Consider the following 227,074-nt stretch of genomic DNA (forward strand, 5'->3'; position numbering starts at 1 on the left):
GATCGCTGGCGCGATATCTACAACTTCGAACGCCCGCATGCAGGCATCGGCATGGCCACCCCGGCCACGCGCTACAGCGCGAGCCCGCGCGCCATGCCCGCGACGCTGCCGCCGCTGGAGTACGGCGCGTGCGACGAAGTGCTGCGCGTGGGCTGGAACGGCAAAGTAACGTTTCGAGGTCACCATTTGCGCGTATCCAGCGCACTGCACAGACTGGACATCGCCGCGCGACCCAGCAGCAAAGTTGCCGATGCCTACGACTTCTACTTCGCTCATCATCGACTCATGACGTTTGACCCAAACCAGCCCGATGCGCCAAGATGAATGTGTCAGCTATGTCCCCGACGAAAGTGTCAACCATGTCCCCGGTCTATACACAGCAGTAAAGAAAGTGACTGCTGCCCCGCATAGGGGCGAAGCTAATAAACCAAAAGCAAAACGGGATCCGGCAACAAACAAACAAAGACCCAAAACCCTATCGCGCATTAAGAATCGGATGCGCATCAAACACCGGCCCTTGCACGAAATGCACATCGAACTGCTGAAGCGCGTTGAACATCGCCTCATCGGTAACATTCGAAAAAATGAGCGGAATCTTCAGCCTATGCGCATAAGCCACGAGATGCTTCACAACAGAATCACGTAAAGCCGCGCCCGCATCCATCTTGATGAAATCGAGCCGCGCCATATCCGACACAGCCATGATCTGCCCGGCATTCGGCAGATTCCCCGCAACCTTGAATCCGTAGCGCTGATAGCTCTTGGTGAGATAGCCGACAAACGTCTTGTGCGCGACCGCCACCGCGGGCAATTCGATCACCACGCGCGACGGGCTCAAGCCGAACTCCATCAGCACGGAAGAGAAATGCAGCCCGTGATCGTACTTCACGCTCTTCAGAAGCCGCTCGTGCACGCGCAAGAACAACAGCCCCGGCCGATGCGGCCCGAAGAAATTGAACGCATGCAGCGCCCGCGATAACCGGTCCAACGCCACGAGTTCCCGATCATCTTCGAGTTGCCCGAAAGGATCGTGCGGCGCGTCGCCCTGAATGAGCGTCAATGCCTGCATGCCGAGTTCATCGCCGAAACGCTCCGCACTCTCCGGCGACGCGCTCAAGGTCTGCGGAAAGCTGTGCGTGCCGACATCGAAGATCGGCTCGTAGGCGCTCGATATGCACAGATCGTGGTAATGCGCGATGGCCTGCCCCGCATGCTCGTTTTCTCCAAGCACGACATGCGCGCCGAGAAACGGATGCTTCGAGGCGCGGGCGACGAGTTCAGGCAAGGAAGGCGCAATCATGAATGGGGCGTTCGGGTTCGCAAGGCGTGCCGTACCGGGCGATTGTCATTGGAATTGGTCGATGGTATCAGCGCGCAAGACCGCGTCCAGCACCAAATTCACATATTGATATGCCCGAGAGAATGCGTCGATCAAGGGTTTACGAGGAATTTCACTAATCGTAATTCGTTTTACCATGCGTAAAACGCAGCGGCGAGCAGCGCAATGCGGCCGTCGTCGCCAGACCAGTCGTTCTTTTCGTCGAGGATTTCGACCATGCCAACGTTCGAGACGCACACGGACGCGAACCAGCACTATCAATCCGGCTTCGCCAACGACTTCGCCACCGAGGCGTTGCCGGGCGCGCTGCCGATCGGCCGCAACTCGCCGCAGCGCGCGGCCTACGGTCTCTATGCCGAGCAGTTGTCGGGCTCGGCGTTCACTGCGCCGCGCGCGCATAACCGGCGCTCGTGGCTCTATCGCATCCGGCCGGCTGCCGTTCACAAGCCGTTCACGCAGATCGGGCGCGGCAAACTCGTCGCGAACTTCGCCGAGGTTCCGCCGACGCCGCCGAATCAGCTGCGCTGGGACCCGCTGCCGATGCCCGACGCGCCGACCGATTTCATCGACGGCTGGGTGACGATGGCCGGCAACGGCGCCGCCGAATCGATGACCGGCTGCGCGATTCATCTGTACGCCGCCAACCGGTCGATGCAGGACCGCTTCTTCTACAACGCCGACGGCGAATTGCTGATCGTCCCGCAGCAGGGCCGGCTCGCGATCTTCACGGAACTGGGCAAGCTCGATATCGAACCGTACGAAATCGCCGTGATTCCGCGCGGCGTGCGTTTCGCCGTCGCCTTGCCCGATGGCGAAGCGCGCGGTTATGTCTGCGAAAACTTTGGCGCACTGTTGCAACTGCCGGATCTCGGGCCGATCGGTTCGAACGGGCTCGCGAATCCGCGCGATTTCCTCACGCCGAATGCCGCGTACGAAGACCGCGAAGGCAAATTCGAGCTCGTCACGAAGATGAACGGCGTGCTCTGGTGCGCGGATATCGGCCATTCGCCGCTCGATGTCGTCGCGTGGCACGGCAACTACGCGCCGTACAAGTACGATCTGCGCCACTTCAACACCATCGGCTCGATCAGCTACGACCATCCCGATCCGTCGATCTTTCTCGTGCTGCAATCGCCGAGCGACACGCCGGGCGTCGATACCATCGACTTCGTGATCTTCCCGCCGCGCTGGCTCGCCGCCGAGGATACGTTCCGTCCGCCGTGGTTCCATCGCAATGTCGCGAGCGAGTTCATGGGCCTCGTGCACGGCGTGTACGACGCCAAGGCCGAAGGCTTCGTGCCAGGCGGCGCGAGTCTGCACAACTGCATGTCGGGTCACGGGCCGGACGCGGAGACGTTCGAAAAGGCATCGAAGAGCGATACATCGAAGCCCGCGAAAGTCGACGCCACGATGGCCTTCATGTTCGAAACGCGCACGCTCATTAAGCCGACGCAGTTCGCGCTCGAAACCGCGCAATTGCAGGCCAATTACTACGAGTGCTGGCAAGGCCTCACGAAACACTTCAACCCGGAGCAACGATGAACGACGCGCTCAAAGCCACGCTTGTCGCCGCACTGAAAAGCTGGATCGAATCCGCGAACGATCCCGCGAGCGACTTCCCGATTCAGAACCTGCCGTTCGGCATTTTCAGCGACGCGATCAACGCGCAACCGCGCGCGGGCGTCGCGATCGGTGACTGGATCGTCGATCTTTCCGTGCTCGAAGACGCCCGTCTCATCGACGGACACGGCACGTTCAACGCGACGCGCCTGAACGATTTCATCGCGCTCGGCCAGCAAACATGGCGCGATGTGCGCATCGCGCTTTCTGCGTTGCTCGCGCAAGGCAACGCGACGCTGCGCGACGACGCCGACCTGCGCCGCCGCGCGCTCGTGCCGCGCAAGGATGCGACGATGCATCTGCCCGTCGAGATTCCCGGCTACACGGATTTCTATTCGTCGAGAGAGCACGCGACGAACGTGGGCTCGATGTTCCGCGATCCGAAGAACGCGCTGCTGCCGAACTGGTCGGAGTTGCCCGTCGGCTATAACGGACGGGCGTCGTCGGTCGTGGTGAGCGGCACGAAGGTGCGGCGCCCGAACGGCCAGATCAAGCTGCCGAACGACGAGCGGCCGGTGTTCAGCGCGTGCCGCAAGCTGGACATCGAACTGGAGACGGGCTTCATCGTCGGGAAGGGCAATGCGCTCGGCGAGCCGATTCCGTGTGAAGACGCCGAGGCGCATATATTCGGCATGGTGCTGCTCAACGACTGGAGCGCGCGTGATATCCAGCAATGGGAATATGTGCCGCTCGGACCGTTCAATTCGAAGGGTTTCGCGACGACCATTTCGCCGTGGATCATCACGCTCGATGCGCTCGAGCCGTTCCGCACCGCGACGCCCGCGCAGGAGCCGCAGCCGCTCGCGTATCTGCGTCATGAAGGCGATCACGCGTTCGATATCGAACTGGAAGTCACGCTGCGTCCGGAAGGCGCGCAACGGGCGACGACGATCTCGCGCACCAACTTCCGGCTGATGTACTGGTCGATGGCGCAACAACTCGCGCATCACACGGTCGGCGGCTGCAACACGCGCGTCGGCGATCTGATGGGCTCGGGCACGATCAGCGGACCGACGCCGGATTCGTGCGGCAGCTTGCTCGAAAGCACGTGGAACGGACAGCGGCCGATCGAGCTGGAAGAAGGCGGCGAACGCGCGTTCCTGCTGGACGGCGATGAAATCACCTTGCGCGGATGGTGTCAGGGAGAGGGGTATCGCGTCGGGTTTGGGGAATGCGCGGGGGAGATTTTGCCGGCGCGCGGGTGAGTTTCACGTTGCGCGGCGCCGTTCCCACCACGCCGCCACGAGAAACGCCACCGCCGCCGCCGTCAGCACGCTGATAAGCGCATCGGGACCGATGCGCTGCATCAGCGTGCCCGCGACGATCGGCCCGCCGAAGCTCGCGACGCTCCACGACGCGCCGACGATCGCCGTCGCGGAAACGAGCGTCGGACCGCGAAAGCGTTCGCCGCACGCGACGAGCGACAGCGTGTAGACGCTGCCCGCCGCCGCGCCGAGCACGAAGAGCAGCGGCCAGCACATCCATGGATGCGCGACTGCCCACGGCAGAAGCGGCAACAGCAGCACCACGACGACGCCCGCGCCCGCATGCACCTTCGCGCGCCCGATGCGGTCGGCGAGCCACCCGATCGGGAACTGCATCGTCGTGTCGCCGAGCAGGATCGCCGATGCGAACAGCACGCCGACTTCCTCGCCGATGCCGTGCGACATCGCGAAGAGCGGCATCAGCGAAAGGGCGAGCGTGTCGAAAAGCGCGAAAAAGCCCGTGCCGATCACGAGCGCCGGCATGCGCGGCAGCACGCTGCGCCAGTCGCCGTGTTCGCCTTCTTCGGCCGCCAGCGCGTGCGGCGTGCCGCGTATCGAGGCGAGCGCGGGCAGCGCCAGCAGAAAGATCGCGCCGCAGATCGCGAAGCGCATCGCCGGCAATCCGCCGATCACGGTGATGAGCACCGGACCCGTCATCTGGAACAGCGTGAAGTTGGTCGCGTAGAGGGCGACGACGCGGCCGCGCGTCGAATCGTCGGCGAGCTGCGTGACCCACGCCTCGCCGATGGTGAAGAGCAGCATCAGCGCCCCGCCGCACAGAAAGCGCAGCACGGCCCACAGCCACAGATTCGCGGTGAACTGCATCGCGATGGTGGACAGCGCCGCGACGATCACCGTGCCGACGATCGTCTCGCGCGCGCCCAATCGATGAGCCACGCGGCTCGCGAACGGCGCGATCGCGAGGCCGCCGCCCGCCTGCATCGCCGTCATCAGGCCGACGATGTCGGTGCCGTGGCCCGCCTGCGTCAGCGCGAGCGCGGTGAGCGGCAGTGTCGCGCCGAGACCCAGCCCGACCACCGCCACGCTCAGGATCAGCGCGAGAAAGTCACGCGAAAGAATGCCCTTCATCCAGCCTGCCGCATCGACGAAATCAGGCAGTTTGCCCGATCGCGAGACGCCGCGCGCGCTTGTCGAGCGTCGCCGAGAGCAGCGTGAGGCCGAACGCGCTCGCCGCCATCAGAATGCCGACCCACGGCAGCGACGTGAGCGGCGCGCCCGCGCTGATCACGCAGCCGCCGAGCCACGCGCCCGTCGCGTTGCCGAGGTTGAACGCGCCCTGATTCAACGTCGACGCGAGATTCGGCGCATCGCTCGCGCGGTTCACGATCAGCATTTGCAGCGGCGGCACGATCGCGAACGCGAGCACGCCCCAGAAGAAAATCGTGATCATCGCGGCGATCGGCTCGTGCATCGTGCCCGCGAAAATCGTCAGGATCGCGACGATCGCCAGCAGAAACGACAGCAGCGAGCGCAGCAGCTTCCAGTCCGCGAGCTTGCCGCCGAGCGTGCTGCCGACCGTCAAGCCGAGACCGAAGAGCAGCAGCACGTAGGTGACCGCGCGCGGCGTAAAGCCGGTGACGTCTTCGAGAATGGGCGTGATGTACGTGAACACCGAGAACAGACTGGCCGATGCGAGCACGCTGATGCCGAGCACCATCAGCACTTGCGGATTCTTGAGCACGTCGAATTCGCGCAGGATGCTGGTTTCGCGCATCTCGATGTGCTTCGGCAGGCACACGGCGAGCGCGCCCGCCGCGGCGACGCCGATCAGCGTGACGACCCAGAACGTCGAGCGCCAGCCGGCAGCCTGGCCGAGCGCGGTGCCGAGCGGCACGCCGAGCACGTTGGCGAGCGTGAGGCCGGTGAACATCAGCGCGATGGCCTGCGCGCGGCGGTTCGGCGCGACGAGATCCGCCGCGACCACCGAGCCGATGCCGAAGAACGCGCCGTGACAGAACGCAGTGACGATGCGCGCGCCCATCAGCACCCAGTAGTTCGGCGCGAGCGCGCACAGCAGATTGCCGACGATGAACACGCCGATCAGACTCATCAGCGCTTTCTTGCGCGGCATCTTCGCGGTGACGACGGCGAGAATCGGCGCGCCGACCGTGACGCCGAGCGCATAGCCGGAGACGAGCATGCCCGCCGCCGGAATCGACACCGCGAGGTCGCGCGCGACGTTGGGCAACAGGCCCATGATGACGAATTCGGTCGTGCCGATGCCGAACGCGGCAACGGCGAGAGCGAAGAGAGGCAGAGGCATGGCGGGGACGAAGGAAAGTGGCGCGCGAGCGCAAGGAAGGCTCGAATTCTACCGAAACGTCAATTTTGATGCTGGTATAAACCCTGATTCGCGACAGCCGCGCGCCGGCTCGCACAGAACGGATATTCTTGCGGATGACGCGGCCGCGCAGGACTGTTGCCCGCGCGCGTCCGGGATGCGTCTGATGTTTCCGGTAACACACGCGCCGACGCTCAAACCTTCCGCAACTGAAATGCCGGTGAGTGTTGGAAAAACGCAGCAAACCTATGAGAACGATGTCTCTGAAACAACTTTGCCTGACGGCCGTTTTTGCCTGCGCGATGTCGCTGGCCCCGCAGATCCGCGCTCAAAGCAGTGAGGCCGGCCCCATCGCTACGAAGGCGGGCACGCTGCATTTCCTGCGCGACGAATCCGGCATGGCGGCGCTCATCGACACCCAAGTGTTCGATCGCTTCGACGCCAAGCGCATTGCGCATTTCGACGAAACGTCGGCCACGGCCGATACCGTTACGCGCATGCTGGTGCAATCCGATACCGGCCCGCTGCTCTACGACTTCCGCCGCAACCCGCCGCTCGTGCAGCGCATGGGTCAGCGCATGACGGTCAAGCGCGTCTTCTGGCAGGGAGAGGAAGTGGTGATGCAGTCGAATCTCGGCTGGTACGGCTATCAGCGCGGCAAGCTCACGAAGCTGCAATCGTCGACGACGATCTATCACTGAGCGGAAACACGCGTTCGCCGGCGATCACGTAGACCGCTTCGCCGCGCGCATCGGTATTGACTTCGAAGCCGCCCGTGAACGCGCCGAACGCGGGCAGCACGCCCGCGCGCCTTCCGAAGCGAAAGCACGGCAGACGCGCGCTGTCGACGCGCGTCGCGAGCCGATACACCGGATGCTCGTGACCGGCGAGCGCATACGCGCCATCGACCGTCTGCGGATGATGGCAAAGCGCCCACGGCCCGAGCCCATGCGGCTCCTTCACGACATCGACGCCGAAGAGGGCGGGCAGTGCGCCCGCGTGCTTGTCGTGATTGCCTTCGACGAGCGCGAGCCGCAATTCGCGATGCTTCGCGCGCCAGACGGCGAGGGCGTCGAGGGTTTCGTCGGCGTGGGATTCGCGTGCGTGGAGCAGGTCGCCGAGGAAGACGATTTGCTCCGGACGATGCGCGGCGACGAGCGCATCGAGCCGCGCGAGGCTTTCCGGTGTCGTGCCGACGGGCACCGGGATGCCGCGTGCACGGAATACGGCGTCCTTGCCGAAATGTGCATCGGCGATGAAGAGGCTTTTCGATTGCGGATCGAAGGCGGCGCGATTTGCCGAGAGCACGAGTGCGTGGCCGGCTATGTCGATCGTCAGGGACTCTGTTGGTGGTGGGTTCATTTTTGCTGCTGCTGTTGTCTCGCCTTTTCGTTCAGTAGCCGCCTCCCCGGCGGAGGGGTAACTTTCTTTGCTCGGGACCAGAGTAAGCGCTAAAGCGCCAACTCTGGTCGACGCAAAGAAAGTCACCAAAGAAAGCAGCTCTCCCCAGCCTAAGCACTTCACGCCGGCCGCGGCACAGGCGATTGGCTGAATGGCCCCCGGAGTCGCGAGTGCCCCCACAAAACTTGCCGGGCTTGGATCGCGCACGGTCCGCCAAGCCGCACGTTTGATCGCGCTGGCACAGCGCCCGCAAGCTCCGGCCCCGCTTCGCGGCCGACGGGTTCTGTTTTTCGGTCCGCTTAGTTTTTCGCCGCCTTCTCCAAATCCGCCAGCATTCTCTCGACCCGGTCCGACAACTTTTCCGTACTCACTTTCTCCCGCAAGCGCGCGACGATCAGCGGAAACGCGAAAGGCGTCGGCTTCTTCGGGCGCGTCAGCGCCAGGCGGCTGTCGTTCATGCGTTCCAGCGCCGCGCGGATGCGGCCTAATTCCAACTCTTGCAGCATCACTTCCTGATCGGCCTGCGCGAGCAGAAGATTGCCGCTGTCGTGCTTCCGGAAAACTTCGAAGAACAATCCACTCGACGCCTGCAACTGCCGTGCGCTTTTCTGCTGCCCCGGATGGCCCTGATAAATCAGCCCCGACACGCGCGCGATCTCCCGAAACCGCCGCGCCGAAAGTTCCGACGCATTGAGGCTCGCGAGAATGTCGTGCTCCAGATCGTCCGGCGAGAAAAGCCCTTCGGCGATCAGCGTCTCCCAATCGAACGGCCGCGCCGACAGCAATTCGAAGCCGTAATCGTTCATCGATATCGAGAACGTCCCCGGCTGATCGCGTGCGGCACGCCAGCCGATCAGCGAACCCAGCCCGATATGCGCCATGCGTCCTGCAAACGGATAGCAGAAGAAATGATGCCCTTCGCGCGAGCGCACCAGTTCCACGACGAGCACGCCCGGCCCCGGCAGCGCCGACCATTTCGCCTGCAAGTCGAGCAGCGGCCTGATCGCGCGCATTTCGGGCTCGTCGTAGATGCCGTCGTTCGCGCGCGCGAGCATCACGAGCGCGGCGTCCGCGAGTTCGGACGACAGCGGCATCTTGCTGCCGGCCCATTGCGGCATCGCCCCGCGCGATGAGGTCGCGCGCTTCACGTAGGCGGTCATGTCGCGCACGCGGATGAGTTCCAGCGCGCGTCCGCCGAACGTGAAGACATCGCCGGGCTTCAGACGCGAGATGAACGACTCCTCCATCGCGCCGATTCTCCCGCCCGTCATGTAAGCGACACTGATGGTCGCGTTCGCGACGATCGTCCCGACATTGTTGCGATGCCTGCGCACGAGATCTTCGCGCGGCACGCGATACACGCCGTCATCGCCTTTCACGACGCGATGAAAATCCGGATACGCCGCGAGCGACGCGCCGCCGCGCTCGACGAACGCGAGCGCCCAGTCGAACGCCTGTTGCGTCAGATCGCGATACGCATAGGCGGTGCGCACTTCATCGAGCATATCGGCGGGCGTGAATCCGCCGCCGATCGCCACCGTCACGAGATGCTGCACGAGCACGTCGAGCGGCTTCAGCGGCATGTCGCGCCCTTCGATGCGCCGCTCTTCGATCGCCCAGCGCGCCGCCGCCGCTTCGACGAGTTCGAGCGCGTGCGTCGGCACGATCGTCACGCGCGATACGCGGCCCGGCGCGTGCCCCGAGCGGCCCGCGCGCTGCATGAGGCGCGCGACGCCCTTCGGCGAGCCGATCTGAAATACGCGATCCACCGGCAGGAAATCGACGCCGAGATCGAGACTCGATGTGCACACGACCGCCTTCAGTTGCCCGTTCTTCAGGCCGAGTTCGACCCAGTCGCGTACTTCCTTGTCGAGCGAGCCGTGATGCAGCGCGAGCAGCCCGGCCCATTCCGGGCGCAGTTCCAGCAACGCGCGATACCAGATTTCCGATTGCGAGCGCGTATTGGTGAAGACGAGCGAGCTTTGCGCATGCTCGATTTCATCGGCGACGGGACCGACCTGCCGCACGCCCAGATGCCCGCCCCACGGAAAGCGCTCGACGGTCGCGGGTATCAGCGTATCGACGACGAGTGTCTTCGGCTGCGCGCCGCGCACGACGACGCGCGGCGTTTTCACGGGATGCAGCAGCGCGTCGTGCGCGAGCGCGAGATTGCCGAGCGTCGCCGAAAGTCCCCAGATTTGCAGATCGGGCCGCCAGCGCGCAAGCCGGGCGATGGCGAGTTGCGTCTGCGTGCCGCGCTTGTTGCCGAGCAGCTCGTGCCATTCATCGACGACGATCATGCGCAGATGCTTCAGTTCTTCCTGCGCGTTGGCGCGCGTCAGCATCAGCGTGAGGCTTTCGGGCGTCGTCACGAGCGCGGACGGCATGCGGCGGCTCTGACGCGCGCGCTCGGTCGAGGTCGTGTCGCCGGTGCGCAAGCCGACCGACCACGGCACGTCGAGCGCCGTGACCGCGGCCTGCAACGCGCGGGCGGTATCGGCGGCGAGCGCGCGCATCGGCGTGATCCAGAGGACCGTCAGCGGCGCGGGCAGCGCGTTCGGTTTCGGCGCCTTGCCTGCGAAGGCGGCGAGCGCGCCGAGCCACACGGCCCATGTTTTGCCCGCGCCGGTCGTCGCGTGCAAGAGGCCGCTTGCGCCGCGCCCGATCTCGCGCCACGCCTCGCGCTGGAATTCGAACGGCTGCCAGCCGCGCTCATCGAACCAGCGCGCGATGCGTTCATCGATCGGCCTCGCGGCTTCGGTCGCGTCGTAGGCGAACGGTGCGGGCGTGAAAAGCTCGGCGGCGGCATCGAGTTTCGCCTGCGCGGCGCTCGTGCGCGGCACGCGGCGAGGGCGCGGCGCCCGGCGTCGCTCCTTGTCCGCGGACTCGGGCGCGTCGTTCATGCCGTGACCTCGTTCAGGAAGCCTTTGAGCATGTCGAGCGTATCCGCGTCTTCGATCTTTTTGTCCGTGCGCCAGCGCAGCATGCGCGGAAAGCGCACCGCGATGCCCGATTTGTGACGCGGGCTCGCCTGGATGCCTTCGAAGCCGATCTCGAAGACGAGCGTCGGCGTGACGCTCCTCACGGGCCCGAACTTTTCGATGGTCGTCTTGCGCACGATGGCATCGACCTGGCGCATTTCCTCGTCGGTTAGGCCGGAGTACGCCTTCGCGAAGGGTACGAGCGTGCGCGTACCGTCGGCTTCGTCCCACACGGCGAAGGTGAAATCCGTGTAGAGGCTCGCGCGGCGTCCATGGCCGCGTTGCGCGTAGAGCAGCACGGCGTCGATCGCATACGGATCGATCTTCCACTTCCACCACGTGCCCGATGCCTTCGTGCGCCCGACGCCGTACATCGACGCGCGCTCCTTCAGCATCAGACCTTCGACGCCGCGCGCGCGGCTTTTTTCGCGCAACGCGGCGAGCGCGCCCCAGTCCGGTGCGACGACCATCGGCGATACGCGCAGCACGTCCACCGCGAGCGACGATGCGAGCGCGTCCAGCCGAGTGCGCCGCAGATGCAAGGGCTCCATGCGCAGGTCGCGGCCATCGGCTTCGAGCAGATCGTAGGCGAGCAGCGCGGCGGGCGAATCGGCCAGCACTTTCTTCGTCAGCGACTTGCGCGTGATGCGCGGCTGCAAACGCGCGAACGGCAACGGCGCAGCGGCGCCCGGCTCGCACGCGAGAATCTCACCGTCGATCACGGTGCCGTCGGGCAGCGCTGCGCCGAGCGCCGCGAGTTCCGGAAAGCGCTCGGTGACGAGATCCTCGCCGCGCGACCAGATCCATACGCGGCCCGCGCGCTTCACGAGCTGCGCGCGGATGCCGTCCCACTTCCATTCGGCGATCCAGTCCGATGGCGCGCCGAGCGTCGCCGGATCGGCCTGCAGCGGATGCGCGAGAAAGAACGGATAGGGCAGGCCGATGTCGCTTTCGTGCGGCGTATCGACATCGTCGCCTTCAGCCGCGGGCGCGATGAGCCGCAGATAACGCGCGGCGCTCGGCGCGTGCCGCGAATCGGTCCAGCCGACCATACGTTGTGCGATGCGCTTGTGATCGACACCCGCGACTTGCGCGAGCGCGCGCACGACGAGCTGCCGCGCGACACCCACGCGAAAGCCGCCGCCGATCAGCTTCGTCAGCAGGAAGCGCTCGCTCCAGTTCAACTCGTCCCAATACGACAGGAGCCGCTCGCGCAGTTCGACGGGCGCCGCGCCGCGCAGCGTCAGCACGCGCTCCTCGATCCACTGCGCGAGCCCGAGCGACGATTCGCCCGACGCCGGCGGCAATACGTGCGCGATGGTTTCGGCGAGATCGCCGACCGCCTGATACGACTCTTCGAAGAGCCACTCCGGCAAGCCCGCGCGGTCGCGTGCGAACTCGACGAGCATGCGCGTCGGCACCGACTGGCGCGGCTTGCCGCCCGCGAGAAAGTACGACGCCCACGCGGCGTCTTCCGGTTCCGCGCCCGAGAAATACGCGATGAGCGCTTCCAGCTTTTCGTTGGTCGAGGTCGTCGCGTCGAGCGCGGTGTAGAGCGTCGCGAAGCGCTTCATGTCGCGCTCCCGGCGTTCTCGACGATGCTGTCCGCTTCGATCGCATCGTCGCCGTATTCGGTCTTGAAGGCGCCCGCGTCGAGCCCTTGCTCGCAGAGCCAGCGCACCATCGGCTCGATCTGCCCATGCGTGACGATCACGCGCTCGGCGCCCGTCGAGCCGATGGCGAGCTGCAGGCCCGGCCAGTCCGCATGATCGGAGAGCACGAAGCCGCGATCGACGCCCTTGCGCCGTCGCGTGCCGCGCAGGCGCATCCAGCCGGACGCGAAGGCGTCGCTGTATTCGCCGAAGCGGCGCATCCACGTGCTGCCTTGCGCGGACGGCGGCGCCACGATCAGCGCACCTTTGAACGCCGCCTTGTCCTTCGCGGCGATCTCGCTGACGAGGCGCGTCGGCGGCAACGCGACGCCGGCTTCGCGGTACGCGCGATTGAGCGGCTCGACCGCGCCGTGGCAGAAGATCGGGCCGATGGCGGCATCGACGCCCGCGAGAATGCGCTGCGCCTTGCCGAACGAATACGAGAACAGCACCGACGCGCGTCCTTGCGCCGCGTTGTGACGCCACCATGCGTCGATGCCGTCGAAGACTTCGCGCGAGCTGTCCCATCGGTAGATCGGCAGGCCGAAGGTCGATTCCGTGATGAACGTGTCGCAGCGCACGGGCTCGAAGGGCGCGCAGGTCGGATCGGGCTCGACCTTGTAGTCGCCGGACGCAACCCACACGCGCCCCTGGTATTCGACGCGCACCTGCGCCGAGCCGAGCACGTGTCCGGCGGGATGCAGCGACACGCGCACGCCGTTCACGACGATGGCTTCGCCATAGGCGAGCCCTTGCACGTCGATGCCCGGCAGCCGTGACAGCAACACGCCGACGCCCGGCTCGGCCGCGAGATAACGCGCATGGCCGAAGCGCGCGTGATCCGCGTGCGCGTGCGTGATGACGGCGCGTTCGACAGGCCGCCACGGGTCGATATGGAAGTTGCCCGGCACACAGAAAAGTCCTTCTGGCCGCGCGACGATGAGATCGGAAGAGGTATCCACTGATCCTTGAACGAAGCGTGCGTGACAGCGGCGTGACTGACATATCGTCAGGCCCTGTCGTGTGTTCGATTCTGGCAACAAAAGCACGCCACGTGCCCGTCATGGCGCTTTCACGAATCGCAGCTAGGGTGTAAAAGTTTAACTGGCGTCGGCGTCCTGGTTGGCGTCCTGTCGCGGCAGCCGTTCAAGACCGCCAGGCTTTTGCCGATAGTCGTTGGTATGCGAAACACGCGCGCACGGGGCGCGCGCGCCGCAGTCTTCTTCTTGTGACGAACATGGACACGATGGTTGCGCCGACCGCCGCAGAAGCGGTCTGGATCGTCAGGCTCCAGAGCCATCCGCTGTATGACTTCGTGCGCCTGAAACGCGTCTTCGCCGGCGTGGGCTCGCGCCATCAGGTCGTGCTCGTCGACGTGAGAAAACTGCTCGCGTGCGCCGATCGCGACGACACCGACTACGTGCTCAAAGCCGTCGATGACTGGCACGCGGGCAAGGTGCGCGGCATCCGCGAATTCCTCGACCCGGACAATCCCCGCGTGCCGGAAATGCCCTACGTGACGATCAGCGTGCGCCGTTCGCCGGGTTTGCTCGGACTTTTGGGCGTGCATCGTGAAGGTGTCGTCGCGTTTCGCAACGGGCAGCATCGCGCGCGCTATCTGGCTTACGCGGGCGCGCTGTGCATGCCGGTCGAAGTGCACGAGCGCGAGGCGGCGCTCCTGCGCGAGATGTGCGCGGCGCCGGATGCATCGAACTCGGAGTATGGGGAAATTTGAAGCTGGAAAGGCGTGAGCGTCTGCGGATTCGCGCCTGAATGGATGGGCCAGACGGTCGACTCGCCGTGCTGGCCCCAGAGCCGGCTGCGCTCAGCCGGCGTATGACTTCACTGCTTTCAGTTCGCGGTTGCCGACGCGTGGATCGTCGTCTGCAACGGCATCATCGGCGGCATGGGTTGCCGCATCACTTCGTCGGGACGGCTGCCGCTCGTCGCGAACTCCTTGCTTAAATAATCGAGCGCGTAGTCGATGAAGTAGCGCGTCTTGGCTGGCAGATACTGCCGTCCCGGATAGACGATCGACACCTTCATGTCCGGGTCGTCGATCGAGTAGTCCTCCAGCAGGCGCACGAGTGTGCCGTCCTTCAGATCCGTATGCACGATGCCCTCGGGCAGAATCGAGAAGCCCATGCCTTTCAGGGTCGCGAGACGCACCATCAGACCGTTATTGACGGTGTAGACGGGCGCCAGCGTGATCTGATCGGCGGAACCGCGACAATGCCGGAAGTGCCAAGTCTGACTTCGCATTTCGTTCGGGAGTCCGACGGACGGCAAGGTCTGCAGATCGGTGGGCGCGGCGGGCATGCCGTGCTCGGCGACGAACGCAGGCGTGGCAATGGGAATGAGCGTGCTCGTGCCGACTGGCCGCTCGATCAGCGCCGTGCTCGACACCATGAACGCCGTGACGATGCCGACGTCGTAGCCGTCCTCGACGAGATCGACATGACGCTCGGCAAGCGTGAGGCGCACGTTGACTCTGGGAAAGAGCTTGCGGAAGCCGTCGATGAGCGGTGTCAGCGTGAGCAGCGACAGCGCGCTGGACGCGACCACGCGCAACGTGCCGCTGGGCTCGCCCTCGGTATGCGTGACGGTCGACTCTAAATGGTCGAGTTCTTCCAGAAGCGCGCGGCAGCCTTCGAGATAACGCGTGCCGGCTTCAGTAAGAGAAAGATTGCGAGTAGTGCGATTGATGAGACGCGTTCTCAAATGCGCTTCGAGCATTGCAATCGCCCGGGTGACGAGCGCATTGGAAACGTCGAGTTGTTGAGCGGCGCGGCGAAAGCTTTCCGTATCCGCCACCCGCACGAAGACGCGCATTGCGTGGATCTGATTCATCTTTAGTGCCCTCTCAGTGGTGCCACAGGATCCGGACACGATGTTCTTCGACACGCGTGTGTCCGGTTTTTGAACATGCTGTGAAGTCGATAATATTGAGACCTGACGAATATTGCAATATGTACTTGCACTTTCGAAAGGTTCTTTATGGGCTCCGCATTATCGGAAAGGAATTTCAATCGATGAATTCGGAAGCAGGCTTATCGGCGTTATTCGAAATAGGGCGTCCGAAACGCATGCGTTTGGATAATGTTTTCTCATTCCTTGCAGTTCTGGGTCGGATGTTCGCACTGTTTAATTCATGACGATTCATGCGGCGTTTTGCTCCGAATGATGCTCGTTCTATCAACTTGGAGAATAAAGTGATTTCATATATCAGCTAACTTTCGCGTCGAAAGGGTTTTTTAATGAAAGAGCGGCTCTTTTTCGATTTTATAAATTAAGGGGCGTGATTCTGTCGACCGGTGATCCGATAACAAGCATCCTATGCGTCTGATGACGGCTTTGCTTTGGTTGCAGAGACCCACGACTGGCCAATTAAACGGATGGTGAGGGACGACGCCATTTGAGTCTGTAACGCCAGCGGCACCTTCAGGGTCGTGCTAATTACCAGCGCTGCGACGTGTATGTCCCTTCCGCTGTCAAGGACATCGCGGTCGCGCTCTTCTTCCCGAGGCTTGCGCCATAATCGATCGACACACAAGGAGGCTTCTTCATGGCGCAATCCAGCACGACGACCGTTACGCTCCCATCGGGTGAAGTGATACCGAAGCTCGGCCAGGGCACCTGGGAAATGGGCGAGCGCCCGAACGCGCGCAAGAGCGAGATCGCCGCGCTTCGCGAAGGCGTCGATGTCGGCATGACGCTCATCGATACCGCCGAGATGTACGGCGACGGCGAGAGCGAAAAGCTCATCGCCGAAGCGCTCGGCGACCGGCGCAACGAACTGTTCATCGTCAGCAAGGTGTATCCGCACAACGGCAGCGAGCGCGGCGTGCAGGCTGCGTGCGAGCGCAGCCTTAAGCGTCTGAAGACCGATCGCATCGATCTCTATCTGCTGCACTGGCGCGGCGGCGAAAATCTCGAAGGCGTGGTCGCGGGTTTCGAACGATTGCAGCGCGACGGGAAGATTCGCCACTGGGGCGTGTCGAACTTCGATACCGACGACATGGAAGAACTCTTCTCACTCGACGGCGGCGACGCCTGCGCGACCGATCAGATTCTCTACAACGTCGCGCGGCGTGGATCGGAGTTCGATTTGCTGCCGTGGCTGCGCGAGCGCCGCATGCCCGCGATGGCGTATAGCCCCGTCGATCATGCACGCCTGCCGCGCGGCGGCGCGCTCGAAAAAATCGCGGCGGCGCGTGGCGTGTCTGCGTTTCAGGTCGCGCTCGCGTGGGTGCTGCAACAGCCGCAGGTCTTCGCCATTCCGAAAGCGGCGGACGTCGCGCACGTGCGCGAGAATCGCGCGGCGCTCGATCTGCACTTGTCCGCCGACGAACTCGCGGATATCGATCAGCAGTTCAAGCCGCCGAAGTCGAAGCGCTCGCTCGAAATGCTGTGATGCCGCGTTGGATTATGTACACGCGTGATGCGCGTGGACCGAGCCGAGCACGGCGACTTCCGCAGGCGTGCGCCGGAGATCCGCTTCGTTGACCTGCTTCGCGTCGGCGAGGAAGTCATCGACGATCGACGACACCTTCGTGTCCGTCAGGCAGAGCGACACGCGCTTGGTCTCGCCAACGGGCAGCGATGCGCGCTGCGACAGGAACAGCACGCCATACTGATAGCCGCGCACGATGCCGCGCACCGCGCCCACGCATTGCCCTTGAGCGGCGTCGTCGGACTTGGCGGCGCATTGCTGCGCGAGCGAGTAAGCGGAGAAGGTCGGATCGGACGCGCCGGGCGTCGGGGATTGCGGCGCGGTCTGGGCATGGGCGGCAATCGCGACGCCGAACGTAAGTGCGCAAAGCGTGGCGGAAAGGGCGGGTTTCATCGATTGAATCCTCGTTGTTTTGAACGGTGAACCGATGAGAGACGCGCAAGGCCCGATTGGTTCCGGTGAATGGCCCGCGCTCAGCTTTCCTGACGCTGCAATGCGCGCAATTCGTCGACGGGAATGTGGCAGTGAATGACATGTCCATCGCCGGCATTGCGGCAGGGCGGCGCTTCGGTCTCGCAAACGGCGCCGATCTTGCGCGGGCAGCGCGTATGAAAGACGCAGCCAGAAGGCGGATTCGCCGCGCTCGGCAATTCGCCGGACAGCCGGATGCGCTTCGCGAGCGTTCCGTCGATCGAGTCGATCGACGGCACCGACGACAGCAACGCTTCGGTGTACGGATGTTGCGGGCCATCGAAGACGGCGGCGGCGCGCCCGATCTCCATGATGCGCCCGAGATACAGCACCGCGATGCGATCCGACAGATAGCGCACCACATGCAGATCGTGCGAGATGAACACGTAGCTCACGCGCCGTTCGCGCTGCAGATCGGCGAGCAGATTGAGGATGGCGGCCTGCACGGAGACATCGAGCGCGGACGTGGGCTCGTCGCAGACGACGACGCGCGGATCGCCCGCAAAAGCACGCGCGATCGCGACGCGCTGCTTGAGCCCGCCCGACAGTTGCCGCGTGCGCGCGCTCAGATAGCGCTCCGGCAGGCGCACGGCCTGAGTCAGCGTATGCAGACGCGCTTCCTTCGCCTCGCCGCGCAGCGCGCCCAGCTTCGACAGCGAACGCGCAATCAGTTGCCGCACCGAATGCGCGCGATTCAGCGCGGAATCCGGATTCTGAAAGACAATCTGCAGCGACTTGACCTGCTCGCCGCTGCGCTGCGTCACGCGCTCGGGCAGCGCCGTGCCGTCGAGTTCGAGCGACGCGCCCTTGTCCGGCGATACGAGGCCGAGCAGCAGCTTCGCGAGCGTGGTCTTGCCGCTGCCCGATTCGCCGACGAGCCCGAGCGTTTCGCCTTGCGCGAGATCGAGCGAGACATCGTGGACGGCGCGCACGTCTTCATCGCCGACACGGAAGGTCTTCGACAGATTGCGCGCCGACAACGCGAGCGGCTGGCCCTCGCCGCCCGCGATCGGCACGGGCGCTTCATCGGCCGAGCGCGGCAGCGTTTCCGCGCGCTCGTGATAGTGGCAGCGCGCCATCTGATCGCCATGCGCCGACGCGACGCGATAGGGCGGCGGCGCGTCCTTGAGACAGCGCTCGTCGGCGAGCTTGCAGCGCGGCGCGAAGATGCAGCCCTGCGTGATCGATCCCGGCAGCGGCAGCGAACCCGGAATCGTGTCGAGACGACCGGTTTCCTTCGAGCGTCCTTCGCGCGGCAGGCAGCGCAGAAGGCCGACCGTGTACGGATGACGCGGCTTCGCGAAGACATCGGCGGCGGCGCCTTCTTCCACGAGCTTGCCCGCATACAGCACGCCGACGCGGTCGCACATGCGCCCGATCACCGCGAGGTTGTGGCTGATGAAGAGCACCGCCGTGCCGATCTCGTCACGCAACTGCGCGATCAGATCGAGCACCTCGGCTTCGACGGTGGCGTCGAGGCCGGTCGTCGGTTCGTCGAGAATCAGCAGCTCGGGATTGCACGCGAGCGCCATCGCGATGACGACGCGTTGCTGCATCCCGCCCGAGAGCTGATGGGGATAGCTTTCCATCACGCGTTCCGGCGACGCGATGCGCACGCGCCTCAGCATCTCGGCGGTGCGGGCGAGCGCTTCGTCGGCTGAGGCGCCCGTGACCTCGAACGCTTCGGAGACCTGCCGCGCGATCGTCAGCGACGGATTCAGCGCGCGCCCCGGATCCTGATAGACCATCGATACGGCGTTGGCACGCATGCCGCGCAGCGCGTCGGCATCGAGCGTGGCGACGTCGCGCCCGGCGATCGAAATGCGGCCAGCCTTCACGCGGCCATTGCGCGGCAAATAGCGCAGCACCGCGAGCGCGGCGGTCGATTTGCCGCAGCCCGATTCGCCGACGAGCCCATACGTTTCGCCGCGCTTCACGCGCAAGGTGACGTCCTGCAGCACCTCGCGTTCGCGTCCGCGCGACCAGTACGCGACCGTGAGCCCGACGACGGTGAGCGCATCGGCCTGATCGCCTTTCGCGGCGCCGAAGGTGGGAAATGCCGATGGCGGCGGTCCGTTCATCGGTCGAGCACTCCTTGCACGGCATCGGCGACGAGATTCACGCCGACGACCAGCGACGCAATCGCGGCGGCGTCGAACACGACGGTCCACCACGCGCCGCCCGCCATCAACGTATAGCTTTCGGAGAGCGCGAGGCCCCAGTCGGCCGACGGCGGCTGGATGCCGAAGCCCAAGAACGACAGTGTCGCCACGGCGAAGATCGCGTAGCCGAGCCGCACCGTCGCCTCGACGATGATCGGCGGCAGCACGTTCGGCAGGATCTCCGCGAACATGATGTAGAGCGCGTTCTCGCCGCGTAACTGCGCGGCGAGAACGTAGTCGAGATGACGTTCGCTCAGCACGGCGGCGCGCACGGTGCGCGCGGTGATCGGCGCGAACGTCAGGCCGATGACGATGATCACCGTCGTGTTGCTCGCGCCGACGGCGGCCAGCGCGAGCAGCGCGACGATGACGAGCGGCAGCGCCAGCAGCGCATCGATCACGCGGCCGATGACGGCATCGACCCAACCGTCGAAATAGCCGACGACGAGCCCGATCGCCGTGCCCGCCGCCGTGCCGAGCAAGGTGGCCAACGGCGCGATGGTGAGAATGTCGCGCGAGCCGACGATCACGCGCGCGAACACGTCGCGGCCGAGTTGATCGGTGCCGAACCAGTGATCGGCGGACGGCGGCGTGAGCGAATTGAGCGGATCGGACGCGTAGGGATCGTGCGGCACGAGCCAGTGTCCGAAAAGCGCGCAGACGACCCAGAACAGCAGGATCAGCACGCCCATGTCGAAGGTGGCCGAGCGCACCAGCGCGCCGAGCGCTTCGAAGCGGCGCGGTTTCGTCGCGAGAGCGGTTGCGGTGCTCATTGCGCGTCACCCGTGCGCAGGCGTGGATTGAGCACGACGTAGAGCGCATCTGCGATCAGATTCGCGGCCGTATAGATGACGCCGATGGTCAGCACGCCCGCTTCGAGCATCGGAAAGTCCTTGGCCTTCGCGGCGTTGTAGATCAGCGAGCCGATGCCCTGATAGTGGAACAGCGTCTCCACGACGACGAGTCCGCCGATCATGTAGCCGAGCTGGGTCGCGGCGACGGTCACGGTCGGCAGCAGCGCGTTGCGCAACACGTGCCGCAGAATCACGACGTGTTGAGGCAGGCCCTTGAGAATCGCGGTGCGGGTGTAATCGGCGTCGAGCGCTTCGACGGTGCCCGCGCGCGCCATCCGCGCGATATAGCCGAAGAACACGAACACGAGCGGCAGAACCGGCAGGATCAGATGCTCGAGTTGCGTCAGGATGCCCGAGCCGGCGGGCGCGGTCGCTTCGATCGGCAGCCATTGCAGCCACACGCCGAAGATCAAAATCAGCACGATCGACGACACGAACTCGGGAACCACCGTCGCCGTCAAACCGCCGATGCTGATCACGCGGTCGATCCAGCGTCCCGAATGCAGCGCCGCATACACGCCGCCCGCGATGCCGAGCGGCACCACGACGACGAACGCGAGCGCGCCGAGCTTCGCCGAATTCCACAGCGCAGCGCCGATGAACGGCGCTACGGCTGAGCGAAACGCGTACGACTCGCCCATGTCGCCCCGCAGGAAGTGGCTGATCCAGCCCGTGTATTGCGTGAGCAGCGGCCGGTCGACGCCGAGTTGATGATTCAGCGCCGCGACCGCGCGCGCATCGGCGAGCGGCCCGAGAATCGCGCGGCCGACATCGCCGGGCAAGAGCTGGCCGCCTGCGAAGACGATCATCGACAGAAGCCATAGCGTGACGAGCGCGAGCAGCAGCCGCACGCCGATGAAGCGCACGACGCGTTTCATTTTGGCGAAGTCGGCGACATGCGCCGTCGGCGTGGCCGTGCTCATTTATGCCGATACCGTCGCACGGTCGAACCACATCTGCGAGATCGCGTTGAAGCGCACGCCGGAGACGTTCGCGCGCGTGACGATCAACTGGTCGTAGAAGTAGGGGATGACGACCGGGGTTTCATCGAGCAGCAGATGCTGGATCTGGCCGGAGAGCTTCTTCTGCGACGCGACATCCAGCGCCGCGACGAACTGTGCGACGAGCTTGTCGTACTCCGGATTCTTGAAGTGCGCCGCGTTCCAGGTGCCGCCGCTCGTCAACGGTGCGTTGAGGAACACGTTCGGCACGCCGCGATGCCCGTAATCCGTGATGCCGAGCGGCGAATCGAGCCAGTCCGACTTGCCGAACGTGCCCGAGCCGTAATACAGGTCCTGGCTCTCGACCTTCAACTGGATGCGAATGCCGATCGCCTTCGCCGCGTTCTGGACGACGACCGCGAGATCGGGAATCTCCATGTACTTTTCGGTTGTCAGCGTGACGTCGAAGCCGTTCGCGACGCCGGCTTCGCTCATCAGCTTTTTCGCCTGCGCGACGTCGATCTTGCGTTGGGGCACGGACAGATCGCTCGACGGAAACACCGGCGCGAACGGGCTGTCGTTGCCCACTTGCGCGCGCCCGCGGAATAGGCCCTTCACGATGACTTCGCGATCGATCGCGAGCGCCAGCGCCTGGCGCACGCGCTTGTCCTTGAACGGCGCCATGTCGCAGCGCATGTGCATCTGCCGATGCGAGCTCGACTTCGTGCCGAGCACCTTGAACTGCGGATTCGAGAGCATCGCGAGGCCGCCCTGCACGGTGAAATCGCCCATCACGTCGGCCTGGCGGCCCTGCATCGCGAGGAGTTGCGCCTGATGGTCCGCATAGAAGGAAAACTGCACGCGATCGGGCAGCGCCTTCTCGCCCCAGTAGTCGGGATTACGCACGAACGACGCGCCGACCTTCGGCGTGTATTTCTCCAGCTTCAGCGCGCCCGTGCCCATGAACGACTTCTCGTAGGGTCCGGTGAAGTTCGCGGGAAGGATCACCGCGTTATATGTATTCGAGGACACGTAATATGGGAAATTGCCGTTGGGCGCGTCGAGATGGAATTCGACCGTGTGGTCGTCGGTGGCCTTCGCCGAATCTTTCGACAGCACGCCCTTGAGCACGGAAAGCGCCGCCGAACCCGCGCCCGGATCGGACAGGCGGTTGAAGGTCGCGACGACGTCTTTCGCCGTCATTTGCTGGCCGTCGTGGAACTTCACGTTCGGGCGCAGCTTGAAGGTCCACACGTCGCCCTTGTCGTTCGACTTCCACGACAGTGCGAGCGCCGGCCGCAAGGCGAGATGCTCGCTGTCGTCGTCGATAAGAAATTCGCCCGTCTGATTGATGAGCGCGAGACCGGCAGCGTCCGTCACCGTGAGCGGATCGACGGCGCCCGCGGGCGTCAGATGCGCGACGCGGATCGTGCCGCCGGGCTTCCCCGCGCCCTGCGCGCGCGCAGCCGGCATGCCGAAGAGACCGCCCGCGGTCAGCGCGAAGCCGAGCACGCTCGCATGGCGCAGCAGCTCGCGGCGCGTCAGGCGCCCGGCCATGAATTCGTCGATCGCGTGATTGCCCAGTTCGCCCGCTCGCGGGCGGGCAATCTCGAGAAGATGCGCGTCGGTCGAAGGTTTCTTCATCGGTGTTTTTCCGTTGTAGTTGTTTGCCGGCCGTCGCCCACGCGCGTACGGCTCGACTGCGCCGTCACGGCGCAGTCAGGCGTGAACAGCAAGGAACGCGCCTCTTCATGGCGTGCGCCCGTGCCGCTTCAGTGATCGTGTGGATGCTTGTGAATCGGATCGACCCAATAGACTTCCTCGGGCTTCTCCACCGCATCGATGTTCAGGTTCACGACGACCGCTTCGTTGTCGCTGCGCACGAGCACGCATTCGAGCGGATCGTCGGTGCTCGCGTTGATCTCCTGATGCGGCACGTAGGGCGGCACGAAGATGAAATCGCCGGGACCGGCCTCGGCGACGAATTCGAGATGCTCGCCCCAGCGCATGCGCGCCTGCCCGCGCACGACATAGATCACGCTCTCGAGCGCGCCGTGATGGTGCGCGCCCGTCTTCGCGTTCGGATGGATCGTGACCGTCCCCGCCCAGATCTTCTGCGCGCCGACGCGCGCCGCGTTGATCGCCGCCGCGCGATTCATGCCGGGCGTCTGCGGAGTGTTGGTGTCGAGCTGATCGCCCTTGATGACCTTGACGCCGTGTTCGCGCCAATCGATGTGCTGATGTGCGTCGCTCATGTCGCTCATTCCGTTTTCATCTGCGGATATGAAAAGTCCGTTGCCGGCACCAACGAGCCAGCAACGGACTTCCGATACTACACGCATCGAGCGCCGATTATTTCGCTTTCGAATTGATGATGGCCTCGGACACGTTCGACGGCGTCTCGGCGTAATGCTTGAACTCCATCGTGTAGGTGGCGCGGCCCTGCGTCAGCGAACGCAGCGACGTGGAATAGCCGAACATCTCGGCGAGCGGCACCTCCGCGCGCACGAGCTTGCCGCCGCCGCCCGCGATGTCCTCCATGCCCTGCACGATGCCGCGCCGTCCCGACAGATCGCCCATCACGTTGCCCATGAATTCCTCGGGCGTCTCGACTTCGACCGCCATCATCGGTTCGAGCAGGACCGGCCTGGCCTTGCGCATCGCTTCCTTGAAGGCGATCGAGCCGGCCATGCGGAACGCGTTTTCGTTCGAGTCGACATCGTGGTACGAGCCGAAGGTCAGCCGCACTTTAACGTCGACGACCGGATAGCCCGCCAGCACGCCGGCCTTCAGCGTCTCCTGAATGCCCTTGTCGACGGCCGGAATGAATTCGCGCGGAATCACGCCGCCCTTGATCTGATCGACGAACTCGTAGCCCTTGCCCGGGTCCGGCTCCAGCGCGATCACCGCGTGACCGTACTGGCCGCGTCCGCCCGACTGCTTGACGAACTTGCCTTCGATGTCCTCGACCTTGTTGCGCACCGTCTCGCGATACGCGACCTGCGGCTTGCCGACCGTCGCCTCCACGTTGAACTCGCGCTTCATCCGGTCGACGAGAATTTCGAGGTGCAGCTCGCCCATGCCGGAGATGATCGTCTGGCCGGATTCCTCGTCGGTCGCGACGCGAAACGACGGGTCTTCCTGCGCGAGACGATTGAGCGCGATGCCCATCTTTTCCTGATCGGCCTTGGTCTTCGGCTCGACGGCCTGCGAAATCACCGGCTCCGGGAAGATCATCCGTTCGAGGATGATGACGTTTTGCGGATCGCACAGCGTGTCGCCGGTCGTCGCTTCCTTGAGACCGACGGCCGCCGCGATGTCGCCCGCGCGCACTTCCTTGATTTCCTTGCGCTCGTTCGCGTGCATTTGCAGAATCCGCCCGAGCCGCTCTTTCTTGTCCTTCACGGGATTGAACACCGTGTCGCCCGAATTGACGACGCCCGAATACACGCGGAAGAAGATGAGCTGGCCGACGAACGGGTCCGTCATAATCTTGAACGCGAGCGCGGAGAACGGCTCGTCGTCGCTCGGATGGCGTTCCGCTTCCTTGTCGTCTTCCGTGTGACCGAGAATCGCGGGCACGTCGACGGGCGAGGGCAGGTAGTCGATCACCGCGTCGAGCATCGCCTGCACGCCCTTGTTCTTGAACGCGCTGCCGCAGAGCATCGGCACGATCTCGTTCGCGATCGTGCGCTTGCGCAGACCGGTCTTGATCTCGTCTTCCGTCAGGCTCTCGTGATCGGTCAGGTATTTCTCGAGCATCTCTTCGCTCGATTCCGCCGCGGCCTCGACCATCTTTTCACGCCACTCGTGCGCGAGGTCCTTCAGGTTGTCGGGGATCTCTTCGTAACTGAACTTGATGCCCTGACTCTCGTCGTCCCAGACGATCGCCTTCATCTTCACGAGATCGACCACGCCCTGAAAATGGTCTTCAGCGCCGATGGGAATCTGAATCGGTACCGCAACGCCTTTCAGGCGCTCGCCGATCTGCCGCTGCACGCGAAAGAAGTCCGCGCCGACGCGATCCATCTTGTTGACGAACGCGATGCGCGGCACCTTGTACTTGTTCGCCTGACGCCACACGGTTTCCGACTGCGGCTGCACGCCGCCGACGGAGTCGTACACCATGCACGCGCCGTCGAGCACGCGCATCGAGCGCTCGACTTCGATCGTGAAGTCGACGTGCCCCGGCGTATCGATGATGTTGATGCGATGCTCCGGATAATTCCCGGCCATGCCCTTCCAGAAGGCGGTCGTTGCTGCCGACGTGATCGTGATGCCGCGCTCCTGCTCCTGCTCCATCCAGTCCATCGTGGCCGCACCGTCGTGAACCTCGCCGATCTTGTGCGTCACGCCGGTGTAGAAAAGGATGCGCTCGGTCGTAGTCGTCTTGCCGGCGTCGATGTGAGCGCTAATTCCGATGTTCCGATAGCGCTCGATGGGAGTCTTGCGGGGCACGTGAACCTCCTGTTGAAGATGTCAGCACGGCGTCGAGTGAGAGCCACAAAGCGTCGCGCTGAATCTTTTTAGGATAGCGCGTCGGCAGGCTCTTTGCAGGAATCTTGCCAGCTCGCGGGAAGGCGCGCGGCGACTTGCGGCAGGCGAAAAAAAACCGGCGAGATTCGATTGAACCGCGCCGGCTTCGGTCATCGTGAAGTCACGACGCCGTACTCGTTGCACTCACTGCGCGCGCGGCAAGCCCTTGATCTGCGTGCCAGGCTTGATGCCCTTCGCCGCGAACCAGCCCTTCGGCATTTCGAGCGCGTACACGCCGTTGTTGCGCGGGCAGTGGTTGTTCTCCGTCTCGGCCTGCATCTCGTCGATGTCGGTGACCGTGCCGTCCGCGCGGATGAACGCGATCGACAGCGGGATCAGCGTGTTCTTCATCCAGAAGCAGTGCACGGCGTTTTCGCCGAACACGAAGAGCATGCCTTCGTTCGGTGCGAGCTTCGTGCGATACATGAGGCCTTGCTCGCGATCCGCATCGTTCGCGGCGACGGCGGCATCGATCACATACATGCCCGCGGTCAGCTTCGCGCGCGGAAAGTCGGACGGCTGCTTCGCGCCTGGCGGAAGAGTTTGCGTTTGCGCCTGCGCGAGCGGGAGTGCGGCGAACGGCAACGCGAGCGCGATGACGGCTGCGCGTGCGGCGCGCAAGAAGTGCTGCAGATTCACGACGAAGCTCCTTTGAGGATCGATGTGCCGGAAACAGGTGGCCCCGCGCATGTTACTCGATGGACCAGACCAAAACAAAAGCGCAAAACAAAAGGGCAGATGCCTTGCGGCCATCTGCCCTTCAACGCCGTAAAGACGGCGGTAATGCTCGTTCTTGACTTCGCTATACCGCGTCTTACAACGAACTTACTGAGCTGCCGAAGCGGCTTCCGGAGCCGAAGCGGCTGCCTTCTTGTGCGACTTCTTCGACGACTTGTGCGACGACTTCTTGTGAGCCGACGACTTGTGAGCCGACGAAGCAGCTGCCGGAGCAGCAGCGGCCGGTGCCGAAGCTTCTTGTGCGAAAGCAGCGGTTGCGAACAGGCCAGCGACGAGAGCAGCGATCAGTTTGTTCATTTGTGAACCCTTTAGCTTGAGTTGATTAACCATACGACCCGGTCAATGAGTCATGTCGGTAAACGAGCCACCTACCTTTCGGTTGACAGTCGCATCGATAAATCAGTGTCGATACTTCTGTGAACGCTTGAACCTTTCAAACACCCTGGAGCACACAGGTTGCTGTAATCAGTTATTCGCTCATGCCGGATAGCTTTGCGCGGCATCTGTGGCCCTTAACGCATCGCGCAAAGAGTCGGTTGACGCGATTTACAGAGAATTGCGCAGCAGACCAAAAATTTTTTCGAAACGCGAAATGAACTAGCCGATATTCATGACATGTGCTTTAAACATGATCAACGAATGGCGCAAGGCGGCTTAATTTCGAGATAGTTGAATGCGATTCAACCAACGCGCTGCCACGGCGCCTGCGGCGGAACCTCGACGGTCTCGCCGGGCGCGAGCCCCAGCGCGAAGAGATCGAGCGCCCCGATCGCGACGCGCACGAGCCGCAACGTCGGATGACCGACGGCTGCCGTCATGCGCCGCACTTGCCGGTTCTTGCCTTCGGTGATGGCGAGCTCGATCCATGTCGTAGGGATCGCGGCGCGGTAGCGGACGGGCGGATTGCGCGGCCAGAGCGCATCGCTGTCCCCGGCCGCGACGAACGCGGTGCGGCATGCGCGCGTCACGTAGTCGCCGAGATCGACGCCTTTAGCGAGCCGCGCGAGCACGGCATCGTCGGGTGCGCCTTCGACTTGCGCCCAGTAGCGCTTCACGAGCTTGTGACGCGGCTCCGCGATGCGCGCCTGCAACGCGCCGTCGTCGGTGAGGAGGAGCAGGCCTTCGCTGTCGGCATCGAGCCTGCCGGCCGGATACACGTTCGGCGTCTTCACCCAGTCGCCGAGCGACGCGCGGGTCTCGTGCGCGGAAAACTGGCAGATGGTCCCGAAGGGCTTGTTCAGGGCGATGAGTGACATGCAGGCGGCGCGCGGCGTGAATCGGATGCGGCATCTTAAAGCATGCGGTCGGGACGTTCCGGGCGCGCCGGAGCAGGCCAGCATGGTTAGAATGATGTATTGGCTGTTCCCGCACGCGCCATCGCCGCGCGCGCTGCATCGCGATGCATTGCGTTTCCCATCCATCCAGTTTGCTTCCATTCAAGCCCGGCCTTATTGGAGTCGACCATGCCGTATCAGCACATCAAGGTTCCGGCGGACGGTGACAAGATCACCGTCAACGCGGATTTCTCGCTCAATGTCTCGGATCAGCCGATCATCCCGTACATCGAGGGCGACGGCACGGGCGTCGACATCACGCCGGTGATGATCAAGGTCGTCGATGCGGCGGTGGAAAAAGCCTACGGCGGCAAGCGCAAGATTCAGTGGATGGAAATGTTCGCGGGCGAAAAGGCGACGCGCGTTTACGGCCCGGACGTGTGGCTGCCGGACGAAACGCTCGACGCGGTGAAGGATTACATCGTGTCGATCAAGGGGCCGCTCACGACGCCGGTCGGCGGCGGCATCCGCTCGCTGAACGTGGCGCTTCGTCAGCAACTCGACCTCTATGTGTGTCTGCGTCCGGTGCGCTACTTCAAGGGCGTGCCGTCGCCGGTGCGCGAGCCCGAGAAGATCGACATGGTGATCTTCCGCGAGAACTCGGAAGATATTTATGCGGGCGTCGAATGGCCGGCGGAATCGCCCGAGGCGAAGAAGGTCATCAAGTTCCTGCGAGAAGAAATGGGCGTGAAGAAGATTCGCTTCCCGGATTCGTCGGGACTCGGCATCAAGCCGGTGTCGCGCGAAGGCACGGAGCGTCTCGTGCGCAAGGCGATCCAGTACGCGATCGACAACGACCGCCGTTCGGTCACGCTGGTGCACAAGGGCAACATCATGAAGTTCACCGAAGGCGCGTTCCGCGACTACGGCTACGCGCTCGCGCAGAAGGAGTTCAACGCAGAACTGATCGACGGTGGCCCGTGGATGAAGGTCAAAAATCCGCGGTCGGGCAATGACATCGTCGTAAAGGACGTGATCGCCGATGCGTTCCTCCAGCAGATCCTGCTGCGTCCCGCCGAATACGACGTCATCGCAACGCTCAACCTGAACGGCGACTACATTTCGGACGCGCTCGCGGCGCAGGTTGGCGGCATCGGCATTGCGCCGGGCGCGAACATGTCGGATTCCGTCGCGATGTTCGAAGCCACGCACGGCACGGCGCCGAAGTACGCGGGCAAGGATTACGTGAATCCGGGCTCGGAGATTCTCTCGGCCGAAATGATGCTGCGCCATCTCGGCTGGTTCGAGGCGGCGGACCGCATCATCGCGTCGATGGAGCAGTCCATTCTGTCGAAGCGCGTCACCTACGACTTCGCACGCCTGATGGAAGGCGCAACACAGGTGTCATGCTCGGGATTCGGACAGGTGATGATCGACAATATGTGAGGACTCACCTCGATTCGCGATGTTAAATAATGACCCCGGAAGGCCTACGCTTTCCGGGGTTTTTATTTCAGGCGGATGCCTCATATATCTGTCTGTCGCAGGCGAAAAAAAACCCGGCGCCAGGGCCGGGTTTCACGAGGCAAAGTTTTGATCGAACGGTCAGATTGCATCCTGGATGTTCGAAGCCTGCTTGCCCTTCGGTCCCTGGACGATCTCGAAGCTGACCTTCTGGCCTTCTTTGAGCGTCTTGAAACCGTTCATTTGAATCGCCGAGAAATGTGCAAACAGATCCTCGCCGCCTTCATCGGGCGTGATGAATCCGTAGCCTTTCGCGTCGTTGAACCACTTGACCGTACCAGTAGACATTCGTACTTCCCCTCTAACTCTCGTCGCAACCAGAGCACGCTCGAAAAGCTCGACGGCCCACCCCACACGTGAACCGCCCCCTCCTCACAAGCTCACCTCGGCCTCTTTTTTTGCGTCCGTGGTTGGCCCCCGGAAAAAAGTGCCAGTTTGATTGTTAAATCTCTTAAATCGAGTGTCAAGGAATTTTTGGGATAGCCGTTAAGCTCGTTGCATGGAGCGCATTTGTAGGGTAATTCCTGCTTTGCGTGTGCGCTGCCGTCCAAGCACGTCATCTTGAAAAGTCGCATAATCGACTCACTTGTGTGATACCCGGCGGCCCGCGGCGTCTGGTGTTCGGTTTGTTTTTTTTGAAGCTGTGCGATACTGATTTCGACGAGGTGCAAGCGGGCCGCGCCGAAGCGTTGGGCAGCGGCAGGAATCGATGGACATTCACCGCGCAGGGGCAGTTTCAGCGTGTCATGCCGACCGGGCGGTCGGTGCTGGAGCAGCAATTGCGGAGATGTCCGTGTTGTTTAGAATGGGTGTATGGCGATCAATCCCAACAAGCAGGATGGCACGGTACTGGAACGGCAGGAGCAGAAGCTCAAGAAGCCGGCCATGTACAAGGTGGTGCTGCTGAATGACGACTTCACGCCGATGGAATTCGTCGTGATGATCGTGCAGGAATACTTCAATAAAGATCGTGAGACTGCGACGCAGATCATGCTGAAGGTTCATCGCGAAGGCAGGGGAGTTTGTGGGGTCTACACGCGAGATATTGCGTCGACCAAAGTTGAGCAAGTCGTTAGCCATGCACGGCAAGCGGGGCATCCGCTGCAGTGTGTGATGGAGGAAGCATGATTGCCCAGGAACTGGAAGTCAGTCTGCACATGGCGTTTATGGAAGCACGTCAGGCGCGGCATGAGTTCATAACGGTCGAGCATCTGTTGCTCGCCCTGTTGGACAATCCGACCGCGGCTGAGGTGTTGCGCGCCTGCGCAGCCAACATTGAAGATTTGCGTCAGAACCTGCGCAATTTCATTCACGACAACACGCCGACCGTGCCGGGCACGGACGACGTCGATACTCAGCCGACGCTTGGTTTCCAGCGCGTGATCCAGCGCGCGATCATGCACGTGCAATCGACCTCGAACGGCAAGAAGGAAGTGACCGGCGCGAATGTGCTGGTGGCGATCTTCGGCGAGAAGGACTCGCACGCGGTGTACTACCTGCAGCAGCAGGGCGTCACGCGTCTCGACGTCGTGAATTTCATTTCGCATGGCATCGCGAAGACGAACAACGGCGAAGCGGCCAAGGCGAACAGCGAAGCGAACCCGGAATCGGAAGACGCCGCCGCGCAGAAGGAAACGCCGCTTGCCCAGTTCACGCAGAATCTCAATCAGCTCGCGAAGGACGGCAAGATCGATCCGCTGATCGGCCGCGAGCTGGAAGTCGAGCGCGTGGTGCAGGTGTTGTGCCGCCGTCGCAAGAACAATCCGCTGCTCGTCGGTGAAGCCGGCGTGGGCAAGACCGCGATCGCCGAAGGGCTCGCATGGCGCATCACGCGCGGCGAAGTGCCGGACATCCTCGCCGACGCGCAGGTCTACTCGCTCGACATGGGCGCACTGCTCGCGGGCACGAAGTATCGCGGTGATTTCGAACAGCGTCTGAAGACGGTGCTCAAGGAACTGAAAGAGCGTCCGCACGCCATTCTGTTCATCGACGAGATTCACACGCTGATCGGCGCGGGCGCGGCTTCGGGCGGCACGCTCGACGCATCGAACCTGCTGAAGCCGGCGTTGTCGTCGGGGCAGTTGAAGTGCATCGGCGCCACGACGTTCACGGAATATCGCGGCATCTTCGAAAAGGACGCGGCGCTCTCGCGGCGCTTCCAGAAGGTCGATGTCACCGAGCCGTCGGTCGAGCAAACCATTGCGATCCTGCGCGGTCTCAAGACGCGCTTCGAAGAGCATCACGGCGTGAAGTATTCGTCGGGCGCGCTGTCGGCGGCGGCTGAGCTGTCGGCACGCTTCATCACGGATCGTCACTTGCCGGACAAGGCCATCGACGTGATCGACGAAGCCGGCGCCGCGCAACGCATCCTGCCGAAGTCGAAGCAGAAGAAGACCATCGGCAAGAGCGAGATCGAAGAGATCATCTCGAAGATCGCGCGCGTACCGCCGCAAAGCGTGTCGCAGGACGACCGCAGCAAGCTCCAGACGCTGGATCGCGATCTGAAGGCCGTGGTGTTCGGCCAGGATCCGGCCATCGACGCGCTGTCGGCGTCGATCAAGATGGCGCGCGCGGGTCTCGGCAAGCTCGACAAGCCGATCGGCGCGTTCCTGTTCTCCGGTCCCACGGGCGTCGGCAAGACCGAGGTCGCGAAGCAACTGGCGTTCACGCTCGGTATCGAACTGTTGCGCTTCGACATGTCGGAGTACATGGAGCGTCACGCGGTGAGCCGTCTGATTGGCGCGCCGCCGGGTTATGTCGGATTCGATCAGGGCGGTCTGCTCACCGAAGCCGTCACGAAGAAGCCGCATTGCGTGCTCCTGCTCGATGAAATCGAGAAGGCGCATCCGGACATCTACAACGTGCTGCTGCAGGTGATGGATCACGGCACGCTGACGGACAACAACGGACGCAAGGCGGACTTCCGCAACGTCATCATCATCATGACGACGAACGCGGGCGCCGAGGCGATGGGCAAGGCGGTGATCGGCTTCACGTCGCGCCGCGAGTCGGGCGATGAAATGGCCGACATCAAGCGCATGTTCACGCCGGAGTTCCGCAATCGTCTGGATCAGATCATCAGCTTCCGTTCGCTGGACGAGGAAATCATCCTGCGCGTGGTCGACAAGTTCCTCATGCAACTGGAAGATCAGCTGCACGAGAAGAAGGTCGATGCGGTCTTCACGGATGCGTTGCGCAAGCATCTCGCGAAGCACGGTTTCGATCCGCTGATGGGCGCGCGTCCGATGCAGCGTCTGATTCAGGACACCATCCGTCGCGCTCTGGCAGACGAGCTGCTGTTCGGCAAGCTGGTCAACGGCGGCCGCGTGACGGTGGACGTCGATGCGGACGACAAGGTTCAGTTGACGTTCGACGAGAACTCGACGCCGCCGCGCAATCCGAATCCGGAAGCGATCGAAGTGGATTGAACGTTGGGGTCTTAGATGTAGAAACGGCGCGGTTTCGACCGCGCCGTTTTTTTTCGCCTGTGCCGCGAGAGTCAGTGCTTGCCCGTGCTGCCAAACCCGCCCGTGCCGCGCTCGCTCGCCGCGAAGTCATCGACGATATTGAACTCCGCCTGCACGACCGGCACGATCACCATCTGCGCGAGGCGCTCCATCGGATTGAGCGTGAACGCAGTGTCGCCGCGATTCCATGTCGAAACCATCAGTTGACCTTGATAATCCGAATCGATCAGTCCGACCAGATTGCCGAGCACGATGCCGTGCTTATGGCCAAGTCCCGAGCGCGGCAGGATCATCGCCGCATAGCCGGGATCTTCGAGATGGATCGCGAGGCCGGTCGGCACGAGCACGGTCTGATGCGGCTCGATGACGAGCGGCGCATCGAGACAGGCGCGCAGGTCGAGGCCCGCGCTGCCGGGCGTGGCGTAGGCGGGCAGGTAGTCGCGCATGCGCGCGTCGAGAATCTTGACGTCGAGTTTCATGTGTTCGGGATTCAGCGGCCGAGTTCGAAGGCTTCGGCCAGAAGTTCATAGGACCGCGTGCGCGCGGCGTAGCTGCCGGCGACCGTGATCACGATCAGTTCGTCGGCGTTGAAGCGTTGTTGCAGGATGTGCATCTGCTCGGTCACGCGCTCCGGCGTGCCGATGATGCTGCGCGCCTTCTCTTGCGCGATCACCGCGAGCTCGCGCTCGCCGTACACCTGCGAGATGCCTTGCGCGATCGACGGAATCGGTTGATTGACGCCATACGCCATTTGCACGCGACGCAGATCGACGGCGCGTTCGAGCGCTTCGGCTTCGCGCTCCGTATCGGCGCAGATGACGAAGACGGCCGCAGCGAGATAAGGCTTCGTTTCATGACCGGCGACGAAGCGCTCGCGATACGCCTCCGCCACGCGATGCCCATACTGCGCGTTGATGAAATGCGCGAACGCGAAGCGGATGCCGAGTTGCGCCGCCAGCAGCCCGCCGAAATCGCTGGAGCCGAGCATCCATAGTTCGGGACGCGTCGCGATCTGCGGTTGCAGCAGCACGCCTTTGGCGAGGGAGTCGTCGGGAATATTGCCGCTGAAGAGCGCGATGAGTTCCGCGACCTGCTGCGGAAACACGTCGCCGCGATTGTACGAACCCGCCGCGACCGCCTGCGCCGTGCGCATGTCGCCGCCGGGCGCGCGTCCCACACCCAGATCGACGCGATTCGGAAACAGCGCTTCGAGCATCAGGAATTGCTCGGCGACCTTGAACGGCGAGTAATACGGCAGCATCACGCCGCCCGAGCCGATGCGAATGCGCTTAGTCAGACTGCCGATGCGCGCCAGCATGACTTCAGGGCACGGATTCGACACGCCGTACAGGCCGTGATGTTCCGCGCACCAATAGCGCGTGTAGCCGAGATCGTCGGCGAGTTGCGCGAGATCGAGCGTCGCGGCGATGGCATCGGCGACGGTGTGTCCGTGGATGACGGGCGTTTGGTCGAGTACTGAAAGTCTGGTCATGAGAGCAATGAAGCGCCACTGCGAGGCGCACGTTTCGCGATTTCCGCGATCAGCGTGCGCGCGAGTTCCTGCTTGTCGGCGCGCGGCAACGGCGTCGAACCGGAGGCTTCGAAGAGCACGACTTCGTTGTCGTCGCGCCCGAACGTCAGTTGCCCGATATTGCCGATGAGAAGCGGCACGTTCTTGCGCTTGCGCTTCTCTTCGCCATGCACTTCGAGATCGCCGCTTTCGGCAGCAAAGCCGACGCAATAGGGCGGGTTCGGCAGCTTCGCCACCGTCGCGAGAATGTCGGGATTCTCGATGAAATTGAAGCTCGGCTGCGTCGCGCCCGGAAGCTTCTTGATCTTCTGCTCGCTCACATGATCGACGCGCCAGTCCGCGACCGCCGCCACCGCGATGAAAATATCGGCGTCGGACGTGGCGGCCATCACGGCGTCGTGCATCTGCTGCGCGGTTTGCACATCTTCGCGATAGACGCCCCACGGCGTCGGCAACGACACCGGACCCGCGACGAGATGCACGTCCGCGCCCGCCTGCGCCGCCGCGCGCGCGAGCGCGAAGCCCATCTTGCCCGACGATCGATTCGTGATGCCGCGCACCGGATCGAGCGGCTCGAAGGTCGGACCCGCGGTAATGAGCACGCGCTGTCCGCGCAGGAACTTCGGCTGGAAGAACGCGCAGATCGCTTCGAAAGCAGCTTCGGGTTCGATCATGCGGCCGTCGCCGACTTCACCGCACGCCTGCGATCCTGAATCCGGACCGAGCACTTCGACGCCGTCCGCGCGAAGCTGTGCGACGTTTCGTTGCGTCGCCGGGTTCTGCCACATTTGACGGTTCATCGCGGGCACGACGAGCAGCGGACAATCGCGCGCGATGCACAGCGTCGAGAGCAGGTCGTCGCACGTGCCGTGTGCGAGCTTCGCGAGAAAGTCGGTGGAGGCGGGCGCGATGACGATCGCATCCGCTTCGCGCGAGAGGTCGATATGCGCCATGTTGTTCGGCATGCGCGCATCCCACTGCGACGTGTAGACAGGGCGGCCCGAGAGCGCCTGCATCGTAACGGGCGTGATGAACTGTGTGGCCGCCTCGGTCATCGCGATCTGCACCGTCGCGCCGGCCTTGATGAGCAGACGAGTGAGTTCGGCGATCTTGTAGCAGGCGATGCCGCCGGTCAGCCCCAAAACGAGATGTTTGCCCGCGAGTTCCAACTTGCCTCCATCGCAAAAAAAGCGCGGCTCCGAGGAGGGAGCCGCGCCAGGGAACATCACTTCGAACCGCGTACGCGCCGCAGTTCGTCGAAGATCAACAGCACCGCGCCTATGGTGATCGCGCTGTCGGCGAGATTGAACGCGGGCCAGTGCCACGTGTTCACGTGAAAGTCCAGAAAGTCGATCACGTGCCCGTATGCGATCCGGTCGACCACATTGCCGATCGCGCCGCCCATGATGAGCGAGAGCGCGAGGCAGAAGAGCCGCTGCGCTGCGTGCTTCTTCAGCAGATAGCAAATGACGATGGCCGCGACGACGCCCAGCGCCGTGAACGCCCAGCGTTGCCAGCCGCCCGCCATCGCGAGGAAGCTGAACGCCGCGCCGCGGTTATAGACGAGCAGCAGGTTGAAGAAGGGCGTGAGCGCATGCGGATCGCCGTAGGCGAACACGCGCTGCACCGCGATCTTCGTCAGCTGATCGAACAGAATCACGATCAGCGCGACGCCGAGCCACGGCACGAGCGAACCGCTGCTTGCACTGCTGGAAGTTTGTTTCGCCATCGTTCGAGCCATTATGCTGCGCCTCGCGTTTCGCCGGCGCCGAAGAGGTTGGAGAAGCAGCGGCCGCACAAGCCGGGATGATCGGCGTGCGAGCCGACGTCCGCGCAATAGTGCCAGCAGCGCTCGCACTTCATGTAGCTCGACGCGGCGACATCGACGCCTTCTTCCGCTTCGCTCGCGACTTTCTCGACTTGCGCCGAAGACGTGATGAGCACGAAGCGTAGCGCATCGCCGAGGCTGGACAGCGCGTCATAACGCGCACCGCTTGCGCGCACGACGACTTCCGCTTGTAGCGACGAACCGATCTGATTCGCCGTGCGCGCTTCTTCGAGCGCCTTGGTCACGTCGCTGCGGGCGCTGCGGATGAGCGTCCACTTGTCGAGCAAGTCGCCGCCGTTCGCGATGTCCGGATAGGTCGCGAAGACTTCCGTGAAGATCGTCTCCTGACCGGGCTTGAGCACCTTGTACGCTTCTTCCGCCGTGAACGACAGATACGGCGCGACGAGCCGCAGCAAGCCGTGCGCGATATGGAACAGCGCGGTCTGCGCGCTGCGGCGCTCGCGTGAATCGGGCTTCGTCGTGTAGAGGCGGTCCTTCAGCACGTCGAGATAGAAGCCGCCGAGATCTTCCGAGCAGAACGTCGCGATCTTCGCGACGACCGGATGGAACTCGTACTTCTCGTAGTGCGCGAGCGCGTCGTCCTGCAGATTGTGCGTGAGCGCGACGGCGTAGCGGTCGATCTCGAGCCAATCGGCGACCGGCACCGCGTTCCTGCCGATATCGAAGTCCGACAGATTCGCGAGCAGGAAGCGCAGCGTGTTGCGGATGCGTCGATACGTTTCCGTCACGCGCTTCAGGATTTCTTCCGAGATCGCGAGCTCGCCCGAGTAATCCGTCGACGCGATCCACAAACGGATGATTTCCGCGCCGAGCCGGTTCGCCACCTCATGCGGATCGATACCGTTGCCGAGCGACTTCGACATCTTGCGGCCTTCGCCATCGACGGTGAAGCCGTGCGTCAAAAGCGCGTCGTAGGGCGGACGGCCATCGAGCATCGATGCCGTCAGCAGCGACGAATGGAACCAGCCGCGATGCTGGTCCGAGCCTTCGAGATACAGATCGGCGGGGAACTGCAGCGAATCCTTGTGCGAGCCGCGCAGCACGTGCCAGTGCGTCGTGCCGGAATCGAACCACACGTCGAGCGTGTCGCGGTTCTTTTCGTACATGTTGGCGTCGTCGCCGATCAGCTCGCGCGGATCGAGCGACTGCCACGTCTCGATGCCGCCTTCCTCGACGCGCTTCGCCACTTCCTCCAGCAACTCAAGCGTGCGCGGATGCAGCTCGCCGGTTTCCTTGTGGACGAAGAACGCCATCGGCACGCCCCATTGACGCTGACGCGAGAGCGTCCAGTCCGGGCGATTCGCGATCATGCTGTAAAGCCGCTGCTTGCCCCACGACGGATAGAACGCCGTGTTCTCGACGCCTTCCAGCGCGGTTTCGCGCAGCGTCTTGCCGCCGTCCTTGGGCTTCACGTCCATGCCGGCGAACCATTGCGAGGTCGCGCGGTAGATGATCGGCGTCTTGTGGCGCCAGCAGTGCATGTAGCTGTGCGTGTACTTTTCGCTTTTGAGAAGCGAGCCGGCGCCGTCGAGCGCTTCGACGATCTGCGGATTCGCCTTCCAGATCGACAGCCCGCCGAAAAGCGGCAGCGATTCGATGTAGCGGCCATCGCCCATCACCGGATTGATGATGTCCGAATCCGCCATGCCGTGCGCCTTGCACGACACGAAGTCTTCCACGCCATAGGCCGGCGACGAATGCACGATGCCCGTGCCGCTTTCGGTCGTCACATAATCGCCGAGGTAGACGGGCGCAGTGCGCTTGTAGCCCGGATGCGCCGCCGCCAGCGGATGATGGAAGCGCAGGTTCGCGAGCTTTTCGCCCGTCGCCGTCGCAATCACATCACCGCTCAGGCCGTAATTCTGCAGGCACGCCTCGACGCGCTCCTGCGCGAGGATCAGCATACCGCGCGGCGTATCGACGAGCGCGTAGACGATCTCCGGATGCACGTTCAACGCCTGGTTCGCAGGAATGGTCCAGGGCGTCGTCGTCCAGATGACGATGCCGCCTTCCTGCTTCGGCAACGCATTCAGCCCGAACGCCTGCGCGGTCTTTTCCGGCTCGGCGAAGGCGAACATCACGTCGATGGTCGGATCGGTCTTGTCCTTGTACTCGACTTCCGCTTCAGCCAGCGCCGAGCCGCAGTCGAAACACCAGTTCACCGGCTTGAGGCCGCGGAACACGAAGCCCTTTTCCATGATCTTGCCGAGCGCGCGGATTTCGCCCGCTTCGTTGGCGAAGTTCATCGTCCTGTACGGATTGTCCCAGTCGCCGAGCACGCCCAGACGCCGGAAGCCGAGCTTCTGCTTTTCGATCTGCTCGCCGGCATAAGCACGCGCCTTCTGCATCACTTCGATGGCGGGCAGCGTCTTGCCGAACTGCTTTTCGATCTGGATTTCGATCGGCATGCCGTGGCAGTCCCAGCCCGGCACATAGACCGCGTCGAAGCCCGCGAGATTGCGCGCCTTGACGATCATGTCCTTCAGGATCTTGTTGACCGCGTGGCCAAGGTGGATGTCGCCGTTCGCATACGGCGGGCCGTCGTGCAGGATGAACTTCTTGCGGCCGTTGCTGGCCGCGCGGATCTTCTCGTAGATCTGCTTGTCCTGCCATTCCTTGACCCACGCGGGTTCGCGCTTCGGCAAATCGCCGCGCATCGGGAAGGGCGTGTCGAGCAGATTGACGGGGTATTTCGAGGAGGCTTTCTCTTTCTTGTCGCTCATGGGTGACTCAGTGAATTCGGGAGACGGCGCTTATCGACGCGCGATGATTCGGGAAGGCGAGGGCAGCGGGCGGCGCGCTTTTCTCAAAGCGGCACCGCGCGCTCACCTAATTCGATCGGTGGCCGAAATGGCGAAGCCGGTGGCCCGGCTGCCCGCGTTGCTCGCCGGCGGCAGGCCGAAGTACGCGCGCGCGTTGTCGACATCTTTCGCGATGGCCGCGCCGAGCGTTTCGAGGTCGACGTACTTTTCCTCGTCGCGCAGCTTCTTCAGGAATTCGACGCGCACGAGCTTGCCGTAGGCGTCGCCATGCCAGTCGAGCACGAAGACTTCGAGCAGCACGCGGCCGGAATCGTCGACGGTCGGACGCAGGCCGAGACTGGCGACCGCGGGCAAAGGCTCATCAGCGAGACCGTGCACGCGCACGACGAAAATGCCCGCGAGCGCCGGCCGCTTGTGCGCGATCGGCAGATTCAGCGTGGGAAAGCCGAGATCGCGGCCGAGCTTCGCGCCGTGCACGACGTGTCCGCTGATGATGTACGGCCGCCCGAGCGCGACTTGCGCCGCGTCGAGATCGCCCGCGACGAGCGATGCCCGCACCGACGACGACGAAATGCGCGCGCCGTTCGGATGCGCGACCGTGGCCATCTGCTCGACCTCGAAGCCGTATTGCTCGCCCGCGCGTTTGAGCGATGCGAAATCGCCCGCGCGCTTCGCGCCGTAGCAGAAGTCGTCGCCGACCATGACCCAGCGCGCGTGCAGCCCGTCGACGATCACGTTCTTCACGAACGTATCCGGCGACTGGCTCGCAAACGTCTTGTTGAAGTGCTCGACCACCACGCGATCGACGCCGTTGGTGCGCAGTGCTTCCAGCTTGTCGCGCAGCATCGCGATTCGCGGCGGCGCGCCGGCCGGATTGAAGAACTCGCGCGGATGCGGCTCGAAAGTCATCACGCAGACCGGCAGGCCGCGCGCGTCGGCGGCGGCCCGCACGTGCGCGAGCAGCGCCTGGTGACCGCGATGGACACCGTCGAAGTTGCCGATGGTCAGTGCGCAGGGCGCCCGGCTTTCGGCATTGGGGAGGCCGCGAAAGACTCTCACGATAGGCGTTGGTCGGTGGGAGGGGCTGATGCTGCAAAGCGTTAGATTATAGACGCTCGCACGCATGGACGGGCGCGCGCGGCCCGCCGTGTTCCTCGTGCGTTGCCTGAGCATTGCCGTTTGGCACGATTTTCGCACCCGCCGAATGATAAAATCCGCGGATGAAAAAAATCGTCATTCTGATCTCCGGACGCGGGAGCAACATGGAGGCCGTCGTGCGCGCGTGTGCGCGCGAAGGCTGGCCGGCTCGCGTCTGCGCGGTCATTTCCAACCGGCCCGATGCCGCCGGGTTAGGCTTCGCGGCCGCGAACGGCATCGAAACCAAAGTGGTGGATCATCGTCAGTTCGATGGGCGCGAATCGTTCGATGCCGCGCTCGCGCATGAAATCGAGCGCTTCGAGCCCGATCTCGTCGTGCTGGCGGGTTTCATGCGCGTCCTGACCGATGCCTTCGTCGGGAAATACGCGGGGCGCATGCTCAACATTCATCCGTCGCTGTTGCCGTGTTTTCCGGGCCTGCGCACGCATCAGCAGGCGCTCGACGCCGGCGTGCGCGTGCACGGCGCGAGCGTGCATTTCGTGACGCCGACGCTGGATCACGGGCCGATCGTTGTGCAAGGCGCGATTCCGGTCATCGCCGGCGACGACGCCGCCGCGCTCGCCGCGCGCGTGCTGAAGGTCGAGCACGTCATCTATCCGCGCGCGGTGCGATGGTTCATCGAAGGGCGACTTTGTATCGAGGGCGAACGTGTCGCCCTCACGCCGTCTGAGCCGCAATGGCTCTTTGCCGACATTGCCGGGGAGGGCGCATGAGGCTGCATGGATTTCTGATCGGACAAACCGAAACTTTGCTCGCGGACGTGCTCCGCTTTTCCGGCCCCGCCGATGCCGCGACGAGCCGCTTCTTCCGCGCGCATCCGAAGCTCGGTCACGGCGAGCGCGGCGTGATTGCGGAGGCCGTGTTCGCCGTGCTGCGCCGGAAGATGGAGTTTTCGCATCTCGCGGAAAGCGGCAGCGGCAACCAGGCGCGCCGTCTCGCGCTGCTCGGCCTGATGCAGACGGCGGGCCTCTCCGCCTTGAAGCCGTTCGTTTCCGCCGACGAGTATCAATGGCTCGCGCAAGTCTCGAAGATCGATCCGGCGAGCCTGCCGGTGCGCGTGCGCACGAACCTGCCGCAGTGGATCTACGACGCGATGGGCAAGCGTTTCGCGCCCGAAGAACTCGCGCAGCTCGCCGCCGCGCTGAACTATCCCGCGCCGCTCGACCTGCGCTCGAACCCGATCAAGGCGGATCGCAAGGTCGTGCTGAAGGCGCTGACGGAGGCCGGCATCGACGCGGGCGAAATGCCGTTCGCGCCGTTCGGCATCCGCGTGGACGGCAAGCCGGCGCTGACGCGCCTCGCGCCGTTCCAGGAAGGCTGGATCGAGGTGCAGGACGAAGGCAGCCAGTTGCTCTGTTCGCTGATGGCGCCGCGCCGCGGCGAGATGATCGTCGATTTTTGCGCGGGCGCGGGCGGCAAGACGCTGGCGCTCGGCGCGATGATGCGCTCAACGGGCCGTCTCTACGCGTTCGACGTGTCCGACCGCCGGCTCGCGAAACTGAAGCCGCGCCTCGCGCGCAGCGGTCTGTCGAACGTGAATCCGGTACTGATCGACAGCGAGCACGATGCGAAGATCAAGCGCCTCGCGGGCAAGATCGACCGCGTGCTCGTCGATGCGCCGTGCTCCGGCCTCGGCACCTTGCGCCGCAATCCGGACCTGAAGTGGCGCCAGTCGCCCGCGACCGTCGCGGAGCTGACGCCGAAGCAGCTCTCGATTCTCACGAGCGCCGCGCGTCTCGTGAAAACCGGCGGCCGGCTCGTCTACGCGACGTGCTCGATGCTCGAAGCGGAGAACGAAGGCGTCGTCGCACAGTTCCTCGAGGCGCATCCGAACTTCCGCGTCGTGCCCGCGCGCGACGTGCTCGCGGAACAGCGCATCGATCTGGATACGGGCGAATATCTGTCGCTGTGGCCACACAAGCACGGCACCGACGGTTTCTTCGCCGCAGTGCTGGAGCGTGTGCCGGACGCCGCCAAAGCGCCGAAAGCAGCGGAAGAAACCGCGTAAGCGATGCAGATCCTGACCGACCTCTCCGCGCGGATTTTCCGCGATTTCGGCGAGCCGGAAGTGATCTGGCAGGTGGCGGTTCTGATCGGCCTGCTCGCGGTGGCCTGGTGGTGCGCGCGTCTGCTTCGCAAGAAGCTCGATGCGCGCCGTCAATCGCGCTTCGAAGCCGTGCGCTTCGGCGCGGAAAGTCTCAACAAGGCGCTTTTTCCGCTGCTCGGCGCGGTTTTCGTGTCGATCGCGCAAATCGCGCTGGCACCGTTCATTCATACGTCGTTTCTGCGCCTCGCGCTCGTGCCGCTGTGCGGCATCACCGTCATCTATACGATGCTCTACGTCGCGCGGCGCGTGTTCAGCCGCGGCCAGGCTGAGCACGAGGCCAACGCGCTGCTCTATCTCTTCGAGAAGCTCGTGACGGTGATCGTCTGGGCCGTGATGGTGTTCACCGTCATGGGTATCCAGGACGATGTCGTCCACTGGATGGCGAGCGTGCGCTTCAACTTCGCGAACGCGCACATGACGTTGCTCTCGCTCGCCTCGGGCGTGCTGTGGGTGTGTGTGACGCTGATCGTCGCGATGTGGGCCGGCGCGCTGCTCGATGATCGCCTGATGCGCGCCCGCTCGCTCGACGCGAATCTAAAGGTGGTGCTCGCGCGCATCGGACGGGCGCTGATGATTCTCGCCGCCATTCTGGTGAGTCTGTCGATCGTCGGCATCGACATAACGGTGCTCGGCGTGTTCGGCGGCGCGTTGGGCGTCGGGCTCGGCTTCGGCTTGCAGAAGATCGCGAGCAATTATGTGTCGGGCTTCATCATCCTGCTGGATCGCTCGCTGCGGCTCGGCGACATGATCAACGTCGCGGGCAGTCAGGGCACGGTTACGCAAATCCGCACGCGCTACACCGTCGTGCGCGGGCTCGACGGCATCGAGACGCTGATTCCGAACGAGAAGCTCATCACCGATGTGGTGCAGAACCACTCGTCGTATCTCACGCGCGGCAACGCGAAAATCGCCGTGCAGGTGAGCTATCGGTGCGATGTCGAGCGGGCGATGCAGCTGCTCGCTGACGCGACGCAGGGCATCGAGCGCGTGTTGCAGGACCCGGCGCCCGCAGCGCTGCTCGCGAGCTTTGGTACGGACGGCATCAATCTGGAGCTGAGTTTCTGGATCGAGGACGCCGCGAAAGGCACGGGCGGCGTAAGGTCGCAGGTCAACCGGGCGGTTTGGCGGTTATTCTCGGAGAACGGCATCGAAATTCCGTACGCTCAGCGAGAGATCAGAATTATCGATGGCGTCGCCCGGGCGCGCGGCGAATCGGTACTAAGTGCCGAAAATCGCGACCTTGGCGCGGCGCCCGCGACCCAAGCATGACCGACTGCTTCAATCTTTCGATCTGACCTATGAATCAGCACCAATTCGGGGCGTGAGTTTTTCCTCGTTTTGCTACGATTCAAAAAATTTCACCTTTAGGACAACGACTTGGAACGCATGCAGTAGAATGCGATCGAACTTGCGCACATAGCTTTCATGCGCACAACACGTCTTTCGAGGTCGGTCAGACCGGCCATTTTTCCCGAATTTCACAGCTATACAGGTAAAACGCCTTGCTGAATTCTTCGCTCGAATTTCTCGCCAACGGATTGCTTGACCTTTCCTGGTGGCAGATTCTGCTGTTCACGCTCGCGATGACGCACGTCACCATCGCCGGCGTCACGATTTATCTTCACCGCTGCCAGGCGCATCGCGCGCTGGACCTGCATCCCGTCGCGGCTCATTTCTTCCGCTTCTGGCTGTGGATGACCACCGGCATGCTGACCGGCCAGTGGGCGGCCATCCATCGGAAGCATCACGCGAAGTGCGAAACCGAGGAAGATCCGCACAGCCCGCAGACGCGCGGCATCTGGAAGGTGCTGCTCGAAGGCGCGGAGCTTTATCGCACGGAAGCGAAAAACGAAGAAACGATGCGCAAGTTCAGTCATGGCACGCCGAACGACTGGATGGAACGCAACGTCTACACGCGTTATCCGATCCTCGGCATCAGCGTCATGATGGTCCTCGACGTCGCGCTGTTCGGCATCGTCGGTCTGTCGGTGTGGGCCGTGCAGATGATCTGGATTCCGTTCTGGGCGGCAGGCGTCGTCAACGGTCTCGCGCACTGGTGGGGTTATCGCAACTTCAACTCGTCGGATGCATCGACGAACATCTTCCCGCTCGGCATTCTGATCGGCGGCGAAGAACTGCATAACAACCACCACACGTTCGCGACGTCCGCGAAGCTCTCGAGCAAGTGGTACGAGTTCGACATCGGCTGGATGTATATCCGCCTGATGTCGATGGTCGGCCTCGCGAAGGTGAAGAAGGTCGCGCCGACGCCGAAGCTCGCGGCGAGCAAGGCGGTTGTGGATCAGGACACGCTGCAGGCCGTGCTGGCGAACCGCTATGAAGTCATGGCGCGCTACGGCAAGGCGCTCAAGCACGCCTACGCGCAGGAACTGTCGAAGCTGAAGGAGGCCGGCGCGCGCGAGAAGTATCAGCTGATGCGCGGCGCACGCAAGTGGTTCCACAAGGACGAAGACGGCCTGAACGAGCCGCAGCTCAAGCAACTGCCCGAACTGACTTCGGATAACCAGAAGCTGCGCACGTTCATCGAGCTGCGCAAGGACCTGTCGTCGATGTGGGATCGCTCCAACGCATCGCGCGAGCAACTGGTCACGCAATTGCAGGACTGGTGCCATCGTGCGGAAGCGAGCGGCATCAAAGCGTTGCAGGATTTCGCGCTGCGTCTGCGCCGCTACGCCTGACGCGCGTAATCCGTTAAAATTTAAGGACGTCACAAGACCCCGCTCTGGCGGGGTCTTTGTTTTTGGGCGACGGTTTTTCGCATTTCGCATTTCGCATTTCGTTTTGCTTGAGCAGCAAGCAGGGGACAGGGACATGGAAGCGATCAGAAGCGTCGAGTACGACCGGCCGCAAGGCCTGACGTGTGGAGTGGGCGAGGCGTGGGCGCGGGTGCCGCAAGCGCCATCGCCGGAAGAGCGGCGAGCGCTCAAGGAGCGCATTCGCGCATTGTTGCAGCGGGAGAAGGCGGTTCTCGTCGCTCACTATTATGTCGATGCCGAACTCCAGGAACTCGCCGACGAAACCGGCGGCTGCGTCGCCGATTCACTCGAAATGGCACGCTTCGGGCGCGATCACGCAGCGAAGACGCTGGTCGTCGCAGGCGTGCGCTTCATGGGCGAGACGGCCAAGATTCTGAGCCCGGACAAGCGCGTGCTGATGCCCGATCTCGATGCGACGTGCTCGCTCGATCTCGGCTGCCCCGCCGACGAGTTCTCCGCGTTCTGCGATGCGCATCCGGATCGCACCGTCGTCGTATACGCGAACACGAGTGCGGCCGTGAAGGCGCGCGCTGACTGGATGGTCACGTCGTCGATCGGTCTCGAGATCGTCGCCGATCTTCACGCGCGCGGAGAGAAGATTCTGTGGGCGCCGGACCGGCATCTCGGCGGCTACATCCAGAAGAAAACCGGCGCGGACATGCTGCTGTGGCAAGGCTCGTGTCTCGTCCACGACGAATTCAAGGGCATCGAGCTCGATCTGCTGCGCAACGAGTACCCCGACGCGAAGATTCTCGTGCATCCGGAATCGCCGGAAGGCGTCGTCGCGCTCGCGGATGTGGTCGGGTCGACGACGCAACTCATCGATGCCGCCGTGAAGCTCGACGCGACGCGCTTCATCGTCGCGACGGATCTCGGCATTCTGCACAAGATGCGGCTCGCCGCGCCCGGCAAGACGTTCATCGAAGCGCCGACCGCCGGCAACAGCGCGACGTGCAAAAGCTGCGCGCACTGCCCTTGGATGGCGATGAACGGTCTCGCCAATCTCGCCGACGTGCTCGAACGCGGCCACAACGAGATTCACGTCGATCCGGCCATCGGGCTGCGCGCGCGCGTGCCGATCGACCGCATGCTCGACTTCGCCGCGCGTCACAAGAAGCGCGTGCAGACAAGCGGCGATCTGGCGAAAGACGCATCGTTGTTCACGAACGTGGGGGCAGCGTGATGTCACTCTTCGAAGAAGTCCGCGCCCAGTACGGCGAAGCGTTCGATGCGGCCCTCGCGCGCAATGTCGAGGACGCGCTGAAGGAAGATGTCGGCAGCGGCGATGTCACCGGCCGTCTCGTGCCCGCCGATGCGCGGCGCACGGCGCGGATCATCGTGCGTGAGGAAGCCGTGCTGTGCGGCGTGCCGTGGTTCGACGAGGTGATGCGCCGCGTCGATCCGTCGATCGAGGTCGAATGGCAATACCGCGAAGGCGAGCGCATGGCGGCGAACGCGCCGGTCGTGCTGCTGCACGGCCCGGCGCGCTCGCTGCTGACGGCCGAGCGCAACGGACTTAATTTTCTGCAATTGCTATCGGGTGTCGCGACCGCGACGCGCCGTTATGTCGACGCGATCGAAGGCACGCGGGCGCGCATCCTCGACACGCGCAAGACGTTGCCGGGCCTGCGGCTCGCGCAGAAGTACGCGGTGCGTGTGGGCGGCGGCGCGAACCAGCGGCTCGCGCTCTACGACGGCATTCTGATCAAGGAAAATCACATCGCGGCGGCGGGCGGCGTGGCCGCGGCGATGGCCGCGGCGCTCGCGCTGAATACGGGCGTGCCGATCCAGACCGAAGTGGAAACGCTGGAGCAGCTCGAAACGGCGCTCGGGTCGGGCGCGGAATCGATCCTGCTCGACAATTTCACGCTCGACATGATGCGCGACGCCGTGCGCATCACGGCCGGCCGCGCATTGCTGGAAGTATCCGGCGGCGTGAATTTCGACACCGTGCGCGCCATTGCCGAAACCGGCGTGGACCGCATTTCCATCGGCGCGCTCACGAAGGACGTGCGCGCGACCGATTTCTCGATGCGCCTGCTTTAAACGGCGCGACGGCGTGCGGCCGGCGGCATGAGCACCGTCGGCAGCGCCTTCGGCAAGGTTCCGGGCCAGTCGCGGCTGTAGTGCAGGCCGCGGCTCTCTCGCCGCGAGCACGCGGACTCGACGATCAGCGAGGCTACATCGACGAGATTGCGCAGTTCCAGCAGATCGCGGCTCACCTTGAAGTTCGCGTAGTACTCGTGGATCTCGTCGCGCAAGAGGGCGATGCGGTGCTGCGCGCGCGCGAGCCGCTTGTCCGTGCGCACGATGCCCACGTAATTCCACATCAGACGCCGCAGCTCGTCCCAGTTGTGCGCGACGACGACTTCTTCATCCGGATCGGACACGCGGCTTTCGTCCCAATCGGGCAATTCGGCGTGACAGCCCTTCGAGAAACCGTCCGCTTCGATGGCCTGTGCCGCCGCGCGGCCGATCACCAGACATTCGAGCAGAGAGTTGCTCGCGAGCCGGTTGGCGCCGTGCAGTCCCGTGTATGACGTCTCGCCGACCGCGTACAGTCCCGGCCGATCCGTGCGCCCCGCGAGATCCGTGACGACGCCGCCGCACGTGTAATGCGCGGCGGGCACGACCGGAATCGGCTCCTTCGCGATATCGATGCCGAATTCGAGGCAACGCGCGAGAATCGTCGGGAAGTGCTCTTCGAGGAAGGCGCGTGGCTGGTGGCTGATGTCGAGATACACGCAATCGATGCCGCGCTTCTTGATCTCGAAGTCGATCGCGCGCGCGACGATATCGCGCGGCGCGAGCTCGGCGCGCTCGTCGTGCGCGGGCATGAAGCGCGTGCCGTCCGGCAGGCGCAGGATGCCGCCTTCGCCGCGCACGGCCTCGGAGATGAGGAACGACTTCGCGTACGGGTGAAACAGGCACGTCGGATGAAACTGTATGAACTCCATGTTCGCGACGCGGCAGCCCGCGCGCCACGCCATCGCGATACCGTCGCCGGTCGCGGTGTCGGGGTTCGTCGTGTAGAGATAGACCTTGCCCGCGCCGCCCGTCGCCAGCACGGTATGCGGCGCCTGGATCGTCACGGTGCGGCCCGTGCTCAGGTCGAGCGCGTACAGTCCGTGACAGCGATGGCCGGGGAGCCCGAGACGATCGGACGTGATCAGATCGATCGCGACGTGATCCTCAAGCACGGTGATGTTCGGATGGTTGCGCACGCGCTCGGCGAGCGTCGTGACGACCGCGTGGCCGGTGGCGTCCGCGGCGTGAATGATGCGGCGATGGCTGTGGCCGCCTTCGCGCGTCAGATGGAAGCCGAGTTCGGCGGAGACATCGCGCGTGAAGGGCACGCCTTCGTCGATGAGCCATTCGATCGCCGCGCGCCCGTTCTCGACGATGAAGCGCGTCGCCGCCTCGTCGCACAGGCCGCCGCCCGCGACGAGCGTATCGTCGACGTGATTGTCGACGCTATCGGCCGAATCCAGCACGGCCGCGATGCCGCCTTGTGCCCAATCGCTCGCGCCGACGCTCGCCGCGCGCTTCGCGAGAATCGCGACACGCCGCGTCTGAGCCAGATTCAGCGCGACGCTCAGACCTGCGAGCCCGCTTCCCACGATCGCTACATCGAAATTCATGCTGCCGGTTCTCCGTCCGTATGCTTGTCGATAGCCGGCAAGCATACCCCGCATGAACATTCGGTGACAGCGAAAACCCCCGCACGGTCGTGTGCAAAGCGTGTGAAATAGCGCTGCGGAAAAACAAAAAGCCTCGCAATTGCGAGACTTTTTGCTGTCTTCGCCTTTCGGCAGGTCTCAAAATCAAGTGGCTTACTTGATCTTGGTTTCCTTGTAGTCAACATGCTTGCGGGCGACCGGATCAAATTTCTTGATCAGCATCTTTTCCGGCATGTTGCGCTTGTTCTTGGTCGTCGTGTAGAAGTGACCCGTGCCTGCGGTCGACTCCAGCTTGATCTTGTCGCGTGCGCCTTTGGCCATGTGCGTGCTCCTTAGATTTCACCGCGTGCGCGCAGGTCTGCGAGCACGGCGTCAATACCGTTCTTGTCGATCAGGCGCAGACCGGCGTTCGAGACGCGCAGACGGACCCAGCGATTTTCGCTTTCAACGAAGAAACGGCGGTTCTGCAGGTTCGGCAGGAAACGACGCTTGGTCTTGTTGTTTGCGTGGGAAACGTTGTTGCCCGACATCGGGCCTTTCCCAGTTACTTGGCATACGCGTGCCATGAGGACACTCCTAATACACGATTAAGTCTGAGCCGAACGCTCGATTGAAGGAAAATCCTTCGTTCGATGCCTCGTTTCGCCCGATTTGCCCATCGGGGACTTGGCAGCACGGTTATGCCAATGAGGACTGCGCTCTGTTTCACCGTAACTCAGAACAGGCGGGTTGAGAAAAGCAAACGAGAACTATAGCAGAAAAAACGCTGCATTATCAAACCATTTATGGCGTCAGCGTTGGCGTCACAGCCAGCCGTGCCGCGCGAACGAGAACACCTCGTTGGCCGCCACGACGATGTGATCGAGCAGTCGCACGTCGATGAGCGTCAGCGCATCCTGCAGCGTTTTCGTCAGCCGCCGGTCGCTCGCGCTCGGCGCGACCCCGCCCGACGGGTGATTATGCGCGACGATGAGCCCCGCCGCGTTGAGCGTGAGCGCGCGCCGCACGATCTCGCGCGGGTAGACCGCCACGCGTGTGAGCGAGCCGCGCGCGGATTCCTCGGCGTGCAGAAGCTGGTGACGCGCGTCCAGATACAGGCAGACGAACACCTCGTAAGGCCGCGTGCCGATCAGAAGCCGCAGATAATCCTCGACGGCGCCCGGCGCGTTCAGCAGTTCGCGATCGCGCGCTTTTTCGGCGAGCGCGCGACGGCACAGCTCGGACACGGCCAGGAGCGTGGCGGCACGCGCCGGACCGATGCCGCGCTGCTCGCGCAATTCCATCGCCGACGCGTCGAGGACGCCGCGCAGCGACCCGAACCGGCGCATGAGCTGGCGCGCGACATCGACGGCCGATGCGCCCGGAACACCGGTGCGCAGGAACAAAGCGAAGAGTTCCGCGTCGGAGAGGGACGCCGGGCCCGTGTCCAGCAGCCGCTCGCGCGGCCGGTCGGCGCGCGCCCACTTGCGGATCGGTGTACGGGGCGTGCTCGTGGAAATATCTGCATCGGGCACGGCGGGCGCCTTGACGAGCCGGAGATCGGCACTCATCGCGGGCCTCCGGGACGTCTTGTCGCGCGGGCGAGCGCACGCAGGACATGGCCGCGTGACACGTGCCGACACAACTCTGTCTTACAATGTCGGTTTTGGCGTCCGGTTCGCACCGGCGCCGCGCGGTTCGCTGCCTCGCGCCGAAGAGCCGCCCCATGCGGGGTCCGCACCCTGCCTTCAAATGAACGGCCACATCCAATACTCATGAGCATCATCGATATCTCCGAGGTGAAACCCGGTTCGCACGTCACGCTTCATTACCGGCTCGCACTGGCCGATGGTGCTGACATCGTCAACACGTTCAGCGACAAGCCCGCGACCCTGCTGCTCGGCGCGGGCCAGCTCGCGGAACCGTTGGAAGAGATTTTGCTGGGCCTGAAGGTCGGCCACCACTCGACCTTTCAGCTAGCGCCCGATCAGGCTTTCGGGCCGCGCAATCCGGAGCTCGTCCAGTGGGTGTCGCTCGCGACGCTGCGCGAAAACAGCATGATCGGCGAGGATTTTTCTCCCGGCGATCTCGTCGAATTCAACGCGCCGGGCGGCGGCCGCTACGCGGGCGTGCTGAAGGAAGTCGGCGAGACCGCGGCGCTGTTCGATTTCAACCACCCGCTCGCGGGCCAGGCGCTCGTCTTCGAAGTGAAAATCATCGGAATTCTGTAACCATGATTGAAAGCCTCAACGAAGTTCAGACCGACGTCGAAATCCTGCTCGCGCAGCCGCGCGGGTTCTGTGCAGGCGTCGATCGCGCGATCGAAATCGTCGAGCGCGCGATCAAGCTGTTCGGCGCGCCCATCTACGTGCGCCACGAGATCGTCCATAACGCGTATGTCGTCGCGGATCTGCGCGAGAAGGGCGCGATCTTCATCGAAGAGTTGTCCGACGTGCCCGAAGGCGCCACGCTCATCTTCAGCGCGCACGGTGTTTCGAAGGCGGTGCGCGGCGAAGCCGAGGCACGCGGCCTGCGCGTGTTCGATGCGACGTGCCCGCTCGTGACGAAGGTGCACATCGAAGTGGCGAAGATGCGTCAGGAAGGCTTCGACATCGTGATGATCGGCCACAAGGGTCACCCCGAGGTCGAAGGCACGATGGGCCAGTCGGGCGAGGGCATGCATCTCGTGGAAGATATCGAGGACGTGCTGAAGCTCGATCTGCCCGACCCGCAGCGCATCGCGTACGTCACGCAGACCACGCTTTCGGTCGACGATGCCTCCGCGATCATCGACGCACTCAAGACCAAGTATCCGGAGATCAAGGAGCCGAAGAAGCAGGACATCTGCTACGCGACGCAGAACCGCCAGGACGCGGTTAAGTTCCTCGCGCCGCAATGCGATGTCGTGATCGTCGTCGGCAGCCCGAACAGCTCGAATTCGAGCCGTCTGCGCGAAGTGGCCGAAAAGCGCGGCATCCCTTCCTATATGGTGGATTCGCCGACGCAGATCGATCCGAAGTGGGTCGAAGGCAAGAAGCGCATTGGCGTGACGGCGGGCGCATCGGCGCCGGAAGTGCTGGCGCAGGCGGTGATCGCACGGCTGCGCGAGCTGGGCGTGCGCAATGTGCGCTCGCTGGAAGGCATCGAAGAGACGATCTCGTTTCCGCTGCCGCGCGGGTTGTCGCTGCCGCAGTAATTTAGACAGATGCTTCGAAAAAGCGCCTCCGGGCGCTTTTTTTTCGTCCGCGGTTGGCTAGCACACCAGCCCGACGGAACCCTCGCGCGCAAGATGAAACCAAACGTGAGCCCCGTTTTGGGGCGCGCGCCGCAGCCGGCATTTTCGTTTAATTGATTCAGGGTTTGCCCTTAATTCAGATACGCAAACGTAACCCTAAAATTCAGCCGATTAAACCTGCGCCCGTTATGGTGCAACTACTGCACAAAATCAGATCGCAACCTGGTTGCGCCTTTGCCGGAAAATCGCCGGAAAATAGAGGTTGCAATGCAGGAAAACCCCGCCACGCAAGAATATTGCCCGTCTCATATTTAGCGTTACAATTCGCGCGTCTTGAGGCCAGAAGGCTTCGCGACAACAGTTTTTAGAGGCGCAGGAGACCTATTTGATGCGATTCAAGTTTGCTCACGCGGTATCCATCGCGGCTGCGGTTGCAATGACGACCGCATGCGGCAAGAAGGACGAAAGCGGGGCGAATACGGCGGCATCGGCAGCCAGTTCGGCTGCCGTGCCGGTCGCGTCTGCGCCCGCGCCGGCGAGCGAAGCAACGGTCGTGAAGATTGGTCATGTAGCGCCGCTGACGGGCCTGCAAGCCCACTTGGGCAAGGACAATGAAAACGGCGCGCGTCTGGCACTGGAAGAGATCAGCGCGCAGGGTTTGACGATCGACGGGCGTTCCATCCGCCTTGAGCTCGACAGCCAGGACGATGCTGCCGATCCGCGCGTCGGCACGGAAGCCGCGCAGAAGCTCGTCGACGATCACGTGATCGCGGTGATCGGCCACCTGAACTCGGGCGTGTCGATCCCGGCGTCGAAGATTTACAGCGATGCGGGCATCGCACAGATTTCGCCGTCGACGACGAACCCGGAGTACACGAAGCAGGGCTACAAGACGACGTTCCGCGTCGTCGCGACCGACGCGCTGCAGGGCCCCGTGCTGGCCGGCTATGCGATGAAGACGCTGCACGCGAAGAAAGTCGTCGTGGTGGACGATGCATCGGCTTATGGCCGGGGACTGGCGGATGAATTCTCGAAGTCCGTTCAGACCGGCGGCGTGAAGATCGCCGCTCGCGAGCAGACCACCGAGAAAGCGCGCAATTTCAAGGCGATCCTGACCAAGATCAAGCGCATCCAGCCGGACGTCGTGATGTACGGCGGCATGGACGTGACGGGCGGCCCGTTCGCGAAGGAAGCGGCGGCGCTCGGCATCAAGGCGAAGATTCTCGCGGGCGACGGCGTCTGCACCGCGAAGCTGGCCGAGCTCGCGGGCGATGCGGTGCAGAACATCGTCTGCTCGGAGGCGGGCCTCGCGCTTTCGAAGATGGACAAGGGAGCGGACTTCGAGAAGAAGTACGAAGCACGCTTTCACGCGCCGGTGCAGATTTACGCGCCGTTCACGTATGACGCGATGTACGTGATCGTCGACGCAATGAAGCGCGCCAATTCGATCGAAGCGCCCAAAGTGCTCGCTGCGATCGCCACGACGGACTTCAACGGTCTGACCGGGCACATCGCATTCGACGACAAGGGCGATTTGAAGGCGGGCACCATCACGCTTTACGACTTCAAGGACAAGAAGAAGGACGTGCTCGACGTCGTAAGGCAGTAAGTAGCAGCAGGCTGGCGGCGCTCAATCTACAGCGCCGTTTTCGTATCCGTCCGGGAAACGCCCGCAGCCTCATCCGGCAGCGAGCGGACGATCGGACGATTGACCCTTACCGGTTTTTCAAAAGTACGCGCAGTGCCGTTTCAGATTTCGCTTCACACCGGTTTATCGGCCGGTGATAAAGGCATTATCTGAACGCACGGGGCTAAGGAGCTTTAGATGGATATTTTCATCCAGCAGATCATCAACGGTCTGGTGCTTGGCAGCGTCTACGCCATCATCGCGTTGGGTTATACGATGGTGTACGGCATTCTCGGCATCATCAACTTTGCGCACGGCGACGTGCTGATGGTCGGCGCGATGGTCGCGTTGTCGGCCATCGGCGTCATGCAGAACCATGCGCCCGGCATACCCGGACCGATCATGCTGACGATCGCGCTGATCGTCGCCGCGATCGTCTGCGCGCTCGTCGGTTACACCATCGAAAAAGTCGCGTACCGGCCGCTTCGCAAGGCGCCGCGCCTGGCTCCGCTGATTACCGCGATCGGCGTGTCGATTCTGCTGCAGACCATCGCGATGATGATCTGGGGCCGCAACCCGCTCGCGTTCCCGCAGCTTCTGCCGACCGATCCGATCAACGTGATCGCCGCCGACGAAACCCGTCCGGGCGCCGTCATTTCGATGACCGAAATCGTGATCATCGTCGTTGCGTTCATCGTGATGGCAGGTCTCCTGCTCCTCGTGCACAAGACGAAGCTCGGCCGCGCGATGCGCGCCATCGCCGAGAATCCGGCGAACGCCTCGCTGATGGGCGTGAACCCGAACTTCGTGATTTCCGCGACCTTCATGATCGGCTCGGCGCTGGCGGCGCTCGCCGGCGTGATGATCGCGTCGGAATACGGCAACGCCCACTTCTATATGGGCTTCATTCCCGGCCTCAAGGCGTTCACGGCGGCGGTGCTCGGTGGCATCGGCAACCTGGGCGGCGCGATGGTCGGCGGCGTGTTGCTGGGTCTCATCGAACAGTTGGGCGCCGGCTATATCGGCAACCTGACGGGCGGCGTCTTCGGCAGTAACTATCAAGACGTGTTCGCCTTCATCGTGCTGATCATCGTGCTCGTGTTCCGTCCGTCGGGTCTGCTCGGCGAACGTGTCGCGGACCGCGCTTAAAGACTGTGTGAGGAGCTCATAAAAATGACTTCGATTCAACCGATTGAGCCGTCCACGACGCTCATCCCCGAGAAGAACATGACGAAAACGCTCGTCGTGGGCATTCTCACCGCCGTGTTCGTCATTGCCGCGCCGATGGTCATCGGCGCCGCGGGCGGCAACTACTGGGTCCGCGTGCTCGACTTCGCGATGCTCTACGTGATGCTCGCGCTCGGCCTGAACGTGGTGGTCGGCTTCGCCGGCCTGCTCGACTTGGGCTACATCGCGTTTTACGCGGTCGGCGCCTATACGGCGGCGCTGCTGTCGTCGCCGCAGCTTTCGACGCAGTTCGAATGGATCGCGGCGCTCGCGCCGACCGGACTCCACTTCCCGTTCTTCATCATCGTGCCGATCGCGATGGCGCTCGCGGCGACTTTCGGCGTGCTGCTCGGCGCACCGACGCTGCGCCTGCGCGGCGACTACCTCGCGATCGTGACCTTGGGCTTCGGGGAAATCGTCCGGATCTTCATGAATAACCTCGATCGCCCGATCAACATCACGAACGGTCCGAAGGGCATTACGGGCATCTCTCCGGTGCACGTCGGCGACTTCAGCCTCGCGCAGACGCACGAGTTTCTCGGCTTCAAATTCCCGTCGGTGTACCTGTATTACTACCTGTTCGTGCTGTGCGCGTTGTTCGTGATCTGGGTGTGTACCCGTCTGCAGCATTCGCGTATCGGCCGCGCGTGGGCGGCGATCCGCGAAGACGAAATCGCCGCGAAGGCGATGGGCATCAACACCCGCAACGTGAAGCTGCTCGCGTTCGCGATGGGCGCATCGTTCGGCGGTTTGTCCGGCGCGATGTTCGGCGCGTTCCAGGGCTTCGTGTCGCCGGAATCGTTCACGTTCTGGGAATCGATCGTCGTGCTGGCGTGCGTGGTGCTGGGCGGCATGGGCCATATTCCGGGCGTGATTCTGGGCGCGGTGCTGCTCGCCGTGTTCCCCGAATTCCTGCGCACGACGATGGGTCCGCTGCAACACGCCATCTTCGGTCATCAGATCGTGGATACCGAAGTCATCCGCCAGTTGCTGTACGGCCTGGCGATGGTGCTGATCATGCTGTATCGCTCGGAAGGCCTGTGGCCCGCCGCGAAACACGAAGACAAGATCGCGAAGATCGCGAAGCGCGGCAATAAAAAGCCGGTGCGCGCATAAGCGGGGGATACAGAAAATGAGCCAAAAGCAAACGCGACTTTCCGTCAAAGGCGTCAACAAGCGCTTCGGCGGCTTGCAGGCATTGTCCGATGTCGGCCTCGAAATCGAGGAAGGCACGATTTACGGCCTGATCGGGCCGAACGGCGCGGGCAAGACGACGTTCTTCAACGTGATCACGGGCCTCTACACGCCGGATTCCGGCGAGTTCCGTCTCGACGGCACGGCCTATACGCCGACCGCCGTGTATCAGGTAGCGAAGGCGGGCATCGCGCGCACGTTCCAGAACATTCGTTTGTTCGGCGGCATGACGGCGCTCGAGAACGTGATGGTCGGCCGGCACGTCCGCACGAAACACGGTCTCCTCGGCGCGGTGTTCCAGACGCCTGCCGAACGCCGTGAGGAGCGCGAGATCAAGGAACGCGCACTCGAATTGCTCGAGTACGTCGGCGTGCTGCAATACGCGGATTACACGTCGCGGAATCTGTCGTACGGGCATCAGCGCCGACTGGAAATCGCGCGCGCGCTCGCAACCGATCCGAAGCTGCTCGCGCTCGACGAACCCGCAGCCGGCATGAACGCGACGGAGAAGGTCGAGCTCACGCGTCTGCTCGACAAGATCCGTTCGGACGGCAAGACGATTCTTTTGATCGAACACGACGTGAAACTCGTGATGGGATTGTGCAACCGCATGACGGTGCTCGATTACGGCAAGGTGATCGCCGAAGGTCTGCCGCAGGACGTGCAGAAGGACCCGAAGGTGATCGAGGCATATCTGGGTGCGGGGGTGCACTAAATGGCGACCATGAATGCGATGTTGAAAGTCAAAGGTCTGCAGGTGAATTACGGCGGCATCCAGGCGGTGAAGGGCGTCGACCTGGAAGTCGGACAAGGCGAGCTCGTGACGCTGATCGGCGCGAACGGCGCGGGCAAGACCACGACGATGAAGGCCATCACCGGTCTGAAGCCTTACTCGGGCGGCGATATCGAGTACATGGGCCAGTCGATCAAGGGCGTACCGACGCACGAACTCCTGAAGCGCGGCCTCGCGATGGTGCCGGAAGGCCGTGGCATCTTCGCGCGCATGTCGATTCTCGAGAACATGCAGATGGGTGCGTACCTGCGCAACGACACGGACGGCATCCAGAAGGACACCGAGCGCATGTTCGGTTTCTTCCCGCGTCTGAAGGAACGCGCGTCGCAGTATGCGGGCACGTTGTCGGGCGGTGAGCAGCAGATGTTGGCGATGGCGCGTGCGCTGCTGTCGCGTCCGAAGCTGCTCTTGCTCGACGAACCGTCGATGGGTCTCTCGCCGATCATGGTCGAGAAGATCTTCGAAGTGGTGCGCGAGATCTCGAAGGAAGGGTTGACTGTGCTGCTCGTGGAGCAGAACGCGCGGCTCGCGTTGCAGGCGGCGAATCGTGGCTATGTGATGGATTCGGGCACGGTCACGATGTCCGGCGACGCGAAGATCATGCTGGATGATCCGAAGGTCAGGGCGGCGTATCTGGGCGAGTAAACTTTGCTTCTCGTCGATGAAAGGCCGGCTCTCGTAGCCGGCCTTTTCATTTCATCAAAGCCGCTTCCCCAGACTCACGACCTCATCCATCCGATACCCGAGCTTTTCATAAAACCCGCGCAAGTCCGTCTTGACGCTCAGAATCTGCAAGTTGACCTTCGGGCATCCGAGATTCACCAATGCGACTTCCGCATGCCGCATCAACGCGCTGCCGAACCCGCGTCCGCGCAACATCGAAGCAACGGCAAGCGAATACACCCATCCGCGATGCCCGTCATACCCGGCCATCACCGTGCCGATGACTTCGCCGCCGAGCACGCCGACGAAGAACAGTTCCGGCTGCGTCTTCATCTTGTTGTCGATCGACAGCGCCGGATCGCGCTGCGGCCGCGATGTATCCGCGTACTCCGGAAACACATCGCGCCACAGGGCGATCACGGCGTCGCGATCGCCTGCATCGAAGGTGCGGATGATCACAGCGAATCGAGCACGGAGCGCAGCATCGCGAGCATCTGATCGATCTCGTCTTTCGTGACATTCAAGGCGGGCATGAAGCGCAGCAGGTTCGGACGCGCCGCGTTCAACAGCACGCCATCCGGCTGCATCAGACGCGCCTTCTCGACGATCTGCGGACCCTTGTCGCTATCGAGCAGCAATGCGCGCAGCAGGCCTTCACCGCGCTCGCCCTTGAAGCCGCGCTCGTCCGACAGCTTCAGCAGTTCCTGCTTCAGATAATCGCCTTTCTCGCGCACGCTTTCGAGGAAACCCGGGGCGACGAGTTGCGAGATCACCGAATAGCCGACTGCCGTCATCAGCGGATTGCCGTTGTACGTGCCGCCCTGATCGCCTGCTTCGAAGCACGCGATATCCGCCGTCGACAACAGCGCCGCCAACGGCATACCACCGCCGATGCCCTTGCCGAGCGTCATGATGTCCGGCTCGATGCCCGACAGCTCGTAGGCGAACAACGTGCCCGCGCGACCGCAGCCGCTTTGCACTTCATCGACGATGAGCAGGATGTTGTGCTTCTTCGTCAGCGCGCGCAGTTGCTGCATGAATTCGCGCGTCGCGGGGATCACGCCGCCTTCGCCCTGAATCGGCTCCAGCATCACCGCGACCGTCTTCTCGTTGATGAGCTTCTCGACCGACGCGATGTCGTTCAGATCGGCCTTCGGGAAGCCCGGCACTTGCGGCGCATAGATCGTGTCCCAGCCGGTCTTGCCGCTCGCGGACATCGTCGCGAGCGTGCGGCCGTGGAAGCTGTGATCCATCGTGATGATTTCGTACGCGCCGCTCCTGAACTTCTTGCCCCACTTGCGCGCGAGCTTGATCGCGCCTTCGTTCGCTTCGGCGCCGCTGTTCGCGAAGAACACTTTGTCGAAACAGCTGTTCGCGGTGAGCAGGCCGGCGAGCTGCGCCATCGGACCGTTATAGAACGCCGGTGACGGGTTGATCAGCGTGCGCGCCTGCTTTTCCAGCGCCTCGATCATGCCTTCGTTGCAGTGGCCGAGCGAATTGACGGCCCAGCCCTGGATGAAGTCGAGATAGCGCTTGCCCGTGTTGTCGTAGAGCCAGGAACCCTTGCCGTGCGTGAACACGATCTCGGGGCGGTTCGTGATGTACATCAGCGAATCAACGGGGTACTCATTGAAATTCATGACTGCGGGCTCCACGGGGCGAGTGCGAGAAAGAGAAGAGGGGCGGTGAAAAAAACAAAAGCCACGGATTTCCGTGGCTTCATTTCATGCGCGTCGACAAACCGAATCTTCGAGCGCAAGTGCGTGACGAGCCAGCGGCATCCCTAGGGAAGCGGCGAGCGGCGACGTCGAAGTGCGTTCAGGATTCGGATCATTCGCGAAGGATACGTTATGACGTTCCTGCATGTAAACCGGGCACGCGGACTTTTTTCCGCGCGCACGGTGCGTGCCGCGTCAGACCGGATGCGCGAGATCGGCGGCGCTCGTGAACGAATCGGCGTAGAACTCGTCTTCCGGCAACCGATGATGCTGCGTGAAGTCGCGCTGCGCGGATTCGACCATCACGGGCGCGCCGCATGCGTACACCTGATAGCCGCTCAAGTCTGGCAGATCTTCGATGACAGCCCGATGAACGAAGCCCGTGCGGCCCGTCCAGTTGTCGCTTGCATCGGGCTCGGACAGCACGGGCACGAAGCTGAAATTCGGAATGTCCTTCGCCCATTGTGCGGCGAGATCCATCATGTACAGATCCTTGGCGCGGCGGCCGCCCCAGTACAGCGTCATCGGGCGGTTCAGATTCTTGAACACCGCATGCTCGATGATCGCCTTGATCGGTGCGAAGCCCGTGCCCGACGCGAGCAGCACGATGGGCTTCTCCGATTCGTCGCGCAGGAAGAACGTGCCGAGCGGGCCTTCGAAGCGCAGGATGTCGCGCTCTTTCATCGCGCCGAACACGTGATCCGTGAACGTGCCGCCCGGCATGTGACGGATATGCAGCTCGAGCGGACCTTCGTGATGCGGCGGGCTCGCCATCGAATAGCTGCGGCGCTTGCCGTCTTTCAGAATGAATTCGATGTACTGCCCGGCGTAATATTGCAGGCGCTCGTTGGCGGGCAACTGCAGCTTCAGCTCGATGACGTCGTCGGCCTTGCGTTCCAGCGCGTTCACGCGGCACGGCAGCTTCTTGACCTGCACGTCGCCGACGCCCGCGACTTCACGCACGTCGATCTGGAGGTCGGTCTGCGCGGTCGCGCAGCAGAAGAGGGCCAGGCCGCGCGTTTTTTCATCGTTCGATAGCGCGGACGACGAATGCGGCGCCTGCTCGACTTCGCCGCTCACGACAGCGCCCTTGCAGGAGCCGCATGCGCCGTTCTTGCAGCCATACGGCAGGCCGATGCCCTGGCGCAACGCGGCGGTCAGCACCGGTTCGTCGGGTTCCACTTGAAACTGCCGGCCGCTTTGCCGGAGCGTTACGTTAAAAGCCATAGATCGATGTCGTGCAATGGGGTGAATGTGTCTCTCGATGCGTCCGAGCGCGCTCTCCGAAGCGGCGGATACAATGACCGGCATGATCGCCACTCGAATCCTGCGCCGCGCGCGCGTGCTGATCGTCGGATGCGGCGATGTCGGCATGCGCGCGCTGCCGCTCTTCCAGGCGCGCGCCGCGGCGCCTCGCGTCATCGCGCTCACGCATCATCCGGAGCGCGCGAGCGCGTTGCGTGCGGCGGGCGCAACGCCCATTCCCGGCGATCTCGATGCGCGCGCGAGCTTGCGGCGTCTTGCCGGTGTTGCGCGGAACGTGCTGCATCTCGCGCCACCGCCGCGCGATGGCGCAGTAGACAGCCGCACGCGCGCGCTGATCGCCACGTTGCGCGCCCGGCATCGCTCGGCAGCCCGTCCGGCGCAAACGCCGGTCATGGCGCAGCGGCTGGCTCGCGGCTACATGCGTGCCGCGGATCTGCGCGTACGCCACGCGCTGCGCGATGCGTCGCGCGCGCCTCTGAAACGGCCCGGCCAACGCCCGGGTTCGTTTGCAAAAACGTCTTTCATTGTACCCGACGGTCCTTTCTCGACCAGCATTCGCGCGGCGAGCTTCCGCCCCGGCCTGCGCTTCGTCTATGCGAGCACGACGGGCGTCTACGGCGATTGCGGCGGCGCGTGGATCGACGAAACGCGGCCCGCGCGGCCGGAGAACGAGCGCGCGCGGCGGCGTGTGTCGGCGGAAAAACAGTTGCGCGCGGCGGGCGTAGGGAGCGGCTGGCGGGTATCGATTGCGCGCATTCCGGGCATCTACGCGGGCAATCGCTTGCCGATCGCGCGCATCGAGCGGGCGCTGCCGGCGCTCGTCGAATCCGACGATGTTTACACCAATCACATTCACGCCGACGACCTTGCCGCGATCCTCGTGCGCGCGCTCCGGCGGGGGCGTCCGCAGCGCGCGATCAACGCATCGGACGATACCGATCTGCGCATGGCGGATTATTTCGATCGCGTGGCCGATGCGTACGGCTTGCCGCGCGTGCCGCGCATCACGCGGGAAGAAGCGCAAACGCGTCTCGAGCCGATCACGCTGTCATTCATGCGTGAATCGCGACGGCTTTCCAACGCGCGCCTGAAGCGCGAACTGGGCTACGTGCTGCGCCATCCGACGGTCGACGATTTCCTGAGCACCAACGCGCGGCGCTAGATCAGCGCGGGGATCGTTTCGAGCAGGATGAAGCACATCAGCGCGCCGATCAATGCGCCGATGAGATTAGGCGAATACTTATGACGCGCGTGCATGACGGCAGCCAGCACGCCGATGAGGACAACGCTCAGTGCGACGAACGCAACCAGCGCGACGGTCGAGTGGGAGACCATGATGCCCTCCTGCTTTTTTGATAGTCATTCTTTGGTATCCGTTAGACCAGTATATGAGGGCGGCTGACGGAAGGCATGCTGCGCCGCAGCGCCCGGATTTAGGGGCTTTCACGGATTTGCATGTTCAATGAGCGCCGCTATCAGCGACGACGCGCGCGCAGCGCGTTACGGCGTCTTGTCGGCTTCGCCACGCAGGGCGGCGAGATCGGCTTCATCGAGCCAGCGCCAGGCGCCTTCGGCTAGTGTGTCGGGCAACGCGTAACCGCCAACCTTCTCGCGATGCAGCTTTTCGACGCGATTGCCGGCGGCCGCGACCATGCGCTTCACCTGGTGGTATTTGCCTTCGAGCACGGTGAGTTCCAGCAGCCGTTCGTCGCGCTGCACCGCGGCGAGCGCGGCGCTCGACTTCGTTTCGCCGTGCAGCAGCACGCCTTCGCGCAGTTTCGCGAGTTGTCCGTCGTCGAGCGGATGTTTGACGGTCGCGAGATAAACCTTTGACACCTTGCGCCTGGGCGACGTGAACGCGTGAACGAACGCGCCGTCGTCGGAGAGCAGGAGAAGGCCGGTCGTGTCCTGATCGAGCCGGCCAACGGCTTGCACGCCGCGCTCGGCCAACTGCGGCGGCAGCAGATGGAACACGCTCAGATGATGCTGCGGATCGCGCGAGCATTCGTAGCCCGGCGGCTTGTTGAGCGCGATATACGCCTTCTCGCGATACGTCCAGAGATGATCGTCGACTTCGAATGCGAGGCCGGGCGCGACGGAAAAATCGGCGTGCGGATCGTCGCGCGCTTCGCCGTCGATGCGCACGCGGCCTTCGGCGACGATACCGCGGCACTGGCGGCGCGACCCGAAGCCTTGGGAGAAGAGGAGGGTTTCGAGGTCCATCGGATGAGCGGAGTTGAAGCGCGCATTCTAGCAAGCCGCGCTTTTGGCAGGCGCTCGCGAGCCGTTCGCTCGCCGGGGACAAAAAAGCGCCGTCCAGACAACGGACGGCGCGCAGGCTGGCGATGCGCAGCCGGACAAGGAGGCGTCCGAGCCGGCGTCATCGCCCAGGGAAGGCGGCGCGTGCTTCACTGCATGTCGATGCGGCCGTACACGCCATCGGCCTCGTCGTTCGGCCCGGCGGCGAAGAAGAGCGTGTTGGAGGGCTGCGCGCTCAGGTTGTTGCCGAACGCGATGCCCCACAGGCCGCGCTGTACGAGCGGCGTGCCGTCCGTGTTCATCAACTGGCCGACGAACGCCCCGGTGTTCGGATCGAACGCGTTGATGGTGCCGTCGCCGAAATTGCCGACGAGAATGAAGTTGCTGAAGGTGCCGAAGTTGGCCGGCGCCTGCGCGACGCCCCACGGCGCATTCAACGGCCCGTTCGGCGCGAGGCGCAGCATGAGATTGCCGTCGATATCGAATACGTCGACGAAGCCCTGGCCCGCGCCCGCCACGTCATCCTCGGCGTCGCTGTCCTGCTTCGCGTAGGTCACGTAGATCTTCGAGCCGATCGCCTGGATGCCGAAGGGCGCGAAGCCCGCGGGAATCTGCGTATCCCTGAAGCCGCCGGGCACGGCGATCTTCGTGAACGTGCCGTCGAACACGTCGATTTTGTTGTTGTGGAAGTCGGTCGCATACAGGCGATGGCCGCCCGATGCGATCGCCGCGATCGCGAGCCCCTTGTAGATCGCGCCCGACGCGCTCGAATCGACGACGGTGAACGCATGCGTCGTATCGACCGCGGGTGCCCACGCGGTGATTGAGCCGCCTTCGCCCGCGAAGAGGAACGCCGCCACGCCGGACTTGCCGTTGCGAGCGAGCGTGAGGTCCGACCCCTTGTTGAAGACGATGCCGGTCGGATTCGCGGGGCCCGCCGCGGACGGCGGAATCGACACGACGAGCGACTGCACGACGCCGTTGCCGTCATAGAGCGTGGCCGTCTGCGTGCCGTTGTTGGCGACCCAGACGAAGCCGTTCGGGTTGAACGCGACGCCCCAGCTGTTCTTCAGGTTCGAGTCCGTGTGCGGCGCGGGGACGGCGCCGTCCGATACGACGATCGACATCTTGAAGCGCGTCGCCGCGGGCATGCTGTTGTCCGAGCCGCCGCCGCACGAGACGAGCCCCGTCAAGGACACGACTACGGCCGCACAAGCGACGAGACGGCTCCACAATCCGGTTTGCATGATGGTGACTCCTCGGGTGCAGCGCACCCTCAGTTCGTTCGTCACCTTTAAACGGATAGGCGGGAGGGCTTATTCCGTTCGCAACCGGCAAGTTGTTTCGATGTGCTTCAGTGCGCCTCGCCGCGGCCTTTGGAGATGACCGGCACGCCCCAGCCGAAGAACGTGAAGTTCGATGCTTCGTTGCTGCCGGACGTCGCGCCGTGTCGTGGGCCGGCGCTCCAGCGGCCGTCGAAGGTCATCGCCGGGAGGGTCGGCTGCGGTATCGCGCTGGCTTGACGGAAGTATTCGGTGTTGGTCTCGTTTTGCACGGCGAGCGCGCGGCGCAGCGTCGACTGCGCCTGCGCGTTGCGCGGGTCGAGCGCCACAGCGCGGCGCGCATGGCGCAATGCGCAGGCGGCGTCCCTGTTGGCGGTGCATGAGCGCGCGCTTGCCATCGCGCTGTCGCGCGCGCGTTCCTGACGCGACAAATCGGCTGCAAGCTGCTGGATTTCCGGACTGCGCGGCAGGCTCGCATAGAGGCCGCGCATGTGACGGCGCGCGGACGTGAGATCGCGGCTCGCGAGGGCTTGCTGGACTGCCGCGATGCTGTGCGCGACGGCTGCGGGAAGCGGCTCCGCGATAGGCGCGGGCGCGGCGGGCTTTTCGAGCGCAGCGGTCGTCGGCTTGCCTTTGGCGGCCGTCTGCTGCGAGGCGATGGCGGGGGCTGGCGTCATCGGTTTTGCAATCGGTTCCGGCTTTTGTACCGATGCGATGGCGGGCGATTGCGTCATCGGCTTTGCAAGTGGTTCCGGCTTTTGTGCCGATGCGACGGCGGGCGCTGGCGTCATCGGCTTTGCAAGCGGTTCCGGCTTTTGTGCCGTTGCGGCGGCGGGCGCTGGCGTCACCGGTTTTGCAAGCGGTTCCGGCTTTTGTGCCGTTGCGGCGGCGGGCGCTGGGGTCACCGGTTTTGCCATCGCCGGCGTTGCGCTTTCGGGCGTCGGCTTCTGTGCCGATACGACCGTGGGCGCTTGCGTCATCGGCTTCGCTGCGACGGGAGGCGTCGCGATTTCGCGCGCTTCGGTCTTCTGTGCCGATGCGATGACCGGCGCCGCCGGTTTGATCGACGGCGCGGCGGCAACGACGGAAGCGCCCGTCGAAGCCGCTACGCTCGTCGTCGTGACCGGCGCGGGCTTGGTCACTACGATCGCCACCGATGGCGCGCTGTCGTGCGCAGGCACGTTCGCCGGCGCAGCGGACACCGCCGGCGCGACCTGAGCCTCGGTGCGCGACGGAGGCGGCGCGGCTTGAATCGTCGAGCGCGCTGCTGACGCCTGCTGCTCGGGTGCGCGACTCGCCTTCGACACTTCGGCCGAAGCGGGCGCGACGGTCTGCGCGGTCGTCGACTCTGCTCTGGGTCGGATCGACGCGGCATGCCGTGCTTGCTCTGCGGCGGGCGCGCCGTCGTGGACCGGGCCAGCCACGCTGATGCCGGGCTCCGCGGTCGGCGGAGCGATATTGCCGTCCAGCGTCGAATAGAAATATCCGCCGGCCGCGATGCTCGCGACCACGCTGCCCACCAGCATCGCGATGCCCGTGCGCGCGGGCTTGCGCTGCTGCGCGTCTGGCAGATCGCCCGGCTCGACGAAGTTCGGATAAGTCGTCAGCATCTTGCGGCGCACGAGGCGCTGCAACCAGCCACTGTCGCTCAGATCGAGAATGTCGAGCGGCGCGGGCATGGGCGCGGCCGCGGTTGCATCGGCGTTGCTCGTGAAAATCGCGCCCTGACGGTCGGCCCCGCACGACGGGCAGTGAGATTCCTCGATCGGAGAAACCGTGCTGCAGCGGCGGCAGATCACGGCGTCGAGCGACAGCGAGTATTCAGGTCGATTCATGTCGCACCCTTCTTGGAGTTATGGCCCGACGCGTCGCGTGAGCGGCTCTCGACATCGCAAGTCCTGAGCAACCCGGAATGCGGGCGCTGCGCGAACGAGCAATCCCGTGATGCTCCGCGCGCCGGGATTTCGAATGCCGATGGTGGCCGATTTTTGCCGGCGTGGCGAAGTGCGTCTACGCGATGGCGCACATTCGGGTGATGAAGTGAATGTGGCCATTCGGACGACTTCCGGCACGTGTCGTCATCGGCGACATTCAGTGTCGTCAGGTATCAAAGGATGATGGCGATGCAATCGAATGGCTTCGAGACGACTGCGCGGCAGTTGATCGTCGGACTGCCGCTCTTCATGGGCGCGATCGAATATATCTTGCGCGTGGCGCTGAAACAGCCCGGGCGGGATGACTTCTTTCCGATTTCGCTGGTGGCGTCCAGCGTCAGCCTCAACATGGCGCTGACAATCCTGCCGGGCAAGTTTTCATGGGCATCGGGACAACGAATCAGACGAGCGACGTTTATCGCGAATATGGGAATTTTCGCCTCTCTGATTGGCTTGCTTCTGTGGATATACTTGCTTGTCGCGTCGTTTAGTCAGGATGTCAGAGAGATTTTGCCTTTGCATCCGCTACGGGACTCTTTGTTGTACTACGTATTTTCAATCGGGTTGAATGAAAGCAAGGCGAGGACGGAAACATGCTGAATTTCGTGCTGGGATTCTTTAGAGAGTATTGGCCTGTCGTGCTGGCGTGCGCGTTTGCCAAATTCGTTATACCACCCGCGGTGGACTGGTTTTGGACGCGCGTTGAAGAGGCGTCGGGCGACGAAGCCGAACAGCGTCCGGGCGCTGATTGAATGCGCGGAACGCTGAGTTCTCGGCTAAGCGAGGCCTTGAACGACGCTACGAAGAGATCCGCCAAACGCAAAAAAGCCGCTCACGGGGAGCGGCTTTTTCGAAAAATCCTGGTGCCCAGGGCCGGAATCGAACCGGCACGCCTTGCGGCGGGGGATTTTGAGTCCCCTGCGTCTACCAATTTCACCACCTGGGCCTGGATTGGTTCGCACGGAAACTTCAGCAACGCACCAATCGAGTCGGCGATTATGACCGAAAACACCGTCGCCGGCAAGCAGCGGCGCTGTCGATTCAAAAAGCTCGGAAATTACTGGGCGAGATAGGTGAACTGCCCGTTCCTGATCACGCCCATCACGCTCGCGCGCTGATCCAGGCCCACGTGGTCGGTCGCGCTCGTATTCACCACCCCGTTCGGCACGACGAGTTCATGCGCGTGCTCCAGCTCCGTGCGCAGCGCCACGCGGAACGCCTTCGTGCCGGGCTGGCCGGCCTTCAGGGCGCGCGCCACGGCATCTTGCAGACGCGGATACACGCCGGCCGCATCGCCGGCGAACTGCGTCACCGTGCCCTTGCCGTACTTCTCCTCGTAAGCATTCACGAACGCGAGCGCCGCCTTCTTCGACGGATGATCCGCCGGCAGCGTGCGCGCGACGACCACGGGCTGCGTCGGGAAGAGCGTGCCTTCCACGTCCTTGCCGCCCAGCTTGATGAATTCTGGCGTCGCGATACCGTGCGTCTGATAGATCGCGCCCTTGTAACCGCGCTCGACGAGCGTGCGTTGCGGCAGCACCGTCGGCGTGCCCGCGCCCGCTATCAGCACCGCATCCGGCTTCGCCGCCATCAGTTTGAGAATCTGGCCGGTGACGCTCGCATCGGTCCGGTTGAAGCGCTCGCTCGCGACGATCCTGATATGCCGAAGATCGGCGAACTTGGTGAATTCGTTCAGCCAGCTATCGCCGTAGCTATCCGCGAAGCCGATGAAGCCCACCGTCTTCACACCGTGATTCGCCATGTAGCGCGTCATCACGTCGGCCATCGCGCGGTCGGTTTGCGCCATCTTGAACGCCCAGACCTTCTTGCCTTCCTGCGGCTCCACGACCGATGCCGAGCCGATCAGCGTGATCATCGGCGTTTCGGATTCGGCGACGGGATCGAGCGCGGCGAGCGCCGCCGGCGTGATGTTCGGCCCGACGATCACGTCGACATGATCCTCGCTGATGAGCTTGCGGATATTGCGCACGGCCGCGCCCGGGTCCGAGCCGTCGTCGAGGATGATGTACTCCGCGTTCTGCCCGGCGATGGTCTTCGGCCACATGAGCATCGCGTTCTTGCTGGTGATGCCGATTGCCGCGGCAGGCCCGGTGCTCGACAGATCGATGCCGACTTTCAGTTGCGCGTGCGCGGCGGCGGCAAAGACAGACAGGGCGACGCCGGCCACGAGCCGGCGCGTGAACTTCGACAACGTCATCGGAAAGGTCTCCAGGAGGGTTTTCTTTTATTGAGGCAGCAGGCGCCGCCGATTTCAAAGCTCGTAGCTCTCGTGCCCGCCGGAAAGCGCCTGCTCGATCAGCTTGCGGTTCAGCGACGGCGAAAGCAGTTCGACGAGCGTATACACATAGCTGCGCAGATACGCGCCCTGTTTCAGCGCGAGGCGCGTCACGTTCGTGCCGAACAGATGCCCGACCGACATCGCGCGAAGATGTTTGTCGCGCTCCGGATTGAACGCGATGTCCGCCATGATGCCGATGCCCAGTCCGAGCTCGACGTAAGTCTTGATCACGTCGGCGTCGATGGCTTCGAGCACGATGTCCGGCGTCAGATTGCGCAGCGCGAACGCCTGGTTGATCTTCGTGCGCCCGGCAAACGACGCCTCGTACGTGATGATCGGATATTGCGCGAGGTCGTCGAGCGTGAGGACCTTGCGCTCCAGCAGCGGATGATCCGGCAGCATCACGGCGAGGTGTTGCCACTGGAAGCAGGGCAGCGACACCAGTTCCTTATAGTTGGCGATCGCCTCCGTCGCGATCGCGATGTCCGCCTGATCGTGGATGACCATCTCGGCGACCTGCGTCGGGCTGCCTTGCAGAATCGAAAGGTGGACTTTCGGGAAACGCTTCTTGAATTCCGCAATGGCGGCCGGCAATGAATAGCGCGCTTGCGTATGCGTCGCCGCGATGACGAGATTGCCCTGATCCTGCGCGGCGTAATCCTTACCGACGCGCTTCAGACTCTCCACTTCCTGCAATATCTTCTCGACAGACGCGAGAATGATCCGTCCCGGCTCCGTGAGCGATCGCACGCGTTTGCCGTGACGCGTGAAGATTTCGACGCCCAGTTCGTCCTCGAGCTCGATGATCGCCTTCGAGACGCCCGGCTGCGATGTATACAGTGCCTTCGCGGCTTCCGTCAGATTGAAGTTCTGCCGGACGGCCTCGCGCACGAAGCGGAACTGATGCAGGTTCATATATAACTCAGCCGCATATCAAAGTAATTTTTCAGTCGTTTGCAATATATAGCAGGTTATTTACTATCAGTCCAACTTTTCCAATATCCATAGCTCCATTCGTCATAAGCAAATGACGGTTCCGTCTGAACGGCTGGCGGCGCAGGGACTCAATGGATATTCGATGGATGAGACACGCGACGTAACCTAGGACGCCGCGTTTTTTACAAGAACTTGGGGCCCCCGAATGTACCAATACGATCAGATCGACCAACGCATCGTCGACGAACGTGTCGCGCAGTACGCCGACCAGGTCCGCCGCCGTCTGTCGGGCGAGTTGAGCGAAGAAGAATTCCGTCCGCTGCGTCTGCAAAACGGCTTGTACTATCAGCGCCACGCGTACATGCACCGCATCGCGATTCCTTACGGCCATCTGCGCAGCGACCAGTTGCGTATGCTCGCGACCATCGCGCGCGAGCACGACCGCGGCTACGGCCACTTCTCGACGCGCACCAACATCCAGTTCAATTGGGTCGAGCTCGAAGAGACGCCGGAAATCCTGCGCAAGCTGGCTTCGGTGCAGATGCATGCGATCCAGACGTCGGGCAACTGCATCCGCAACATCACGGCCGATCAGTTCGCGGGCGTCGCGCCCGATGAAGTGGTCGATCCGCGTCCGTGGGCGGAAATCCTGCGTCAATGGTCGACGTTCCACCCCGAGTTCGCATGGCTGCCGCGCAAGTTCAAGATCGCGGTGAACGGCTCGGCGGAAGACCGCGCGGCCGTGCAGATCCACGACATGGGCGTGTATCTCCGCAAGAACGAGCAGGGCGAAGTCGTGATGGACATTCTCGCGGGCGGCGGTCTCGGCCGCACGCCGATCGTCGGCGCGATCATCAAGCGCGATCTGCCGTGGCAGCACCTGATCACCTATTGCGAAGCCGTGCTGCGCGTGTACAACCGCTATGGCCGTCGCGACAACATGTACAAGGCGCGCATCAAGATTCTCGTGAAGGCGCTGTCCGCGGAGAAGTTCAGCAAGCAGGTCGAGGAAGAGTGGCAGCATCTGAAGGACGGCCCGTCGACGATCACGCAGGACGAAGTCGATCGCGTGTCGAAGTTCTTCGCGCCGCCCGCTTACGAAAAGCTCGCGGACACCGACGCGTCCTATGAAAAGCATCTGATCGACAGCAAGCCGTTCGCGCGCTGGGTCGAGCGCAACGTGCGCCCGCACAAGGTGGCGGGCTACGCTTCGGTGACGCTGTCGCTCAAGCCGCGCGAAATCGCGCCGGGCGACGCCACCGACAAGCAGATGGACGACGTCGCCACGCTGGCCGACGAGTTCTCCTTTGGCGAGATCCGCGTTTCGCACGAGCAGAACCTGATTCTCGCGAACGTGAAGAAGCGCGATCTCTACACGGTGTGGGAACGCGCGAAGGCGCTGGGTTTCGCGACGGCGAACATCGGCTTGCTGACGGACATCATCGCGTGCCCGGGCGGCGATTTCTGCTCGCTCGCGAATGCGAAGTCGATCCCGATCGCGCTGGCCATTCAGGACCGCTTCAACGATCTCGATTACGTGCACGACCTGGGCGACCTGTCGCTGAACATCTCGGGCTGCATCAACGCGTGCGGTCATCACCACGTCGGCAACATCGGCATTCTGGGCGTCGATAAGGACGGCTCCGAGTGGTATCAGGTGACGCTCGGCGGCGAGCAAAGCTCGGGCGCGACTGGCGCGCATCTCGGCAAGGTGATCGGCCCGTCGTTCTCGGCGGACGAAATGCCGGATGTGATCTCGCAAGTGATCGATACCTTCGTCGATAACCGCATCGAAGACGAGCGCTTCATCGAGACGTTCGGCCGCATCGGCATCGCGCCGTTCAAGGAGCGCGTGTACGCATCGCGCCAGGCACACGCTTAAAGGAATTCAGATGACGTTGATTATCAAGAACCGCGCGATCGTCGAAGACAGTTTCAACGTGGTGCGTGCAGCCGAAGACGGCGCACTGCCGGCCGTCGATGCGCTGCCCGGCGGCAAGATCATCGTGCCGTTTGCGCTGTGGAAGGAGCACAAGGCGGCGATCATTGCATCGCGTTCGAGGGACGACATCGGCGTGTGGCTCGCGCCGGATGACGAACCCGCCGATCTCGTGCCGGACTTCGGTTCGCTTTCCGTGATCGCGGTCGATTTCCCCGTGTTCCGCGATGGCCGCGGCTTCTCCATCGGCCGTCTCTTGCGCGAGCGTTACCAGTGGACGGGCGAACTGCGCGCGATCGGCGACGTGCTGCGCGATCAGGTCGCGTTCCATGCGCGTTGCGGCTTCGATGCGTTCGCGGTGCGCGCCGACAAGGACATCAACGACGCGCTGAACGCCTTCACTGAGTTCACCAATCTGTATCAGGGCGCGACCGACAATCCGGAGCCGCTGTTCCGTCGTCGCGCTGCGTTGATCGCCGCGCTCGGAGCCTGATGTATGACGCCTGAATTGCAAGCCAAGGTTGAACGCCTGGACGCACTGCTCGATTCGATCGCGGCGCGTCATCAGAGCGTCAAGCTAGCCAGCAGTCTCGCCGCCGAAGACATGGTTCTGACGCACGCCATTCTCTCGCGCTCCGTTGCGATCGGCATCTTCTCGTTGAACACGGGTCGCCTGCATGCGGAAACACTCGGCATGCTCGACACCGTGAAAGCGCGCTACGGCTACGACATCGAGCAGTTCCTGCCGCAGCAAGATGCGGTCGATGCCTACGTGCGCGATCACGGTCTCAACGCGTTCTACGAGAGCATCGACCTGCGCAAGAGCTGCTGCCATATCCGCAAGGTCGAGCCGCTCAACCGTGCACTGTCGGACGTTTCCGCGTGGGTCACGGGCCAGCGCCGCGAGCAGTCGGTGACGCGCGCCGAGCTGCACGAGGAAGAGCACGATGAGCCGCGTGGCATCGCCAAGTTCAATCCGCTCGCGGACTGGACCGAAACCGATGTCTGGGATTATCTGAAAGCGTTCGACGTGCCGGTGAATCCGCTGCATGCGCGCGGTTATCCGAGCATCGGCTGCGAGCCGTGTACGCGCGCGGTGCGCCCTGGCGAAGACAGCCGGGCCGGCCGCTGGTGGTGGGAATCGCGCGACACGAAGGAATGCGGCCTGCACATCACGAACATCAAGATCGTCGAAGAAGCCCCGAGCTCGACGATCTGAGGCGCAAAAGACGCCGCTGCATCAAAACCCTGTCATTGAACGCATCGTCACATGGAACCTGCATGACGCTGCATAAAAAAGGATCGACGAACATGAGCACGACGCTCGACTCTACCGTCACCGCACCCGTCGTCAACAAGGCGACGCGCATGGATCACCTGGATTGGCTCGAAGCCGAGTCGATCCACATCATTCGCGAACTCGTCGCGGAATGCAGCAAGCCCGCGCTCCTGTTCTCGGGCGGCAAGGATTCGGTGGTCGTGCTGGCGCTCGCGCTCAAGGCGTTCGGCCTCGGCGGCAACCGCAAGACGACGTTGCCGTTTCCGCTCGTGCATATCGACACCGGCCACAACTTCCAGGAAGTGATCGAGTTCCGCGACCGCCGCGCGGCGGAAATCGGCGCGGAACTGGTCGTCGGTCATGTCGAGGATTCGATCAAAAAGGGTACTGTGCGTCTGCGCCGCGAGACGGATTCGCGCAACGCAGCGCAAGCGGTGACGCTGCTCGAAACCATCGAGGAGTACGGCTACACGGCGATGATCGGCGGCGCGCGGCGCGACGAAGAGAAGGCCCGCGCGAAAGAGCGCATCTTCTCGTTCCGCGATGAATTCGGCCAGTGGGATCCGAAGGCGCAGCGCCCCGAACTGTGGAGCATCTACAACGCGCGTCTGCACGCAGGTGAACACTTGCGCGTGTTCCCGATCTCGAACTGGACCGAGCTCGACGTGTGGCAATACATCGCGCGCGAGAAGCTCGAGTTGCCGAACATCTACTACGCGCACGATCGCGAAATCGTGCGCCGCAACGGTCTGCTCGTGCCGGTGACGCCGCTCACGCCGGTGCGCGAAGGCGAGACCGCCGAGATCGCGCAGGTGCGCTTCCGTACGGTCGGCGATATCAGCTGCACGTGCCCCGTCGCAAGCGATGCCGATGACGTCGAGAAGATCATCGCGGAAACGGCCGTGACGGAAATCACGGAACGCGGCGCCACGCGCATGGACGATCAGGCTTCCGAAGCCGCGATGGAACAGCGCAAGAAGCAAGGCTATTTCTAAGCAACGCCCAAAGGAATCAACCAACATGAGCATCTATCAAGCTGAAGACCTGGGCGTGCTGCGCTTCATCACCGCGGGTTCCGTCGATGACGGCAAGAGCACGCTGATCGGCCGTCTGCTGTACGACAGCAAGGCGGTTCTGTCGGACCAGTTGTCCGCGATCTCGCGCGCGAAGAACAAGCGCACGGTCGGCGATGAAATCGACCTGTCGCTGCTCACCGACGGCCTCGAAGCCGAGCGCGAACAGGGCATCACGATCGACGTCGCGTATCGCTACTTCGCGACGGCGAAGCGCAAGTTCATCATCGCCGATACGCCGGGCCACGAGCAGTACACGCGCAACATGGTCACGGGCGCATCGACGGCGCATGCGGCGATCATTCTCGTCGACGCAACGCGCGTCACGTTCGAAGACGGCGTCGCGCAACTGCTGCCGCAGACGAAGCGCCACAGCGCGATCGTCAAGCTGCTCGGCCTGCAACATGTGATCGTCGCGATCAACAAGATGGATCTGGCCGATTACAGCGAGGCGCGCTTCAACGAGATTCGCGATTCGTATGTCACGCTCGCGCGTCAGCTCGGTTTGTCGAACGTGCGTTTCGTGCCGGTGTCGGCGCTGAAGGGCGACAATATCGTCACGGCGAGCGAGCGCATGCCCTGGTACGCGGGCGAGCCGCTGCTCGATCTGCTGGAGTCGCTGCCGGTCGCGCAGCCGAACGATCAGGCGCTGCGTTTCCCGGTGCAATGGGTCGCGCGTCAGGATGGCTCGCAGGCCGACGATTTCCGCGGCTACATGGGCCGAGTCGAAGCGGGCGAAGTGCGCGTCGGCGATGCGCTCCTCGTGCAGCCGGCGGGCCGTGAAGCGACGGTCGCCGAGATCATCGCGCCGGTGCCGGGCGGCGTGGCGCCGGTGGATCGCGCGTTCGCGGGCCAGACGGTGACGATTCGCCTGACGGAAGACGTCGACGTCTCGCGCGGCGACACGTTCGTTCCGGCGACGCAAAAGGTCGAGCCGACGAAGAAGCTCGAAGCCGACATCTGCTGGTTCGACGAAGAGCCGCTCTCGCCGCAGCGCAAATATCTGCTGAAGCAGACGACGAACACGGTGTTCGCGCGCGTCGGCGCGGTGAAGCAGGTGCTGGACGTGCACACGTTGTCGCATTCCGTCGATCGCAGCACGCTCGCGATGAACGATATCGGCCGCGTGGCGCTCACGTTGCAGAAACCGATCGTCGCAGACGAGTACGATACGCATCAGGGCACCGGCGCGTTCGTGCTGATCGACGAAGCGACGCATCACACGGTCGCGGCCGGTATGATTCGTGCGATTTCTGGCTAACTGACGGATGAACGATATGGGCAAGGTCTATTTGATCGGAGCGGGGCCAGGCGCGGCGGATCTCATCACCGTGCGCGGCATGCGCTTGCTCGAACAGGCCGACGTCGTGCTGCACGATGCGCTGATCGAACCGGCCATGCTGGAGTACGCGCCGAACGCGAAGAAGATCGCGGTAGGCAAGCGCTGCGGCCAGCGCTCGACGGCCCAGCACTTCATCAACAAGCAGATCGTCGATGCGGCGCTGGAACATGGCGTCGTCGTGCGTCTGAAGGGCGGCGATCCGATGCTCTTCGGCCGCGCGGACGAGGAAATGCGTGCGCTGGAAGCGGCGGGCATCGAGTATGAGGTGGTGCCGGGCATCACGGCGGCTTTGGCCAGTGCCGCGACGCTGAAGCGCTCGCTGACCTTGCGCGGCGTGTCGCGCAGCGTCGCGCTGGCGACGCATTCCCGCGCCGTTCACAGCGACGAGATCCGCGAGCAGGCGAAGGCGGATTCGCTCGTGTTCTATATGGGGCGGGACAGCGCGCCGGATATCGCGCAGCAATTGATCGACGCGGGGCGTCCGGGCTCGACGCCGGTGGCGATCGTCGAAGCGTGTAGCACACCGCGTGAGCGCACGCTGACGTTGACGCTCGCGCGCATGGCGTTGGGCGAGGCGCAGGAATGGCTGGATCCGTCGCAGCCGAGTTTGCTGATGATCGGGGAGGCGTTTCGCGAGCGGGCGTCGGCCGCGAAGCTGAAGGTGCATTTGAAGGGGATGCAGGCGGCGGCTTGAGGGCGTTTCCCGAAGCGGCGGAAGAACGAAAGCGCACCGGAAGGTGCGCTTTTTGTTTGGGCGGTCGTGGCTCAGATGTCGATGGAATCGATGCTTTTCATGCTTGCCGCGCGCGCCAGCGCGGCGTCCAGTGTCACCATCGCGTGAGCCTTGCAGTCGAGGGCAATCGCCAGATGCAATGCGTCTCCCGCGCGCAACCCGATGGACGTGTCGAGCGACAAAACCGCAGCTTGATGGAACACGGGCGGTTCGATCGGCGTGAGTTGGAGGTCGGTCGCACACAGGCGCTCGAAGTCTTGCCAGGCAGACGCGGATTGCTCCTCGGATATCTGTCCGGTGCGCCGCTTGAGGCTCAAAGCGCTCGCGAACTCCGTCACGCACCAGACCCCCGAAATGAGTTCGTCCTCACAGGACTCGTACCAGTTCGCCGCAGCCTCGCTCTTCGGTTCTCGCACGCAAAGCGCGACAAGGACGCTCGTGTCCACGTACATCATTAATAGCGCGCTCCGCCTCGTAGCTCATCCATGACGGACTCGGTCATCGGCATGGCATCGCGCGTCTTGGCAAGTTCCTTCGCGAATGCGCGGCGATCCCACTTTGCCGGGCGAAGCGAAAGCCCACCGTCGACAGTGAGACTCACTTGAACTTGATCACCTTCGGAGAGACCTGTGTGTCGAAGCAAGTCCGCCGGGATACGCACGGCGAGGCTGTTGCCCCATTTCGAAATAAGTAGATTCATCCCAGACCTTATGGCTATACAGAGTTGTATAGCCATTATAGGACGCGAATTGGAAGTGGCGATATCGGCCGAACGGCCTAGGCTTTAAGGATTCGTCTCCCTCAAACAATACCCCGCCACAGCATCCAACACCGCCTCATCCTCGCCAACCGCCGTCGCGCAATCGATACGCACCCCCGGATGATTCGCCCGGCATTTGTCGACGATTTCGGGCAAGTCGCGCCTTACATGCCCGCCTTGCCCGAAGAACACAGGCACGACGGTGATGGCATCGCAGCCGTCATCAACCTGAACAGCCACCGCCGAAGGCAAATCCGGCGACATCAATTCGAGAAACGCCAGCGAAACCGGATCGCCGCGCTGAGCACGCAGCTTGGAAGCAAGCCGCTCGAACGGCTCGGCCCAGCGCGGATCGCGCGCGCCGTGGCCGAACAGGATGATGCCGTGCTTGCTCATCGCACGCTCCTTCGAGGAAACGTCAGTGCCGCTCGACCCACTTCAGCCCGATCAGCCCGATCGCCAGATAGGCGAGGGCGGGCGCCGCCGCGGTGATCGGCGCGGGCCACGTGTTCAGGTTGCCGATGTGCGAGAACAGCGTGTTCACCAACTGGAAGCTCATGCCGATCATGATGCCGCCGAAAACCTTCACGCCGACCACGCCCGCGCGCGTATGCAGGTAGGCGAACGGCAGCGACAGAATCAGCATCACGAACACCGCGAACGGATAAAGAATCTTGCGCCAGAATGCGATCTGATAACGCTGCGTGTCCTGATGATTTTCCGTCAGATGCTGGATATAGCGGAACAGATTGAACATCGACATGCGATCCGGGGACACCAGCAGCACCGACAGAATTTGCGGCGTCAACTCCGAGCGCAACGAATATTCGGGCAGCGTCGTCTGCGTCGCGCGATACACCGGGTTCAGCGTATCGCCGGGATTCACGGCCTGCGGCGGCGCGTCGTTCAGCTGCGTGTCGGTCACGCCCGTGAGCTTCCAGTGCCCCGGCGGTTCGTACACGCCGCTCTTCGCGATGCGCACGTTGGTCAGACGGAACTTCGAATCGAACTCGTAGATGCGCACGTTGGCGATCGTCGTGTCGGGATTGAGCGTGCCCACGTTGACGAAGCGCGTGACCTGCTCGCCGTTTTCCTTCGCGGTCAGCGTGTCTTTCACCCACACGCCCGACTGAAAGTTCGACGACACCGACGACCCCAGCGCCTCCAGCCGCACGCGCTCGGACAGTTGATCCGTATAAGGCCCGACCACCTCGCCGATGATGTACGTGATGAGCACGAGCGGAACGCCGATCTTCAGCAGCGAGCGCAGCGCGGCGCCGGTCGAAAGCCCCGACACGCGGAAAATCGTGAATTCGGAGGCCGCGGCCATCTGTGCGAACACATAGATGGCCGAAATGAGCGCGGCGACCGGAATGATTTCGTAGAAGCGTGAAGGCGTCTGCAACCCGACGCGCAGTATCGCGAGCGTGAATTTGTAGTTGCCGTGACCGACCGTGTTCAGCTCGTTGATGAGATCGAAGAAGAAGAACAGGCCCGAAAACGCGAACAAGATGAAGATGAACGCGAGATAGATCTGGCGCGCGAAATATCGTTCGAAAATGCGCATTGCGTCAGGCCCCCTTCGAACTCGTCAGCGACGAGAGCCTGAAAAGCGGCCGGTTGCGCACCCGCAGCCAGAAGATGAACGCGACGAGCGCGCCCACGATCACGTGCAACCCTACGAGCCCCAAGCCGAACGACAGCTTGCCCTGCTCGATCCACGACTGCACGACGTTCAGCAGATTCGAGTAGGTGAGATAGATCAGCACGGCCATCACGAGATTGATGGTGCGGCTGCGGCGCGGGTTCTGATACGAAAGCGGAATGGCGAGCAGCATCAGATTGATTGCGATGAGCGGCAGTCCCGCGCGCCAGGCGAATTCCGCGAGATTCTCCTTGGTCGGACTGGCGAGCAGGTCAGGCGTGGAAATGCCCGTCGTGGTGGGCGTATTGACGACCTGATGATTCAGAATCTTCACACCATAGCGCTCGAACTCCATGATGCGGAAGTTCGGCTGGCCCGGCTCGCCGTCATAGCGGCGGCCGTTGTCGAGCACGATGAAGCGGTCGCCGTTCTCGCGCGCTTCGGTGTGTCCGGTCTGCGAGACGATCACGCTGACCTTGCCGCCTTCCGTGCTCGTCACGAACACGTTCTGCACCTGGGCCTGGTCCGGCGACATCTTCTCGATAAAGAAAACGCGATGGCTCGACGGCGATTCGCGGAATTGCCCGGGCGCCAGCAGCGACACTTCATCGCGCTGCTGAAAGCGCGCCTTGATGAGTTTGCTCTGCTGATTCGACCACGGCCAGCCGACGAACGCGAAGAACATGATGAGAATGATGATCGGCGTGGCGAACACGGCGACCGGCTTGATGAGCTGCGTCTGACTCACGCCCGACGCGAGCCAGACGACCATTTCCGAGTCGCGATACCAGCGCGTGAGCACGAAGAGAATGGAGACGAACAGCGTCACGATCAGCATGACCGCGAGATAGCCGATGACGGTGAGGCCGATCAGCACGACGACGTCTTTCGGGTCGATCTGACCTTGCGCCGCGAAGCCGACGATGCGGATCATCATCGTCGTCAACATGATCGTGAGCAGCACCATGAATACGGCGCCGGCCGTATACGCGAGTTCGCGCTGCAGGGAGCGTTCGAAGATCATTTGGTTAGCTTAGAGCCGGCGGGGATGCGGAAATCTTGCGCGCACCTCTGGCAAACGGGAAGGCGTTAGCTCATCCTCGTTTCGCGCCTGTGACCGCCGCGGAAAAAATAGCGGATAATTGCGGCTTTCATCCTTCAGCCAAGATTTTATCCGAGGATAAGCGCGATGGACTTTAGCATAAAAGCCTGTGATTGGAGCAAAGGCGAGGCAAATGGTTTCCTTACCGGAAAGTCGGATGTCATCGTGCTCGGCATCTTCGAAGCGCAGACGCTCACGGGCGCCGCGCGCGACATGGATGTCGCAACCAAAGGCCTGATCTCGCGCGTCGTGAAAGCCGGCGACATGAGCGGCCGCGCAGGCACGACGCTGATGGTGCCCGAAGTCACCGGCATCGGCGCATCGCGTGTTTTGCTCGTCGGCCTCGGCAAGCAGGACGCCTTCAATCAGAAAGCCTATGGCGAAGCCGTGCGCGCCGCGTGGCGCGTGGTGCTCGGCTCGAAGATCGGCCAGGCCACTTTCACGCTAGCGCAATTGCCGATCCAGGAACGCACCGGCGACTGGGGCGTGCGCGCCGCGATTCTCGCGCTGCGCGAGCTGACCTACAAATTCACGCAGATGAAGAGCAAGCCCGACAACGGCGCGCGCTCGTTGAAGAAAGTCGTATTCAGCATCGATTCCGCCGATGAGAAAGCCGCGAAGGTCGCGATGAAGCAGGGCGTCGCGATCTCGAACGGCATGGATCTCACGCGCGATCTCGGCAATCTGCCGCCGAACGTCTGCACGCCGACCTATCTCGGCCAGACCGCGAAGAAGCTCGGCCGCGACTTCAAGCTGAAAGTCGAAGTGCTCGGCCAGAAGCAGATCGAGGCGCTCGGCATGGGCTCGTTCCTGTCGGTCGCGAGGGGCTCGGTCGAGCCGCCGCAATTCATCGTCATGCAGTACCAGGGCGCGGGCGCCGAATCGAGCAAGAGCAAAGGCAAGAACGCGCCGATCGTGCTGGTGGGCAAGGGCATCACGTTCGACTCGGGCGGCATCTCGATCAAGCCGGGCGAGGCGATGGACGAGATGAAATACGACATGTGCGGCGCGGGCTCGGTCTTCGGCACGATGCGCGCGGTGGCTGAAATGGGCCTCAAGCTCAATGTCATCGGCGTGATTCCGACCTGCGAGAACATGCCCGCGGGCAACGCGGTGAAGCCGGGCGACATCATCACGGCGATGAACGGCACGACCATCGAAGTGCTGAACACGGACGCGGAAGGGCGCCTCATCCTGTGCGACGCCCTGACCTACGCCGAGCGCTTCAAGCCCGCGGCCGTGGTGGATATCGCCACCTTGACCGGCGCGTGCATCATCGCGCTCGGTCATCACAACACCGGTCTCTTTTCCAAGGACGACGCACTCGCGGGCGAACTGCTCGACGCCTCGCGCGAGGCCGTCGATCCGGCCTGGCGCCTGCCGCTCGACGACGAGTATCAGGATCAGCTCAAGTCGAATTTCGCGGATGTCGCGAACATCGGCGGACGGCCGGCGGGCAGCGTGACGGCGGCGTGCTTCCTGTCGCGCTTCGCGACGAACTATCCGTGGGCGCATCTGGACATCGCCGGGACCGCGTGGAAGAGCGGCGCGGCGAAGGGCGCGACGGGCCGTCCCGTGCCGTTGCTGTCGCAGTTCCTGATCGATCGCGCCGGCGCGTAACGGCAGCATGACGCGCATCGACTTTCATACGAACGTCGGCGATCCGCTCGCTTACGCCTGCCGCCTCGCGCGCAAGGCATACGCGAGCGGCAAGCCGGTCGTCGTGCTTGCGGAACCGAAACGGCTCGCGGCGTTCGACGAACAACTGTGGACTTTCGAGCCGCTCGAATTTATCCCGCATTGCACCGCGAAGAGCCCGCTCGCGGGGGAGACGCCGGTGGTGCTCACGTCGAATCTCGACGAAGCGCCGCATCATCACGTGCTCGTGAACCTCGGCGCGCCGGTGTCCGCGCAGTTCGCGCGCTTCGAGCGTCTGGTGGAGATCGTCGGCAGCGAGGGCGATGAGCTCGCCGCGGGCCGCGAGCGCTATCGCTTCTACCGCGATCGCGGCTACGTGATCGAAACGCACAAACAGGGCGGTTGAGCGTACAGATCACGCGTTCCCGCTGCACTAAGCTCCGCTTACACAGAGGAGACCACCAAAATGACCGACAAGCCCGAATCCTTCGATCCATCCATACCCGTTCTGACCGATGTCGTCGTGCCCGGCAAGCCGGAATACGCGCGCGCGCCGTCGATCAATGCAGCGATCGAATACGACTCGGAGCAGATTGCAGAAGGACTGCGCGGCCGTTTCACGAACTTTCTGACGGGCGACGCGCGCGCGCTGATCGAAGAGCGTTGCCGCGAAGTGCTGCGCGATCATTCGACGCAGCTCGTCTCCGCGATCACGCGCGAAGTCGCGATGGCGCTCGAAGGCCGCATGAGCGAGTGGGTGCGCGAGGCGGTGGAGAAGGAATTGCGTCGTCAGCGCGGCGAGTAAGGCGCGCGCGAAACGAAAAAAGGGGCGCAGCGTGCGCCCCTTTTTTCATCAACACCTGTTCAAATTAACCCGTCACCGCACCACGATTCGCCGGCAGCGCGAGCGCCGCGAACTTCGCCAGCACGCCGCGCGTGTACTTCGGCGCGGGCTTCTTCCACGCGGCGCGTCGGCGCGCCAGCTCGGCGTCATCGACATTCAATTGCAGCAGCAGCTTGTGCGCGTCGATGGTGATCGAATCGCCTTCCTGCACGAGCGCGATCGTGCCGCCAGCGAACGCTTCCGGCGCGACATGGCCGACCACCATGCCCCACGTGCCGCCCGAGAAGCGCCCGTCGGTGATGAACCCGACCGATTCGCCCAGCCCCTTGCCGATGATCGCCGATGTCGGCGCGAGCATTTCCGGCATGCCCGGTCCGCCTTGCGGGCCGAGATAGCGGAGCACGAGAATGTCGCCGGCCTTGATCTTGTCGGAGAGAATCGCGTCCATGGCGCTTTGCTCGTCGTCAAACACGCGCGCCGGGCCGCTGATGACCGGATTCTTGAGCCCTGTGATCTTCGCGACCGCGCCGTCTTCCGCGAGATTGCCGCGCAGGATCGCCAGATGCCCTTGCTTGTACAGCGCCTGCGCGATCGGGAAGATGACCTTCTGATCGGCGCGCGGCTTCGAAGGTACGTCCTTCAGCTCTTCTGCGATGGTGCGCCCCGTGATCGTCATGCAGTCGCCGTGCAGAAGGCCCGCGTCGAGCAGAATCTTCAGCACTTGCGGGATGCCGCCGGCCTTGTGCAGATCCGTCGCGACGTATTGACCCGACGGCTTCAGATCGCAAATGACGGGCACTTTCTTGCGCATGCGCTCGAAGTCGTCGATGCTCCATTCGACTTCCGCCGCGTGCGCGATCGCCAGATAGTGGAGCACGGCATTCGTCGAGCCGCCCGTCGCCATGATCAGCGCGACCGCGTTCTCGATCGATTTCTTCGTGATGATGTCGCGCGGCTTCAGATCCTGCTTCACCGCTTCGACGAGCACGCGCGCGGATTCGGCGGCGGAATCGACCTTTTCCTGATCCGGATTCGCCATCGTCGATGAATACATCAGCGACATGCCGAGCGCCTCGAACGACGAGCTCATCGTGTTCGCCGTGTACATGCCGCCGCACGAGCCGGTGGACGGGCACGCGTTCTTCTCGACGCCCTTGAAATCTTCCTCCGACATGCGGCCCGCCGTGAACTCGCCGACCGCCTCGAACGAAGACACGATCGTCAGGTCCTTTCCCTTCCAGTTGCCGGGGCGGATGGTGCCGCCGTACACGTAGATCGACGGCACGTTCATGCGCGCCATGCCGATCATGCCGCCGGGCATGTTCTTGTCGCAGCCACCGATCACGACGACGCCGTCCATCCACTGGCCCTGCACGGCGGTCTCGATGCAATCCGCGATCACTTCGCGCGACACGAGCGAATACTTCATGCCTTCCGTGCCCATCGACATGCCGTCGGAAATCGTCGGCGTGCCGAAGATCTGCGGATTGGCGTCGGACTTCTTGATCGACTCGACGGCGGCGTCGGCGAGGCGCTGCAGGCCCGCGTTGCACGGCGTGATCGTGGAATGTCCGTTGGCGACGCCGATCATCGGTTTGTCGAAGTCCGCTTCCTGATAGCCGAGGGCGTAATACATCGAACGGTTGGGCGAACGCGCGACGCCCTGGGTGATGTTCTTCGAGCGGCGATTGAAGGCCATGATGTGCTCCTGAGGGGGACTTTTTTGGTCTGGTCCGAAAGAGAATGCAGCTTCGTCGATGTGTCTGTCCAATATATTATTCAGGGTCTATAAGGTCGCAAAACATATCGATGGATCTACGCCTTTTGCGCTACTTCGTGACCGTTGCCGAAGAGTTGCACTTCGGCCGCGCCGCCGCGCGTCTCGCGATGACGCAGCCGCCGCTCTCGCAGGCGATCCGCGCGCTGGAAGACGCGCTCGGCGTCCCGCTTTTCGTGCGCACGAAACGGACCGTGGAACTGACGCCGGTCGGCAAGGATCTGCTGCCGGAAGTGCGGCGCCTGCTCGCCAGTGCCGACGCGCTGCGCCCGCTCGCGCAATCGCTCGCGCGCGGCGAGGCGGGCGTGCTGTCGCTCGCGTTCGTTTCCACCGCCGACTACGGCCTCTTGCCCGTGTTGCTGCGCGATTTCGGCACGCGCTATCCGGGCGTGCGTCTGCAACTGACGGAAGCGACGAGCGATGTGCAGATCGAAGAACTCGTCGCCGGGCGCATCGACGCCGGTCTCGTGATCCCGCCGCTGCCGCCGCGCTACGCCAGCTTGCTCGAGTATGTGCCGATCACGCGCGAGCCGCTGATGATCGCGATGTCCGCGAAACAGGCGGAAGCACTGGATTCGAACGAGGATACGCCCGTCGATCTGCGCGATCTCGCCGCGGCGCCGCTCGTGGTCTTCCCAAGGCGTCTCGCGCCGGGTTTGCATGACATCATCATGGGCTGCTACGGCGCGGCCGGCCTCACGCCACGCATCGGGCAGGAGGCAATCCAGATGCAGACCATCGTGAGCCTCGTGTCCGCCGGCATGGGCGTCGCGCTCGTGCCGCAGTCGCTGCGTCATCTGCGGCGCACGGGCGTCGTGTATCGTCCGTTGCAGCGTCCCGGTCCGATCGTGGAAACGGGGCTGGTATGGCGCGCCGCGGAAGTGAGCCCGGTGCTCGCCGGGTTCATCGAAATCGTCCGTTTGCGGGCTGAAAGCGCCGGTTCGGTATGATTCGCCTTTGAAAGTCGCTCAGTTCCCCACATCAGAATGCTCATACATCCCAATTTCGATCCCGTCGCGATTCATCTCGGTCCGCTCGCCGTGCGCTGGTACGGCCTCATGTATCTGGTGGCGTTCGTGTCGGCCATCGTCATCGGACGGCTGCGTCTGCGGCTGCCGTACGTCTCGGCCCAGGGCTGGACCGTCAAGGACATCGACGACATGCTGTTCTACGGCGTGCTCGGCACGATTCTCGGCGGACGCCTGGGCTACGTGATGTTCTACAAGGCGAGCTTTTACGCGGCGCATCCGCTCGATATCTTCAAGGTCTGGGAAGGCGGCATGTCGTTTCACGGCGGCTTTCTCGGCGTGACGCTCGCGATGGTGCTGTTCGCGTTCCAGCGCAAACGCACGTGGCTGCAAGTGACGGATTTCGTCGCACCGATGGTGCCGCTCGGTCTCGCGGCAGGGCGCCTCGGCAACTTCATCAACGGCGAGCTGTGGGGCCGCGTGACGGACCCGAGCGCGCCGTGGGCGATGCTCTTCCAGAACTCGACGAACGACGACGCCATCTGGCTTTCTAAGAATCCGCAGCTCGATGCGCAATACCATCTCACCGAGATTTTTCAGCGCTATCACATGCTGCCGCGCCATCCGTCGCAGTTGTACGAGATCGCGCTGGAAGGGCTCGTGCTGTTCATCGTGATCTGGACGTTCTCGCGCAAGCAGCGGCCTGTGGGCGCGATTTCCGCGCTGTTTCTGATCGGTTATGGACTGGCGCGCTTCACGGTGGAATTTGCGCGCGAGCCGGACGATTATCTCGGCCTGCTCGCGCTCGGCCTCTCGATGGGCCAATGGCTTTCGCTGCCGATGATCATCGCGGGCGTCATCATGATGATCTGGGCGTACAAGCGCAATCTGCGCCTGCCGCCCGAGCCTGTCAGGACGTAATCACCGCCCCATCTGCACCGAACCCGACACGTCGACGGTCACGGTCGTCGTGCCGGCTTCCATCGCGATGGGCGCGGCCATCTTCGCGTCGGCGCTCATTGCGCGCGATTGCATCATCATCACCGGGCGCGGCTGAATTCCGCTGTGCCCGACGTTCACTTCCCGAATCGTGAAATTGCTGTAGCCGAACGCTTGCGCGGCGGTCTGCGCCTGCTTGCGGAACGAATCGATGGCCTGCGACACGAGCTTCTGCTCGGCCGCGCGCTGCGCTTCGGGCGACAGCGAGAACGCGACGCTGCCCACCTGCATCGATGAACTCATCTTGCCCGCGAGCTTCGACGCTGCCGCGAAGTCGTGCGATTCGAGCACGACTTCCGTGCGGCCGCGCCACGCGGAAATCTTGCCGTCGCGGTCAGTGGACGGATATACGGTGAACGAGCCGCTCTTCGCGGTCACGCCATCGACGCCCTTCGCCTCGCGCAACGCAGCCTCGGCGCGCTGATTGAGCGTGTTGGTGAGCGACGAGGGGTCGGCCGCTTCCTGCTCGTAGAAGAGCGTGATGTTGACGACATCCTGCGGCACCTGCGCGCTCGATTGCGCCGAAAGCGAGAGCACGCCCGACGGTTGCGGCTGAGTGATCACCGTTTGCGCGGCGGCGGATTGAGAGAAGCTGAGCGCTGCGCCCGACAACGCCAGGAGGGCGAGTGCGGCAGCGGTTTTCTTGTTGATCATCGAAGGACTCCGAATATCGCGTAAGTACGACGCGATTTAGGCGTGGCCTTCATGTCGTAAGTTCCGCGTTAGACGAGTCGCTCGGTAATAAAGCGCCACTGTGCGTCCGTCACCGGCGTAATCGACAGCCGATTACCGCGCGCGAGCACTTGCATGTCGGCCAGCTCTTCATGCTCGCGCAGCGCCGCGAGCGGAATGAGCGGCGTCTTCTTCACGAACTTCACGTCGACGAGCATCCAGCGCGGCGTTTCCTGCGTCGATTTGGGATCGAAGTAATCGCTTTGCGGATCGAACTGCGTGGGATCGGGATAGGCCGTCGAGCACACTTTCGCGATGCCCGCGATACCCGGCTCCGGACAGCTCGAATGATAGAAGAGCACGCCGTCGCCGACCTGCATCTGATCGCGCATGAAGTTGCGCGCCTGATAGTTGCGCACGCCCGTCCACGGCAGGGTTTTCTTCGGCGCGTGCGCGAGATGATCGATGCTCGCTTCGTCTGGTTCGGACTTCATCAGCCAGTAGCGCATGATTGTTCGCTGTGCAGGATCGACGATACAAACGAAAACGGCATCGGAAAAACCGATGCCGTCTTTTGAATGGGGTCCCCGCCACGGCCGCTAGGCCGGCATCCTGAACCTGGGTTCAAGATTGGTCGCGGTAAGCAACACTTCGGGTACATCGGACTAGCGACACGCGCGCCCATGTTGCAAGGTTCCGCAACCGTGCCAATGTAGCATTGGTTCAAGGAATATATGACCTTGGCGAACCAGGCAGGGAACCGTCACTTTACACCAATCGTTTGCCTGATGCAGCTTCTTGGCAGCGTTCGCGCGGTATCTTTTTTCGATCGGCATTGCGCGCTGATTGACTCGATGCACCGGCGCCTTACTGCGCTCGCTTACTGCGCTTCGTATTGCGCAATGACGGCGCCCAGCTGTTCGTTCATCGAGTGCATGGTGCGGCGAATTTCCTCGGCGGGGAAGGCTTCGCCGTGGCGCACGCTGTCCTGCAACTTAAGCAATTCCGACGCCAGCGAAAGCGCCGCCATCACCGCGATGCGATCCGTGCCGCGCACGCTGCTCGCATTGCGCACCTTGTTCATTTCGGCATCGACGCGCGCGACGGCTTCACGCAGCCCGGCTTCCGTTTCAGGCGAGCACGCGAGGCGATACGGCTGCCCGAGAATGGATACTTCGATCTGCGTGGTCGTCATGCCTTCTCTCCTTGATGATGCTCGCCGTGCAATGCCGCTTCCTGTGCTTCCTGCGAATCGGCTTCGAGGAGATTGAGTTGATTGTCGGCTTCGGCATGCTGCCCGGACTTTGCGCGCGGCAGCTTTTCGAGAATGGCGTTGAGGCGCACTTGCGCGTCGTCGATTTTCGCGGAGAGCGAGTCGCGTTCGGATTGCAGCGTATCGCGTTCTTCGCGCACTTGTGCCAGTTCGGCCTGCATGTTCGCATAGTCGGCGCGCAGCTGTTCGAGCTGGTCTTGCAGCGCCTGATGCGCCTGCTTGTGGCGCTCGCTGATCTGGATCAGCCGGCCGATATTTCCTGACAGTGATTCGAGTTCGTTGAGCATGTGCTGCGTCCTCTAAAGACCTCGCATTTTAGCGCGGTTAAACGGCGCTTCCGATAAATGTCTCGTTTCGAGACGTAACAGCACGCGATCTCGCGTTTAAACGATCGATCGACGTGCATTCGTGTGCAGAAAACGCGGGCGTTGGTCGTCGCTCGCGATGACAGGTCGGGTCGGCTTCTCGTTCGGTTCTTGTTCGATTCGTCGTGCGCCGCGCCATTTCGTCTGCGCCGTTTTCTTGACGGCCCCAACTCGCGCTCCTACACTTGCGGCACTTTTGGTGCTCGCATCCGCGGATCTCGCGGATGCAGTCAAACGGGAAACAGGAAGCGAAGTCCTCAGCCGCGGACGAGCCAACCTGTGCTGCCCCCGCAACGGTAAGCGACCGCAACGCAAGTTGCAAGTCGTCTCATGCGCGTTTTTGCAGCGCGAGCGTACCGATCCGATATCGCCTTCGCAATGGCGTCCGATCTCGCGCCGCCCTCACTGCAAGAAACGTGACGACGCCACTGCGCATGATGCGCGGGAAGGCGAGACGATGCGTCGCCAGCCCGGATACCGGCCAGAGTTCGACGCATGCGCGCCCAAACGCGCCCGTGCGTTTCGTCGCGCATCGTCCTCGCGGGGAGCGGGGCCGCGCTCACGCGAACACGGACTTTTTCACACATGGTTTCGCCATTGGCCGCGCTCAAGGACGGCCTCTATCGTCATGGCGCGCTCGCCGCTGCCGTCATAGGTTTTCCCCTTGTCGTACCCGCCGCACAGGCCGCGGATGACGCATCGCAAACGCTTGCGCCCGTCGTCATCACCGCGACACGCGCGCCGCAGCCGCTTGCGGACTCGATCGCGCAGACTTCCGTCTTCGACGAACAGGACATCGCCGACGCCAACGCCGACGACGCGCTCGGCCTCGTCGCGCTCGCGCCCGGCGTGCAGATCACGCGCAACGGCGGGCCGGGCGCGAATTCGGGCCTATATATACGCGGTGCGGCATCGTCGCAATCGCTGGTGCTGATCGACGGCGTGCGCGTGGAATCGGCATCGCTCGGGGCGGCGCAGCTGTCGCAACTGATGCTCGACGAGATCGGCCGCGTCGAAGTCGTGAATGGCAATGTGTCGGCGTTGTACGGTTCGAACGCGATCGGCGGCGTCGTGCAGATCTTTACGAAGGAAGGCGGCGCGCATCCTCCGCGCTTCAACTTCGAGGCCGAGTACGGCAGCTATCACACGCAACGGCAATCTGCGGGCGTGAACGGCGCGCTCGACAAGGACGGCCGCACGACCTTCAGTGTCAACATCTCGCGTGAAAAGACCGATGGCTTCACATCGATCGATCCGAACATTGCGCCCAATGCGAATCCGAACGCGAACGGCTATCTCAACGAAAGCGTCGCGGCGACGCTGCGCCATAAGTTCAGCGACCAGTGGGACGCGGGCGTGCGCTTTCTGCAGTCGAACGGCGTCAACAGTTTCGACGATGCCTACGGCCTGCCGACCGACATCAACGACACGCACGATCGCGTGCGCTCGGCGTCCGTGTTCGCGAACGGCAAGATCACCGATAACTGGACGACGCACTTCACGATCGCGCAGGGACAGGACCGCTCGAACATCGAGCAGAACGGCGTCTATACGAGCCGCTTCGACTCGGAGAATCGGCAATACACTTGGCAGAACGATTTCAGGATCACCGATGCGCACAAGCTGCTCTTCGGCTACGAGCATCTCGATCAGACGCTCGACTCCGATCAGTTCGACGCGCCCGACCGGCACGTGAACTCGGTGTTCGCGGGCTATGTGGGCCGCATCGGGCCGAACGAATTGCAGGCGAATCTGCGGCACGACCAGTATTCCGATTTCGGCGGCGCGAACAGCTACTATCTGGGCTACGCGTACAACTTCGATGCGCACTGGCGCGCGAGCGCGAGCTACGCGGCGTCGTTCCGCGCGCCGAGCTTCGACGACCTCTACTATCCGATCAGCGGCAATCCGTCGATCCAGCCGGAGCGCAGCCATTCGGTCGAGGCCGCGTTGCAGTACGCATCGAATGCGCTGGGCGTCGCGCGCGTCACGCTCTTTCAGACGCGCTATTCGAATCTGATCGACTATGTCTCCGATGGCGGCTTCTACTATGTCGCGCAGAACGTCGGGCGCGCGAAGGTGCAGGGCATCGAGGGATCGTGGGCGGGGCATGTCGGCGCGACGGACGTGCGCGCGGGCGTCACGTTCCAGAATCCCGTCGACGAAACGAACCACGAAGACCTGACGCGGCGCGCGCGGCGTTTCGCGACGCTCACCGCGCATCGGACGATCGGGCGCTGGCGCGTCGGCGGCGAATGGATCGTGAGCGGAGAGCGCAGCGATTACGATTCGACGCTCTCCGGTTACGGCATCGTGAACCTGTCCGCGCGTTACGACATATCGAAATCGTGGTACGTCACGGCGCGCATCGACAATCTCTTCGACAAGGACTATGAACTCGCGTACTCGTACAACACGCCACGACGCGGCGCTTACGTCACGCTGGGCTGGCATCCGTCGTGAGTGATGCCGTCCGGCGCGTCCATGCGATGAACGCCGCCCGCGCCACGACCATCTGGATCGCACTCGGCATCGCGTGCGCGTGCGTGCTCGTCGCGTCGCTCGCGATGGGCAGCGTCGCGTTGCCGGTGTCGCGTGCGCTCGGCGCGCTTTTTCACATGCACGCCGCGACGCCCGATATCGCCGATGACATCGTGCTCACGCTACGTTTGCCGCGCGCGCTCGCGGGCTTCGCATCGGGCGCGCTGCTCGCGACGGCGGGCGCGTTGCTGCAAGTGCTGTTGCGCAATCCGCTCGCGGAGCCGTATGTGCTCGGTGTGTCCGGCGGCGCGGCGGCGTTCGCGCTGGCCGCGATGCTCGCGTCGTTGCCTTGGTGGGGCGTCGATATCGCGTCGTGTGCGGGCGCGTTTGCATCGATCGTGCTGGTGCTCGGACTCGCGCGCAGGGATTTGTGGCGCAGCGGACAGGACGCATCGCCACGGCTTTTGCTGACGGGCGTCGTGATCGCGTCGGGATGGGGCGCGTTGATCACGCTTATGTTGAGCGTCGCGCCGGAGAACCGGCTGCGCGGCATGATTTTCTGGCTGACCGGCGATCTGAACGGCGCGGCGGCGCCGTGGCCTGCGTTGATCGCGCTTGCGGTCGTGCTCGTCGCGATCGTGCCCGCCTCGCCGCAACTGAACGTGCTGCTGCGCGGCGATGCGGCCGCGCAAGCGCTCGGCGTGCCGGTCGCGCGCCTGCGTTTGCGCGTGTATCTCGTCGCGTCGCTTGCGGCCGCTGCCGCAGTGACGACGGCGGGGACCATCGGTTTCGTCGGGCTCGTCGTGCCGCATCTCTTGCGCCTCGCGTTCGGCAACGATCAACGCATGCTCGTGCCCGCCGCAGCGCTCGCGGGCGGCCTCGCCGTGATGGCCGCCGATCTCGCCGCGCGCACGATCATCGCGCCCGCGCAATTGCCGGTGGGCGTCGTGACCGCACTGATCGGCGTACCGATGTTCCTGTGGATGCTGCTGCGGAGACCGCGATGACGCTGCATCTCGACCGCATCGTGCTTCGCGCAGGCGCGCGGACGCTCATCGACGTTCTCACGCAGAGCATCGAAAGCGGCGAAATGTGGTGCATCGCCGGGCCGAACGGCGCGGGCAAGACGACGCTCATCAACGTGCTCGCGGGGCTGGCGAAACCAGCGTCGGGCAGCGTGATGCTCGATGGCCGCGCGCTCGCATCATGGCGCGCCGCGGATCTTGCACGCGAACGCGCGTTGATGCCGCAGGCGACGCACGACGCATTCAGCGCGACCGTGCTCGATACCGTGCTGCTCAACCGCTTTCCGTATCTCACCGGCTGGGGCTGGGAGAACGAAGACGATCGCAGCGCCGCGCGCGAGGCGCTCGACATGCTCGGCCTTGCGTCGTTCGCGTCGCGCGATGTGCTGACGCTGTCGGGCGGCGAACGTCAACGCGTCGCACTGGCCGCCACGTTGTGCCAGAACGCGCCGCTCGTGCTGCTCGACGAACCGCTCGCGCATCTGGATCTGCATCATCAGATCGACTGCCTGCACGCATTGCGCGATGCGGCGAACGCGCAAAAGCGCACCATCGTTTTCTCGTGCCACGATCTGAATCTCGCGCGCAGTTTCGCGACTCATGCGCTGTTGCTCGACGGCAAAGGCGGCGCACATGCTGGCCTCGTCGCCGAGGTGCTGACGCCCGAGCGCGCGAGCGCCGCATTCGGCTATCCGCTCGCGCTGATCCGCGACGGCGGGCACGAAGCGCTCGTGCCTTCCACTCATCGTCTCTGAAGGACTTCCGATGCTCAACGACATTCCCATGCCCCACGCGCTCGATCGCACCATCGAAGCGGAACTGCGCCGCATCATCGACATGAAGACGAAGCCGCCCGGCAGTCTGGGGCGGCTCGAATCGATCGCGCTGCAAATGGGCCTGATTCAGCGCACGACGAAGCCGCGCATCGAGCGTCCGGCCATGATCGTCTTCGCCGGCGATCACGGCATCGCGAAAGAGGGCGTCAGCTCGTATCCGCAGGAAGTGACCGCGCAGATGGTCGCGAATTTTCTGACGGGCGGCGCGGCGATCAACGCGCTGTCGCGATCGGTCGGCATGACGCTCGAAGTGGTCGACGCGGGCGTCGCGACGCCGATTCCCATCGATCACGGTTATGAGCGTTTGTCGCTCGGGCTCGGCACACGCAACTTCGCGCACGAACCGGCGATGTCGCGCGAGACCACGCTCGAAGGCATCGCGCGCGGCGCGGCGCGCGTGCGGCATCATGCGTCGCTCGGCACGAACGTGATCGGCTTTGGCGAGATGGGCATCGCGAATACGTCGGCGGCAGCGTGCCTGATGAGCCGGCTGTGCCATGTGCCGGTCGATGAATGCGTCGGACGCGGCACGGGTCTGGATGACAAAGGTCTCGCGCATAAACGCGATGTGCTCTCGAAAGCGCTCGCGCTGCATCGCGACGAAGGCGATGCCATCGATACGCTCGCGACCTTCGGCGGCTTCGAAATCGCGATGATGACGGGTGCGTATCTGGCCGCCGCCTGCGAAGGCACGACGATCCTCGTCGATGGCTTCATCGCGACATCCGCGCTCGTCGTCGCATCGAAGATCGCGCCTCATGTGCTCGACTATTGCGTGTTCGCGCATGCGTCGGACGAGGCGGGGCATCGGCGCATGCTCGCGCACTTCGATGCCGCGCCGCTCCTGCAACTCGACTTGCGGCTCGGCGAAGGCACGGGCGCGGCGCTCGCGTTGCCGATTCTGCGTGCGGCCGTCGCGTTCGTCGATGAAATGGCGAGCTTCGAGTCGGCGGGCGTGTCGAACAAATCCGCATAAGCGCAATGCGATGAACCGTCCGCTCGACGAACTGCGCTACTTCTTCACCGCGCTCGGCTATTTCACGCGCGTGCCGGTGCCGCGCTGGGTCGGCTTCGAGCGTGAATATCTGAACGCGGCGGCGCGCTATTTCCCGCTCGTCGGTGCGATGGTCGGTTGCGTCGCGGCGCTCGTCTATCTCGCGGCGTTGCGCGTGTTTCCCGCGAGCGTCGCTGTGCTGCTTTCGATAGCCGCGACGCTCGTTCTGACCGGCGCATTCCACGAAGATGGCCTTGCCGATTGCGTCGATGCCTTCGGCGGCGCGTACACCCGCGACGATGCGTTGCGCATCATGCACGACTCGCGCATCGGTGCGTTCGGCGCGATCGCGCTCGTGATCGCGCTTGCGTTGAAGTGGCAGACGCTCGCCGCGCTGCCGCCGCAACGCGTCGCGTGGACGATGGTTGCCGCGCACGCGGCGAGCCGCGTCTTCGCCATCAGCTATCTCGTCACGCTCGATTACGTGCGCGCGGAAGGCAAGGCGAAACCGGTCGCGCAGCGCATGAGTCTTGCGTCTTTTACGCTTGCGCTCGTGTTCGGTTTGCCGTGGCTCTTCGTGATCGACGTGAGATTCGCTTGCGCGACGATCGTCGTGCTTGCCGTATTGCGTTTCGTCATCGGACGTTATTTCGTGAGGCGCATCGGCGGTTATACGGGCGATTGCCTCGGCTTTGCGCAACAGGTGTTCGAAATAGTGATCTATCTCATCGGGCTCGCATGGATCTCGTTCTGATCCGGCATCCGGAAGTCGCCATCGAAGCGGGCGTTTGCTACGGGCAAACCGATGTGCCTTTGAAGCGCGATGCACATGAATTCGCATCTGCGTTGAAAGTGCGCATGAACGCGCTGAACGTGCCCGCATGCATCGAAGGATGGCACACGAGTCCCTTGCAGCGCTGTGCGTCGCTCGCGCATGCACTTTCGGCCGATGCGCATATCGACGCGCGCCTTTCCGAAATGCACTTCGGCGCGTGGGAAGGCCACGCGTGGGACACGATCGATCGCGCGCTGATCGACGCATGGGCCGCCGATATCGAGCATGCGTGTCCGCACGGCGGTGAGAGCTTGGCGCAGTTCGTTGATCGCGTTCTGAAGTGGTTCGACGACACATGCGCCGATCGCGATGAAGCCGTGCATGTGATCGCGCATGCGGGCGTCGTGCGTGTGCTCGCGGCGCATCTTCTGGGCATCGCGCGCGATAACGCGTTGCAATGGCCGCTCGATTTCGGCGCGATCGTGTGGTTCAGGCGCGTGCGCGGAACGTGGCTTTTGATGCGCTGGAACGCCTGATTACTTCGCTCGTTTTTCACGCGCCGCATCGAGATCGCGACATAACTCAGCCGCACCCAAAGCGAGGCGAGGCGTCGGCCGGTTGATCAGATCGCCGTCGATGCCGAACAGATTGCCGCGCGACACCGCCGTCAACGACGGCCAACGCTTCCATCTATCGAGAGCGGGCAGGGCGCGATCGGGCTTCGTCGCGCCGGGCGTCGCGGTGACGATCGCCTCGGGATTTGCCGCAAGCACGGCTTCCGTCGATATCGTCGGCACGCGCGGCTTTTCCGCCGCGAACACGTTGACGCCGCCGCATAGCCCGATCACTTCATCGAAGACGTTGTCGCGATTGAGCGTCATCAGCGGATCGTCCCAGACCTGATAGAACACGCTCACGGGCGGCCTTTGTGAGTAGCGCGCACGCAATCGGGCGATGTCGCGCATGAAGGCATCGGCGTTCGTGCGCGCGGTCGTCTGCGTGCCGAGCAGCGCGCCGAGCTTGTCGATGCTCGCGGCGATATCGTCGAGATGTTTCGGCTCGCTGAAGTAGATCGGCACGCCGAGCGCTTCGAGGCGGTCCATCTGACGCGCCGCATTGCCATGCCGCCACACGACGATCAGATCCGGATGCAACGCGACGATGCGCTCCAGATCGAGCGCCTTGTTGTCGCCGACGCGGGGAATCGCCTGCGCTTCCTTCGGATAATCGCTGTACGTCACCGCGCCGACGATGCGCGCGCCGCCGTCCGCCGCGAACAGCAATTCGGTGACATGCGGCGCAAGACTGACGATGCGCTCCGCGGGCTTCGCGAGCGTGACCGATGCGCCGCTGTCATCGGTGACGGTTATCGCATGCGCTTGCGTCATGAAGACGCCGATCAGCAAGCCCGTCGCGCAGCGGAACATCACGCGCAATTCTCCTGCAACGCGAGCGACAGACGCGCCCAGTCGCCTTCCGCGCCCGGCAAGCCGATACGCAGGCTCGGCGTCATGCCAGGCAGATCGAAGAGGCGCGTCCAGATGCCGCGCAACGCGAGCGCGTGTTGAAGCGCGGACGCGTCGGGCGTCGGCATCCACGCGAACAGCGGCGTCGCGCGCACGTCGAAGCCGTGGCGCGCGAGCAGCGCGGCGAGACGCGCGCCATCGCGCTGCAGACGTTCGCGCGTGTCGCGCTGCCATTCGATATCGGCGAAAGCGGTGACGACCGCGTGACGCGCCGGGCCGCTGACGGTCCACGCGCCGAGCGCATCGCGCAAAGGATCGGTGATCGACGGCGACGCCAGCACGAAGCCCGCGCGGATGCCCGCGAGCCCGAAGAACTTGCCGACGGAGCGCAGCACGATCAACCCGTCGCGCGCGGTTTCGTTCGAGAGGGACGCGGCCGGATCGACATCAGCGAAGGCTTCATCGACGATCAGCGTGCCGCCGCGAGACGCGAGTTGCGCATGCCAGTGCAGGAGCGTGTCGCGCGTGAGGCGCTCCGCCGTCGGATTGTTCGGATTCGCGACGATCACGTGATCGAGCGTATCGGGCAAGTCGTGCGAAGTGACGTCGAGCGTCGCGATGGCGTGGCCTGCGCGCATGAACGCCGGCGCATATTCGCCGTAAGTCAGCGGCGCGATGCCCGCGGTGCCGCGACGCAAAAGCGTGGGCAGCGCGCGGATCGCCGCCTGCGAGCCCGCCACCGGCAGCGCGTGAGGCGCGCCGTAATGGCGCGCGGCGGCATCGGCGAGACCGTCGTCGTCTTCGGGCAGGCGGCGCCATGCGTCGGGCGGCACGGGCGGCACCGGATAGCCGTGCGGATTGATGCCCGTCGACAGATCGAGCCAGTCATCGAAAGGAATTGCATAGCGGCGCGCGGCTTCGCGCAGATTGCCGCCGTGTTTGATCGTATCGGTCATGTCAGCCGCCTGCCGTCGCGCTCAGCGCGGCCAGAACCAGATAAAACGCGAGCCACATCAAAGTCGCGCGCTCGACGAGCCGCAACGCCGCGACGACATGCTTCGGGCTCGCGCTGTGACCCGCGCCGAGCGTCGGCCGCGTTTCGAGCACGCCGTGATATACCGCCGGGCCGCCGATCAGCACGTTCAGGCTGCCCGCGCCCGCGGCCATCACCGGGCCTGCGTTCGGACTGTCCCACGAGCGCGCCTGCGTGCGCCAGCAGTGCCAGGCCATGTGCGTGTCGCCCGCGAGCGCGTAGGTCGCCGCCGTCAGGCGTGCGGGGATGAAGTTGAGCACGTCGTCGAAGCGCGCGGCCGCCCAGCCGAAGCGCAGATAGCGCGGCGTGCGATAGCCCCACATCGCGTCGAGCGTGTTGGCGAGGCGGAACATCAATGCGCCCGGACCGCCCGCGACGGCGAACCAGAAAAGCGCGCCGAAGATCGCATCGTTGCCGTTTTCCAGCGCCGATTCGACGGCGGCGCGCGACAGGGCGTTTTCATCGGCTTGCGAGGTATCGCGCGACACGATGCGCGAGGTCAGCTTGCGGGCGTTTTCGATATCGCCGAAGCTCAACGCCCGCGCGATCGGCGCGATGTGCTGGCGCAGGCTTTTTGCGCCGAGCGCGAACCAGAGCAGCAGCACGTGCACGAGACACGCATAGCCGAACGGCAGCGCGCCGACGAGCAGCCACGCGACGCCGACCGGCGGCGCGACCGCGATGAACCACGCGAGAATGCCCGCGGGCCGAGCGCGAAAGCCGGTGTTCATGCGCGCTTCGAGCTTCGTCGCGAGATTGCCGAAGCCGACGAGCGGATGCCGCGTGCGCGGCTCGCCAAAGATTCGGTCGACGATCACACCGAGCACCGCGAGCAAAGCCATCGCGTAGGCGGAGAGGAGGAGCATCGCCGTTCAGCCTTTGAGCGCGAGCGGAAGGCCCGCGACCATCATGACCGCGCGCGTGCTCGCGGCGGCGACGCGCTGATTGAGACGGCCGAGCTCGTCGACGTAAAGACGCGTGACCGAGCCGAGCGGCACTACGCCGAGCCCGATTTCATTGCTCACGACGATGAGCTTGCCTTGCGTGCCGGCGAGGGCGGTATCGAAATCATCGAACGCTTGCTGCGCAGATAGCGGCAGAACCGCGATGTCGTCGCTCATCGCGTCTTGCGCGAAGAGGAGGTTGGCAAGCCAGAGCGTCAGGCAATCGATCAGCACGCAATGTCCCGCGCGATCCGCGTCGCGCAGTGCGCCCGCGAGATCGAGCGGCGCTTCGACGAGCGGCCAGTATGCGGGCCTGCGCTCGACGTGATGCCGCACGCGTTGCGCGAATTCATCGTCATGAATGCGCGCCGTCGCGATATACGTCACCGGCAAGCCGCTTTCGATAGCGAGCCGTTCGGCGTAAGCGCTCTTGCCCGAGCGCGCGCCGCCGAGCACGAAGGTGATATCGCGTGGATTCATCGCGCCATTGTACCGGCGGGCTAAGATAGCGCGTTCTCGCATAAGAGGATTCCGATGATGCCATTCACGCCACGCGGCACGCTGATGATCCAGGGGACGACGTCCGATGCCGGCAAGAGCACGCTCGTCGCGGGCCTGGCGCGTCTCGCGCGGCGCGGCGGCGTGCGCGTTGCGCCGTTCAAGCCGCAGAACATGGCGCTGAACAGCGCGGTGACCGTCGATGGCGGCGAGATCGGCCGCGCGCAGGCGCTGCAGGCGATCGCGGCGGGCGTCGATGCGCGCATCGACTTCAATCCGGTGCTGCTCAAGCCGACGAGCGATCGCGGCGCACAGGTCATCATCCACGGTCACGCGCACGCGAATCTCGATGCGCGCGCGTATCACGATTACAAGCGCATCGCCTTCGATGCCGTGCTCGCGTCCTACGAACGTCTTCGCAGCGAGTTCGATGCGGTGATCGTCGAAGGCGCGGGTAGTCCCGCCGAAATCAATCTGCGCGAGGGCGATATCGCCAACATGGGCTTCGCGGAGCGCGTCGATTGCCCGGTCGTGCTCGTCGCCGATATCGATCGCGGCGGCGTGTTCGCGCATCTCGTCGGCACGCTCGCGTGTTTGTCGGAGAGCGAGCGCGCGCGCGTTCGCGGCTTCGTCATCAACCGGTTTCGCGGGGATATCGGCCTGTTGCAGCCGGGGCTCGACTGGCTGGAAGCGCAGACCGGCAAGCCGGTGTTCGGCGTGCTGCCGTATCTGCACGGGCTGACGCTCGATGCGGAAGACATGCTGCCCAGCCAGCCGCACGCGCGCGCTGCGTCTGACGTGGCGAGCGCGCTGAAGGTGATCGTGCCGGCGCTGCCGCGCATCAGCAATCACACGGATTTCGATGCTTTGCGGGCGCATCCTCGGGTCGATTTCTCGTATGTCCGCGCGGGCATTGCGCCGCCTGCGGCCGATCTGATCGTGCTGCCCGGCTCGAAAAGCGTGCAGCGCGATCTTGCGTGGCTGCGCGAAAACGGCTGGGATCGCGCGATCGAACGGCATCTGCGCTATGGCGGCAAGGTGCTCGGCATTTGCGGCGGCATGCAGATGCTCGGACGCGAGATCGATGATCCTGATGGCGTCGAAGGCTCGGCGGGGCGTGTTCAGGGTCTGGCGCTGCTCGAGCTGTTTACCGAACTCACGCCGCACAAACAGCTCGAGAACGTGAGCGGGCAATTGATGATCGGCGGCACGCGAGCGCCCGTGCGCGGCTACGAAATTCACATGGGCCGGACGCGCGGCGCGGCGCTGTCACGGCCTTTCGTCGAACTGGATGCGGGACGTGTCGACGGTGCACTTTCGGAAGATGGACAAATCGCCGCGACGTATCTGCACGGCGTATTCGATACACCCGAAGCGTGTGCCGCGCTGCTCGCGTGGGCCGGGGTGAAGGACGCTGAGCCGCTGGATTATCCGGCGCTGCGGGAGGCGTCGCTCGACCGGCTGGCGGATGCGTTCGCGGAAGCGCTGGATGTGGATGCGCTGCAGGCCGCTTTTGGCTAATACGCGACTTTCCGCGAACACGACGTCCGTTTGACAATTCTTCACGTCCACCGTCTCGAATCCGATGTGACGATGAGTTAGCTTCGTATCTCCTTTCACATAAAGAGGAGGCAAAGAATGAAGCGATATTTCATCGTCGTAGGGGATCAGACGACACGCGGCGGTAGCGTGACGGAGGGCGACTCGCGCGCAAGAATCCGCGGGAAAGCGCAGTCCTATCATGGCGCACATGTATATTGCCCATCATGCAAGTCTGAAGGGCATATCGTCGGTGCAGGCCCGACTCGACGGCACTCGATTCACGGAAAACAGGCCGCGCTCGAAGGGGATCTCTGCGCCTGCAAGTGCGAGCCGCCTCCACGACTCATCGCGTCGATGCGCAACGCAAGCATGTCGTTCGAAGCGAAGGAACTCGCGTCGATGGGGTATGCGAGTGACGGCGCTTTTCTCTCTCAGAGTCGAGATAGCGCGTTCGACCGACATTTTCGTTTCGTTGATGAAAGAGGGCAGCCAGTCACGGGTATTCGCGTACAGCTTGTTGACGTCGATGGGCATGCGAGTGCCGTCATCACGGATGCGGACGGGAGAACACCGGTTAAATCCGGAGGCGCCAGTCAACGAATTGGCGTGGCGCTTCGGGAGGCACGGCGATGAGCGGTATCGGCAACGTTATCTGGGCGCCGCTAACACAAAGGGAAGACGAGACGCCCTACACCTGCAGGCTGAAGGTCTATTGGCGAACGAACCGGACCTGGACGAAAGCCGATGTCGAAGCCTATCATTCGGCCGCGCCACGGCTCGCGGAAGCAGCGCGTACGTCAGGCAAGCGATTCACCTGCGAAGATTTCGCGCTCGAACTGCTGTGCACGTTTGCTTCGAAGCGAGGGCTTCCCGTGAAACTCACGGATGGCGTGTGGGAGTATCGCAATATGGACATCTACGACCCGGACTACCACGAAAACTATCCGCAAACGCCGCGTGGATTCATCAGCATGGTCATGGTCTCGTTCGGCGCACCCGACCTTCAGCGGGATGCGCAGAACACGGTACGACTAACCGGCCCCACCGAACTGTTACCCGGCGACGTCCTGGCTCTCGCGCATGACAGCAAGGGACAGGCCACCGGCGGCCGGGCACATCATATTCAGGTCGTGACGCGCAAGACTGATGCGCAGATCGACATCTGCCAAGGCAATTCGAACTGGGAGATTCACAAGCCGATCACCTGGATAAACCGAATCTTTGGTCGCAATTCCGCTGACCCCGACCAGCGCGCGTATGCGGGCATGACACCGGAGACCGGCAGCTTCGTACGCGGCTCAGGCGCAGGCGGCGGCTGGAACTACAGAAATAACGATACGGGCAATGTTCAGACTGATTTTCTAAGATTCTTTGAACCGTATCGATGGAATTTCGAGGAGTTCAATCATTGATCGCCAATTCCGGATTCCTCGGCTATGCGTCGATGCTGGCAGATGGTGACGCTGCGTACTTGCTATGGATCATCGGCGCACTGTCGCTGTTCACCTTCGTGGCCGGGCTCGGCGAAGAGGTGCGCACTTCCCGCTGGTACCGGGTTCTGCAATCGGTGGCGTTGCTGGCCTTGCCGGCGCTGCTGCTCTTGGGAATGGTCGTTTCCATGATTCCACCGGCGTAAGATCGCGCGGCTTCTGTTGGAGGCCGGCGTTCCAGGTCGTGCACTCAATAAAGAATCATCTGCGTACACCGGAACATGGCGATAAGCTTCCCCTCGCCATTCGTGACCGTCGCGTCCCACACCTGCGTGCTGCGCCCGAGATGCACGGCCGTCGCTTTTGCGACGATCTTCCCCTCGCGCGCCGTCGAAACGTGATTGCTCTTCAGTTCGAGCGTCGTGAAGTTCTGCGCCTTCTCCGGCAGATGCGCGATGCACGCGTAGCCGCAGCACGTATCGGCGAGACCGACGACCGTCGCTGCGTGCAGAAAACCATTCGGCGCGAGCAGCTCCGGGCGGATCGTGAGTTCGCCGGTCAGCTGGCCCTGATCGAGCGAGAGCAATCGCACGCCGAGCAGGTCGGGCAGGCGGCCTTTCTGGCGGTTGCGTAGATAGTCGAGCGTGACGTCGGGGCGGAGCTGAGTCATGGGGATTTTCAGGGCGAATGGATGAGGAAGGCGGCAAATGCGGCACGGCCGTTCGGCCAGTATGCCGGATGCAGCAGTTTTGCCGATAATATCAACGCTCGAATCATGCACCTGTTCTTCTAAAGACGAAATCGTGCGCGCGGCGACGCCGGCGCGCCCAACAAAATCCAGGACACTTCATGACCGTGATCGTGGTGGCAAATCCGAAGGGCGGCGTCGGCAAAAGTACGCTCGCAACCAATCTGGCCGGGTATTTCGCCGCTCAGGGCGAATGGGTCGCGCTCGCCGATCTCGACAAACAGCGCTCGTCGCACGCGTGGATGTCGCTGCGCGTCGACACGCTGCCGAAGATCGAGGAATGGAACATCGACGTCGATTCCCCCGCGAAGCCGCCCAAAGGTCTGGAGAAAGCCGTCGTCGATACGCCCGCCGGCGTCCACGGCAACCGCCTCGCGCTCGCGCTGGAACTTGCGGACAAGGTGATCGTGCCGCTGCAGCCGTCGATGTTCGACATCCTCGCGACGCAGGACTTCCTGACGAAGCTCGCGAAGGAAAAGGCGATAAGAAAAGGGGCGATCCAGGTCGGCGTGGTCGGCATGCGCGTAGACGCGCGCACGCGTTCGGCGGACCAGCTGCATCGCTTCGTCGAAGGTCTGGATCTGCCGGTGCTCGGCTTTTTGCGCGATACGCAGAACTACGTGCAGCTCGCCGCGCACGGCCTCACGATCTGGGACGTCGCGAAGAGCCGCGTTGAAAAGGATCTGGAGCAGTGGGAGCCGATCATCGACTGGGTCGGCAAGAAGTAGAAAAGCCGGCGTCCCTTGAGGAATCGCCGGCTTTTGCCTGAAGCGCCAAGCGCTTACGTCCAGTTCTGCGTCGGCACGTGATCGCGGCTGCCCTTGATGCGGTTTTCTTCATCGCAGAACACAAGGTTCGGCTTCCAGCCGGCCTTGATCTCTTCCTCATCCACCTGCGCGAAGGCCGCGATGATGACGAGATCGCCCAGTTGCGCGCGGCGCGCAGCCGAGCCGTTCAGCGAGATCATGCCGCTGCCGCGCTCGCCCTTGATCGCGTACGTGGTCAGACGCTCGCCGTTGTTCACGTTCCAGATGTCGATCTGCTCGTTTTCCATCAGGTTCGCCGCTTCGAGCAGGTTCTCGTCGATCGCACACGAGCCTTCGTAGTGCAACTCGCAATGCGTGACCGTCGCGCGGTGGATCTTCGATTTGAGCATGGTGCGCTGCATGATGACTCCTTCCCTTATTGCCTTGATTCGCTTCAGATTTCCAGATTGTCGATGAGACGCGTCGCGCCCAGCTTCGCCGCTGCGACCACGACGAGCGGCGCGTCCGTGTCGGCTCCGCTGGGCGGCAGCAGGTTCGAGCGCTTGCGCACGCTGATGTAATCGGGCTTCCAGCCGCGCTCGGCGAGCGCGTTCATCGCGTCGCGTTCGAGCGCGGCGATATCGCGATTGCCCGACAACAGCGCTTCGCGCACGCGCTGGAGCTGCTCGGCGAGCTTGGGCGCTTCGGCGCGCTCATCCGGCGACAAAAAGCGATTGCGCGACGACAGCGCGAGCCCGTCCTCGTCGCGCACGGTTTCCGCCGCGATGATTTCGGTGGGCAGCGCGAACTGATTGCACATGGCGCGCACGATCATCAACTGCTGATAGTCCTTCTTGCCGAACACCGCGACGCGCGGCTGCACGCACGACATCAGCTTCATCACGACCGTGCACACGCCCGTGAAAAAACCGGGGCGGAATTCGCCTTCGAGAATGTCGCCGAGATTGTGCGGCGGATGCACGCGATACTCCTGCGGCTCCGGATACATGTCCTTCTCGGTCGGCGCGAAGAGCACATAGACGTTCTCTTTCTGCAGCTTTTCGATGTCGTCCTGCAGCGTGCGCGGGTATTTGTCGAAGTCCTCGTTCGGGCCGAACTGCAGGCGGTTCACAAAGATGCTCGCCACGACCGGATCGCCGTGCTGGCGCGCGAGACGCATCAGCGAGAGATGGCCTTCGTGGAGATTGCCCATCGTCGGAACGAAGGCGGTTCGGTTCTGGCCGCGCAACTGGTCGCGCAGTTCATGGATGGAGCTGATGACTTTCATCGAGCGGGTGTCTCCTGTCGGCGCGGCCCGAGGCGGCGCGGCGAAACAAGGGTAAAGGAAATTCTCAGGCCGGAGAGTACGCGAGTCTCACGTAAATGGGCGCGTAGGGCTCGGGCTGCGTGATCTCGATCAGCGATTCGCGCGACAGCTCCAGCATGGCGATGAAGTTCACGACGACCACCGGCACGCCGCGCGAGGTGTCGAAAAGCTCGGTGAACTCCATGAAACGCGCGCTCTGCAGGCGCCGCAGGATCACGCTCATATGCTCGCGCACCGAGAGTTCCTCGCGCGTGATCTTGTGATGCTGGACGAGCTTCGCGCGCTTGATGACGTCGGCCCACGCGGCGCGCAGGTCGTTCATGTCGACGTCGGGGAAGCGCTGCTCGGCGGCCTGCTCGATGTAGATATCCGCGCGCAGGAAGTCGCGGCCGAGTTGCGGCAACTGGTCGATCTTCTGCGCGGCGAGTTTCATCTGCTCGTATTCGAGCAAGCGGCGCACGAGTTCGGCGCGCGGATCTTCGGCGTCCTCGCCGGTATCCGCTTTCTTGACCGGCAGCAGCATGCGCGACTTGATCTCGATCAGCATGGCCGCCATCAGCAGATATTCCGATGCGAGCTCCAGATTCGATTCGCGGATCTGGTCGACATAGCCGAGATATTGCGCGGTGACATCCGCCATCGGGATATCGAGCACGTTGAAATTCTGCTTGCGGATGAGGTAGAGCAGCAGGTCGAGCGGGCCCTCGAACGCTTCGAGAAAGATCTCGAGCGCGTCGGGCGGGATGTACAGGTCCGTGGGCAGCTTCCACAGCGGCTCGCCGTACAGATGCGCGAACGCGACACCGTCGATGGTGTCGGGCGTCGAATCGGTCGCGGGCGCGGCGAGCGCCACGGCCCGGTCGTCCCGTGCGTCGTCGCGCTTCGCCTCATTGTGCGGATGAGGCGATGAATGCGCGGACGTTTGCGGTTCGCGGCCGGCTGCGCTCACGTTCAGAAGTTCTGGTAGTAGACGTAGGGCGTCTGGTTCACGCGCGATTGCTGCTGTTTGCTGCGCTCGTCGAGGTCGATCGGCTGCTTGTCCCACAGAAGCGCGCGGCCGCGGCGCTGTTCTTCTTCCAGCGAGGGCTTCTGCTCTTTCAACTGATTGATGAACTGAGTGATATCCGACTGATACATGATCCGGCTTTCCGTTGAGTCGAGGCGTGTTCGTGTGACGAAGTCGGCATGGGCGGCAGCCCGCCTTGCCCTGAATTCGCCTGTGCGTCGCAATTTTACCGCAAGCGTGCGGCGGCAACGTATCTTGCGCCGTGCGTGTTTCGCGCGTCGAAAGGCGTACGCGCGTGCCGGTTTCACGGAACCCGGCCGGTGCAAAGCCGTCCAACGGCGCACGTCTCGCGCGAGCCGGCCCGCTTTGCGGCGTTGGCGCATGGCAATGTGGTGAAATAGCGCCTGCGTCAATGTCGCGACGCTGCAAGTTTTACCTTTCACTCTCACTTTATCCCGATGCCGGAGGTCACGTTTGGCGGGCCGTTCGTTTGATCCGCTGCGCGCAACGCGCGTGAAGCCGCATGGCCCGAGGCGCATGTCCGTCTTGTCGATGGTGTTCGTCGCGCTCGCCGCGATCGGTTTCGCCGCGCCGGCTTTCGCCAAGTACGACATCGACATCGATGCGCCGCGCAGTGTGAAGAAGCTGCTCAAGGAAAATCTCGACATCGCCCGTTTCGCGAAGCGCGACGACGTGAGCGATGACCAGTTTGAGTTCCTCGTCACCGCGGTGCCGAAGGACGTGCGCGATCTCGTCGCCACCGAAGGCTATTTTTCGCCGGTCGTGCGCACGGACGTGACGACCGTCGACGACAAGCGCGCCGTCAAGGTGAGCGTCGATCCCGGCCCGCGGACGACAATCGCCTCCGTGCAACTGAATTTCACCGGCGCGGTGACGACCGAGGATCGCGCGCAGGAAAACGCGGCGCGTTTCGCGTTTTCCGTCAACGAAGGCGATCCTTTCACGCAAAGCGGCTGGAGCGACGCGAAAAATGCGGCGCTCAGGGCGCTCCAGTCCAAGCGTTATCTCGGCGCGAAGATCGTGCGCTCGCAGGCGCGCATCAATCCGCGCGCGCATATCGCCGATCTCTCGGTGACGTTCGACAGCGGCCCGACCTTCACGCTCGGCAAGCTCGACGTGAGCGGCCCGAAGCGCTATCCGGCGTGGATCATCGATCACGTGAATCCGATCCGGGAAGGCGAGATCTACGATGCCGCGCGCGTGAACGAATTGCAGCGGCAGATCCAGAACACGCCGTATTACGCGAGCGTCGCGATCGACGCGGACGCCGACGTCAGCAAGCCGGTCGAAACGCCGCTCCATGTGAAGGTCAGCGAATATCCGTACCACAGCATCCGCTACGGCGTGGGCTATGCGACGGACACGGGTTTTCACATCCAGGGCGGATACAGCTATCTGAACACGTTTGGCGCGGCGTATCCGTTCACCATCTCCGGGCGGCTCGACCAGACGCAGCAGTATGGCCGCGTGCAGCTCGCGATGCCGCCGGACGCGCACGGCTGGGTGAACGCCGTGTTCGGCTCGTACACGATCACCGATGTATCGAGCACGAATATCTATAGCGCGCGCGTCGGCGTGCAGCGCTCGCGTTCGCGCCAGAACATCGACACGACGTTCTCGCTGACGTTCTACGACGACCGCCTGACGCAAAACGAGCCGAATCCGTCGACGGCGCGCGCGCTCGTGCCCGCGTGGACATGGGTGCGGCGCGACGTCGACGATCCGCTCTTTCCGCGCCGCGGCAACATCATCCGCGCCGAGGCGGGCTTCGCCGTGAAAGGCGTGTTGACTGATCAGACATTCGCGCGCCTCTACACCAACGCGGTGCAGTACTTTCCGCTCGGCAAGAACGATTTGCTGCTGTTTCGCGCGGAGTTCGGCGGCGTGTTCACGAGCGGCCCGTCGAGCGGCGTGCCTGCGTCGCTGCTGTTCCGCGCGGGCGGTGCGAATTCGGTGCGCGGCTATAGCTACCTGAGCATCGGCAATGACGTGGCGGGTTCGATCCTGCCGACGAAGTACATGGTGACCGGCAGCAGCGAATATCAGCACTGGTTCACGCACGACTGGGGCGGCGCGATGTTCTTCGATATCGGTACCGCGACGGATACGTGGGCCGAGCGCGTGTTCCAGCCGGGCGTGGGCGTCGGCGTGCGCTGGCGCAGCCCGGTCGGACCGGTGAACGTCGACCTGGCGTATGGATTCAAGAGCAAGAGCGTCAAACCGTATCTGACGCTCGGCATCGCGTTCTGATGGAAAAAGCATGACGGAACCGACCAACCCGGCCGACACCCCCGCATCCAGCGGCAACGGCGGCGGAAACGACAACGACAGCGGCAAGCAGCCGCCGCCGCCGAAAAAGAGCGGCTGGCGGCGCCTCGCGCGCTGGATTGGCGGGCTCGTGCTCGTCGTCGTGCTGATCGTGGCGCTCGCGGCCGGCGGCGTGCTGTTCGTGCTGACGACGGAGCGCGGCACGCGCTACGCGTGGGACGCGGCGACGTCGCTGCTCAAAGGGCAACTGACCGGCAAGCTCGACGGCGGCGCGATCGCGACCGGCCTGCAGTTGCGCGACGTGCACTGGAAAGACGGCAAGGGTACGGACATCGCAGTCGACAGCGTGTCGGGCCGCTGGGCGCTCACGCGCGAGCCGCTGCGCTTCACGATCGACTATCTGCATGTCGGGACGATCGATGCGCGCGTCGCGCCATCGAACGAGCCGAGCAAGAAGACCGAGCTGCCGAAGGAGTTGCTCATCCCGATCCAGCTCGCGATCCGCGATGTATCCGTCGAAAAGCTGCGGCTGCATCAGGGCACGACAACGACCGAATTCTCGCGCCTGCTGTTCAATGGCCGCAGCGACGGTCAGCATCACGAAGCGACGGTCCAGCGCCTCGACACGCCATTCGGCTCGGTGACGGCGGCGGCGAAGCTCGACGGCGGCGCGCGGCCGTTCCCGCTTTCCGGCGATGCAGGCTACGCCGGCAAGATCAACGGCGAAGCGGTCAACGTGAGCGCGCAGCTCTCGGGTTCGCTGGAAGACCTGATCGCCGACGTCGACGCGAGCGGCATGAAGCTGAAGGGACAGGCGCATGTCGAAGCGCTGCCGTTCGCCGACGTGCCGCTCAAGTCCGCGCTCGTCACCTTCGACCACGTCAATCCGCAGGCCTTCGCGCCGGGCGCGCCCGAGGCCGATCTCGCGGTGCGCGCCGAAGTGAAGCCGGTCGAGGGCGCGGACCCGAAGGCGTTCATCGTCGCCGGGCCGGTGTCGATCGTGAACGCGAAGCCCGGTTCCATCGACAAGAAGCTGCTGCCGCTCATCGACGCGCGCGCGAACGTGCGGCTCGATGCCTCCGAGCAAAGCATCACCGACCTGAACGTGCGATTGCTGAAAAACGCGACCGTGACGGGCGGCGGATCGCTCGCGGATGGCAAGGGCAAATTCGACCTGAAGGTCGCGAAGCTCGATCTGAACGCGATCGAACCGACGCTGCGTCCGACCGATTTCGCCGGGCCGATCAGCGTGGTGCTCGCGGGCGACACGCAGACGATCACCGCCGATCTCAACGACCCGAAAGCGGCGCTCCGCGCGCAGGCCAAGGTCAAACTCGATCCGAAGCAGACCTCGCTCGACGATGTGAAGCTGACGGTCGGCAAAGGGCGCGTCGAAGCGAACGGCGCGCTGAAGAAAGACGCCAATTCGAGCTACGACCTGAAGGCGAAATTCGTCGACTTCAATCCGCTTCTGCTGCAACAGCAGTTGATCGCGCAAAAACCCGCGCCGGTGAAGAAGGGCGCGCCGAAAAAGGCGGCCGCGCCGCCGCGCGTGATCGAGGCGCGCGTGAACGGCACGCTCGCGGCATCCGGCCAGCTCGCGCCGACGCTCACGACGAAAGCGACGTTCAAGCTCAACGACAGCATGTACGACAACTTGCCGCTCACGGGCGAGGGCACGGTGCAGGTCGCGGGCACGCGTCTCTTGCCGAGCAAGGCGTCGCTTTCGGTTGCCGGCAATGACGTCGACGTGAACGGCAGCTTCGGCGCGCCCAGCGACCGCCTGCGCTTCAAGGTCGATGCGCCCGCGCTCGAGCGGCTCGGCTTTGGCATCGCGGGCACGGTGAAGGCGGACGGCGATCTGACCGGCTCGATCGCGCATCCGAACGTCGTAGCGAACTATCAGGCCGATGGCGTCGTCTTCGGTGCGAATCGCCTGGGCCACGCGGAAGGCCGCGCGGATATCCGCGACGGTGCGAACGGCGCGCTCGTCTTCACCCTCAAGGCGCGCGATTTCAGCACGGAAGGCATCGAAGTCGCGACTCTCGACGCGAATCTGAACGGCACGCGCGTGCATCACACGCTCGACCTGACCGCGACGGGCAAAGTGCGCGGCCAGCCGGTGAACCTCGCGGCCGCCGCTGCCGGCAAGTTCACCGACGCACCCGACGGGCCGCACTGGGATGGCTCGATCACGAAGCTGTCGAACAAGGGCACGCCGTCGCTCAATCTCGAATCGCCGCTGTCGGTGAGCTACGGCCCGAACCGTCTCGTGCTCGGCGCGACGCGGCTCGCAGCGGAAGGCGCGGTGCTGAATCTGAAATCGTTCGCGATGGAAAATGGCCGCGTGCAATCGGCGGGCACGCTCACGAACCTGTCGGTGCCGCATCTGCTCGAAGTGCGCCGGGAACTGACGGGCGCCGAACCGCCGATTCGCACCGATCTCGTGTTCGACGGCGACTGGAACTTCTCGCTCGGCGCGACCGCGACGGGCTACGTGCAGATCAAGCGCCGCGGCGGCGACGTGACGATCGACGGCGCGCGCGGGCTTGCCGCGCTCGGCATCACGGATATCGCGGCGCGCGCCGATTTCACCGAGGGCAATCGCCTGAACGCATCACTGCATGCGCAGGCGAGCCGCATCGGCGTGGTCGACGCGAACGTGCACACGCCGCTCGTCAATCGCGACGGCATGCTCACCCTCGACGACAATGCGCCGCTCACCGGTGGCATCGACGCGAACATTCCCGAACTGCGCACGACGGGCGGGCTGCTCGGCGCGAACTATCTGCTCGGCGGCAAGATCGCGCTCAAGCTGGTGATCGCGGGCATCGTCGCGAAGCCCAATCTGTCGGGGTCGCTCACCGGCGACAACGTGTCCGCGACCGTCGTTGATCAGGGCGTGCAACTGAAGGACGGCATCATCCGCATCGCGCTCTCGGAGAATCTCGTCGATCTTCAGCGCGTCGAGTTTCACGGTGCGAGCGGCACGCTGCGCGCGACCGGCAAGGTGCGGCTGGACCAGCAGCAGCCCGATCTCACGGCGAGCATCATCGCGGACAAGCTGGAATTGTTCGCGTCGCCGGACCGCGAGCTGATGCTGTCGGGCGAAGCGAAGATTGCCAACGCCGGTCTGCAGGGCGGCATGGCGATCGACGGCAAGTTCACCGTCGATCACGCGCTGATCGATCTGCCCGAATCGTCCGCGCCTTCACTCGGCGACGATGTCGTGATCGAGCGCCCCGATGGCACCATCAAGGGCGAAAACACGAATCAGCAGATCACGGCGGCGACTGAGAAGCCGGTCGGGCCGTTCACGCCGCGCGCGAACATCGACATCAATCTGGGGCAGAAATTCCGCTTCAAGGGCGCGGGCGCGGATCTCGGGCTCGCGGGCACCATCACCGCGACGAGCGCGCCGAACATGCCGCTGCGCGCGGTCGGCAACGTGCGCGTGACGCCGGGTTCGACGTACACCGCGTTCGGGCGCAAGCTCGCGATCGAGAACGGCTTTTTCACGTTCAACGGGCCGGTGGCGAATCCGGGCATCAATATTCTCGCGATGCGACGCAATCAGGAAGTGGAGGCGGGCGTACAAGTGACGGGCACGGTGCAGGCGCCGGTCGCGAAACTGATCTCCGAGCCGAGCGTGCCCGACAACGAAAAGCTCTCGTGGCTGCTGTTCGGCCACGGTACGGATCAGGGCAACAACGTCGGCCAGCAAAGCGCCATGACGAGCGCGCTCGCGCTGATCGGCAGCAAGGGCGGCGCGAAGATCGCGCAGACGGTCGGGCTCGACGAGTTCACCGTCGGCTCCAGCGAAGTCGGGCTGACGGACGCGCAAGTCGTGCTGCTCTCGAAAGCAATCAACGAGCGGCTCGTGATCGGCTATGAGCAGGGGTTGCAATCGGCAAGCAACGCGGTAAAGGCGACGCTGAACCTCTCGCGGTTCTGGTCGGTGACGGCGTATGGCGGGACCTATCAGGGCGTCGATCTGTCGTACACGCGCAGATTCAATTCGTGGGCGCGCTTGTGGGCGGGGTCACCGGGATCGCAGGCTGTGCAGCCTTCGGCTGCTTCGGGCGCGTCGGGGGTGAGTGCGCCGTTCGGGGCATCGGCGACGGCGGTGGAGTCGGATTGATCGCCGGATCAAAGATGACTGCCGCAGATGACGAATACGCCGTTTGGCAGCGTGCGCAACGTGATCCGGTTCGCTTCGAACGACATGCCGCGGCCATCGCGGTGATGCAGAAAAGAGAACACGCCGCCGCCGATGAAATGCAGCGTATGAGACGTCGTGTCAGGCGTGTTCACGACTTCATGTCGTAAAACCTGCGCGAGATCGCCGATCTGCACCTGACGAATCTCAGGTATTGTCCCGTTGATCGTTCCGTCCTCGGAGACGATGTACTTGTCTCCATCCGGACCTTCGATCAACTGACTGCCATCAGGAAAATCAGTGCGTTTCCCGCCGGGAATGTCGACGAAAGAACCGTTGGGCGACGTCGCGCGTGAAGAATCCTTGGTTTGTTCATCTGTCATCGCGTTTGCTTTCGTTTGATCAGGAAAGCAGAGTAAAGCGCAGACAGGCAGAAGAATCAACGCTTGCCGATCGGCATAAAAAAAGGCCACGCAAGCTGTGCGTGGCCTTTCATCATGAAGGAGCCGTGTGCCTTACTTCACGCGCATCCCCGGCTTTGCACCGCCGTGCGGCTCGAGGATATACAGCCCCGGCTCGGCCTTCTCGTCCGCCGCCGACGCCGCCAGCACCATCCCTTCGGACAGGCCGAACTTCATCTTGCGCGGCGCGAGATTGACGACCATCACGGTGAGCTTGCCGATCAGATCCTGCGGCTGATACGCCGACTTGATGCCCGAGAACACGTTGCGCGTTTTTTCCTCGCCGACATCGAGCGTCAGTTGCAGCAACTTGTCCGAGCCTTCGACCGCCTTGCAATCGACGATCTTCGCGATGCGCAAATCGACTTTCGCGAAATCGTCGATGGAGATGACATCCGAAGCGTCCTCTTTTTTCGCGGCAGCTTTCGCCGGCGCCGGCGCCACCGCTTGCTCGCCCGGCTGCAATGATTCGCGATTGGCGGCCAGCAGCGCCTCGATTTGCTTCGGATCGACACGCGTCGTCAGATGCTTGTACGCGTTGATCGCATTCGCCGACGACAGCGGCTTCGCGGCATCGGCCCAGACGAGCGGCGCGATGCCGAGGAACGATTCCACCGACTCGACGAGCTTCGGCAACACCGGCTTCAGCGCGAGCGACAGCAGGCGGAACGCTTCGAGGCTCACGCTGCACGTCTCGTGCAGCGCGACGGCGTTCGCCGGATCCTTCGCCTGTTCCCACGGCTTCGCAGTATCGACGTAGGCGTTGACGGCGTCCGCCAGTTCCATCGTCGTGCGCAGTGCGCGGCCGTACTCGCGTGATTCGTAGAAACCGGCGATATGGCCGATCGCGTCGCGCAGTTGTCCGAGCAGCGCATGATGCATCGCGCTGTCCTGCACGCGGCCGTCGAAACGCTTGATCAGGAAGCCCGCCGCGCGGCTCGCGATATTCACGTACTTGCCGACGAGATCGCTGTTCACGCGCGCCTGGAAGTCATCGAGATTCAGGTCGATGTCTTCCATCGTGCTGTTGAGCTTCGCCGCGAAGTAGTAGCGCAGCCACTCCGGGTTGAGGCCCGTGTCGATCACGCTCTGCGCGGTGATGAACGTGCCGCGCGACTTCGACATCTTCGCGCCGTCGACGGTCAGAAAGCCGTGCGCGAACACGTTCGTCGGCGTGCGATGGCCGGAGAATTCGAGCATCGCCGGCCAGAACAGCGTATGGAAATACAGGATGTCCTTGCCGATGAAGTGATACTGCTCGGCCTTGGTGCCCGGTGCGATCCAGGCATCGAAATCGATGCCCACGCGGTCCGCGAGATTCTTGAAGCTCGCGTAATAGCCGACCGGCGCATCGACCCAGACGTAGAAGTACTTGCCCGGCGCGCCGGGAATCTCGAAGCCGAAGTAGGGTGCGTCGCGGGAAATGTCCCAGTCGGCGAGTTTGGCTTCGCCCTGGTCGCCGAGCCACTCGCGCATCTTGTTGGTCGCTTCCGGCTGCGCAAGCCCGCTGACCCAGCCGCGCAGGAACGTCTCGCAGCGCGGATCGGACAGCTTGAAAAAGTAGTGCGTCGACGTCTTGCGGATGGGCGTCGCGCCCGACACGACCGAGTACGGATTGATGAGTTCGGTCGGCTGATAGGTCGAGCCGCAGACTTCGCAGTTGTCGCCGTACTGGTCCTTCGCGCCGCACTTCGGGCACTGGCCCTTGATGAAGCGGTCCGGCAGGAACATTTCCTTGACCGGATCGTAGGCCTGCTCGATGTCGCGCGCCTCGATCAGGCCGGCTTGCTGGAGCGCGGTGTAGATCGAGTTGCACAGGACGCGGTTTTCCTCGGCATCGGTCGAGTAGTAGTTGTCGAACGAGATGCCGAAGCTGTCGAAGTCGCGCTTGTGCTCTTTCCACACGCGCTCGATCAGCTGTTTCGGCGTGATGCCTTCCTTCTCGGCGCGCAGCATGACGGGCGTGCCGTGGGTGTCGTCCGCGCCGACGTAGTAGACCTCGTGGCCATGCATTCGCAGCGTCCGAACCCAGATGTCCGTCTGAATGTACTCGACCATATGGCCGATATGAATCTGACCGTTCGCGTACGGCAGCGCGGACGTGACGAGGATCTGGCGGCGGCCGCTTTCGTTGGCGGCAGGCGCGGCGGAGGCAGTGGCTGAAATCGGTGCTGACATAAAGGCGCGGCCTGGGGTAGAAGTGCTTGGGTTGCGAAAAAGCGGATTTTGATTTTAGCAGGGAGGGGGCGCGGGCCGGATGTGGTATAGCGGGACGAGGGTGCAGGGGGTGGATTTGATGCCGTTCAGCGTCGAGCAAAACCAGACGCCCAAAAAAAAACCGGGGTCCAATCGGGCCCCGGAGCAACAACGACAAGAGGAGAATGGCAGGTGATGGCCTCGCCATCCACCTACCGTAAAGACAGACAAGCGCCGCACGTCCAAGTTTCAAAATTTTTTCAGACCGATGCGCGCGCCTGCCGCGCCGCTCTCGCCGAAGCGAAGGCACCGGCGATTTCCTCTTTGAAATCAGTTGCTTTACTGAACCTGGCCCGGCTGCGCGGTTGCACGCAGATAGATTTCCACGCGACGGTTCTGTGCACGGCCCGCTTCCGTCGAGTTATCCGCGATCGGCTGGTTCTGACCCATGCCCTGCGACGACAGACGCTGTGCCGGGACACCGTGCGTCGAAATGTACGACGCGACGCTCTGTGCGCGATTCTGCGACAGGGTCTGGTTGTAGGCCGGCTGGCCGGTGTTGTCCGTATGGCCGACGACATTCGCGATCAACTCCGGATGCTGCTGCATCGTCTGCGTGACGGAATTGAGCACCGGATCGAACGACGGCTTGATCGCGTAGCTGTTGGTGTCGAACGAAATCGAATTCGGGATGTTCACCTTGAGCGAGCCGTCCTGCTGCTCGGTCACCTGCGTGCCGGTGCCCTTCGAGTCGCCCGAAATCTTGCTCTTGATCGACTGCCAGTTGTAGCCGACGATGCCGCCGGTCGCCGCGCCCGCAGCCGCGCCGATCGCCGCGCCCTTGCCGCCGCCAAAGATAGCGCCGATCGCGGCGCCGGTTGCCGCGCCCGCGCCGGTGCCGACCGCCGTGTTGGTGCCCTGTTGCGTCTGGCAGCCCGCGAGCAGCGCGCCAGCGACGGCGAACACGGACAGGCGGGTCAGGAATTTGGTGTTCATCTTCATTCTCCTTGTGAATCGACAAGCGTTCGGCTATGAGCGCCGACAGTGCGAAAGGGTCTTCGGACGAGCCTCCGGGCGAGCCTCTACAATAATGAGAAAGGCGACCGTCTGCCCGATGCGATGCGTCCCCGGAAAGATTTGCAGCGGCATAGTGCAGTGCACGAGCCGCCGGGCGCAATGGCGCTAACAATTACTTGCAATTTCTTCAGTCTGTTGCGCGCGCCGAAGGCGGAAAGCAACAACCGTTCCAATGGAGCCTCGATGAGTATTGACCGCGCGAAGATCGACAACGCACTCGCCACACTGACCGATCCCAACACCAACCGCAAGTTCGCCGATACGAAAAGCATTCGCAATGTCGCAGTCGATGGCGCGAACGTCGCGGTGAGCGTCGTCCTCGGCTATCCGGCGAAAACGCAGTTCGGCGCCATCCGCGCGCAGGTGGAAGGCGCGCTGCGGCAGGTGGCCGGCGTCGCGAACGTCACCGTCGACGTATCGTCACAAGTCGTCGCGCATGCGGTGCAGCGCGGCGTGAAGCTGCTGCCGAACGTCAAGAACATCATCGCGGTGGCGTCGGGCAAAGGTGGCGTCGGCAAGAGCACGACGGCCGCGAACCTCGCGCTCGCGCTCGCCGCGGAAGGCGCATCGGTCGGCATGCTCGACGCCGACATCTACGGCCCTTCGCTGCCGATGATGCTTGGCATCACCGGCCGTCCCGAATCGCCCGACAACCAGACGATGAACCCGCTCGTGGGCCACGGCATCCAGGCGAACTCGATCGGCTTTCTGATCGAGCAGGACAACCCGATGGTCTGGCGCGGCCCGATGGTCACCTCCGCGCTCGAGCAACTGCTGCGTCAGACGAACTGGAAGGATCTCGATTACCTCATCGTCGACATGCCGCCGGGCACGGGCGACATTCAGCTCACGCTGTCGCAGAAGGTGCCGGTGACCGGCGCGGTGATCGTCACGACGCCGCAGGACATCGCGCTGCTCGACGCGAAGAAGGGCTTGAAGATGTTCGAAAAGGTCGGCATTCCGATTCTCGGTATCGTCGAGAACATGAGCACGCACATCTGCTCGAACTGCGGCCACGAGGAGCATATCTTCGGCGCGGGCGGCGGCGAGCGCATGGCGAAGGAATACGGCGTCGAGATCCTTGGATCTTTGCCGCTCGATATCGCCATTCGCGAGCGCACGGATGCGGGCCAGCCGACCGTCGTATCGCAGCCCGAGAGCCGCATCGCGGAGATGTATCGCGCAATCGCGCGGCGCGTCGCGATCTCGGTCGCCGAGCGTCAGCGCGACATGACTTCGAAGTTTCCGAGCATCGTCGTGCAGAACACCTGATTTCGAGCATCCCGACGAATCTTCGCGAGCCTTGTGCAATGCGGCTCGCGGTATCATGTCGCCTTCGATGCGCGGCAGCGCGGACGCAGAGGGCGTTCGCGGGCCGCCGAGAGGATCGCATGAGACACAGATTCGACGGGAGGGCAGCAAGGACGCCTGGCGTCTTGATCGCACTGGCGGCTTGCAGCGTGATGCTGAGCGGTTGCGGCCTCATCTTCCAGAATCACGAGAAACGCGCGGACGCGGTGCTTCAGCCGACGCCCGGCAACGCGGCGCGCGGCACCGTCACGCTGATCGAGCGCGCGGACGGCGTGCAGGTCTCGTATAGCCTCACCGACATGCCGCCGAACAGCGATCACGCGCTGACCGTGCACGAGCGTGGCGATTGCATCGCCGTGAACGATCAGGATTCAAGCCCGGTGTTCGCGCTGCCCGCCGAACGCAGAAAGCCGGGGTTCAGGCTCGAAGGCGAGCTCGGCAATATCCACGCGGACGCGACCGGCGCGGCGACGGGCTTCATCGTCGCGACGGATGTCTCGCTCGACGGCGTGCGCTCGGTCATTTCACGCGCGATCATGCTGCATCGCGAAGCAATGGATCCGTATGCGAACGCGCCGCACAACGTGGGGCCGGCGCTCGCGTGTGGCGTGATCCGCCGCTAGGCGACAAAGCGGGCGCGCGGTCTCGGCCGCCCGACCAATCGCGTAAAATACGCGCTTTCGTTTTTCCGCTTTCGTTTTTCGTTTGGCACGCGCGGCGCGATCCGCCGCCTGCCATACTCCGTTTCACCGCAGGCGGCGGTCGCGAGACCGAGCCGTTCACCGTTGAGTAACGTCCCCTATGATCAAATCCGACAAGTGGATTCGCCGCATGGCGGAAGAGCACAAGATGATCGAGCCGTTCGTGCGCGATCAGGTGCGTGTGGCCGAGGACGGCCGCAAGATCGTGAGCTACGGCACGTCGAGTTACGGCTACGACATCCGCGTCGCCGACGAATTCAAGATCTTCACGAACATCAATTCCACGATCGTCGATCCGAAGAACTTCGACGAGAAATCGTTCGTCGACTTCAAGGGCGATGTCTGCATCATTCCGCCGAATTCTTTCGCGCTCGCACGCACGGTCGAATATTTCCGCATTCCGCGCTCGTGCCTGACCGTGTGCCTCGGCAAGTCCACTTACGCGCGCTGCGGGATCATCGTCAATGTGACGCCGTTCGAGCCGGAATGGGAAGGCTACGTGACGCTCGAATTCTCGAATACGACACCTTTGCCTGCCAAAATCTACGCGAACGAGGGCGTCGCCCAGGTTCTGTTCTTTGAAAGCGACGAGATGTGCGAGACGTCGTACGCGGATCGCGGCGGGAAGTATCAGGGGCAGCACGGCGTCACCTTGCCGAAAACCTGATCATCGCGCTCATCAGAACGCGCACGCACTAAAGCTTGTCGAAAAGACCGCTGGCCCTTGAATTGCGTTCAGGGCGGCGGTCGTTTCCATTCTGGAGATTCGCCTCATGAAGTTCCGCTTCCCCGTCGTCATCATCGACGAAGACTTTCGTTCCGAGAACATCTCGGGTTCCGGCATCCGGGCGCTCGCCGAGGCGATCGAAAAAGAGGGCGCCGAAGTCCTCGGACTGACGAGCTACGGCGATCTCGCCGCGTTCGCGCAGCAGTCGAGCCGCGCGTCGTGCTTCATTCTTTCGATCGATGACGACGAATTGCTGCCATATGCGGACAACGTCGTCGTCGAGGGCGATACGCCGGAGCTCGCGTCGGCCATCGTCGCGCTGCGAGCGTTCATCAACGCCGTGCGCCGCCGCAACGCCGATATCCCGATCTTCCTGTACGGCGAAACGCGCACCTCGCGCCACTTGCCGAACGACATCCTGCGCGAGCTGCACGGCTTCATCCACATGTTCGAGGACACGCCGGAGTTCGTCGCGCGCCACGTGATCCGCGAGGCGAAGGTGTATCTCGATGCGCTCGCGCCGCCGTTCTTCAAGGAGCTCGTACAGTACGCGGACGAAGGCTCGTATTCGTGGCACTGTCCGGGGCACTCGGGCGGCGTCGCGTTCCTGAAGAATCCGCTGGGGCAGATGTTCCATCAGTTCTTCGGCGAAAACATGCTGCGCGCGGACGTCTGCAATGCGGTCGAGGAGCTCGGCCAACTGCTCGATCACACCGGCCCGGTCGCGGCGTCGGAGCGCAACGCGGCGCGCATCTTCGGCGCGGATCATCTCTTTTTCGTGACCAACGGCACGTCGACGTCGAACAAGATCGTGTGGCACGCGACGGTAGCGCCGGGCGATATCGTGCTCGTGGACCGCAACTGCCACAAGTCGATCCTGCACGCGATCACGATGACCGGCGCGATCCCCGTGTTCCTCACGCCGACGCGCAACAATTTCGGCATCATCGGGCCGATTCCGCGCGACGAGTTCAAGCCGGAGAACATCAGGAAGAAGATCGAGGCGAATCCGTTCGCGCGCGAGGTGCTCGCGAAGAATCCGAAAGTGAAGCCGCGCATCCTGACCATCACGCAGAGCACGTACGACGGCGTCATCTACAACGTCGAAATGATCAAGGATCTGCTCGGCGACATGCTCGACACGCTGCACTTCGACGAAGCCTGGCTGCCGCACGCCGAGTTCCATTCGTTCTATCAGGACATGCACGCGATCGGCGCGGGCCGTCCGCGCACGGGCGCGCTCGTGTTCGCGACGCACTCCACGCACAAGCTGCTCGCCGGTATTTCGCAGGCGTCGCAGATTCTCGTGCAGGACAGCGAGAACAGCGCGTTCGACCGCCATCGTTTCAACGAGGCGTATCTGATGCATACGTCGACGTCGCCGCAATACGCGATCATCGCGTCGTGCGACGTGGCGGCGGCGATGATGGAAGCGCCGGGCGGCGAGGCGCTCGTCGAGGAATCGATCGCGGAAGCGCTGGATTTCCGCCGCGCGATGCGCAAGGTCGATGCCGAATACGGCGACGACTGGTTCTTCAAGGTCTGGGGCCCGGACGCGCTGGCCGAAGAGGGCATCGGCGACCGCGAAGACTGGATGCTCAAGCCCAACGACCGCTGGCACGGCTTCGGCGCGCTCGCGGACGGCTTCAACATGCTCGACCCGATCAAGGCGACGATCATCACGCCGGGACTCGACGTGGACGGCGAATTCGGTGAAACCGGCATTCCGGCCGCGATCGTCACGAAGTATCTGGCGGAGCACGGGATCATCGTGGAGAAGACCGGGCTCTACTCGTTCTTCATCATGTTCACGATCGGCATCACGAAAGGCCGCTGGAACTCGATGGTCACCGAGCTTCAGCAGTTCAAGGACGACTACGACAACAATCAGCCGCTGTGGCGCGTGCTGCCGGAATTCGTCGCGCAGCATCCGTCGTACGAGCGCATCGGTTTGCGGGATCTGTGCGAGCAGATTCACAGCGTCTATCGCGCGAACAACATCGCGCGTCTGACGACCGAAATGTATTTGTCGAGCATGGAGCCGGCGATGAAGCCTTCCGAGGCATTCGCGAAGCTCGCACATCGCGAGATCGATCGCGTGCCTATCGACGAGCTCGAAGGGCGCGTGACGTCGATCCTGCTGACGCCGTATCCGCCGGGCATTCCGTTGCTGATTCCGGGCGAGCGTTTCAATCGCACGATCGTCGATTATTTGCGTTTCGCGCGTGAGTTCAACGAACGCTTCCCGGGCTTCCACACGGATATCCACGGGCTCGTCGGCGAGATGATCAACGGGCGCATCGAATATTTCGTGGACTGCGTGCGGGATTGATCATCGCCCGATGATGCGGTTCTGAAGGGACGGCCCAATCGGCGCAGGCGGATTGGGCTGTTTTTGTTTGGTTGCGCGTCGGGTTGCAGTGACCTCAAAAGTTGACGGTGGCCGTGATCGTGTCCGTATACCGCCCCGGCGTTTTCGAGGACTGCGGCGGTACCTGTCCATACACCGTCATCCTGTGCGCCGTACCCGTGCCAATCGCGCCCCACCGCGTCGTGCCGTTCGTGCCGTCGCCCCATATCTCGGCGCGGGAGGAGCCCAGGTAGAGCTGGTAATCGATCGTGTCCGCGCCGCCTTCGAGCAGGAGCTTGCGCTGCGTGATGCTGCCGCCCGGCGTGGTGCCGCCGTCGAGATCCACGAAGAAGTCCACGCCGGTGACACAGGTGACCGTCACGCTGCTCGTCGCCTGCAGCGTTTCGTTGAGCAGGCTGGTGTCGGCAAAGCGCATCGGCGTCGCGCTGATTTCGCAATCGACGCCGACATTCGCCGTCACCGTGAACGGAGCCGTCTTGAACGGCGCCGTCGACGTCGCGCAGTTCGGCGGCGTGCCGCTGTAGCCGACGTACACGAAGTACGTATCGGTGGCCGTGAACGGCTGCGTATAGGTGCCCACGGGCACGTTCTGCTTCGGCGGAACGCGTCCGTAGAACGGTTCGTTCGCCCATATATTGCCGCTCGGATAAACCGGCAAATCGAGAATCAGCGGCGCCGTGTTGGGCGCCGTCACCGATCCCCACACGCTGTTGTGATCCGGATCGACGTACAGGTTGTAGTTCAGCACCGCGCCGTTCGGGCCGATCAACTGACGCGGCGCGGTCGCGCTGATGTTCAGGCACATGCGGACCATCGGCGTCGAGTAGCCGCTGCACAAAATATGAATGCCGCCGACGATATCCTGCGGCTCCGTCTGAAGCGCGCTGATCGTGCCGAAGTCGGTATATCCCACTGAGAACGTGCAGTTCTGCGCGCGCGCTGCGTCATGCAGCGTCATCAAAGCGAGCAGCACGGCCACGCAACGGCAGATGTGAAACAGGCATCGCATGATCTCACCTCCCATCGTTCCTGTTCGCGACGCACGGCACCGGTCCGATCTGCGCGAGCGTGCCGGCCGCCGGCGCCGCGTACTTCACGTCGGCCGTGCAGTCGAGATTCCTGCCGTGGATCGTCACCTCGTTATTCGCCTCGAGCTTGTCGAAGAACGCGATGCCGTCGTAGCCCACCGTCGCCGTCGCGCCGCCCGGCGGCGAGCGTCACGACGCGCGCGTGCCCCGAGAAGCTGTCGAGCGAATCGATATAGCTCAGGCTCGCCGATTGCCCGCGCCCGAGTGCGACGGACGCGGTCGTCTGATAGATATGCTGAAAGATCGACGTGTTCGACAGCGCCGCGATATCGCGATAGCCGTCCGTCGCCCGCGTTGCCTGCACCGTGAACGAGAACTTCGGCCCGATGTACTGATAGCCGATGCTGAACAGCGCGCCCGTCATCCCGTGCAGCTTGCTCGCTGCCGCCGCCGTGCTCAGGACGCCCGCATCGCCGATGCCGATGATCGCGCCCGCGCCGCCGTTGGAGAGGCCCTGTCCGCCTTCCGCGTGCGCCTGCAGCGTGAGCCAGTCGGTGACGCCGTAGCCATACAGGCCGCTGAAGATCGGCGACGACTCGTAATCGTTCGAGCTGATCGTGTAGTTGTCGCGCAGAAAGCCGATATCGATCGAATAGTTCGACAGGTCTTTTGCGAGCAATCTGGTGTCGATGTAAAGCGGAATGCTGGTCGTCACGCGGCGCCCGAGCGCGTCGGTCACGACGACCTGCGCGACGCCCGCGCCGGTGAGGCTCGGCGGCTGCGAAATCTGGAACGGGCCGGGCGCCGCGTTGCCGCTGTACTGGCGCAGGCCGTTGATATAGAGATCGACGGCCGATGGCACCGCCGCCGAACCGGCGAACACCGGTAACGGAAACGTGATCAGATCCGGACGCAGGCTGAAATCGCGCTGCAACTGAATGCCGCCGTAGCGGACCGAGCGCGACCAGGCGACCGAGCCCGAAATGGTGTCGCCGACGGTCATCGTGAAGAGCGTCGAAGGACGGGAATACGTCCAGTTGGTGTCGAGCCGCGTGTAGCGGTTCAGGCCCATTCCGTTCAGATAGGTGCCCGTGTTGTCGAACACGCCGTAGTGCGTGAAGAAGCGCTGTTCGCTCCAGACGCCGAACTGGTCATCGTGCACCTCGCCGATATTGCGCAGATATGTGATGTCGTAATTGAGCACGAAGCCGGTGCCCGGCGTCGCTTTCGGCGTGGCCGCCGTGCGATAGCCGATGCGCTGCGTGATGCGGCGTGCCTCGTCGACTTGCAGGATCGCCTGCTGTTTCGCGACGGAATACTCGGCGTGCAGTCCGGGGATCGATGCCAGCGCGATCCAGCCTTCCGCGTCCGGTTTGAGATCGTTGACGCGCACGCCTGCATCTTCCAGTGTCGATGGCTCGGCGTACAACTGGCCGTCGCGCAGACGGAAGGTCGCGGGCTCACCGAGGCTCGCGCCGTTCAGCACGATTTCGAGCACGAGTGTCTGCGCCGCGCCGGGCCAGGGCGCTGCACGCTGCGCGCCGGCGAGGTTCGGAAGCTCGCCGGGCGGGCCGCCCGTTATGTCGTCTTGCGCAACCGCCGTCGATGCGATCACGAAAAGCGCAATGAACTCGCGCGCGAAACGCCCGCGACATCCGCATGGGTTTTCGCGAAAGACGGGCCGCGCGCGCATGGCAGATTTTTGTTGCGCTTATCGACGATCACAGGGTTTGAATGCGCAAGAAGATAAATAGTGATGCGAAATTATTTGCGCGATAAAAACCTGAATCACGACGGGAGCGCGAACGACGGACCGTTGCGGGATCGGCAAGACTGCATGGATGAGTTTCGAATAGCGTGGCATCGCCGCTCTCCAAAGTCCGCTCCGACCCATGACTTGATAGCGCGTCTCATGCTTGCTGACAAGCAGTTACTTATGTGACGGCGGAGCCACGCTCGATGCCGTCGATGCAATAAAAAACGGTCTCCGAAGAGACCGTTCGTTCATCGCGATTCAGCGCTCGGGATTCAGATGAGACCTTCGGCCTTCATCGCACGCTGCACGGCGGGACGCGCGCCGACACGCGCCTGATACGCGACGAGCACCGGCCACTTGCCGAGATCGAGATCGATATGCTTCGCCCAGCCGAGCACGGTGAAGAGGTACGCATCGCCGATGCTGAATTCATCGCCGAGCAGAAACGGCTTGTCCGCGAGCTGCTGCGCCGTGTAGGTGAGACGGCGCTCGAGATTCGACATCGCCGCGGCTTTCCAGTCGCTGCTTGCCGCAGGATTGAAGAACGGCGAGAAGTTCTTGTGCAATTCCGTGCCGATGAACGTCAGCCAGCCTTGCAGGCGATAGCGCGACATCGCGTCGGCGAGCGGAGCGAGATGCTTCGCCGGTGCCTGATCCGCGACGAACTGCATGATCGCGGGGCCTTCGGTCAGCAACTCGCCGCTGTCCAGCAGCAAGGCCGGCACGTAGCCTTTGGCGTTGATCGCCGTGAAGTCGGCGCCGCTCGTGGTCCGCTTGGTTTTCAGATCGACTGCTTCGATTTCGTAGGGCAGTCCTGCTTCTTCGAGAACGATATGCGAGGCGAGCGAACACGCGCCCGCTTTGTAGAACAATTTCAAATTCAATCTCCGTGACAACAACCGCTCAGGATTATGAATCAGTTCGATCGCGTGCGGCAGATGCAATCCTGAAATTGATTGTGTCAGTCGAGGATGTGTTCGGGCGACGACGTCGGCGGCTTGGGCGCGCGTTCGAACGCGGGATCGGCGGCCATGTCGTGCAAGGCGGTTTCGATCGAATCGCAGATCGCGTTGAGCGCGAGATCGTTCTCTTCCATACCGAACGGATCTTCGATTTGCGCGGCGATCGCTTCGAGCGCCATGAACGCATACGCGACCAGCAGCGCGAAAAGCGGCGTGAGCAGGCCCGCGCCATCGACGAGGCCGAACGGCAGCAGCACGCAGAACAGATAGATCGTGCGATGGATCATCACCGAGTAGGAGAAGGGCAGCGGCGTGCCCGCGATCCGCTCGCAGCCGCCGAGCACGGCCGACAGCGCGTTCAGATTGTGCTCGATCGCGAGCACCGCATAGCCGTCGAGCGCGCCTTCGCGCTTTATTTGCGCGACCCATTCGCCGAGCCAGAGCAAGAGCAGCGCGGGACGGAACTGCGAGGCCGCGGCGCGCGCGTGCAGCTCCGGCGGCAGGCGCGGCGCGAGATCGGCGAGGGCATCGGTGCCGCGCAACTGATGGCGCAGCGCATGCGCGAAGCCGCCCAGGACGGCGAGAAAGCGCCGCGTGTGAGCGGCATCGCGCGGATGCGGCAGAGTCAACGCCTGGCGCGCGAGGGAGCGCGCGGTGTTGAGAAGCGAGCCCCACAGCTTCCGGCCTTCCCACCAGCGCTCGTAGCTCGCGCTGTTGCGAAAGCCGAGGAACACCGCGAGCGCAATGCCGACGAGCGCGAAAGGCGGCGTGCCGAGGCCGATCGGATATTGGCGGAAGTGGTCATGCATGAAGATCGCCGCCACGGAGAGCGCGAAAATCAGCCCGAGCCTGGGCAGAAGCTGCGGCAGCACGGAGCCGCGCCAGACGAAAAGCAGCCGGAACCAGTTCAGCTTGGGGCGGATGATCATGGGCGGGCAGCGGACGAAAGCCGTGAATGTGTTCGACTTCGCCGATTATCTCGAAAATCGACGCGTTGCGAGCGAGGCGGCTCTCGTCGGTTAGATATGGCGCGTCTGGATTGGTCACTGCGCGGGTTCGATCGGCGCGTCCTGAGTCTTGCCGTTGATGGTCGCGCTTACGCCGCTCGGCGTGCCTTTCAGCTTCGGCGCGATGTCGGCCAGAGACCACGAACGCACGCGTCCCGCGAGCACGTAGCCGAGCAGCCCGGTGGAGAGGGGCACGTCGCCGCTGCCAGTCTTGATGGTGACGACGCTCAGTTGCGCATGCAGCTTGCCGGTGTTGCTTACGCGCAGGAAGGGCTGTCCGTTCTTCGGGACGATGTACCAGTGAAGCACCGGTTCACCCTGTTCGCCGCCAGCCGAAACAAAGAGGGGTACTGAGTAACGAAAGCGAAACTGAACCGCGTTCGCCGCTTCGCCGCCCGCTGCGGGCAACTCGTCGATCAGCAGCCGATAGGTCCGCTCGGCGGGCGGCGGCGCGCGATCGGCGCGAATCACGCGCACGATCTGCTTCGCGCCGGGCGCGATCGGCGCGATCGGCGGGCTCGCGATCAGATCGCGCGTCGGAACCATCGAGTCTTTCTCGTCGGCCTGATCCCAGTTGAAGACGCGTACTTGCGCGTTGATGGGCTGATCGCCATCGTTGCGCAATTCGATCGCCTTGCCGGTTTCGGTTGCGTCGAGATGAATGGAGACGGGGGAAATCTGCAGCGACGCCGCGTGCGACGGGCCGGCGTGGAGCGCCATCGAAACCGCTAGCGCACAGAGGAACACATGTCGCATCGCTGACCTCCGGGTCCTGGCCGACCGTCAGTCATTGATAGTGCGAATCGCAGGTAATGGCAAGCGCCGGGCGTTGCGCGCGGCGCTTCGTTCCTGCTCGTGCGCGTCGCTCAGAACGCGACGGTCGCGGTGACGGTCGACGTGTAGGTATCGGCGGCGGGCATCGATTGCGCCGGCACCCGGCCGTAGACGGGGATGGGTTGCGCGTTGCCGTTGCCGGTGCCGCCTACGACGTCGGTGCCCGTCGTTTGACCCCAGACCTGCGTACGGCCCACATCGCGATAGAGGTTGTATTTGACCTGCGCCGTGCCGCCCGCGTTGGCCAGTTCGCGATCGGCGATCGTCGAGCCCGCGGCCGAGCCTGCGTCGAGCGCAACCGTGTAAGGCGTGCCCTTCGTGCAGGTGACCACGAGGCTGCTCGCCTGATCGAGATTGCTGTCGATCACGCCCGTCGAGCCGAAGTCGAGCGGGTTCGCGGAGATCGAGCAGTCGGCCTGGACGGTGAGCGACACCTGGAACGTGGCGGTCTTGCTGCCTGCAAACGAACTCGGTGCGACGGACAACGCGGCTGCGCTCAAGATTGCGACCAGGGCTGCTTTGGCGAACGTGCTCTTCATGTTGTATCTCTCCGTGTAACTGCAGAAGTTTTGCGGTGGCGGGCTTGACGTCTGGTGCCCGTCGACATGTGAATAGATTAATGGGATAGAGCTTGAGACGGAACGGGACGACTCTTAAGCCGCGTGCGTCGAACGACAACGCGTCGTTGACGGAATCGAATCAATGGCCGGAAACGTCCGTTACCAGCATTGGATGCTTCGGCCTCAGAACACGACGGTCGTCGGCACGATTTCCGGAAGCGGGTCGCCTGGCGCGCGTGTGGCGGCGCCATCGTCGTTCGCGCTTTTTCCGGCGCCCGGTCCCGCGCGCTTCCTGCTGGCCTGCGATTCGGCTTGCGTCGTGTCGTGGCGCAAGGTGTAGCGCGCAACCGGGATATCGCCTTCGCCGGCCAGGAGGCGCGTGGCCTTGCCGAATTGCGGTTCGAAATCGCCGTCCTGCAGCACGTAAGGCGCAGTGCGGCCACTGCAGTGCACCGTGAGATCGCTCGAGGTCGAATTCAGAGCGGGCGTTGCGGAGACCACCGTGCACGTGTCCAGAACGGTTAGCGCCACTCTGAACGATGCGGACTCGCCGGCGGCCGAGGCGCCCGACATACCAAGCGTCATCGACAGGACGAATGCGACGACGATCGACATTACACGCAGCATGTTCTTCATGGCGGGGCCTCCATTGCGATAGTCCGATCCTGAACCCACCTTATCGCAGGTGTTTATAAGAATGAATGAGACAAGTCTTATTGAGGCGTTTTTGCGAATGCGCGACTGAATCAAAAACGCGCGTTGAATCGAGGCGTCGCAAAAGCCTGTTTGAATTTCAATCGAGTCCCGATTCGCGCACACGAATCGCGCGATTGAAACAGAGAAAATCCTGCCGATGGCAATTCGATTTTCGAACCCGAAAAGTCGCTTCAAACTACCCTGTATGGGAATGAGCAACTAGAATGAAAGTCATCCGGTTTCCATGGCCTTCCATAAAATTAGGAAGCCAAATCAATATTTCGCGCGCTTGATCAGTCGGTTCAATTGAACTGTCCGTGAAATCGAAAAGAAGCGGTTTCGAAAATCGAACGAAACAATGGGCGATTGCGTTTTCCCGAAGGAGGCTCGCATGTTTGCCGGAAAGAAGAAGTTAATTGCAGCGCTGGTTCCGTTGACGATGCCGTCCGCCGTATGGGCGCATGGTTCGATGGAAACACCGATCAGCCGGATTTATTCGTGTTTTCTCGAAGGAGCGGAAACGCCCAAGTCCGCGGCGTGCAAGGCCGCGGTGGACCTCACGGGGCCGCAGTTTCTTTACGACTGGTCCGGCGTGAACCAGCTTCCCAACGGCGATCACAAGGCATTCGTGCCCGATGGAACGCTCTGCGGCGGCAACAAGAGCAATTATCGCGGGCTCGATCTTCCGCGCAGCGACTGGACCGCGACGCCGATATCTCCCGATCTCAGCGGCAACTATCAGTTCGTCTGGTATGCCACCGCGCCGCACGTGACGCGCTATTTCCAGATCTACATGACGTCGGACAGTTACGACTTCAATCAACCGCTGAAATGGTCGGATCTCGATAGCAAGCCGTTTTGCGAAGTCACGAGCGTTACGCTCGAGAACCAGCGCTACAAGATCAGCTGCAAGCTGCCGGCCGGCAAGACGGGCAGGCGCGTGCTCTATGCGATCTGGCAGCGCAACGATAGCGCCGAAGCGTTCTATTCGTGCAGCGATGTGATCATCAACGCGTCGAAGACGACGTGGCGCGAGGTGCGTCCGATTCCCACGACGGCGACGAATCAGCCCGCCGGCATGAAGATCACGCTGCGTGTGTTCGACAAGGACGGGCACGATGTCGAATCGATCACTTACACGGTGACGTCGCAGACGACGGAAGCAGCCGCATGGGTGTATGCGCTCGCGCAGAAGATCAATACTGACGCGAAGCACGTGCGCGTCGGGCTCGTCGACAACAACTCGAACATCGTCGCGCAAAAGGATATGGCGGCGAATCGGATCTACGTCGACGGGGCGCAGGACTACAACTTCGCGATGGACTACACGGGCGCACCGACGCCCGCACCGGCGCCTGCGCCAACACCCGCACCGGCGCCTGCGCCAACGCCAACACCAACACCCGCGCCTACGCCAGCGCCGACACCCACACCGACGCCCACGCCCACGCCGGCGCCTACACCAACACCCACGCCAGCGCCCACACCCACGCCGACTCCAACCCCAACACCCGCGCCGACACCGAGCGCAGGCGGAGCTTGCGCGGTCGCCTGGCAAGCGGGCACGGTCTACAAGGCGAAGGAAACGGCATCGGTCAATGGTCGCAACTACAGCGCGCGCTGGGAAAACACCGATGATCCGTCGCGCAACTCGGGCACCGGCAAAGCCTGGCAAGACCTCGGTGCGTGTTCAGGCCAGACGACGCTGGCGTGCGCGCCGGCCTGGTCGAGCGGCAAGACCTACGCGACCGCCGGCACGAGCGTCAGCTACAGCGGCGCGAACTATCGCAACAAGTGGTGGAGCGCGGGCGTCAATCCGGCCAGCAATTCGGACGGCGCCTGGGAGAAGATAGGGCCCTGCAAATGAAAGAGCGCACGCGCTGCGCCGGCCGTGTTTCGGCGCAGCGTTTCGAATATGAGCACGATCGCGACATAACGTGCGGCGGACTTTCGGCAGCGAGCGGAGCGGTTACGCTGGCGCCCGAAAGCGCCCGCGGCGTATCCACTTCGTTGCGATCCATTTTTCGCCGCGCTCGACGGGGGTCCCCGCATGCAAGGTCCTGGGATCGGTCTGGCCGAGTTCGTTCACGTACTCGAAGTACAACGCCGCGCCGCGCCGCGGATGGATGGTCAGGCCGATGTCCGGGAACGTCGTGTCGCCGCCTTGCTCCACTTCATTCAGATAAAGAATCAGCGTTGCGACGCGCTGTCCGCCACGCAGCATGTGGTGCTTGCTGCCCGCCTGCTCTTCGGGAAAGTAGTCGAAATGCGGGCGATATTCGCCGCCCTCGTCGTATCGCAGGATATGCAGATCCTCGCCATTTTCGACCGGTTGCTGCACGAGCTCGGCGAGCCGCCGATCGATGGTCGCGACGAGCGCATCGGTCGAGCCATTGACGAACGCGCCTTCGCTCTTGCGCGCGTCGATCAGCACTTCGCTGCCCGAATCGGGATCGACCACGGACGAGCGCTGCACGCGTTCGCGGCCGATTTCGATCAGCCTGTCGCATTCCTCGTCACTCAACACATCGCAGAGCAGCGCGACGACCGGTTCTTCGCAACTGAAGAGTTTGTGCGCGGCGCGGTCGCTCGCGGCGAGCACGCGGCCAGGCGGAAGCATCGGCTTGCCGTACAGATATTCGCCCGCTGCCTCTTCGTCCTGTCCGATATCGTCGCCCGCGATGTGGCGCGCCAGTATCGAGCGGGCGGTGTTCGGATGGAACGCGTTTGCGATCATCGCGTCGATCAGCGATTGATGCGTGCATCCGCGGCGGATGTTGTCATCGAGCCAGCTCTTCCATGCGGCGTCGAAGCGGGGATTCGTGCTCATGGCGGCTTCGCAAGGGGTCGGAAATCGGGTTGCCGGAACGCGTCGTGCGGGCGCTGCATGCGACGGCGCGCAAAGAGTCCGCCTTCATGGAAGCACAGAGCAGCGCGAAAGACAACGGCACGGTTGAAACAAACGCGCGCACTGTTGTGCCTGCCGGCGCGCATTTCCCGTGGCGTCGCGCGGGAAGCGAACTATCCTTCGGTGAGACGCGCGGCCTCTGCACAGGATGCTGCCGTTCCCCGAAGGTTCGAGCCATGCGAAACCAGGCGATCATCGTTCTGAGGCCCACCGCGCGCCGTTGTATCGGCCTGGCGCTCGTGTGCGCATGGCTCACGCTCGCGAATCCCGCGCACGCGGCGTCGATGCTCCGGTGCGAAGGCGACGACGACTCGGTGAGCTATGTCAGCGGGAGCGCCGGCAACGCCCACTGCAGCCGCCTGAGCATGCTCTGGCAATCGAGGCCGCCCGCGCCCGTGCCCGCGTCCGGCGCGCAGGCGGGCGGGACGACGCCGGAGAGCCGCCGCGCCGGCGCGGTCCAGCCGGCCGCCATCGGACCGCTCGACGGCGCCAACGCGGCGCTGCCGCTCGGTGCGCCGCGCCGCGCCAGCCTGACGACGCGTGAAGCGACGACGCGCATCTACAGCTACATCGAAGACGGCGTGCGGCACTATCTCACGCGAATGCCGGAGAACGCGGCGCGCGACGTGACGGTGATCCAGCTGCATTTCATCGAGACGTGCAATCTGTGCGCGCCCGATACCCCCGTGAACGTCGCGGCGTTGCTGCTCAACAGACGCTCGTATCGACAGGAGATCGATGCGAATGCGGCCGCGTTCGGCGTCGACAGCGCGCTCGTGCGGGCCGTGATTCACGCGGAGTCGGCGTATCGGGCGAACGCGCTCTCCCGCGCGGGCGCGCAGGGACTCATGCAACTGATGCCATCGACGGCGCTGCGCTTCGGGGTCGGCGATCCCTTCGATGCCGCGCAGAACATCCGCGGCGGCGTGCAATATCTGTCGTGGCTGCTCAGGCGCTTCGGCAACGATCTCGATCGCGCGCTCGCCGCCTACAACAGCGGCGAGGCGGCCGTCGACCGCTATGACGGCGTGCCGCCCTATGCCGAAACGAAGACCTATGTCGCGCGCGTCAAGGCGCTGACGGAGCGCTATCGCGCCGACCGCTGAGCGGCCGGCGCGCGATCGTCGTCGGGGCCGCGCTCACTTCGTGTTGTCGATCTCGATCTTGCCGTTGAATTCCACCTTGCCGCGGAAGAAGTAATCGGTGCAGGCCTTGTAATCGCCCGGCAAGAGCAGCGAGAAGGGCATCTGATAATCGACGATCTTGCAGCCGGTTGCGGGCTTGCCGTTGACCCACGAATAGTCCTTGTCGAGATACGCCTTGATCGCCGCCGCCGATCCTTCCTGGAAGCCGCGCATGTTGGCGCAGCCGAGCGGCTCGTCGCCGGGGACCGGCACGTTGAGCTCCCTCGCAAACTCCTTGTAGGCGTTGATGCGGTTCGTGACCTGCGGTTTTTCGGCGCCGCCGCCGCCGCATTCGATCCCGCCGTTGATGATGTACACCGTCGCGCCGAAGCCCGGCTTCATGTTGTTGCCGAGATCGACGCTGTTGGGCTTCCAGGTGCCGTCGATGGCCCAGGTCATCGGCGGCTTCGGCGTTTGCGGCGTCACCGCGAACCACACCGCCGACGCGAAGTTCAGCCACGTATCCGCGACGTTGCCCGGATTGTCGAGCAGCACGTTCACATCGCCGTAGAGCGCCTGCGAGAACGGGCCGAAGTTGTAGTTCCAGGAGAGTTGCTTGGAGCCTCGTCCGAAGTAGTCGAGATACTTGCCCTGGGCGTTCTTCGCGCACGGATAGAAGGTCCAGTTGGTCGCATGCGAGCCGGGCACGCACTGCTGATAGGCGCCGACGGCGGAGCCTTCCTCGTAGCCCGATTCGCGCAGGAACCACAATGCCTGTTGCCAGAAGGGGACCGCTGTGTTCTGCGGCATCGTGGCGAGCACGGCGTTGTTGTGATCCGTATTGGTGCGCGCCTGCGCGGGCGTCAGACCCGGCCAGTTCGCGCCCGTTTCCTGCGTGAAATGCGCGAACGACGTCGCGAGCAGTTTGCGGCAGATCGCGACGGCATCGCGTCCATCGGTGTAATCGCCGCAATAGGCCGGGAACTTGGCGATGCCGCGCAGGAAGTTCACGTACGAATACTTGACGTGCCGCACGGGGAAGAACTTGTCGAACTGGGCTTCCGACACGATCGCTTCGACCCGCCGCACATTCGACGGATTCGCCGCGCGGCCGGGCACGACCGCGTTGACGTCGGTATCGGGGAGTACGCGCTGCGCGTCGCGCAGGAGTGCGATGAGCGGACCGTTCGTCTGATCGACGAGCGCCTTCTCGGATGCGGCGAACTGCGCGGCGGTCGGATAGCCCGCGGGTTCGGGGATGTACGTGATCTTCGGTTTGTAGGACGCGGGGGAGGGTGTTGGGGTTGGTGTGGGCGCAGGCGTTGGCGTAGGTGTTGGCGTTGGTGTTGGTGTTGGTGTTGGTGTTGGCGTTGGTGTTGGCGTTGGTGTGGGCGCAGGCGCAGGCGTAGGTGTTGGCGTTGGCGTTGGTGTTGGTGTCGGCGTGGGCGTTGGTGCCGGCGTTGGCGTGGGCGTTGGTGCCGGCGTTGGCGTCGGCGTCGGTGCCGGCGTCGGTGCCGGCGTGGGTACAGGCGTTGGCGAAGGCGCTCCCCCAGAGCACGCCCCGAGATCCTCCCAAACACCGTAGGCGCCGGATTGCGCGGGGTTATCGCCTTGGGTCCACCACTTGTTTCGATAGTTGCGCCCGTTGGACGTCACGCGCGTCCCTGCGGTGGCATAGACTTGCGTCGCTGACCATGCCGCGTAGCAACTCGTTGGCGTTGGCGTTGGCGTTGGCGTTGGCGTTGGCGTTGGCGTCGGCGTCGGCGTTGGCGTCGGCGTTGGTGTTGGCGTGGGCGTCGGTGTTGGCGTCGGCGCAGGCGCAGGCGTCGGCGCAGGCGCAGGCGTCCCACCCGCCGCGCCGACGTCCTTCCACAGCGTCGGCGTATTCGACGGCGTCCATCCCGCGCCCGAATACGCCGTGTGCGTCTGCAACGCCTGATAAACGCGCCCGTTGTACGTCACCTTCGCGCCGGACGAATAGGTCTTGCCTTCGCTCCACGCTTCCTGCGCGAGCGTCACGCTGGCGTGCAGCACCAGCACGGCCGGAAGCAGCGCCAGTCTTCTGCGAATCGATAACATTTCAGATCCTCCGCGCAAGATCGACTCGCGCTATCGCCGGTTCATACTTCGCTCCGGAAAGTTGGTGAACTTCCAGTCCTGATACGTCGGCTTCAGCGCGAAGCTGGCGTAGTCGTCGGGAAAACCGTCCTTCTTGAGCGGCTCCTGCATCGACGAGCTGTACACGCCGTACAACTCGCCCCCCGGGCCGCGCTCCGTGAGCCAGTCGCCCTGGGTCATCGGATCGGAATACGCTTCGCGCAAAAAGCGCCGCACGAACGACACGCGCGGATCGTGCAGCAGATCGTCAAAGCTCTTCGGATACGCGCCGCTCTGATCCGCCTGCACGTACGCGACGATCGCGCGCCGGATGGCATCGCCACGGCGCAGCAGCTCGTCTTCCCGCGCGCGCTGCACCTGCGTCGACCACACGGTGCCGACCTCCATCAGATAGATGCCGATGAGCGCCACGCACACCAGCGCCCACAACATGCCGAAGCCGCGCTGCCTCGAAGCGCGCGCAAGGCCTCTACCAGCTGCTGTAGTCCGTGCCATCTTTGCCCTTGCCTTTCGCGCCGCTGCGCACGTTGTAGACACCGGGCGTGCCGTCGGCGGGCTGCTCGGTCGTCCATGCCGTACGGCTTTGCGCGACGGGATCCATCGGTATTTCGCGCAGATAGCGCTTCTGCACGAGTTCGTCGAGCGTTTGCGGATAGCGCCCCTGATCCGCCCGGAAGTGGTCGATGGAATCGCGCATCGCCGCCAGGTTCTGATGCAGCACGGTTTCCTTCGCCTTGTCCGCCTGGCCGAAATAGCGCGGCACCACGAGCGTGAGCAGCGTCGCGATGATCGCCAGCACCACCAGCAGTTCAATCAGCGTGAACGCACGCCGCGCCTTTTTCCACATCGCATTCACCATTTACGATAAGGAATGCCATTGAGCCCGTTTCCTTCGGATAACGAATGGACGTCGTAGACATCGTTGCCTTCGCTCGGCGAATCCGGCGGGCTCGCATAGCTGCGTTTGCCCCAGGTCTGCTCGTCCGAGCGGCTCGGGCAATCGCACAGCGGATCGCGCGGAACACGCCGCAGGAAATAGATTCGCGCGCCGCTCGGGTTGGTCTTGTCGACGACACCTTCCACCAACGTGTCCAGCCTGGGCGGATATCCCGTATCGCCCGCTGAACGATCGAACTTGCCGGCGTCGCCGGCTGCTTTATAGGCATCGATGGCATCGCGGATACTCCAGAGCGCGCGCCGCAGCTCGTCTTCCTTCTGGCGTTGCGCGGCGACCTGCACGAGCGGCGCGGCCACCGTCGCCAGAACCGCGAGGATCGCGAGCGTGACCAGCATCTCGATGATCGTGAAGCCTCGTTGCATGGCGTGCGGCTCGCATGATGTCCGTCAGGGTTGCGTGTTCGGCGGCGTGTCGCCGCCGGGCGGCTGCTGCGGCGCGACCGGCGGCATCACCGCGACGGGCGGCGGCAGCGGCGCGGGCACGGGTATCGGCGCAGGCGGCAGCGGACGCGCGGGCGGCGCGCGCGTGCCGGCAGGCGCCATGCGCGCGCTCTCGCTGGTCGACACCACGTCGCGTTCGGTCGTGATGCGGGTTTCCGTGCCGGAATCGAAGAGCATGACGTTGCCCGCCGGCGTCGCCTGGTTGCGCACGATGCGCGGCGTCAGCAACAGCACCAGCTCGGTCTGATGCTGGTCGTTCGCACGCGTGCCGAAGATGCGGTCGAACACCGGAATGCGGCTCAGGCCCGGCCATCCCGATCCCGTCGCGCGCTCGTTGCGCTGGAGCAGGCCCGCGAGCATCTGTGTTTCGTTGTTGCGTACGCTCATCACGGTATCCGCCGAGCGCGTGCCGATCTGATACGCGACGAGGCCGGTCGATGTCGTGATCGTGTCCGTCACGTTCGACACTTCCATGTGCAGCTTCACCTGCACTTCGTCGCTGCCGGCGATCACGGGCGCGACTTCGAGCGTCAGCCCGACATCCTGATAATTGACGCTCTCCGAGCTGAAGTTGCTGGAGAGCGTCGTCGTCACGACGGGCAGCCGGTCGCCGATCAGCACCTTCGCCTTTTCGCGATTCCGCACGCGGATGCTCGGATTCGCGAGCGTCTTGGTCCTGCCCTGGCTTTGCAGGAAGTTCACGCCGACAGGCCCGATGCGCACCAGCACGTCGCCGCTATTGAGGTGGCCCAGTTGCTCGAGCGTCAGCGTGCCGGTTTCGCGCGGGGTGTCGTTCGGATTTTGCGGCGCCGGCTGCAGCGCGAACGTGGCGCCGTTCGGCCAGTTGATGCCCATGTTGAGCAGATCCGACGACGTCACTTCGAGAATCTGCGCATCGATGACGACTTCCGCGGGCGCCACGTCGAGCGCCCTGATGATGCGTTCGGCGACTTTCACGGTGTCCGCCGAGTCGCGCATGATGATGCCGTTGGTGCGCTCGTCGAGTACGGCGTCGCGCGTCTTGACCATCTGCTTGAGCACGGCGAGCACCTGCGCCGCCTGCGCGTTGTCCAGATAGAACGTGCGCACGACGAGGTCCTTGTATTCGGTTTCCTTGTCGGGGCGCTTCGGATAGATCAGCACCGAGTTGCCGCTCACGACCTTGCTCGCGAGCTGATTGGCCTGCAGCACCATCGACAGCACCTGCTTTACCGGCGTATTGCTCGCGAAAATCGTCGTCGGTGCGGCGGCCTGCACATCGCGGTCGAACGTGAAGTTGAGCCCCGTGATGTTCGACACCAGCTCGAAGATGCTGATGAGCGGCTGGTCGCGGAACTGCACGGTGATCGGCTGATCCAGATTCTTGTCGAGCTTCGGCGCGAGGTCCTGTCCTTTCGGCGTGACGAGCATGTCGCGCAGCCGCGCGGCGCGGGCGTTGTCGGGCTGCTTCGCGAGCACGTCGTTGACGATGCCGAGCGCTTCCTGCGGCTGGTCCAGATAGATCGTGCCCGCGTACTGCACGGCCGCGTCGATCGGCGCCTGCTTCTCGATCCAGTCGATCATGCCGCTGGCGGTGTCGTCGCCGGGCGCGGCCTCCTGCGCCTTGCGCGCCCACGCGAGCGCCTGCGCGGAATCGCCCGCGCGATAGGCGACCGTCGCGCGGTTCAGATATTCGACCTCAAGGCGCCGCCGCAAGCTCAGATACCAGCTTCGTATTTCGAGGTCGTCGGGATATTGCACGGTCTGTTGCGCGAGCAGTTCGAGCTGCGCGTCGGGCGGCATGTTCGACAGCGTGTTTTCCAGTCCCTTGCGATGCATTTCGCTCGCGCATGCCGTCATCAGCGAAAGCACGGTCAGGACCGCCAAGTTCTTGAGCCGCCTCATTTCAGTTCTCCGAGCGCGAGCGTTTGCCGGCGCTTCAACGGCAGGTAGATGAACCGCACTTCCTTCCGGTTGATGTCCTCGATCCTGTATGCGTTGAGAATCACATCGCCCTTTTTCAGGAAGCTCTTCTTCTGGCAGTTGGCGCAAAGGGTGAACTCGCGCCCGGTTCCGGAGAGCAGCACGTAGAACACGCCGTCCTGATCCAGCCAGAGCGAGCGGACCGCGAACGGCAGCGGCGGCGGCTCGGGCGGCGGCGGCGGTTTCGGCGGCGTGAGCGGCGCCGGCGGCGGTGGCGGAGGAGGCGGCTGCCAGTTCTGGCTCGGGAAGACATCGACGGCAGCGGGCCGCTGCGCCTCCGCGGTCTCGATGGCGCTCGCGCTCGCGGCCGGCGCGCTTGCCGCGGCCGGCGCTTTCGGCACGGCGCGCGCCGGTGCGGGCGCGTCGGGCGCGTCCGGTGTTTCGGCCGGCTCGCCGCGGAAGTACGTGTACAGGATCAGACCGATCGCGACCACGAGCAGCCCGAGCACCGGCCGCGATACTTTCAGGCTGCGCACGTCGAGCCCGCTCATTTCGACGCCTCGACGAGAAAGGAGCACTGCAGGCGCACTTCGAGCTGCGTCGTGCCGATGTTCGGGCGCGAGATCGCGAGGCGCTCGCAACGCAGTCCCGGCATCGTGCGCAATTCGGCGATGAAGACGCGAAACTGCAGGTACATGCTCGTGAAACTCGTCTCGATGACATAGCGCTTCAACGGCGAGTCCTTGTCCTGCGCCGCGCTCTGATACGTGATCTGCGGCAGCGCGATGCCATTCTTCGCGGCGATCGCATGCAGGCTGTGCAGGAAGATGAAATAGCGCTGCTCGGCGCTGACGGGCGCGATCGCTTCGTCGGGCGAGGGCGGCGGGGGCTGCTTCAGCGTGGCGGCGCGCGCATCGAGATCGGCTTCGCGCGCGGCGATGTCCTCGCGCAGAGGGAGCATCTGCACGAGCGCGATCACCGCCGACGCGCCGAACAGCAGCACCGCGAGCACGCCGAAGGTGCCGAGCCGCCATTGCGCACGGCGCAGTTCCCATAGCAGGCGGTTCATTTCGGCGCTCCACCGGGCGGCGCGGCGGGCGGGCCTTCGGAGGCGGTTGCGGACGCGCCGGCGACCGGCTGCCCGAAGAACGGCCGCCACGTCACCTGGAGACTCGTCTCCACCGACTTCACCGGTGGCCCCGGCTTTTCGGTCTGCCGCTTCACAGTGACGTTTTCGGTGCCCGGCTGCGCCTGCAGCCAGTCGGCGTAGGAGAGCGCTTCCTGTGCCGAGCGCGTCTCGAACTGCATGTTGATGGTCCGCGACGCCGGGGCGATATCGACCGAAAGCAGCGCGATGCCCGGATTCCATCCTCCTTCGACGAGCGCGCGCGCCGGCTCCGCCGCATAGCGCTGCTGGGCCATCAACTTCGCGGCTTGCGCATCGCCTGAATGACGATGCGCATTGCTGATGGTCCTGAACTTCTGCTCCTGCTTCGCGATCGCGCTTTCGCGCTGGTCGGTGAGCGTGTCGAGATACTGCATCGTCAGCACGAGCACGACGACGCCGGCCGCGAGCGCGATCAACCCCGGCGCGGCGTCCGGCCGGTTGGCGCGATGCAGGTTCAGGGCGGGCGCTTTCATGACGATGCGTCCCAGGGCGCGGCGAGCCACTCGGTCTGCGAGCGGTCCGCGATCCATCGGTCCGCCGCGCCCGGCCCGATCACATAGCGGCGCTCGGGCGCATCGATGGCGCACAGCGCGAGCGCGTCGCGCCAGAGATCGTCGAGCGTGCCGGGCACGGGCAGCGCGATGAAGCCGGTCCAGCCGCCGCCACGCCGGAAGCCGATATGCGCGATCGCCGCCGCGCCCGCGGTTTCTTCGAGTTCGGCGATCGCGATGGCGCCATCGCGGATGCGCCGCGCGTGTCGGCCGAGCGCGAACGTGTAGCCCGGCACGATGCCGCCGAGCTGCAGCTTGCGTGTTTTGCACAGGCGCTCGATGCCCGCGCAGAGCGCTTCGGGCATCGCGGCGGCGAGGCGGCCCCGGCCCCACGCGCTGTCGGCGACGGCGTAGCGCCACGGCTCCGCGCCCGCGCCCCACTGAACCGCCTGCATGCGCGCGACCGACACCCAGTCTTCGGGCTTCGGCAGCGGCTGCCAAGGCAGCGCGTGATAGCGCGCGAACGGTGCGCCGACGACCACGCGCAACGTGTGCAAGCCGGGACGCGCGGGCCTGGGCGCGAGCGCCTCGATCGCTTTCAGCGCGGCGGCGATGTCGCCCGAAGGGGAGAGCGGCGTCATCGTCGGTGAAACCGGCGGTGAATTCAGCGTGTGCGCGCGTTCGCCGTCGAGCCAGATCGTCGCGCGGCTCATCATCGTCGATGCCGCGCTCATCGACGGCAGCTTCGCCGTTTTCAACGCGCCGAGCCGGTCCGATAAGCGCGACATCGCTCAGGCCTCGACCATCGTCACGCGATTGACTTCCGCGAGCGTCGTGCGGCCATCGGCGACGGCGCGCAGCGCAATCTGCCTGATCGGCACGAAACCGCTCGCATGGGCGAGCGCCTTCAGTTCCATGATCGGCCGCCGCTCGACGAAGCATTGCTTGATCGCATCGTTGAGGCGCAGCACTTCCGCGATCGGCTGACGGCCGAGATAGCCCGTGCGCCGGCAGGCATCGCAGCCCGCGCCTTTGCGAAAACGCCAGAGCGCGACCTGTTCCGGCGTGAGCCCCGAAGCGCGCAGCGTCGCTTCGTCGGGCGGCGTGTCGTCGCGCGCGCAATGCGGGCAGTTCTTGCGCATGAGGCGCTGCGCGACCGCGCCGAGCAGCGCATCGACGAAGCTGTGCATGTCGACGCCCATGTGCAGGAAGCGGTCGAGCACGGAAAACACGTTGTTCGCATGCACGGAAGTCAGCACGAGGTGGCCGGTCAGCGCGGCCTGCACGGCGATGCCCGCGGTCTCGCCGTCGCGGATTTCGCCGACGAGAATCTTGTCCGGATCGTGGCGCAGGATGGAGCGCAGGCCGCGCGCGAAGGTCAGGCCTTTCTTGTCGTTGATCGGGATTTGCAGCACGCCCGGCAGCTCGTATTCGACCGGGTCTTCGATCGTGATGATCTTTTCGTCGCCCGTGTTGATCTCGGTGAGTGTCGCGTAGAGCGTCGTCGATTTGCCCGAGCCCGTCGGTCCGGTCACGAGCAGAAGGCCGTAGGGCTCGTGCGCAATCGCGCGGATCGCATCGACGATCTCCGGCTCGTGGCCGATCGCATCGAGCCTGAGCGCCGTGGCCCCGGCTTCGCCGCGCTGCTTGTCGAGCACGCGCAGCACCGCGTCCTCGCCGTGTATCGACGGCATGATCGACACGCGAAAATCGATCTCGCGCTGACTGATGACCGCCTTGAAGCGCCCGTCCTGCGGGATGCGCCGCTCGCCGATGTCGAGATCGGCCATCACCTTGAGCCGCGACAGAACCTGCTCGGCCGTATCGACGCCCGGCGCGGACGCGGTCTCCTGCAACACGCCGTCGATGCGGTACTTGATGACGAGCCCCGCCGCCGTGCTTTCGATATGAATGTCCGATGCGCGCGCCTTCAGCGCGTCGTACAGCGACGAGTTGACGAGCCGGATCACCGGATGCACGTCCGCGGCGAGCGTCGCGAGCGTGATCTCGACGCCCGCTTCGCTCGTCGCTGCCGATTTCGTATCGACGCTGATGTGCGTGAGCGCCTGGTGCGCGGACTCGTGCAGCGCGAGAAACGCCATCAGCTCGGCGGGCACGCAGAACGCGAACGCGAAGGGCTTCTTCACGCGCTGCATCGCCCAGGCGCGCAGGTTCGGATCGAACGGATCGGCGAGGACGAGCCACAAGCGCGCATCGCTTGCCGCGGCGAGCAGGCAGCGGCGCGACATCGCTTCGCCGAAGGGCAGGAGATCGAAACGCGGCTCGAGCGTTTCGAGCGCTTCGGCTGCGAATCCGGTGAGGCCGATCGTCTGCGTGACCCTCGTCAGATAGTCGGCGGGATCGTGCCCGGCGTCGTCCCAGAACTGCTGCTGGTTCGGGCGCTGCGCGCGGACGGGTGTTTCGGTCGGCTGTTCCATGATCTCAACCCACGCTTCCGGCCAGCTGGAAAATCGGCATGTAGAGCAGAAAGATGATCGTTCCGACGATGCCGCCCACGACCAGCATCAGCACCGGCTCGACGACGCGCATCAGCGTGTCGATCGCGCGATCCAGCTCTTCGTCGCAGAATTCGGCCGAGCGCGTGACCATGCCCGCGAGCTCGCCGCTCTGCTCGCCGACGCGGATCAGCCGCTCCGCGACGGGCGTCGTCAGATTCGCGGCGGGCAGCGCACCGGACAGCGGCTTGCCCGCGCGGATGTCGTCGAGCGCCTGGGCGAGCGCGGCCTGCATCTGCGCGGGCAGCAGTTGTGCGGACAGTTCCATCGACGCGACCATCGACATGCCGCCCGCGAGCAACAGCCCGAGCGTGCGGTAGAAGCGCGTCAGCGCGAAGAGCCGCTGATAATCGGCGAGTTTCGGCAGGCTCAGAAACGCCGCGAAGAGCCTGCCGCGCACTTTCGGGCTTTTCAGCGACCAGAGCGCGCCCGCGATCACGGCGAAGAGTCCGGCGAGCAGCACGCCGCCGTGCGCTTCCACGAGATTTCCCCACGCGAGCATCATGCGCACGGTGAAGGGCATGTCCTTCATGGTCGCGAAGACCTGGCTGAACTTCGGCACCACGTAGAACGCCATGAACAGGATGATCAACGCGCCTACCGCGATGACGATCGACGGATACACCATCGACGACACGACCTTCTTGCGCACCGCCGCGAGCCGCGCGTCATACTGGTGATAGCGCTTGAGCGCCTCGGCGAGATGACCGGTCTGCTCGGCCGAGGCGACCGTCGCGACATAGAGCGGCGGAAAGTGCTCCGGCTGACGCTCCAGCGCGCGCGATAACGGCTCGCCTTCATAGAGCGCATCGACGATCTTCTGCAGCACCGTCCGGTTGAGTCCTTCCTTGCTCTTGTCGCGCAGCGTCTCGACCGTTTCGACGAGGCTCAGACCCGCTTCCAGCAACGCGATCAGCTCCTGGGTGAAGAGCGCGCGCTCGAACACAGGCTTCTTGAACGACAGCGACAAGCCCTTCTTGCCGACGGGCGTCGCCTCGATCAGCGCGAGCCCCATTGCGGCCACGCTCTGGCGCAACTGCGCTTCGTCGGCGGCGTCGAGATCCAGTTCCTGCGGGCCGCTGTCGGTGTCGACACGAACGCGATATCGCATGACGGCCGCCGCGCATGTCATTTGGCGACGATGTCCGCGTCCTCGCCGCTTCCGCCCGGTTTGCCGTCGGCGCCGTAGGTCATCAGGTCATAGTCTTTGCCGCCTTCGCCAGGCGAGCGATAGATATAGGGCTTGCCCCACGGATCGTTCGGAATCTGGCTGCTCATGTAGGGGCCGTCCCAGCCGGTCGTGTTGCCGACGTTGGACATCAGTGCGGCGAGTCCGGCGTCGGTGCCGGGATAGCGGCCCGTGTCGAGCCGGTATCGATCGAGCGCGCTTTCGATGCCCTTCATCTGCGAGGCCGCCGTCTTGCTGCGCGCCTTGCCCACTTCGCCGAAGAGCTTCGGCCCGACGTAGCCCGCCAGCAGCGCGATGATGAGCAGAACGACCAGCAATTCGAGCAAGGTGAAAGCACGCCGGCGCAGCCCGATGCCGCGCCGACCGAGCTTTGCCTTCGATACGGACAATCGTTCGTGCATGGCTGCCCCCGTCGGTTCGAGTACTTCGCCACGCGCGCGATCGCCTCATTGCGCGGGCGATCGCGCGCTTGCCCCGGATTTCACTTGAGTCCGTCGCCCATGATTTTCAGCAGTTCCGCGTTGGGGCCGTCGCCGTCGAGTTCCCAGCTGAACGCGCCGCGCAGGTTGTTGGCCTTCACGTAGTCCATCTTGATCTGCACGGCGGTGGGCGAGTCGTAGGACCACCACGTCGAGCCGTCGTACTTGTACGACTGCTTCGTCACCGGGTGCTCGCGCAGGGTGCCGGCCGCGCCCTTCAGGATGCGATAGTCCTGGATGCCTTCCTCGTACTTGCCGGGCGCGGGCTTGGTGGCTTTCTGATAGAGGCCGTCGCCTTTCGCGCCCGCCGCGACGCCCGTCCATCCGCGCCCGTAGAACGGAATGCCGACGACGAGCTTGGACGGCGGCACGCCCGCGTTGAGCAGCGCCTTCACCGAGCTGTCGACGTTGTAGCTCGGGGCATAGCCTCCCGCCTTGTAGTTCGGGCTCTCGGGGTCGGCATAGAGCGGCGCCTGGAAGTCCGTCGGCCCGGTCGATTCCCAGCCGCCGTGAAAGTCGTACGACATGATGTTGATCCAGTCGAGCGACTTGCTGTATTCGCCCGGCGCCGTGTGCTCGATCTTGTCGGTGCCCGAGCCGATCGCGACGGTCAGCAGATAGCGCTTGCCCGATTGCGATCCGTACGCGTCGAGCTGCTTGCGGAACTCGGCGAGAAGCAGGGTGTAATTCTGCTTGTCGTTCGGATCGACGACGTTGTACGGCTGACCCGCGCCGCCGGGGAACTCCCAGTCGATGTCGATGCCGTCGAAGATGCCGGCCGCCACGCCGTTGCCTCCGGTGTTGGAACCCGTATCGACTGGCAGATTGCCTTTGAGATAGAGATCGATGCACGACGACACGAGCTGCTTGCGCAACGCATCAGTTGTCGCCGCTTTGCCGAACCATCTGGACCAGGTCCATCCGCCGAGCGAAATGATGATCTTCAGATTCGGATACTTGGCCTTGAGCAACTTGAGCTGGTTGAAGTTGCCCTTGAGAGGCGCGTCCCAGGCATCGGCCTTGCCGTTGACGGACTCGTTCGCACCGAAGTTCTTTCCGTAGTCGGCCCACTGATCGCCGCCGGTGCCGGCATCTGGCGCGTTCGGATTGGTCGCGCCGGGTTCGGCCTTGTTGACGATGCCGCACTCGTAGCCGCCGTTCTTCTGATAGAGGTTGCCGAACGCGTAGTTGATGAACGTGAGCAGCTTGGCCGATCCCGTCGTGTCGACATCCTTGAGCTTGTAATTGCGATCGTAGATGCCCCATTGCGCGAAGTAACCGCCGATCTCGCGCGCGCCCGCGGGGCTGGGCGTCGGGGCTGGCGTCGGCGTCGGGGCTGGCGTGGGAGTCGGCGTGGGCGTGGGCGTCGGCGTTGGTGTCGGCGTTGGCGTTGGCGTTGGCGTTGGTGTCGGCGTGGGCGTTGGAGTCGGCGTGGGCGTTGGAGTCGGCGTTGGCGTGGGTGTCGGCGTTGGCGTTGGCGTTGGCGTCGGAGTCGGAGTCGGAGTCGGAGTCGGCGTAGGAGCGGGCGTCGGCGAACCGGAGCATGCGCCGATGTCCTGCCACACGCCGTACGCTCCGGATTGCGCGGGATTCTCTCCTTGCGTCCACCACTTGTTTTGATAGTTGCGTCCGTTGTACGTGACCTTCGACCCGGCCTGAGCATAGACCTGCGAAGCCGACCACGCCGCAAAGCATGCAGTAGGCGAGGGAGCCGGCGTTGGTGTGGGTGTGGGCGTCGGTGTCGGTGTCGGTGTCGGCGGAGGTGCAGGTGTGGGCGTCGGCGTCGGCGACGGCGTTCCGCCCGAAGCGCCAAGATCCTTCCACAGCGTCGGTGTCGTGGCAGGGGTCCAGCCGGCGCCGGGATACGCCGTGTGCGCCTGAAGTGCCTGGTACGAATGGCCGTTATAGGTGACCGTCGCGCCAGCCGGGTAGGTCGTGCCTTCCGCCCATTCGGCGCTCCATGCGGTGACCGAATATGCGACCAGTGCGGTGAGCACGAGTGCGGTTGCTTTGGACTGCTTGCCAAGACGCTTCATGGTCGCGGCCTCACTGGTGTGGTTTTCTGATTGATTTCAGTTCTTGGCATTTTTTCCGCGCCGGATGCTATTTTTAACGGGCGGCTTATAGATGGGTGTGGGATATATTGATAATCCAACCTATGCTGCTAGGCAAGGCATATTCAATATTAGGTTTCCTACAGGATCGATTTATTGAATTTCGATCGCCGAAACCCAAGTGGTATTCCGATGGGCCATTTATGGCGCATTCAGAAATATTGCGGAGGCTGAAATGACTTATCGATAAATCCCGTCCTGCGACGCACGCGGAAATCGATTCGCGGAATAATCGTCGCTTCGTTGACGGATTATCTATTCGGGCTATTTACTGTCGTCGAATAAAAAAACGGACTCCCGAAAGAGTCCGTTTTCAGCAAAAGCGCAGCGCTTCAGTTCAATGCCGCGCGCGCCGCCTGCGCCGCCGCGCGCACCTGATCCGGCGCGGTGCCGCCCGGATGATTGCGGCTCGCGACCGAACCTTCGAGCGTCAGATACTCGAACACGTCCTCGCCGATGAGATGCGCGACGTTCGGCAGTTCGATGCGCATCGCGTCCAGCGACAAATCCGCGAGATCGCAGCCGCGATCGTCACAGATACGCACCGCGTGCGCGACCGCTTCGTGCGCATCGCGGAAAGGCAGGCCGCGCTTCACGAGATAGTCCGCGAGATCGGTCGCGGTCGAAAATCCCTGTAACGCCGCCGCGCGCATGGCCTGCGGCTTGACGGTGATGCCCGCCGCCATTTCAGCGAAGATGCGCAGCGTGTCCGCGACCGTATCGACGGTATCGAACAGCGGTTCCTTGTCTTCCTGATTGTCCTTGTTGTACGCGAGCGGCTGACCTTTCATCAGCGTGAGCAGCGCCATCAGATGACCGTTCACGCGGCCCGTCTTGCCGCGCGCGAGCTCGGGCACGTCGGGGTTCTTCTTCTGCGGCATGATCGACGAACCCGTGCAGAAACGGTCCGCCAGATCGATGAAGCCCACGCGCGGGCTCATCCACAAAACGAGTTCTTCCGAGAAGCGCGAAACGTGCGTCATGACGAGCGCGGCCGCCGCCGTGAATTCGATCGCGAAATCGCGGTCGGACACCGCATCGAGCGAATTCGCGCAGATGCCGTCGAAGCCGAGCGTCTTCGCGACCGCGTGACGATCGATCGGATAGCTCGTGCCCGCGAGCGCCGCGGCGCCCAGCGGCAGGCGGTTCACGCGCTTGCGCGCGTCCTGCATGCGCTCGGCGTCGCGCGAAAACATTTCGACGTACGCTAGAAGGTGATGCCCGAACGTCACCGGCTGCGCGACTTGCAGATGCGTGAAGCCCGGCATGATCGTGTCGGCGTTTTTCTCGGCGATATCAATCAGAGCGAGACGCAAGTCCTTCAGCAACCCGCCGATGCGATCGATCTCGCCGCGCAGCCACAAACGGATATCGGTTGCGACCTGATCGTTGCGCGAGCGGCCGGTGTGCAGGCGCTTGCCCGCATCGCCGATCAAAGCCGTCAAACGCGCCTCGATATTCAGATGCACGTCTTCCAGATCCAGCTTCCACTCGAACTCGCCGCGCTCGATTTCGCCCTTGATCTGCGCCATGCCGCGCTCGATGGCGGCAAGGTCGTCGGCGCTGATGATCTTCTGCGCCGCGAGCATCGATGCATGCGCGAGCGAGCCTTGAATATCGACGAGCGCAAGACGGTTATCGAAGAACACCGACGACGTATAGCGCTTGACGAGCTCCGACATCGGTTCGGAGAAGCGAGCCGACCAGGCTTCGCCTTTTTTGTGAAGTTGGGACGTCATGGTGATTTTCTCAGCGGATTGAGCTTCGGGAAGGCCAAAATTTTAACATTCGACGCTATTCGGATTCGGACCCGACGAGAATCACGAGTTTCAAATCCTCGCGATGCGCCGGCCTGAAAGTGATCTGATTGAACACGACACGCCCGCGCGACGGATGGCTGAACGCGCGTTCGCCGCCTTCGCGCTCGAACACGTCCTGCGACGCCCAGTAGCGCGCGAACGCATCGCTTGCGGCGGACAGCGAATCGATGAGCGCGCGCGTCGGGGCGTCGTTCAGATGGCGGATCGAATCGGCGCGGAACTCGGCCGCGAGCCGCCGCGCGCGCGTGTCCCAGTCGACGATCAGCGCGCGCGCCGCCGGCGACGTGAACGTGTAGGTGAGGAGATTGCGGTCGTTCGCGCCGTCGAGCCAGCCGACGAAGAGATCGGCCGCGTGCTCGTTCCAGCGCAGCGCGTTCCATTGACGATCGAGCACGTAGGCGGGCGCGCCGATCAGACCGACCGTCTGCAACAGCGCGGCGGGTGCGTCCTGCGCCGCGGGATCGGGCTCGGCGGGATCGCGCTGGGCGGCGAGCTCGAACAGATATGCGCGTTCGGCACGCGAAAGCTGCAACGCGACCGCGATGCGCGCCAGCGCATCGGCGGACGCCGACACCGGGCGCCCTTGCTCGATCCACGTGTACCAGGTCGGGCTCACGCCGCACAGTTGCGCGACTTCCTCGCGGCGCAATCCCGGCGTGCGGCGGCGCGGGCCGGGCGCGAGTCCGACCGCCTGCGGCGAAAGCCGTTCGCGATGTGCGCGGATGAACTCGCCGAGCGCGTGCGCGGCCGTTTCGATATGGGGTTCTTGGTTGTCGGGGTGGTTCATTGGGACTGCGTCGGCTGGTGTTTCTGATACCAGGATATCTGCTCAACTTGTACTGGTACAAAGCGCGCTCTATTGTAGCGGCACAAGCCCATACGAAACCGGAGCCCACGATGAAACATCACGACCAGGTCGCCGACGCCTTCGGCTCGACCGCCGCCGCCTACCTCACGAGCCAGGTCCACGCGAGCGGCGCGGATTTGCAGAATCTCGCCGCGACCTTCGCGGCCACGTGCGGCAACGCGAGCGTGCTGGACATGGGCTGCGGCGCGGGACACGCGAGCTTCGCGGTCGCGCCGCACGTGCGCGAAGTCGTCGCCTACGACATCGCGCCGCCAATGCTCGCGACCGTCGATGCCGCCGCGAAAGAGCGCGGCCTCACGACGATCCGCACGCAGCAGGGCGCGGCCGAAACGCTGCCATTCGCCGACGCGTCGTTCGACTGGGCGATCAGCCGCATGAGCGCGCACCATTGGCGCGACGTTTCGGCAGCGTTGAAGGAAGCGCATCGCGTGCTGAAGGCGGGCGGACGGCTGAAGTTCATCGATATCGCGGGCATCGACGATCCGCTTTACGACACGCATATCCAGGCCATCGAACTTCTGCGCGATGCGTCGCATATCCGCGACTATCGCGCCGACGAATGGATCGCGATGCTCGACGCCGCCGGCTTCGACGCACACGTGACCGAACGCTGGCGCATTCCGCTCGAATTCGACACGTGGGTCGCGCGCATGCGCACGCCGCCCGAGCGTGTCACGGCGATCAGATCGATGTGGACGAGCGCGCCCGATGAAGTGCGCCAGTATTTCGGCGTGAAGGAAGACGGCTCGTTCGAACTCGACGCGATGATGATCGAGGCGAAGCGGCGGGATTAGACGCCGCTTCGGCCGGCCGAGGAATCAACCGGTATTGCGCAAGCCCGCCGCAATGCCGTTGATCGTGAGGTGAATCCCGCGCCGCAGCCGCACGTTCTGATCACCCGCGCGATGGCGCTTGAGCAGTTCCACTTGCAAGTGATTGAGCGGATCGAGATACGGGAAGCGGTTCTTGATCGAGCGCGCGAGCAAGGGATTGTCCGCGAGACGATCGATCTTGCCGGTGATCTCGCCGAGCACATCGCATGTGCGCTGATGTTCCGCGACGATCTTGTCGAAGACGAGCTTGCGCAGCTTCTTGTCGCTGACGAGCTGCGCATAGCGCGACGCAACCGCGAGATCGGTCTTCGCGAGCACCATGTCCATGTTCGACAGCAGGTTCTTGAAGAACGGCCACGTCTTGTGCATCTTGCGCAGCATCGCGAGGCGCTTCGCGCGCTCGTCGTCCGAATCCGTCTTGTCGAGATACGCGGTCACCGCGCTGCCGAAGCCGTACCAGCCCGTGAGCAGCAAACGGCATTGTCCCCACGAGAAGCCCCACGGAATCGCGCGCAGATCCTCGATCTTGCGTTGCTTCGGGTCCTGCAGCTTGCGCGACGCCGGCCGGCTGCCGATGTTCAGTTCCGCGATCTCCGAAATTGGCGTCGACAGGAAGAAGTAGTCGGTGAAGCCGGGCGTCTCGTAGACGAGCGCGCGGTACGCGGCCATCGCGGAATCGGAGAGCGTCTGCATCGCCGCTTCGAATTGCGGCAGTTGCGCGGGCGCGTTTTCATGCGGCAGCACGGATGCTTCGAGCGTCGCCGCGACCACCGTCTCCAGATTGCGCCGCCCGATTTCCGCGTTCGCGAATTTGCTCGCGATCACTTCGCCCTGCTCGGTGAGGCGGATTTGTCCGTCGACGGTGCCGGGCGGCTGCGACAGAATCGCCTGATAGGTCGGGCCGCCGCCGCGTCCGACCGTGCCGCCGCGGCCGTGGAACAGGCGCAGCGTCGTGCCGCGTTCGTTGAAGAGCGTGACGAGCGCCAGCTCCGCGCGATACAGCTCCCAGTTCGACGTCAGAAAGCCGCCGTCCTTGTTGCTGTCCGAATAGCCGAGCATCACTTCCTGCTCGTTGCCCTGATTCTCGATCAGCTTGCCGATGCCCGGCAGCGCGAAGAATTCGCCCATGATGACGGGTGCGTTGCGCAAGTCGGCGATGGTCTCGAAGAGCGGAATGACCATGAGGCCGTCGCGCGGGGAGTCGTCCTTCGCGTCGAGGCAACCTTGCAGCACGCCGGTTTCCTTCTGCAACAGCATCACTTCCAGCAGATCGCTGACGGTTTCCGTATGGGAAATGATGTAGTTGCGCACCGCGCGCGCGCCGAACTTCTCGCGCGTCTCGCGGGCCGCTTCGAGCACGCCGAGCTCGCTCTTCGCGAGATCGGAATATTGCGCGTAGGGAAGACGCAGCGGACGCGGCTGCGCGAGTTCCTTCTGCAGTACGTCGCGCTTTTGTTCTTCGGACAGCGACGCGTAATCCGCCACGACGCCCGCGCGCGCAAGCAGTTCCGCGATTACGGCTTCGTGGATATCCGAACTCTGCCGCAAGTCGATGCTCGCGAGATGGAAGCCAAACACTTCGGCCGCGCGCACGAGCGGCGACAGACGCAGGATCGACATCGACTCGCCGTGATGCTCGGCGAGCGAATCGACCAGCACGTGCAGATCGCGCACGAACTCGGAGGAATCGGCATAGGGCGTCGCGCGGATCTGCGGCGTGCCCGGTCCGGCGCTGCGCACCGAAACGACGCCTTCGCCGAGCCGCACGCGCGCACTCGCCGCGAGCCGCGTGTAAATGCCGATGAGCGCGCGCCGATACGGCTCGTCCGTGCGATGCGGCGACTGGTCGGGCGAGGCATCGGCGAGCGCTTTCAATGCATCGCTCGAACCGGCGAGCAGGTTCGACACGGACAGTTCCGCGCCGAGCTTGTGCACCTCTTCGAGATAGTGCTCGAAGATCACGATCGCCTGACGCGTGATCGCGGTTTCGAGCGTTTCGCCGGTGACGAACGGATTGCCGTCGCGGTCGCCGCCGATCCAGCTACCCATCTGGAAGAACGGCGGCAGGCGCACGGGCAGGCCGTGCTCGGCCAGCGCGGCTTCGATATCGGCGTAGAGCCCGGGAATCTCCGCGAGAAACGTCGCGCGATAGTAGGACAGCGCGTTGTCGATTTCATCGGTGACGCTCAGGCGCGTGTCGCGCAGCATGCGCGTCTGCCACAGCGACGTCACGCGCGCGCGCAGCACGGCTTCGTTGCGGGCGCGCTCGCGTGCGGTCAGTTCCTGGTCGCGCTCGGCGAGCAGACGCGCGATGTCGTGCTGTCCATCGAGAATGCTCTTGCGCGACACTTCAGTCGGATGCGCTGTGAGGACGGGGACGATCAGCGCATCGCCGAAAAACTTCTCCAGCATCTTGCGCGTCTCGCTGGCCTTCTTGTGCTCGCGCATGCGCTCGATCGCATAGGCGATCGTGCCGGGCTGCGAGACCGAACCGGCGAGCGCGTGAATGCGGCGGCGGCGGTTGTGATGACGGTCTTCCGCGATGTTCGCGAGATGCGAGAAGTAGCTGAATGCGCGCACGACCGACACCGTCTGCTCCGGCGACAGCGCGCGCAGTTTCTTCTCCAGCGTCTGCGCGGCTTCGCTGTCGTCCTCGCGGCGGAATTTCACGGCCGTCTGACGGATGGCCTCGACGACATCGAACACGGCGTCGCCTTCCTGTTCGCGCAGCACTTCGCCGAGCAGCCGGCCGAGGAAGCGGATGTCTTCGAAGAGCGGGCGGTCCTTGTCGTCGCGCGTGCGGCTCGTGGACTTCGGCACGGGTGCGCCGTTCGCACGCGGCGCTCTCGTCTTGGCGGCGACGGCTTTCTTCGCGACCTTCAGCGGAATCGCCGCTTTCACCGCTTTCGATCCTTTCGTGGCCGTCGCGGCCTTCGTGACGATGGGCGACGACGCCGCGCGGGGCGCGTCGGAGGAGGAAGACTGGGGCGATGCGGCGTTGCGGCGCGTCGGGCGAGCCGATCCAGAAGACGTCACGTTGGGTTCCTCTCAGAAGCTGCGAAGCCAGGCACATCGACGGGATGCCGCAACCTTCGGGAGGCGCCGCATCGGACAGGAAACCGCAGGCCGCGCGAACGGCCGTGCGTCAAACCGGCGACAGCATGCCGCGGTGTTCCGGGCGCCACGAAGCGTTCATCGTGCGCGAGCCGGCAACCGCTGCCGTTCACGCCGGTCGAAACGCACCGCGGACGCCCTGAAAGGCGCACCGGACAAGGCTCTCGCGCGCTGCCCGTGTGTCGGTGGAGCTTGGCGTGCGTGCTACCATTGTTCGCTAATGTGTATTCATCCATCCCGTCATTCGATCGAGCATCAATGAATTCCGAGACGCATTCCACGACACCGCCCGCAAGCATCACGATCGCTTCGCGGGAAAGCCGGCTTGCGATGTGGCAGGCCGAGCATGTGCGGTGTGCGCTGCACAAATTATATCCATCTTGCGACGTGAAAATCCTCGGAATGACGACGCGCGGCGATCAGATTCTCGATCGCACGTTGTCGAAGGTCGGCGGCAAGGGTCTCTTCGTGAAAGAGCTCGAAGCCGCGCTTGCCGATGGCCGCGCCGATCTCGCCGTGCATTCGCTGAAAGACGTGCCGATGGAGCTGCCCGAAGGCTTCGCGCTCGGCGCCATTCTCGAGCGTGAAGATCCGCGCGATGCGTTCGTGTCGCCGCACTACGAATCGCTGGAAGCGTTGCCGGCTGGAAGCATCGTCGGCACGTCGAGCTTGCGCCGCGAGGCGATGATCCGCGCGCGCTTTCCTCATCTCGATGTCCGTCCGCTGCGCGGCAATCTCGACACGCGGCTCGGCAAGCTCGATCGCGGCGAGTACGCGGCGATCATTCTCGCGGCAGCGGGTTTGAAGCGCCTTGGTCTCGAAGCGCGCATCCGGGCGCTGCTCGATCCGGCGGACAGTCTGCCCGCAGCGGGGCAGGGCGCGCTCGGCATCGAGATTCGCGCCGATCGCGCGGATATGGCCGCGTGGCTCGCGCCTTTGCACGACGAAGCCACCGCGCTCGCGGTCGAAGCGGAACGCGCGGTGTCGCGGGCGCTCGGCGGCAGTTGCGAAGTGCCGCTCGCCGCGCACGCGGTATGGCGCGACGGCGCGCTGCATCTGCGCGGCGCGGTGTCGATGCCCGATGGCCGTCGCGTGCTGCGTGCCGAAGAGACCGTCCGTTCGCCCGACCTCGCCGGCGCGCTTGCGCTCGGCAAGCGCGTATCGGCGGATCTCGAAGCGCAGGGCGCGATCGACATCGTCAATGCGCTCACGACGATGAGCCGCACGGACGGCCCGAACACCGCGCCCTCGGGGCCCAAGTCCTGATGGCGGGCGAGCGCCGCGCCACCGTCGTCGTCACGCGTCCGGGCGGACAGTCGTCCGCGTTGCTCGCGCTGCTGGCGAACGCCGGATTCGGGACGCTGGAATTTCCGCTCATCGACATCGCGCCCGTCGACGACGACGCGCCGCTGCGCGCCGCGCTCGACGAGCTTTATCTGCCGCCGGACGCGCCCGGGCGTTATGCGCTCGTCGTGTTCGTGTCGCCGAATGCGATCGATCATGCGTTCAGCCGGCTCGGTGCGCCGTGGCCCGCGGATCTGCCCGTCGCGGTCGTCGGTCCCGGGTCGGTCGCGGCGCTCGTGCGGCAGGGCGTGCACGGGCCTTCGCATCGCGTGATCAGCCCGTCGACGGAAGACGCCGATCCGCGCTTCGATTCCGAAGCGCTCTATGCGGCCATCGAAGCGCATTTCGGCACGAACGGTCTGGAAGGTAAGCGTGTGCTGATCGTGCGTGGCGACGGCGGCCGCGAATGGCTTGCCGAGCGGCTCGTCGAAGCGGGCGCGAAGGTCGAAAAGGCGACGGCATATCGCCGCGTGCTGCCGGAACCGTCGATGCAAAAGTGGGAGCGCGTTCACGCGCTGCTCGCGGGCGGACCGGACATCCGTCACGCATGGCTGCTGACGAGTTCCGAAGGCGTGCGCAATCTCGCCGAGCTCGCGCACGAACATCTCACCGCCGACGAAATCGCGCGCCTGAAGCGTGCGCCGCTCGTGTGTCCGCATCCGCGTATCGCTGAAGCCGCGCGGGGAGCGGGTTTTGATAGGATTACGGTGTCCGGCGCGGGCGACGAACGCATCGCACACTCGCTGGAAGCGCTGTTCCCGGCCGTAGAAACGCAACGCGATTCGGAGGCTCACGCACGAGCGAGCGCATCGAGCTCGATCCATTCGACATCCGCGCCGACGGACGCCAATCCGGCCACCGCGCCGGCTCACCAAACGGCCTATGAAACGGCTCAATCACGCATGACTGATTCGAACGATTCCAAGAAAGCTTCACCTCAGCCGAACGTGACACCGCCCTTGCCGCCGAACACGCCGTTCACGCCTTTCGAGCAGCAGAAGCGTCGCGGCGGCGCGGGCATCGTGTTGTTGTGGCTCGTCGTCGTCATTCTGGCGGTGGCCGCGGGCGCGGGCGCGTTCGTGCTGAACCGCAAGTTCGACCGCGCCGGCGCAGAACTGTCGCAACGTGTCGCTCAGGCCGACGAGCAGAACGCCGATCTGCGCGCGAAAGCCGATCAGGCCGCGAGCGCGACCACCGCGCTCAACACGCAGATCATCCAGTTGCAAGGCAAGCTCGCCGACGCCGAAGCGCACAGCCAGGCGTTGCAACAGCAGTATCAGGATCTCGCGAGCAATCGCGACGACTGGACCGTCGCTGAAGTCGAGCAGATTCTGTCGAGCGCGAGCCAGCAGTTGCAACTGACCGGCAACGTGCAGCTCGCACTCTTCGCGCTGCAAAGCGCCGACGAGCGCCTCGCTTCGACCACCGGCCCGCAAGTGGTGGCGATCCGCAAGGCGATCGCGGCGGACATCGACAAGCTCAAGTCCGCGCCCACCACCGATCTCACCGGCCTCGCGATCAAGCTCGACACGGCCATCGACCAGATCGGGCAGTTGCCGCTCTCGGGCGAAGCACCGATCGCGCCCGCCCGCGCGCAGGCGGCCGAGCCGGCCAATAGCGCATCGATTGCGGCGGCGACCGGCGAGCCGCGCTGGAAGGTGCTGTGGCGTCAGATCACGAGCGGCATCGGCCAGCAGTTGTCGAGCCTCGTATCGGTGCGGCGCATCGACAGCGCGGACGCCATGCTCACATCGCCCGATCAGGGTTACTTCGTGCGCGAGAACGTGAAGCTGCGTCTTTTGTCCGCGCGCCTGTCGCTGCTCTCGCGCAGCGAGCCGACGCTCAAGTCGGACCTGCACGCCGCCGACGCCGCGCTCGCACGCTACTTCGACGCATCGTCCAAAAAAGTGCAGGCCGTGCGCGATCTCGTGAAGCAGGTCGATTCCGCGTCGCTCGCCGTCGCCGTGCCGAATCTGAACGCGAGCCTCGCCGCCGTCCATCAGTTCAAGCGAGGCGGATGATGACGATTCGTGGACTCATCTGGCTCGCGCTGCTGTTCGCCGTCGCGGTGATCGTCGCGACCGTCGGCGGTTTCAACGGCGGACAGATTCTGCTCGTGATGCCGCCGTATCGCGTGGACGTGTCGCTCAACCTGTTCGTGGTGGCGCTCGTCGTGCTGTTCATCGTGCTCTACGGCATCATTCGCGCGGTGCGCGGCGTGTGGAAGATGCCGTCGCGCGTCGCCGCATACCGCGCGCGCAGCAAGCTCGCGAAGGCGAATGCGTCGTTGCGCGATGCGATCGGGCATCTGTACGCCGGGCGCTTCTCGAAGGCCGAGAAAGCAGCGCGCGATGCGCTTTCCGTCGACGCCAACAAGGGCGCGGCCGGTCTCATCGGCGCGAACGCGGCGCATCGTCTGCACGAATACGCGCGGCGCGACGAATGGCTCGGGCAGGTTGCCGGCACGGACTGGCAGGACGCGCGCCTGATGGCTACCGCCGACATGCGCGCCGATGGCCGCGACGCCGACGGTGCGCTCGTCGCGCTCACCGAGATGCAGGCGCAGGGCGGCCGGCGCATCCACGCGCAGCAGATCGCGCTGCGCGCGCAGCAGCAGTTGAAGAACTGGGGCGAGGTGCTGAAGCTCGTGCGCATGCTGGAAAAGCGCGAGGCGCTGCATCCGGCGGTCGCGGTGCGGCTGCGTCAGGTGGCGGCGGAAAACCTGCTGCGCGACCGGCGCCACAATCCGGATGCGCTGCTCGAACTGTGGCAGTCGCTCTCCGTGGCGGAGCGTCAGTCGCCGCGTCTCGCCGATCTCGCCGCCGAATTGCTGATCGCGCTCGATCGCCGCGCTGAGGCCAGGAAGATCGTCGAGGATGCGCTCGCGCACAACTGGGACGCGCGCCTCTTGCGGCGCTATCCGGATTGCGTCGTCGGCGGCGATGCCTTCCCGCTGATCCAGCGCGCCGAAGCGTGGCAGAAGGAGCGCACCGAAGACGCCGATCTGCTCTTCACGCTCGGGCGGCTCTGTCTGCATCAGCAGTTGTGGGGCAAGGCACAGGCGTTCCTCGAATCGGCGCTCAAGCTCGCCGACACCGAAAACAACGAGCCGCTCAAGATCCGCACGCATCGCGCGCTCGCCCGTCTGCACGAGCAGTTGGGCGATGCGGAGAAGGCGGCCGAGCATTACCGCGCGAGCGCGCTGGCGATGAACATCGTCTGACACGCAGCGCCTCGGGCGTTTCGAACAAAGAGCCGCATGACGAACGTTCATGCGGCTCTTTCTTTTTCGATGCGGGTTTTGCGCTGTCTGTACGGCAACGCACGGCTATTGATCGGAGTACATGGTCTAGTTTGTCTCTAATAATTTGAATGATGGCGCGCGCGTTCACGGTCGCTGCCATCGCACACGGAGGCGCAGTGAAACGACGGCTTCATACGTTCATCGGACTCGCGCTCGCTGTCTTTCTGTCGTGGCCCGACACATCGCACTATTTCGCGCAGGGCGTCATCACCAACGCACCGTGGACCGGGACTTGGGCGGCTTCGCCCGACGTCACGGGCGATCCCGGCTTCAACAACCAGACGATCCGCCACATCGTGCATACGAGCATCGGCGGCACGGCGGCGCGGCTGACGTTTTCCAACCTTTTCGGCGCGCAGCCGGTCACGCTGGGCGACGTGCATATCGCACGCCGTTCGAGCGGCGCGCGCACGGTCGCCGGCACCGATAAGCCGGTCACCTTCAATGGGCAGCCGTATGTGACGATCCCCGCGGGCGGCACGGTGCAAAGCGATGCCGTCGCGTTCGAGGTGCCGGCGCTCGCGGACCTCGCCATCAGCTTCCATGTTCCGTCGAAGACGCCGCCGCGCTCGACGGGCCACATGCAGGGCCTGCAGGACAATTACATCGCGCCCGGCGACATCAGCGCCGACACGGAGTTCAAGGCCGGCGTCGTGAACGCGGCGGGCGAGCAGTCGTACTACTTTCTGACTGGCGTCGACGTGATGAACGCTGCCGCGACGGGCGCGATCGTGACGTTCGGCGCATCGCTCACGGATGGTTTCGCGTCCACGCCCAACACGAACCGCCGCTGGCCGAACCGGCTCGCGGAACGGCTGAACCGCGCGGGCATGACGGTCGGTGTGCTGAATCAGGGCATCAGCGGGAACAACCTCTTCACGGACGGCAACGGCCAGGCCGGCATGACGCGCTTTGCCCGCGACGTGCTCGGACAGACCAACGTGAAATGGGTGATCATTTCCGACGACGCGGTGAACAATCTCATCAGCGGCGATCCGCCGACCGCGCAACAGATCATGGACGCCTATCAGCAACTCGTGTGGCAGGCGAATCAGGCGCACGTGATGGCGGTCTGCTCGACGCTCACGCCCATCGAAGGTCTGGACACGTGGACGCCGGACATCGAGAACATACGCCAGACGGTGAACGCGTTCCTGCGCGATCAGAAAAGCAGCGGTTGCGACGCCGTGCTCGATCAGGCCGCGGCGCTGGGCGATCCGCCCGGCAGCGACAGTTCGACCGCGTTCGTGCGGCTCTACAACAGCGGCGACAACCTGCATCCGAACGACGCGGGCATGCAGGCGATCGCCAATGCGGCCGATCTGTCGTGGTTCTCCGCGCTGCCGCGCACCAGTTCGGCAAGCGCGTGCGGCCGCCTCTCGATGGGAGAGGGCATCGCGATGGGCGGATCGCTTCCGGCGTGCAGCGGCAACGTGCAGTTGAGCGTGCAGGGAGACGGCTATCTCGTCGCCGTGCTGAACGGCGCGACGATCTGGTCATCGAAAGTGAGCGGCACGCCGGGCGTCCAGTTGCGCATGCAGGAGGACGGCAATCTGGTTATGTACGACAGCAGTGGTGCGGTGGTCTGGCAGACGCGCACCAACGTTCCCGGCTCGTATGCGTTGATCCAGAAGGACGGGCATCTCGTCATCTATTCGCCGCAGGGCACGGCGCTGTGGTCGAGCGCGGGTTGAACGCGGTGCGGGCGGTGGGACGACCCGATGCGGATCAGTACGTGGGAACCGCGGGATCGACCTGACGCGACCATGCATCGATACCGCCGTACAGGTTGAACATCTTCGTGAAGCCGCGCGATTCCAGGAACATCGCGACCTGGGCGCTGCGCGCGCCGTGATGGCAGATGCAGACGATCTGCGCTTCGTCGTCGAGCTCCTCGCTGCGCGCGGGGATATCGCGCATCGGAATCGACACGATGTTCGCCATCTGCGCCGTCTGGATTTCCCAGGGTTCGCGCACGTCGAGCAGAACGGGAGCGGGGCGCGAAGCATCCGCGAGCCACGCGGCGAGTTCGGGTGCGGTGAGATTTTGCATGGGGATTCCGGCAAGACGCGCCATGACCGGCCAACCGGTATCGCGCTTTCGGCTTAGAACTTGAACAGCGAAGGATGCACCGCGTTCTTCAGCGGCGCGACGAGCGTTTCGAACACATCGGACACGCGGAACTGCTTTTCGTCCACGCGCGTGATGATCTGCGCCTTCATGACCGGCGCCGCGCCGACGAACGCCGCGATGCGCCCGCCGATCTTCAGTTGCTCCAGAAATTCCTGCGGAATGACCGGCAGCCCGCCCGACACGCAGATCACGTCGTAGGGCGCGCCCTGATTCCAGCCGAGCGCGCCGTCGCCGGTGATCACGTCCACATTCGTCACGCCGTTCGCTGCCAGATTCTTCTTCGCGAAGTCGGCGAGTTCGGGTGCGATTTCGACCGTCGTCACGCTGCGGCCGCGATGCGCGAGCAGCGCCGCCATGTAGCCGGAACCCGTGCCGATTTCCAGCACGGTTTCGCCCTTGTGCACAGCAAGCTCTTGCAGGACGCGCGCTTCGACTTTGGGCGCGAGCATGCGCTCGCCGCCCGGCAGCGGAATTTCGAGGTCTGCGAAAGCGATGTTGCGGTACGCGGCGGGAACGAAGTTCTCGCGCTTGACGATCGCGAGCAGGTTCAGCACGTCCTGGTCCAGCACTTCCCACGGACGAATCTGTTGCTCGATCATGTTGAAACGCGCTTGCTCGATGTTCATGTTCTGTGTGCGTAATGACGGCCGGAGGACGACCGGAGCGGACGGCATCGCGGCCGGATGCGGGGCTAGAAAACTCCGCGATTGTAGCAAAAGGACGGGTTTTGCCGCCCGTTTCGCGCCGCGCCCGTTCGTGGCCGATGCGCCTAGTGCGGCAGCCGGATATCGAACTTGTAGGTGACGAGGCGCGCGAGCAGGATGAACGCCGTCGATGCGAGCACGTTGTAGATCGTGTCGACGTCGAGCCGGTCGAGCCCGAGATAGATCCAGCAGCCGGCGAACGCGCAGACCGCGTAAGGGCGCGAGTCGCGCAGGATCAGCGGGATTTCGTTGCAGAGCACGTCGCGCAGGACGCCGCCGAACACACCGGTCACGACGCCCATCATCGTCGCGGTGAAGGCGGGCATCTGCGCGTCGAGCGCGATCGACGTGCCCGAGACGCTGAAGAGACCGAGCCCGATCGCATCGGTGACGAGGAGCGCGCGCTGATCGAAGAGGCGCGAGGTCACGCGCAGGAAGAGCGGCGCGAAGATCGCCATCGCGAAGATGAAGAGCACGTAATCCTGATGCTCGACCCAGTAGAACGGGCGGCGCGAGAGCAGCACGTCGCGCACCGTGCCGCCGCCGAACGCGGTGACGAGCGCGACGAGAAACGCGCCGACCGCGTCGAGCCGGCGCTTGCGCGCTTCGATGAGCCCGGAGAAGGCGTACGCGAAAATCGCGAGCGCCTCCATGATGGCGATGGCGAGGCTGAGTCTAGGATGCACTGTCCGGCCCCGGATTCTGGTTCGTCGCGGGGGCTTTGTGCGGCGCTTTGTCCTGCGGATGATTGTGATGCCGCGGCGCGCCGCCCGGCTGCAGCAGCACGAGCACCGCGCCCGCGCCGCCGTCGTTTGGACGCGCCTGGCAGAACGCGATCACTTCCTGCTTCTGCACGAGCCAGGCGCGCACCTTGCCCTTCAGCACCGGCGCCTTGCCGATGGACCCGAGCCCCTTGCCGTGGATCACGCGCAGACATCGCAGGCCGCGCTTCACGGCTTCGCGGATGAACTCCGCGAGCGCCTCGCGCGCTTCCTCGCGGCGCATGCCGTGCAGATCGAGTTGCGCCTGCACGATCCACGCGCCGCGCCGCAGCTTCCTCACGACTTCCTGACTGATGCCGGGCCGGCAGTAGGACAGCGTTTCATCGATATCGAGCAGGCTTTCCGGGTCGTATTCGTCGGACAGCGCTTCCTGCAACACGGCTTCCTCGTCGCGGCGGCTTTGCAGCGGCTCGGGCGACGGCGGCACGCGCGTGATGGTCGTGCGCGGCGGCGTCCTGAGCGGCTCGACTGTGCCGATGGCCCGGCGGAACTCGTCGGCATCCGCGACGGCTTCGCGTTCCGCGCGCACCGCCGCGACGCGCTGCACTTCGCGTTTCTCCGCATCGGCTTTCAGCGCGGTTTTCAGCGACGACAGCCCCGAAAGACCATCGCGCTTCACGGCCGCGGCGAGCTCGCGCGCGTCGGCCGGTTTGCCTGCGGCGGGGGCGGTCGGGCGCGGCGCAGGTTTTTGCCGGGCTTTCGGTTCGTTGGGATGGGGAAGATTCTTCGGCATCGTTCGGCCAGCGGAAATCGTCGGGAATCGGACTTAAAGCGGACTCAAAGCGGGCGCAACGCGGCTCTGCACGCCGAAAAAGAAACGGGCCGGCGGCGCGAACCGTGGCCCGTTGTCGAACGCATGCCTTACGCGAGACGGCCGGCGTTCATTTTACCGGCTCGTCGCGCTTTGCCGGCCTCAAAACGTCGATCAGCGATCCGCTTCGTGACTCATCGAGTGCGGTGTCGGCGTCTCGTTGATGGTCTCGAGATAGCGCTGCGCATCGAGCGCGGCCATGCAGCCGGTGCCCGCGCTCGTGATCGCCTGGCGATAGACGTGATCCTGCACGTCGCCCGCCGCGAACACGCCGGCGATGCTGGTTGCGGTGGCGTCGCCGCTCGTGCCGCCCTTCGTGATGATGTAGCCGCCCTTCATTTCGAGCTGGCCCGCGAAAAGGTCGGTGTTCGGCTTGTGGCCGATCGCGACGAACACGCCCTGAAGCGCGATGTCCGTGGTCGTGCCGGATTGCGTGTCCTTGACGCGCAGGCCGGTGACGCCCGAGTTGTCACCGAGGACTTCGTCGAGCACATGGTTCCACTTGATCTCGACGACGCCTTCCTTTTCCTTCGCGAGCAGGCGGTCGATGAGGATCGGCTCGGCGCGGAACTTGTCGCGGCGATGCACGACCGTGACTTTCTTCGCGATGCCCGCGAGATAGATCGCTTCCTCGACAGCCGTGTTGCCGCCGCCGATCACCGCGACTTCGCCGTTGCGATAGAAGAAGCCGTCGCAGGTCGCGCAGGCGGACACGCCCTTGCCCATGAACGCTTCTTCCGACGGCACGCCGAGATATTGCGCCGATGCGCCCGTCGCGATGATGAGCGAATCGCACGTGTACTCGCCCGAATCGCCGATGAGGCGCATCGGACGCTCGTTGAGCTTCGCCGTGTGGATGTGATCGAAGACGATGTCGGTGTTGAACGCACGCGCGTGTTCTTCGAGACGCTGCATCAGTTCGGGGCCCTGGACGCCCGAGGGATCGCCCGGCCAGTTCTCGACGTCCGTGGTGGTCATCAGCTGGCCGCCCTGCGCGAGGCCGGTGATGAGCAGCGGAGACAGGTTCGCGCGCGCGGCGTAGACGGCGGCGGAGTAGCCGGCGGGGCCGGAACCGAGAATCAGCACTTTGGCGTGTTTGGGCGAAGACATGATGATGGTCCGTTATTGATGGTCAGCTCGGAAGCACGCGTGGCGTCTGCGATGCAGCAATATCGACGTCAACGGTGACGGCAAAAGCGCGTCGAGGCTTCCGCTGAACCGTATCTAGGTGCAAAAGGGGGATTATAAAGGCCGCTGGAAAAGCCTTCCGAATGAACCTTTCAATCGCATTGATAGGCGAAGCGCGCGGATCGGCGCAGATGACGCACCCGTGACGAGTGTTACAGGTTGCAAGAAGCCGCCCGTTTTTGCGCCTTTCACTGCAATGCAGCGTTTACAATAGGCCACCGTTCCATGCGGCCCTGCGCGAGACGCGCGTGGCCGTAAGAAAGCGACACCGAATCAATGGCCAAAGCTACTTATTCCGCGAGCCCGCAGGCATTGCCGCACCGCATGTCGCGGCTCTTCACCGAGATTCGATGGATTCTCCAGGTCGCCCTCGGACTGTTCCTCGTGATGGCGCTCCTCTCGTACAGCCGCAAGGACCCGAGCTGGACGCACGCCGTGAGCGTCGATCACTTCTCGAACTGGGCAGGGCGCGTCGGCGCGTACACGTCGGATATTCTGCTGCTCGTCTTCGGGCTGTCTTCGTACTGGCTGATCGTGCTGCTCGCGCGGCGCATCGTCGCGAATTATCGAAGAATCACGCAGCCGCCCGTCGTGGATGACGACGCGCCCAAAGATCGCACCTGGCTCGCCGAAGCCTTCGCGTTCGTGCTCGTGCTGCTCGCGAGCGACGGCATCGAGGCGCTGCGCATGTGGTCGCTCAAGGTCCAGTTGCCGCGCGCACCGGGCGGCGTGGTCGGCGACGTCGTCGCGCGTCACGTCTCGCATGCGCTCGGCTTCACCGGCGCGACGCTCTTTCTTTTGATCGCGCTCGCGATCGGCCTCTCGCTCTATTTCCGCTTCTCGTGGCTGTCCGTCTGCGAAAAAATCGGCGACGGCATCCTCAATGCCATCACCGGCGCGCAACTGCGCCGCGAAGCCGGACGCGACCGCAAGCTCGGCGAAGCGGCCGCTTCGACGCGCGAAGTCAAAGTGGTGCGCTCGCGTGAAAAGAGCGAAGAGCACGAGCCGGTGATGATCGTGCCCGCGGCGCCCGCGCCCGCGCGCTCCGAGCGCGCCGAGAAGGAAAAGCAGGTGCCGCTCTTCAAGGATCTGCCGGGCGATTCCACGTTGCCGCCGCTCGCGTTGCTCGATGCGCCGCCGAAGACGCAGGAAACCATCGCCGCCGATACGCTCGAATACACGTCGCGTCTCATCGAAAAGAAGCTGAAGGACTTCGGCGTCGATGTGAGCGTCGTGGCCGCGTATCCGGGGCCGGTCGTCACGCGCTATGAAATCGAGCCGGCGACGGGCGTGAAGGGCAGCCAGATCGTCGGTCTCGCGAAAGATCTGGCGCGCTCGCTGTCGCTCGTGTCGATTCGTGTCGTCGAGACGATTCCGGGCAAGAATTTCATGGCGCTCGAATTGCCGAACCAGCGGCGTCAGACGGTCAAGCTCTCCGAGATTCTCGGCTCCGAGGTCTACGCGAACGGCGCGTCGCCACTGACGATGGGCCTCGGCAAGGACATCGGCGGCAATCCGGTCTGCGCCGATCTCGCGAAGATGCCGCACTTGCTGGTGGCCGGCACGACGGGCTCGGGCAAGTCGGTCGGCATCAACGCAATGATTCTCTCGCTGCTCTACAAGGCGAGCGCGGATCAGGTGCGCCTCATCCTCATCGATCCGAAGATGCTCGAAATGAGCGTCTACGAGGGCATTCCGCATCTGCTGTGTCCGGTCGTCACCGACATGCGGCAGGCCGGCCACGCGCTCAACTGGGCGGTCGCGGAGATGGAACGCCGCTACAAGCTGATGAGCAAGATGGGCGTGCGCAATCTCGCGAGCTTCAACACGAAGATCGACGAAGCGAAGAAGCGCGACGAAAAGATTCCGAACCCGTTCAGCCTCACGCCGGATGATCCCGAGCCGCTCACGCGCCTGCCGAACATCGTCGTCGTCATCGACGAGCTCGCCGACCTGATGATGGTCGTCGGCAAGAAGGTCGAAGAGCTGATCGCGCGGATCGCGCAGAAGGCGCGCGCGGCGGGCATTCACCTGATTCTCGCGACGCAGCGTCCTTCGGTCGACGTGATCACCGGCCTCATCAAGGCGAACGTGCCGACGCGCATGGCGTTCCAGGTGTCGTCGAAGATCGATTCGCGCACGATTCTCGATCAGCAGGGCGCCGAATCGCTGCTCGGCATGGGCGACATGCTCTATCTGCCGCCGGGCTCGGGCTTGCCGGTGCGCGTGCACGGTGCGTTCGTGTCGGACGAGGAAGTGCATCGCGTCGTCGACAAGCTGAAGGAGCACGGCGAGCCGAACTATATCGAAGGCATTCTCGAAGGGGGTCTCGCAGGCGATGGCGACGAAGGCTCGGCGGGCGCGGGTGGAACCGGCGGCGCTGACGGCGAGTCCGATCCCTTGTACGACCAGGCGGTCGAGGTCGTCATCAAGAACAAGCGCGCGTCGATTTCGCTGGTGCAGCGGCATTTGCGCATCGGCTACAACCGCGCAGCGCGTCTGCTCGAACAGATGGAAAACTCGGGACTGGTGTCGGCGATGTCGTCGAACGGCAATCGCGAAATCCTCGCGCCGGCGCGCGACGCGGAATGACGCGGGTCCAAACGGAGAACATAACGATGAAGCAATTTACGGGGAATCCCTTTGCGAAGGCGCTCGGTGCAGCGATCCTCTCGGCGTCGATGCTCTTCGCGTCGCACGCATTCGCGAGCGGCACGGAGCAGTTGAAGGCGTTCGTGTCGCAGGTTCGCGCGGCGCGCGGCGACTTCACGCAGCAGGAAATCAAGGCGCCGGGCAAGACGAACAACGGCGCGACGTCGAACGCGGTGCCGACCAAGGGCGCGACGTCCAGCGGCACCTTCCTGTTCGCGCGGCCGGGCAAGTTCATCTGGTCGTATCAGAAGCCGTATTCGCAAGTCCTTCAGGCCGATGGCGACAAGCTCTACGTCTACGACAAGGATCTGAACCAGGTCACCGTGCGTACGCTCGGCGGCGTGCTCGGCGCGAGTCCGGCGGCGATTCTCTTCGGCAGCAACGATCTCGACAAGAACTTCACGCTGCGCGACGCGGGCGAGAAGGGTGGCATCGACTGGCTGGAGCTCACGCCGAAGTCGAAGGACACGCAGTTCGAGACGGTCGGCATCGGCTTCAAGGACGGCAATCTGCAGGCGATGGAACTGCACGATGTCTTCGGCAACGTCACGCTGCTGACGTTTTCGAATATCCAGAAGAACCCGCCGATCAAGAGCGATACCTTCAAATTCACCGTGCCGAAGGGTGCGGACGTGATCAGCGGTTGATCTTCGCGGGGCGCTGATGCAAAACAGCGCCCCGTTTCAATCGATGGCCGCGTGCGCCGCGGCCATGTCTTCCAGAAATGCATCGACGATTTCCCGTTTCGTGCTGCGTGCGCCGCGCGTGACCATCTGAAACGCGACGCGATAACGCATCGCTTGCCGGTTTAGCGGCGCGAGCAGTCCTTCCTTCACATACGGCGCGGCGAAATGCTCGGGCAGATAGCCGAGATGCCGGCCCGATAGCACGAGCATCGCGACGGCCTCCATGTTGTCCGCCACCGCGCCGATATGGCGCGGCGTGAGTTCACCGGCTTCCGGCAGCGGATAGCTGCGCCAGGCCCAGTCGTGCTCGAACGCCTGCGCGACGCTCACACGCCCGGCGCGCGCGAAGAGCGAATGCTCGCGCGCGCAGTACGCGAGTTGGTCCTCCGCGAAAATCTCCGTGTAATCGAGCGACGGCACGCGATGCCAGAAATAGCCGATCGCCATCTGAATGCGCTCCGATAGCAGCATTTCTTCGAGTTCGCCCGGCGAGCGCACCAGCACGGCGATGCGCACCGATTCGTCGCGCTGCCGGAAACGCGCGATCGCCTGACTCACGCGCGCGTTCGCGCTGACAGGCGTGTTGCCGATCATCCCGAGCGTGAGCGTGCCGACGAGCTTCTTGCCGACATTGCGCGCAGTCGAATCGAAGGTGTCGATGGCCGCGAGCAGCGTCCTGCACGCATCGACGAACTGTTCGCCGCGCGAAGTCAGCGCGAAGCCGCCGCGCCCGCGCTCGCAGAGCCGGTAGCCGAGCCGCGTTTCGAGCGTCGCGAGCTGCGTGCTGATGGTCGATTGCCCGACGTTGAGCGTCGCCTGCGCCGACGAGACGCCGCCCGCATCGACGATGGCGAGAAACACGCGGATCAGGCGCAGGTCGAGATCGGAAAGGTGAGTGAACATGGGTGACGGCGATACATCGATAAATATCGATGTTAAGTTATTTTCTTCGCCATTTCATCTTCGTCGCGGGGCGGCTATTAATGATCACGTCGCAACAAACATTCATTCGACGCCATGAATACAACTTCGCTTTTTGCGCCTTCAGAGCACTTTGATTCGCACTTTCTGGAACAGCGCGCCGAGCGCCCGCAGCCGCTCTCGGGCAATCAGATGCCGCGCTGCGGTGGCATCACGACGATGATGCGCCTGCCGCATGTCCAGTCGACCGAAGGGCTCGATGCATGCTTCGTCGGCGTACCGTTCGATCTCGGTACGTCCAACCGCACGGGTGCGCGCTTCGGGCCGCGTCAGGTGCGCGGCGAATCCGTGCTGCTGCGCCCGTACAACATGGCGACGCGCGCCGCGCCGTTCGACTCGCTGCGCGTGGCGGATATCGGCGATGTGGCGATCAATCCGTACAACCTGCTCGATTCGATCGACCGCATCGAGCGCGCGTATCACGAAATCCTGAAGCACGGTTGCAAGCCGCTCACGCTCGGCGGCGATCACACCATCGCGCTACCGATCCTGCGCGCGATTCACGCGAAGCACGGCAAGGTCGGGCTGATTCATATCGACGCACACGCGGACGTCAACGACACGATGTTCGGCGAGAAGATCGCGCACGGCACGCCGTTTCGCCGCGCGGTGGAAGAGGGCCTGCTCGATTGCTCGCGCGTCGTGCAGATCGGGCTGCGCGGCACGGGCTACGAAGCCGGCGATTTCGACTGGTGCCGGGATCAGGGCTTTCGCGTCGTGCAGACGGAAGAGTGCTGGAACAAGTCGCTCGCGCCGCTGATGGAAGAAGTGCGCGCGCAGATGGGCGACGGCCCGGTCTACATCACGTTCGATATCGACGGTATCGATCCCGCGTTCGCGCCGGGCACGGGCACGCCGGAGATCGCCGGCCTGACCGTGCCGCAGGCGCTGGAGATCGTGCGCGGCGCGCGCGGGCTGAATGTCGTCGGCGCGGATCTGGTGGAGGTCGCGCCGCCGTACGACCCGTTCGGCACGACCGCGCTGCTCGGTGCGAACCTCGCGTTCGAACTGCTGTGCGTGCTGCCGGGCGTGGAGTATCGGGCGGCGAAGTAGCGCTTACGCGTACGCGCGACGCCTGCCCGACACGAGCAGCAGATAGCACACCGCGCCGAGCGCGAGTGCGGGCAGCGTCGCGCCCAGATTCGGCAACCATTGGTTGATCGCGTGATACGCGGCAATGCCGATGCCCCACGCGATGAACGCGCTCACGTGCCAGCCGCCTGAATAGCCGTATCGGCCGCTGACATCGGCGAGCACGGCGGCGTCGATGCGCCGCTTGCGCACGATGAAGTGATCCGCCAGCACGACGCCGAAGAGCGGCGCAAACACCGAGCCGATCAGCAGCAGGAAGTTCTGATACTTGCCCATCGCGACGACGAGCGCGACCAGCGTGCACAGCGCGCCGAACGCGCACGACAACATCGGCACGCTCGCGCGCGCCCAGAATGTGCCCGTCGATACGGCAGCGGAGTGGATATCGGCGAAGGCGTTGTCGATTTCATCGATCAGGATGAGGAACAGCGCGAGGCCGCCGCCCGCCTGGGCGAGCGCGGTCGTCAGAAGCGCATCGCCGCCACCGGCCGCGAGTCCGTAGATCGCGCCGAGCGCATAGAACCACAGGTTCGCGATGCCGTAGCCGAGCAGCGTGCCGCGAAACGCGCCGCCCGCGCTCTTGCCGAAGCGCGTGTAATCGGCGATCAGCGGCAGCCACGAAAGCGGCATTGCGACGACGAGATCGATGCCCGCGCCGAACGCCATTTCGCCCGTGCCGGGGCGCGACATGAGCGCGGCGATATCGTGCTTCGCGAGCAGATTCCACGTCAGCCAGCCCGCGCCGCCGAGCAGCAGCCAGATGCCCCAGGTCCGCAGAAAGCGCCGCACGAAGGAGAGGGGGCCGCTCACCGCGAGCAGCGTCGCGAGCGCGCCGAAGATGAGCGTCCAGACGAGCGGCATCGAAAAATTGAAGGACTGTTTCGCGAGCGCATCGGCGGAATCGCGCATCACGATGATTTCGAACGAGCCCCAGCCGACGAGCTGAATCGCGTTGAGCACGGCCGGCACCGATGCGCCGCGCACGCCGAGCGTCGGCCGCAGCGACGACATCGCCGCGAGTCCCGTATCCGTGCCGATGACGCCCGCGAGCGCGAGCAACACGACGCCGAGCACCGTGCCGATGACGATCGCCACGAGCGCGTGCGGCAGCGACAATCCCGGCACCAGCAGCGCGCCCGCCTGCGCGACGAGCAGGCCGATGCCGAGCGAAAACCACAGCGCGAAGGCGTCGCTCGTACCAAACGCGCGCCGCTCGGGCGGCACCGGTGTGAGCGGCGCGTAAGTGGCGGCGTCGTTGGATTGGCCGATAGTCTCTTGCTGCATGGGTTTGCGTCCCTATATTGTCTTGCCGGGCTGAACGTGTCCGCACGCCCGGCTGTCATAATTGTCCGATTCTGCGGTCTGATTCTGCAGTCTGACTGCGCTGCGCGACAAGCTGGCCGAATGGCCGATGCCCACGCGCGCCGGAAAAGGGCAAGATTATCGCCGCGTTCGACTCAACTGCGTTCATCGAATGATGGCGCACCTTTGCGCATTCGTTGCGCCGACCCAAGCACATGTTCGAAGAAAACCGTGGCACTGTTCCGCTCGCGGAGCGCCTGCGCCCCCGCACCATCGACGACGTGATCGGCCAGAAGCACCTGCTCGGCCAGGCCAAGCCGCTGCGCGTCGCGTTCGAATCCGGCGAGGCGCACTCGATGATTCTCTGGGGCCCGCCCGGCGTCGGCAAGACCACGCTCGCGCGCTTAATGGCCGATGCGTTCCACGCGCAATTCATCTCGCTCTCGGCGGTGCTGTCGGGCGTGAAGGACATCCGCGAGGCGGTGGAGACGGCGCAGATTCATCGCGCGAACGGGCATCAGACGCTCGTGTTCGTCGATGAGGTGCATCGCTTCAACAAGAGCCAGCAGGATGCGTTCTTGCCGCACGTCGAGTCGGGTCTCTTCGTGTTCGTCGGCGCGACGACGGAAAATCCGTCGTTCGAGGTGAACAGCGCGTTGCTGTCGCGCGCGGCGGTGTACGTGCTGAAGAGTCTCGATGCCGACGAACTGAAGGAACTGCTCGAACGGGCGACGAAGGAGCTCGGCGGTCTCACGTTCACCGATGAAGCGCGCGACGCGCTCATCGGCTCCGCGGACGGCGACGGCCGCAAGCTGCTGAACAACCTGGAGATCGTCGCGCGCGCGGCGGCGCAGCAAAAGCAGACGGACGTCGACGGCGCGCTGCTCGGCACCGCGCTCGCGGAGAACCTGCGCCGTTTCGACAAGGGCGGCGACGCGTTCTACGATCAGATCAGCGCGCTGCACAAATCGGTGCGCGGCAGCAATCCGGACGCCGCGCTGTACTGGTTCTGCCGCATGCTCGACGGCGGCGCGGACGCGCGCTACATGGCGCGGCGCATCGTGCGCATGGCGTGGGAGGATATCGGGCTCGCCGATCCGCGCGCCGCGCGCATCGCGCTCGATGCCGCCGAAACCTACGAGCGGCTCGGCTCGCCGGAAGGTGAACTGGCGCTCGCACAGGCGATCATTTATCTGGCTGTCGCGCCGAAATCGAACGCCGGATACAACGCGTACAACGAGGCGCGGCGCTTCGTCGGCAAGGATCAGTCGCGCGGCGTGCCGGTGCATCTGCGCAACGCGCCGACGAAGCTGATGAAGGAGCTCGGCTACGGCCACGAATACCGCTACGCGCACGACGAGCCCGACGCGTACGCCGCCGGCGAGACCTATCTTCCCGACGGCATGCGCGATCCGCACTGGTATCAGCCGACGCCGCGCGGACTCGAGGGCAAGATCGGCGAAAAGCTCAGCCGGCTCGCCGAACTCGACGACGCCTGGCGGCGCGAACATCGCGACGACAAGAAGCGGTGAGATTCGGGCCGGCCGTTTCACTCGGGCGCACGCGGCGTTTCGCTGAGCGGTGCGCCGATTGCGCACGTCGCCCGATGACCGTGCGCTAAAATCGGCCTTTCCGAATACTTAACAAAGCATCCCCCGCCATGCTCGACATCCAACACCTCCGCAAAGACCTGGACGGCGTCGCGAAGCGCCTCGCCGATCGAGGCTACACGCTCGACGTCGCCGCGTTCGCCGCGCTCGAAGCCGAGCGCCGCGAGATCCAGACCCGCACCGAAGAACTGCAGGCGCGCCGCAACAGCCTGTCCAAGCAGATCGGCGCGATGAAGGGCCGCGGCGAGGACACGTCGGCGGTGATGGCGGAAGTGGGCGGCATCGGCGACACGATGAAGGAATCGGCCGCGAAGCTGGATGAGGTTCAGACGCGTCTGTCGGATCTGATGCTGACCGTGCCGAATCTGCCGCACGAAAGCGTGCCGGTCGGCAACGACGAGACGCAGAACGTCGAAGTGCGGCGCTGGGGCTCGCCGCGCGCGTTCGACTTCGAGGTCCGCGATCACGTCGATGTCGGCGCGCCGCTCGGACTCGATTTCGAGACGGGCGCGAAGCTGTCGGGCGCGCGCTTCACGCTGCTGCGCGGGCAGATCGCGCGGCTGCATCGCGCGCTCGCGCAGTTCATGATCGACACGCACACGGAGCAGCACGGCTATACCGAGGCGTACACGCCGTACATCGTGAATCCGGAGATTCTGTACGGCACGGGCCAGCTGCCCAAATTCGCCGACGACATGTTCCGCGTCGAGAAGGGCGGCGATGAAAATACGGTCACGCAGTACCTCATTTCGACGTCGGAAATTTCGCTGACGAACACGGTGCGCGTCAGCATCCTCGAAGCGGACGCGCTGCCGGTGAAGCTGACCGCGCATTCGCCGTGCTTCCGCTCGGAGGCGGGCTCGTACGGGCGCGATACGCGCGGCCTGATCCGCCAGCATCAGTTCGACAAGGTCGAGATGGTGCAGGTGACGTCGCCGGAACATTCCTATGCCGCGCTCGACGAGATGGTCGGCCAGGCGGAGACGATTCTGCAGAAGCTGGAACTGCCGTATCGCGTGATTACGCTGTGCACGGGCGACATGGGCTTTTCCGCGGCGAAGACGTTCGATCTGGAAGTGTGGCTGCCGGCGCAGAACACGTATCGCGAGATTTCGAGCTGCTCGAATACCGAGGCGTTCCAGGCGCGCCGGATGCAGGCGCGCTTTCGCAATGCGCAAGGCAAGCCGGAGTTCGTGCATACGCTGAACGGCTCGGGGCTGGCTGTCGGGCGCACGCTCGTCGCGGTGCTGGAGAACTTCCAGAACGCGGATGGATCGGTGACGATTCCGGCCGTTTTGCGGCCTTATATGCGCGGCACGGAACGCATCGAAGTGCCCACATCTGTTTGACGTCTATTTGCAAAAATGGGCTTGGAAAGGTCGGAAGAGTTCGATATACTTTCGTTCTTCGTTGAGCAACGACCGGCTTGACGAAGACCAGCTAGCTGGTAGCCGGAGAGGTGGCAGAGTGGTCGAATGTACCTGACTCGAAATCAGGCGTACGGTTTTCCCGTACCGTGGGTTCGAATCCCACCCTCTCCGCCAAAATCTAAAAACCCCGCAAGTCGTTAAGGCTTGCGGGGTTTTGTTTTTGGGGCTCCGGCGGGCGGAGGAAGGTGATCGATCCGGTCGAGGTTGACGTTCTAATACGGTCTATCTCCGCGCACGCGGAGGAATCGGCGCCAGCGGGCTCGGTGTGCTGCAACCCATCCCCGACGACATCCCTCAAGTCGTACACCTTGCAATATCGAACCTGAGCTCCGGCTCCGGCACCCCGCCATCATCGCTCGACGACTGCTGCACCTTCACGACCGACCCATAAACCGAAGGCGTCAGCGTCACGAGCCACGCATTCGATCCGACCAGCAACTCCGTCGAACCCTGATCGCGTCTTGTCTGCGCCGACGGAATCATCCGCTGCAGACAACTCGATATGTCCGACGCCGCCCGCGCCGACGACACATGAATCACGGGCTTTGAAGCGCGCAGTTCCGGCTCGCTCGTCGAACTGCAAGCGGCGAGGGCGGCGAGGCCCGACGACATCGCGCAAAGGAGAGCAAATCGATGCAAGGTCATAACGTTCCGGCGAATTCGAATTCGCGCCACTAAAACACAAACAGCAACACATCACAAGGGCGAACGGCCCGCGCGCCGATCGACAAGCAACGCAAGAAAGGCCCCGAAATGCAGCGCCCAAGCGGCTCTTCAGGGGGCGGCGCTTCCCGGGAGTGCTATCATCGGCCCCATTGTCCTCACGCGCCGCCTGCCGCAAACACCCGCGAAAACGCGCGCATGAGGCAGCAAACCCATCGCACTGCTCAATGGCCATCACGCTCAAGACACCCGCAGACATCGAAAAGTTGCGCATCTCCGGCCGCATGGCCGCCGAAGTCCTCGCGATGATCGCCGAACACGTCCGCCCAGGCGTCACCACCGATGAACTCGACGCCATCTGCAACCGCTTCATCGTCGACGAACTAAAGGCGATTCCCGCCAACGTCGGATACATGGGCTTTCCGAAGACGATCTGCACGTCGGTGAATCACGTCGTGTGCCACGGCATTCCCGGACCGAAAGAATTGAAGGACGGCGACATCATCAACATCGATGTCGCGATCATCAAGGACGGCTACTACGGCGACACGAGCCGCATGTACTACGCCGGCACGCCGGGCGCAGACGCCCGCCGTCTCACCGAGACCACCTACGAAGCGATGGTCGCCGGCATGCGCGAAGTGCGCCCCGGCGCGACGCTCGGCGACGTCGGCGCTGCGATCCAGAGCGTCGCGCATCGCGAAGGCTTCTCCGTGGTGCGCGAGTATTGCGGCCACGGCATCGGCCGCGTCTATCACGAAGATCCGCAAGTGCTGCACTACGGCCAGCGCGGCGCGGGCCTGCGTCTGAAGCCCGGCCTCGTCTTCACCATCGAGCCGATGATCAACGCTGGCCGCGCGGCCACGCAGCAATCACGCGACGGATGGACCGTGACGACCAAGGACCGCTCGCTTTCGGCGCAATGGGAGCACATGGTCGCCGTCACCGACGATGGTTTCGAGCTGCTCACGCCGTGGCCGGACGGCACCGGCGCATATGAAGCACCATGAGATGCACCACAAAAAGCACCGCTAGCACTGCAGGCAAGACCCGTGTGCGTTGTAAAGCACTTTCCGGGATTTAGGAATTGACGGGTTCGCCCGTTCGGTTGAAGCTATGCCAATGGCCCGCGCGCCGGACCGGCCGACAGAGCCGCACGCGCATGAGAGCCCGAAAGCCAGAGAGAAATAGTCTGCATGAGCGCACGCATGAGTCCCTCATTGACCGTCAGCCGCATCGCCGCGCAACACGGTTCGGTTTTGCGCGAGCTTCGCACCGCGTCACTGCGCGAAGCGCCCTACGCTTTCGGCGAAACGCTCGAAGATGCGCTGCTCGTCGACCCGTCGTCGTTCGACCAGACCGCCGCGCTGCACGCGAACTCGCCGCGGCTCGCGACGTTCCTGCTCTACACGGAAGGTCATCCCTGCGGCCTCGTGCATGCGTACATCGAAGAGACGCCGGAAGAGCGCGCGTTCGTGAGCGCGCTGTGGGTCGCGCCCGCCGTGCGGCATCTGCGCGGCGGCGAACTGCTCGTGAACGTCGCTTCGCAATGGCTCGCCGGGCAGGGCGCCGCCGAAGTGCATGCGTGGATCTCCGAGGAAAACCGCACCGCGATGCGCTTCTACGAACGCCTCGGTTTCGGTCCCACGGGCGACCGCCGCGCGATGCCGTCTCACGAGGAAGAAGCCGAGTCGCTCTTCGTGCGTCACATGCATGCCGAGGACGACGCCTGATACGCGTCTGACACGCATCGGTGCACGCCGTACGTTCGCTTCCCGCGTGCCCGTCGTGCGAACTTCGCGCACGCACTTCCCGCTTTCGATAGCTGAAATCGGTCCTAAAAATTATGGCCGTGTGCGACAACGCCTGTAAAATACGCAAAATTTTTGGCCGTTCTTATGTCGCTCAACAAAACGCCCTTCTTCGAACTGCGCAGCGGCTCCGTCGACACGCTTCTCTTCGTCGTCAAGACTCCCGACCTCGATGCCCTCCGCACTGAACTCACGCGGCGCTTCGAGGCGACTCCCGAATTCTTCGCAGGCGATGTCGTCGCCATCGACGTGCGCCGTCTCGCCGAACAGGACCGTCTCTCGCTCGCCGATCTCGAAGCGTTGCTGAAGAGCGTGCGCATGCGTCCGATCGGCGTGGTCGCGCTGCCGGCGCAGACGTGGGCGATTCAATGGGCGAACGAAGGCGGCCTGCCGATTCTCGAAGCGCGCGACAGACGCGGCGCACCGAAACCTTCCGCCGACGAAGCGAAGCCGAACACCGAAGCCGCCGCCGTGATCGAGGCCGCGGTCGCCAAGGAGCCGCCGCCTGCGACGCTGCCGCAACCGGCGACCATCATCGATCGTCCGCTGCGTTCGGGCCAGCAGGTCTACGCCAAGGGCGATCTCATCGTGCTCGGGCTCGTGTCGTACGGGGCCGAAGTGATCGCGGAAGGCAATATCCATATCTATGCGCCGTTGCGTGGCCGCGCGCTCGCGGGCGTGCACGGCAATCTCGACGCGCGCATCTTCTGCACCTGTCTCGAGCCGGAACTGATCTCCATCGCGGGCATCTATCGGACGACCGAGAACCCGCTGCCGGCCGACGTGCTGAGCAAAGCGGTGCAGATCTGGCTGAGCGACGAAAAACTCATGATCGAACCGCTGCGTCTGACCTGACGAGTCGAATCAACTCGCGCGCCCGATGCCCTGGCGCGCGCTCGAAGGCAACGCGAGCGGACCTATTGACGAACACAAGGTACTTGTATGGCAAAAATCATTGTGGTGACTTCGGGGAAGGGCGGCGTCGGCAAGACGACCACCAGCGCGAGCTTCGCATCGGCGCTCGCATTGCGCGGCCACAAGACGGCCGTGATCGACTTCGACGTCGGTCTGCGCAATCTCGACCTCATCATGGGTTGCGAACGCCGCGTGGTGTACGACCTGATCAACGTCATTCAGGGCGAAGCGAATCTGCATCAGGCACTCATCAAGGACAAGAAGTGCGAGAACCTCTACATCCTGCCGGCCTCGCAGACGCGCGATAAGGAAGCGCTCACGCTCGAAGGCGTCGAGAAGGTCATCAACGAGCTGGTCAAGATGGACTTCGAGTACATCGTCTGCGATTCGCCGGCGGGTATCGAATCCGGTGCGCTGATGGCGATGCACTTCGCCGACGAAGCGCTCATCGTGACCAATCCGGAAGTGTCGTCGGTGCGCGACTCGGACCGCATTCTCGGCATTCTGTCGTCGAAGACGAAGCGCGCGATCGAAGGCAAGGAACCCGTCAAGGAACATCTGCTGATTACGCGCTACAACCCGAAGCGCGTTTCCGAAGGCGAGATGCTGTCGCTGTCGGACATCCAGGAGATTCTGCGCATCGATCTGATCGGCGTGGTTCCGGAATCGGAAGCGGTGCTGCATGCATCGAACCAGGGCTTGCCCGCAGTGCATCTGGACGGCACGGATGTCGCCGAATCGTACAAGGACGTGGTGTCGCGTTTCCTCGGCGAGGAGAAGACGTTGCGCTTCACCGATTATCAGAAGCCAGGTCTGTTGCAACGCATCTTCGGCACCAAGTAAGGGGACGCAATGTCGATTCTTTCGTTTTTGCTGGGCGAGAAAAGAAAGTCCGCTTCGGTCGCGAAGGAACGCTTGCAGTTGATCATTGCGCACGAGCGCGCGGGTGGCAGAGCCGCCGCCGATTATCTGCCGGCGTTGCAACGGGAACTCGTTGCCGTGATTTCGAAGTACGTGAAGATTTCCGATGACGATATTCGAGTGAGCCTCGAACGTCAGGACGACCTCGAAGTGCTGGAAGTGAAGATCGAGATTCCGCAGGCCTGATGTCGAGCGGCGCGTGGCACGCGCGCCGCGTTTTTCGAAAGAGCCAGAATCACGCGATTCCGGCTCTTTTGGTTGGTGCGTTATCGTTTGCGCGGCGCTTCTTGCGCTTGAATCGTCGCCGCGAACCCGCTGTGACACTCGTCTGACGTTCATCCACAAACCGTTCCAGATTCGGCCTCATTGATCGGTCGTGCGCGTCATCGCTCGCACGCCTCTGCGCATTGGAAAGATACGCGGGCGTTTTTTAGTCCGCGAAGCCTTCATCCGCGCGCCACGCGCGCGTTCAATGTATTCAGAGATACGAGGTCGATCATGAAACTGTCTATTCGCCATCTGCTCGCTCAGGCCGCGCTGGTCGTCGCCGGCGTCGTGACCATGTCCGGCGCTTTCGCCGACGTGGTGATCGTCGCGCCGAGCGCTCCGCCCGCGCCGCGCTACGAGCCGGTTCCGCCGCCGCGCGTCGGCTTCGTCTGGGACGGCGGTCACTGGAACTGGGAAGGCCGCTATGTGTGGGTACCGGGCCACTGGATCGAGGCGCGGGCGGGCGCGCGCTGGGCGCCAGGCGTGTGGGCGCCGTTCCGCGGGCAGTATCGCTACGTTCCGGGCCACTGGATCTGATTCGCGCGGTAATTGCGCTTCGTCGTCGTCGCTCAACGGCGATGACGAACGTGCAGACAAACGCAGGGCCAGAAAAAAAGAACAGGCGCGAGGCTTTCGCCGGGCGCCCAAGAAACGCTCCCGCAATGAGCAGGAGCGGAGAGGAGAAGTGAGCCGTACGTCAGGCCCGAAATACGAGCCACACGAACCGCAACACATGCTCAGAGTGTGCGCTCCGGGGAAAGTTCAACCGATTCGAAATTTTTTTAGATCCGACGTGCGCAGCCGACGTCGACGGCGTCATGCGGTCAGGACTTCGAACGCGAGCACCGCCAGAATCGCGCCGACGTTTGCCAAGATGGCTTCGAAGAGCACGCCACGCCAGGTCGCCGGACGGATTTTCACCGCGAGCAGCAGCGCTGTCGAAAGCGCGATCGCGATGATCGCGACGAGATGAGAACTCTGCAAGTGAATGTGCATGACGGCTTCCCGTGCGCGGTCCAGGTTTCAAGCGTCGTTTGTCGAACTTCTTTCGAGCTCGTCTAATGGAAGTGGACAGAAAAGTCATTTTCCCGCCAGCTTGTCGACTGGCATCGAGTGTTAATTTAAATAGCCGCTGATTCAGGGAATTTTCTTTTCGGCATAGGTACAAACCCCGCATGTGCGCACGCCGATCAGGCGCGCCGAAACCGCAGGTTCGTGGAGCATTCGCCAGATGACTTCCCCGACACGTTCTCTCGAAGTCGATTTCTTTCGTGGAATCGTGCTGCTCATTATCGCGGTGGACCATATAACGGGAAGCGTGCTATCGCGCTTTACGCTGCATCAATACGCATTTTGTGATTCCGCCGAAGTATTTGTGTTTCTCGGAGGTTATGCGTCGGCGGCGGCTTATACGGCGCTTGCGACTCGCCGTAACGTTTCAGCCGCCCGCCGACGCTTTTTCAAACGCAGCTGGGAAATCTATCGCGCGTACCTGTTCACGGCGTTTCTCATGCTGATCGGCGGCGGCCTGCTGATGGCGCTCAAGGTCGATACGCCGATGGTCCAGTACACCGAGTGGCCCAACTTTCTCGCGCGTCCGTTCGGCCTCGTCGCCGATATCGCGTTGTTACGCCAGCAGCCGTATCTCTCGGCGGTGCTGCCGATGTACTCCGTGTTCGCGCTCGCCGTCCCGGTGATCGTGCCGCTCGCGCAGAAGCGGCCGGTCGTCGCCCTGTTCGGCAGCTTGCTCGTGTGGCTCGCGGCGATGCCGCTGCTGCGTTTCCTCCCCGGCACCTACGGCGAAGCGTGGTCGTTCAATCCATTCGCATGGCAGTTGATGTTCATGACCGGCGTGCTGGCGCGCGTGCAACCGATCAGCGACGACTTCCACGCCGGCAAAGTCGCGCGCTGGCTGACGGCGGGCGCGATCGCGCTCGCGCTGACGTTCGCGTTCTCCAAGCTCTTCCTCGAAACGCAGGCGCCGCCGGGATACATGAAGCAGAATCTCGCGACGCTGCGCATCGTGAGCTTCGCGGCCATCGCGTGGGTGGTCGCGCGTGCGGTCTATGCGGGCTGGATCGCGAGGCTCGCGCGCAAGCTGCCGGGCATCGTGACGATCGGGCAGCAAGGGCTCGTGTGCTTCATCGCGGGCACGTGTGTATCGCTCGTGCTGGATTCGGCGTTGCGCGCGATGGGCGTGCTCGGACTCGGGCGCTATCCGTCGCACTGGATTCTCGGGCTCATTGCCGATGGCATCGCGATCGTGAGCCTGCTCGCGCTCGCGCGCTTCTGGGCGGACCGCAAGGCGGCGAAGGCGGCGCGCGCAAAAGGCGTCGGGATGCCGACGCCTCGCCTTCCCGTCATGAAGGGACCGCTGCCCGCTCATGCGAGCAACCGGCGCGATCGCTGAGCGCGCCGGTTCGTTCCTGCTTCACTCCAGCGCGATATGCCGCGTCTCGCGCATGCACAGCACGGCGATGAGGCTCACCGCCGCCGCCGCCGATACATAGCCGCCGACCCACGCGAGCCCGCCGCGATTGGCGAGCAGTTGCGCGATATACGGCGCCACCGATGCGCCCAGAATCCCGCCGAGGTTATACGCGACGCCCGCGCCCGTGTAGCGCACGTTGGTCGGAAAGAGCTCGGGCAGGAGCGCGCCCATCGGCGCGAAGGTGACGCCCATCAGGAAGAGCTCGATCGTCAGAAAGAGCGCCACCTGGATCGTGTCGCCGCTGCCGAGCAGCGGAGCCATCGCGAAGCCGGACAGAATCGCGGCGACGCAGCCGACGACGAGCACCGGCTTGCGCCCGAAGCGGTCGCTCGCGATGGCCGAGATCGGCGTCGCGATCGCCATGAACAGCACGGCGAAACACAGAAGGCCGAGAAACGTCTCGCGCGCGAAATGCAGCTTGGCGACGCCATACGACAGCGAGAACACCGTCGAGATATAGAAGAGCGTGTAGCAGACGACCATCGCGAACGCGCCGAGCAGCGTCGGCGCGAGATGGCTGGACAAGAGCGTCGCGACCGGCACCTTCACGCGCTCGTGACGCTCGACGGCCGTGCGGAACGCCGGCGTTTCCGCGATCTTCAGACGCACGTAGAGGCCGAGCGCGACCAGCACCGCGCTCACGATGAACGGCACGCGCCAGCCCCAGCTGCGGAACTGCTCATCGGAGAGCGAGACCGCGAGTCCGAAGAACAGTCCGTTCGATGCAAGAAAGCCGATCGACGGCCCGAGCTGCGGGAACATGCCGAAGAGCCCGCGCTTGCCTTGCGGCGCGTATTCGGTGGCGAGCAGCGCGGCGCCGCCCCATTCGCCGCCGAGCCCGATGCCTTGCCCGAAGCGCAGGATGCACAGCAGGATCGGCGCTGCGCTGCCGATCGAATCGTAGCCGGGCACGAAACCGATGAGCGTCGTCGAGACGCCCATCACCAGCAGCGAGGCGACGAGCGTCGATTTGCGGCCGATGCGGTCGCCGAAATGGCCGAACAGAAACGAGCCGATCGGCCGCGCGAAGAACGCGATGCCGAACGTCACGAACGCGGAGAGCGCCTGCGCGGCGGGTGAATCGTGCGGAAAGAACACCGGTCCGATGACGAGCGCGGCGGCGGTCGCGTAGACATAGAAATCGTAGAACTCGATCGCGGTGCCGATGAAGCTCGCGAAAATCACGCGCGACGCGCTTTGAGATCCGTCGCCGGGCTTTGCGTCGGAAAGCGAGGGTGCAGCCATAGCCATCTCCGTTGTCGTGTTGCCTTTGTGCGAAGCATTGTCGCGCGCATCGCCGGGCAAGGGCGACGGAAATGTCGGGCGATTGGGTCGCCGGGCGCGCGTCAGCTTTTTGTAGGGATTGCGATGCGATGAGACTCAACGACGCGAGTAGCGCGTGTGATGACGGCGCAGTCGGACTGCGCCCGGCGCTTCGCCGACGCGCGGGATGGGCACGAGGCGAAGGCCGCGCCGGAAGCGGGTCCGGCAAGGGGTGAAAAATTATAACGAGCGTGCGCAGTGCGCGCCAATCAATCGAGGGTCATCGCCTGCGGTGAGTGCGACGTTTGCAGCTGGAACTTGCCGTTGTCGTTGAACATCCAGCCTTCGAAAAGCTCCAGTTGACCATTGCCGTTCAGAAGTTGCGCGGGCGGCGCGGGCAACGGTGCCGCGCGGCGCAGCGACGCGAGCGCGGTGGCTTCGGCTTCGTCGTCGCCATTGGTGCGATACACCGACGACGTGATGAGGCGTCCGCCGCGGTCCACTGTGAAGGACACGAGCACGAATGAGCGCAGCATCGCTTGCGGCGTGCCCTTCAGCACGAGCGACAGATTGCGTTCGAAGATACGTTGCGCGACATGCGCCTTGTACTCGTCGAGCGTCTGACCGGGGACTGGCGGCGCGGCGGCGGCGGCGGTGCGTGCTGCCACGACACTGGGCGGCGGGGTGATCGTGCAGGCGCTCATCGCCAGCGCACCGACGAGCGCAATGACGACAGAGCGGAAAGATGAGGCGGACATCGCCGGAAATCGAAAAGATCGCGTTACTTCAATGGTAGTCGCTGCAAAGGCGGAGAGCGAGACGAAACGTGCGGTGACGCGCGTTCGGGCGCGGGTTTTGCTGAGCATCTTTCATTCGAAAGCACTCGAGGAGGAAGCCATGAGCACCGAGACGAATCAGCCGGAAGACGGGAAGCCTGTTGAGCACAGCGACAACGAGAAAAGCAAGCTGCCCGAGCGAGACGACGAAAACCGCAAGCAAGCCCCGAACGACAGGCCGGGCAAGCAGTCGGGCGAGGGCGAAGCGCCCGTCGGCTGAAGCGCGCGCCGCGTGTGCGGTATGAGCGCGGCGGTGCTAAGGTAGGAAGGGGATATCCCCGGCATTTCGGGAGACGGCCATGTCACGCAAGAACCATCCTGCGCCATCGGGCGCGCCCGCGCGTCAGCAGCAACCGGCATCGGCGGCGCATTCGAAGAGCGAATCGAAACGTGCCGCGCCAAAGACGGATGCGGCCAAGGCGGAGCCGGTTCCGCATGTGCGTCCGCCCGTCAGATCCGACGACAACTGAGCGCGCGCCGGCGCGTAGTTCAGTCAGTCGGTGTAGGGCTTGACGAGTTCGGCGCAGTGTAACGGCGCGGTCGATCGGACCGTGCCGGTTTCTGCCGCGCGTGTTTCGACGCAGCGATAGACGCTGTTGGTTTTCTGAAGCACGTAGGTGTCTTCGGGCAGGCCCGAACTGCGCGCGGGGACGCTCGTCACCGCGACGATGCCATATCCATTCTGAATCAGGTCGAAGAACGTGGCTTCGGTCGCGCGCCATTGCGCGGCGTGCTGAGGCTGGGCATGCGCCGGCAGGCTCACGGCGGCGATGCAGCCGAAGAGGATGGGCATGATGCGGCCTGGCTTCATGGGCGGTTCTCCGCGTTGTTATGGATGAGGCGGTTAGATGGCGTTGGGGTCGTCGTGTTCACGTCGAATTGTTTCGAAGCGTGCGCGGTGCGATGCGATCGACCAAAAAAATGGCCTCGCTGACTGCGAGGCCCAAGTCCAACCTTACCCATTGAAGGCCTTCGTCACACGAGAATGGGGGAAACTCGGGACGGAGGCAGGGGAAAGATACGTGGCTTGCAGCGCGGTGAATATGCGTAATGTCTTAATGTGCGCGCTCGATGGCGGAATGCAAAAACGCCTCGCGGGTCGATAGACTCGCGAGGCGTTTTGAATTCGGCTGGCGGAGGCGGTGAGATTCGAACTCACGGAAGGATCGCTCCTTCGCCGGTTTTCAAGACCGGTGCCTTAAACCACTCGGCCACACCTCCAGCAAGGCGCGTATTGTAGCGCAAGTCATCGACGCAGAGGAACGTTCACCCTTCGAGCGATTTCGTCGCCCGCAGCGCGGGAAACCACCGCATCCACAGCAGCGCGACGGCGATCGTGCCGATCCCGCCGATCAACACCGCCGGCACTGCGCCGAACAATCCCGCCGTCATCCCCGATTCGAATTCGCCGAGCTGATTCGATGTCCCGATGAAGAGCGAATTGATCGCGCCGACGCGTCCGCGCATTTCATCGGGCGTCTGCAACTGCACGAGCGACGAGCGCACGACCACGCTGATCACATCCGATGCGCCCAGCGCCGCGAGCGCGAGCAAGGAAAAGCCGATATCGCGCGACAGGCCGAACAGGATCGTCGCGACGCCGAACGCGATCACGCCACCGAACAGCGCCGTGCCCGCGCGCTGACGCAGCGGATGATGCGCGAGCCAGATGGACCCGGCGAGTGCGCCCACTGCCGGCGCTGCGCGCAACACGCCGAGGCCCCACGGACCGGTATGCAGAATGTCCCGCGCATACACCGGCAAGAGCGCTGTCGCGCCGCCGAGCAGCACGGCGAACAGATCGAGCGACAGTGCGCCGAGAATCACCGGCTTGCTCCTGATGAAGCCGATGCCGGAGAAGAGCGCTTCGAACGACAAGGGCGCGCGCATGCGCACGGCTGCGTCGATCCTGATGGCGGCCACCGCGAACGCCGCGGCCAGAAACGCAATCGTCACCGCGCCGTACACGGTCAGTGCGCCGAGGCCGTACAGCAGGCCGCCCATCGCGGGTCCGAGGATCATCGCGGTCTGGTTGGCAGAAGTCGACCACGCCGTCGCCTGCTGCAATTGAGTGCGCGTGACGAGATTCGGCAGCAAGGCCGCCATCGATGGAGACTCGAACGCGCGCGCGGCGCCGGTGATCATCGCGATCGCGTAGATCGGGGCGACGGTTTCCCAGCCATGCCACGCGCCCAGACACAGCGCGAGCGCGCCAACGCCCTCGATCGCCTGACAGACATACGCGATCGTGCGCCTGTCGTATCGGTCCGCGACGTGCCCGACGACGAGCGTCAGCACGAACATCGGCAGAAACTGCGCGAGCCCGACGAAGCCGAGCGCATAGGCGCTGTGGGTGATCGAATAGACCTGCCATCCGATCGCGACCGACATCATCTGAAACGCCACCGACGACATCACCCGCGCGGTCCAGAAAAGCGCGAACGGGCGATGCCGCATCACCGAGCCCGGCGTCATCGTCGGCGCGCTCAATGCTTCGAGTCCTTCAAGAACAGCTCCTGTAGATCGTTGAGAAAGCGCTGGCCGAGCTCGGTCGGCGCGATGCGCTCGATGGTGCGCGTAATCAGCCCGCGTTTCTCCGCTTGCGCGAGCGCGGGCTCGATCGCCGATAGCGCAAGCCCCGTGCGCTCGACGAACGAATGCACCGGAAAGCCTTCGACGAGACGCAGCGTGTTCAGCATGAATTCGAACGGCAGATCACGCGGGCCGACCTCGCGCTCTTCCTGAATCGGGCTTTCATTGGGCGAAAGCGCGTGATCCATGTAGCTCGCCGGATGCTTGAAGCGCGCTTGGCGCAGAATCTTCGACGGAAACGACAGCTTCGTATGCGCGCCCGCGCCAATGCCGAGGTAATCGCCAAAACGCCAGTAATTCAGGTTGTGCCGGCTCTGCCGATGCGGCTTCGCATACGCCGACACCTCATAACGCTCGTAGCCGGCCGCGCGCGTGCGTTCGTGGATCCAGTCCTGCATGTCGGCGGAAGCATCGTCGTCGGGCAGGGCGGGCGGATACTTCGCGAAGACCGTGTTCGGCTCCATCGTCAGGTGATACAGCGACAGGTGCGGCGGCGCGAAGGAAATGGCGGTGTCGATATCGTGCCGGCACTCGTCCAGCGATTGCTGCGGCAGCGCGAACATCAGATCGAGATTGAAATTGTCGAAGTGCTTCGCCGCGATCTCGACGGCTCGACGCGCCTGCGCCGCATCGTGAATGCGGCCGAGCGCCTTCAGGTGCGCTTCGTTGAAGCTCTGGATGCCGATCGACAAACGGTTCACGCCGCTCGCCCGAAACGACGCGAACTTCGCGGCTTCGAACGTGCCAGGATTGGCTTCGAGCGTGATTTCGGCGTCGGCGTCGAGGGGCAGCAGCGCGCGTGCATCCGAAAGCAGGCGATCGAGGCCTTTCGCGGAAAGCAGCGAAGGCGTGCCGCCGCCGATGAAAATCGTATGCACCTGCCGTCCCCACACGAGTGGCAGCGCGCTTTCGAGATCTGCACGCAACGCGTCGAGATAACGTTCCTCGGGGAACGTGTCGTCCTTCCATTCGTGCGAATTGAAGTCGCAGTACGGGCACTTGCGCACGCACCACGGGAAGTGCACGTATAGCGAGAGCGGCGGCAGCGATGTCAGCCGGATGCTTCCCGGCGACGTGAACGCCTGCACGACGTTGATGGTCTTCGGCCCGGCGCTCACGCCAATTCCTTCAGTCGTTGCAGCAGATCGCGCAGCGCGAGCGCGCGATGACTCAGCGCGTTCTTGCGCGCGGGATCGAGTTCCGCGGCGGTCGCGTCGAGCGCCGGCAGGAAGAAGTGCGCGTCGTAGCCGAAGCCGTTCGCGCCGCGCGGTGCATCGATCACTTCGCCGTGCCAGCGGCCTTCCGCGATGAGCGGCTCTGGGTCGTCGGCGTGACGCACGAGGACGAGCACGCAGAAGTAGTACGCACGGCGATCGGTTTCATTGGCGAGATCGGCGACGAGCTTTGCGTTGTTCGCGGCATCGCTTTTCGCTCCGCCGTTCATCGATGCATAGCGCGCCGAATACACGCCCGGCGCGCCGTTCAACGCGCGCACGCACAGGCCGGAATCGTCGGCGAGCGCGGGCAGGCCGGTCAGCGTCGACGCGTGCCGCGCCTTCGCCAGCGCGTTCTCGACGAAGGTCGCGTGCGGCTCCGGCGCTTCGGGCACGCCGAGCTTGCCCTGCGCGATCAGTTCGATGCCCGCCGCATCCAGAAGCGATGCGAACTCGCGCAGCTTGCCCGCATTGTTCGACGCAAGGACCACGCGGCCCAGGCCATTGACATCAGACACCTTGAATCCCCAGTGCTTCCTTCTGTTTCAGGATCAGCGCTTTGATACCGCTGTCCGCCAGCGCGATCAGCTCGTTCATCTCGTCGCGCGTGAAGGGCGCGCCTTCCGCCGTGCCCTGCACCTCGACGAAGCCGCCCGCGCCCGTCATCACGACGTTCATGTCGGTGTCGCATTGAGAGTCTTCGTCGTAGTCGAGATCGAGAACCGGCGAGCCTTCGAAGACGCCGACCGAAATCGCCGCGACGAAGTCCTTCACCGGCGTCTTCGCGATCTTGCCCGCGGCGAGCAGCTTGGCGACCGCATCGTGCGCCGCGACGAACGCGCCCGTGATGCTCGCCGTGCGCGTGCCGCCATCGGCCTGAATGACATCGCAATCGATGTGCAGCGTGCGTGCGCCGAGCGCGTTCAGATCGAACACCGAGCGCAGCGCGCGCCCGATCAGACGCTGGATCTCCTGCGTGCGCCCCGTCTGCTTGCCGCGCGCGGCTTCGCGGTCGCTGCGCGTATGCGTCGCGCGCGGCAGCATGCCGTATTCGGCGGTGAGCCAGCCTTGCTCGCGTCCACGCAGGAACTCGGGCACGCGCTCGGCGATGCTCGCCGTGCAGATCACCTTGGTATCGCCGAATTCGACGAGCACCGAGCCTTCCGCGTGCTTCGTGTAGTTGCGCGTGATGCGCACGTCGCGCAACTGATTCGCGCGGCGGCCGCTCGGGCGCGGAGGAGAAGGCTTGAGCAAGGGGGAGTCGGTCATAAATGATGTTCGAGAGAGTTGGACGGGAAATCCCCGCGGAACCCGCCGATTTTATCGTCATTCACCGGCAGGCGTCGGTCGCGCACATGCCGTGCGGGCGGGCTCTGTGACAAAAATGGGATAATGCGGATTCCTCGCCCGGCAGCCAAACACGTGCCATCCCCAAAGCACTTTCGAGAGCGCCGGGCGTTTCGTTGAATCGGCCTTCGCAAGGAAGGTCACATCGCGAGACGTACCATGATCTACAGCATGACAGGCTATGCCAGCGCGACGCGCGAAGTCGTCGCGGATGGCGCCGGACCCAATGGCGCGGGCGGTTCGGGCGTCGGTGTATCGGTGGAACTGCGCACGGTGAATTCGCGCTTTCTCGATCTGAACTTCCGCATGCCCGAAGACGTGCGCGCAACCGAGCCGCAATTGCGCGAAATGCTGATGACGAAGCTCTCGCGCGGCAAGGTCGATATCCGCATCAACCTGAATCGCGTCGAGCAGTCGGCGAACGCGGGCGCGCTGAACCGCGAAGCGCTCTCGCAACTCGCGACGCTCGAGCGCGCTGTGCTCGACGTCTTCCCCGACGCCGAGCGCATGCGCACCGGCGAAATCCTGCGCTGGCCCGGCGTGCTCGCGGAAAGCGCGGTATCGCAGGAAACGCTGCGCGAAGCGGTGCTCGCATGCGGCAAGCAGGCCATCGCGGATCTCATCGAAGTGCGCGCGCGCGAAGGCGCGGCGCTCGGCAACGTGCTCATCAACAACGTGACGGAGATGGAAGCGATCGTCGCGCGCATCACGCCGCTCGTGCCCGAACTGATCGCGAAGCATCAGCAGAAGATCGTCGAGCGTTTGCAGGATGCACTGGGCATCGCGACGTCCGAAGGCGCAACGCCGACGAGCGCGCCGCGCGAGGAAATCGCCGAGCGCATCCGTCAGGAAGTGACGATGTACGGCATTCGCATCGACATCGCCGAAGAATTGCAGCGCCTCACCGCGCATCTGAACGAAACGCGCCACGTGCTGCAAAAGGGCGGCAAGGTCGGCAAGCGTCTCGACTTCATGATGCAGGAGCTCAATCGCGAAGCGAACACGCTCGGCTCGAAGGCGGCCGCCAAGGAACTCGCCGATGCATCGATGACGCTCAAGCTGCTCATCGAACAGATGCGCGAGCAAGTACAGAATCTGGAGTAACGCAACATCATGCCGAACACCACGCACCGCTCGCATAGCCACTACACGGGCATCTATCCCGGCAACCTGTTCATGGTCGTCGCGCCTTCGGGCGCGGGCAAGTCCACGCTCGTAAACGCGCTGCTCGCCGAGGACAAGGACATTCTGCTGTCGGTTTCGTACACCACGCGTGAAGCGCGGACGAAGGAAACCAACGGCGTGCAGTATCACTTCGTATCCGTCGATGAATTCATGGAGCGGCGCGAGAAGGGCGAGTTTCTGGAGTCGGCCGAAGTGCACGGCAACTACTACGCCACGTCGAAGCTCTGGATCGCGGACCAGATGAAGCAGGGCCACGACGTGCTGCTCGAAATCGACTGGCAGGGCGCGCAGCAGGTCAAGAAGCAGTTCCGCAACGCGGTGGAGATTTTCATTCTGCCGCCGTCGCTCGATGCGCTCGAAGACCGCCTCAAGAAACGTGGCCAGGATTCCGAAAAAGTGATCGTGCGGCGCTTGCTGGCGGCCGGCAGCGAGATGGCGCATGCGTCGGAGGCGGAGTATGTCGTGATCAACGAAAACTTCGATCGCGCGCTCAACGAACTGCGTTGCCTCGTGGCCGCGACGCGCCTGCGCTTCACGTCGCAATACGCCCGCAATACGCAGCTTTTCGTGGACCTCGGCATTCATTCGACTCCGCAATCCTGACACATTGCCGTGGCCGGGTGCTTCGGTCACATAAGGTAGAATAAAACCCATATCGAGAAGGAACTAAACATGGCCCGCATCACCGTCGAAGATTGCCTGAAACAAATCCCTAATCGCTTCGAGCTCGCGCTCGCGGCGACGTATCGTGCGCGCCAGCTCGCGCAAGGCCACACGCCGAAAATCGAGAGCCGCGACAAGCCGACCGTCGTCGCGCTGCGCGAAATCGCGGCGGGCCAGGTTGGTATCGAAATGTTGAAGAAGGTGCCCGTCTAAGGGCTTCGGCAACACCGGTTTCAGTTTTTGCAACCGACGACACCACGCGTCACATCACCACGGAGGCGAAGATGAGTCAGACACCGTTGCCCATCTCCGCTGCCGTGGATCCCGACCTCGAAATCGATCAGGATTCGATGCTCGACGCGGACAAGCCGCATGCGGCGCGCAAGTACATCGACGCCGTTCTCGAACAGTCGTTTCGCCATCTGTTCGGCCCGACCGCGACGCCCGAGCAGCCGCGCAAGCACGACGTCGTTTCCATCGCGAAACTGACGAACACGCTCGCGAGCTACATCTCCGCCGAGGAGATCAAGGAAGTCAAGGCGGCTTTCCATTTCAGCGACGAAGCGCATCTCGGGCAGTATCGACAGAGCGGCGAGCCGTATATCACGCATCCGGTCGCGGTCGCGGAAATCTGCGCGGGCTGGAAGCTCGACGCGCAATCGATCATGGCGGCGCTCCTGCACGACGTGATCGAGGACCAGGGCGTCACCAAGACGGAGATCGCAGAGCGTTTCGGCGCGAAGGCCGCGGAACTGGTCGACGGCTTGTCCAAGCTGGACAAGATGGAATTTCGCAACCGCGAGGAAGCGCAGGCGGAGAATTTCCGCAAGATGCTGCTCGCGATGGCGCGCGACGTGCGCGTCATTCTCGTCAAGCTCGCCGACCGGCTGCACAACATGCGCACGCTCGGCGCGGTGCCGCCGGAAAAGCGCCGTCGCGTCGCGCGCGAGACGCTCGATATTTACGCGCCGATCGCGCATCGGCTCGGTCTGAACAATACGTATCGCGAGCTGCAGGACCTTTCCTTCGCGAACTTCAATCCGAATCGCTACGCCACGCTCGAAAAAGCGGTGAAGGCGGCGCGCGGCAATCGCCGCGAAGTGGTCGGCAAGATTCTCGAAGCCGTGCAGCGGACCATCGCGGATGCGAAGATCAACGCGGAAGTCACCGGCCGCGAAAAGACGATCTACAGCATCTACAAGAAGATGCGCGACAAGCAGTTGTCGTTTTCGCAAGTGCTCGATGTGTACGGCTTTCGCGTCGTCGTCGAGAGCGCGCTCGAGTGCTATACGTGCATCGGCGCGCTGCATGCGCTCTACAAGCCCGTTCCCGGCAAGTTCAAGGATTACATCGCCATTCCGAAGGTGAACGGCTATCAGTCCCTGCATACCACGCTCGTCGGCCCGTTCGGTGCGCCGATCGAGTTCCAGATCCGCACGCGCAAGATGCATGAGATCGCCGAGGCCGGCGTGGCCGCGCACTGGCTCTACAAGAACGGCGGCGCGGACCTGAACGACGTGCAGAAGCGCGCGCATCAATGGCTCAAATCGCTGCTGGATATCCAGAGTGAGGCGGGCGATTCCAGCGAATTCCTCGAACACGTCAAGATCGACCTGTTCCCGGACGCGGTCTACGTGTTCACGCCGAAGTCGAAGATCATGCCGCTGCCGCGTGGCGCCACTGCGCTCGACTTCGCGTATTCCATTCACAGCGATCTCGGTAATCAGTGCGTCGCGGTGAAGATCAACAACGAGCTTCTGCCGCTGCGCACGGAGCTGAAGAGCGGCGATATCGTCGAAGTGATCACCGCGCCGTATTCGAAGCCGAATCCCGCGTGGCTCGGCTTCGTACGCACCGGCAAGGCGCGCTCGGCCATCCGTCACTATCTGAAGACGATGCGCCTGAACGAGTCCGTCCAGTTGGGCGAGCGGCTCGTCGATCAGAGTTTGAAGGGCTACGGCCTCGCGCTGTCGGACGTCACGCCGGAAGTGTGGGAAAAACTCGTGCTGTGGACCGGCAACAAGACGCGGCAGGAAATTTTCGCGGATATCGGTCTCGGCCGGCGTGTGGCTGCGGTGATGGCCAAGCGCATCGAAGTGTTGATGAACGGCATCGCCGACGACGAAGATCATCCTCGCGAGCATCACAGCACCAATACCGCGCCACCGGTCGTCATCACGGGTACGGAAGGCATGTCGGTGCAACTGTCGCCGTGCTGCCGCCCGATTCCCGGCGACGACATCATGGGCTATATCGGCATCGGCCTCGGCATGGCGATCCACACGACCGAATGCCGCGTCGCGCAACGCATCCACCGGCGCGATCCGGGCCGCTGGATCGACGTCGCATGGGCGCCGCAGCCGGGCCGTCTTTTCGATGTCGCCGTGAAGGTGCTCGTGAAGAACACGAAGGGCGTGTTCGCACGCGTGGCTGCCGACATCACCTCCGCCGATGCGAACATCGTGCATATCGCGATGGACGAAGACGTGTCGCAGGAAGCGAAGCTGCTGCGTTTCGTGATCCAGGTCAGCGATCGCGTGCATCTGGCGAACGTCATGCGCCGCGTGCGCACCAATCCGGACGTGATGCGCATCGCGCGCGAGCGTCCGAGCGACGAACCGCATCACCGCAATCAGGACGGCGGCATGCGCATCGACCGCGAGCGCGCCGACTACTGACGCGCCGGCGCGGGTACGCGGCATGCATGCCTGTCGTCCTTCGACGAACAGGAGAGAGCGCCGCAATGAACACTTCCGATCTCGAAGGCCCCGCACTCGATTACTGGGTGGCGCGCGGGCTGCACGAATTCATCCGCGAGATTCACTTCACCGATAGCGGAGAGACGCTCTCCATACGCGGCAACGACCGCGGCAAACCGTGGGACGGGCGCTTTTTACCGTCGACGTCATGGGAGGCCGCATCGGTCGTGCTGGAGCGCGCCTGCAAGCTCGAGATGCAGGATCACGGGCGCGGCGAGGTGATCTGCTCCGTGACCTTCGGCAAGGACGGCGAGTCGGTGGAAGGGCGGGGGCCTTCGTTGCGTATCGCGTTGCTGCGCGCCTTTGTGCGGCATGCGTTCGGCGATACGGTCGAGGACGAGTATGTGCGACGCCCGCAGTCGCTGCTCGGCGCACGCGCGGAGCCGATCGGGGAATCGAGCGCGATTGCGTCGGTGGAAGACGTGCCTTCGCCGGGACGGCATATCGGCGATATCAGCCCGGTCCCGCGCGGCTAGACGACGTTCGACGCGCAGAAACAAAAAGGGCCTTCCATGTGGAAGGCCCTTCAAAAATGGCGCGGCTGGCAGGATTCGAACCCACGACCCCTTGGTTCGTAGCCAAGTACTCTATCCAACTGAGCTACAGCCGCACGCAAAACGGTACTGCAAAGTCTGTTTCCGCAAACGCGGAGATACTGCAAATTAGTGGCGCGGCTGGCAGGATTCGAACCCACGACCCCTTGGTTCGTAGCCAAGTACTCTATCCAACTGAGCTACAGCCGCACGCAAAACGGTACTGCAAAGTCTGTTTCCGCAAACGCGGAGATACTGCAAATTAGTGGCGCGGCTGGCAGGATTCGAACCCACGACCCCTTGGTTCGTAGCCAAGTACTCTATCCAACTGAGCTACAGCCGCACGCAGAAGCGGAATTATAGCCAAGCCCATTCCAAAAAGGAAGAGGCTTCGGCTGGTTTATCGATCTTTCTGTCGACGAAAGCGCCGCGCGACGTGGTAAGTTGATGTTTGCAAAGCGAGAACATCATCCATTCGTATTATGAACAAGGCATTTGTCAAAGAGTCGGATGACGCCGACGACGACCTCGAACTCGGTCAACCGGACGTTCCGGCGGGCACGAAGAACTACATCACGCCGGCGGGCCATCAGCGGCTGCGTGACGAGCTCCTGCAGCTTCTCGACAACGAGCGGCCCGAGGTCGTCAGGCTCGTCTCCTGGGCCGCGTCCAACGGCGACCGGTCGGAGAACGGCGACTATATCTACGGCAAACGGCGGTTGCGCGAAATCGACCGGCGCATCCGTTTTCTGGGCAAGCGCCTGGATCTCGCGGAAGTGGTGGACAGCAGCAAGCAGGAGAACGTCGATCAGGTGTTCTTCGGCGCAACGGTCGACTACGCGGGCGACGACGGCGACGTGAAGACGGTCACGATCGTCGGCGTGGACGAGGTCGATCTGGAGCGCGGCTACGTGAGCTGGATCTCGCCGGTCGCGCGCGCGCTGCTGAAGGCGAAGATCGGCGATACGGTCGCATTGCACACGCCCGCGGGCGTGCAGCAGATCGATATCGTGGATGTGCGATATCCGCGCTGAATCGCTTCCAGCACGACTCGCAGACGAAAAAAAGCCGCTCCGGAGAGCGGCTTTTTCACAACAGAACTGCCGGTGAAGCTTAGAAGCGGTGACGCATGCCAACCGTTGCCGAAACCTGGTTCGAGTTCGACGACATACCGACGCCATTGATCACTGCGCCGATGGGCAGGTTGTCCTTGTCGGTCATGTGCTGGTACTCGCCCTGCAGGTACACGTCGGTACGCTTCGACAGCGCGTACGCCGTTTGCAGGCTGAACTGATGGAACTTCGGCTTTTCGCCGTCGATGCGGCTGTCGGTGTACGTGTACGCACCCGCGAGCGACAGAGCCGGCGTCAGGTTGTAGCGGCCGTTCACTTCGTAGTTCGTGAAGCGGACGTGACCGTCGGTCAGGTTGATCGAACCGGCGCCTTGCGTGCCGACGCTGGTGATCGACGAAGCGTTGTCGAGCATCGTCTGCGTGAACACGAAACCAACCGTTGCCGGGCCGAACGCATAGCTCAGACCACCGCCGAAGATGCGCTGACGGCCAGCGACGAACGGCGTGTTGTCGGTCGTGATCGCGCCGTTGATGTTGTTCGTCGGCGAGCCAACGTTGTTCAGCTGCATGTACGCCGCAGCGACGTTCAACGGACCGTAGTTGTACGATGCGCCGACGCTGTACGCGCGGTTATCCGCGAAGCCGCCTGCTTCGTTCGAGAAGCCGTACATCGCGCCCAGCTTGAAGCCGGCGTAGTTCGCGCTCGTGTACTTGACCGAGTTGTTCACGCGGAACGTGTTGTCGAGGTTGTCGTTGTCGAACGGGTGGGCGAACTGCGTGCCGCCGTATTGCGTGCCCGTCAGAGCCAGAGGCCCGAGGAAGTCGACGACGGAGTCATATTGACGGCCGAGGGTGATCGCGCCGAACTGATTGCTCGACAGACCGACGAACGCCTGACGGCCGAACTCACGACCGCCTTGGCCGTTCGTGCCGTTCATGATGTTGAAGCCGTTCTCCAACGTGAAGATCGCCTTCAGGCCGCCGCCGAGGTCTTCAGAACCGCGCAGGCCCCAACGGCTGCCGTTGACCGAACCGCTCGTCGCCTTGAAGTTGCTGTGGCCAGGGCCGCCGACCGTCGTGATCTGGTTGTTCGTGTAGGTGATGCCCGCATCGATCAGGCCGTACAGCGTGACGCTGCTTTGCGCATGGGCGGCGGTAGCAAAAACGCCCGACAGGGCGGCGACCATGAGAGTCTTTTTCATCTTTGTAACTCCGAGAGCAGATAGGGGCCGAGGACCCAGGCTTTGGGAAACCTCGCTCCGGCGCGCTGCGAGAGGCGCGGGGCGGAGGAGCAATGCGTCGACGTAGCGACACATTTGTTTCCGGACCAAACGAAGTGTAAAGACGGCGTTACAGGACAAGGCGTTCCAAATTCCGCAATAAACCATTGTTGATGCGGCAATGATCGGAGATGCCCATATTTTTGTTTATATACAATGGTTTATGGACGAATAAAGTCGTAAGGCGGGAAGTGTCAACCAAACGACGTTGCGCATGCGCTACACGATTTGCAGTCGCAAACAGCGAAACGTCCGAAATTACATTGTTGAGATATTTGAAAAAGAAGATTGCGGCTTTTGCGGGTAATTAATGCGGACCGGATCGCTATACTGGCGGGGCTGCTTTCCGAAGCAGACTTTTTCGTTGACGGAAAAAGATCTCCAAACTTTGTCAGCGCGACTTCCCAGTCGCGCTTTTTTTTGTCTGCACGGAGTCGGGGTCCGAGGGCCGTGCGACAAGGGTTTGCCGGCTTATCAGCGTGCCGAAAGTGGTCTGCGGTTCGGGCGTCGTTGATCCGTGCTAAGAGCGATTTCCACACTGCGCAACTCGATCGGGCTGAATCGGAGTAGGTGATGTTGATTACATTTAAGTTGCGACTTAATTTCGATGTTGCTTAGTGCCGGAGGATTGGGCAAGTCGAATGAGCATCGCGAGAAGAATAATTGTGGATCGCCTTTGTCGGTTATTTTTCATTATTCGAGGAATGGTAAGCGAATTGCCGAAATCGGGATAATGCTTCGGAAAATTTTTTGAAGCCATGCACATGTAGATTTCAGAACTAAAATCCCGCGCTCTTCGTATTAGCGATTAACCTCCATTTCAAACCGTTATTTACTCGATACTTAGAGTCGCCAACATCGCGGGCGCCTGCTCCGTCCGCGCGGCTTGGGATGCGGTTCCCCGCCTCTAGAGGCGCAGACAATGGTCGGCGAAGGCTTCGCCGTCCGCTCATGGTTGTCGGCAGTCCGCTTTCTGGAACGCGCCAACAAAATTGTTTGTTAATCGGGGAAAGTTATTACGGGTTACCCGCTATTGCTTTTTGATCGACTCGACCACCGCCTTGCCAAGGCCAAATGGATAACCGCATTAAGCGCTCGCTTGAGCAATTAATAAAAGCGGCCAGGCACAGCGTTCACTCACCACCGGCGAAAGCCTCGCGCCCCGTGCTGCGTTAGAATGGGCAATCCAAGACACACGCTCCATCCCGCCTTCTCGCGCCGTTTTCCGCGCCGTCCACGATGCATCTCGACTCCTCTTCAAGCTTTGCCTTTCCATCCGCACCCATCGCATTCGTCGATCTCGAAACGACCGGCGGCACGTTCGGCGTGGACCGCATCACCGAGATCGGCATCGTGGAAGTCGGGCCGTCGGGCGTTTCGCAGTGGACGTCGCTGGTCAATCCGCAAAAACCTATTCCCGCGTTCGTCCAACAACTGACCGGCATCACCGACGCAATGGTGCGCGATGCCCCCACCTTCGAACAACTCGCCGCCGGCTTGCTCGAGCGGATGAACGGGCGGCTGTTCGTCGCGCATAACGCGCACTTCGACCACGGCTTCCTGAAGGGCGAATTCAGGCGCCTCGGGCTTCGCTTCGCGCCCGACGTGCTTTGCACGGTGCAACTTTCGCGGGCGGTCTATCCGACAGAAACCCGTCACGGTCTCGATGCACTCGTCGACCGGCACGCGCTCGTACCTTCCGCGCGGCACCGGGCGCTCGCCGACGCGGATCTGCTCTGGCAGTTCTGGCAACACCTGCATCGCGCGCACGCGCCGGACGTCGTGCAGGCGCATCTGGAACGCGTGACGCGCCGATTCCAGCTCGCGGCGCATATCGACGAAGACACGATCGAGCAGATTGCCGCAGGCTGCGGCGTCTACATGTTTTATGGCGACGACGACGCGCCGCTCTACGCGGGTCGCAGCGTGAAGTTGCGCCAACGGGTGCGCTCGCATCTCGTCGGGCCGCGACGTTCAGCGAAGGATCTGCGTCTGGCCGCGCTCGTGCGCCGCGTCGAATGGAAGGCGACGGGCGGGGAGATCGGTGCGATGCTTGCCGAGGCGCAATGGATTGCCGACGCGCGTCCGGCGCATAATCGCGCGCCGAAGTCGCGTCCTGGTGAAGTGCGTGGTGCGCCGTGGCCGTACGGCGGCGCGATCGCGATAGAAGAGCGGGACGCGGCATCGGGGCAGCGCGCGTGGCACGTCATCGACGACTGGTGCTATCTCGGCTCGGCCAGCACGCTGGCGCAGGCCGGTGCGCTGCATGCAGGCGCCGGCGCGACGCAGTTCGAACTGACGACCTATCGCATTCTGAGCGAGCGCCTCGCGCGCGGGCTGGCCGTGACGCCGCTCATCGCGGCAGCGCCCGCGGCTGCCATCTAAGCGCGATCAACCCACTGCACCCACGCCGCCCGTCGCGCAGACGTGCGACAGCGCGCGCATGAGCGGCTCGTTCATCGACGAGTTGTAGCGCGTCAGATGCTTCCATCGCGCGACGCTTTCGGCGAGGCGCATCGGGCAGTCGTCGGCGTGACGAATGGGCTCGACGTGCGCGAGCGCCGACACGAGCGATTGCGTCAGGCGATCGAGTTTCGGACGCGTGTCCTTGGCGAGATCGGGCGGGGATTCTTCCGGCGCCGCTCTCAGCGCGCGCCAGTTGGCGAAAAGGACGTTTTGCACGTCCTTGCTCGCATCGATCTGATCGCGAAAGAACTGCCGCGCGAATTCGGGATCGACCTGCGCGCCTTTGGCCTTTTCCTCGACCTGCTTGAGCAACGCTTCTTCACGGGGCGCGTCGGTGATCGGCTCGTGATGCGCCCATTTCCAGCGCGCAACCGGCTCCGCAAGCGCGAGCCGTTGCGATACGAGCGCGATGATATTGGTGAACGGCGTGTCGTCGCCGTCGGCGTGCACGGATGCGGGCGCAGCGAACGCGAGCACGCAGGCGAGAGCGGCGGAGGCGAGGAGAGAGATGTTCGATCGGCGGCGCATCGGTGTCCGGGCAAAAGCGCCAGAATAGCGCACCGACCGCTCGAATCTAAACGTGATCGGCAATCGGGAGAAGAGCCTCGACGAGGCGAGCCGGACCGCACGACTCGCCCAAGCGGTCATGAACGACGGGCGCGACGCGTCCTGGCGTGTGCCATGCGCGGACCTTTCGGTCCGTGTGCGCCGCGCGCGGCGGGCGTCGTTCTCACGACGACGGCGTGATCCAGCGTGTCCGCCTTACTTCGACTGCGCCGAGTTGCGCTGTTCGTCGAAGAACGCGCGCACATGCTCGGGCAGTTCGGTCGCGAGAAATTCGACGCCAACCGGTTCCGGATCCGGACAATACACCTTGTCGGGCGTCGGGATTTTCGTCGGTTTCGCGTCCATGATTTCTCTCCTTGATGACTACGGCAATTGCGCCAACTGGCCAGTGCGGCTTTTGCGCCGCCGCATACGGCCGAAAACCAAATACGGTTCCCTCTAGTTATGCGTTATCGGATCGCGACCGCTTCGGCTTGAGCCAAATCGGCGCGTGTGATTCATCAACGCATGATCGTTCGTCTCCGGACTGGCAATATGTCGGTAATTGATTGCCGGCCCTCAATTCATCGCCGCAAAAAGTACTGCTTAGGAGTCTCCGATGACCGCCTCGGCGAGCCGCGCCCAGCCTGGCTCTGCACGAAACGCGACCATCGCGTACTTAAACTGTAGCTTTTCCTCTATGGATATAACGATACCGGGAAACCAGCGTTGACGCATGATGGTGCAGGGCGGAAAATGGCTTGTTGTTGTACGTAATCGCACATATAAGGCGAATCAGGCGGGAGGCGGGCGCGAACGTGAAATCGGTGAGGCCGGTTTCAGTCGTAAGTCGCAATCGCGTGTATAGCGGAGCCGATCGTTGCAAAACGCGCAAAGCGTTTTGCGGGAGATGAAAGCAAAGCTGAACTGCTTGCAGTGGAGCACAAAAGCAAAAGACCCGCGTCACTTCCGTGTACGCGGGTCTTTTGTGCTGCTTGAATCCTGTTGGTGCCGGAAAGAGGAATCGAACCCCCGACCTTCGCATTACGAATGCGCTGCTCTACCGTCTGAGCTATTCCGGCTCCGAATTTTTCTTCGCTTTTGCGTCCGTTTTGATCGTCAGCAGCGAAGAAGTGAGATTATGCAGAGCCTTTCTCGTCTTGGCAATACTTAAGATCAATTTTTCTTTTCGAGATGGTAGCCGGTCACGCGGTCGACTTCGCTCTTCGAACCGAGGAAAACCGCGACGCGCTGATGAAGGCTCGTCGGCTGGATATCGAGGATGCGCTCCTCGCCATTGGTCGCGGCGCCGCCGGCCTGTTCGACGATGAACGCCATCGGATTCGCCTCGTACATCAGACGCAGCTTGCCGGGCTTCGACGGATCACGCTTGTCGGCCGGATACATGAAGATGCCGCCGCGGTTCAGGATGCGGTGCACATCCGCGACCATCGATGCGATCCAGCGCATGTTGAAATCTTCCTTGCGGGCGCCGTCCTTGCCGTCGTTCAGTTCGCCGATGTAGCGCTGCACCGGCTCGTACCAGTGACGCTTGTTCGACGCGTTGATCGCGTACTCGCGCGTTTCGACGGGAACCTTCATGTCGCGCTGCGTGAGCACCCACGAGCCGAGCTCGCGATCGAGCGTGAAGCAGTTCACGCCGTGACCGGTCGTCAGCACGAGCACGGTCTGCGGGCCGTACACCGCGTAGCCCGCTGCGACCTGCTGCGAGCCCGGCTGCATGAACGCCTGTTCGCTCGGCTCGACGCCATCCGGGCAACGCAGCACCGAAAAGATCGTACCGATCGACACGTTCACGTCGATGTTCGACGAGCCGTCGAGCGGATCGAACGTCAGCAGATAGTTGCCCTTCGGGTAGCGGTTGGGGATCGGGAAGATCTTTTCCATTTCTTCCGATGCCATCGCGGCGAGGTTGCCGCCCCATTCGTTGGCTTCGAGCAGGATTTCATTCGAGAGCACATCGAGCTTTTTCTGCACTTCGCCCTGGACGTTCTCGCTGCCGGCGGAGCCGAGCGCTTCGCCCAGAGCGCCCTTGCTGACGTGGTAGCTGATCTGCTTGCACGCCCGCGCGATGACCTCGATCAATAGGCGCAGATCGGCCGGCAGGTTCTGGTGCTCGCGTTGCTGCTCGATCAGATACTTGGAAAGCGTGGTGCGGCTGGAAATGGAGGACATGCGGGGCTCCGTGAGCGTTAGACGAATATTCACGATTCTAACCGCTCGACCTGTCGCCCCGATGTGACAGCGTCCGCCATAAGTCAGAACGGCCGCCGCGCGAATCTCGCGCGGCGGCCGTCACACATCAAAAATCCGAGGTCGGCCAGCGCTTAAGCCGCGAGTGCCTTTTCGACCACCTCGCGCACGTCGCGCGATTTCGCCTTCGACGCGACTGCCGAGAGCGCGGCGTGCATCTTTTCGCGCAGCTTCGGCGTGAAGCGGCGCCACAGCTCGAGTCCGCGCGCGAGGCGCGCCGCGACTTGCGGATTGAGCGCGTCGAGTGCGATCACCTGTTCGGCCCAGAACGCATAGCCGGAGCCGTCGGGCGCGTGGAACTGCGCGGGATTGCCGCTGCAGAAGCTGAAGATCAGCGAGCGCGCGCGGTTCGGGTTCTTGATGTTGAACGCCTGATGCTGCATCAGCTTGCGCACGATCTCGATCACATTGCGCTCCGGCCCGCCGCGTTGCGTCGCCTGGAGCGCGAACCACTTGTCGATGACGAGCGCCTCGTTCTCGAAGCGGCGATAGAAGTCCGCCAGCGCCGCGTCCGCGACGCTCGCGTCGGCGCCCTTCGTCGCGCTCCCCATCAACAGCGCCGCGAGCGCCGCCGAGCGATCGGTCATGTTGTCGGCGGCGTCGTATTGCGCCTGCGCGAGCTTGACGGCTTCGCGCGGATCGTCGAGCTGGCTCAGATAGGCGAGGGCGAGATTTTTCAGGCCGCGCTTACCGGCATCCTCCGGCGTCGGTCGATAGTCGCCCGGCGTGCGGTTCGCCTGATAGGTCGCGATCCATTTCTCGCGCAATTGCGAAGCGAGACGACGGCTCATGAAGACGCGCGCCGCGTGCACGGCGGCCGGATCGGACACGGTCATCTGCTCGGCGAGATAGCTTTCCGAGGGCAGCATCAGCGCGAGTTCGCGGAACGCGGGCGTGAGCGTGGTGTCGTCGAGCACGCGCGCGAAAGCGGCGATCACCTGATCGTCGAGCGACAGCGTCTCGCCGTTCGCCGCGCGCTCGGCGAGCCCGAGCAGCTCGCGCGTGGCGAGACGCTGGCCGGCTTCCCATCGATTGAACGGATCGCTGTCGTGCGCGAGCAGGAACGCGAGTTCATCGTTCGTGTAGTCGTATTCGACGATCACCGGCGCCGAGAAATTGCGCAGCAGCGAGGGCAGCGGCGCCTCGCTCACGTCGACGAAGGTGAACGACTGCTCGCGCTCCGTGAATTCGAGCACGCGCGTCGTGCCGTTCGGCTCCTTTTCGCCTTCGAGCCGCAGAGGCAGATCCGCGCCGTTCTGGCCGATCAGGCCGACCGAGAACGGAATCAGCAGCGGTCCTTTCTGCGTGTCGCGCGCCGCTTCCGACGCTTCGCCGTAGCCCTGCGCGAGCGTCAGCGTGTAACGCTTCTTCGCGGCGTCGTAGGAAGCGCGCACGGATACGCGCGGCGTGCCCGCCTGGTTGTACCAGCGCTCGAACTGCGCGAGATCGCGATGATTCGCGTCGGCGAGTGCGTGGCGGAAGTCGTCGCAGGTCACGGCCTGGCCGTCGTGGCGCTGGAAGTAGAGGTCCATGCCGCGGCGGAAGCCGTCGCGGCCGAAGAGCGTCTGATACATCCGCACGACTTCCGAGCCCTTTTCGTAGACGGTCATCGTGTAGAAGTTGTTGATCTCGACGTAGCTTTCCGGGCGCACCGGATGCGCCATCGGGCCAGCGTCCTCGGCGAACTGCATCTGGCGCAGCACGCGCACGTCCTCGATGCGCTTGGTCGCGCGCGCGGCCGCACTCGCCGCGCCCGACGTCGCATTCGCGTCGCCCGCGGCCATGTCGGCGGAGAATTCCTGATCGCGGAACACGGTCAGGCCTTCCTTCAGGCTCAGCTGGAACCAGTCGCGGCAGGTCACGCGATTGCCCGTCCAGTTATGGAAGTACTCGTGTCCGACCACGGCCTCGATATTCGAGAAATCCGTGTCCGTCGCGGTTTCCGGATTTGCGAGCACATACTTCGTGTTGAAGATGTTGAGGCCCTTGTTTTCCATCGCGCCCATGTTGAAATCGCTGACCGCGACGATCATGAAGCGGTCGAGATCCAGTTCCAGCCCGAAGCGCTTTTCGTCCCAGCGGATCGAGTGGATCAGCGAATCCATCGCGTGACGGGTCTTGTCGAGATCGTTCGGCTCGACCCACACCTGCAGCAGCTTTTCCTTGCCCGAACCGGACTTGATCTTTTCTTCGATGCACACGAGCTTGCCCGCCACCAGCGCGAACAGATAACTCGGCTTCTTGAACGGGTCTTCCCATTTCGCGAAGTGGCGGCCGTCGGGCAGCTCGCCTTCCTCGATCAGATTGCCGTTGGACAGCAGCACCGGGTACGCGGTCTTGTCGGCGCGCAGCGTGACGGTGTAGGTGGACATCACGTCGGGGCGATCGAGGAAGTACGTGATGCGGCGAAAGCCCTCGGCTTCGCACTGCGTGAAGAAGTTGCCGCTGGAGACATAAAGTCCGGAGAGCGTCGTGTTCTCAGCCGGATTGCAGAGGCTCTCGATGCTAAGCTCGAAGGCATCCGCCGCGGGAATATTGCCAATGGACAGTCCGTTTTCATGGACGCGGACATCCGCGTGCGCGACGCCGTCGATCACCGCTTTCACGAATTCCAGTTGCTCGCCCATCAGTTCGAGTCGGGGCGCGTCGCCGCGTGCGTCGGGATTGCGGCGCAGCTTCATCGTGTTTTTCACGACCGTGCGCGCCGGCACGAGGTCGAACTCGAGCGCGACGGAGTCGATCAAAAACGCGGGCGGCGTGTAGTCCTGGCGGCGGATCACTGCGGATGCGGTCGTGGTTGACATGGCGAGATCTTCAAAGTGGATGGCGCGGCGCGAGCGCATGGCGTGGCCGTTTCGTCACGGCACGCATGCTGGCGCGGCATGTCGAACCATTGTACAAAACGTCCGTCGATCGTGAGCGCCGAGCGCCGAGCGCCGCGGCGTCGGCGGGTCTTGCATGATGCGCGGCACGTGCGCGGACCGCTCGCACTATCTATAACTAAGAAGAGCTGTTTCCGAAGTGAGGACGACCATGAATTTTCCGACCAAGGCGCTGTACAGATGGCTGTCGATACTCGCCGCGCTGTGGCTCGCGGGATGCACGACGTACGTGCAGACGCAGGTGACCGCGTTCTCCGACTGGAGCGGCAGCGACACGACACGCACCTATGCGTTCGCACGTCAGGGCGAGCAGCAGAACAGCATCGAGCAGACGACTTACGAGACGCTCGTCGCGAACGAGTTGTCGAAGTACAACTTCCGACAGGCGCCGGACGCGGGCGCGCGCTATCAGGTGGCGCTCGCCTATTCGGTGCGCGGCGATCTGATGACCGTGCGCCAGCCGGTTTACTACGATCCGTGGCCGATGTACGGTCCCTACGGCCGTCCGTTCTGGGGTCCGTGGGGCGGCTGGGGAGGCTATGGTCCGTGGGGCCCGACGGGTTACGTCGACCAGAGCTATCCGGTCTATATCCACGCACTGCAGATCCGCATGACCGACCGCCAGACCGGCCGCGAGGTCTACAAGGTGACGGCGGTGAATTCGACGGACGCCCCTTCGCTCTATCAGGCGATGCCCTATCTGACGCGCAGCGCGCTCGCCGATTTCCCGCTCGGCAACGGCACCGTGCGCACGGTGACGCTGCCCGTGGACAAGAACGGCGGCATCTCGAACGAGACGGCTGCGTCGCTGAATTCGAACGAGCGGGGCGTGGCGCCGGCGCCTGCATCGAAGACGGTCGAATAAGCGTGCGAGGCGCGCGCTGAATGCATCGGAAATAATTGCCGGCGTGAGGCGGGCCGGTTACGTCTCACGCCGTCGCACGTCATTTAAAAAGCGCCCGACGGCCTTGAGTAAACTCGGAATTATCGTTGTGACGCGGGGCCGCAATATATGCAGCTTCCCTCAAATAGCGATATATTTCGCAGATGACAAAACCGTGTCCGCCCAATCCTGAAGCCGTTCCCGAGCCCACCACATGGGACGCGCGGCTCGCCCGCCGCCTCGTCACGCCTCTCATGGGCACGCCGGTGACACCCAACCATCTGACGACGCTGCGTCTCGCCATCGGTCTCGCCGGTGCGTACTATTTGTCGCTCGGTCAGTTCTGGATGTGCACGCTCGGCGCGCTCCTCATCGCACTGTCGAATCTCGTCGATCACACCGACGGCGAGCTTGCGCGCATCAGCGGTCAGTCGAGCAAGATCGGCCACTTCTATGACCTCGCGGCGGATGCGCTCGTGACCGTGCTGCTGTTTCTCGGCATCGGGTTTTACGTGGCGGTGCATCATCCGTCGATGATCGTGCCTGCGCAATGGCTCGGCGGCATCGCGGGCGTGGCCGTCGCGCTGATCTTTTTTCTGCGCATGCGCATCGAGTCGATGGTCGGCAAGTCGGGCACGAAGCAGGCGTCGATGGCCGGCTTCGAAACCGAAGACGTGCTGTATCTGCTGCCGGTCGTGACGATCCTGAACGGCATGACGCCGTTTCTGGTCGCCGCGTCGATCGGCGCGCCGCTCTTCGCGGTGTACGTGGCGATCGACTATCAACGCGTCAACCGACAAATGAAGCAGCGCGCACAGGCGTCGCACGCGAGCAAGAGCAACGATTTCCAGGCGGTGAGATGAGCGATACGGCAACTCCGGTCAACACCCCGATGCAGGGAGCGCAAGCGACGCCGGCAACGCGCCTGTCGAAGCGCGACATCGACTCGACTCTGAACGCGCGTCTTGCCGCGTTGCAAACGCCGAAACTGCGCGACGAGTACGGCCAGCAGGGTTCGTTTCTCTACATCGAAGACTTTCTGCCGCGCGATTACACGGAGCGCCTGATCGCCGCCGTGCACGACACGATGCCGGCCGTGAACCGCAACTATCTGCCGGGTCACAAGGCGGGCGGCAGCGTGAGCCGCCATACGCTCGACAAGCTCGCGCCGTTCATCGCGGATCTGTACCGGTCCGACGCGCTCATCAAATGGCTGGAAGCGATCACCGGCGACAAACTGCAACTCTCGCCGGAAGACGATCCGCACGCCTACGCGCTCTATTTCTACACGCGCCCGGGCGACCATATCGGCTGGCATTACGACACGTCGTATTACGAAGGCCGCCGCTATACGCTGCTGCTCGGCGTGATCGACGATTCGTCGTGTCTGCTCGATTACGAACTGCACACAAAGACGCCGGGCAAGAGCGCGCAGCCGGGCGCCGTGCAATATCCGCCCGGCGCGTTCGTGTTCTTCGACGGCGACAAGCTGCGCCATCGCGTCACGCCGCTCGGCGAAAACGAAATGCGCGTGTCGCTCACGTTCGAGTACGTGACGAACCCCAACATGCGGCCGTTCCAGCGCTTCATTTCGAACATGAAGGACTCGATCGCGTATTTCGGGTTCAAGCAGGTTTTTCGCCGCAAGGGCGGCAAGAACGGACAGGCATGAGCCGCGCGGGCACATTTCTGTTGTCGCTCGGCGTGGTGTTGTTCATCGCGCTGCTAGGGTGGCAAGGCTTCGGCTCCGTCGCCTCGACGCTGGCTGCCGCGGGCTGGGGCCTCGTCGCGGTTGCGGCGTTTCACCTGGTGCCGCTCATCGTCGATGCCGTCGCGATCAGCGTGCTCTTTTCGCACAACGAGCGCGACGTCTCGCTGCGCGACGCGCTGCTCGCGCGCTGGGCCGGCGAATCGGTGAACAGCCTGATGCCCGCCGGCCAGATCGGCGGTCCGATGCTGATGGTGCGCTATCTCGCCCAGCGCGGCATGCGCGCGCGCGACGCGGCCGCCGTCATCACCATCAGCACGACGATGCAAACCGTCGCGCAGCTGATCTTCGCGCTCGTCGGCGTCGTGCTGCTGACGAGCTTCGCCGCGGGCGGCTCGTCGTCGACGGTGACGATCGCCGTGCTGGCGGTGATCGGCGTCATCGGTCTCATGATCTTCGGCTTCTATCTCGCACAGCGCCGCGGTCTCTTCGGCCGCGCGATGCGCTTCGCGTCCGGCATCGCCGCGAAATTCTCGGCGAAGCGCGACTGGTCGTCGCTCGTCACGCGCGCCGAAGCCGTCGACGCCGCCGTGCACGACCTGTATCGCGAACGCGGCAAGGTGGCGGCGAGCTTCGGTCTGAGTCTGATCGGCTGGATCGTCGGCACGGGCGAAGTCTGGCTCGCGCTGCATTTGCTCGGTCATCCGGTCGGCTGGACTGAGGCGCTCCTGCTCGAAAGTCTCGGCCAGGCGATTCGCGGCGCGGCCTTCGCCATTCCCGGCTCGCTCGGCGTGCAGGAAGGCGGCTATCTGCTGCTCGCGCGCCTGATCGGCCTGCCGCCCGAGGCGGCGCTCGCGCTCTCGCTCGCCAAGCGCGCGCGCGAGCTGCTGCTCGGCGTGCCGGGCATCGTCTATCTGCATTTCGTTGAAAAAGGCTGGCAGCGCCGCCGTCTCGCGCGCGTGCCGGACATCGACTGATTACCCACGAAGGGAACTACAACCATGCGCGCAATTATTCTTGCGGCCGGGATGGGCTTGCGTCTCGTGCAGCCCGAAGGCCAGCAAAAGCCGAAGTGTCTGCTGCGATTTGGTGACAATTCGGGCGATGCATCGCTGCTGGAGCGTCATCTGCACTATCTGAAGGCCGCGAATGTCGATGAAATCGTCTTCGTGACCGGCTTCAAGAGCGAGCAGATCGAGGCGGAACTCGCGTCGATCGACTGGAAGCCGAAGACGGAAATCGTCGTCAACGACGAATTCACGCTAGGCAGCGTACTGTCCGTGCACACCGCGCGCGACGCGATGACGCGCGGCGGCGATGTCCTCCTGATGGACGCCGACGTGCTCTACGACGAGCGCATCATCGAGCCGCTCGTCGCGGGCGGCAGCGTGAACCGCCTGTTGATCGACCGCGATTTCGAGGCGGGTGACGAACCCGTGAAGCTGTGCGTCGAGAACGGCGTGCCGGTCGAGTTGCGCAAGCAGGTCGCGGCGGGTTTGACGTACGACACCATCGGCGAATCGGTGGGCTTTTTCCGCTTCGACGAAAAGACCGCCACGCGCCTCGCCGAAATCTGCGCCGATTATGTGGCGACGGGCCGCGCGAAGATGCCGCACGAAGAAGCGGTGCGCGACCTGTTGCTCGAAAAGTCCCACGTATTCGATGTCGCCGACGTGACCGGCGCACCGTGGATCGAAATCGATTTTCAGAACGATGTGAAGCGCGCGGCGGACGAAGTGTTGCCGCAATTGCATGCGCTGCGTCAGTTCGCAGGAGCCTCTCAACAATGAATGCACCCACACAAATTCCCGTCGGCTACTCGCGTACGTTGCGCCTGCGCGAGATGCTGCAAAGCAATCGCCTCGAATTCCTGATGGAAGCGCACAACGGCATTTCGGCGCGCATCGCGAGGGAAGCGGGCTTCAAGGCGATCTGGGGCTCCGGCCTCTCGATTTCCGCGCAGTTCGGCGTGCGCGACAACAACGAGGCGAGCTGGACGCAGGTCGTCGACAACCTCGAATTCATGGCCGATGCGAGCGATCTGCCGATCCTGCTCGACGGCGATACCGGCTACGGAAACTTCAACAACGTGCGCCGGCTCGTGAGGAAGCTGGAGCAGCGCGGCATCGCGGGCGTGTGCATCGAGGACAAGCAGTTTCCGAAGACCAATAGCTTCATCAATGGCGAGGCGCAGCCGCTCGCGGACATCGACGAATTCTGCGGCAAGATCAAGGCAGGCAAGGATTCGCAAAGCGATCCGAACTTTTCGATCGTCGCGCGCGTCGAGGCGCTGATCGCGGGCTGGGGCATGGAAGAAGCGCTGAAGCGCGCCGAGGCGTACCGTCAGGCGGGCGCGGACGCGATCCTGATTCACAGCAAGCTGTCGAAGCCCGACGAAATCCTCACGTTCGCGCGCGAATGGGCAGGGCGCGGCCCGCTCGTCATCGTGCCGACGAAGTACTACAGCACGCCGACCGATGCGTTCCGTCAGGCGGGCATCAGCTGCGTGATCTGGGCGAACCATCTGATCCGCGGCGCGGTATCGGCGATGCAGGCGATCGCGAAGGAAATCCACGACAGCGAGACGCTCGTCAACGTGGAAGATCGCATCGCGTCGGTGAACGAGATCTTCCGCCTGCAGGATGCCGACGAATATTCGGCCGCCGAAAACATCTATCTGACCGCGGCGAACGAGAAGCGCAGCGCGATCGTGCTGGCCGCGAGCCGCGGCGCGGGCCTCGAAGCGCTGACTGAAGCGCGTCCGAAGGTCATGTTGCCGGTCGCGGGCAAGCCGCTCTTGCGTCATCTCGTCGAGGCGTTCAAGAAGGAAAGCATCAACGACATCACGGTCGTCGGCGGATACCGCGCCGATGCGATCGAGTCGGGCGGCATTCGTCTCGTCGTCAACGAGCAGCATGAGACGACCGGCGAACTCGCGTCGCTAGCCTGCGCCGTGAAGCACATGAACGGCGATACCGTGATTTCCTACGGCGACCTGCTGTTCCGCAGCTATATCCTGCGCGACCTCGCGGAATCGGACAGCGATTTCACGGTGGTCGTCGATTCTTCGCAGACACCGAAGGCGGGTGAATCCGCGACGGATTTTGCGTATTGCTCGACCGGCGACGACCGCGCGCTCTTCGGCCAGAAAGTGTGGCTCGAAAGCGTCGTCGGCGCGGGGCAGAGTCTGACGGACGGCCGCGCGCCGCAGGGCCGCTGGATGGGTCTCATCAAGGTGCGCGGCGGCGCGCGTGAGCGCCTGCTCGCGACGCTCGAAGCGGTGCAGCAGCGCGCGGACTTCGACAAGCTCGACATGGCCGCGCTCCTGAACGCATTGATCGCCAAGGGCCAGAAGATCGAAGTGCAATACGTGCACGGCCACTGGCGCGGCGTGAACGATCTCGACGATTTCCGCCGCGCGGGCGATTTCGCGCACGGCCAGACGCCGATCGGTTCGGAAGGCGCGGAGAACACCCGTGATTGAGGCCGCCCAGTTCGTCGAGGCCGCGCGCGAACGCGGTTTCGACTGGTACGCGGGCGTGCCTTGCTCGTTTCTCACGCCGTTCATCAACTACGTGCTGCAGGACGACACGCTCAATTACGTGTCGGCGGCGAACGAAGGCGATGCCGTCGCGCTGATCGCGGGCGTTGAACTCGGCGCCGAGTTTGGCAAAAACGGTAAGCGCCGCGGCATCGCGATGATGCAGAACTCCGGTCTCGGCAACGCGGTGAGCCCGCTCACGTCGCTGACATGGACGTTCCGTCTGCCGCAATTGCTGATCGTCACGTGGCGCGGGCAGCCGGGCGTCCATGACGAGCCGCAGCACGCGCTGATGGGCCCGATCACGCCGCAAATGCTCGAAACGATGGAGATTCCGTGGGAGCTGTTTCCGACGGAAGCCGATCAGATCGGCCCGGCGCTCGATCGCGCGACCGCGTACATGGACAGCACCGGCCGCCCCTATGCGCTCGTCATGCAAAAGGGCAGCGTCGCGCCTTATGAGCTGAAGAAGACGGGCCTGTCGGGCGTGCGTTCACCTGCTCAACCGGCGGCCGTGCAGCGCTTCGAAGGCGAGCGCGTTTCGCGTCATGACGCGCTTCGGAAGGTCATCGCGAACACGCCGAAGGATTCGACGGTCGTGCTCGCATCCACAGGCTTTTGCGGCCGCGAGCTCTACGCGATCGACGACCGCGAGAACCAGCTCTATCTCGTCGGCTCGATGGGCTGCGTCACGCCGATGGCGCTCGGCCTCGCACTCTCGCGTCCCGACCTTCGAGTCGTCGCGCTCGACGGCGATGGCGGCGCGCTCATGCGCATGGGCGTCTTCGCGACGCTCGGCGCGTACGGCCCGTCGAACCTGATTCACGTGCTGCTCGACAACGGCGCGCACGAATCGACGGGCGGACAGGCCACTGTCTCGCGCGGCGTCGATTTCGCGTCGATCGCGTCGGCGTGCGGCTACGCGCTCGCGCTCGATGGCGATGACATCGGCGTGATCGACCGTCTGTTCGAAGCGCAAAATGTCGATGGCGTCCGGTTTGCGCGTGTGTCGATCAAAACCGGCACGCCCGGCGATTTGCCGCGCCCGAAAATCACGCCGGAAGACGTGCGCGCGCGCTTGCAACAACATATAGGAGGCCGCTGATGCTGCTGCTCAATCCGGGCCCTGTCACGCTGACCGAACGCGTGCGCAAGAGCCTGCTGCAAACCGACTTGTGTCATCGCGAGCCGGAGTTCTTCGATCTCCAGGACGAGGCGCGGCAGCGTCTCGTCGCCGCGTACGCGCTCGATCCGGCCAAGTGGAGCGCCGTGCTGATGACGGGCTCGGGCACGGCGGCCGTCGAAAGCATGATCGCCGGGCTCGTGCCGGAAGGCGGGCGGCTGCTCGTCGTGGAGAACGGCGTGTACGGCGACCGCATCGCGCAGATCGCGAAGCAATACGGCATCGATCACGAAGTCGTGAAATACGAGTGGATGCAGGCGCCGGACCTCGACGCGATCATCAAACTGCTCGACGGCGGCACGTTCACGAACGTCGCGATCATTCATCACGAAACCACGACCGGCCGCCTGAACGCGATCGGCGCGTTGTCGCGCGCGTGCGCGGAGCGCGGCATCGGCCTGCTGCTGGATGCGGTGAGCAGCTTCGGCGCCGAAGCGATCGATTTCGACGACGGCGGCATCGCTGCAATCGCTGCGACGGCGAACAAGTGCCTGCACGGCGTCCCCGGCGCGGCGTTCGTCATCGCCAGGCGCGACGCGCTCGCAAAAGCCGCAAACCGCACGTATTACCTCGGCATCGCGCGGCTGGCGAAGTTGCAGGACCAGCGCAACACGCCGTTCACGCCATCGGTGCATGCGTATTACGCGCTCGTCGAGGCGCTGCGCGAGTTCGAGGGAGAAGGCGGCTGGCACGCGCGTCATGCGCATTACGCGAAGCTCGCGGAGCAGGTGCGCTCGGGTCTGGCGTCGCTCGGCATCGAGAGCGCGCTGCCTCCGGAAGAGTCGTCGGTGGTGCTGCGGGCGTATCGGTTGCCCGCGGGCATGACCTACGAAACGCTGCACGATGCGCTCAAGGCCAAAGGCTTCGTGATCTACGCGGGGCAGGGCGGCTTGTCGAAGGAGCTGTTCCGCATCTCGACGATGGGCGCGCTCGATGCGAACGACATGGACCGGCTGATTTCGGCGTTCGTCGAGCTTCTGCGCTGATCACAGCTTGCAGAAAATCGCCGTGATGAAGGGCGCGACGTGGTGCACAACCGCGTCGCTGCCCGCGGCCTTCACCTTCTCCGCGACTTCGACGTCGCCGCCCCAGACCACGGCGCCATACGCCGCATCCCCGATCGGCTCGCCCTTGCCCTGCCTGAACAGCGGGTCGTCCTTCTGATACGCCACCAGCGCGTACACCTTGAAGCCGTACGCGGTCAGCGCCGCGCCTTTCACCGGCCTGAACGCGTTGACCGAATTCGGCTCGACGCGCATCGGTTTCTTTTCCAGCAGATTGTTCGCCTGCAGCGGCGCGATGAAATCGTGCGGCGTCGATTTGCAATCGAGCTGTGCGTCGAGTTGCTCGGCGCCGGCTACGGCGCTCACGGCCGCGAGCGCCATCCAGACGGCGAATCGTGAAAACGGCGCCGCGTGTCTTGCGGCGAAACCGACGTGGCGGCTCACAGTGGTCATATCAGTTGCACTCCGGCGGAGATACGAAATCCTACTCGATTAACGGCATTATTGAGCGTTGCGTGTTTTATCAACTGAACCGGATCCATATCGCCTGATGCGGCGATTTCGCCCATAAGAATTGTTTCGGTATACGAAGTTAATCGCTTCGTCGATGTCTCGCTGTTCGTCAATGCCACTATCCGATGGCATTGCCGCGGCCCTTGCCTATACTGAGTTGAACGTCTGTCCGGACGTGTTCAATCAATCCTCCCTCGTCGTTTCCTGTCTGTTCGTGCGCGCGAAATTTCAACCGGGAGTGAATCATGGTTAGTCGTTTTGCGATTAAAAGGATGCTCGCGAAAGTGCTTGGCGTGCTGGCGATTTCGACGGCGGCCCATGCGTCCGGTCCCGTTCCGAATCCTTATCTCGCGGCGCAGACCTACGCGATCACGCATTTCGATTCCGCTCAATCCAACGCATTTCCCTATGCGGTTCCCAGTGGAACGCAGTCGACGCCGACCCTCGCGTTCCCGCAGGCGCCGGCCGGCCCAATCAATCTGATGACGCTCGCCACGACGTCGAGCGACTACATGTGGGGGGTATCGGCGACGAGTGTCGGATACATCGACGTGAGGAACAACGGGTTCAGGCGCGTTGCGACGCTGCTGCTTCCCGGCGTGCAGTCGGCGCTGGTGACGCTGCTGAGCAGCCTCGTCTATAACCCGCTGCTGCCGCTCGTCAATCCGATCGCCACGGTGGCGCTGGCGCAGACCTTCCTTGCGCAACTGCCGCTGGGCGCCGGCGGCGGATTTCCCTCTGCGTATAGCGTAGTGGACAGCAGCAATGTGCTGTACATCAACGCGGGCGCGCAGATACTGGCGTTGGGATACTCGCCCGGCGGCCTGCTCGGACCGAGCATCCAGATCCTGCGCTCGCTCGACATGAGCACGATCCTGCAGAGCGGCGAGTCCATCACCGGAGTCGTCATGACTTACGACGGCAACCTCGCGATCGTCGGCAGCCGGTCGCTGACCATCGTGGGGCGCAACTTCGGCACGCCAAAGGGAAGGGTCACGTTTGGCAGCGACGAAACCATCAGCAATTCCGCCGCCGTGGATGAAAACAATGGCGTCTACGTGGTATCGGACAAGCTGATGCGCAAGGTCGTCTGGACCGGCAGCACGCTGTCGCAGAATGCCGCGGACGGCGCATGGAGTTCCGCGTATCCGACCGGCGACACGTACTACACGCTGTTCGGCTCGGGGTCCGGCAGCACGCCGGCGTTGATGGGTTTCGGCAGCGATCCGGACAAGCTCGTCGTCATCACCGACGGCAAGAAGCAGATGAACCTCGTCGCCTTCTGGCGAGACGCGATTCCCTCGGGCTTCACGAACCGCATCGCCGGGCAGATCCCCGTGACCTGCGGCTTGCCACCCACCTACACCGGCGCGATCCAGTCCGATCAGTCGGTGGCCACCAACGGCTACGGCGCGTTCGTCGTCAACAACGTAGCCACATCGAATACGGGCACTACGCCGCTCGTCGACAATCTCCTGCGCGGCGCGCCGGGTGCGCCGCCAGCGCCCCTCGGCGTGCAGCGCTTCGCATGGGATACGCAGACGCACGCGTGGTCATCGGTGTGGGCGCGCGCGGATGTCTCGTCGGACAACATGATCCCGTCCGTCAGTGCGGCGTCGAACCTGGTGTTCGTCAATGGCTTCTATCCGACGAACAATCAGGGATGGACGCTCGACGGTCTGGACTGGAACACCGGCGCGACCGTGCACCAGACCATTCTGGGTCCGGGCCCGGTCGGCAATGGCTTCTATGCTGAAATTCAGTACATGCCTGACGGCGACCTGTTGTTCAACAGCCTGCTCGGACCGATGCGCGTCCAGGAGCCGGGCGGGGCCGTGCTGCCTTGAACGGTGCGCCGGCTGGCGCCACCGCGCCCGCTCAGGCCGCCAGTTCCAGCTTCGCCGTCGTGCGCGCATCGCGCGCATGCACGCGCTTGCCGGCCGCGTAGGTTTCGAACACAGCACGATCATCGCCAAGCAGCGCGAACGCGAACAGCAGCTCTTCCAGCGATTCCGTGCGCGACGTGCGGCGCGCGAGCAGCGGCGTCGCGTTCGGGTCGAGCACGACGAAATCCGCGTCGCTGCCCGCCGCCAGCGTGCCGATCCTGTCGTCGAGTTCGAGCACTTGCGCTGCGCCCGTCGTCGCGAGCCAGAACATGCGCGTCGCGGTCAGATGGTGACCCGTCAGACGCGCGATCTTATGCGCCGCGCCCATCGTTTGCAGCATCGAAAACGACGTGCCGCCGCCGACGTCCGTCGCGAGCGCGACCGGCATGTTCGACGCGCCGGCTTTCTCGAAATCGAACAAACCGCTGCCGAGGAACAGGTTCGACGTAGGACAGTGCGAGGCCACCGCGCCCGTTTCCGCCATGCGCTCGCGGTCGCGATCGTCGAGATGGATGCAGTGCCCGTACACCGCGCGGCGGCGCAGCAAGCCGTAGTGATCGTAAATGTCGAGATAACTGCGATGCCCCGGAAACAGGCTCTCGACCCATTTGATCTCGTCGGTGTTCTCCGCGACGTGCGTCTGGATGAACACGTCCTGATGCTTCTGCGCGAGCGCGCCGCATGCTTCGAGCTGCGCTTCGGTCGATGTCGGCGCGAAACGCGGCGTCAGGGCGTAATGCTGACGGCCGCGCCCGTGCCAGCGCGCGATCAATTCTTCGCTGTCGTCATGGCCGGATTGCGCCGTGTCGCGCAGGAACTCGGGGCAGTTGCGGTCCATCAGCACCTTGCCCGCGACCATGCGCAGATTGCGCGCTTCGCTTTCGGTGAAGAATGCGTCGGCGGACTGTTTGTGCACCGTGCAGTAGACGAGCGCGGTCGTGGTGCCGCACGCGAGCAGTTCGTCGATGAAAAAGCTCGCCGTCTCGCGCGCGATCTGCGGATTCTCGAAGCTGCGCTCGGTCGGGAACGTGTACGTGTTGAGCCACGGCAGCAGACCCGGCGCCGGCGACGCGATCATGTCCGTTTGCGGATAGTGAATGTGCGAGTCGATGAAACCCGGCACGATCAGCTTGTCGCGCATCGTGTGGACGGTCGCGTCGGGGGCGAGCCGATCGCGGAGCGACGCATACGCGCCCGCCGCGACCACTTTGCCGTCCTCGGCGATCAGCAGGCCATCGGCCTCATAGACCGCGCCATCGGCGGCATGCGCGGGGTCTTCGCGAAAGGTCAGCAACTGGGCGCGGTAGGCGGTCTGAGTCATGATGCAACGTCTCCGTATCTAATAAGAAAGAACTACAACTGCGAAAGCAGCACTAACGAAAAGGCCGCGATGATCCACATCGCCGGCTTGATTTCCTTCGCGCGCCCCGTCGCCGACTTCAGCACGACGAACGCGAGAAAGCCATACGCGACGCCATCGGTGATCGAGTAGGTCAGCGGGATCAGGATCATCGCGAGGAACGCGGGAATGGCTTCATCGAAGCGATGCCATTCGATCTTCGTGATCGCTTCCATCATGAACACGCCAACGAGCACGAGCGCGGGCGCGGTCGCGATCGCCGGAACGAGCGACAGGAGCGGCGACAGAAACAGGAATGGCAGGAAGCACAGGCCGGCGACGACCGCGACGAGCCCCGTGCGCCCGCCCGCCGAAATGCCCGCCGCCGATTCGATATACGCGTTCGCCGGACTCGTGCCGAGCGGCGCGGAAATGAGCGCGGAGAACGAATCGACCATCATCGACTGGCGGATATTGCGTGGATTGCCGTCGCGGTCGTAGAGCTTGCCGGCCTCGGAAATCGCCATGAAGGTGGACAGCGCGTCGAAGAACGACGTGAACAGCATCACGAAGATGAACGGCCAGTAGATGACCTTCAGCGCGCCCATGAAGTCGAGCTGCATGACCGCCGAGAAGTCCGGCGCGGCGAAGAGGCCGTTCCAGTTGACGAGCGTTTTCGTGGCGATGGCGGCGGGCCAGTACGCGGTGCCGTCGCCATAGAAGCGGCCGATGGGAATCGCGATGATCGTCGTGAACACGATGCCGAGCATCAGCGCGCCCGTCACCTTGCGCGCGACGAGAATCGTCGTGACGGCAAGGCCGATCAGGAACGTGATGACGACCGGATTCAGCGACGCCGAATGCACGATGGTGACCGGATCGCCGACGACGAACTTCGCGTTCACCAGACCGATCAGGCTGATGAAGAGGCCGATGCCGCACGACACCGCATGGCGCAGATTCGCGGGAATCGCATCGACGACGAGCTTGCGCGCGTTGAACGCCGCGAGCAGCGCGAAGATCACGCCGGACCAGAACACACAGCCGAGCGCGGTCTGCCACGGCATCTTGCCGCCGTGCACCATGACGAACGCGAACAGCGCGTTCATGCCCATGCCGGGCGCGACGAGCACCGGATTGCGCGCGTAGAGGCCCATCGCGCAACTGCCGAGAAAGCTGACGATGACGGTCGCCGTCAACGCCGCCGGAAACGGCACGCCCGCCGCCGACAGAATGCCCGGATTGACGACGATGATGTACATCGCCGTGAGGAACGTCGTGATGCCCGCGACGATTTCGGTCTTCGTGCGCGAGCCCGCCGCGCGAATGCCGAAGAAGCGTTCGAGCGCGGTGTTGTCGCGTTGAGTGCTTGCTGTGGTATCCATCTTTTTTCTTTACTGCTTCCAGTGCTGGTCCAGGCGCGCGATCATGGCGTCGCGTTCTTCTTCGGTGACGAACGAGGCTTCGAGGCTGTTTCTGAGCAGCGTGTAGACCTCGTGATCCGTGAGCTTCAGCGCATCGACGATGGCGAAGTAATTCGCGTTGACGTAACCGCCGAAATACGCGGGATCGTCGGAGTTGATCATCACCGCGACGCCCTGGTCGAGCAGGTCCTTGAGCGTGTGCTTCGTCATGTCGTCGAACACGCGGAGCTTGAGGTTCGACAGCGGGCAGACGGTCAGCGCGATGCGTGCATCGGCGAGACGCGCGACCAGCGCCGCGTCCTCGATGCTGCGCACGCCGTGATCGACGCGATCCACCTTGAGCAGATCGAGCGCTTCATAGACATACGACGGCGGGCCTTCCTCGCCCGCATGCGCGACGAGCTTCAGACCGCGCTCGCGTGCCTTCGCGAACACGCGCTCGAACTTCGACGGCGGATGGCCGCGCTCCGACGAGTCGAGCCCGACGCCGATCAGCCGATGGCTGTACTTGTCGAACAGCGGCAAGGCGGCATCGAACGTGGCGAGCGCGTCGTCTTCGGAAAGATGGCGCAGGAAGCAGAGAATCAGCTTGCTCGACAGACCGCGCTTTTCACCTTCGGCCAGCGCGGCATCGATGCCCGCGACGACCGCTTCTATCGATACGCCGCGTTCCGTGTGCGTCTGCGGATCGAAGAAGATTTCCGTATGCGCGACGTGATCCGCGAGCGCGCGCTCGACGTAGGCCATCGTCATGTCGTAGAAGTCCTGCTCGGTGAGCAGCACGCTCGCGCCCGCGTAGTAGATGTCGAGGAACGATTGCAGGTCGGTGAACGCGTATGCGGCGCGCAGTGCTTCGACGGAGTCGTACGCGAGCTTCACGTTGTTGCGCTTCGCGAGCTCGAAGATCAGTTCCGGTTCGAGCGACCCTTCGATATGGATATGCAGCTCCGCTTTGGGCGCGTGCGCAATCTTGTCGGCGAGTGTGGGATTCATGGGGCCTGGTTCTGTTGGGGGCGTTTGCAGAGGGATACAGCGTGGTCAAACGGTCTGCGACGACCTTGCAAGCGTATTGGCTTCGACCGCCTGCAGCAGTTGGGCTGCCGCTGCAACGGCAATCACTTCGGGCGCCTTGTCGACGATGCCGTCGATGCCGATCGGACACACCATGCGCGCGATACGCGCCGGGTCGATGCCGCGCGCCGCGAGCCGGTGCTCGAACTGCTTCTTCTTCGTGAACGAGCCGATCATCCCGAAGAACGCGAAGTCGCCGCGTCGCAGGATGCATTCGGCCAGCGCGAGATCCACCGTGTGGTTGTGCGTCATCACGATGAAGTACGCGCCGGGCAACGCGTTGTCGACGGCTTCATCGGGCGCGTCGTTCGGCTCGATCGTCACGTTGTCGGGCAGGAACTGCGGCGCCGGGAAAGCGGCGTCACGCTCGTCGACCCAGGTTACGTGACAGGGCAGCGTCGCCAATACGCGCACCAGCGCCGCGCCCACATGACCTGCACCGAACAGCACGACCTGGAAGTCGCGCGGCGCGATGGTTTCGGTGAGCAGCGCGCCGCTCTCGTCGAAACCGGCGCCGTCCCACAACAGGCAGTCGGCGTCGGTCGCGCCCGGTTCGGGATCGGAGAGCATGACGGCATCGGGCATCGGCGCAAACGAAACGCTGCGCACGGTCGACAGACCCTGCGCGGTGCGTTTCGCAAGCGACGTCACCCAGTTCAGATCGCCGACATCGAGCCGCTCGAACGCCAGCACGACCGCGCCGCCGCAACACTGGCCGAGGCTCGGCCCGAGCGCGAAACGCTCGAGCCGTCTCATGCGCGGCGCGCGCATGCCGTCCTTCAGCACTTGCCGTGCGGTCTCGATGGCCTTCCATTCCAGATGGCCGCCGCCGATCGTGTAGCGCGCGTCCTCGCGCGTGACGATCATCTTCGTGCCCGGCTCGCGCGGCGCGGAGCCTTCGACACGCGCGACCGTCACGAGCACGACGGCGTCGCCGTGCGCGAGCAGGTGTTGCAGGTCGTTCAGCCAAACTTGCATCGAGTGAGCTCCAAAAAAAATCGTCCAAAGGTCGTCGCGGGCGCTAGTTTACCGGGGCGGCTTCCTTCACTTCGACGGCGAGCGCGTCCAGCGCATCGAGAATCGCTTCGGGCGTCGCGGGCGCGCGCAGTTTCGGCGCATCGGCGGTATCCGGCGCAACCGATGCGATCGCCGCGCGTATCGCCAGCAGCACCGAAAACGACAGCAACAGCGGCGGCTCGCCGACCGCCTTCGAGCGGAAGATCGTCGGCTCGGCGTTGTCGTTGCCTGCGTTACGAAAGAGCGCGACGTTGAAGATCGCGGGCGCGTCGTTGACGGCCGGAATCTTGTAGGTCGACGGCGCATGCGTCATCAGGCGCCCGTCGCGGTTCCACCAGAGTTCTTCGGTCGTGAGCCAGCCCATGCCCTGGATGTAGCCGCCTTCCACCTGTCCGATATCGATGGCCGGATTGATCGAGCGGCCCGCGTCGTGCAGCAGATCGGCGCGCAGGAGCTTCCATTCGCCTGTGAGCGTATCGATCACGACTTCCGATACCGCCGCGCCATACGCGAAGTAGTAGAACGGATGGCCTTGCAGCGTCTTCGCGTCCCAATGGACTTTGGGCGTCGAGTAAAAGCCGTCGGACCACAACTGCACGCGCGCGAGATAAGCGGCCGCGACGAGCTGATCGAAGGGAATGCGCGCGCCATTCGCTTCGACTGCGCCGCCATGAAATTTGACATCGGCTGCGTTGCCGCCGAGCTGCTTCGCGGCGAGTTCGGCGAGACGCGTGCGGATCGTGAGCGCCGCGGCTTCGGCGGCCTTGCCGTTCAGATCGCTTCCGGTCGATGCCGCCGTCGCCGACGTATTCGCGACCTTCGACGTATCCGTCGCCGTCACACGCACGCGCTGCAGGCCGATGCCGAGCACGCTCGCGACGACCTGCGCGATCTTCGTGTTGAGGCCCTGGCCCATCTCGGTGCCGCCGTGATTCACGAGCACCGAGCCGTCCTTATAGACATGCACGAGCGCGCCTGCCTGATTCAGGAACGGCACGTTGAACGAGATGCCGAACTTGACCGGCGTGAACGCGATGCCGCGCTTCAGAACGCTGCTTTTCGCATTGAACGCGACGATATCGGCGCGGCGCGCTGCGTAATCGCTCGATGCGATCAGTTCATCGGTCAACGGCGCGATGACGTTGTCCGCGACCGGCTGGCCATAAGGCGTCACGTTGCGCTCGTCGATGCCGTAGTAATTCGCGCGCCGCACGTCGAGCGGATCGCGCTTCAGATGATGGGCGATGTCATCGAGCATCACTTCCATGACGAGCGCGCCTTGCGGGCCGCCGAAGCCGCGAAACGCAGTGTTCGACTGCGTGTTGGTCTTGCAGCACAGCGCGCGGATGTCGACATCGCTCAGGTAGTAGGCGTTGTCGAAGTGGCAGACGGCGCGCGTCGCGACCGCGCCCGACAGATCCGCCGAATAACCCGCTCGCAACGCGATGTCGACGCGCGCGCCCGCGATGCGTCCGTCGTCGTCGAAGCCGCATTCGTATTCGTAGACGGCGTCGTGGCGCTTGCCGGTGATCATGAAGTCGTCGTCGCGATCGGCGCGCAGCTTCACCGGGCGTTTGAGCCGATGCGCCGCGAGCGCCGCGACGCAGGCAAACACTGCCGATTGCGATTCCTTGCCGCCGAAGCCGCCGCCCATTCGGCGGCATTCGCACAGCACGGCGTGCGTCGGCCAGCCGAGCATATGCGCGACGACCTGCTGCATTTCGCTCGGATGCTGCGTCGAGCTATGGACGAGCATGCCGTCCTGCTCCAACGGCCGCGCGTAGGCGACTTGTCCTTCGAGATAGAACTGCTCCTGCCCGCCGACTTCGAACTCGCCTTTCAGCCGATGCGCAGCAGCAGCGATGCGTCCGGCCGGATCGCCGCGCCGCAGATGCAGCGGCGGCAGCACGAACTGATTGCGCGCCTTCGCTTCGCGCGGCGTGAGCACGGCTTCGAGCGGCTCGTAGCGCACGACGTCCTCGCTCTTAGCGAGCGCGGCGGCGCGGCGCGCCAGATCGTGCGTCTCGGCGATGACGGCGAACACCGGCTGCCCGAGGTATTGCACGACGCCATCGGCGAGGATCGGATCGTCGTGCAGCACCGGGCCGCAATTGTTCTCGCCGGGAATGTCCTCGGCCGTCAGCACCGCGACGACGCCCGGAGCCGCGCGCACGGCGTCCAGATCGAGCGACACGATGCGCGCGTGCGCATGTCGCGACAGGCCGAGCGCCGCGTGCAGCGTGCCGCGCGCTTCGGGAATATCGTCGGTGTAGACCGCTTCGCCGCTCACATGCAGCGCCGCCGATTCGTGCGGCAGCGCGGCCCCGGCGGCGTCTTCGATCTGGATCGGAACGCTGGCCTTGTTCATGGCGACTCCTTCGCGTCGAATGCGAACGCGTTGACTTCGGCGAGCGCGAGCGGGGCATCGCGGCGCGTTTCCAGATAGAAGCGCCGCAGCACGTTGCGCGCCACCTTCGCGCGATACGCGCTCGACGCGCGCATGTCGGTGAGCGGCTGGAAATCCGCATTGAGCGCGGCCATCGCGGTCTGAGCGGCGGCTTCGTCCCATTCGTGGCCGATCAGCGCGGCTTCCGCATGCGTCGCGCGTTTGGGCGTCGCCGCCATGCCGCCGAACGCGATGCGCGCATCGGTGATGCGGTTATCGTCGTCGAGCCGGATCGCGAACGCCGCGCATACCGCCGAAATGTCCTGGTCGTAGCGCTTCGACACTTTGTAGGTGCGAAAGCGCAGCGCCGCGACCGGGCGCGGCACGCGGATCGCCGCGACGAACTCGCCCGCATCGAGCGCGGTTTTCTGATAGCCGAGATAGAACGCATCGAGCGGCATCACGCGGGTGTTCTCGGCTTTTTGCAGCACGAGCGACGCATTCAGCGCGATGAGCGCGGGCATCGAATCGCCGATCGGCGAGCCGTTCGCGACATTGCCGCCGAGCGTGCCCGCATTGCGGATCGGCCGGGATGCGAAGCGCGTCCACAGTTCGGCGAGCTCGGGATAATCGACGGCAAGCGCCGCGTACGCATCTTCGAGCGATGCCGCCGCGCCGATCGTCAGCGTGTCGGCGTCGCGCTCGATCGTCTTCAGCTCGTCGACGTTGCCGATGTAAAGCATGTCGCCGAGATCGCGGAATTGCTTGGTCACCCACAGGCCGACATCGGTGCTGCCCGCGAGCAGCCGTGCGTTAGGATGCGCGGCGCGCAGCCGGGCGAATTCGGCGCGCGTGACGGGCGCGTGGAAGGTCTGGTATTCGAACGTCCGCGTGCGCTTCAACGCGGCGAGTTGTTTCGCGATGGCGTCGGCATCGAAAGGCGGGCGCGGATAGTCGAACATGCGCTGCCCCGCATCGACGATCGGCCGGTAGCCCGTGCAGCGGCACAGATTCCCCGACAGCGCGGTGGCGATTTCATCGCGAGAAGGCGGCGCCGCATCGCGCGGATGGTTGTGATAGAGCGCCCACAGCGACATCGCGAAGCCGGGCGTGCAGAAACCGCATTGGGAGGCGTGACAATCGACGAGCGCTTGCTGCACCGGATGCAGCGCGCCATCGTCGCCGCGCAGGTCTTCGACGGTGAAGAGCGCGCGCGAATCGAGCGTCGGCAGGAACTGGATGCACGCGTTGACGGCCTTGAGCGCGAGCCGGCCGCGCGTATCGAGTTCACCGATCACGACGGTGCATGCGCCGCAATCGCCTTCCGCGCAGCCTTCCTTGGTGCCGGTGCAAAGCGCGGTCTCGCGCAGATGCTGAAGCACCGTGCGCGCAGGAGGCGCGTCGCCGATTTCGCGCACGGCGCCGCGCTGAAGGAAGCGGATGGTTTGCTTTGTCATTGTGAGGTTCGACATTGCGGACCGGGCGCGCGTTACGCGGTTTCCGTCCGTCGCCGAAAGGCGAAGCGAATCGGACTGCGCGCACGTAGATCGCCATCCAGACACGACCTTAACACCGCAATATCTCAAAAAGATTGGCGGGCCCGTATCAAGATTATGCGGATGTGCTGATGCGCGAAAGGAAAAGCGCGCGGAAGGGGATGAGGCGAGGAAGAACGGGCGGCGCGCGAACGGGCCGCCCGGAACAAATTACCGAACCGTCGAGCGCAGCTTGCGTTTCAATCGCAGGCTGGCTGCGACCAGCACGAAGATCAGCGCGAAGGCGATCAACGACCATTGCGGCAACGACAGGCCGAGGATCGGCGGATACGGCGTCTCGCACAGGCCCGCGACCTTGAACACCTGTGGCAGCCAGCTTGCGGGCGGCAGACTGTCGACGATGGGCTGAAGCGCATCGAAACCGCAACTGAAGCCGGGATGCGATTGCACGTACACATGGCGCACCGCGGTGACGAGTCCGCCGAACGCCGCGATCGCGACGAGTGTTTCCAGCAGCGCGATGCCGCGCCAGTTGCGGAACGCCGCGCCGAGGAACGCGAAAACCGCGACCAGCACGAAGAAATAGCGCTGGATGATGCAAAGCGGGCAGGGATCTTCGTTATGGACGAACTGGAGATACAGCGCGCCGCCGACGAGCCCGAGACTGACGAGACCGAGCAGCACGAGCAGGCGGCGCTCGCGGCGCATCACCCGGTCGTCCTGATGCATCGTGAAGTGGTGTAAAGAGTTGTTCATTATTTCGCAACGATTCGAGAAGGAAGCACCTGAGTTGCGTGAGTATCGCGGGGAATTCTAGCGCGAACGCGGGATGCGCCAAATAAGCCGCATCGTTAAGCGTTCAGCGCGTGGTCGCCAGCACCGCTTCGACGGCGCGGCCGATCGAGAGCAACGCGTCATCCGAGTGCGGCGCGCCCGCGAGCATCAGGCCGACGGGCGCCGCGCCGCGCGGATGGCACGGCAGCGACAGCGCGCACGCATCGAGGAAATTGAAGCTAGTCGGATTGCGCAGGATCAGCGCGTTGGCGCGCGTGAAGGCGTCGTCATCGGTTTCCAGATCGGCGATGCGCGGCGGCAGCACCGGCACCGTCGGGCAGACGATGGCGTCGAAACGTTGCCAGAGCGTCGTGCGGGCTTCCTCGATCATCGCGGCGCGGGCTTCGCACAGGTCGATGTAGTCCGCCGCGCTGGCCGCTTCGGCGCGCTTCAGGCGTGCGAGCACGCGCGGATCGTAGTCGCCGCCGCGTTCGGCCATCAGCTTGCGATGCCACGCATGCGCTTCGATCGCGACGAGCGGATAGCGATTGATCTCCGGCAGCCGGTCGAGCGGCGCGAAGCGCACGTCTTCCACCAGCGCGCCCGCTGCGGTGAGATGATTGATCGCAGCCGACACCGCGGTGGCGACGGGTGTTTCGACGCCGTCGGTCACGTAGTTCGTCAGCACGCCGAGGCGCACGCCGTCGAGCGGGCGCGTTGCGGGCACGCCGGGATCGCGTCCGGCGAGAATGCGGTCGACGAGCGCGCAGCACGCGACCGATACGCCTATCGGCCCGAACGAATCGAGCGTTTTGGAAAGCGGCACGCCGCCTTGCTTCGGAATGCGGCTCGCGGTCGGCTTGAAGCCGGTGAGGCCGCACAGCGCGGCGGGAATGCGGATAGAGCCGCCGGTGTCGGTGCCGAGCGCAACGGCCGCCATGCCGTCCGCGACCGACGCCGCCGCGCCCGACGACGAGCCGCCCGCGATGCGCGCGTCGCCCGCGTCCGCCGGGTCCGCGCGCCACGGCGAGCGCGGCGTGCCGTAATGCGGATTGAGGCCGAGGCCCGAGAACGCGAACTCGCTCATATTGGTGCGTCCGACGATCACCGCGCCCGCGCGGCGCAGGCGCGCGACCGTCACGGCGTCGGCTTTCGCGGGCGCGGCATCGGCGAGCGCTCTGGAGCCGGCGCGCGTCACCTGGCCTTCGATATCGAAGAGATCCTTGATCGACACCGGAATGCCCGCGAGCGGCGAGAGCACGGTGCCGGCGCGAAAGAGCGCGTCGTGGGCATCGGCGGCGGCGCGGGCGTGGTCGGCATCGACCTGAAGGAAAACGGTCGAGCCCTGTCCCGCCGGATCGGCGATGCGTTCGAGCGCAGCCTCGACGAGCGCGCGGCTCGTCGTGCGGCCGGCGCGGAGATCGGCGGCGAGTTGGGCGAGAGGGGCGAACTGCGGCGAAGTGGTCGGCATGGCGTCGGGCAGTGGCGTTGCCGTATGCGAGAAGTCCGGGTATGCCCGGCGCTTCGCATCGGCAGTGAAGGGATGGGCGCGCCGTGACTCGAAGCGGGCTCGCCCAAGGTGGCTGTCATTCTTTAAGGTTTGGTCAGCGAGCGCAATCGGATTCGACACCGGGTCGGATAATTACCTCTTGAAAATTGAATGCGCGCAATAGACGCTGATAAACTCAGCCGGATACACAGCATCATTCATCGAGAACCATTCGTGCGCGTGAATCACTTCTTCGGCCGTCTGGCCGTTATCCTTGCAATATCTCTGCTCGGGTCCTGCACTACGTCCCAGGTAGACAGTCCGTCCGCCGCGGTCGGCGCCGATCATGATGGGCATGGATGTATCGGATCGGCTGGCTATTCGTGGTGTCAATCCACGCAACGTTGCGAAAGACCCTGGGTGCTTGCCGGTCAGAAGGGATTCCCGGTCACCGAAGCGCATTTTGCGCGCTACTGCTCGACCGGAGTAGCAAATTAAGCCGGCACTAGCTCCGCCCAACTTCTATTTTGCTGTTCGAACGATTATGAGGGTGCGTATGAGAAATCGCAACGCGACTCGCTCATGCTGGCTCACGATTACGTGGCCTGAATCGTTCGCAATCCATGCTTCGATCATCGACAATGGCCAGGCATTCATTTGAATCGACGGCCATCATGACGATTGAACTAACCAGAGAAGTTCGGGAAGACGCGATTGCATCTATTCAGAAATACTTCGAGACGAATTTCGAAGAGCGGATCGGCAACATCGCCGCCGGCGCACTTCTCGGCTTCTTTCTCGAGGAAATCGGTCCGACCATCTACAACAAAGCCGTGACCGACGTTCAGGAGCGGCTAGAGCAGCGCATCTCCGAGCTTGACTTCGAGGTACACGAAGAAGAGTTCCAATATTGGAAGAAGTACGAAGGCAAATCCAGGGCTCGCAAGTAACTTGCCGGCATCACATGGATCACGCTATTCAAGCCACCGACGCATGCCTTCGCGCGCCTCAGATGGTGCGCGAGAAACGCCGCAGGCTGGCTTGCCCGAGATAGCGGTCGAATATCGATGCGACGTTGCGCACCAGCATACGCCCCGCGGGCAGCACGCGGATCGCGTCGCGCGAGAGGTCGATGAGACCATCGTCGGCCATCGGCGCCAGGCGCGCGAGTTCGTCGGCGAAGGCGGCGGGGAAAGCGATGCCGTGTTTCATCGCAACGTCGTCGAAACGCAGCTCGCCGCCGCACATGAGACGCATGATGACGTCGCGGCGCAAGGTGTCGTCGGCGGAAAGGCGCACGCCGCGTGCGATGGCGAGTTCGCCCGCGTCGATCGCGCTCGCGTAGTCGGCGAGTTCGCGGGCGTTCTGGGCGTAGACATCGCCGACCTTGCCGATCGACGACGCGCCGATGCCGATCAGATCGCAATCCGCATGCGTGCTGTAACCCTGAAAGTTGCGCTGGAGCGTGCCGGCTTCGAGCGCGCGCGCGAGCTCGTCGCCGGGTAGCGCGAAGTGATCCATGCCGATATACACGTAGCCCGCCTCGCTCATGCGCGCGACGACGCGCTCGAGAATCGCGAGGCGCACGGCGGACGAAGGCAGCGCGCTTTCGTCGATCTGCCGCTGCATCTTGAAGAGCGTGGGCATGTGCGCATAGCCGAACACCGAGACGCGATCCGGTTTCAGCTCGATGATCGAGTCGAGCGTACGCGAAAAGCTCTCGACGCTCTGATGCGGCAAGCCGTAGATCAGATCGACGCTCACCGATCTGAAGCCGTTCTCGCGCGCGGCATTCAGCACGGTTTCGGTCATTTCGTGCGGCTGGATGCGGTTCACCGCCTGCTGCACGCGTTCGTCGAAATCCTGCACGCCGAGGCTCAAGCGGTTGAAGCCGAGTTCGCGCAGCAACGCGATCGTTTCCGCCGATGCCTCGCGCGGATCGACTTCGATCGAATATTCGGCGCGCTCGTCATCGACGAGATTGAAGTACTCGCGCGTCGCTGCCATCAGCTCGGTCATCTCGTCGTGCGAGAGGAAGGTCGGCGTGCCGCCGCCCCAGTGAAGCTGCGTAACCGGGCGCGATGTATCGAAGAGCGCGGCCTGCAGCGCCAGCTCGCGTTTCATGCGGTCGAGGTACGGGCGCGCGTGCGCGCGGTTCTTCGTCGCGACCTTGTTACAGCCGCAATAGAAACAGACGGTGTCGCAGAACGGGATGTGGAAGTAGAGCGAGAGGTCTGCGTTGGCGCTGCCGTTGCGCGCCGCTTCGCGATAGTGCGCGGGATCGAATGAATCGCTGAACTGGACGGCTGTGGGATAGGACGTGTAGCGCGGGCCGTGCGCATCGTAGCGCGCGAGCAGATCGGGGCGAAAGAGCGGGGCGGCGGCAGACATGGCGGAATGAACTTCGGGGAACCGTCCGAGTGTAAGCGACCGATAAGCGCAGCCATTGCGTGATAAGGTCGCAGCCCGATGACAGCGATTGATGAAGCGCAAAGTGAAGGCGTGGGAAAATGGCGGTTTGTTCCTGTCGTTTTCGCATCGTCATGTCGATCGTTTCTTCGCCTCATGCCTGCCGCGAGGGTTGCGGCGCGTGCTGCATCGCGCCTTCCATTTCGAGTCCCATCCCGGGGATGCCGCATGGCAAGCGCGCGGGCGAGCGTTGCGTGCAGCTCGGCGACGATCTGCGCTGCAAAATCTTCGGCGATCCGCGCAGGCCGGCGTGCTGCGGCGGCTTGCAGCCTTCGAACGAAATGTGCGGAGAGACGCGGGAATATGCGCTGAGATGGATCGAGCGATTGGAGCATGAGACGCAACCAACGCAGCCGACGCAACTGTCGTGACGGCATGCAGTCCAATCCCCCGGCTCACACTTGAAACAACATTGGAGAATCACGCATGACGGAACCCGTCGCGCCGCTGCGGCGCCGGTTCGTGCTGGCAACCATCATGTCGCTGCCCGCGCTCGCCCTCGCATCGAAGGCACGAGCCGCTTCGAACTCGATATTCCCCTTCATTCCGGACCACTACACATTTTCCACGCAACAGGTTCAGGACGCGGTGGCGCGCAAGTTCCCGCTGCAACGCACCGCATCTCAGATTTTCGACGTGGTCCTGAGCAATCCCGTCGTCGGCATGGCGCCGGACCGCAATCGCGTGACGGTGCGCGTCGATGCGCGTCTGTCCACGCCTTTCATGCCGAATCCCGTGGCCGGCGCGTTCACGCTCTCGACGCAACTCGGATACGATGCGCCGGGCCGCTCGGTCATCCTCGTGTCGCCGACTGTTGACGGTGCGCAGTTTTCAGGCGACGCCGCGCAGTACAGCCAGCAGATCGCATCGGTTGGCGCACAACTCGCCGCGCAATTGCTCGACCGTTATCCGATTCACACCTTCAAGCCCGAAGAACTCCAGTTCGCCGGGGTGTCTTACGAACCCGGTACAATCACAGTCCTTACAAACGGCATACGTGTGCAGATCGTCGAGAAGTGAGTCGAAAACTCTGCGCGACGTGCTTGACAACCAGCAGCGATAACAGCGAACAAGGGCTGACGGATGGACTGGATATTGATGGTGAAGGCGCTGATTCTCGGCGTCGTCGAAGGCTTGACCGAATTCCTGCCGGTGTCGAGCACGGGGCATCTGATCGTGGCGGGCAGCTTGTTGAATTACACCGACGCGCAGTCGAAAACCTTCGACGTCGTCATTCAGTTTGGCGCGATTCTCGCGATCTGCTGGGAATTTCGCGCGAAGATCGCCTCGGTGGTGACGGGCCTGCCGGCACGCGCCGACGCGCGGCGCTTCACGATCAACGTGATCATCGCGACGATTCCCGCCATCGTGCTCGGCCTCTTGTTCGAGAAGCACATCAAGTCGGTGCTGTTTTCGCCGGTGCCGGTGTCGGTGGCGCTGATCGTCGGCGGCATCGTAATTCTGTGGGCGGAAGCGCGTCAGCGTGATCGCGGTGGACTCACTCGTGTGCATTCCGTCGACGATCTTTCCTACGCGGATGCCTTCAAAGTCGGCCTCGCGCAATGCTTCGCGCTGATTCCCGGCACGTCGCGTTCGGGCGCGACGATCATCGGCGGGATGCTGTTCGGGCTCGAGCGGCGCGTCGCCACGGAGTTTTCGTTTTTCCTCGCCATTCCGATCATCTTCGGCGCGACGATCTACGAGATGGCGAAGTACTGGCGCACGCTGACCGTGGACGATCTCGGCCTCTTTGCTATCGGGCTGGTCGCCGCGTTCATCAGCGCGTTTGTCTGCGTGCGCTGGCTGCTGCGCTACGTCGCGTCGCACGACTTCACGGCGTTCGCGTGGTATCGCATCGGCTTCGGGCTGCTGATCCTGATCGTCGGGTATAGCGGTGGCTTGAGCTGGGCCGACTGATCTTTTCCGCGCGCCATGAGAAAACGCCACGGCTTGCCGTGGCGTTTTCGTTTCCAGCCGACGCGATGAGATGCGGTCAGCGGCGCCGGAACATCAGGTCCCACACGCCGTGTCCGAGCCGCAGGCCACGTCGCTCGAACTTCGTGACCGGGCGGAAATCGGGGCGCGGCGCGTAGCCTTCGGCGGTGTTTTCCAACGCCGGCTCGGCCGACAGCACGTCCAGCATCTGCTCCGCGTAGTTCTGCCAGTCGGTCGCGAGATGGATATAGCCGCCCGGCTTG

General features: G+C 63.8%; 212 protein-coding genes, 7 tRNA genes, 1 other RNA gene, 1 pseudogene and 1 riboswitch (1 of these 222 cut by a window edge). Of the genes and pseudogenes, 96 read left to right on the forward strand and 125 right to left on the reverse strand.

The features are described 5' to 3' along the window. Nucleotides 1–324, forward strand: a pseudogene (locus AWB74_RS46345) (IS481 family transposase); the annotation flags it as partial. Between the two features lie 151 nt (nt 325–475). On the opposite strand, the gene AWB74_RS02970 reads toward AWB74_RS46345, so the two are convergent. Continuing rightward, on the reverse strand, nt 476–1,300 hold the full coding sequence (locus AWB74_RS02970) for an EAL domain-containing protein (protein WP_061145310.1): 825 nt from the start codon (nt 1,298–1,300) through the stop codon (nt 476–478). 255 nt (nt 1,301–1,555) lie between these two features. Between AWB74_RS02970 and hmgA the strand changes: the two genes are divergently transcribed. Next, nucleotides 1,556–2,881 carry a homogentisate 1,2-dioxygenase gene (hmgA, locus tag AWB74_RS02975; protein ID WP_061145311.1) on the forward strand — a complete coding sequence of 442 codons (1,326 nt, stop codon included), beginning with the start codon at nt 1,556–1,558 and terminating at the stop codon, nt 2,879–2,881. After that, nucleotides 2,878–4,164 carry a fumarylacetoacetase gene (gene fahA, locus AWB74_RS02980; RefSeq protein ID WP_061145312.1) on the forward strand — a complete coding sequence of 429 codons (1,287 nt, stop codon included), beginning with the start codon at nt 2,878–2,880 and terminating at the stop codon, nt 4,162–4,164. Before hmgA ends, fahA begins: the two co-directional genes overlap by 4 nt. 3 nt (nt 4,165–4,167) lie before the next feature. Here the strand turns inward: fahA and AWB74_RS02985 are convergent, their stop codons facing one another. Continuing rightward, nucleotides 4,168–5,313, reverse strand: a complete 1,146-nt coding sequence (locus AWB74_RS02985) for an MFS transporter (protein WP_061145313.1) — start codon at nt 5,311–5,313, stop codon at nt 4,168–4,170. 22 nt (nt 5,314–5,335) lie between these two features. Next, the gene (locus AWB74_RS02990) at nt 5,336–6,508 is read right to left on the reverse strand and encodes an MFS transporter (protein ID WP_061145314.1); all 1,173 of its coding nucleotides are present in this window, start codon (nt 6,506–6,508) and stop codon (nt 5,336–5,338) included. Between AWB74_RS02990 and AWB74_RS46820 the strand changes: the two genes are divergently transcribed. Both AWB74_RS46820 and AWB74_RS02995 read left to right on the forward strand, forming a co-directional pair. Then, nucleotides 6,507–6,866 carry a hypothetical protein gene (locus tag AWB74_RS46820; RefSeq protein ID WP_200821924.1) on the forward strand — a complete coding sequence of 120 codons (360 nt, stop codon included), beginning with the start codon at nt 6,507–6,509 and terminating at the stop codon, nt 6,864–6,866. The genes AWB74_RS02990 and AWB74_RS46820 overlap by 2 nt on opposite strands. Further along, a complete protein-coding gene (locus tag AWB74_RS02995; RefSeq protein ID WP_235024467.1) occupies nt 6,829–7,227 on the forward strand; it encodes a hypothetical protein in 399 nt (132 codons plus the stop codon). The genes AWB74_RS46820 and AWB74_RS02995 overlap by 38 nt, the downstream gene beginning before the upstream one ends. Here the strand turns inward: AWB74_RS02995 and pdeM are convergent. From pdeM to AWB74_RS03015, 4 genes are all read right to left on the reverse strand, one after another. Further along, complete coding sequence (gene pdeM / locus AWB74_RS03000) at nt 7,190–7,888, reverse strand: ligase-associated DNA damage response endonuclease PdeM (RefSeq protein WP_061145315.1); 699 nt, start codon at nt 7,886–7,888, stop codon at nt 7,190–7,192. The two genes, AWB74_RS02995 and pdeM, sit on opposite strands and share 38 nt — an antisense overlap. A 338-nt stretch (nt 7,889–8,226) precedes the next feature. Beyond that, entirely contained in the window at nt 8,227–10,830 is a 2,604-nt protein-coding gene (locus AWB74_RS03005; protein WP_061145316.1) for a ligase-associated DNA damage response DEXH box helicase, read from the reverse strand. Next, nucleotides 10,827–12,482, reverse strand: a complete 1,656-nt coding sequence (locus AWB74_RS03010; protein ID WP_061145317.1) for an ATP-dependent DNA ligase — start codon at nt 12,480–12,482, stop codon at nt 10,827–10,829. Before AWB74_RS03010 ends, AWB74_RS03005 begins: the two co-directional genes overlap by 4 nt. After that, the gene (locus AWB74_RS03015) at nt 12,479–13,522 is read right to left on the reverse strand and encodes a ligase-associated DNA damage response exonuclease (protein ID WP_061145318.1); all 1,044 of its coding nucleotides are present in this window, start codon (nt 13,520–13,522) and stop codon (nt 12,479–12,481) included. The genes AWB74_RS03010 and AWB74_RS03015 overlap by 4 nt, the downstream gene beginning before the upstream one ends. Before the next feature lie 275 nt (nt 13,523–13,797). Here AWB74_RS03015 and AWB74_RS03020 point away from each other — a divergent pair, with 275 nt between their 5' ends. After that, nucleotides 13,798–14,295: a plasmid fertility inhibition factor family protein gene (locus AWB74_RS03020; RefSeq protein WP_061145319.1), complete on the forward strand. Its 498-nt coding sequence runs from the start codon at nt 13,798–13,800 to the stop codon at nt 14,293–14,295. Nucleotides 14,296–14,411: 116 nt separating this feature from the next. On the opposite strand, the gene AWB74_RS03025 is transcribed toward AWB74_RS03020, so the two are convergent. Continuing rightward, nucleotides 14,412–15,410, reverse strand: a complete 999-nt coding sequence (locus AWB74_RS03025; protein ID WP_061145320.1) for a LysR family transcriptional regulator — start codon at nt 15,408–15,410, stop codon at nt 14,412–14,414. Between the two features lie 715 nt (nt 15,411–16,125). On the opposite strand from AWB74_RS03025, the gene AWB74_RS03030 reads away from it, so the two are divergent. Beyond that, nucleotides 16,126–16,974 (forward strand): aldo/keto reductase, encoded by an 849-nt coding sequence (locus tag AWB74_RS03030; RefSeq protein ID WP_061145321.1) that lies wholly within the window; start codon nt 16,126–16,128, stop codon nt 16,972–16,974. Between the two features lie 12 nt (nt 16,975–16,986). Here the strand turns inward: AWB74_RS03030 and AWB74_RS03035 are convergent, their stop codons facing one another. From AWB74_RS03035 to AWB74_RS03080, 10 genes are all read right to left on the reverse strand, one after another. Next, complete coding sequence (locus AWB74_RS03035) at nt 16,987–17,406, reverse strand: hypothetical protein (RefSeq protein WP_061145322.1); 420 nt, start codon at nt 17,404–17,406, stop codon at nt 16,987–16,989. 80 nt (nt 17,407–17,486) lie between these two features. Continuing rightward, nucleotides 17,487–19,565 carry an ABC transporter ATP-binding protein gene (locus tag AWB74_RS03040; RefSeq protein WP_061145323.1) on the reverse strand — a complete coding sequence of 693 codons (2,079 nt, stop codon included), beginning with the start codon at nt 19,563–19,565 and terminating at the stop codon, nt 17,487–17,489. Further along, entirely contained in the window at nt 19,562–20,419 is an 858-nt protein-coding gene (locus tag AWB74_RS03045) for an ABC transporter permease (protein ID WP_061145324.1), read from the reverse strand. The genes AWB74_RS03040 and AWB74_RS03045 overlap by 4 nt, the downstream gene beginning before the upstream one ends. After that, nucleotides 20,416–21,423, reverse strand: coding sequence for an ABC transporter permease (locus tag AWB74_RS03050; RefSeq protein WP_061145325.1), 1,008 nt, complete (start codon nt 21,421–21,423; stop codon nt 20,416–20,418). Before AWB74_RS03050 ends, AWB74_RS03045 begins: the two co-directional genes overlap by 4 nt. Further along, nucleotides 21,424–23,085 carry an ABC transporter substrate-binding protein gene (locus AWB74_RS03055; RefSeq protein ID WP_061145326.1) on the reverse strand — a complete coding sequence of 554 codons (1,662 nt, stop codon included), beginning with the start codon at nt 23,083–23,085 and terminating at the stop codon, nt 21,424–21,426. Between the two features lie 128 nt (nt 23,086–23,213). Further along, entirely contained in the window at nt 23,214–23,696 is a 483-nt protein-coding gene (locus AWB74_RS03060; RefSeq protein ID WP_061123812.1) for a cupin domain-containing protein, read from the reverse strand. A 97-nt stretch (nt 23,697–23,793) separates the two neighbouring features. Beyond that, nucleotides 23,794–25,899 (reverse strand): elongation factor G, encoded by a 2,106-nt coding sequence (gene fusA, locus AWB74_RS03065; RefSeq protein ID WP_061145327.1) that lies wholly within the window; start codon nt 25,897–25,899, stop codon nt 23,794–23,796. 222 nt (nt 25,900–26,121) lie between these two features. Continuing rightward, entirely contained in the window at nt 26,122–26,640 is a 519-nt protein-coding gene (locus AWB74_RS03070; protein WP_407642394.1) for a DUF192 domain-containing protein, read from the reverse strand. Between the two features lie 162 nt (nt 26,641–26,802). Beyond that, a complete protein-coding gene (locus AWB74_RS03075; RefSeq protein ID WP_061145328.1) occupies nt 26,803–27,012 on the reverse strand; it encodes a hypothetical protein in 210 nt (69 codons plus the stop codon). A 383-nt stretch (nt 27,013–27,395) separates the two neighbouring features. Next, nucleotides 27,396–27,971 (reverse strand): pseudouridine synthase, encoded by a 576-nt coding sequence (locus AWB74_RS03080; RefSeq protein ID WP_061145329.1) that lies wholly within the window; start codon nt 27,969–27,971, stop codon nt 27,396–27,398. A gap of 207 nt (nt 27,972–28,178) precedes the next feature. On the opposite strand from AWB74_RS03080, the gene icd reads away from it, so the two are divergent. Then, nucleotides 28,179–29,435 (forward strand): NADP-dependent isocitrate dehydrogenase, encoded by a 1,257-nt coding sequence (gene icd / locus AWB74_RS03085; RefSeq protein WP_061145330.1) that lies wholly within the window; start codon nt 28,179–28,181, stop codon nt 29,433–29,435. 159 nt (nt 29,436–29,594) lie between these two features. On the opposite strand, the gene AWB74_RS03090 is transcribed toward icd, so the two are convergent. Further along, complete coding sequence (locus tag AWB74_RS03090; RefSeq protein ID WP_061145331.1) at nt 29,595–29,801, reverse strand: cold-shock protein; 207 nt, start codon at nt 29,799–29,801, stop codon at nt 29,595–29,597. Nucleotides 29,802–30,326: 525 nt separating this feature from the next. On the opposite strand from AWB74_RS03090, the gene clpS reads away from it, so the two are divergent. Then, nucleotides 30,327–30,641, forward strand: a complete 315-nt coding sequence (gene clpS / locus AWB74_RS03095) for an ATP-dependent Clp protease adapter ClpS (RefSeq protein WP_008351199.1) — start codon at nt 30,327–30,329, stop codon at nt 30,639–30,641. Continuing rightward, nucleotides 30,638–32,941, forward strand: a complete 2,304-nt coding sequence (gene clpA, locus AWB74_RS03100) for an ATP-dependent Clp protease ATP-binding subunit ClpA (protein WP_061145332.1) — start codon at nt 30,638–30,640, stop codon at nt 32,939–32,941. Before clpS ends, clpA begins: the two co-directional genes overlap by 4 nt. A gap of 71 nt (nt 32,942–33,012) precedes the next feature. Here the strand turns inward: clpA and dut are convergent, their stop codons facing one another. From dut to AWB74_RS03130, 6 genes are all read right to left on the reverse strand, one after another. Further along, nucleotides 33,013–33,459 carry a dUTP diphosphatase gene (gene dut, locus AWB74_RS03105; protein ID WP_061145333.1) on the reverse strand — a complete coding sequence of 149 codons (447 nt, stop codon included), beginning with the start codon at nt 33,457–33,459 and terminating at the stop codon, nt 33,013–33,015. Between the two features lie 11 nt (nt 33,460–33,470). Further along, nucleotides 33,471–34,472 carry an LLM class flavin-dependent oxidoreductase gene (locus tag AWB74_RS03110; RefSeq protein ID WP_061145334.1) on the reverse strand — a complete coding sequence of 334 codons (1,002 nt, stop codon included), beginning with the start codon at nt 34,470–34,472 and terminating at the stop codon, nt 33,471–33,473. After that, a complete protein-coding gene (gene coaBC, locus AWB74_RS03115) occupies nt 34,469–35,737 on the reverse strand; it encodes a bifunctional phosphopantothenoylcysteine decarboxylase/phosphopantothenate--cysteine ligase CoaBC (RefSeq protein WP_061145335.1) in 1,269 nt (422 codons plus the stop codon). Before coaBC ends, AWB74_RS03110 begins: the two co-directional genes overlap by 4 nt. Beyond that, entirely contained in the window at nt 35,737–36,252 is a 516-nt protein-coding gene (lspA, locus tag AWB74_RS03120) for a signal peptidase II (RefSeq protein ID WP_061145336.1), read from the reverse strand. The genes coaBC and lspA overlap by 1 nt, the downstream gene beginning before the upstream one ends. Beyond that, nucleotides 36,252–39,083: an isoleucine--tRNA ligase gene (gene ileS, locus AWB74_RS03125; protein ID WP_061145337.1), complete on the reverse strand. Its 2,832-nt coding sequence runs from the start codon at nt 39,081–39,083 to the stop codon at nt 36,252–36,254. Before ileS ends, lspA begins: the two co-directional genes overlap by 1 nt. A gap of 102 nt (nt 39,084–39,185) precedes the next feature. Beyond that, nucleotides 39,186–40,181 carry a bifunctional riboflavin kinase/FAD synthetase gene (locus tag AWB74_RS03130; RefSeq protein ID WP_061145338.1) on the reverse strand — a complete coding sequence of 332 codons (996 nt, stop codon included), beginning with the start codon at nt 40,179–40,181 and terminating at the stop codon, nt 39,186–39,188. 161 nt (nt 40,182–40,342) lie between these two features. Between AWB74_RS03130 and purN the strand changes: the two genes are divergently transcribed. From purN to nadC, 6 genes are all read left to right on the forward strand, one after another. Beyond that, on the forward strand, nt 40,343–40,993 hold the full coding sequence (gene purN / locus AWB74_RS03135) for a phosphoribosylglycinamide formyltransferase (protein ID WP_061145339.1): 651 nt from the start codon (nt 40,343–40,345) through the stop codon (nt 40,991–40,993). Continuing rightward, entirely contained in the window at nt 40,990–42,288 is a 1,299-nt protein-coding gene (locus AWB74_RS03140; RefSeq protein WP_061145340.1) for an RsmB/NOP family class I SAM-dependent RNA methyltransferase, read from the forward strand. Before purN ends, AWB74_RS03140 begins: the two co-directional genes overlap by 4 nt. Nucleotides 42,289–42,291: 3 nt before the next feature. Then, nucleotides 42,292–43,656, forward strand: a complete 1,365-nt coding sequence (locus AWB74_RS03145; protein ID WP_061145341.1) for a mechanosensitive ion channel family protein — start codon at nt 42,292–42,294, stop codon at nt 43,654–43,656. A gap of 233 nt (nt 43,657–43,889) precedes the next feature. Continuing rightward, nucleotides 43,890–45,086 (forward strand): DesA family fatty acid desaturase, encoded by a 1,197-nt coding sequence (locus tag AWB74_RS03150; RefSeq protein WP_061145342.1) that lies wholly within the window; start codon nt 43,890–43,892, stop codon nt 45,084–45,086. Nucleotides 45,087–45,219: 133 nt separating this feature from the next. After that, entirely contained in the window at nt 45,220–46,347 is a 1,128-nt protein-coding gene (gene nadA, locus AWB74_RS03155) for a quinolinate synthase NadA (RefSeq protein WP_061145343.1), read from the forward strand. Next, the gene (nadC, locus tag AWB74_RS03160) at nt 46,347–47,210 is read left to right on the forward strand and encodes a carboxylating nicotinate-nucleotide diphosphorylase (RefSeq protein WP_061145344.1); all 864 of its coding nucleotides are present in this window, start codon (nt 46,347–46,349) and stop codon (nt 47,208–47,210) included. The genes nadA and nadC overlap by 1 nt, the downstream gene beginning before the upstream one ends. Here the strand turns inward: nadC and nadB are convergent. The 4 genes from nadB to radC form a co-directional block, all read right to left on the reverse strand. Beyond that, nucleotides 47,207–48,805: an L-aspartate oxidase gene (gene nadB, locus AWB74_RS03165; protein WP_061145345.1), complete on the reverse strand. Its 1,599-nt coding sequence runs from the start codon at nt 48,803–48,805 to the stop codon at nt 47,207–47,209. The two genes, nadC and nadB, sit on opposite strands and share 4 nt — an antisense overlap. A 192-nt stretch (nt 48,806–48,997) precedes the next feature. Further along, nucleotides 48,998–49,165, reverse strand: a complete 168-nt coding sequence (gene rpmG / locus AWB74_RS03170) for a 50S ribosomal protein L33 (protein WP_014190626.1) — start codon at nt 49,163–49,165, stop codon at nt 48,998–49,000. Between the two features lie 11 nt (nt 49,166–49,176). Continuing rightward, nucleotides 49,177–49,410, reverse strand: a complete 234-nt coding sequence (gene rpmB / locus AWB74_RS03175; protein WP_008351171.1) for a 50S ribosomal protein L28 — start codon at nt 49,408–49,410, stop codon at nt 49,177–49,179. Nucleotides 49,411–49,647: 237 nt separating this feature from the next. Beyond that, nucleotides 49,648–50,394, reverse strand: a complete 747-nt coding sequence (radC, locus tag AWB74_RS03180) for a RadC family protein (RefSeq protein ID WP_061145346.1) — start codon at nt 50,392–50,394, stop codon at nt 49,648–49,650. Between the two features lie 204 nt (nt 50,395–50,598). Between radC and AWB74_RS03185 the strand changes: the two genes are divergently transcribed. From AWB74_RS03185 to AWB74_RS03215, 7 genes are all read left to right on the forward strand, one after another. Then, the gene (locus AWB74_RS03185; protein WP_061145347.1) at nt 50,599–51,054 is read left to right on the forward strand and encodes an FKBP-type peptidyl-prolyl cis-trans isomerase; all 456 of its coding nucleotides are present in this window, start codon (nt 50,599–50,601) and stop codon (nt 51,052–51,054) included. A 2-nt stretch (nt 51,055–51,056) separates the two neighbouring features. Further along, entirely contained in the window at nt 51,057–52,019 is a 963-nt protein-coding gene (ispH, locus tag AWB74_RS03190; protein WP_061123621.1) for a 4-hydroxy-3-methylbut-2-enyl diphosphate reductase, read from the forward strand. 427 nt (nt 52,020–52,446) lie between these two features. After that, complete coding sequence (locus AWB74_RS03195; protein ID WP_061145579.1) at nt 52,447–53,667, forward strand: branched-chain amino acid ABC transporter substrate-binding protein; 1,221 nt, start codon at nt 52,447–52,449, stop codon at nt 53,665–53,667. Between the two features lie 216 nt (nt 53,668–53,883). After that, on the forward strand, nt 53,884–54,834 hold the full coding sequence (locus AWB74_RS03200) for a branched-chain amino acid ABC transporter permease (RefSeq protein WP_061145348.1): 951 nt from the start codon (nt 53,884–53,886) through the stop codon (nt 54,832–54,834). Between the two features lie 24 nt (nt 54,835–54,858). Further along, nucleotides 54,859–56,028 carry an ABC transporter permease subunit gene (locus AWB74_RS03205; RefSeq protein ID WP_061123619.1) on the forward strand — a complete coding sequence of 390 codons (1,170 nt, stop codon included), beginning with the start codon at nt 54,859–54,861 and terminating at the stop codon, nt 56,026–56,028. 16 nt (nt 56,029–56,044) lie between these two features. After that, complete coding sequence (locus tag AWB74_RS03210) at nt 56,045–56,821, forward strand: ABC transporter ATP-binding protein (protein ID WP_014190633.1); 777 nt, start codon at nt 56,045–56,047, stop codon at nt 56,819–56,821. Then, the gene (locus AWB74_RS03215; RefSeq protein WP_014190634.1) at nt 56,822–57,544 is read left to right on the forward strand and encodes an ABC transporter ATP-binding protein; all 723 of its coding nucleotides are present in this window, start codon (nt 56,822–56,824) and stop codon (nt 57,542–57,544) included. 54 nt (nt 57,545–57,598) lie between these two features. Here AWB74_RS03215 and AWB74_RS03220 read toward each other — a convergent pair whose 3' ends face one another. The 3 genes from AWB74_RS03220 to AWB74_RS03230 all read right to left on the reverse strand — a co-directional run bounded on the left by AWB74_RS03220 (nt 57,599) and on the right by AWB74_RS03230 (nt 60,507). Beyond that, nucleotides 57,599–58,021: a GNAT family acetyltransferase gene (locus tag AWB74_RS03220; protein WP_061145349.1), complete on the reverse strand. Its 423-nt coding sequence runs from the start codon at nt 58,019–58,021 to the stop codon at nt 57,599–57,601. Further along, nucleotides 58,018–59,202 carry an acetylornithine transaminase gene (locus AWB74_RS03225; RefSeq protein WP_061145350.1) on the reverse strand — a complete coding sequence of 395 codons (1,185 nt, stop codon included), beginning with the start codon at nt 59,200–59,202 and terminating at the stop codon, nt 58,018–58,020. Before AWB74_RS03225 ends, AWB74_RS03220 begins: the two co-directional genes overlap by 4 nt. Before the next feature lie 273 nt (nt 59,203–59,475). Further along, nucleotides 59,476–60,507 (reverse strand): CDP-6-deoxy-delta-3,4-glucoseen reductase, encoded by a 1,032-nt coding sequence (locus AWB74_RS03230; protein WP_061145351.1) that lies wholly within the window; start codon nt 60,505–60,507, stop codon nt 59,476–59,478. A gap of 82 nt (nt 60,508–60,589) precedes the next feature. On the opposite strand from AWB74_RS03230, the gene AWB74_RS03235 reads away from it, so the two are divergent. Beyond that, complete coding sequence (locus AWB74_RS03235) at nt 60,590–61,708, forward strand: NAD-dependent epimerase/dehydratase family protein (RefSeq protein ID WP_061145580.1); 1,119 nt, start codon at nt 60,590–60,592, stop codon at nt 61,706–61,708. Here AWB74_RS03235 and AWB74_RS46825 read toward each other — a convergent pair. From AWB74_RS46825 to AWB74_RS03250, 4 genes are all read right to left on the reverse strand, one after another. Next, on the reverse strand, nt 61,705–61,881 hold the full coding sequence (locus tag AWB74_RS46825; protein WP_200821916.1) for a hypothetical protein: 177 nt from the start codon (nt 61,879–61,881) through the stop codon (nt 61,705–61,707). The genes AWB74_RS03235 and AWB74_RS46825 overlap by 4 nt on opposite strands. Nucleotides 61,882–62,046: 165 nt before the next feature. Beyond that, nucleotides 62,047–62,769, reverse strand: a complete 723-nt coding sequence (locus tag AWB74_RS03240; RefSeq protein WP_061145352.1) for a pseudouridine synthase — start codon at nt 62,767–62,769, stop codon at nt 62,047–62,049. A gap of 185 nt (nt 62,770–62,954) precedes the next feature. Further along, on the reverse strand, nt 62,955–64,052 hold the full coding sequence (locus AWB74_RS03245; RefSeq protein ID WP_061145353.1) for a TIGR03118 family protein: 1,098 nt from the start codon (nt 64,050–64,052) through the stop codon (nt 62,955–62,957). A gap of 107 nt (nt 64,053–64,159) precedes the next feature. Beyond that, entirely contained in the window at nt 64,160–65,923 is a 1,764-nt protein-coding gene (locus AWB74_RS03250) for a hypothetical protein (RefSeq protein ID WP_061145354.1), read from the reverse strand. Between the two features lie 288 nt (nt 65,924–66,211). Here AWB74_RS03250 and AWB74_RS03255 point away from each other — a divergent pair, with 288 nt between their 5' ends. Beyond that, nucleotides 66,212–66,622, forward strand: coding sequence for a hypothetical protein (locus AWB74_RS03255; protein ID WP_235024469.1), 411 nt, complete (start codon nt 66,212–66,214; stop codon nt 66,620–66,622). After that, nucleotides 66,616–66,774, forward strand: coding sequence for a hypothetical protein (locus AWB74_RS46350; RefSeq protein ID WP_160110227.1), 159 nt, complete (start codon nt 66,616–66,618; stop codon nt 66,772–66,774). Before AWB74_RS03255 ends, AWB74_RS46350 begins: the two co-directional genes overlap by 7 nt. A 109-nt stretch (nt 66,775–66,883) precedes the next feature. Here AWB74_RS46350 and AWB74_RS03260 read toward each other — a convergent pair. The 3 genes from AWB74_RS03260 to AWB74_RS03270 form a co-directional block, all read right to left on the reverse strand. Next, nucleotides 66,884–66,968: transfer RNA gene (locus AWB74_RS03260), tRNA-Leu, on the reverse strand. Between the two features lie 111 nt (nt 66,969–67,079). After that, nucleotides 67,080–68,240 (reverse strand): ABC transporter substrate-binding protein, encoded by a 1,161-nt coding sequence (locus AWB74_RS03265; RefSeq protein WP_061145356.1) that lies wholly within the window; start codon nt 68,238–68,240, stop codon nt 67,080–67,082. Nucleotides 68,241–68,294: 54 nt separating this feature from the next. After that, a complete protein-coding gene (locus AWB74_RS03270) occupies nt 68,295–69,236 on the reverse strand; it encodes a CysB family HTH-type transcriptional regulator (protein WP_061145357.1) in 942 nt (313 codons plus the stop codon). A 226-nt stretch (nt 69,237–69,462) separates the two neighbouring features. Here AWB74_RS03270 and AWB74_RS03275 point away from each other — a divergent pair, with 226 nt between their 5' ends. The 6 genes from AWB74_RS03275 (at nt 69,463) to cobA (ending at nt 75,584) form a co-directional block, all read left to right on the forward strand. Further along, nucleotides 69,463–71,139 (forward strand): nitrite/sulfite reductase, encoded by a 1,677-nt coding sequence (locus AWB74_RS03275; RefSeq protein WP_061145358.1) that lies wholly within the window; start codon nt 69,463–69,465, stop codon nt 71,137–71,139. Nucleotides 71,140–71,149: 10 nt separating this feature from the next. Continuing rightward, nucleotides 71,150–71,689 (forward strand): DUF934 domain-containing protein, encoded by a 540-nt coding sequence (locus tag AWB74_RS03280; RefSeq protein ID WP_061145359.1) that lies wholly within the window; start codon nt 71,150–71,152, stop codon nt 71,687–71,689. Between the two features lie 3 nt (nt 71,690–71,692). Continuing rightward, nucleotides 71,693–72,415: a phosphoadenylyl-sulfate reductase gene (locus AWB74_RS03285; protein ID WP_061145360.1), complete on the forward strand. Its 723-nt coding sequence runs from the start codon at nt 71,693–71,695 to the stop codon at nt 72,413–72,415. Nucleotides 72,416–72,507: 92 nt separating this feature from the next. Next, on the forward strand, nt 72,508–73,470 hold the full coding sequence (gene cysD / locus AWB74_RS03290) for a sulfate adenylyltransferase subunit CysD (RefSeq protein ID WP_061145581.1): 963 nt from the start codon (nt 72,508–72,510) through the stop codon (nt 73,468–73,470). A gap of 25 nt (nt 73,471–73,495) precedes the next feature. Then, nucleotides 73,496–74,809, forward strand: a complete 1,314-nt coding sequence (locus AWB74_RS03295; protein WP_061145361.1) for a sulfate adenylyltransferase subunit 1 — start codon at nt 73,496–73,498, stop codon at nt 74,807–74,809. Between the two features lie 16 nt (nt 74,810–74,825). Continuing rightward, nucleotides 74,826–75,584 carry a uroporphyrinogen-III C-methyltransferase gene (gene cobA / locus AWB74_RS03300; RefSeq protein ID WP_061145582.1) on the forward strand — a complete coding sequence of 253 codons (759 nt, stop codon included), beginning with the start codon at nt 74,826–74,828 and terminating at the stop codon, nt 75,582–75,584. A 71-nt stretch (nt 75,585–75,655) separates the two neighbouring features. Here the strand turns inward: cobA and AWB74_RS03305 are convergent, their stop codons facing one another. From AWB74_RS03305 to lptF, 5 genes are read right to left on the reverse strand one after another with little or no spacing between them, the layout of a single operon-like run. Further along, on the reverse strand, nt 75,656–76,078 hold the full coding sequence (locus tag AWB74_RS03305; protein ID WP_061145362.1) for a type II toxin-antitoxin system VapC family toxin: 423 nt from the start codon (nt 76,076–76,078) through the stop codon (nt 75,656–75,658). After that, nucleotides 76,078–76,359, reverse strand: coding sequence for an AbrB/MazE/SpoVT family DNA-binding domain-containing protein (locus AWB74_RS03310; RefSeq protein ID WP_327361188.1), 282 nt, complete (start codon nt 76,357–76,359; stop codon nt 76,078–76,080). The genes AWB74_RS03305 and AWB74_RS03310 overlap by 1 nt, the downstream gene beginning before the upstream one ends. A 48-nt stretch (nt 76,360–76,407) precedes the next feature. Further along, a complete protein-coding gene (locus AWB74_RS03315; protein WP_061145363.1) occupies nt 76,408–76,779 on the reverse strand; it encodes a sirohydrochlorin chelatase in 372 nt (123 codons plus the stop codon). Between the two features lie 22 nt (nt 76,780–76,801). After that, nucleotides 76,802–77,950, reverse strand: a complete 1,149-nt coding sequence (gene lptG, locus AWB74_RS03320; RefSeq protein WP_061145364.1) for an LPS export ABC transporter permease LptG — start codon at nt 77,948–77,950, stop codon at nt 76,802–76,804. A gap of 4 nt (nt 77,951–77,954) precedes the next feature. Beyond that, nucleotides 77,955–79,052, reverse strand: coding sequence for an LPS export ABC transporter permease LptF (gene lptF, locus AWB74_RS03325; RefSeq protein WP_061145365.1), 1,098 nt, complete (start codon nt 79,050–79,052; stop codon nt 77,955–77,957). Nucleotides 79,053–79,217: 165 nt separating this feature from the next. On the opposite strand from lptF, the gene AWB74_RS03330 reads away from it, so the two are divergent. The 3 genes from AWB74_RS03330 to AWB74_RS03340 are packed head-to-tail and all read left to right on the forward strand — an operon-like array spanning nt 79,218 to nt 81,573. After that, complete coding sequence (locus tag AWB74_RS03330; protein ID WP_061145366.1) at nt 79,218–80,750, forward strand: leucyl aminopeptidase; 1,533 nt, start codon at nt 79,218–79,220, stop codon at nt 80,748–80,750. Nucleotides 80,751–80,757: 7 nt separating this feature from the next. Further along, nucleotides 80,758–81,174 carry a DNA polymerase III subunit chi gene (locus AWB74_RS03335; RefSeq protein WP_061145367.1) on the forward strand — a complete coding sequence of 139 codons (417 nt, stop codon included), beginning with the start codon at nt 80,758–80,760 and terminating at the stop codon, nt 81,172–81,174. A 60-nt stretch (nt 81,175–81,234) separates the two neighbouring features. Then, nucleotides 81,235–81,573, forward strand: coding sequence for a DUF2486 family protein (locus AWB74_RS03340; RefSeq protein WP_061125997.1), 339 nt, complete (start codon nt 81,235–81,237; stop codon nt 81,571–81,573). Nucleotides 81,574–81,637: 64 nt separating this feature from the next. On the opposite strand, the gene ilvD is transcribed toward AWB74_RS03340, so the two are convergent. Further along, nucleotides 81,638–83,311, reverse strand: coding sequence for a dihydroxy-acid dehydratase (ilvD, locus tag AWB74_RS03345; protein ID WP_061145368.1), 1,674 nt, complete (start codon nt 83,309–83,311; stop codon nt 81,638–81,640). Between the two features lie 110 nt (nt 83,312–83,421). On the opposite strand from ilvD, the gene AWB74_RS03350 reads away from it, so the two are divergent. Together AWB74_RS03350 and lgt are read left to right on the forward strand one after the other, a co-directional pair. After that, the gene (locus AWB74_RS03350) at nt 83,422–84,339 is read left to right on the forward strand and encodes a LysR family transcriptional regulator (protein WP_061145369.1); all 918 of its coding nucleotides are present in this window, start codon (nt 83,422–83,424) and stop codon (nt 84,337–84,339) included. A gap of 36 nt (nt 84,340–84,375) precedes the next feature. Continuing rightward, nucleotides 84,376–85,278: a prolipoprotein diacylglyceryl transferase gene (lgt, locus tag AWB74_RS03355; RefSeq protein ID WP_061145370.1), complete on the forward strand. Its 903-nt coding sequence runs from the start codon at nt 84,376–84,378 to the stop codon at nt 85,276–85,278. Here lgt and AWB74_RS03360 read toward each other — a convergent pair whose 3' ends face one another. The 5 genes from AWB74_RS03360 to AWB74_RS03380 form a co-directional block, all read right to left on the reverse strand. Next, nucleotides 85,279–86,010, reverse strand: coding sequence for an SIMPL domain-containing protein (locus AWB74_RS03360; RefSeq protein WP_087038825.1), 732 nt, complete (start codon nt 86,008–86,010; stop codon nt 85,279–85,281). A 68-nt stretch (nt 86,011–86,078) separates the two neighbouring features. Next, nucleotides 86,079–86,537: an EVE domain-containing protein gene (locus tag AWB74_RS03365; protein ID WP_061145371.1), complete on the reverse strand. Its 459-nt coding sequence runs from the start codon at nt 86,535–86,537 to the stop codon at nt 86,079–86,081. Nucleotides 86,538–86,608: 71 nt separating this feature from the next. Further along, nucleotides 86,609–86,790, reverse strand: a non-coding RNA gene (ssrS, locus tag AWB74_RS03370) — 6S RNA. 118 nt (nt 86,791–86,908) lie between these two features. Then, nucleotides 86,909–87,223 (reverse strand): cell division protein ZapA, encoded by a 315-nt coding sequence (locus AWB74_RS03375; protein WP_061145372.1) that lies wholly within the window; start codon nt 87,221–87,223, stop codon nt 86,909–86,911. Next, nucleotides 87,220–87,588 carry a hypothetical protein gene (locus AWB74_RS03380; RefSeq protein WP_061145373.1) on the reverse strand — a complete coding sequence of 123 codons (369 nt, stop codon included), beginning with the start codon at nt 87,586–87,588 and terminating at the stop codon, nt 87,220–87,222. The genes AWB74_RS03375 and AWB74_RS03380 overlap by 4 nt, the downstream gene beginning before the upstream one ends. A gap of 257 nt (nt 87,589–87,845) precedes the next feature. Continuing rightward, nucleotides 87,846–88,166, forward strand: a riboswitch (cobalamin riboswitch). Nucleotides 88,167–88,251: 85 nt separating this feature from the next. Here AWB74_RS03380 and AWB74_RS03385 point away from each other — a divergent pair. The 6 genes from AWB74_RS03385 to cobC are packed head-to-tail and all read left to right on the forward strand — an operon-like array spanning nt 88,252 to nt 94,313. Continuing rightward, a complete protein-coding gene (locus AWB74_RS03385) occupies nt 88,252–90,129 on the forward strand; it encodes a TonB-dependent receptor domain-containing protein (protein WP_061145374.1) in 1,878 nt (625 codons plus the stop codon). A gap of 26 nt (nt 90,130–90,155) precedes the next feature. Beyond that, nucleotides 90,156–91,154, forward strand: coding sequence for a FecCD family ABC transporter permease (locus AWB74_RS03390; RefSeq protein WP_061145375.1), 999 nt, complete (start codon nt 90,156–90,158; stop codon nt 91,152–91,154). Then, nucleotides 91,151–91,927: an ABC transporter ATP-binding protein gene (locus AWB74_RS03395; RefSeq protein ID WP_061145585.1), complete on the forward strand. Its 777-nt coding sequence runs from the start codon at nt 91,151–91,153 to the stop codon at nt 91,925–91,927. Before AWB74_RS03390 ends, AWB74_RS03395 begins: the two co-directional genes overlap by 4 nt. Before the next feature lie 10 nt (nt 91,928–91,937). Continuing rightward, nucleotides 91,938–92,984 (forward strand): nicotinate-nucleotide--dimethylbenzimidazole phosphoribosyltransferase, encoded by a 1,047-nt coding sequence (gene cobT, locus AWB74_RS03400; RefSeq protein ID WP_061145376.1) that lies wholly within the window; start codon nt 91,938–91,940, stop codon nt 92,982–92,984. Nucleotides 92,985–92,994: 10 nt separating this feature from the next. Then, the gene (locus AWB74_RS03405) at nt 92,995–93,756 is read left to right on the forward strand and encodes an adenosylcobinamide-GDP ribazoletransferase (RefSeq protein WP_061145377.1); all 762 of its coding nucleotides are present in this window, start codon (nt 92,995–92,997) and stop codon (nt 93,754–93,756) included. Continuing rightward, nucleotides 93,741–94,313, forward strand: a complete 573-nt coding sequence (gene cobC / locus AWB74_RS03410) for an alpha-ribazole phosphatase (RefSeq protein ID WP_061145378.1) — start codon at nt 93,741–93,743, stop codon at nt 94,311–94,313. The genes AWB74_RS03405 and cobC overlap by 16 nt, the downstream gene beginning before the upstream one ends. On the opposite strand, the gene AWB74_RS03415 is transcribed toward cobC, so the two are convergent. Genes AWB74_RS03415 through cobU form a run of 4 tightly spaced genes read right to left on the reverse strand, consistent with a single transcriptional unit; the run spans nt 94,314 to nt 97,700 of the window. Beyond that, the gene (locus tag AWB74_RS03415; protein WP_061145379.1) at nt 94,314–95,204 is read right to left on the reverse strand and encodes a cobalamin-binding protein; all 891 of its coding nucleotides are present in this window, start codon (nt 95,202–95,204) and stop codon (nt 94,314–94,316) included. Beyond that, nucleotides 95,204–96,199, reverse strand: coding sequence for a threonine-phosphate decarboxylase CobD (cobD, locus tag AWB74_RS03420; protein WP_061145380.1), 996 nt, complete (start codon nt 96,197–96,199; stop codon nt 95,204–95,206). The genes AWB74_RS03415 and cobD overlap by 1 nt, the downstream gene beginning before the upstream one ends. Before the next feature lies 1 nt (nt 96,200). Then, nucleotides 96,201–97,142, reverse strand: a complete 942-nt coding sequence (gene cbiB / locus AWB74_RS03425) for an adenosylcobinamide-phosphate synthase CbiB (protein ID WP_061145381.1) — start codon at nt 97,140–97,142, stop codon at nt 96,201–96,203. 6 nt (nt 97,143–97,148) lie between these two features. Then, complete coding sequence (gene cobU / locus AWB74_RS03430) at nt 97,149–97,700, reverse strand: bifunctional adenosylcobinamide kinase/adenosylcobinamide-phosphate guanylyltransferase (protein ID WP_061145382.1); 552 nt, start codon at nt 97,698–97,700, stop codon at nt 97,149–97,151. 57 nt (nt 97,701–97,757) lie between these two features. On the opposite strand from cobU, the gene AWB74_RS03435 reads away from it, so the two are divergent. The 4 genes from AWB74_RS03435 (at nt 97,758) to AWB74_RS03450 (ending at nt 100,896) form a co-directional block, all read left to right on the forward strand. Then, nucleotides 97,758–99,239 (forward strand): cobyric acid synthase, encoded by a 1,482-nt coding sequence (locus AWB74_RS03435; protein WP_061145586.1) that lies wholly within the window; start codon nt 97,758–97,760, stop codon nt 99,237–99,239. A 117-nt stretch (nt 99,240–99,356) separates the two neighbouring features. Beyond that, nucleotides 99,357–99,893, forward strand: coding sequence for a PAAR domain-containing protein (locus tag AWB74_RS03440; protein WP_087038828.1), 537 nt, complete (start codon nt 99,357–99,359; stop codon nt 99,891–99,893). Further along, nucleotides 99,890–100,672: a hypothetical protein gene (locus tag AWB74_RS03445; protein WP_061145384.1), complete on the forward strand. Its 783-nt coding sequence runs from the start codon at nt 99,890–99,892 to the stop codon at nt 100,670–100,672. The genes AWB74_RS03440 and AWB74_RS03445 overlap by 4 nt, the downstream gene beginning before the upstream one ends. After that, nucleotides 100,669–100,896, forward strand: coding sequence for a hypothetical protein (locus AWB74_RS03450; protein WP_061145385.1), 228 nt, complete (start codon nt 100,669–100,671; stop codon nt 100,894–100,896). The genes AWB74_RS03445 and AWB74_RS03450 overlap by 4 nt, the downstream gene beginning before the upstream one ends. Before the next feature lie 44 nt (nt 100,897–100,940). Here AWB74_RS03450 and AWB74_RS03455 read toward each other — a convergent pair whose 3' ends face one another. Next, nucleotides 100,941–101,360 (reverse strand): PaaI family thioesterase, encoded by a 420-nt coding sequence (locus AWB74_RS03455; RefSeq protein WP_061145386.1) that lies wholly within the window; start codon nt 101,358–101,360, stop codon nt 100,941–100,943. Between the two features lie 179 nt (nt 101,361–101,539). Between AWB74_RS03455 and AWB74_RS03460 the strand changes: the two genes are divergently transcribed. Then, nucleotides 101,540–102,166 (forward strand): ParA family protein, encoded by a 627-nt coding sequence (locus AWB74_RS03460; protein WP_061145387.1) that lies wholly within the window; start codon nt 101,540–101,542, stop codon nt 102,164–102,166. Between the two features lie 53 nt (nt 102,167–102,219). On the opposite strand, the gene panD is transcribed toward AWB74_RS03460, so the two are convergent. From panD to AWB74_RS03480, 4 genes are all read right to left on the reverse strand, one after another. Next, nucleotides 102,220–102,606, reverse strand: coding sequence for an aspartate 1-decarboxylase (gene panD, locus AWB74_RS03465; RefSeq protein ID WP_061145388.1), 387 nt, complete (start codon nt 102,604–102,606; stop codon nt 102,220–102,222). Between the two features lie 32 nt (nt 102,607–102,638). Beyond that, nucleotides 102,639–103,472 (reverse strand): pantoate--beta-alanine ligase, encoded by an 834-nt coding sequence (panC, locus tag AWB74_RS03470; RefSeq protein ID WP_061145389.1) that lies wholly within the window; start codon nt 103,470–103,472, stop codon nt 102,639–102,641. A gap of 64 nt (nt 103,473–103,536) precedes the next feature. Continuing rightward, a complete protein-coding gene (locus AWB74_RS03475; protein WP_061126075.1) occupies nt 103,537–104,364 on the reverse strand; it encodes a segregation and condensation protein A in 828 nt (275 codons plus the stop codon). A 98-nt stretch (nt 104,365–104,462) separates the two neighbouring features. Then, complete coding sequence (locus tag AWB74_RS03480; protein WP_175582480.1) at nt 104,463–104,651, reverse strand: DUF3460 family protein; 189 nt, start codon at nt 104,649–104,651, stop codon at nt 104,463–104,465. A 340-nt stretch (nt 104,652–104,991) separates the two neighbouring features. On the opposite strand from AWB74_RS03480, the gene AWB74_RS03490 reads away from it, so the two are divergent. Beyond that, entirely contained in the window at nt 104,992–106,788 is a 1,797-nt protein-coding gene (locus tag AWB74_RS03490; protein WP_061145391.1) for an autotransporter assembly complex protein TamA, read from the forward strand. A gap of 10 nt (nt 106,789–106,798) precedes the next feature. Continuing rightward, nucleotides 106,799–110,947, forward strand: a complete 4,149-nt coding sequence (locus AWB74_RS03495) for a translocation/assembly module TamB domain-containing protein (RefSeq protein WP_061145392.1) — start codon at nt 106,799–106,801, stop codon at nt 110,945–110,947. 8 nt (nt 110,948–110,955) lie between these two features. On the opposite strand, the gene AWB74_RS03500 is transcribed toward AWB74_RS03495, so the two are convergent. The 3 genes from AWB74_RS03500 to AWB74_RS03510 all read right to left on the reverse strand — a co-directional run bounded on the left by AWB74_RS03500 (nt 110,956) and on the right by AWB74_RS03510 (nt 114,618). Continuing rightward, complete coding sequence (locus tag AWB74_RS03500; RefSeq protein WP_061145587.1) at nt 110,956–111,348, reverse strand: hypothetical protein; 393 nt, start codon at nt 111,346–111,348, stop codon at nt 110,956–110,958. Between the two features lie 132 nt (nt 111,349–111,480). Beyond that, nucleotides 111,481–113,604 carry a methionine--tRNA ligase gene (metG, locus tag AWB74_RS03505; protein WP_087038830.1) on the reverse strand — a complete coding sequence of 708 codons (2,124 nt, stop codon included), beginning with the start codon at nt 113,602–113,604 and terminating at the stop codon, nt 111,481–111,483. Nucleotides 113,605–113,961: 357 nt separating this feature from the next. Beyond that, nucleotides 113,962–114,618, reverse strand: coding sequence for an OmpA family protein (locus tag AWB74_RS03510; protein WP_061145589.1), 657 nt, complete (start codon nt 114,616–114,618; stop codon nt 113,962–113,964). Nucleotides 114,619–114,834: 216 nt separating this feature from the next. Here AWB74_RS03510 and apbC point away from each other — a divergent pair, with 216 nt between their 5' ends. The 4 genes from apbC to AWB74_RS03530 all read left to right on the forward strand — a co-directional run bounded on the left by apbC (nt 114,835) and on the right by AWB74_RS03530 (nt 119,770). Then, a complete protein-coding gene (gene apbC / locus AWB74_RS03515; protein ID WP_268811186.1) occupies nt 114,835–115,971 on the forward strand; it encodes an iron-sulfur cluster carrier protein ApbC in 1,137 nt (378 codons plus the stop codon). 119 nt (nt 115,972–116,090) lie between these two features. Then, complete coding sequence (locus AWB74_RS03520) at nt 116,091–116,633, forward strand: superoxide dismutase family protein (RefSeq protein WP_061145393.1); 543 nt, start codon at nt 116,091–116,093, stop codon at nt 116,631–116,633. Between the two features lie 178 nt (nt 116,634–116,811). Further along, nucleotides 116,812–117,378 carry a dCTP deaminase gene (dcd, locus tag AWB74_RS03525; protein ID WP_061145394.1) on the forward strand — a complete coding sequence of 189 codons (567 nt, stop codon included), beginning with the start codon at nt 116,812–116,814 and terminating at the stop codon, nt 117,376–117,378. Nucleotides 117,379–117,484: 106 nt separating this feature from the next. Then, the gene (locus AWB74_RS03530) at nt 117,485–119,770 is read left to right on the forward strand and encodes an arginine/lysine/ornithine decarboxylase (protein ID WP_061145395.1); all 2,286 of its coding nucleotides are present in this window, start codon (nt 117,485–117,487) and stop codon (nt 119,768–119,770) included. Nucleotides 119,771–119,864: 94 nt separating this feature from the next. Here the strand turns inward: AWB74_RS03530 and AWB74_RS03535 are convergent, their stop codons facing one another. The 8 genes from AWB74_RS03535 to AWB74_RS03565 all read right to left on the reverse strand — a co-directional run bounded on the left by AWB74_RS03535 (nt 119,865) and on the right by AWB74_RS03565 (nt 126,592). Beyond that, nucleotides 119,865–120,818, reverse strand: a complete 954-nt coding sequence (locus AWB74_RS03535) for a Csu type fimbrial protein (protein ID WP_061145591.1) — start codon at nt 120,816–120,818, stop codon at nt 119,865–119,867. A gap of 4 nt (nt 120,819–120,822) precedes the next feature. Then, nucleotides 120,823–120,996 (reverse strand): hypothetical protein, encoded by a 174-nt coding sequence (locus AWB74_RS46355; RefSeq protein WP_160110228.1) that lies wholly within the window; start codon nt 120,994–120,996, stop codon nt 120,823–120,825. Then, nucleotides 120,950–122,452 (reverse strand): fimbria/pilus outer membrane usher protein, encoded by a 1,503-nt coding sequence (locus AWB74_RS03540; protein ID WP_235024471.1) that lies wholly within the window; start codon nt 122,450–122,452, stop codon nt 120,950–120,952. The genes AWB74_RS46355 and AWB74_RS03540 overlap by 47 nt, the downstream gene beginning before the upstream one ends. 413 nt (nt 122,453–122,865) lie before the next feature. Continuing rightward, complete coding sequence (gstA, locus tag AWB74_RS03545; protein WP_061145592.1) at nt 122,866–123,471, reverse strand: glutathione transferase GstA; 606 nt, start codon at nt 123,469–123,471, stop codon at nt 122,866–122,868. 83 nt (nt 123,472–123,554) lie between these two features. Next, nucleotides 123,555–124,484 (reverse strand): bestrophin family protein, encoded by a 930-nt coding sequence (locus AWB74_RS03550; RefSeq protein WP_061145397.1) that lies wholly within the window; start codon nt 124,482–124,484, stop codon nt 123,555–123,557. Between the two features lie 114 nt (nt 124,485–124,598). Next, nucleotides 124,599–125,318 carry a fimbrial biogenesis chaperone gene (locus tag AWB74_RS03555; protein WP_061145398.1) on the reverse strand — a complete coding sequence of 240 codons (720 nt, stop codon included), beginning with the start codon at nt 125,316–125,318 and terminating at the stop codon, nt 124,599–124,601. 110 nt (nt 125,319–125,428) lie between these two features. Next, nucleotides 125,429–125,935 (reverse strand): Csu type fimbrial protein, encoded by a 507-nt coding sequence (locus AWB74_RS03560; protein ID WP_061145399.1) that lies wholly within the window; start codon nt 125,933–125,935, stop codon nt 125,429–125,431. A 204-nt stretch (nt 125,936–126,139) separates the two neighbouring features. Further along, on the reverse strand, nt 126,140–126,592 hold the full coding sequence (locus AWB74_RS03565) for a hypothetical protein (RefSeq protein WP_061145400.1): 453 nt from the start codon (nt 126,590–126,592) through the stop codon (nt 126,140–126,142). A 451-nt stretch (nt 126,593–127,043) separates the two neighbouring features. Here AWB74_RS03565 and AWB74_RS03570 point away from each other — a divergent pair, with 451 nt between their 5' ends. After that, entirely contained in the window at nt 127,044–128,519 is a 1,476-nt protein-coding gene (locus AWB74_RS03570; RefSeq protein ID WP_160110229.1) for a lytic polysaccharide monooxygenase, read from the forward strand. Nucleotides 128,520–128,621: 102 nt separating this feature from the next. On the opposite strand, the gene AWB74_RS03575 is transcribed toward AWB74_RS03570, so the two are convergent. After that, entirely contained in the window at nt 128,622–129,482 is an 861-nt protein-coding gene (locus AWB74_RS03575) for a 2OG-Fe(II) oxygenase (RefSeq protein WP_061145402.1), read from the reverse strand. Between the two features lie 254 nt (nt 129,483–129,736). Here AWB74_RS03575 and AWB74_RS03580 point away from each other — a divergent pair, with 254 nt between their 5' ends. Continuing rightward, on the forward strand, nt 129,737–130,666 hold the full coding sequence (locus tag AWB74_RS03580) for a lytic transglycosylase domain-containing protein (RefSeq protein WP_061145593.1): 930 nt from the start codon (nt 129,737–129,739) through the stop codon (nt 130,664–130,666). Nucleotides 130,667–130,699: 33 nt separating this feature from the next. On the opposite strand, the gene AWB74_RS03585 is transcribed toward AWB74_RS03580, so the two are convergent. From AWB74_RS03585 to AWB74_RS03655, 15 genes are all read right to left on the reverse strand, one after another. Continuing rightward, nucleotides 130,700–132,763 (reverse strand): glycoside hydrolase family 19 protein, encoded by a 2,064-nt coding sequence (locus AWB74_RS03585; RefSeq protein WP_087038832.1) that lies wholly within the window; start codon nt 132,761–132,763, stop codon nt 130,700–130,702. A 30-nt stretch (nt 132,764–132,793) separates the two neighbouring features. Then, entirely contained in the window at nt 132,794–133,234 is a 441-nt protein-coding gene (locus AWB74_RS03590; RefSeq protein ID WP_061145405.1) for a hypothetical protein, read from the reverse strand. 37 nt (nt 133,235–133,271) lie between these two features. Further along, complete coding sequence (locus AWB74_RS03595) at nt 133,272–133,649, reverse strand: type II secretion system protein (RefSeq protein WP_061145594.1); 378 nt, start codon at nt 133,647–133,649, stop codon at nt 133,272–133,274. A 5-nt stretch (nt 133,650–133,654) separates the two neighbouring features. Further along, nucleotides 133,655–134,122, reverse strand: coding sequence for a type II secretion system protein (locus AWB74_RS03600; RefSeq protein WP_061145406.1), 468 nt, complete (start codon nt 134,120–134,122; stop codon nt 133,655–133,657). 24 nt (nt 134,123–134,146) lie between these two features. Continuing rightward, nucleotides 134,147–136,084, reverse strand: a complete 1,938-nt coding sequence (locus AWB74_RS03605) for a secretin N-terminal domain-containing protein (RefSeq protein WP_061145407.1) — start codon at nt 136,082–136,084, stop codon at nt 134,147–134,149. Further along, complete coding sequence (locus AWB74_RS03610) at nt 136,081–136,653, reverse strand: hypothetical protein (protein WP_061145408.1); 573 nt, start codon at nt 136,651–136,653, stop codon at nt 136,081–136,083. The genes AWB74_RS03605 and AWB74_RS03610 overlap by 4 nt, the downstream gene beginning before the upstream one ends. Then, nucleotides 136,650–137,171, reverse strand: a complete 522-nt coding sequence (locus tag AWB74_RS03615; protein WP_061145409.1) for a hypothetical protein — start codon at nt 137,169–137,171, stop codon at nt 136,650–136,652. The genes AWB74_RS03610 and AWB74_RS03615 overlap by 4 nt, the downstream gene beginning before the upstream one ends. Continuing rightward, on the reverse strand, nt 137,168–137,743 hold the full coding sequence (locus AWB74_RS03620; protein WP_061145410.1) for a hypothetical protein: 576 nt from the start codon (nt 137,741–137,743) through the stop codon (nt 137,168–137,170). The genes AWB74_RS03615 and AWB74_RS03620 overlap by 4 nt, the downstream gene beginning before the upstream one ends. After that, nucleotides 137,740–138,549, reverse strand: coding sequence for a hypothetical protein (locus AWB74_RS03625; RefSeq protein ID WP_061145411.1), 810 nt, complete (start codon nt 138,547–138,549; stop codon nt 137,740–137,742). The genes AWB74_RS03620 and AWB74_RS03625 overlap by 4 nt, the downstream gene beginning before the upstream one ends. A 3-nt stretch (nt 138,550–138,552) precedes the next feature. Continuing rightward, nucleotides 138,553–140,199 (reverse strand): GspE/PulE family protein, encoded by a 1,647-nt coding sequence (locus AWB74_RS03630; protein WP_061145412.1) that lies wholly within the window; start codon nt 140,197–140,199, stop codon nt 138,553–138,555. Between the two features lie 4 nt (nt 140,200–140,203). Beyond that, nucleotides 140,204–141,388: a type II secretion system F family protein gene (locus tag AWB74_RS03635; RefSeq protein ID WP_061145595.1), complete on the reverse strand. Its 1,185-nt coding sequence runs from the start codon at nt 141,386–141,388 to the stop codon at nt 140,204–140,206. A 17-nt stretch (nt 141,389–141,405) separates the two neighbouring features. Further along, nucleotides 141,406–141,867 carry a type II secretion system major pseudopilin GspG gene (gspG, locus tag AWB74_RS03640; RefSeq protein WP_061145413.1) on the reverse strand — a complete coding sequence of 154 codons (462 nt, stop codon included), beginning with the start codon at nt 141,865–141,867 and terminating at the stop codon, nt 141,406–141,408. An 80-nt stretch (nt 141,868–141,947) separates the two neighbouring features. After that, entirely contained in the window at nt 141,948–143,981 is a 2,034-nt protein-coding gene (locus AWB74_RS03645) for a glycosyl hydrolase family 18 protein (RefSeq protein WP_061145414.1), read from the reverse strand. Nucleotides 143,982–144,391: 410 nt separating this feature from the next. Then, the gene (argH, locus tag AWB74_RS03650) at nt 144,392–145,798 is read right to left on the reverse strand and encodes an argininosuccinate lyase (protein WP_061145415.1); all 1,407 of its coding nucleotides are present in this window, start codon (nt 145,796–145,798) and stop codon (nt 144,392–144,394) included. Nucleotides 145,799–145,853: 55 nt separating this feature from the next. Continuing rightward, the gene (locus AWB74_RS03655) at nt 145,854–146,666 is read right to left on the reverse strand and encodes a helix-turn-helix transcriptional regulator (RefSeq protein ID WP_061145416.1); all 813 of its coding nucleotides are present in this window, start codon (nt 146,664–146,666) and stop codon (nt 145,854–145,856) included. Nucleotides 146,667–146,776: 110 nt separating this feature from the next. Here AWB74_RS03655 and AWB74_RS03660 point away from each other — a divergent pair, with 110 nt between their 5' ends. After that, nucleotides 146,777–147,541 carry a class I SAM-dependent methyltransferase gene (locus tag AWB74_RS03660; protein WP_061145417.1) on the forward strand — a complete coding sequence of 255 codons (765 nt, stop codon included), beginning with the start codon at nt 146,777–146,779 and terminating at the stop codon, nt 147,539–147,541. 24 nt (nt 147,542–147,565) lie between these two features. Here the strand turns inward: AWB74_RS03660 and ppc are convergent, their stop codons facing one another. Next, complete coding sequence (ppc, locus tag AWB74_RS03665) at nt 147,566–150,616, reverse strand: phosphoenolpyruvate carboxylase (RefSeq protein ID WP_061145418.1); 3,051 nt, start codon at nt 150,614–150,616, stop codon at nt 147,566–147,568. A gap of 336 nt (nt 150,617–150,952) precedes the next feature. On the opposite strand from ppc, the gene hemC reads away from it, so the two are divergent. From hemC to AWB74_RS03685, 4 genes are all read left to right on the forward strand, one after another. Beyond that, nucleotides 150,953–151,960, forward strand: coding sequence for a hydroxymethylbilane synthase (gene hemC, locus AWB74_RS03670; RefSeq protein ID WP_061145419.1), 1,008 nt, complete (start codon nt 150,953–150,955; stop codon nt 151,958–151,960). Further along, the gene (hemDX, locus tag AWB74_RS03675) at nt 151,960–154,059 is read left to right on the forward strand and encodes a fused uroporphyrinogen-III synthase HemD/membrane protein HemX (protein WP_061145420.1); all 2,100 of its coding nucleotides are present in this window, start codon (nt 151,960–151,962) and stop codon (nt 154,057–154,059) included. Before hemC ends, hemDX begins: the two co-directional genes overlap by 1 nt. Continuing rightward, entirely contained in the window at nt 154,059–155,261 is a 1,203-nt protein-coding gene (locus AWB74_RS03680; protein ID WP_200821920.1) for a heme biosynthesis protein HemY, read from the forward strand. The genes hemDX and AWB74_RS03680 overlap by 1 nt, the downstream gene beginning before the upstream one ends. A 197-nt stretch (nt 155,262–155,458) precedes the next feature. Continuing rightward, entirely contained in the window at nt 155,459–157,036 is a 1,578-nt protein-coding gene (locus AWB74_RS03685) for a GDSL-type esterase/lipase family protein (protein ID WP_061145596.1), read from the forward strand. A gap of 34 nt (nt 157,037–157,070) precedes the next feature. Here the strand turns inward: AWB74_RS03685 and AWB74_RS03690 are convergent, their stop codons facing one another. The 5 genes from AWB74_RS03690 to trxB all read right to left on the reverse strand — a co-directional run bounded on the left by AWB74_RS03690 (nt 157,071) and on the right by trxB (nt 160,882). Next, nucleotides 157,071–157,394, reverse strand: a complete 324-nt coding sequence (locus AWB74_RS03690; RefSeq protein WP_061145422.1) for a rhodanese-like domain-containing protein — start codon at nt 157,392–157,394, stop codon at nt 157,071–157,073. Nucleotides 157,395–157,447: 53 nt separating this feature from the next. Continuing rightward, nucleotides 157,448–158,101, reverse strand: coding sequence for a protein-L-isoaspartate O-methyltransferase family protein (locus AWB74_RS03695; RefSeq protein ID WP_061145423.1), 654 nt, complete (start codon nt 158,099–158,101; stop codon nt 157,448–157,450). A 143-nt stretch (nt 158,102–158,244) separates the two neighbouring features. Continuing rightward, nucleotides 158,245–158,865 carry a trimeric intracellular cation channel family protein gene (locus AWB74_RS03700; RefSeq protein WP_061145424.1) on the reverse strand — a complete coding sequence of 207 codons (621 nt, stop codon included), beginning with the start codon at nt 158,863–158,865 and terminating at the stop codon, nt 158,245–158,247. Further along, entirely contained in the window at nt 158,855–159,694 is an 840-nt protein-coding gene (locus AWB74_RS03705; protein ID WP_061145425.1) for a Smr/MutS family protein, read from the reverse strand. The genes AWB74_RS03700 and AWB74_RS03705 overlap by 11 nt, the downstream gene beginning before the upstream one ends. A 192-nt stretch (nt 159,695–159,886) precedes the next feature. Next, nucleotides 159,887–160,882 carry a thioredoxin-disulfide reductase gene (gene trxB, locus AWB74_RS03710; protein ID WP_061145426.1) on the reverse strand — a complete coding sequence of 332 codons (996 nt, stop codon included), beginning with the start codon at nt 160,880–160,882 and terminating at the stop codon, nt 159,887–159,889. Nucleotides 160,883–161,236: 354 nt separating this feature from the next. Between trxB and AWB74_RS03715 the strand changes: the two genes are divergently transcribed. Together AWB74_RS03715 and lolA are read left to right on the forward strand one after the other, a co-directional pair. Then, nucleotides 161,237–163,552, forward strand: a complete 2,316-nt coding sequence (locus tag AWB74_RS03715; RefSeq protein WP_061145427.1) for a DNA translocase FtsK — start codon at nt 161,237–161,239, stop codon at nt 163,550–163,552. A 26-nt stretch (nt 163,553–163,578) separates the two neighbouring features. After that, nucleotides 163,579–164,259, forward strand: coding sequence for an outer membrane lipoprotein chaperone LolA (gene lolA, locus AWB74_RS03720; RefSeq protein ID WP_061145597.1), 681 nt, complete (start codon nt 163,579–163,581; stop codon nt 164,257–164,259). Nucleotides 164,260–164,295: 36 nt separating this feature from the next. Here lolA and AWB74_RS03725 read toward each other — a convergent pair whose 3' ends face one another. Further along, entirely contained in the window at nt 164,296–165,201 is a 906-nt protein-coding gene (locus AWB74_RS03725; protein WP_061145428.1) for a LysR family transcriptional regulator, read from the reverse strand. Nucleotides 165,202–165,315: 114 nt separating this feature from the next. Between AWB74_RS03725 and speB the strand changes: the two genes are divergently transcribed. Then, nucleotides 165,316–166,332, forward strand: a complete 1,017-nt coding sequence (gene speB / locus AWB74_RS03730) for an agmatinase (RefSeq protein WP_061145429.1) — start codon at nt 165,316–165,318, stop codon at nt 166,330–166,332. 3 nt (nt 166,333–166,335) lie between these two features. Here speB and cytX read toward each other — a convergent pair whose 3' ends face one another. Next, on the reverse strand, nt 166,336–167,655 hold the full coding sequence (gene cytX, locus AWB74_RS03735; protein ID WP_061145430.1) for a putative hydroxymethylpyrimidine transporter CytX: 1,320 nt from the start codon (nt 167,653–167,655) through the stop codon (nt 166,336–166,338). A 233-nt stretch (nt 167,656–167,888) separates the two neighbouring features. Between cytX and AWB74_RS03740 the strand changes: the two genes are divergently transcribed. From AWB74_RS03740 to AWB74_RS03750, 3 genes are all read left to right on the forward strand, one after another. Next, a complete protein-coding gene (locus AWB74_RS03740) occupies nt 167,889–169,205 on the forward strand; it encodes a replication-associated recombination protein A (RefSeq protein WP_061145431.1) in 1,317 nt (438 codons plus the stop codon). 128 nt (nt 169,206–169,333) lie between these two features. Continuing rightward, nucleotides 169,334–170,632 (forward strand): serine--tRNA ligase, encoded by a 1,299-nt coding sequence (serS, locus tag AWB74_RS03745; RefSeq protein WP_061145432.1) that lies wholly within the window; start codon nt 169,334–169,336, stop codon nt 170,630–170,632. 104 nt (nt 170,633–170,736) lie between these two features. Then, nucleotides 170,737–170,827: transfer RNA gene (locus tag AWB74_RS03750), tRNA-Ser, on the forward strand. Between the two features lie 180 nt (nt 170,828–171,007). Here AWB74_RS03750 and AWB74_RS03755 read toward each other — a convergent pair. Further along, nucleotides 171,008–171,358: a hypothetical protein gene (locus AWB74_RS03755; protein WP_061145433.1), complete on the reverse strand. Its 351-nt coding sequence runs from the start codon at nt 171,356–171,358 to the stop codon at nt 171,008–171,010. Between the two features lie 245 nt (nt 171,359–171,603). Here AWB74_RS03755 and map point away from each other — a divergent pair, with 245 nt between their 5' ends. From map to AWB74_RS03785, 6 genes are all read left to right on the forward strand, one after another. Continuing rightward, on the forward strand, nt 171,604–172,386 hold the full coding sequence (gene map / locus AWB74_RS03760) for a type I methionyl aminopeptidase (RefSeq protein WP_061145434.1): 783 nt from the start codon (nt 171,604–171,606) through the stop codon (nt 172,384–172,386). Nucleotides 172,387–172,584: 198 nt separating this feature from the next. Continuing rightward, entirely contained in the window at nt 172,585–173,109 is a 525-nt protein-coding gene (locus AWB74_RS03765) for a GNAT family N-acetyltransferase (protein WP_061145598.1), read from the forward strand. A 165-nt stretch (nt 173,110–173,274) separates the two neighbouring features. Beyond that, nucleotides 173,275–174,042, forward strand: a complete 768-nt coding sequence (gene minC / locus AWB74_RS03770) for a septum site-determining protein MinC (RefSeq protein WP_061145435.1) — start codon at nt 173,275–173,277, stop codon at nt 174,040–174,042. Between the two features lie 87 nt (nt 174,043–174,129). Then, nucleotides 174,130–174,945 (forward strand): septum site-determining protein MinD, encoded by an 816-nt coding sequence (minD, locus tag AWB74_RS03775; RefSeq protein ID WP_061126060.1) that lies wholly within the window; start codon nt 174,130–174,132, stop codon nt 174,943–174,945. Nucleotides 174,946–174,954: 9 nt separating this feature from the next. Then, nucleotides 174,955–175,209 (forward strand): cell division topological specificity factor MinE, encoded by a 255-nt coding sequence (minE, locus tag AWB74_RS03780; protein WP_061126061.1) that lies wholly within the window; start codon nt 174,955–174,957, stop codon nt 175,207–175,209. Nucleotides 175,210–175,521: 312 nt separating this feature from the next. Then, the gene (locus AWB74_RS03785) at nt 175,522–175,827 is read left to right on the forward strand and encodes a YXWGXW repeat-containing protein (RefSeq protein WP_061145436.1); all 306 of its coding nucleotides are present in this window, start codon (nt 175,522–175,524) and stop codon (nt 175,825–175,827) included. A 279-nt stretch (nt 175,828–176,106) separates the two neighbouring features. Here the strand turns inward: AWB74_RS03785 and AWB74_RS03790 are convergent, their stop codons facing one another. After that, nucleotides 176,107–176,286, reverse strand: coding sequence for a hypothetical protein (locus AWB74_RS03790; protein ID WP_061145437.1), 180 nt, complete (start codon nt 176,284–176,286; stop codon nt 176,107–176,109). 235 nt (nt 176,287–176,521) lie between these two features. Between AWB74_RS03790 and AWB74_RS03795 the strand changes: the two genes are divergently transcribed. Next, nucleotides 176,522–177,700 (forward strand): OpgC domain-containing protein, encoded by a 1,179-nt coding sequence (locus AWB74_RS03795; RefSeq protein WP_061145599.1) that lies wholly within the window; start codon nt 176,522–176,524, stop codon nt 177,698–177,700. 21 nt (nt 177,701–177,721) lie between these two features. Here the strand turns inward: AWB74_RS03795 and AWB74_RS03800 are convergent, their stop codons facing one another. After that, a complete protein-coding gene (locus AWB74_RS03800; protein ID WP_061145600.1) occupies nt 177,722–179,026 on the reverse strand; it encodes an MFS transporter in 1,305 nt (434 codons plus the stop codon). Between the two features lie 287 nt (nt 179,027–179,313). Beyond that, nucleotides 179,314–179,802 carry a TonB family protein gene (locus AWB74_RS03805; protein WP_061145438.1) on the reverse strand — a complete coding sequence of 163 codons (489 nt, stop codon included), beginning with the start codon at nt 179,800–179,802 and terminating at the stop codon, nt 179,314–179,316. A 139-nt stretch (nt 179,803–179,941) separates the two neighbouring features. Here AWB74_RS03805 and AWB74_RS46830 point away from each other — a divergent pair, with 139 nt between their 5' ends. After that, nucleotides 179,942–180,100: a hypothetical protein gene (locus AWB74_RS46830; protein WP_200821917.1), complete on the forward strand. Its 159-nt coding sequence runs from the start codon at nt 179,942–179,944 to the stop codon at nt 180,098–180,100. Between the two features lie 79 nt (nt 180,101–180,179). Beyond that, the gene (locus AWB74_RS46360; RefSeq protein WP_159462795.1) at nt 180,180–180,350 is read left to right on the forward strand and encodes a hypothetical protein; all 171 of its coding nucleotides are present in this window, start codon (nt 180,180–180,182) and stop codon (nt 180,348–180,350) included. Between the two features lie 23 nt (nt 180,351–180,373). Here the strand turns inward: AWB74_RS46360 and AWB74_RS03815 are convergent, their stop codons facing one another. From AWB74_RS03815 to rph, 6 genes are all read right to left on the reverse strand, one after another. Further along, a complete protein-coding gene (locus AWB74_RS03815; protein WP_061145440.1) occupies nt 180,374–180,691 on the reverse strand; it encodes a hypothetical protein in 318 nt (105 codons plus the stop codon). 320 nt (nt 180,692–181,011) lie between these two features. Continuing rightward, nucleotides 181,012–181,101, reverse strand: a tRNA-Ser gene (locus tag AWB74_RS03820). 45 nt (nt 181,102–181,146) lie between these two features. Further along, the gene (locus AWB74_RS03825) at nt 181,147–182,355 is read right to left on the reverse strand and encodes an MFS transporter (RefSeq protein WP_200821922.1); all 1,209 of its coding nucleotides are present in this window, start codon (nt 182,353–182,355) and stop codon (nt 181,147–181,149) included. A gap of 11 nt (nt 182,356–182,366) precedes the next feature. Beyond that, the gene (gene hemW / locus AWB74_RS03830; protein ID WP_061145442.1) at nt 182,367–183,590 is read right to left on the reverse strand and encodes a radical SAM family heme chaperone HemW; all 1,224 of its coding nucleotides are present in this window, start codon (nt 183,588–183,590) and stop codon (nt 182,367–182,369) included. Then, on the reverse strand, nt 183,587–184,204 hold the full coding sequence (gene rdgB / locus AWB74_RS03835; RefSeq protein ID WP_061145443.1) for an RdgB/HAM1 family non-canonical purine NTP pyrophosphatase: 618 nt from the start codon (nt 184,202–184,204) through the stop codon (nt 183,587–183,589). Before rdgB ends, hemW begins: the two co-directional genes overlap by 4 nt. Then, nucleotides 184,197–184,955: a ribonuclease PH gene (gene rph, locus AWB74_RS03840; protein WP_061145444.1), complete on the reverse strand. Its 759-nt coding sequence runs from the start codon at nt 184,953–184,955 to the stop codon at nt 184,197–184,199. Before rph ends, rdgB begins: the two co-directional genes overlap by 8 nt. Nucleotides 184,956–185,192: 237 nt before the next feature. Here rph and AWB74_RS03845 point away from each other — a divergent pair, with 237 nt between their 5' ends. The 5 genes from AWB74_RS03845 (at nt 185,193) to AWB74_RS03865 (ending at nt 190,116) form a co-directional block, all read left to right on the forward strand. Further along, the gene (locus AWB74_RS03845; protein ID WP_061145445.1) at nt 185,193–186,137 is read left to right on the forward strand and encodes a YicC/YloC family endoribonuclease; all 945 of its coding nucleotides are present in this window, start codon (nt 185,193–185,195) and stop codon (nt 186,135–186,137) included. Between the two features lie 9 nt (nt 186,138–186,146). Next, nucleotides 186,147–186,821, forward strand: coding sequence for a guanylate kinase (gmk, locus tag AWB74_RS03850; protein WP_061145446.1), 675 nt, complete (start codon nt 186,147–186,149; stop codon nt 186,819–186,821). 69 nt (nt 186,822–186,890) lie between these two features. Further along, nucleotides 186,891–187,094 carry a DNA-directed RNA polymerase subunit omega gene (gene rpoZ, locus AWB74_RS03855; RefSeq protein WP_006999799.1) on the forward strand — a complete coding sequence of 68 codons (204 nt, stop codon included), beginning with the start codon at nt 186,891–186,893 and terminating at the stop codon, nt 187,092–187,094. Nucleotides 187,095–187,165: 71 nt separating this feature from the next. Continuing rightward, nucleotides 187,166–189,559, forward strand: coding sequence for a RelA/SpoT family protein (locus AWB74_RS03860; RefSeq protein WP_200821918.1), 2,394 nt, complete (start codon nt 187,166–187,168; stop codon nt 189,557–189,559). 65 nt (nt 189,560–189,624) lie between these two features. Then, nucleotides 189,625–190,116 carry a phage protein NinX family protein gene (locus AWB74_RS03865; RefSeq protein WP_061145447.1) on the forward strand — a complete coding sequence of 164 codons (492 nt, stop codon included), beginning with the start codon at nt 189,625–189,627 and terminating at the stop codon, nt 190,114–190,116. Between the two features lie 57 nt (nt 190,117–190,173). Here the strand turns inward: AWB74_RS03865 and AWB74_RS03870 are convergent. The 3 genes from AWB74_RS03870 to AWB74_RS03880 form a co-directional block, all read right to left on the reverse strand. Next, nucleotides 190,174–190,250, reverse strand: a tRNA-Arg gene (locus AWB74_RS03870). A gap of 56 nt (nt 190,251–190,306) precedes the next feature. Further along, nucleotides 190,307–190,383, reverse strand: a tRNA-Arg gene (locus AWB74_RS03875). Between the two features lie 56 nt (nt 190,384–190,439). Next, nucleotides 190,440–190,516: transfer RNA gene (locus tag AWB74_RS03880), tRNA-Arg, on the reverse strand. 139 nt (nt 190,517–190,655) lie between these two features. Between AWB74_RS03880 and greB the strand changes: the two genes are divergently transcribed. Next, nucleotides 190,656–191,207, forward strand: coding sequence for a transcription elongation factor GreB (gene greB, locus AWB74_RS03885; RefSeq protein ID WP_061145448.1), 552 nt, complete (start codon nt 190,656–190,658; stop codon nt 191,205–191,207). 79 nt (nt 191,208–191,286) lie between these two features. Here greB and AWB74_RS03890 read toward each other — a convergent pair whose 3' ends face one another. Next, nucleotides 191,287–192,447, reverse strand: coding sequence for a porin (locus AWB74_RS03890; RefSeq protein WP_061124325.1), 1,161 nt, complete (start codon nt 192,445–192,447; stop codon nt 191,287–191,289). Between the two features lie 1,317 nt (nt 192,448–193,764). Between AWB74_RS03890 and AWB74_RS03895 the strand changes: the two genes are divergently transcribed. Then, nucleotides 193,765–194,910 (forward strand): exonuclease domain-containing protein, encoded by a 1,146-nt coding sequence (locus AWB74_RS03895; RefSeq protein ID WP_061145449.1) that lies wholly within the window; start codon nt 193,765–193,767, stop codon nt 194,908–194,910. A gap of 6 nt (nt 194,911–194,916) precedes the next feature. Here the strand turns inward: AWB74_RS03895 and AWB74_RS03900 are convergent, their stop codons facing one another. From AWB74_RS03900 to pepN, 5 genes are all read right to left on the reverse strand, one after another. Continuing rightward, a complete protein-coding gene (locus tag AWB74_RS03900; RefSeq protein WP_061145450.1) occupies nt 194,917–195,519 on the reverse strand; it encodes a chorismate mutase in 603 nt (200 codons plus the stop codon). A gap of 234 nt (nt 195,520–195,753) precedes the next feature. Then, nucleotides 195,754–195,903 (reverse strand): hypothetical protein, encoded by a 150-nt coding sequence (locus tag AWB74_RS46835; protein ID WP_167390499.1) that lies wholly within the window; start codon nt 195,901–195,903, stop codon nt 195,754–195,756. 640 nt (nt 195,904–196,543) lie between these two features. Then, nucleotides 196,544–196,619: transfer RNA gene (locus AWB74_RS03905), tRNA-Thr, on the reverse strand. Between the two features lie 94 nt (nt 196,620–196,713). After that, the gene (locus AWB74_RS03910) at nt 196,714–197,733 is read right to left on the reverse strand and encodes a class 1 fructose-bisphosphatase (RefSeq protein ID WP_061145451.1); all 1,020 of its coding nucleotides are present in this window, start codon (nt 197,731–197,733) and stop codon (nt 196,714–196,716) included. Between the two features lie 152 nt (nt 197,734–197,885). After that, entirely contained in the window at nt 197,886–200,615 is a 2,730-nt protein-coding gene (gene pepN / locus AWB74_RS03915; RefSeq protein ID WP_061145602.1) for an aminopeptidase N, read from the reverse strand. 229 nt (nt 200,616–200,844) lie between these two features. Here pepN and AWB74_RS03920 point away from each other — a divergent pair, with 229 nt between their 5' ends. From AWB74_RS03920 to AWB74_RS03955, 8 genes are all read left to right on the forward strand, one after another. Continuing rightward, nucleotides 200,845–201,558, forward strand: a complete 714-nt coding sequence (locus AWB74_RS03920; protein ID WP_061145452.1) for a DUF4136 domain-containing protein — start codon at nt 200,845–200,847, stop codon at nt 201,556–201,558. Nucleotides 201,559–201,740: 182 nt separating this feature from the next. Then, nucleotides 201,741–202,439, forward strand: a complete 699-nt coding sequence (locus tag AWB74_RS03925) for a CDP-alcohol phosphatidyltransferase family protein (RefSeq protein WP_061145453.1) — start codon at nt 201,741–201,743, stop codon at nt 202,437–202,439. Further along, nucleotides 202,436–203,248, forward strand: a complete 813-nt coding sequence (locus AWB74_RS03930; RefSeq protein ID WP_061145454.1) for a HalD/BesD family halogenase — start codon at nt 202,436–202,438, stop codon at nt 203,246–203,248. Before AWB74_RS03925 ends, AWB74_RS03930 begins: the two co-directional genes overlap by 4 nt. Next, entirely contained in the window at nt 203,245–204,261 is a 1,017-nt protein-coding gene (locus AWB74_RS03935) for a flippase-like domain-containing protein (protein WP_061145455.1), read from the forward strand. The genes AWB74_RS03930 and AWB74_RS03935 overlap by 4 nt, the downstream gene beginning before the upstream one ends. Nucleotides 204,262–204,285: 24 nt before the next feature. Then, nucleotides 204,286–205,074 carry a phosphocholine cytidylyltransferase family protein gene (locus AWB74_RS03940; RefSeq protein ID WP_061145456.1) on the forward strand — a complete coding sequence of 263 codons (789 nt, stop codon included), beginning with the start codon at nt 204,286–204,288 and terminating at the stop codon, nt 205,072–205,074. Next, nucleotides 205,071–206,768: a phosphoenolpyruvate mutase gene (gene aepX / locus AWB74_RS03945; protein ID WP_061145457.1), complete on the forward strand. Its 1,698-nt coding sequence runs from the start codon at nt 205,071–205,073 to the stop codon at nt 206,766–206,768. Before AWB74_RS03940 ends, aepX begins: the two co-directional genes overlap by 4 nt. Beyond that, nucleotides 206,761–207,930, forward strand: coding sequence for a phosphonopyruvate decarboxylase (gene aepY / locus AWB74_RS03950; protein WP_061145458.1), 1,170 nt, complete (start codon nt 206,761–206,763; stop codon nt 207,928–207,930). The genes aepX and aepY overlap by 8 nt, the downstream gene beginning before the upstream one ends. Further along, entirely contained in the window at nt 207,930–208,994 is a 1,065-nt protein-coding gene (locus AWB74_RS03955) for a 2-aminoethylphosphonate aminotransferase (protein WP_061145459.1), read from the forward strand. The genes aepY and AWB74_RS03955 overlap by 1 nt, the downstream gene beginning before the upstream one ends. On the opposite strand, the gene AWB74_RS03960 is transcribed toward AWB74_RS03955, so the two are convergent. Continuing rightward, nucleotides 208,995–209,393 (reverse strand): hypothetical protein, encoded by a 399-nt coding sequence (locus tag AWB74_RS03960; protein ID WP_061145603.1) that lies wholly within the window; start codon nt 209,391–209,393, stop codon nt 208,995–208,997. Between the two features lie 377 nt (nt 209,394–209,770). Between AWB74_RS03960 and AWB74_RS03965 the strand changes: the two genes are divergently transcribed. Continuing rightward, entirely contained in the window at nt 209,771–211,372 is a 1,602-nt protein-coding gene (locus AWB74_RS03965) for a hypothetical protein (protein ID WP_061145460.1), read from the forward strand. Between the two features lie 31 nt (nt 211,373–211,403). On the opposite strand, the gene guaD is transcribed toward AWB74_RS03965, so the two are convergent. The 9 genes from guaD to AWB74_RS46365 form a co-directional block, all read right to left on the reverse strand. Beyond that, on the reverse strand, nt 211,404–212,732 hold the full coding sequence (gene guaD / locus AWB74_RS03970; protein ID WP_061145461.1) for a guanine deaminase: 1,329 nt from the start codon (nt 212,730–212,732) through the stop codon (nt 211,404–211,406). A 32-nt stretch (nt 212,733–212,764) separates the two neighbouring features. Then, a complete protein-coding gene (locus tag AWB74_RS03975) occupies nt 212,765–214,135 on the reverse strand; it encodes an NCS2 family permease (protein ID WP_061145462.1) in 1,371 nt (456 codons plus the stop codon). 9 nt (nt 214,136–214,144) lie between these two features. Continuing rightward, nucleotides 214,145–215,167: an adenosine deaminase gene (locus AWB74_RS03980; protein ID WP_061145463.1), complete on the reverse strand. Its 1,023-nt coding sequence runs from the start codon at nt 215,165–215,167 to the stop codon at nt 214,145–214,147. Nucleotides 215,168–215,212: 45 nt separating this feature from the next. Continuing rightward, entirely contained in the window at nt 215,213–216,223 is a 1,011-nt protein-coding gene (gene xdhC, locus AWB74_RS03985) for a xanthine dehydrogenase accessory protein XdhC (RefSeq protein WP_061145464.1), read from the reverse strand. A gap of 43 nt (nt 216,224–216,266) precedes the next feature. After that, nucleotides 216,267–218,630: a xanthine dehydrogenase molybdopterin binding subunit gene (gene xdhB / locus AWB74_RS03990; RefSeq protein WP_061145465.1), complete on the reverse strand. Its 2,364-nt coding sequence runs from the start codon at nt 218,628–218,630 to the stop codon at nt 216,267–216,269. Beyond that, a complete protein-coding gene (gene xdhA, locus AWB74_RS03995) occupies nt 218,627–220,105 on the reverse strand; it encodes a xanthine dehydrogenase small subunit (protein ID WP_061145466.1) in 1,479 nt (492 codons plus the stop codon). Before xdhA ends, xdhB begins: the two co-directional genes overlap by 4 nt. A 249-nt stretch (nt 220,106–220,354) precedes the next feature. Then, entirely contained in the window at nt 220,355–220,873 is a 519-nt protein-coding gene (locus AWB74_RS04000) for a disulfide bond formation protein B (RefSeq protein WP_061145467.1), read from the reverse strand. A gap of 130 nt (nt 220,874–221,003) precedes the next feature. After that, nucleotides 221,004–222,389, reverse strand: a complete 1,386-nt coding sequence (locus AWB74_RS04005) for an amidase (protein ID WP_061145468.1) — start codon at nt 222,387–222,389, stop codon at nt 221,004–221,006. 171 nt (nt 222,390–222,560) lie between these two features. Next, nucleotides 222,561–222,764, reverse strand: coding sequence for a hypothetical protein (locus tag AWB74_RS46365; RefSeq protein ID WP_061145469.1), 204 nt, complete (start codon nt 222,762–222,764; stop codon nt 222,561–222,563). A gap of 317 nt (nt 222,765–223,081) precedes the next feature. Between AWB74_RS46365 and AWB74_RS04015 the strand changes: the two genes are divergently transcribed. Next, nucleotides 223,082–223,357 (forward strand): DUF2164 domain-containing protein, encoded by a 276-nt coding sequence (locus AWB74_RS04015; protein WP_061145604.1) that lies wholly within the window; start codon nt 223,082–223,084, stop codon nt 223,355–223,357. A gap of 58 nt (nt 223,358–223,415) precedes the next feature. Here AWB74_RS04015 and hemN read toward each other — a convergent pair whose 3' ends face one another. Beyond that, the gene (hemN, locus tag AWB74_RS04020; protein ID WP_061145470.1) at nt 223,416–224,798 is read right to left on the reverse strand and encodes an oxygen-independent coproporphyrinogen III oxidase; all 1,383 of its coding nucleotides are present in this window, start codon (nt 224,796–224,798) and stop codon (nt 223,416–223,418) included. Between the two features lie 152 nt (nt 224,799–224,950). On the opposite strand from hemN, the gene AWB74_RS04025 reads away from it, so the two are divergent. The 3 genes from AWB74_RS04025 (at nt 224,951) to AWB74_RS04035 (ending at nt 226,793) form a co-directional block, all read left to right on the forward strand. After that, nucleotides 224,951–225,247, forward strand: a complete 297-nt coding sequence (locus tag AWB74_RS04025; RefSeq protein WP_087038836.1) for a YkgJ family cysteine cluster protein — start codon at nt 224,951–224,953, stop codon at nt 225,245–225,247. Between the two features lie 55 nt (nt 225,248–225,302). Next, a complete protein-coding gene (locus tag AWB74_RS04030; protein ID WP_061145472.1) occupies nt 225,303–225,896 on the forward strand; it encodes a DUF1439 domain-containing protein in 594 nt (197 codons plus the stop codon). Between the two features lie 63 nt (nt 225,897–225,959). After that, nucleotides 225,960–226,793 (forward strand): undecaprenyl-diphosphate phosphatase, encoded by an 834-nt coding sequence (locus AWB74_RS04035; protein WP_061145473.1) that lies wholly within the window; start codon nt 225,960–225,962, stop codon nt 226,791–226,793. Nucleotides 226,794–226,869: 76 nt separating this feature from the next. On the opposite strand, the gene trmB is transcribed toward AWB74_RS04035, so the two are convergent. After that, nucleotides 226,870–227,074, reverse strand: partial view of a tRNA (guanosine(46)-N7)-methyltransferase TrmB gene (gene trmB / locus AWB74_RS04040; RefSeq protein ID WP_061145474.1) — the final stretch only. It continues 551 nt past the right edge of the window; the window shows 205 of its 756 coding nt (coding positions 552–756); its start codon lies off the right edge, out of view — the gene reads right to left on this strand; its stop codon occupies nt 226,870–226,872.

It is taken from the genome of Caballeronia arvi, assembly GCF_001544695.2.
In the GTDB taxonomy this organism is placed as follows: domain Bacteria; phylum Pseudomonadota; class Gammaproteobacteria; order Burkholderiales; family Burkholderiaceae; genus Caballeronia; species Caballeronia arvi.

Bases quoted from the DNA above. Each gene is read 5' to 3' on its own strand.
- AWB74_RS03825 (WP_200821922.1), bottom strand. From the start codon at position 182,355: ATGACGCCGGGCTCGGTGATGCGGCATCGCCCGTTCGCGCTTTTCTGG.
- AWB74_RS03365 (WP_061145371.1), bottom strand. From the start codon at position 86,537: ATGCGCTACTGGCTGATGAAGTCCGAACCAGACGAAGCGAGCATCGAT.
- AWB74_RS03205 (WP_061123619.1), top strand. From the start codon at position 54,859: ATGACTTCGATTCAACCGATTGAGCCGTCCACGACGCTCATCCCCGAG.
- AWB74_RS03925 (WP_061145453.1), top strand. From the start codon at position 201,741: ATGACAAAACCGTGTCCGCCCAATCCTGAAGCCGTTCCCGAGCCCACC.
- AWB74_RS03530 (WP_061145395.1), top strand. From the start codon at position 117,485: ATGAAGTTCCGCTTCCCCGTCGTCATCATCGACGAAGACTTTCGTTCC.
- AWB74_RS03055 (WP_061145326.1), bottom strand. From the start codon at position 23,085: ATGAAGAAACCTTCGACCGACGCGCATCTTCTCGAGATTGCCCGCCCG.
- map (WP_061145434.1), top strand. From the start codon at position 171,604: ATGGCCATCACGCTCAAGACACCCGCAGACATCGAAAAGTTGCGCATC.
- AWB74_RS03270 (WP_061145357.1), bottom strand. From the start codon at position 69,236: ATGAACCTGCATCAGTTCCGCTTCGTGCGCGAGGCCGTCCGGCAGAAC.
- AWB74_RS03285 (WP_061145360.1), top strand. From the start codon at position 71,693: ATGACGCCTGAATTGCAAGCCAAGGTTGAACGCCTGGACGCACTGCTC.
- AWB74_RS03010 (WP_061145317.1), bottom strand. From the start codon at position 12,482: ATGAAGCGCTTCGCGACGCTCTACACCGCGCTCGACGCGACGACCTCG.
- AWB74_RS03560 (WP_061145399.1), bottom strand. From the start codon at position 125,935: ATGAAGAGCACGTTCGCCAAAGCAGCCCTGGTCGCAATCTTGAGCGCA.
- dcd (WP_061145394.1), top strand. From the start codon at position 116,812: ATGATCAAATCCGACAAGTGGATTCGCCGCATGGCGGAAGAGCACAAG.
- ispH (WP_061123621.1), top strand. From the start codon at position 51,057: ATGATTGAAAGCCTCAACGAAGTTCAGACCGACGTCGAAATCCTGCTC.
- AWB74_RS03790 (WP_061145437.1), bottom strand. From the start codon at position 176,286: ATGCACATTCACTTGCAGAGTTCTCATCTCGTCGCGATCATCGCGATC.
- AWB74_RS03635 (WP_061145595.1), bottom strand. From the start codon at position 141,388: ATGCGATATCGCGTTCGTGTCGACACCGACAGCGGCCCGCAGGAACTG.
- lptG (WP_061145364.1), bottom strand. From the start codon at position 77,950: ATGCGCATTTTCGAACGATATTTCGCGCGCCAGATCTATCTCGCGTTC.
- AWB74_RS03040 (WP_061145323.1), bottom strand. From the start codon at position 19,565: ATGAACGGACCGCCGCCATCGGCATTTCCCACCTTCGGCGCCGCGAAA.
- pepN (WP_061145602.1), bottom strand. From the start codon at position 200,615: ATGTCAACCACGACCGCATCCGCAGTGATCCGCCGCCAGGACTACACG.
- AWB74_RS03060 (WP_061123812.1), bottom strand. From the start codon at position 23,696: ATGAGCGACGCACATCAGCACATCGATTGGCGCGAACACGGCGTCAAG.
- AWB74_RS03570 (WP_160110229.1), top strand. From the start codon at position 127,044: ATGTTTGCCGGAAAGAAGAAGTTAATTGCAGCGCTGGTTCCGTTGACG.
- AWB74_RS03090 (WP_061145331.1), bottom strand. From the start codon at position 29,801: ATGTCTACTGGTACGGTCAAGTGGTTCAACGACGCGAAAGGCTACGGA.
- gspG (WP_061145413.1), bottom strand. From the start codon at position 141,867: ATGCACGAACGATTGTCCGTATCGAAGGCAAAGCTCGGTCGGCGCGGC.
- pdeM (WP_061145315.1), bottom strand. From the start codon at position 7,888: ATGAACCCACCACCAACAGAGTCCCTGACGATCGACATAGCCGGCCAC.
- AWB74_RS03140 (WP_061145340.1), top strand. From the start codon at position 40,990: ATGAGGCTGCATGGATTTCTGATCGGACAAACCGAAACTTTGCTCGCG.
- hemC (WP_061145419.1), top strand. From the start codon at position 150,953: ATGAATTCCGAGACGCATTCCACGACACCGCCCGCAAGCATCACGATC.
- AWB74_RS03050 (WP_061145325.1), bottom strand. From the start codon at position 21,423: ATGAGCACGGCCACGCCGACGGCGCATGTCGCCGACTTCGCCAAAATG.
- clpA (WP_061145332.1), top strand. From the start codon at position 30,638: ATGATTGCCCAGGAACTGGAAGTCAGTCTGCACATGGCGTTTATGGAA.
- AWB74_RS46820 (WP_200821924.1), top strand. From the start codon at position 6,507: ATGGCGGGGACGAAGGAAAGTGGCGCGCGAGCGCAAGGAAGGCTCGAA.
- xdhC (WP_061145464.1), bottom strand. From the start codon at position 216,223: ATGCAAGTTTGGCTGAACGACCTGCAACACCTGCTCGCGCACGGCGAC.
- lspA (WP_061145336.1), bottom strand. From the start codon at position 36,252: ATGGCTCGAACGATGGCGAAACAAACTTCCAGCAGTGCAAGCAGCGGT.
- AWB74_RS03975 (WP_061145462.1), bottom strand. From the start codon at position 214,135: ATGGATACCACAGCAAGCACTCAACGCGACAACACCGCGCTCGAACGC.
- AWB74_RS03305 (WP_061145362.1), bottom strand. From the start codon at position 76,078: ATGATGTACGTGGACACGAGCGTCCTTGTCGCGCTTTGCGTGCGAGAA.
- AWB74_RS03455 (WP_061145386.1), bottom strand. From the start codon at position 101,360: ATGACTCAGCTCCGCCCCGACGTCACGCTCGACTATCTACGCAACCGC.
- nadB (WP_061145345.1), bottom strand. From the start codon at position 48,805: ATGAATTTCGATGTAGCGATCGTGGGAAGCGGGCTCGCAGGTCTGAGC.
- AWB74_RS03495 (WP_061145392.1), top strand. From the start codon at position 106,799: ATGACGGAACCGACCAACCCGGCCGACACCCCCGCATCCAGCGGCAAC.
- AWB74_RS03360 (WP_087038825.1), bottom strand. From the start codon at position 86,010: ATGATCAACAAGAAAACCGCTGCCGCACTCGCCCTCCTGGCGTTGTCG.
- ileS (WP_061145337.1), bottom strand. From the start codon at position 39,083: ATGAGCGACAAGAAAGAGAAAGCCTCCTCGAAATACCCCGTCAATCTG.
- hemN (WP_061145470.1), bottom strand. From the start codon at position 224,798: ATGTCTGCCGCCGCCCCGCTCTTTCGCCCCGATCTGCTCGCGCGCTAC.
- AWB74_RS03020 (WP_061145319.1), top strand. From the start codon at position 13,798: ATGGACACGATGGTTGCGCCGACCGCCGCAGAAGCGGTCTGGATCGTC.
- AWB74_RS03805 (WP_061145438.1), bottom strand. From the start codon at position 179,802: ATGTCCGCCTCATCTTTCCGCTCTGTCGTCATTGCGCTCGTCGGTGCG.
- cobD (WP_061145380.1), bottom strand. From the start codon at position 96,199: ATGACCGATACGATCAAACACGGCGGCAATCTGCGCGAAGCCGCGCGC.
- AWB74_RS03250 (WP_061145354.1), bottom strand. From the start codon at position 65,923: ATGAATCGACCTGAATACTCGCTGTCGCTCGACGCCGTGATCTGCCGC.
- metG (WP_087038830.1), bottom strand. From the start codon at position 113,604: ATGTCAGCACCGATTTCAGCCACTGCCTCCGCCGCGCCTGCCGCCAAC.
- AWB74_RS03255 (WP_235024469.1), top strand. From the start codon at position 66,212: ATGCAATCGAATGGCTTCGAGACGACTGCGCGGCAGTTGATCGTCGGA.
- AWB74_RS04000 (WP_061145467.1), bottom strand. From the start codon at position 220,873: ATGCATCAGGACGACCGGGTGATGCGCCGCGAGCGCCGCCTGCTCGTG.
- AWB74_RS46360 (WP_159462795.1), top strand. From the start codon at position 180,180: ATGTCACGCAAGAACCATCCTGCGCCATCGGGCGCGCCCGCGCGTCAG.
- AWB74_RS03965 (WP_061145460.1), top strand. From the start codon at position 209,771: ATGGTTAGTCGTTTTGCGATTAAAAGGATGCTCGCGAAAGTGCTTGGC.
- AWB74_RS03890 (WP_061124325.1), bottom strand. From the start codon at position 192,447: ATGAAAAAGACTCTCATGGTCGCCGCCCTGTCGGGCGTTTTTGCTACC.
- AWB74_RS03920 (WP_061145452.1), top strand. From the start codon at position 200,845: ATGAATTTTCCGACCAAGGCGCTGTACAGATGGCTGTCGATACTCGCC.
- AWB74_RS03520 (WP_061145393.1), top strand. From the start codon at position 116,091: ATGAGACACAGATTCGACGGGAGGGCAGCAAGGACGCCTGGCGTCTTG.
- AWB74_RS03385 (WP_061145374.1), top strand. From the start codon at position 88,252: ATGGTTTCGCCATTGGCCGCGCTCAAGGACGGCCTCTATCGTCATGGC.
- lptF (WP_061145365.1), bottom strand. From the start codon at position 79,052: ATGATCTTCGAACGCTCCCTGCAGCGCGAACTCGCGTATACGGCCGGC.
- nadA (WP_061145343.1), top strand. From the start codon at position 45,220: ATGGAAGCGATCAGAAGCGTCGAGTACGACCGGCCGCAAGGCCTGACG.
- AWB74_RS03660 (WP_061145417.1), top strand. From the start codon at position 146,777: ATGAAACATCACGACCAGGTCGCCGACGCCTTCGGCTCGACCGCCGCC.
- AWB74_RS02985 (WP_061145313.1), bottom strand. From the start codon at position 5,313: ATGAAGGGCATTCTTTCGCGTGACTTTCTCGCGCTGATCCTGAGCGTG.
- minE (WP_061126061.1), top strand. From the start codon at position 174,955: ATGTCGATTCTTTCGTTTTTGCTGGGCGAGAAAAGAAAGTCCGCTTCG.
- AWB74_RS03435 (WP_061145586.1), top strand. From the start codon at position 97,758: ATGCCATTCACGCCACGCGGCACGCTGATGATCCAGGGGACGACGTCC.
- AWB74_RS03845 (WP_061145445.1), top strand. From the start codon at position 185,193: ATGATCTACAGCATGACAGGCTATGCCAGCGCGACGCGCGAAGTCGTC.
- lgt (WP_061145370.1), top strand. From the start codon at position 84,376: ATGCTCATACATCCCAATTTCGATCCCGTCGCGATTCATCTCGGTCCG.
- AWB74_RS03980 (WP_061145463.1), bottom strand. From the start codon at position 215,167: ATGAATCCCACACTCGCCGACAAGATTGCGCACGCGCCCAAAGCGGAG.
- hemDX (WP_061145420.1), top strand. From the start codon at position 151,960: ATGGCGGGCGAGCGCCGCGCCACCGTCGTCGTCACGCGTCCGGGCGGA.
- AWB74_RS03575 (WP_061145402.1), bottom strand. From the start codon at position 129,482: ATGAGCACGAATCCCCGCTTCGACGCCGCATGGAAGAGCTGGCTCGAT.
- AWB74_RS03585 (WP_087038832.1), bottom strand. From the start codon at position 132,763: ATGTTATCGATTCGCAGAAGACTGGCGCTGCTTCCGGCCGTGCTGGTG.
- panD (WP_061145388.1), bottom strand. From the start codon at position 102,606: ATGCAGCGCACCATGCTCAAATCGAAGATCCACCGCGCGACGGTCACG.
- purN (WP_061145339.1), top strand. From the start codon at position 40,343: ATGAAAAAAATCGTCATTCTGATCTCCGGACGCGGGAGCAACATGGAG.
- AWB74_RS03895 (WP_061145449.1), top strand. From the start codon at position 193,765: ATGCATCTCGACTCCTCTTCAAGCTTTGCCTTTCCATCCGCACCCATC.
- AWB74_RS03935 (WP_061145455.1), top strand. From the start codon at position 203,245: ATGAGCCGCGCGGGCACATTTCTGTTGTCGCTCGGCGTGGTGTTGTTC.
- cbiB (WP_061145381.1), bottom strand. From the start codon at position 97,142: ATGCTCCTCCTCTCCGCCTACGCGATGGCTTTGCTCGCGGTGCTCGGT.
- AWB74_RS03375 (WP_061145372.1), bottom strand. From the start codon at position 87,223: ATGACGACCACGCAGATCGAAGTATCCATTCTCGGGCAGCCGTATCGC.
- AWB74_RS03690 (WP_061145422.1), bottom strand. From the start codon at position 157,394: ATGCAAAATCTCACCGCACCCGAACTCGCCGCGTGGCTCGCGGATGCT.
- AWB74_RS03940 (WP_061145456.1), top strand. From the start codon at position 204,286: ATGCGCGCAATTATTCTTGCGGCCGGGATGGGCTTGCGTCTCGTGCAG.
- AWB74_RS03035 (WP_061145322.1), bottom strand. From the start codon at position 17,406: ATGAAACCCGCCCTTTCCGCCACGCTTTGCGCACTTACGTTCGGCGTC.
- AWB74_RS03440 (WP_087038828.1), top strand. From the start codon at position 99,357: ATGAAGCGATATTTCATCGTCGTAGGGGATCAGACGACACGCGGCGGT.
- ilvD (WP_061145368.1), bottom strand. From the start codon at position 83,311: ATGGCCTTCAATCGCCGCTCGAAGAACATCACCCAGGGCGTCGCGCGT.
- AWB74_RS03595 (WP_061145594.1), bottom strand. From the start codon at position 133,649: ATGTGGAAAAAGGCGCGGCGTGCGTTCACGCTGATTGAACTGCTGGTG.
- AWB74_RS03245 (WP_061145353.1), bottom strand. From the start codon at position 64,052: ATGCAAACCGGATTGTGGAGCCGTCTCGTCGCTTGTGCGGCCGTAGTC.
- AWB74_RS03550 (WP_061145397.1), bottom strand. From the start codon at position 124,484: ATGATCATCCGCCCCAAGCTGAACTGGTTCCGGCTGCTTTTCGTCTGG.
- AWB74_RS46365 (WP_061145469.1), bottom strand. From the start codon at position 222,764: ATGCCCATCATGATCGGCGCCGACCGCGGCGGACGGACTGTCTACCTG.
- AWB74_RS03615 (WP_061145409.1), bottom strand. From the start codon at position 137,171: ATGAACCGCCTGCTATGGGAACTGCGCCGTGCGCAATGGCGGCTCGGC.
- AWB74_RS03705 (WP_061145425.1), bottom strand. From the start codon at position 159,694: ATGCCGAAGAATCTTCCCCATCCCAACGAACCGAAAGCCCGGCAAAAA.
- AWB74_RS03565 (WP_061145400.1), bottom strand. From the start codon at position 126,592: ATGAAGAACATGCTGCGTGTAATGTCGATCGTCGTCGCATTCGTCCTG.
- AWB74_RS03330 (WP_061145366.1), top strand. From the start codon at position 79,218: ATGGACTTTAGCATAAAAGCCTGTGATTGGAGCAAAGGCGAGGCAAAT.
- serS (WP_061145432.1), top strand. From the start codon at position 169,334: ATGCTCGACATCCAACACCTCCGCAAAGACCTGGACGGCGTCGCGAAG.
- AWB74_RS03110 (WP_061145334.1), bottom strand. From the start codon at position 34,472: ATGACCAGACTTTCAGTACTCGACCAAACGCCCGTCATCCACGGACAC.
- cobT (WP_061145376.1), top strand. From the start codon at position 91,938: ATGCTCAACGACATTCCCATGCCCCACGCGCTCGATCGCACCATCGAA.
- AWB74_RS03960 (WP_061145603.1), bottom strand. From the start codon at position 209,393: ATGGCGCTCGCGGCCGTGAGCGCCGTAGCCGGCGCCGAGCAACTCGAC.
- AWB74_RS03765 (WP_061145598.1), top strand. From the start codon at position 172,585: ATGAGTCCCTCATTGACCGTCAGCCGCATCGCCGCGCAACACGGTTCG.
- AWB74_RS03395 (WP_061145585.1), top strand. From the start codon at position 91,151: ATGACGCTGCATCTCGACCGCATCGTGCTTCGCGCAGGCGCGCGGACG.
- AWB74_RS03415 (WP_061145379.1), bottom strand. From the start codon at position 95,204: ATGTTCCGCTGCGCGACGGGCTTGCTGATCGGCGTCTTCATGACGCAA.
- speB (WP_061145429.1), top strand. From the start codon at position 165,316: ATGAATACAACTTCGCTTTTTGCGCCTTCAGAGCACTTTGATTCGCAC.
- xdhA (WP_061145466.1), bottom strand. From the start codon at position 220,105: ATGACAAAGCAAACCATCCGCTTCCTTCAGCGCGGCGCCGTGCGCGAA.
- AWB74_RS03740 (WP_061145431.1), top strand. From the start codon at position 167,889: ATGTTCGAAGAAAACCGTGGCACTGTTCCGCTCGCGGAGCGCCTGCGC.
- AWB74_RS03235 (WP_061145580.1), top strand. From the start codon at position 60,590: ATGATCGCCACTCGAATCCTGCGCCGCGCGCGCGTGCTGATCGTCGGA.
- AWB74_RS03900 (WP_061145450.1), bottom strand. From the start codon at position 195,519: ATGCGCCGCCGATCGAACATCTCTCTCCTCGCCTCCGCCGCTCTCGCC.
- AWB74_RS03865 (WP_061145447.1), top strand. From the start codon at position 189,625: ATGAACACTTCCGATCTCGAAGGCCCCGCACTCGATTACTGGGTGGCG.
- AWB74_RS03145 (WP_061145341.1), top strand. From the start codon at position 42,292: ATGCAGATCCTGACCGACCTCTCCGCGCGGATTTTCCGCGATTTCGGC.
- AWB74_RS04030 (WP_061145472.1), top strand. From the start codon at position 225,303: ATGACGGAACCCGTCGCGCCGCTGCGGCGCCGGTTCGTGCTGGCAACC.
- rph (WP_061145444.1), bottom strand. From the start codon at position 184,955: ATGACCGACTCCCCCTTGCTCAAGCCTTCTCCTCCGCGCCCGAGCGGC.
- clpS (WP_008351199.1), top strand. From the start codon at position 30,327: ATGGCGATCAATCCCAACAAGCAGGATGGCACGGTACTGGAACGGCAG.
- AWB74_RS03185 (WP_061145347.1), top strand. From the start codon at position 50,599: ATGAGCATCATCGATATCTCCGAGGTGAAACCCGGTTCGCACGTCACG.
- AWB74_RS03535 (WP_061145591.1), bottom strand. From the start codon at position 120,818: ATGCGATGCCTGTTTCACATCTGCCGTTGCGTGGCCGTGCTGCTCGCT.
- AWB74_RS46835 (WP_167390499.1), bottom strand. From the start codon at position 195,903: ATGGACGCGAAACCGACGAAAATCCCGACGCCCGACAAGGTGTATTGT.
- coaBC (WP_061145335.1), bottom strand. From the start codon at position 35,737: ATGTTCCCTGGCGCGGCTCCCTCCTCGGAGCCGCGCTTTTTTTGCGAT.
- AWB74_RS03815 (WP_061145440.1), bottom strand. From the start codon at position 180,691: ATGAAGCCAGGCCGCATCATGCCCATCCTCTTCGGCTGCATCGCCGCC.
- AWB74_RS02995 (WP_235024467.1), top strand. From the start codon at position 6,829: ATGTCGCTGGCCCCGCAGATCCGCGCTCAAAGCAGTGAGGCCGGCCCC.
- AWB74_RS03715 (WP_061145427.1), top strand. From the start codon at position 161,237: ATGGCCAAAGCTACTTATTCCGCGAGCCCGCAGGCATTGCCGCACCGC.
- AWB74_RS03275 (WP_061145358.1), top strand. From the start codon at position 69,463: ATGTACCAATACGATCAGATCGACCAACGCATCGTCGACGAACGTGTC.
- cobC (WP_061145378.1), top strand. From the start codon at position 93,741: ATGGATCTCGTTCTGATCCGGCATCCGGAAGTCGCCATCGAAGCGGGC.
- AWB74_RS03555 (WP_061145398.1), bottom strand. From the start codon at position 125,318: ATGCGACATGTGTTCCTCTGTGCGCTAGCGGTTTCGATGGCGCTCCAC.
- AWB74_RS03390 (WP_061145375.1), top strand. From the start codon at position 90,156: ATGAACGCCGCCCGCGCCACGACCATCTGGATCGCACTCGGCATCGCG.
- panC (WP_061145389.1), bottom strand. From the start codon at position 103,472: ATGAAAGTCATCAGCTCCATCCATGAACTGCGCGACCAGTTGCGCGGC.
- trxB (WP_061145426.1), bottom strand. From the start codon at position 160,882: ATGTCTTCGCCCAAACACGCCAAAGTGCTGATTCTCGGTTCCGGCCCC.
- AWB74_RS04015 (WP_061145604.1), top strand. From the start codon at position 223,082: ATGACGATTGAACTAACCAGAGAAGTTCGGGAAGACGCGATTGCATCT.
- AWB74_RS03005 (WP_061145316.1), bottom strand. From the start codon at position 10,830: ATGAACGACGCGCCCGAGTCCGCGGACAAGGAGCGACGCCGGGCGCCG.
- icd (WP_061145330.1), top strand. From the start codon at position 28,179: ATGCCGTATCAGCACATCAAGGTTCCGGCGGACGGTGACAAGATCACC.
- AWB74_RS03460 (WP_061145387.1), top strand. From the start codon at position 101,540: ATGACCGTGATCGTGGTGGCAAATCCGAAGGGCGGCGTCGGCAAAAGT.
- AWB74_RS03215 (WP_014190634.1), top strand. From the start codon at position 56,822: ATGGCGACCATGAATGCGATGTTGAAAGTCAAAGGTCTGCAGGTGAAT.
- radC (WP_061145346.1), bottom strand. From the start codon at position 50,394: ATGAGTGCCGATCTCCGGCTCGTCAAGGCGCCCGCCGTGCCCGATGCA.
- AWB74_RS03280 (WP_061145359.1), top strand. From the start codon at position 71,150: ATGACGTTGATTATCAAGAACCGCGCGATCGTCGAAGACAGTTTCAAC.
- AWB74_RS46825 (WP_200821916.1), bottom strand. From the start codon at position 61,881: ATGGTCTCCCACTCGACCGTCGCGCTGGTTGCGTTCGTCGCACTGAGC.
- rpoZ (WP_006999799.1), top strand. From the start codon at position 186,891: ATGGCCCGCATCACCGTCGAAGATTGCCTGAAACAAATCCCTAATCGC.
- AWB74_RS04005 (WP_061145468.1), bottom strand. From the start codon at position 222,389: ATGCCGACCACTTCGCCGCAGTTCGCCCCTCTCGCCCAACTCGCCGCC.
- AWB74_RS03045 (WP_061145324.1), bottom strand. From the start codon at position 20,419: ATGAGCACCGCAACCGCTCTCGCGACGAAACCGCGCCGCTTCGAAGCG.
- AWB74_RS03655 (WP_061145416.1), bottom strand. From the start codon at position 146,666: ATGAACCACCCCGACAACCAAGAACCCCATATCGAAACGGCCGCGCAC.
- AWB74_RS02990 (WP_061145314.1), bottom strand. From the start codon at position 6,508: ATGCCTCTGCCTCTCTTCGCTCTCGCCGTTGCCGCGTTCGGCATCGGC.
- xdhB (WP_061145465.1), bottom strand. From the start codon at position 218,630: ATGAACAAGGCCAGCGTTCCGATCCAGATCGAAGACGCCGCCGGGGCC.
- AWB74_RS03315 (WP_061145363.1), bottom strand. From the start codon at position 76,779: ATGAGCAAGCACGGCATCATCCTGTTCGGCCACGGCGCGCGCGATCCG.
- AWB74_RS03630 (WP_061145412.1), bottom strand. From the start codon at position 140,199: ATGGAACAGCCGACCGAAACACCCGTCCGCGCGCAGCGCCCGAACCAG.
- rpmB (WP_008351171.1), bottom strand. From the start codon at position 49,410: ATGGCACGCGTATGCCAAGTAACTGGGAAAGGCCCGATGTCGGGCAAC.
- AWB74_RS03620 (WP_061145410.1), bottom strand. From the start codon at position 137,743: ATGAAAGCGCCCGCCCTGAACCTGCATCGCGCCAACCGGCCGGACGCC.
- cytX (WP_061145430.1), bottom strand. From the start codon at position 167,655: ATGCAGCAAGAGACTATCGGCCAATCCAACGACGCCGCCACTTACGCG.
- AWB74_RS03240 (WP_061145352.1), bottom strand. From the start codon at position 62,769: ATGGACCTCGAAACCCTCCTCTTCTCCCAAGGCTTCGGGTCGCGCCGC.
- fahA (WP_061145312.1), top strand. From the start codon at position 2,878: ATGAACGACGCGCTCAAAGCCACGCTTGTCGCCGCACTGAAAAGCTGG.
- AWB74_RS03605 (WP_061145407.1), bottom strand. From the start codon at position 136,084: ATGAGGCGGCTCAAGAACTTGGCGGTCCTGACCGTGCTTTCGCTGATG.
- AWB74_RS03030 (WP_061145321.1), top strand. From the start codon at position 16,126: ATGGCGCAATCCAGCACGACGACCGTTACGCTCCCATCGGGTGAAGTG.
- AWB74_RS03340 (WP_061125997.1), top strand. From the start codon at position 81,235: ATGACCGACAAGCCCGAATCCTTCGATCCATCCATACCCGTTCTGACC.
- rpmG (WP_014190626.1), bottom strand. From the start codon at position 49,165: ATGGCCAAAGGCGCACGCGACAAGATCAAGCTGGAGTCGACCGCAGGC.
- greB (WP_061145448.1), top strand. From the start codon at position 190,656: ATGAACAAGGCATTTGTCAAAGAGTCGGATGACGCCGACGACGACCTC.
- AWB74_RS03265 (WP_061145356.1), bottom strand. From the start codon at position 68,240: ATGACGTTGTCGAAGTTCACGCGCCGGCTCGTGGCCGGCGTCGCCCTG.
- argH (WP_061145415.1), bottom strand. From the start codon at position 145,798: ATGACGTCCCAACTTCACAAAAAAGGCGAAGCCTGGTCGGCTCGCTTC.
- AWB74_RS03860 (WP_200821918.1), top strand. From the start codon at position 187,166: ATGAGTCAGACACCGTTGCCCATCTCCGCTGCCGTGGATCCCGACCTC.
- AWB74_RS03590 (WP_061145405.1), bottom strand. From the start codon at position 133,234: ATGTTGTGGGCGCTGGTGTGCGTGGCGCTCATCGGCATCTATCTGATG.
- AWB74_RS03725 (WP_061145428.1), bottom strand. From the start codon at position 165,201: ATGTTCACTCACCTTTCCGATCTCGACCTGCGCCTGATCCGCGTGTTT.
- AWB74_RS03335 (WP_061145367.1), top strand. From the start codon at position 80,758: ATGACGCGCATCGACTTTCATACGAACGTCGGCGATCCGCTCGCTTAC.
- AWB74_RS03800 (WP_061145600.1), bottom strand. From the start codon at position 179,026: ATGGCTGCACCCTCGCTTTCCGACGCAAAGCCCGGCGACGGATCTCAA.
- AWB74_RS04035 (WP_061145473.1), top strand. From the start codon at position 225,960: ATGGACTGGATATTGATGGTGAAGGCGCTGATTCTCGGCGTCGTCGAA.
- hmgA (WP_061145311.1), top strand. From the start codon at position 1,556: ATGCCAACGTTCGAGACGCACACGGACGCGAACCAGCACTATCAATCC.
- AWB74_RS03295 (WP_061145361.1), top strand. From the start codon at position 73,496: ATGAGCATCTATCAAGCTGAAGACCTGGGCGTGCTGCGCTTCATCACC.
- AWB74_RS03600 (WP_061145406.1), bottom strand. From the start codon at position 134,122: ATGCAACGAGGCTTCACGATCATCGAGATGCTGGTCACGCTCGCGATC.
- AWB74_RS03910 (WP_061145451.1), bottom strand. From the start codon at position 197,733: ATGTCCTCCATTTCCAGCCGCACCACGCTTTCCAAGTATCTGATCGAG.
- guaD (WP_061145461.1), bottom strand. From the start codon at position 212,732: ATGACTCAGACCGCCTACCGCGCCCAGTTGCTGACCTTTCGCGAAGAC.
- AWB74_RS02970 (WP_061145310.1), bottom strand. From the start codon at position 1,300: ATGATTGCGCCTTCCTTGCCTGAACTCGTCGCCCGCGCCTCGAAGCAT.
- AWB74_RS03310 (WP_327361188.1), bottom strand. From the start codon at position 76,359: ATGGCTATACAACTCTGTATAGCCATAAGGTCTGGGATGAATCTACTT.
- lolA (WP_061145597.1), top strand. From the start codon at position 163,579: ATGAAGCAATTTACGGGGAATCCCTTTGCGAAGGCGCTCGGTGCAGCG.
- dut (WP_061145333.1), bottom strand. From the start codon at position 33,459: ATGAAACTCGACGTCAAGATTCTCGACGCGCGCATGCGCGACTACCTG.
- AWB74_RS03580 (WP_061145593.1), top strand. From the start codon at position 129,737: ATGCGAAACCAGGCGATCATCGTTCTGAGGCCCACCGCGCGCCGTTGT.
- AWB74_RS03350 (WP_061145369.1), top strand. From the start codon at position 83,422: ATGGATCTACGCCTTTTGCGCTACTTCGTGACCGTTGCCGAAGAGTTG.
- gmk (WP_061145446.1), top strand. From the start codon at position 186,147: ATGCCGAACACCACGCACCGCTCGCATAGCCACTACACGGGCATCTAT.
- AWB74_RS03510 (WP_061145589.1), bottom strand. From the start codon at position 114,618: ATGAACACCAAATTCCTGACCCGCCTGTCCGTGTTCGCCGTCGCTGGC.
- AWB74_RS03195 (WP_061145579.1), top strand. From the start codon at position 52,447: ATGCGATTCAAGTTTGCTCACGCGGTATCCATCGCGGCTGCGGTTGCA.
- AWB74_RS03955 (WP_061145459.1), top strand. From the start codon at position 207,930: ATGCTGCTGCTCAATCCGGGCCCTGTCACGCTGACCGAACGCGTGCGC.
- AWB74_RS03080 (WP_061145329.1), bottom strand. From the start codon at position 27,971: ATGTCACTCATCGCCCTGAACAAGCCCTTCGGGACCATCTGCCAGTTT.
- AWB74_RS03200 (WP_061145348.1), top strand. From the start codon at position 53,884: ATGGATATTTTCATCCAGCAGATCATCAACGGTCTGGTGCTTGGCAGC.
- AWB74_RS03445 (WP_061145384.1), top strand. From the start codon at position 99,890: ATGAGCGGTATCGGCAACGTTATCTGGGCGCCGCTAACACAAAGGGAA.
- AWB74_RS03225 (WP_061145350.1), bottom strand. From the start codon at position 59,202: ATGAATTTCAATGAGTACCCCGTTGATTCGCTGATGTACATCACGAAC.
- AWB74_RS03795 (WP_061145599.1), top strand. From the start codon at position 176,522: ATGACTTCCCCGACACGTTCTCTCGAAGTCGATTTCTTTCGTGGAATC.
- AWB74_RS03380 (WP_061145373.1), bottom strand. From the start codon at position 87,588: ATGCTCAACGAACTCGAATCACTGTCAGGAAATATCGGCCGGCTGATC.
- AWB74_RS03075 (WP_061145328.1), bottom strand. From the start codon at position 27,012: ATGAACAAACTGATCGCTGCTCTCGTCGCTGGCCTGTTCGCAACCGCT.
- AWB74_RS04025 (WP_087038836.1), top strand. From the start codon at position 224,951: ATGTCGATCGTTTCTTCGCCTCATGCCTGCCGCGAGGGTTGCGGCGCG.
- nadC (WP_061145344.1), top strand. From the start codon at position 46,347: ATGTCACTCTTCGAAGAAGTCCGCGCCCAGTACGGCGAAGCGTTCGAT.
- aepX (WP_061145457.1), top strand. From the start codon at position 205,071: ATGAATGCACCCACACAAATTCCCGTCGGCTACTCGCGTACGTTGCGC.
- cysD (WP_061145581.1), top strand. From the start codon at position 72,508: ATGAGCACGACGCTCGACTCTACCGTCACCGCACCCGTCGTCAACAAG.
- AWB74_RS03025 (WP_061145320.1), bottom strand. From the start codon at position 15,410: ATGAATCAGATCCACGCAATGCGCGTCTTCGTGCGGGTGGCGGATACG.
- minD (WP_061126060.1), top strand. From the start codon at position 174,130: ATGGCAAAAATCATTGTGGTGACTTCGGGGAAGGGCGGCGTCGGCAAG.
- AWB74_RS03230 (WP_061145351.1), bottom strand. From the start codon at position 60,507: ATGGCTTTTAACGTAACGCTCCGGCAAAGCGGCCGGCAGTTTCAAGTG.
- AWB74_RS03610 (WP_061145408.1), bottom strand. From the start codon at position 136,653: ATGAGCGGGCTCGACGTGCGCAGCCTGAAAGTATCGCGGCCGGTGCTC.
- AWB74_RS03695 (WP_061145423.1), bottom strand. From the start codon at position 158,101: ATGAACATCGAGCAAGCGCGTTTCAACATGATCGAGCAACAGATTCGT.
- AWB74_RS03785 (WP_061145436.1), top strand. From the start codon at position 175,522: ATGAAACTGTCTATTCGCCATCTGCTCGCTCAGGCCGCGCTGGTCGTC.
- AWB74_RS03500 (WP_061145587.1), bottom strand. From the start codon at position 111,348: ATGACAGATGAACAAACCAAGGATTCTTCACGCGCGACGTCGCCCAAC.
- AWB74_RS03680 (WP_200821920.1), top strand. From the start codon at position 154,059: ATGACGATTCGTGGACTCATCTGGCTCGCGCTGCTGTTCGCCGTCGCG.
- cobU (WP_061145382.1), bottom strand. From the start codon at position 97,700: ATGAATCCACGCGATATCACCTTCGTGCTCGGCGGCGCGCGCTCGGGC.
- AWB74_RS03755 (WP_061145433.1), bottom strand. From the start codon at position 171,358: ATGACCTTGCATCGATTTGCTCTCCTTTGCGCGATGTCGTCGGGCCTC.
- AWB74_RS46830 (WP_200821917.1), top strand. From the start codon at position 179,942: ATGAGCACCGAGACGAATCAGCCGGAAGACGGGAAGCCTGTTGAGCAC.
- AWB74_RS03625 (WP_061145411.1), bottom strand. From the start codon at position 138,549: ATGTCGCGCTTATCGGACCGGCTCGGCGCGTTGAAAACGGCGAAGCTG.
- AWB74_RS03645 (WP_061145414.1), bottom strand. From the start codon at position 143,981: ATGAAGCGTCTTGGCAAGCAGTCCAAAGCAACCGCACTCGTGCTCACC.
- AWB74_RS03210 (WP_014190633.1), top strand. From the start codon at position 56,045: ATGAGCCAAAAGCAAACGCGACTTTCCGTCAAAGGCGTCAACAAGCGC.
- minC (WP_061145435.1), top strand. From the start codon at position 173,275: ATGTCGCTCAACAAAACGCCCTTCTTCGAACTGCGCAGCGGCTCCGTC.
- cobA (WP_061145582.1), top strand. From the start codon at position 74,826: ATGGGCAAGGTCTATTTGATCGGAGCGGGGCCAGGCGCGGCGGATCTC.
- AWB74_RS03930 (WP_061145454.1), top strand. From the start codon at position 202,436: ATGAGCGATACGGCAACTCCGGTCAACACCCCGATGCAGGGAGCGCAA.
- AWB74_RS46350 (WP_160110227.1), top strand. From the start codon at position 66,616: ATGCTGAATTTCGTGCTGGGATTCTTTAGAGAGTATTGGCCTGTCGTG.
- AWB74_RS03405 (WP_061145377.1), top strand. From the start codon at position 92,995: ATGAACCGTCCGCTCGACGAACTGCGCTACTTCTTCACCGCGCTCGGC.